At 69.4% G+C, this 230,686-nt stretch carries 177 protein-coding genes and 5 pseudogenes (1 of these 182 running past the window's edge); 83 read left to right on the top strand and 99 right to left on the bottom strand.

Going from position 1 to position 230,686, the window contains the following annotated elements; genetic code table 11:
* The 4 genes and pseudogenes from G7043_RS48595 to G7043_RS25895 form a co-directional block, all read right to left on the bottom strand.
* Positions 1–209 (bottom strand): annotated as a pseudogene (locus G7043_RS48595) (aldehyde dehydrogenase family protein); the annotation flags it as partial.
* 23 nt (positions 210–232) lie between these two features.
* Positions 233–1,279: a phosphotransferase gene (locus tag G7043_RS25885; protein WP_313888069.1), complete on the bottom strand. Its 1,047-nt coding sequence runs from the start codon at positions 1,277–1,279 to the stop codon at positions 233–235.
* 22 nt (positions 1,280–1,301) lie between these two features.
* A complete protein-coding gene (locus G7043_RS25890; RefSeq protein WP_166049741.1) occupies positions 1,302–2,651 on the bottom strand; it encodes an aspartate aminotransferase family protein in 1,350 nt (449 codons plus the stop codon).
* 136 nt (positions 2,652–2,787) lie between these two features.
* Entirely contained in the window at positions 2,788–3,960 is a 1,173-nt protein-coding gene (locus tag G7043_RS25895; protein ID WP_166049743.1) for an ROK family transcriptional regulator, read from the bottom strand.
* Positions 3,961–4,103: 143 nt separating this feature from the next.
* On the opposite strand from G7043_RS25895, the gene G7043_RS25900 reads away from it, so the two are divergent.
* Positions 4,104–5,378 carry an NAD(P)/FAD-dependent oxidoreductase gene (locus G7043_RS25900; RefSeq protein ID WP_166049745.1) on the top strand — a complete coding sequence of 425 codons (1,275 nt, stop codon included), beginning with the start codon at positions 4,104–4,106 and terminating at the stop codon, positions 5,376–5,378.
* 25 nt (positions 5,379–5,403) lie between these two features.
* Positions 5,404–8,238 carry an FAD-binding and (Fe-S)-binding domain-containing protein gene (locus tag G7043_RS25905; RefSeq protein WP_166049747.1) on the top strand — a complete coding sequence of 945 codons (2,835 nt, stop codon included), beginning with the start codon at positions 5,404–5,406 and terminating at the stop codon, positions 8,236–8,238.
* 129 nt (positions 8,239–8,367) lie between these two features.
* On the opposite strand, the gene G7043_RS25910 is transcribed toward G7043_RS25905, so the two are convergent.
* On the bottom strand, positions 8,368–9,036 hold the full coding sequence (locus G7043_RS25910) for a haloacid dehalogenase type II (RefSeq protein ID WP_112265998.1): 669 nt from the start codon (positions 9,034–9,036) through the stop codon (positions 8,368–8,370).
* A 495-nt stretch (positions 9,037–9,531) separates the two neighbouring features.
* On the opposite strand from G7043_RS25910, the gene G7043_RS25915 reads away from it, so the two are divergent.
* The 6 genes from G7043_RS25915 (at position 9,532) to G7043_RS25940 (ending at position 16,183) form a co-directional block, all read left to right on the top strand.
* The gene (locus G7043_RS25915) at positions 9,532–10,464 is read left to right on the top strand and encodes an ABC transporter substrate-binding protein (protein WP_166049749.1); all 933 of its coding nucleotides are present in this window, start codon (positions 9,532–9,534) and stop codon (positions 10,462–10,464) included.
* A 29-nt stretch (positions 10,465–10,493) separates the two neighbouring features.
* Positions 10,494–11,375, top strand: coding sequence for an amino acid ABC transporter permease (locus tag G7043_RS25920; protein WP_166049751.1), 882 nt, complete (start codon positions 10,494–10,496; stop codon positions 11,373–11,375).
* Complete coding sequence (locus G7043_RS25925) at positions 11,372–12,139, top strand: amino acid ABC transporter ATP-binding protein (RefSeq protein WP_166049753.1); 768 nt, start codon at positions 11,372–11,374, stop codon at positions 12,137–12,139. The genes G7043_RS25920 and G7043_RS25925 overlap by 4 nt, the downstream gene beginning before the upstream one ends.
* 181 nt (positions 12,140–12,320) lie before the next feature.
* Entirely contained in the window at positions 12,321–12,680 is a 360-nt protein-coding gene (locus G7043_RS25930) for a cupin domain-containing protein (RefSeq protein WP_166049755.1), read from the top strand.
* A gap of 231 nt (positions 12,681–12,911) precedes the next feature.
* Positions 12,912–14,432 (top strand): ABC transporter substrate-binding protein, encoded by a 1,521-nt coding sequence (locus tag G7043_RS25935; RefSeq protein WP_166049757.1) that lies wholly within the window; start codon positions 12,912–12,914, stop codon positions 14,430–14,432.
* Positions 14,429–16,183, top strand: coding sequence for an ABC transporter permease subunit (locus tag G7043_RS25940; protein WP_313888070.1), 1,755 nt, complete (start codon positions 14,429–14,431; stop codon positions 16,181–16,183). Before G7043_RS25935 ends, G7043_RS25940 begins: the two co-directional genes overlap by 4 nt.
* Here the strand turns inward: G7043_RS25940 and aztD are convergent.
* The 3 genes and pseudogenes from aztD to aztB all read right to left on the bottom strand — a co-directional run.
* Positions 16,164–17,327: a zinc metallochaperone AztD gene (gene aztD / locus G7043_RS25945; protein ID WP_166049759.1), complete on the bottom strand. Its 1,164-nt coding sequence runs from the start codon at positions 17,325–17,327 to the stop codon at positions 16,164–16,166. The genes G7043_RS25940 and aztD overlap by 20 nt on opposite strands.
* A gap of 36 nt (positions 17,328–17,363) precedes the next feature.
* A complete protein-coding gene (gene aztC, locus G7043_RS25950; RefSeq protein WP_166049760.1) occupies positions 17,364–18,272 on the bottom strand; it encodes a zinc ABC transporter substrate-binding protein AztC in 909 nt (302 codons plus the stop codon).
* A gap of 1,172 nt (positions 18,273–19,444) precedes the next feature.
* Positions 19,445–20,263 (bottom strand): annotated as a pseudogene (aztB, locus tag G7043_RS48600) (zinc ABC transporter permease AztB); the annotation flags it as partial.
* A 53-nt stretch (positions 20,264–20,316) separates the two neighbouring features.
* Here aztB and aztA point away from each other — a divergent pair.
* Positions 20,317–20,994 (top strand): zinc ABC transporter ATP-binding protein AztA, encoded by a 678-nt coding sequence (aztA, locus tag G7043_RS25960; protein WP_166049764.1) that lies wholly within the window; start codon positions 20,317–20,319, stop codon positions 20,992–20,994.
* Between the two features lie 34 nt (positions 20,995–21,028).
* On the opposite strand, the gene aspA is transcribed toward aztA, so the two are convergent.
* The 12 genes from aspA to solA (G7043_RS26020) all read right to left on the bottom strand — a co-directional run bounded on the left by aspA (position 21,029) and on the right by solA (G7043_RS26020) (position 33,892).
* Positions 21,029–22,441: an aspartate ammonia-lyase gene (gene aspA / locus G7043_RS25965; protein ID WP_166049766.1), complete on the bottom strand. Its 1,413-nt coding sequence runs from the start codon at positions 22,439–22,441 to the stop codon at positions 21,029–21,031.
* 67 nt (positions 22,442–22,508) lie between these two features.
* On the bottom strand, positions 22,509–23,792 hold the full coding sequence (locus G7043_RS25970) for an NAD(P)/FAD-dependent oxidoreductase (RefSeq protein ID WP_166049767.1): 1,284 nt from the start codon (positions 23,790–23,792) through the stop codon (positions 22,509–22,511).
* Positions 23,793–23,812: 20 nt separating this feature from the next.
* Positions 23,813–24,478, bottom strand: a complete 666-nt coding sequence (locus tag G7043_RS25975) for a haloacid dehalogenase type II (protein ID WP_166049770.1) — start codon at positions 24,476–24,478, stop codon at positions 23,813–23,815.
* Positions 24,479–24,496: 18 nt separating this feature from the next.
* On the bottom strand, positions 24,497–25,417 hold the full coding sequence (locus G7043_RS25980; protein WP_166049772.1) for an aldo/keto reductase: 921 nt from the start codon (positions 25,415–25,417) through the stop codon (positions 24,497–24,499).
* Positions 25,414–26,862, bottom strand: a complete 1,449-nt coding sequence (locus G7043_RS25985; protein WP_166049774.1) for an aldehyde dehydrogenase family protein — start codon at positions 26,860–26,862, stop codon at positions 25,414–25,416. The genes G7043_RS25980 and G7043_RS25985 overlap by 4 nt, the downstream gene beginning before the upstream one ends.
* Complete coding sequence (locus G7043_RS25990) at positions 26,859–27,812, bottom strand: succinylglutamate desuccinylase/aspartoacylase family protein (RefSeq protein WP_166049776.1); 954 nt, start codon at positions 27,810–27,812, stop codon at positions 26,859–26,861. The genes G7043_RS25985 and G7043_RS25990 overlap by 4 nt, the downstream gene beginning before the upstream one ends.
* Positions 27,813–27,882: 70 nt before the next feature.
* Positions 27,883–28,650, bottom strand: coding sequence for an amino acid ABC transporter ATP-binding protein (locus G7043_RS25995; RefSeq protein WP_166049778.1), 768 nt, complete (start codon positions 28,648–28,650; stop codon positions 27,883–27,885).
* Complete coding sequence (locus G7043_RS26000) at positions 28,647–29,528, bottom strand: amino acid ABC transporter permease (RefSeq protein WP_313888071.1); 882 nt, start codon at positions 29,526–29,528, stop codon at positions 28,647–28,649. Before G7043_RS26000 ends, G7043_RS25995 begins: the two co-directional genes overlap by 4 nt.
* 44 nt (positions 29,529–29,572) lie before the next feature.
* The gene (locus G7043_RS26005; protein WP_166049782.1) at positions 29,573–30,505 is read right to left on the bottom strand and encodes an ABC transporter substrate-binding protein; all 933 of its coding nucleotides are present in this window, start codon (positions 30,503–30,505) and stop codon (positions 29,573–29,575) included.
* Positions 30,506–30,556: 51 nt separating this feature from the next.
* A complete protein-coding gene (locus G7043_RS26010; RefSeq protein WP_166049784.1) occupies positions 30,557–31,528 on the bottom strand; it encodes a succinylglutamate desuccinylase/aspartoacylase family protein in 972 nt (323 codons plus the stop codon).
* Between the two features lie 22 nt (positions 31,529–31,550).
* Positions 31,551–32,687, bottom strand: a complete 1,137-nt coding sequence (gene solA / locus G7043_RS26015; RefSeq protein WP_166049785.1) for an N-methyl-L-tryptophan oxidase — start codon at positions 32,685–32,687, stop codon at positions 31,551–31,553.
* Between the two features lie 35 nt (positions 32,688–32,722).
* Entirely contained in the window at positions 32,723–33,892 is a 1,170-nt protein-coding gene (gene solA, locus G7043_RS26020; protein ID WP_390828018.1) for an N-methyl-L-tryptophan oxidase, read from the bottom strand.
* Positions 33,893–34,063: 171 nt separating this feature from the next.
* Between solA (G7043_RS26020) and G7043_RS26025 the strand changes: the two genes are divergently transcribed.
* The 3 genes from G7043_RS26025 (at position 34,064) to G7043_RS26035 (ending at position 36,485) form a co-directional block, all read left to right on the top strand.
* Positions 34,064–34,813: an IclR family transcriptional regulator gene (locus G7043_RS26025; protein WP_207311727.1), complete on the top strand. Its 750-nt coding sequence runs from the start codon at positions 34,064–34,066 to the stop codon at positions 34,811–34,813.
* Between the two features lie 459 nt (positions 34,814–35,272).
* Positions 35,273–35,986, top strand: coding sequence for an HAD hydrolase-like protein (locus G7043_RS26030; protein ID WP_166049789.1), 714 nt, complete (start codon positions 35,273–35,275; stop codon positions 35,984–35,986).
* Positions 35,987–36,023: 37 nt separating this feature from the next.
* A complete protein-coding gene (locus tag G7043_RS26035; RefSeq protein ID WP_166049791.1) occupies positions 36,024–36,485 on the top strand; it encodes an Lrp/AsnC family transcriptional regulator in 462 nt (153 codons plus the stop codon).
* Positions 36,486–37,253: 768 nt separating this feature from the next.
* Here the strand turns inward: G7043_RS26035 and G7043_RS26040 are convergent.
* The 4 genes from G7043_RS26040 to G7043_RS26055 form a co-directional block, all read right to left on the bottom strand.
* Positions 37,254–37,844, bottom strand: coding sequence for a hypothetical protein (locus G7043_RS26040; RefSeq protein WP_166049793.1), 591 nt, complete (start codon positions 37,842–37,844; stop codon positions 37,254–37,256).
* Positions 37,845–38,360: 516 nt separating this feature from the next.
* Complete coding sequence (locus G7043_RS26045) at positions 38,361–39,785, bottom strand: aldehyde dehydrogenase family protein (RefSeq protein WP_207311728.1); 1,425 nt, start codon at positions 39,783–39,785, stop codon at positions 38,361–38,363.
* Entirely contained in the window at positions 39,778–40,854 is a 1,077-nt protein-coding gene (locus tag G7043_RS26050; protein ID WP_166049796.1) for a homoserine dehydrogenase, read from the bottom strand. Before G7043_RS26050 ends, G7043_RS26045 begins: the two co-directional genes overlap by 8 nt.
* A 153-nt stretch (positions 40,855–41,007) precedes the next feature.
* Positions 41,008–41,742: an SDR family NAD(P)-dependent oxidoreductase gene (locus G7043_RS26055; protein WP_166049798.1), complete on the bottom strand. Its 735-nt coding sequence runs from the start codon at positions 41,740–41,742 to the stop codon at positions 41,008–41,010.
* A gap of 146 nt (positions 41,743–41,888) precedes the next feature.
* Here G7043_RS26055 and G7043_RS26060 point away from each other — a divergent pair, with 146 nt between their 5' ends.
* Positions 41,889–42,626, top strand: a complete 738-nt coding sequence (locus G7043_RS26060) for an IclR family transcriptional regulator (protein ID WP_207311729.1) — start codon at positions 41,889–41,891, stop codon at positions 42,624–42,626.
* Positions 42,627–42,676: 50 nt separating this feature from the next.
* On the opposite strand, the gene G7043_RS26065 is transcribed toward G7043_RS26060, so the two are convergent.
* Genes G7043_RS26065 through G7043_RS26075 form a run of 3 tightly spaced genes read right to left on the bottom strand, consistent with a single transcriptional unit; the run spans position 42,677 to position 48,191 of the window.
* Positions 42,677–44,116 (bottom strand): NAD-dependent succinate-semialdehyde dehydrogenase, encoded by a 1,440-nt coding sequence (locus tag G7043_RS26065; protein ID WP_166049800.1) that lies wholly within the window; start codon positions 44,114–44,116, stop codon positions 42,677–42,679.
* Positions 44,113–46,935 carry an FAD-binding and (Fe-S)-binding domain-containing protein gene (locus tag G7043_RS26070; RefSeq protein ID WP_166049803.1) on the bottom strand — a complete coding sequence of 941 codons (2,823 nt, stop codon included), beginning with the start codon at positions 46,933–46,935 and terminating at the stop codon, positions 44,113–44,115. The genes G7043_RS26065 and G7043_RS26070 overlap by 4 nt, the downstream gene beginning before the upstream one ends.
* Positions 46,932–48,191 (bottom strand): aspartate aminotransferase family protein, encoded by a 1,260-nt coding sequence (locus G7043_RS26075; RefSeq protein ID WP_166049804.1) that lies wholly within the window; start codon positions 48,189–48,191, stop codon positions 46,932–46,934. Before G7043_RS26075 ends, G7043_RS26070 begins: the two co-directional genes overlap by 4 nt.
* Before the next feature lie 210 nt (positions 48,192–48,401).
* On the opposite strand from G7043_RS26075, the gene G7043_RS26080 reads away from it, so the two are divergent.
* Positions 48,402–49,979: a PucR family transcriptional regulator gene (locus G7043_RS26080; RefSeq protein ID WP_166049806.1), complete on the top strand. Its 1,578-nt coding sequence runs from the start codon at positions 48,402–48,404 to the stop codon at positions 49,977–49,979.
* Between the two features lie 239 nt (positions 49,980–50,218).
* Here the strand turns inward: G7043_RS26080 and G7043_RS26085 are convergent, their stop codons facing one another.
* The 4 genes from G7043_RS26085 to G7043_RS26100 form a co-directional block, all read right to left on the bottom strand.
* Entirely contained in the window at positions 50,219–51,817 is a 1,599-nt protein-coding gene (locus G7043_RS26085; protein WP_166049808.1) for a SulP family inorganic anion transporter, read from the bottom strand.
* Positions 51,814–52,146 (bottom strand): ArsR/SmtB family transcription factor, encoded by a 333-nt coding sequence (locus G7043_RS26090; RefSeq protein ID WP_090072848.1) that lies wholly within the window; start codon positions 52,144–52,146, stop codon positions 51,814–51,816. The genes G7043_RS26085 and G7043_RS26090 overlap by 4 nt, the downstream gene beginning before the upstream one ends.
* A 354-nt stretch (positions 52,147–52,500) precedes the next feature.
* Positions 52,501–53,121: a CBS domain-containing protein gene (locus G7043_RS26095; protein WP_166049810.1), complete on the bottom strand. Its 621-nt coding sequence runs from the start codon at positions 53,119–53,121 to the stop codon at positions 52,501–52,503.
* A gap of 9 nt (positions 53,122–53,130) precedes the next feature.
* Entirely contained in the window at positions 53,131–53,817 is a 687-nt protein-coding gene (locus G7043_RS26100) for a CBS domain-containing protein (protein ID WP_166049812.1), read from the bottom strand.
* Between the two features lie 185 nt (positions 53,818–54,002).
* Between G7043_RS26100 and G7043_RS26105 the strand changes: the two genes are divergently transcribed.
* Together G7043_RS26105 and G7043_RS26110 are read left to right on the top strand one after the other, a co-directional pair.
* Positions 54,003–54,998, top strand: coding sequence for an Acg family FMN-binding oxidoreductase (locus G7043_RS26105; protein ID WP_166049815.1), 996 nt, complete (start codon positions 54,003–54,005; stop codon positions 54,996–54,998).
* Between the two features lie 180 nt (positions 54,999–55,178).
* Entirely contained in the window at positions 55,179–55,730 is a 552-nt protein-coding gene (locus G7043_RS26110; RefSeq protein WP_166049817.1) for a DoxX family membrane protein, read from the top strand.
* Between the two features lie 117 nt (positions 55,731–55,847).
* On the opposite strand, the gene G7043_RS26115 is transcribed toward G7043_RS26110, so the two are convergent.
* The 8 genes from G7043_RS26115 to G7043_RS26150 all read right to left on the bottom strand — a co-directional run bounded on the left by G7043_RS26115 (position 55,848) and on the right by G7043_RS26150 (position 63,720).
* Entirely contained in the window at positions 55,848–56,438 is a 591-nt protein-coding gene (locus G7043_RS26115; RefSeq protein WP_166049819.1) for an Rv1733c family protein, read from the bottom strand.
* A 100-nt stretch (positions 56,439–56,538) separates the two neighbouring features.
* Entirely contained in the window at positions 56,539–59,061 is a 2,523-nt protein-coding gene (locus G7043_RS26120; protein WP_313888072.1) for a cation-translocating P-type ATPase, read from the bottom strand.
* Positions 59,042–59,434: a CBS domain-containing protein gene (locus G7043_RS26125; RefSeq protein WP_166049821.1), complete on the bottom strand. Its 393-nt coding sequence runs from the start codon at positions 59,432–59,434 to the stop codon at positions 59,042–59,044. The genes G7043_RS26120 and G7043_RS26125 overlap by 20 nt, the downstream gene beginning before the upstream one ends.
* Complete coding sequence (locus G7043_RS26130) at positions 59,431–59,880, bottom strand: universal stress protein (RefSeq protein WP_166049823.1); 450 nt, start codon at positions 59,878–59,880, stop codon at positions 59,431–59,433. The genes G7043_RS26125 and G7043_RS26130 overlap by 4 nt, the downstream gene beginning before the upstream one ends.
* A 23-nt stretch (positions 59,881–59,903) precedes the next feature.
* Entirely contained in the window at positions 59,904–62,483 is a 2,580-nt protein-coding gene (locus G7043_RS26135) for a bifunctional acetate--CoA ligase family protein/GNAT family N-acetyltransferase (RefSeq protein ID WP_166049825.1), read from the bottom strand.
* Entirely contained in the window at positions 62,480–62,983 is a 504-nt protein-coding gene (locus G7043_RS26140) for a universal stress protein (RefSeq protein WP_166049827.1), read from the bottom strand. The genes G7043_RS26135 and G7043_RS26140 overlap by 4 nt, the downstream gene beginning before the upstream one ends.
* A 77-nt stretch (positions 62,984–63,060) precedes the next feature.
* Positions 63,061–63,579, bottom strand: a complete 519-nt coding sequence (locus G7043_RS26145) for a DUF4010 domain-containing protein (RefSeq protein WP_166049829.1) — start codon at positions 63,577–63,579, stop codon at positions 63,061–63,063.
* Positions 63,580–63,582: 3 nt separating this feature from the next.
* Positions 63,583–63,720: a DUF1918 domain-containing protein gene (locus G7043_RS26150; protein ID WP_207311730.1), complete on the bottom strand. Its 138-nt coding sequence runs from the start codon at positions 63,718–63,720 to the stop codon at positions 63,583–63,585.
* 146 nt (positions 63,721–63,866) lie between these two features.
* Between G7043_RS26150 and G7043_RS26155 the strand changes: the two genes are divergently transcribed.
* Complete coding sequence (locus G7043_RS26155; protein WP_166049833.1) at positions 63,867–64,313, top strand: universal stress protein; 447 nt, start codon at positions 63,867–63,869, stop codon at positions 64,311–64,313.
* A 97-nt stretch (positions 64,314–64,410) separates the two neighbouring features.
* On the opposite strand, the gene G7043_RS26160 is transcribed toward G7043_RS26155, so the two are convergent.
* On the bottom strand, positions 64,411–65,286 hold the full coding sequence (locus tag G7043_RS26160) for a universal stress protein (protein WP_166049835.1): 876 nt from the start codon (positions 65,284–65,286) through the stop codon (positions 64,411–64,413).
* Positions 65,283–65,849 (bottom strand): CBS domain-containing protein, encoded by a 567-nt coding sequence (locus G7043_RS26165; RefSeq protein WP_166049837.1) that lies wholly within the window; start codon positions 65,847–65,849, stop codon positions 65,283–65,285. The genes G7043_RS26160 and G7043_RS26165 overlap by 4 nt, the downstream gene beginning before the upstream one ends.
* Before the next feature lie 300 nt (positions 65,850–66,149).
* Between G7043_RS26165 and G7043_RS26170 the strand changes: the two genes are divergently transcribed.
* Both G7043_RS26170 and G7043_RS26175 read left to right on the top strand, forming a co-directional pair.
* Positions 66,150–66,434 (top strand): SHOCT domain-containing protein, encoded by a 285-nt coding sequence (locus G7043_RS26170; RefSeq protein ID WP_242642673.1) that lies wholly within the window; start codon positions 66,150–66,152, stop codon positions 66,432–66,434.
* Between the two features lie 79 nt (positions 66,435–66,513).
* On the top strand, positions 66,514–67,170 hold the full coding sequence (locus G7043_RS26175) for a response regulator transcription factor (RefSeq protein ID WP_313888073.1): 657 nt from the start codon (positions 66,514–66,516) through the stop codon (positions 67,168–67,170).
* 4 nt (positions 67,171–67,174) lie between these two features.
* On the opposite strand, the gene G7043_RS26180 is transcribed toward G7043_RS26175, so the two are convergent.
* Positions 67,175–68,848: a sensor histidine kinase gene (locus G7043_RS26180; RefSeq protein WP_166049839.1), complete on the bottom strand. Its 1,674-nt coding sequence runs from the start codon at positions 68,846–68,848 to the stop codon at positions 67,175–67,177.
* 140 nt (positions 68,849–68,988) lie between these two features.
* Between G7043_RS26180 and G7043_RS26185 the strand changes: the two genes are divergently transcribed.
* The 11 genes from G7043_RS26185 (at position 68,989) to narI (ending at position 85,297) form a co-directional block, all read left to right on the top strand.
* The gene (locus G7043_RS26185) at positions 68,989–69,987 is read left to right on the top strand and encodes an Acg family FMN-binding oxidoreductase (RefSeq protein WP_166049840.1); all 999 of its coding nucleotides are present in this window, start codon (positions 68,989–68,991) and stop codon (positions 69,985–69,987) included.
* Positions 69,988–70,323: 336 nt separating this feature from the next.
* Complete coding sequence (locus tag G7043_RS26190; RefSeq protein WP_166049842.1) at positions 70,324–72,648, top strand: phosphoketolase family protein; 2,325 nt, start codon at positions 70,324–70,326, stop codon at positions 72,646–72,648.
* Complete coding sequence (locus G7043_RS26195) at positions 72,645–73,691, top strand: acetate/propionate family kinase (RefSeq protein WP_166049844.1); 1,047 nt, start codon at positions 72,645–72,647, stop codon at positions 73,689–73,691. The genes G7043_RS26190 and G7043_RS26195 overlap by 4 nt, the downstream gene beginning before the upstream one ends.
* Before the next feature lie 144 nt (positions 73,692–73,835).
* Entirely contained in the window at positions 73,836–74,441 is a 606-nt protein-coding gene (locus G7043_RS26200; protein WP_166049846.1) for a hypothetical protein, read from the top strand.
* 55 nt (positions 74,442–74,496) lie between these two features.
* Positions 74,497–75,762: a wax ester/triacylglycerol synthase domain-containing protein gene (locus G7043_RS26205; RefSeq protein WP_166049848.1), complete on the top strand. Its 1,266-nt coding sequence runs from the start codon at positions 74,497–74,499 to the stop codon at positions 75,760–75,762.
* 113 nt (positions 75,763–75,875) lie between these two features.
* Positions 75,876–77,039 carry a globin domain-containing protein gene (locus tag G7043_RS26210; protein WP_166049850.1) on the top strand — a complete coding sequence of 388 codons (1,164 nt, stop codon included), beginning with the start codon at positions 75,876–75,878 and terminating at the stop codon, positions 77,037–77,039.
* Positions 77,040–77,351: 312 nt separating this feature from the next.
* Complete coding sequence (locus tag G7043_RS26215) at positions 77,352–78,524, top strand: MFS transporter (RefSeq protein WP_207311779.1); 1,173 nt, start codon at positions 77,352–77,354, stop codon at positions 78,522–78,524.
* 12 nt (positions 78,525–78,536) lie between these two features.
* Complete coding sequence (locus G7043_RS26220; RefSeq protein ID WP_166049854.1) at positions 78,537–82,238, top strand: nitrate reductase subunit alpha; 3,702 nt, start codon at positions 78,537–78,539, stop codon at positions 82,236–82,238.
* A 1-nt stretch (position 82,239) separates the two neighbouring features.
* A complete protein-coding gene (gene narH / locus G7043_RS26225) occupies positions 82,240–83,862 on the top strand; it encodes a nitrate reductase subunit beta (protein WP_166049856.1) in 1,623 nt (540 codons plus the stop codon).
* Positions 83,859–84,560 carry a nitrate reductase molybdenum cofactor assembly chaperone gene (gene narJ, locus G7043_RS26230; RefSeq protein WP_166049858.1) on the top strand — a complete coding sequence of 234 codons (702 nt, stop codon included), beginning with the start codon at positions 83,859–83,861 and terminating at the stop codon, positions 84,558–84,560. Before narH ends, narJ begins: the two co-directional genes overlap by 4 nt.
* A complete protein-coding gene (narI, locus tag G7043_RS26235) occupies positions 84,557–85,297 on the top strand; it encodes a respiratory nitrate reductase subunit gamma (protein WP_166049861.1) in 741 nt (246 codons plus the stop codon). The genes narJ and narI overlap by 4 nt, the downstream gene beginning before the upstream one ends.
* Before the next feature lie 50 nt (positions 85,298–85,347).
* Here narI and G7043_RS26240 read toward each other — a convergent pair whose 3' ends face one another.
* Complete coding sequence (locus G7043_RS26240) at positions 85,348–86,733, bottom strand: radical SAM protein (protein WP_166049863.1); 1,386 nt, start codon at positions 86,731–86,733, stop codon at positions 85,348–85,350.
* Positions 86,733–89,243, bottom strand: coding sequence for a glycosyltransferase (locus G7043_RS26245; RefSeq protein ID WP_166049865.1), 2,511 nt, complete (start codon positions 89,241–89,243; stop codon positions 86,733–86,735). Before G7043_RS26245 ends, G7043_RS26240 begins: the two co-directional genes overlap by 1 nt.
* Before the next feature lie 415 nt (positions 89,244–89,658).
* On the opposite strand from G7043_RS26245, the gene G7043_RS26250 reads away from it, so the two are divergent.
* The 3 genes from G7043_RS26250 to pdxY all read left to right on the top strand — a co-directional run bounded on the left by G7043_RS26250 (position 89,659) and on the right by pdxY (position 92,082).
* A complete protein-coding gene (locus G7043_RS26250) occupies positions 89,659–90,156 on the top strand; it encodes a SigE family RNA polymerase sigma factor (protein WP_166049867.1) in 498 nt (165 codons plus the stop codon).
* Entirely contained in the window at positions 90,153–91,118 is a 966-nt protein-coding gene (locus G7043_RS26255) for a hypothetical protein (RefSeq protein WP_166049869.1), read from the top strand. The genes G7043_RS26250 and G7043_RS26255 overlap by 4 nt, the downstream gene beginning before the upstream one ends.
* A gap of 112 nt (positions 91,119–91,230) precedes the next feature.
* Entirely contained in the window at positions 91,231–92,082 is an 852-nt protein-coding gene (pdxY, locus tag G7043_RS26260) for a pyridoxal kinase PdxY (protein WP_166049871.1), read from the top strand.
* 119 nt (positions 92,083–92,201) lie between these two features.
* Here the strand turns inward: pdxY and G7043_RS26265 are convergent, their stop codons facing one another.
* Positions 92,202–92,810 carry a hypothetical protein gene (locus G7043_RS26265; protein WP_166049873.1) on the bottom strand — a complete coding sequence of 203 codons (609 nt, stop codon included), beginning with the start codon at positions 92,808–92,810 and terminating at the stop codon, positions 92,202–92,204.
* A 797-nt stretch (positions 92,811–93,607) separates the two neighbouring features.
* On the opposite strand from G7043_RS26265, the gene G7043_RS49990 reads away from it, so the two are divergent.
* Positions 93,608–94,282: a LuxR C-terminal-related transcriptional regulator gene (locus G7043_RS49990; RefSeq protein ID WP_166049875.1), complete on the top strand. Its 675-nt coding sequence runs from the start codon at positions 93,608–93,610 to the stop codon at positions 94,280–94,282.
* 38 nt (positions 94,283–94,320) lie between these two features.
* Here G7043_RS49990 and G7043_RS26275 read toward each other — a convergent pair whose 3' ends face one another.
* Positions 94,321–95,688 (bottom strand): TrpB-like pyridoxal phosphate-dependent enzyme, encoded by a 1,368-nt coding sequence (locus tag G7043_RS26275; RefSeq protein WP_166049877.1) that lies wholly within the window; start codon positions 95,686–95,688, stop codon positions 94,321–94,323.
* 201 nt (positions 95,689–95,889) lie between these two features.
* Here G7043_RS26275 and G7043_RS26280 point away from each other — a divergent pair, with 201 nt between their 5' ends.
* The 6 genes from G7043_RS26280 to G7043_RS26305 all read left to right on the top strand — a co-directional run bounded on the left by G7043_RS26280 (position 95,890) and on the right by G7043_RS26305 (position 100,324).
* The gene (locus tag G7043_RS26280; RefSeq protein WP_166049879.1) at positions 95,890–96,771 is read left to right on the top strand and encodes a DMT family transporter; all 882 of its coding nucleotides are present in this window, start codon (positions 95,890–95,892) and stop codon (positions 96,769–96,771) included.
* 64 nt (positions 96,772–96,835) lie between these two features.
* Positions 96,836–97,996 (top strand): pyridoxal phosphate-dependent aminotransferase, encoded by a 1,161-nt coding sequence (locus G7043_RS26285; RefSeq protein ID WP_166049881.1) that lies wholly within the window; start codon positions 96,836–96,838, stop codon positions 97,994–97,996.
* On the top strand, positions 97,986–98,483 hold the full coding sequence (locus G7043_RS26290) for a DUF6190 family protein (protein WP_166049883.1): 498 nt from the start codon (positions 97,986–97,988) through the stop codon (positions 98,481–98,483). Before G7043_RS26285 ends, G7043_RS26290 begins: the two co-directional genes overlap by 11 nt.
* Entirely contained in the window at positions 98,477–99,265 is a 789-nt protein-coding gene (locus G7043_RS26295) for a dihydrodipicolinate synthase family protein (RefSeq protein WP_166049885.1), read from the top strand. The genes G7043_RS26290 and G7043_RS26295 overlap by 7 nt, the downstream gene beginning before the upstream one ends.
* Position 99,266: 1 nt before the next feature.
* Entirely contained in the window at positions 99,267–100,088 is an 822-nt protein-coding gene (locus G7043_RS26300) for an iron-containing redox enzyme family protein (RefSeq protein WP_166049888.1), read from the top strand.
* A gap of 2 nt (positions 100,089–100,090) precedes the next feature.
* Positions 100,091–100,324 carry a Rieske (2Fe-2S) protein gene (locus G7043_RS26305; RefSeq protein ID WP_166049889.1) on the top strand — a complete coding sequence of 78 codons (234 nt, stop codon included), beginning with the start codon at positions 100,091–100,093 and terminating at the stop codon, positions 100,322–100,324.
* A gap of 73 nt (positions 100,325–100,397) precedes the next feature.
* Here the strand turns inward: G7043_RS26305 and G7043_RS26310 are convergent, their stop codons facing one another.
* Positions 100,398–101,540 carry a hypothetical protein gene (locus tag G7043_RS26310; RefSeq protein WP_166049890.1) on the bottom strand — a complete coding sequence of 381 codons (1,143 nt, stop codon included), beginning with the start codon at positions 101,538–101,540 and terminating at the stop codon, positions 100,398–100,400.
* Positions 101,541–102,119: 579 nt separating this feature from the next.
* Positions 102,120–103,466 carry an MFS transporter gene (locus G7043_RS26315; RefSeq protein WP_166049892.1) on the bottom strand — a complete coding sequence of 449 codons (1,347 nt, stop codon included), beginning with the start codon at positions 103,464–103,466 and terminating at the stop codon, positions 102,120–102,122.
* A 203-nt stretch (positions 103,467–103,669) separates the two neighbouring features.
* On the opposite strand from G7043_RS26315, the gene G7043_RS26320 reads away from it, so the two are divergent.
* Positions 103,670–104,512 (top strand): helix-turn-helix transcriptional regulator, encoded by an 843-nt coding sequence (locus tag G7043_RS26320; protein ID WP_313888075.1) that lies wholly within the window; start codon positions 103,670–103,672, stop codon positions 104,510–104,512.
* A gap of 239 nt (positions 104,513–104,751) precedes the next feature.
* Here G7043_RS26320 and G7043_RS26325 read toward each other — a convergent pair whose 3' ends face one another.
* Together G7043_RS26325 and G7043_RS26330 are read right to left on the bottom strand one after the other, a co-directional pair.
* Positions 104,752–105,408 (bottom strand): response regulator, encoded by a 657-nt coding sequence (locus tag G7043_RS26325; protein ID WP_166049896.1) that lies wholly within the window; start codon positions 105,406–105,408, stop codon positions 104,752–104,754.
* Positions 105,405–106,544, bottom strand: a complete 1,140-nt coding sequence (locus G7043_RS26330) for a sensor histidine kinase (RefSeq protein ID WP_166049898.1) — start codon at positions 106,542–106,544, stop codon at positions 105,405–105,407. The genes G7043_RS26325 and G7043_RS26330 overlap by 4 nt, the downstream gene beginning before the upstream one ends.
* Positions 106,545–106,703: 159 nt before the next feature.
* Here G7043_RS26330 and G7043_RS26335 point away from each other — a divergent pair, with 159 nt between their 5' ends.
* Complete coding sequence (locus G7043_RS26335) at positions 106,704–107,195, top strand: DUF6326 family protein (RefSeq protein ID WP_166049900.1); 492 nt, start codon at positions 106,704–106,706, stop codon at positions 107,193–107,195.
* Between the two features lie 57 nt (positions 107,196–107,252).
* On the opposite strand, the gene G7043_RS26340 is transcribed toward G7043_RS26335, so the two are convergent.
* From G7043_RS26340 to G7043_RS26355, 3 genes are all read right to left on the bottom strand, one after another.
* Positions 107,253–107,861, bottom strand: a complete 609-nt coding sequence (locus tag G7043_RS26340; RefSeq protein WP_166049903.1) for a DUF4360 domain-containing protein — start codon at positions 107,859–107,861, stop codon at positions 107,253–107,255.
* 422 nt (positions 107,862–108,283) lie between these two features.
* Positions 108,284–108,661, bottom strand: coding sequence for an MmcQ/YjbR family DNA-binding protein (locus tag G7043_RS26350; RefSeq protein WP_166049905.1), 378 nt, complete (start codon positions 108,659–108,661; stop codon positions 108,284–108,286).
* A 23-nt stretch (positions 108,662–108,684) separates the two neighbouring features.
* A complete protein-coding gene (locus G7043_RS26355) occupies positions 108,685–109,122 on the bottom strand; it encodes a YybH family protein (protein WP_207311732.1) in 438 nt (145 codons plus the stop codon).
* Positions 109,123–109,692: 570 nt separating this feature from the next.
* Between G7043_RS26355 and G7043_RS26360 the strand changes: the two genes are divergently transcribed.
* On the top strand, positions 109,693–110,967 hold the full coding sequence (locus G7043_RS26360; RefSeq protein ID WP_166050228.1) for an MFS transporter: 1,275 nt from the start codon (positions 109,693–109,695) through the stop codon (positions 110,965–110,967).
* Positions 110,968–110,991: 24 nt separating this feature from the next.
* Here G7043_RS26360 and G7043_RS26365 read toward each other — a convergent pair whose 3' ends face one another.
* The 6 genes from G7043_RS26365 to G7043_RS26390 all read right to left on the bottom strand — a co-directional run bounded on the left by G7043_RS26365 (position 110,992) and on the right by G7043_RS26390 (position 116,612).
* Positions 110,992–111,636, bottom strand: coding sequence for an adenosylcobinamide amidohydrolase (locus G7043_RS26365; protein ID WP_166049906.1), 645 nt, complete (start codon positions 111,634–111,636; stop codon positions 110,992–110,994).
* 18 nt (positions 111,637–111,654) lie between these two features.
* Entirely contained in the window at positions 111,655–112,698 is a 1,044-nt protein-coding gene (locus tag G7043_RS26370; protein WP_166049908.1) for a phytanoyl-CoA dioxygenase family protein, read from the bottom strand.
* Positions 112,699–112,724: 26 nt separating this feature from the next.
* Positions 112,725–113,510, bottom strand: a complete 786-nt coding sequence (locus tag G7043_RS26375) for an ABC transporter ATP-binding protein (RefSeq protein ID WP_313888076.1) — start codon at positions 113,508–113,510, stop codon at positions 112,725–112,727.
* Complete coding sequence (locus G7043_RS26380) at positions 113,507–114,634, bottom strand: FecCD family ABC transporter permease (protein ID WP_166049910.1); 1,128 nt, start codon at positions 114,632–114,634, stop codon at positions 113,507–113,509. Before G7043_RS26380 ends, G7043_RS26375 begins: the two co-directional genes overlap by 4 nt.
* On the bottom strand, positions 114,631–115,419 hold the full coding sequence (locus tag G7043_RS26385; protein ID WP_313888077.1) for an ABC transporter substrate-binding protein: 789 nt from the start codon (positions 115,417–115,419) through the stop codon (positions 114,631–114,633). The genes G7043_RS26380 and G7043_RS26385 overlap by 4 nt, the downstream gene beginning before the upstream one ends.
* 284 nt (positions 115,420–115,703) lie before the next feature.
* Positions 115,704–116,612, bottom strand: a complete 909-nt coding sequence (locus G7043_RS26390) for an ABC transporter ATP-binding protein (protein WP_166049914.1) — start codon at positions 116,610–116,612, stop codon at positions 115,704–115,706.
* Positions 116,613–116,641: 29 nt separating this feature from the next.
* On the opposite strand from G7043_RS26390, the gene G7043_RS26395 reads away from it, so the two are divergent.
* Entirely contained in the window at positions 116,642–117,403 is a 762-nt protein-coding gene (locus G7043_RS26395) for an ABC transporter permease (RefSeq protein WP_166049916.1), read from the top strand.
* A gap of 3 nt (positions 117,404–117,406) precedes the next feature.
* On the opposite strand, the gene G7043_RS26400 is transcribed toward G7043_RS26395, so the two are convergent.
* Complete coding sequence (locus G7043_RS26400) at positions 117,407–118,825, bottom strand: B12-binding domain-containing radical SAM protein (protein WP_166049918.1); 1,419 nt, start codon at positions 118,823–118,825, stop codon at positions 117,407–117,409.
* Positions 118,826–119,570: 745 nt separating this feature from the next.
* Between G7043_RS26400 and G7043_RS26405 the strand changes: the two genes are divergently transcribed.
* Entirely contained in the window at positions 119,571–119,873 is a 303-nt protein-coding gene (locus G7043_RS26405; protein ID WP_166049920.1) for a hypothetical protein, read from the top strand.
* 115 nt (positions 119,874–119,988) lie between these two features.
* On the opposite strand, the gene G7043_RS26410 is transcribed toward G7043_RS26405, so the two are convergent.
* A complete protein-coding gene (locus tag G7043_RS26410; protein ID WP_166049922.1) occupies positions 119,989–120,888 on the bottom strand; it encodes a DUF1963 domain-containing protein in 900 nt (299 codons plus the stop codon).
* A 223-nt stretch (positions 120,889–121,111) separates the two neighbouring features.
* Here G7043_RS26410 and G7043_RS26415 point away from each other — a divergent pair, with 223 nt between their 5' ends.
* The 3 genes from G7043_RS26415 (at position 121,112) to G7043_RS26425 (ending at position 124,635) form a co-directional block, all read left to right on the top strand.
* Entirely contained in the window at positions 121,112–122,353 is a 1,242-nt protein-coding gene (locus G7043_RS26415; protein ID WP_207311733.1) for a sensor histidine kinase, read from the top strand.
* Complete coding sequence (locus G7043_RS26420) at positions 122,341–122,997, top strand: response regulator (RefSeq protein WP_166049923.1); 657 nt, start codon at positions 122,341–122,343, stop codon at positions 122,995–122,997. The genes G7043_RS26415 and G7043_RS26420 overlap by 13 nt, the downstream gene beginning before the upstream one ends.
* A gap of 78 nt (positions 122,998–123,075) precedes the next feature.
* Entirely contained in the window at positions 123,076–124,635 is a 1,560-nt protein-coding gene (locus G7043_RS26425) for an alpha/beta hydrolase (protein WP_242642675.1), read from the top strand.
* A 55-nt stretch (positions 124,636–124,690) separates the two neighbouring features.
* Here G7043_RS26425 and G7043_RS26430 read toward each other — a convergent pair whose 3' ends face one another.
* A complete protein-coding gene (locus G7043_RS26430; RefSeq protein ID WP_166049925.1) occupies positions 124,691–124,885 on the bottom strand; it encodes a hypothetical protein in 195 nt (64 codons plus the stop codon).
* Between the two features lie 171 nt (positions 124,886–125,056).
* Between G7043_RS26430 and G7043_RS26435 the strand changes: the two genes are divergently transcribed.
* The 3 genes from G7043_RS26435 (at position 125,057) to G7043_RS26445 (ending at position 129,262) form a co-directional block, all read left to right on the top strand.
* A complete protein-coding gene (locus G7043_RS26435) occupies positions 125,057–126,268 on the top strand; it encodes an alpha/beta hydrolase family protein (protein ID WP_166049927.1) in 1,212 nt (403 codons plus the stop codon).
* Positions 126,269–126,840: 572 nt separating this feature from the next.
* The gene (locus G7043_RS26440; RefSeq protein WP_166049928.1) at positions 126,841–127,536 is read left to right on the top strand and encodes a glycoside hydrolase family 11 protein; all 696 of its coding nucleotides are present in this window, start codon (positions 126,841–126,843) and stop codon (positions 127,534–127,536) included.
* A 178-nt stretch (positions 127,537–127,714) separates the two neighbouring features.
* Positions 127,715–129,262, top strand: coding sequence for a carboxylesterase/lipase family protein (locus tag G7043_RS26445; RefSeq protein WP_166049930.1), 1,548 nt, complete (start codon positions 127,715–127,717; stop codon positions 129,260–129,262).
* Between the two features lie 242 nt (positions 129,263–129,504).
* Here the strand turns inward: G7043_RS26445 and G7043_RS49500 are convergent, their stop codons facing one another.
* Complete coding sequence (locus tag G7043_RS49500) at positions 129,505–130,152, bottom strand: family 1 glycosylhydrolase (RefSeq protein ID WP_313888090.1); 648 nt, start codon at positions 130,150–130,152, stop codon at positions 129,505–129,507.
* A pseudogene (locus G7043_RS48615) lies at positions 130,147–130,875 on the bottom strand (family 1 glycosylhydrolase); the annotation flags it as partial. The pseudogene G7043_RS48615 and the gene G7043_RS49500, both read right to left, overlap by 6 nt.
* A 37-nt stretch (positions 130,876–130,912) precedes the next feature.
* On the opposite strand from G7043_RS48615, the gene G7043_RS47720 reads away from it, so the two are divergent.
* The 5 genes from G7043_RS47720 (at position 130,913) to G7043_RS26470 (ending at position 134,517) form a co-directional block, all read left to right on the top strand.
* Positions 130,913–131,164 carry a LacI family DNA-binding transcriptional regulator gene (locus G7043_RS47720; protein ID WP_207311736.1) on the top strand — a complete coding sequence of 84 codons (252 nt, stop codon included), beginning with the start codon at positions 130,913–130,915 and terminating at the stop codon, positions 131,162–131,164.
* Positions 131,161–131,928 carry a substrate-binding domain-containing protein gene (locus G7043_RS26455; protein ID WP_207311737.1) on the top strand — a complete coding sequence of 256 codons (768 nt, stop codon included), beginning with the start codon at positions 131,161–131,163 and terminating at the stop codon, positions 131,926–131,928. The genes G7043_RS47720 and G7043_RS26455 overlap by 4 nt, the downstream gene beginning before the upstream one ends.
* A 51-nt stretch (positions 131,929–131,979) precedes the next feature.
* Entirely contained in the window at positions 131,980–132,912 is a 933-nt protein-coding gene (locus G7043_RS26460; RefSeq protein ID WP_166049933.1) for an alpha/beta hydrolase, read from the top strand.
* Between the two features lie 223 nt (positions 132,913–133,135).
* Positions 133,136–133,492: a hypothetical protein gene (locus G7043_RS26465; protein WP_166049935.1), complete on the top strand. Its 357-nt coding sequence runs from the start codon at positions 133,136–133,138 to the stop codon at positions 133,490–133,492.
* Positions 133,489–134,517: a hypothetical protein gene (locus G7043_RS26470; RefSeq protein WP_166049937.1), complete on the top strand. Its 1,029-nt coding sequence runs from the start codon at positions 133,489–133,491 to the stop codon at positions 134,515–134,517. The genes G7043_RS26465 and G7043_RS26470 overlap by 4 nt, the downstream gene beginning before the upstream one ends.
* 25 nt (positions 134,518–134,542) lie before the next feature.
* Here G7043_RS26470 and G7043_RS26475 read toward each other — a convergent pair whose 3' ends face one another.
* On the bottom strand, positions 134,543–135,769 hold the full coding sequence (locus tag G7043_RS26475) for a cyclase family protein (protein WP_166049939.1): 1,227 nt from the start codon (positions 135,767–135,769) through the stop codon (positions 134,543–134,545).
* Positions 135,770–135,806: 37 nt separating this feature from the next.
* Positions 135,807–136,757 carry a helix-turn-helix domain-containing protein gene (locus G7043_RS26480; protein WP_166049941.1) on the bottom strand — a complete coding sequence of 317 codons (951 nt, stop codon included), beginning with the start codon at positions 136,755–136,757 and terminating at the stop codon, positions 135,807–135,809.
* Between the two features lie 129 nt (positions 136,758–136,886).
* Between G7043_RS26480 and G7043_RS26485 the strand changes: the two genes are divergently transcribed.
* Genes G7043_RS26485 through G7043_RS26505 form a run of 5 tightly spaced genes read left to right on the top strand, consistent with a single transcriptional unit; the run spans position 136,887 to position 142,710 of the window.
* Positions 136,887–137,753 (top strand): branched-chain amino acid ABC transporter permease, encoded by an 867-nt coding sequence (locus G7043_RS26485; RefSeq protein ID WP_166049943.1) that lies wholly within the window; start codon positions 136,887–136,889, stop codon positions 137,751–137,753.
* Positions 137,720–138,913: an ABC transporter substrate-binding protein gene (locus tag G7043_RS26490; protein WP_166049945.1), complete on the top strand. Its 1,194-nt coding sequence runs from the start codon at positions 137,720–137,722 to the stop codon at positions 138,911–138,913. Before G7043_RS26485 ends, G7043_RS26490 begins: the two co-directional genes overlap by 34 nt.
* Complete coding sequence (locus tag G7043_RS26495; protein ID WP_166049947.1) at positions 138,913–140,568, top strand: branched-chain amino acid ABC transporter ATP-binding protein/permease; 1,656 nt, start codon at positions 138,913–138,915, stop codon at positions 140,566–140,568. Before G7043_RS26490 ends, G7043_RS26495 begins: the two co-directional genes overlap by 1 nt.
* Entirely contained in the window at positions 140,568–141,251 is a 684-nt protein-coding gene (locus G7043_RS26500; RefSeq protein ID WP_166049949.1) for an ABC transporter ATP-binding protein, read from the top strand. Before G7043_RS26495 ends, G7043_RS26500 begins: the two co-directional genes overlap by 1 nt.
* A gap of 10 nt (positions 141,252–141,261) precedes the next feature.
* A complete protein-coding gene (locus tag G7043_RS26505) occupies positions 141,262–142,710 on the top strand; it encodes an amidase (protein ID WP_166049950.1) in 1,449 nt (482 codons plus the stop codon).
* Here G7043_RS26505 and G7043_RS26510 read toward each other — a convergent pair.
* Positions 142,656–143,018 carry an ArsR/SmtB family transcription factor gene (locus tag G7043_RS26510; RefSeq protein ID WP_166049952.1) on the bottom strand — a complete coding sequence of 121 codons (363 nt, stop codon included), beginning with the start codon at positions 143,016–143,018 and terminating at the stop codon, positions 142,656–142,658. The two genes, G7043_RS26505 and G7043_RS26510, sit on opposite strands and share 55 nt — an antisense overlap.
* 40 nt (positions 143,019–143,058) lie before the next feature.
* Here G7043_RS26510 and G7043_RS26515 point away from each other — a divergent pair, with 40 nt between their 5' ends.
* Positions 143,059–144,948, top strand: coding sequence for a heavy metal translocating P-type ATPase (locus G7043_RS26515; protein WP_166049954.1), 1,890 nt, complete (start codon positions 143,059–143,061; stop codon positions 144,946–144,948).
* A 3-nt stretch (positions 144,949–144,951) separates the two neighbouring features.
* Here G7043_RS26515 and G7043_RS26520 read toward each other — a convergent pair whose 3' ends face one another.
* Positions 144,952–146,181: an MFS transporter gene (locus G7043_RS26520; RefSeq protein ID WP_166049956.1), complete on the bottom strand. Its 1,230-nt coding sequence runs from the start codon at positions 146,179–146,181 to the stop codon at positions 144,952–144,954.
* Positions 146,182–146,283: 102 nt separating this feature from the next.
* Here G7043_RS26520 and G7043_RS26525 point away from each other — a divergent pair, with 102 nt between their 5' ends.
* Entirely contained in the window at positions 146,284–146,784 is a 501-nt protein-coding gene (locus G7043_RS26525) for a VanZ family protein (RefSeq protein WP_166049958.1), read from the top strand.
* 9 nt (positions 146,785–146,793) lie between these two features.
* Here the strand turns inward: G7043_RS26525 and G7043_RS26530 are convergent, their stop codons facing one another.
* The 5 genes from G7043_RS26530 to G7043_RS26550 form a co-directional block, all read right to left on the bottom strand.
* Positions 146,794–147,231, bottom strand: coding sequence for a hypothetical protein (locus G7043_RS26530; RefSeq protein ID WP_166049960.1), 438 nt, complete (start codon positions 147,229–147,231; stop codon positions 146,794–146,796).
* Complete coding sequence (locus G7043_RS26535; RefSeq protein ID WP_242642676.1) at positions 147,224–148,951, bottom strand: ABC transporter ATP-binding protein; 1,728 nt, start codon at positions 148,949–148,951, stop codon at positions 147,224–147,226. Before G7043_RS26535 ends, G7043_RS26530 begins: the two co-directional genes overlap by 8 nt.
* Before the next feature lie 355 nt (positions 148,952–149,306).
* Positions 149,307–150,887, bottom strand: a complete 1,581-nt coding sequence (locus G7043_RS26540; protein ID WP_166049964.1) for a serine/threonine-protein kinase — start codon at positions 150,885–150,887, stop codon at positions 149,307–149,309.
* 94 nt (positions 150,888–150,981) lie between these two features.
* Positions 150,982–151,893, bottom strand: a complete 912-nt coding sequence (locus tag G7043_RS26545) for a hypothetical protein (RefSeq protein ID WP_166049966.1) — start codon at positions 151,891–151,893, stop codon at positions 150,982–150,984.
* A 295-nt stretch (positions 151,894–152,188) separates the two neighbouring features.
* The gene (locus G7043_RS26550) at positions 152,189–153,115 is read right to left on the bottom strand and encodes a DMT family transporter (RefSeq protein ID WP_166049968.1); all 927 of its coding nucleotides are present in this window, start codon (positions 153,113–153,115) and stop codon (positions 152,189–152,191) included.
* Between the two features lie 74 nt (positions 153,116–153,189).
* On the opposite strand from G7043_RS26550, the gene G7043_RS26555 reads away from it, so the two are divergent.
* Entirely contained in the window at positions 153,190–154,080 is an 891-nt protein-coding gene (locus G7043_RS26555; RefSeq protein WP_166049970.1) for a LysR family transcriptional regulator, read from the top strand.
* A gap of 53 nt (positions 154,081–154,133) precedes the next feature.
* On the opposite strand, the gene G7043_RS26560 is transcribed toward G7043_RS26555, so the two are convergent.
* Positions 154,134–154,346, bottom strand: a complete 213-nt coding sequence (locus G7043_RS26560) for a hypothetical protein (protein ID WP_166049972.1) — start codon at positions 154,344–154,346, stop codon at positions 154,134–154,136.
* Between the two features lie 352 nt (positions 154,347–154,698).
* Here G7043_RS26560 and G7043_RS26565 point away from each other — a divergent pair, with 352 nt between their 5' ends.
* Positions 154,699–158,322, top strand: coding sequence for a DUF4062 domain-containing protein (locus G7043_RS26565; protein WP_166049973.1), 3,624 nt, complete (start codon positions 154,699–154,701; stop codon positions 158,320–158,322).
* Between the two features lie 58 nt (positions 158,323–158,380).
* Here G7043_RS26565 and G7043_RS26570 read toward each other — a convergent pair whose 3' ends face one another.
* Positions 158,381–159,310 (bottom strand): helix-turn-helix domain-containing protein, encoded by a 930-nt coding sequence (locus G7043_RS26570; protein WP_166049975.1) that lies wholly within the window; start codon positions 159,308–159,310, stop codon positions 158,381–158,383.
* A gap of 89 nt (positions 159,311–159,399) precedes the next feature.
* Between G7043_RS26570 and G7043_RS26575 the strand changes: the two genes are divergently transcribed.
* Positions 159,400–159,978: a DinB family protein gene (locus G7043_RS26575; protein ID WP_313888079.1), complete on the top strand. Its 579-nt coding sequence runs from the start codon at positions 159,400–159,402 to the stop codon at positions 159,976–159,978.
* A gap of 942 nt (positions 159,979–160,920) precedes the next feature.
* Here the strand turns inward: G7043_RS26575 and G7043_RS26580 are convergent.
* Complete coding sequence (locus tag G7043_RS26580) at positions 160,921–161,469, bottom strand: GNAT family N-acetyltransferase (RefSeq protein ID WP_166049977.1); 549 nt, start codon at positions 161,467–161,469, stop codon at positions 160,921–160,923.
* Between the two features lie 879 nt (positions 161,470–162,348).
* Between G7043_RS26580 and G7043_RS26585 the strand changes: the two genes are divergently transcribed.
* Positions 162,349–164,730 carry a BTAD domain-containing putative transcriptional regulator gene (locus G7043_RS26585; RefSeq protein ID WP_207311738.1) on the top strand — a complete coding sequence of 794 codons (2,382 nt, stop codon included), beginning with the start codon at positions 162,349–162,351 and terminating at the stop codon, positions 164,728–164,730.
* Here G7043_RS26585 and G7043_RS26590 read toward each other — a convergent pair.
* The 4 genes from G7043_RS26590 to G7043_RS26605 form a co-directional block, all read right to left on the bottom strand.
* Positions 164,690–165,880 carry a cytochrome P450 gene (locus G7043_RS26590; RefSeq protein ID WP_166049979.1) on the bottom strand — a complete coding sequence of 397 codons (1,191 nt, stop codon included), beginning with the start codon at positions 165,878–165,880 and terminating at the stop codon, positions 164,690–164,692. The genes G7043_RS26585 and G7043_RS26590 overlap by 41 nt on opposite strands.
* A gap of 178 nt (positions 165,881–166,058) precedes the next feature.
* Positions 166,059–167,591, bottom strand: coding sequence for a flavin monoamine oxidase family protein (locus tag G7043_RS26595; protein WP_313888080.1), 1,533 nt, complete (start codon positions 167,589–167,591; stop codon positions 166,059–166,061).
* Between the two features lie 227 nt (positions 167,592–167,818).
* A complete protein-coding gene (locus tag G7043_RS26600; RefSeq protein ID WP_207311739.1) occupies positions 167,819–169,330 on the bottom strand; it encodes a flavin monoamine oxidase family protein in 1,512 nt (503 codons plus the stop codon).
* Between the two features lie 558 nt (positions 169,331–169,888).
* The gene (locus tag G7043_RS26605; protein WP_166049981.1) at positions 169,889–170,785 is read right to left on the bottom strand and encodes an NAD(P)-dependent oxidoreductase; all 897 of its coding nucleotides are present in this window, start codon (positions 170,783–170,785) and stop codon (positions 169,889–169,891) included.
* A gap of 187 nt (positions 170,786–170,972) precedes the next feature.
* Between G7043_RS26605 and G7043_RS26610 the strand changes: the two genes are divergently transcribed.
* Positions 170,973–171,995, top strand: coding sequence for a GlxA family transcriptional regulator (locus G7043_RS26610; RefSeq protein WP_449279972.1), 1,023 nt, complete (start codon positions 170,973–170,975; stop codon positions 171,993–171,995).
* On the opposite strand, the gene G7043_RS26615 is transcribed toward G7043_RS26610, so the two are convergent.
* From G7043_RS26615 to G7043_RS26625, 3 genes and pseudogenes are all read right to left on the bottom strand, one after another.
* The gene (locus tag G7043_RS26615) at positions 171,935–172,369 is read right to left on the bottom strand and encodes a YybH family protein (protein WP_166049985.1); all 435 of its coding nucleotides are present in this window, start codon (positions 172,367–172,369) and stop codon (positions 171,935–171,937) included. The genes G7043_RS26610 and G7043_RS26615 overlap by 61 nt on opposite strands.
* Before the next feature lie 201 nt (positions 172,370–172,570).
* Positions 172,571–178,960, bottom strand: a pseudogene (locus tag G7043_RS26620) (thioester reductase domain-containing protein); the annotation flags it as partial.
* A 48-nt stretch (positions 178,961–179,008) separates the two neighbouring features.
* Complete coding sequence (locus G7043_RS26625; protein ID WP_166049989.1) at positions 179,009–192,484, bottom strand: type I polyketide synthase; 13,476 nt, start codon at positions 192,482–192,484, stop codon at positions 179,009–179,011.
* Positions 192,485–192,777: 293 nt separating this feature from the next.
* On the opposite strand from G7043_RS26625, the gene G7043_RS26630 reads away from it, so the two are divergent.
* Positions 192,778–194,325: an aspartate aminotransferase family protein gene (locus G7043_RS26630; RefSeq protein ID WP_166049990.1), complete on the top strand. Its 1,548-nt coding sequence runs from the start codon at positions 192,778–192,780 to the stop codon at positions 194,323–194,325.
* 77 nt (positions 194,326–194,402) lie between these two features.
* On the opposite strand, the gene G7043_RS26635 is transcribed toward G7043_RS26630, so the two are convergent.
* Entirely contained in the window at positions 194,403–194,849 is a 447-nt protein-coding gene (locus G7043_RS26635; RefSeq protein WP_166049992.1) for a PPOX class F420-dependent oxidoreductase, read from the bottom strand.
* A gap of 188 nt (positions 194,850–195,037) precedes the next feature.
* Here G7043_RS26635 and G7043_RS26640 point away from each other — a divergent pair.
* Positions 195,038–195,463 (top strand): annotated as a pseudogene (locus tag G7043_RS26640) (alpha/beta fold hydrolase); the annotation flags it as partial.
* 226 nt (positions 195,464–195,689) lie between these two features.
* Here the strand turns inward: G7043_RS26640 and G7043_RS26645 are convergent.
* Both G7043_RS26645 and G7043_RS26650 read right to left on the bottom strand, forming a co-directional pair.
* Positions 195,690–196,745: a hypothetical protein gene (locus G7043_RS26645; protein ID WP_166049995.1), complete on the bottom strand. Its 1,056-nt coding sequence runs from the start codon at positions 196,743–196,745 to the stop codon at positions 195,690–195,692.
* Positions 196,745–197,245: a SigE family RNA polymerase sigma factor gene (locus G7043_RS26650; RefSeq protein ID WP_166049996.1), complete on the bottom strand. Its 501-nt coding sequence runs from the start codon at positions 197,243–197,245 to the stop codon at positions 196,745–196,747. The genes G7043_RS26645 and G7043_RS26650 overlap by 1 nt, the downstream gene beginning before the upstream one ends.
* Before the next feature lie 122 nt (positions 197,246–197,367).
* Here G7043_RS26650 and G7043_RS26655 point away from each other — a divergent pair, with 122 nt between their 5' ends.
* Positions 197,368–200,922 carry a S8 family serine peptidase gene (locus G7043_RS26655; protein ID WP_166049998.1) on the top strand — a complete coding sequence of 1,185 codons (3,555 nt, stop codon included), beginning with the start codon at positions 197,368–197,370 and terminating at the stop codon, positions 200,920–200,922.
* A 69-nt stretch (positions 200,923–200,991) separates the two neighbouring features.
* On the opposite strand, the gene G7043_RS26660 is transcribed toward G7043_RS26655, so the two are convergent.
* Positions 200,992–201,852 (bottom strand): hypothetical protein, encoded by an 861-nt coding sequence (locus G7043_RS26660; protein ID WP_166050000.1) that lies wholly within the window; start codon positions 201,850–201,852, stop codon positions 200,992–200,994.
* A gap of 83 nt (positions 201,853–201,935) precedes the next feature.
* Positions 201,936–202,805 carry an alpha/beta fold hydrolase gene (locus tag G7043_RS26665; RefSeq protein ID WP_166050002.1) on the bottom strand — a complete coding sequence of 290 codons (870 nt, stop codon included), beginning with the start codon at positions 202,803–202,805 and terminating at the stop codon, positions 201,936–201,938.
* A gap of 92 nt (positions 202,806–202,897) precedes the next feature.
* Here G7043_RS26665 and G7043_RS26670 point away from each other — a divergent pair, with 92 nt between their 5' ends.
* Both G7043_RS26670 and G7043_RS26675 read left to right on the top strand, forming a co-directional pair.
* Positions 202,898–203,497, top strand: a complete 600-nt coding sequence (locus G7043_RS26670; RefSeq protein WP_166050004.1) for a TetR/AcrR family transcriptional regulator — start codon at positions 202,898–202,900, stop codon at positions 203,495–203,497.
* 62 nt (positions 203,498–203,559) lie between these two features.
* A complete protein-coding gene (locus G7043_RS26675) occupies positions 203,560–204,876 on the top strand; it encodes a type II toxin-antitoxin system VapC family toxin (protein ID WP_166050007.1) in 1,317 nt (438 codons plus the stop codon).
* Between the two features lie 9 nt (positions 204,877–204,885).
* Here G7043_RS26675 and G7043_RS26680 read toward each other — a convergent pair whose 3' ends face one another.
* Genes G7043_RS26680 through G7043_RS26690 form a run of 3 tightly spaced genes read right to left on the bottom strand, consistent with a single transcriptional unit; the run spans position 204,886 to position 207,952 of the window.
* Positions 204,886–206,379 (bottom strand): tripartite tricarboxylate transporter permease, encoded by a 1,494-nt coding sequence (locus G7043_RS26680; RefSeq protein WP_166050009.1) that lies wholly within the window; start codon positions 206,377–206,379, stop codon positions 204,886–204,888.
* An 8-nt stretch (positions 206,380–206,387) separates the two neighbouring features.
* Positions 206,388–206,945 (bottom strand): tripartite tricarboxylate transporter TctB family protein, encoded by a 558-nt coding sequence (locus G7043_RS26685; RefSeq protein WP_166050011.1) that lies wholly within the window; start codon positions 206,943–206,945, stop codon positions 206,388–206,390.
* Positions 206,942–207,952, bottom strand: coding sequence for a tripartite tricarboxylate transporter substrate binding protein (locus tag G7043_RS26690; protein WP_166050013.1), 1,011 nt, complete (start codon positions 207,950–207,952; stop codon positions 206,942–206,944). Before G7043_RS26690 ends, G7043_RS26685 begins: the two co-directional genes overlap by 4 nt.
* Before the next feature lie 128 nt (positions 207,953–208,080).
* On the opposite strand from G7043_RS26690, the gene G7043_RS26695 reads away from it, so the two are divergent.
* Positions 208,081–208,989: a LysR family transcriptional regulator gene (locus G7043_RS26695; RefSeq protein WP_166050015.1), complete on the top strand. Its 909-nt coding sequence runs from the start codon at positions 208,081–208,083 to the stop codon at positions 208,987–208,989.
* On the opposite strand, the gene G7043_RS26700 is transcribed toward G7043_RS26695, so the two are convergent.
* Genes G7043_RS26700 through G7043_RS26715 form a run of 4 tightly spaced genes read right to left on the bottom strand, consistent with a single transcriptional unit; the run spans position 208,967 to position 213,063 of the window.
* Positions 208,967–209,785: a carbohydrate ABC transporter permease gene (locus G7043_RS26700; protein ID WP_166050017.1), complete on the bottom strand. Its 819-nt coding sequence runs from the start codon at positions 209,783–209,785 to the stop codon at positions 208,967–208,969. The genes G7043_RS26695 and G7043_RS26700 overlap by 23 nt on opposite strands.
* A 9-nt stretch (positions 209,786–209,794) precedes the next feature.
* Positions 209,795–210,757, bottom strand: coding sequence for a carbohydrate ABC transporter permease (locus G7043_RS26705; protein WP_207311740.1), 963 nt, complete (start codon positions 210,755–210,757; stop codon positions 209,795–209,797).
* Position 210,758: 1 nt separating this feature from the next.
* Positions 210,759–212,048 carry an ABC transporter substrate-binding protein gene (locus G7043_RS26710; RefSeq protein WP_207311741.1) on the bottom strand — a complete coding sequence of 430 codons (1,290 nt, stop codon included), beginning with the start codon at positions 212,046–212,048 and terminating at the stop codon, positions 210,759–210,761.
* A gap of 7 nt (positions 212,049–212,055) precedes the next feature.
* Entirely contained in the window at positions 212,056–213,063 is a 1,008-nt protein-coding gene (locus G7043_RS26715) for a carbohydrate kinase family protein (RefSeq protein ID WP_313888081.1), read from the bottom strand.
* Between the two features lie 138 nt (positions 213,064–213,201).
* Here G7043_RS26715 and G7043_RS26720 point away from each other — a divergent pair, with 138 nt between their 5' ends.
* From G7043_RS26720 to G7043_RS26735, 4 genes are all read left to right on the top strand, one after another.
* Positions 213,202–213,954 carry a DeoR/GlpR family DNA-binding transcription regulator gene (locus G7043_RS26720; protein ID WP_166050019.1) on the top strand — a complete coding sequence of 251 codons (753 nt, stop codon included), beginning with the start codon at positions 213,202–213,204 and terminating at the stop codon, positions 213,952–213,954.
* The gene (locus tag G7043_RS26725) at positions 213,951–215,294 is read left to right on the top strand and encodes a 6-phospho-beta-glucosidase (protein ID WP_166050021.1); all 1,344 of its coding nucleotides are present in this window, start codon (positions 213,951–213,953) and stop codon (positions 215,292–215,294) included. Before G7043_RS26720 ends, G7043_RS26725 begins: the two co-directional genes overlap by 4 nt.
* Before the next feature lie 117 nt (positions 215,295–215,411).
* Positions 215,412–218,438, top strand: a complete 3,027-nt coding sequence (locus tag G7043_RS26730; RefSeq protein WP_166050023.1) for an alpha-mannosidase — start codon at positions 215,412–215,414, stop codon at positions 218,436–218,438.
* The gene (locus G7043_RS26735; RefSeq protein ID WP_166050025.1) at positions 218,435–219,676 is read left to right on the top strand and encodes an alpha-L-fucosidase; all 1,242 of its coding nucleotides are present in this window, start codon (positions 218,435–218,437) and stop codon (positions 219,674–219,676) included. Before G7043_RS26730 ends, G7043_RS26735 begins: the two co-directional genes overlap by 4 nt.
* A gap of 78 nt (positions 219,677–219,754) precedes the next feature.
* On the opposite strand, the gene G7043_RS26740 is transcribed toward G7043_RS26735, so the two are convergent.
* The 4 genes from G7043_RS26740 to G7043_RS26755 form a co-directional block, all read right to left on the bottom strand.
* Positions 219,755–224,512 (bottom strand): RHS repeat-associated core domain-containing protein, encoded by a 4,758-nt coding sequence (locus G7043_RS26740; protein ID WP_166050027.1) that lies wholly within the window; start codon positions 224,510–224,512, stop codon positions 219,755–219,757.
* A gap of 106 nt (positions 224,513–224,618) precedes the next feature.
* Positions 224,619–225,188, bottom strand: a complete 570-nt coding sequence (locus G7043_RS26745; protein WP_313888082.1) for a YbaB/EbfC family nucleoid-associated protein — start codon at positions 225,186–225,188, stop codon at positions 224,619–224,621.
* Between the two features lie 34 nt (positions 225,189–225,222).
* On the bottom strand, positions 225,223–225,543 hold the full coding sequence (locus G7043_RS26750) for a type VII secretion target (protein ID WP_166050029.1): 321 nt from the start codon (positions 225,541–225,543) through the stop codon (positions 225,223–225,225).
* A 147-nt stretch (positions 225,544–225,690) separates the two neighbouring features.
* Complete coding sequence (locus G7043_RS26755) at positions 225,691–227,805, bottom strand: AAA family ATPase (RefSeq protein WP_166050031.1); 2,115 nt, start codon at positions 227,803–227,805, stop codon at positions 225,691–225,693.
* Positions 227,806–227,849: 44 nt separating this feature from the next.
* Here G7043_RS26755 and G7043_RS26760 point away from each other — a divergent pair, with 44 nt between their 5' ends.
* From G7043_RS26760 to G7043_RS26780, 5 genes are all read left to right on the top strand, one after another.
* Positions 227,850–228,008 (top strand): hypothetical protein, encoded by a 159-nt coding sequence (locus G7043_RS26760; RefSeq protein ID WP_166050033.1) that lies wholly within the window; start codon positions 227,850–227,852, stop codon positions 228,006–228,008.
* Between the two features lie 58 nt (positions 228,009–228,066).
* Entirely contained in the window at positions 228,067–228,213 is a 147-nt protein-coding gene (locus tag G7043_RS26765) for a hypothetical protein (RefSeq protein WP_166050035.1), read from the top strand.
* Positions 228,214–228,356: 143 nt separating this feature from the next.
* Complete coding sequence (locus G7043_RS26770) at positions 228,357–228,767, top strand: VOC family protein (RefSeq protein WP_166050037.1); 411 nt, start codon at positions 228,357–228,359, stop codon at positions 228,765–228,767.
* Between the two features lie 228 nt (positions 228,768–228,995).
* Complete coding sequence (locus tag G7043_RS26775; protein ID WP_166050039.1) at positions 228,996–229,154, top strand: hypothetical protein; 159 nt, start codon at positions 228,996–228,998, stop codon at positions 229,152–229,154.
* Positions 229,155–229,429: 275 nt separating this feature from the next.
* On the top strand, positions 229,430–230,686 hold the 5' portion of the coding sequence (locus tag G7043_RS26780; RefSeq protein ID WP_166050041.1) for an ATP-binding protein. Its footprint extends 1,074 nt past the window's final position; 1,257 of the gene's 2,331 nt are visible here — the first part of the coding sequence; it begins with the start codon at positions 229,430–229,432; its stop codon lies off the right edge, out of view.

Below are 230,686 nucleotides of genomic sequence, written 5' to 3' on the forward strand. Positions count from 1 at the left end.
GGGGGGGGGGGCGCGCCCCAGCGGGGTGGGGCCGCCACCGCCGCTTCGACGGCGCGCCTGCCGTCGGCGGGAGAGGCGTCGGCGACCCGGCACAGCTCTGCGCCGGTGGCCGGGTCGTCGACCGCCAGGGTGCGGCCGGACTCCGCGTCCTGCCAGACACCGGCGATGAACAGCTGCTTGGGGACGTCCTTGATCACAGTCGGGCTCATGTCGGGTTCCTCGGAGTTCGGCTTCAGCGGAGTTGGGAGACGACCTCGTCCAGGGGCACGGCGAGCGCCTGTTCGACGTTGGTCCAGTCGTCCTTGGCGTGGGCCAGGAGGTAGTCACGCCGTTGCGGGACACGCTGCGCGCGCCAGTTCGTGATCAGCGCGCGCAGCGTGAGTCGGGCCAGCGCGGCGACGGGCACGAGTGCGAGTTCCGAGTCCTCGACCGGCCGGACGCGCTCGTAGCCCCGCAGGAAGGCGCAGGCGTCCTGCCAGGGGTTCTCCTGGCCGCGGCCGAGCAGGTTGGCCATGGGCACGGCGGGGTCGAAGATCAGCGCGCTGCGCACCGTGTCACCGAAGTCGATGACGCCGGTCACGAACGGCTCGCCGTGAGGGTCGACGACCACGTTGTACGGGCTGTAGTCACCGTGGATCACCTGTGTTTCCAGGCCGTTCAGGCGCGGTACGACGAACTCGCCGAACAGCCGGGAGACGTCCCCTGCCAGCCTGCGGTGCCCGGCGTCCGGCGTGTGCGTGACCAGTCCGGTCAGGTGGTGGAAGTGCTTGAGGTCCCACGCCAGCCCCCGCCCGTCGGCGGGGTGTGCGAATCCTGCGAGTGCCACGTCGACGCGGCCCAGCATTTCTCCCGCCGCGGCGAGCTGCCGCGCGTCCCGGTCCGCCCCGGCCCAGACCGGGCCGTTGACGAAGCCGAACACCCGCAGGATTCGCGCTCCGCCGAGGGCCACGCTGTCGTTCCCGTCGACGGTGAGCCGCACGCGCTGGACCGGCAACTCGGGAGCGATGTCCTCGAGAAACCGCATCGCGGCGGTCTGCAGGTCGACGACGCTCTCGTCCTCGCCCGGCGGCGACACCTTCACGAGGTGGTCACCGGAGCCGGTCGTGAGCCGGAACGTGTCGTCCTTCTCCGTCGCGAGCCGCTCGAGCCGCCCGCGCAGCCGGTAGCGCTGCTCGAGAAGCGTCTCCACCAGCGTCACGTCGACGGGCTCGTGGGTCGACGCCAGTCCGCTTTCGACCATGAGGCGCCTGCCGGGGTCCGCCAGCGGTGGGATGGTCACGGTGCGTCCCTTCGGTCAGCCGCTACAGCCGGTCCTGAGCGACCTGGGCGAAGGTCTCCAGGAACCGGGTCACGTCGGCGGCGTCGAAGGCCAGCGGGGGGCGGATCTTCAACACGTTCGCCCCGCGCGCAGTGCCGCTGATGAGCACCCGCCGGTCACGCAGATCGTTGATGACGTCCTCGGCGAGCGCACGGTCGGGTTCCCGCGTCTCCCGGTCCTTCACGAGCTCGATCCCGACGTAGAGACCACTGCCGCGGACTTCGGCGACGTACGGCGACTCCCGCGTGATCTCCTCGAGCCCGGCGCGCAGAGCCGTGCCGTTCTCGAGAACGCACTGCTGCACGTTCTCCTGCTCGAAGACGTCCAGCACCGCGGCCGCCGCCGCCACCGGGATCGAGCTGCCGCCGAAGGTGTTGAAGTAGCGGACGTTGCGTCCGAACTCGTCGGAGACCTCGGGGCGGAACACCACACCTGAGACCGGCAGCCCGTTGCCCATCGGCTTGCCCATGGTCACGATGTCCGGCACCACACCGTGGCGCGCGAAGCCCCACATGGACTCCCCGAGCCTGGCGAACCCGGACTGCACCTCGTCGGCGATGTAGACACCGCCGGCCTTGTGCACCTCCTCGACCATCGCCTTCAGGTAGCCGACCGGGTCGGTGAAGATGCCGTCGCTGCTGTACGCGCCGTCCGTGACCAGGGCAGCGAGCCGGTAACCGTGCCGCTCCAGGTCGTCGATCGCGCCACGCACCTGCGCACGCATGTGGTCGGCCAGTGTCGACCCCGGCGCGACGAGGCGCGGGTCGGGCGGGTCGATCAGCCTGACGTTCGGCCCGAGCGGTGATCCCGCGCCCAGGGTCGGCGAGAAGCTCGCGACCTCACGTGTGATGCCGTGGTAGGCCCAGCGGGTCACGATGATGCCCTCGGCACCGGTGTGGAACCTCGCCACGCGCATCGCGAGGTCGTTCGCCTCCGATCCGCTGCACGCAATGCTCAGCTTCGACAGCTCCGCGGGAAAGGTCGCGAGCAGTCGTTCCGCGTAGTCCACCAGCGAGTCCTGGACGTAGCGCGTGTTGATGTTGACCGCCGACATCTGCCGGGTGACGGCCTCCACCACGTGCGGGTGCGCGTGCCCGACGCACGGGACGTTGTTGTAGGCGTCGAGGTAGTCGTTGCCGTCGCGGTCGACCAGGTGAGCGCCGTGACCGGAGACGAACTCGACCGGCGTGCGGTAGATGAGGGTGTAGCCGGGTCCCAGCACCTCGGTCCGGCGCCGGATCGTGTCCTGGAGGCGGTCGGGGAGCGCGTCCAGCACGGCCGGGTCGAAGCGGTTCGGGTAGTTGGCGATCGCCCGGCTCAGTGTCGAAGTCATCGGCCGTCACTTTCCGTCTGATTCCGCCGGAGTCTCCTCCGCTGGTGATCTCACCGTACCACTTTTCGTTCCAGTTCCAAACTGAAACTTTTTAGCTGTGAGTCGTCCCCCGGAGAGGGACGAGGTCACGGCCGGCTCAGAACGCGGGCGCGGGCTGCTGCTCCGCACGTGGCGCTTGACGACGTGCGTCGAGCAGGGCCTCCCGCAACCGGGCCTGAGCCAGCGTCAGGCACGAGTACACCGCGCCACGCGCGGTCGACAGCCCGAGCACCTGCGTGGCGACCGTGACCCGCGGAACGGCGGGAAGACGCTCCTCAAGGCGTTTGCGCACCTCGGGCAGGACTTCCTCGACCAACGTGCGCAGCCTGCCCACGAAGAAGATCGACTCCGGGTCCAAGGTCACGACGACGGTGGTCACAGCCGTCACCAACGCCGTGGTGAACGCCTCCACCACCGCCGCGCGAACCTCGTCGTGGTGCGTCTCGACCCAGAGGTCGTCGATGCGTTCCAGCCCCAGCCCCTGCTCACGCGCGAACGCGAGCAGGCCTCCCGTGCTCAGCAGCCCTTCGAGGGTTTTGTCGTGCACTCCGGAGAAGAGCACGCCGACGTCACCGAACGAGGGAGTGCTCCCGCGGGCCAGCTCGTGATCGGTGCAGCAGGCGAAGTTGAGCATGCTGCTGACACTGAAGAGTGCGGCGTTCCTGATCGTGACGTCGTCGGCGAGGACGCCCAGCAAGGACGCGTTCGCGTCGCTGTCGAGCAGCACCGGAGCGCCGACCAGGTCCGCCAGCACGCGTTGCAGGCGGGAGCCGGCGAGATAGGTCATCGACTCAGCCGGGCCGAAGATCTCGCCATCGTCGCGGACCCGGCCGGGCACCGCCACGACGACCTGGCGCAGCGGTCCTTCCGCGGGCTGACTGGCGCCGGCGATCAGGCCGGCCAGCCAGGCGGCGGCCTTGCCGACGTCGTCGTGGTTCGCGGTGGGCACGATCACGTGCTGGATCTCGCGTCCCCGCAGGTCGGTCGCGAGAACACCGGTGGTCTGCGCACCGAAGCTCACGCCGACGACGTGCCCGGTGGTGCCGGGGATGTCCAGGTAGGTGGACGGCCGGCCACGACCGGCGATCGCGTCGACCCCGCGGTCCACGACGAAACCGTCGGCCCGCAGTTCCTCCACCGCCCTCGACACGGTGGCCTTGCTCAGACCCGTCAGCTCGATGAGCTTGTTCCGCGTCAAGGGCGCCTGGGCGAGAACGACGTCGAGGACCGATGCTTTGTTGTAGTCGCGCGTGGTCGGGTTGATCGTCACACCACCACCATACCAAAGGTTTCAGTTTGGAACTGGAACAAATGGTGATAGGGTCTGCCAGCCGCAAAGAACTCCGACGAGCAGGGCGGATGTCGCGTTGGAGCACGTCGACGCCGGCCGGTCGCGATGGCAGGAGAACAGCGATGAAGTTCATCCCCTATTGGCTCGACACCTCCCCGCAGGGACCGGACCGGTCGGGCACCGAGATCGGCGGTCGGGTCGACGTGGCGATCGTGGGCGCCGGGCTGACCGGCCTGTCCGCAGCGCTGCACCTGGCTCGCAAGGGCGCCGACGTGCAGGTCTTCGAGCAGGAAACGGTCGGGTGGGGCGCGTCAGGCCGCAACGGCGGCATGGCCACCGGGGGTCTGGGGATCGGTTTCCGCGACGCCGTCGCCCGGTACGGACTCGAGACCGCGGCCAAGTACATCGCGGTGTACGGCGACGCGATCGACACCATCGAGAAGCTCGTCGCCGACGAGGGCATCGACTGCCACTTCGCCCGCACGGGCAAGATGGTCCTGGCTGCCAAGCCCGCTCACTTCGACGGCCTGCGCAAGACCGACGAGCTGATGAGGAGCCTGGGCTACGAGACCCGCCTGGTGCCGCCGGGCGAGCTCCGTTCCGAGATCGGCTCGAAGATCTACCACGGCGCGATGGTCGACAAGCACAGCGCGGGCCTGCACGTCGGCAAGTTCACCAGGGGCCTCGCCGAGGCGGCCGTGCGGGCAGGCGCCACGATCCACGAGAAGGCCCCGGTCGGGCAGATCCGCCGGCTGGGCGGCACCCGGCACGAGCTGGTCACGCCCCGCGGCACCGTCGTGGCCGACCAGGTCCTCGTGGCGACCAGCGGCTACACCGGCAGGCCGTTCCGCTGGCTCCAGGTCAGGATCGCGCCCGTCGGCAGCTTCATCATCGTGACCGAGCCGCTGGGCAAGGACGCCTGCGACGAGCTGCTCCCCCACCGCCGGATGGCCTCGACGTCCAAGAACCTGCTGCACTACTTCCGGATCACCCCGGACCACCGGTTGCTGTTCGGCGGTCGGGCCCGGTTCGCCATGTCCAGCCCGCAGTCGGACGTGAAGAGCGGCCGGATCCTGGAGAAGGCGATGGTCGAGGTCTTCCCGCAACTGGCCGGCACGCACGTCGACTACTGCTGGGGTGGCCTGGTCGACATGAGCATGGACCGCATGGTGCACGCCGGCGAGCACGACGGGCTGCACTTCTCGGCCGGCTACTCCGGCCACGGCGTGCAGATGGCCACGCACATGGGCAAGCAGATGGCCGACTACATGAACGGCACGTCGACCGCCAACCCGTGGCGCGACCTGGCTTTCCGGCGGATCCCCGGCCACTTCGGCCCGCCCTGGTTCCTCCCCTTCGCGGGCGCGTACTACAAGTTCAAGGACTACCTCAGGTGACAGCGCTGACCGGGATGTCGGGACGATGACGCCTCTGGAGCGGCTGCTGAACGAGATCGCGCCGGGGATGCGCCTGGAGACCGGTGCCGGCGGCACCGCGGCCTACTCCTACGACGCCTCCAACTACCGCGTGCCACCGCTCGCCGTGGCCTTCCCCAGGTCCACGGAGGACGTTCGCGCAGTGCTGCGGGCCTGCCGCGAGCTCGATGTCCCCGTGACCGCACGGGGCGGCGGCACAAGCATGGCGGGCAACGCCGTGGGTCCCGGTGTGGTGCTCGACTTCTCCCGGCACCTGAACCAGGTGCTCGACGTCGACGTGAACTCCCGCACCGCGCGCGTGCAGGCCGGGATCGTTCTCGACGATCTGCGCGACGCGGTCGCACCGCACGGCCTCACCTTCGGCCCCGACCCGTCCTCGCACAGCCGCTGCACCATCGGCGGCATGATCGGCAACGACGCCTGCGGCAACCGGTCCGTGCGGCACGGGCGCACCAGCGAACACGTCGAGGCGCTCGAGATCGTCACCGCCGACGGCGTGCTCGCCGTCGCCGACCACACCGGGTTGCACGCCGCGGCCCCCGCGGACGAAGCGCGGATCGACGAGCTCGCCGCGCGGGTGCGTCGCCTGCTCGCGGACAACCTCGCGCCGATCCGCACCGAACTGGGCCGCATCCCCCGCCAGGTCTCCGGCTACCAGCTGCACCACCTGTTGCCGGAGAACGGCTTCGACGTGGCTCGCGCGCTGGTCGGCACCGAGGGCACCTGCGCGGTGGTCGTCGCGGCGACGGTCCGCCTGGTCACCGTCGCACCGGCGTCGGCACTGCTCGTGCTGGGCTACGAAGACGTCGTGGACGCCGCCGAGGACGTGCCGGAGATCCTCCCCTGGTCCCCCACCGCCGTGGAGGGCATGGACGAGGCCATCGTCGCCACGATGCGAGCGCGCCGCGGCCCCGAGTCGGTCACCGGTCTGCCCGGTGGACGAGCGTGGCTCTACGTGGAGCTCGACGGCGACAACGAGACGGACGTCCAGATGCGCGCGGGCGAGCTGCTCGACACGCTCAAGGCCCTCGGCCGGATGCGCGACGGACGGGTGATCGACACCGAGGCGCAGCGGAGGTCGCTCTGGCGGGTCCGCGAGGACGGCGCCGGGCTGGCCGCCCGGCTGGTCGACGGCGGCGAGTCGTGGCCGGGCTGGGAGGACGCGGCGGTCGCGCCCGAGCGGCTCCCCGGCTACCTGCGGGACTTCCGGGCACTGCTCTCCGGACACCGGCTCACCGGTGTCCTCTATGGACACTTCGGCGCCGGGTGCGTGCACGTCCGCATCGACTTCGACTTCGCCACGGGCACCGGCCGGGCGGCTGCTCGCCGGTTCCTGCGCGAGGCGGCGGAGCTCGTCGTGCGGCACGGCGGCACGTTGTCCGGCGAGCACGGCGACGGACGGGCCCGCGGCGAGCTCCTGGAAGTCATGTACAGCCCGCGGGTCCTCACCGCGTTCGCCGGTTTCAAACAGATCTTCGACCCGGACGGCGTGCTGAACCCCGGCGTGATCGTGGCACCCGCCGCGCTGGACGCCGATCTCGCGCTGGACGTGCCGCAACCGGACGGCCGGCCCACTCTGTTCACGTTCCCGCACGACGACGACGGCTTCGCGGGCGCCGCCCGGCGGTGCGTCGGTGTCGGCCGCTGCCGCAGCCACACCGGCGGCGTCATGTGCCCCAGCTACCGCGCCACCGGCGAGGAGAACCACTCCACCCGCGGCCGCGCCCGGCTGCTGCAGGAGATGCTGCTCGGTGAGACCGTTCGCGACGGATGGCGGTCGACGGAGGTTCGCGACGCACTGGACCTGTGCCTGTCGTGCAAGGCGTGCTCCACCGACTGCCCCGTCGGCGTGGACATGGCCACCTACAAGGCGGAGTTCCTGCACCAGCACTACCGCGGCCGCCTCCGGCCGCGCTCCCACTACTCGCTGGGCTGGCTGCCGCTCACCTCGGTGCTCGCCGGGTACGTCGCGCGCCCGCTCAACACCGTGCTGGGCGGACCTCTCGGCAAGCTCGCCGCCCGGCTGGGCGGCATCACCACGCGCCGCACGATCCCCGCCTTCGCGTCGCGCCGTGCGATGCGCAAAGCCCTGCGCCGCAAGACGGGCAAGCCGGCGGCACTCTTGTTCGTCGACAGCTTCACCAGGGCGTTCCGGCCTCAGGTCGTCGCCGCCACCTCCCGCGTGCTCGACGCAGCGGGCGTCCCGTGCGAACCGGCCGGCGGTTTGTGCTGCGGCCTGACGTGGGTCAGCACCGGCCAGCTCTCCGTCGCGCGCCGGGTGATGGCGAGGACGGTCGCCCGGTTGGATCGCGGACCGCACCGCGGCCTGCCGATCGTCGTGGCCGAACCCAGCTGCGCGGCGGCGTTGAAGCGGGACGTGCCCGAACTGCTGGGCACGGAGGCCGCCCGCCGGGTCGCCGCCCGCGTGCACACCCTCACCGGCGCGCTCACCGACCTGTCCACTTCGGACTGGCGTGCGGACGTACCGGACTCGGTGGTGCTGCAGACGCACTGCCACGAGTACGCGACGTTCGGCGCCCGGCGCCCGCGGGACCTGCTGCGCAGGCTCGGCGTGCGGAAGGTGAGCGAAGCGGAGGGCTGCTGCGGGCTCGCCGGCAACTTCGGCTTCGAGGCCGAGCACTACGACACCTCGATGGCCGTGGCGGACCTGTCGCTGCGGCCGCGTCTCGACGAGGAACCCGATGCCGTCGTCGTCGCCGACGGCTTCAGCTGCGCGACCCAGATCGACCACCTGGCCGGCGGCCGGGGTGTCCGCGCCCTGCACCTGGCCGAGCTGCTCGACCCGGGAGAAGAAGCCTGACAACAAAAACCGCGTCCCTCTGAGGGGCGCGGCTTTTCGGGTTGCGCATCGGTGAGGTACGAGCCTGCGGTGACGTGCGCGACTTGATCGGGAGGCTCCGTCGCCGGGGCCTCCCGATCAGTCGCGCGCTCAGATACCGAGCAGTGGCGGCACCTGGGACAGGGCGGTGACCTCGTGGTAGTCGTAGCCGGGGGTGCTCGGCTCGAACCCGCGGTTGACGTGGACCTTGTGCGTGACACCCAGGTCGTTGCAGACCATCAGGTCGTAGCGCGGGCTGGCGGAGACGTGCAGGACGTCCTTGGGCCCGCACCCGAGCTGGTTGAACATGTACTCGAACGCCTGGTACCGGGGCTTGTAGGCCTGGGCCTGCTCAGCGGTGAAGACGGCGTGGAACGGCGCGCCCAGCTTCTCCACGTTGCTCATCACCTGGCTGTCGTCCGCGTTGCTCAGGATGACGAGGGGATAGCGGGACGCCAGAGCGCGCAGCGCCTCGGGCACCTCGGGGTACGGGCCCCACGTCGGCAGCGCGTCCACGATCGCCTGGCCGTCAGCCTCCCGGTACGGCAGGCCGAAGCGCGCCAGCGTCTTTCGCAGCGAATCGTGCATCACGGCGTGAAAGGGCTTCCACGGCCCCAGCACTTCGTCAAGACGCTGCCACTGGAAGCTTTTCATGAAGTCGTCCATCTGATCAGCCGGCACGACGTCCGCGAGCCGTTGGCGCGTCATGGCCGCGAGCTGCCAGCGGATCAACGTCCCGTGCATGTCGAACGTGATGAATTTCGGCTCGAAGTCGATCATTCGCGTTTCTCTCTTTCTTGACCGGCCGCTCAACGGAAAAGTTGCACAGGCGTCACCGCACACAAAAAGTGCACGACAGCTTCACAACCCGTGACCAACATCGTCTGCGTGGCGTGACAGGGCCGGTCAGCGCGGGCGGAGCTTCCGCCTCCATCAGACCTGTGACCGGCTGCTGACCACAGCATACCACTCTTTGTTCCAGTTCCAACCTGAAACTTTTCCTGCCTGAGGCGTTGACAGTCCGTAGCAGGCCGCCCTAGCGTCAGGTCACCCCATCCGCCCGACCGGAAGGGTGACCATGAACACCGAGACCGTTCATCCCAAAACGTTCTGACAACCAGACAGCCGATCGACCACTAATTCGATCACATCGGTTACCGACGGTTCTCCGGACGATTTTCCGCGCCCAGCCGCGGAGAGCTCGTCACCCACCGCCGTGACACACGGCGCACCCATGCGCACAATTCTTCCCTCTTGATGAAGGAGCGGCCGAAAATGCGAGTCAGAAAAGCCTTGTGCGCTGTGCTTGGCGCGACGTCCCTGACACTCGCGCTGGTCGCGTGCGGGTCGGTCGACGCGACCCAGCCCGCCACCGGCTCGGACCAGCTGGTCGAGCACACCGACGACATCTCGGCGGGCGTGCAGCCGGACCCGGCGGCGGTGAAGCTGCTGCCGGAAGCCGTGAAGGCCAAGGGCAGGATCTCGGTGGCGATGGACCTGTCCAGTCCGCCCACGACGTTCATGGCGACGGACAACAAGACGCCGATCGGGTTCAACCCGGACATGGCGCGGCTGATCGCGGCCAAGCTCGGGGTCAAGCTGCAGATCGACAACGTCAAGTTCGACACCATCATCCCCGGCCTGCAGGGCAACAGGTTCGACTTCACCGCGACCACCATGGGCGCCACCGCAGAACGCCTCAAAGTGCTCGACATGGTCAACTACTTCCAGAACGGCACCGGCGTCGCCGTACCGCGCGGCAACCCGCAGAAGCTCGCCGTCCACGAACTGTGCGGCCGCCGCGTCGGCGTGCAGTCCGGCACCACCGCGGAAATCAAGTGGCTCCCCCAGCTCAACGAGAAGGACTGCACCAGCCAGGGCAAACCGGCCATCACCGGAGTCACTTTGCCGAGCGTCAACGACTCACTGACCCAGCTCGCCTCCAAGCGACTCGACGCCGTGATGTACGACTTCACCTCGCTGTCGTGGACAGCCAAGCGGCAGCCCACCGTGCTGGAAGTGCTGCCAGAAAGGGTGGTCACGACGAAGGTGAACGTGGCACTGCCCAAGGGTTCCCCGTTGACCCCCGCGATCCAGGCGGCCATCCAGTCCATCATCGACAGTCCCAAATACGCCGAAGCACTTGATCGCTGGGGCTTCCAGAGCCTCGGCATCGAGACCGCGGCGATGGCCGTTCCCCTGCAGTGATGGCGACGAAGACGACCAGGAGTCATCCGATGCAAGAACTCCAGGCCGAACACAAGAAGCGGATCACGCCGAAGCGTCCGCGCGACTACCTCTGTTGGGCTGCTGCGATCGCGGTCGTCGCCGCCCTGGTCTACACGACGGTGACCAACGAGAACTACGGCTGGCCGGTGGTGTTCAGCTACTTCACCACCGACGCGATCATCGAAGGCCTGCTCCTCACCCTGGTCCTGACCGTGGTCAGCATGGCGCTGGGCATCGTGCTCGGACTGCTGCTCGCGGTCATGCGGATGTCGCACCAGGCACCGATCTCCGGACTGGCCACGCTCTACATCACGTTCTTCCGCGGCACACCGGTACTGGTGCAACTCATCTTCTGGTTCAACATCGCCGCGCTGTACCCCAACGTCTCCATCGGCGTCCCCTTCACCGACATCTCCACCCCGGTCGACGTCAACGCCCTGATGACTCCGCTGACCGCAGCCATCGTCGGCCTCACGCTCAACGAAGCCGCCTACATGGCCGAGATCATCCGCGGCGGCTTCGCCTCGGTGAACCGCGGCCAGTACGAAGCAGCGGACTCGCTCGGCATGACCGGCTTCACCAGGCTCCGCCACGTGATCATCCCGCAGACCATGCCCGCGATCATCCCCGCCACCGGCAACCAGGTCATCGGCATGCTCAAAGGCACCTCCCTGGTCAGCGTCCTCGGCGTCGCCGAACTGCTCAACAGCGCGCAGTCCATCTACGCCCGCACCTACCAGACCATTCCCCTGCTCATCGTCGCCAGCCTCTGGTACCTGATCATGACCCTCGCACTCAGCGTGCCCCAGTCCATGATCGAACGCCGCTTCTCCCGCTCCACCCGCAGGCCGGCCGCAGTCGCCACCGCGACAAAGGAGTCGCTGCTGTGAAAGCCGACGGAACGATCGTCGCCCGCAAGCTCTGCAAAAGCTTCGGCAGCCACCAGGTACTGCGCGGGATCGACCTGACCGTCGCGGCTGGGGAGATCTCGTGCATCATCGGGCCGAGCGGGTCCGGGAAATCGACGTTGTTGCGGTGTGTCAACGGGTTGGAGACCGTCGACCGCGGCGTGCTGCGGGTCAACGGCGAGGACTTCGGCTACGTCGAGAAGGACGACGCCTACCACGCCGTCTCCCCGCAACGACTCGCCGAGCAACGCTCCCGCGTCGGCATGGTCTTCCAGCAGTTCAACCTCTTCCCCAACATGACCGCCGAGAGCAACGTCATGTCCGGCCCGGTACTGGTGAAGAAGGTGGATCGCAAGGTTGCCAGGGAACGGGCCCAGGAACTGCTCGCCCAGGTCGGACTCGCCGGCTGCGGCCACAAGTACCCCGCCCAGCTCTCCGGCGGCCAGCAACAACGCGTCGCCATCGCCCGCGCCCTCGCCATGGACCCCAGCATCATGCTGTTCGACGAACCCACCAGCGCACTCGACCCCGAACTCGTCGGCGAAGTCCTCGCCGTCATGCGCGACCTCGCCCACCACGGCATGACCATGCTCCTCGTCACCCACGAAATGGCCTTCGCCCGCGACGTCGCCGACGAGGTGCTGTTCATGGACGAAGGAGTGGCGGTGGAGCGCGGCGACGCGCGCGAAGTACTCGCCAACCCCCGCGAAAAACGAACCCAAGAGTTCCTCGAAAGGGTGCTGTAGACAGCGGCACGGACACGTCTCCCAGCCCTGCGCTTGACAGAACGTCCTGTTACCGCGTCCGCACTGGACAAATCACGCGTGGACTCGGTGCCGTGTGCCGGAGACAGTCGGTGGACCGCCCTGTCCCACCTTGGTACGTCCGCTCCAGATTTGTGTTGTTCCCAAACCAGCAGAGGAAAGCATGTCGCTCCTGAAGTCCATCGACACCAACCCCTCCTTCGCCCCCAGCGAGTCCGGCCCGCTGCCGGAACGCCTGATCTCCGGCGACCCGGCCTACCGGACCTGGGCCCAGGATCAGGACGCCGCTCGCGGGGAAAAGATCAACACAGGTGTCTGGGAAGCCACCCCCGGCGAGACGCGCTCGATCAAGGGCGAGACCTTCGAGTTCTGCCACATCCTTTCCGGCGTCGTCGAAATCACGCCGGAAGGTGGTGAGCCGGTGGTCTACCAGGCCGGCGACAGCTTTGTCATGAAGCCGGGCTTCGTCGGTGTCTGGAAGACCATCGAGACCGTGCGCAAGATCTACCTGACCGTGTCGTAACGCCGATGTCCGCAGCGCTGCCCTCTTCGAGATCTCTCGCGAGGGCAACCTGCCCAGCAGAGACACCGCCCTGCACGCCGCCCGCAAGGGTGCCCGCGTCGCCCTCGACGGACGCGGAGTCATTGAGATTTCAACCACTACGGCACAGCTTGGTTAGCCTTGCCTTATAGGGTGATGAGGCCGTTCACCGCGTGAGCGGTGTGCCCCAATCCCTTGCCCGACAGGACTTCCATGCACCAGTCCCGCCGTCCTCTCACCGGCCTCTGCGCCCTGCTCACCCTCACTCCGTTGCTGACGGCCTGCTTCGCGGCCAGCGGCACGGACACGAACGCCGGATCGTCCAGTCGGCTGCGGGTGGCGCTCGCCCGGCCACCGGCGCAGGCGTTGTCGCCGTTGAGCAACGACGCCACCGTGCTGGGCAAGCTGTCGGTGGCCGAGGGGCTCACGGTGCTGGACGCCAACGGTTCCGCGGCGCCCGCGCTGGCGACCTCGTGGGTGCGCAAGGATGCGACCACCTGGACGTTCGAGCTGCGCAAGGCCACCTTCCACGACGGCACGGCGTTCACCGCGGAGTCCGTTGTCGCCTCGCTCGGTCACGCCGCCGCGGCCAAGGTCAAGCCGCGCGTGCTCAGCGACGTGACGCTGACCGCGAAGGCCGAGGACGCCGACACCGTCACGATCAGCACGAGTCCTGCGGACCCGGTACTCCCGATGAGGCTGGCCAGCCACGAGCTGGGCATCTTCGCGGCGAAGGCGTACGGCCAGGACGGCACGGTCACCCCGGTCGGGACGGGCACGGGCGCGTTCAAGATCACCAAGCTCACCGGGAAGAGCTCGGTGACGCTGGACCGGTTCGACGGCTACTGGGGTGGTCGAGCGAAGTCCGCGGGCATCGACGTGACCTGGATCGTGGACGGCAGTGCCAGGGCCAACGCGCTGCGGTCCGGTGAGGTCGACATCGCCGAGTGGATCCCCGCCTCCCAGGCGAAGCTGCTGAACGAGGACATGCGGCACGAGGTGTCGTCGGTGCGCACGGACAGCCTGCTGTTGAACACCGGCGACGGCATCTTCGCCGACCCGTCGCTGCGCGCGGCGGCCCGTAGCGCCCTGGACAGCTCGGCTGTCGTCGGCCCGATCTTCGCCGGGCACGCCGATCCCGCGCAGGGACTGTTCGGTCCGGCCGTCACCTGGGCCGGGGGCTTGCGGGTCGCGGTGACCGGGCGGGCGGACGCCGCGTCGGTCGCGGACGTGAAGGCGAAGACGCAGGGCAGGACGGTGCGCCTCGCGGCCATCACCAACCGGGCCGAACTGCCCGAGGTGGCGACAGTCGTGCAGCAGCAGCTGGAGAAGGCCGGGTTCACGGTCCAGCAGGACATCCGCGAAACCGCGCAGCTGGAGCCAGACCTGCTCGCAGGCAAGTACGACGCGTTGGTCTTCTCTCGCGTAACACTGCTCGACACCGGTGACGCGGTCGCGTACCTCGCCAGCGACTTCACCAGCTCCGGCACCTACAACATCGCCCGCCTCAAGGACGCGCGGGTGGACCAGGCCATCGCGGCCGCCGCGCAGGAGAGCGACACCGCGCAGCGGCAGCAGAAGATCATGCTGGCCGAGGCGGAGATCCTGCGCACGGACGCCGCAGTGCCGCTGGTGCACGAGAAGGTCGTGCAGGGCTTCAGCCCGCGCGTCGAGGGCGTGGTGCTCGACCCGCGGGAGCGGACGCTCATCACGACCGGCACGCACCTCAAGTGAGCAAGTCCGCCGTTGGCCGCGTCGTCGCGGGCGCCGGTCTGCTCGCGGCCGTGGCGATGCTCCCGTGGCTGTCCGGCACCGATCCCGCGCTCGCCGTGCTGCGCGCCCGTTCCGCTGACCAGGACCCGACCCCGGAGCAGCTCGCCGCGGTGCGCGAGCAGGTGGGGCTCGACCAGGGGCCGCTGGCCCACCTGGTGCGCTGGCTGGGCGGGCTGTCGCGCGGCGACGCGGGTGTGTCGTGGGTGTCGGGGGAACCGGTGCTGCCCGAGGTGGCGACCGCGTTCGCGGTGTCGGTCACGCTGATGCTCGGCGCCCTGGTGGTCACGGTCGCGGTGGCGGCACTGGTCTGCGCCCGCACGCTGCGGCAGGGCGCGGAGCTGCGGCTGCGCGAGGAACGGGCGGGCACGGCGGCCGCGTTCCTGGCCGCGCTGCCCAAGTTCCTGCTCGCCTCGTTGCTCGCCACGGTGTTCGCGGTGTGGCTCGGCTGGTTCCCGTCGAGCGGCTGGGAGGGGCCGGCGTCGATGGTGCTGCCCGCACTCGCTCTCGGCGTGCCGTCCGGAGCGGTGATCGGCGGCCTGCTCGCTCAGTCGCTGCCGGCCGCGTTCGCCGAACCGTGGGTGCGGACCTGGCACGCCTGCGGGTTTCCGCCCGGCTACATCGCGCGGCACGGGTTGCGCGGCGCGGTGGCGGGAGTGCTTCCGCAGCTGCTGCCGACCATCGTCGGCCTCGTCGGCGGCGCGGTCGCGGTGGAGAAGATCTTCAACATCCCGGGCCTCGGCCGGCTCGCCCTGGACGCGGCCGTGGCGCGGGACCTCCCGCCGTTGCAGACCGCGACGCTGGTCCTCGTGCTGCTCGGCGTCGTCGCTGGTCTGCTCGTACGGGCTGCGCGACGCGGGATGCTCGGACCGGCTCTGCGCGACGGCGCTCTGCCCGCGCTGAACCCTCCAGCACTGCGGCCGCACCGCTTCACCCGGTGGATCGGCGGGTTCTGCGCGCTGGCGTTGCTGACGCTGCTCGTCGCCGGGCTGTCGCGCGACCCGCTGCACGTGGACACGGCTGCTCGGCTGGCGGCACCGTCGATCGAGCACCCGCTGGGCACGGACTCGCTCGGCCGCGATCTGCTGGCCCGCCTGGGGCACGGGGCACTGCGCACGACAGCGTTGGCGCTCGGCGTGACCGCCGTGAGCGTCCTCATCGGACTGTTGCTCGGCATGACCGGCCGGGTGAGCGCGGGCCTCACGGAGGTGGCGTCGACGCTGCCGGCCGTGCTCGCCGGACTGCTGACGACCGCGGTCACCGGGCCGTCGGTGTGGGGTGCGGCGTGCGCGGTGTGCCTTGTCGCCTGGACGCCTTATGCCGTCCAGGCCGCGGCGTTGTTCGAGCAGGAGCGGGCGACCGAACACGTGCGCGTGTCGAAGTCGTTGGGTGCGAGCCCGGTGCACCTGATGCGCCGCAGCCTGCTGCCGGCGGTGCTGCCCTCCGTGCTGCGCAACGCGGTGCTGCGCCTGCCGACCACGGTGCTCGTGCTGGCCTCGCTCGGTTTCCTCGGCCTGGGCGAGCAACCACCTGCCCCGGAGTGGGGTCGCCTGCTCTCGGAGAACCAGCCGTACCTCGAACTGGCACCGTGGACCGTCCTCGGCCCGGCCGGTGCGCTGGTGCTGCTCTCGGTTCTCGCGGTGTCGAGCACTACCGGACCAGCGTCCCCCGGCCGGAGGACGCTGGTCGCGGTGCTCAGTGGGAGGCGCCGCTGAGCTCGTTCGGCTTCTGGGCCAACGACGCCGTCGCGGTGATCTTGCCCTCGGCGAGGTCGATCCGGTGCAGCTGCTGCTTGTTCGGGTCGGACACGTAGGCGGTGCCGCCCCTGACGAAGATCGCCGGCCTCGGCTGCTGCCACTCCAGCGGTTCCTGCCAGGTGTCCGTGACCGCGATGGTGCGGGTGACCTCGGCCTTGACGGGGTCGATCACGTGGATCTTGCCGTCGGTGCCGAGCACCAGCGCCTCACCCTGCGGGCCACGTGCGAGTGAGCGGAAGGTGTAGCTGGCGCCGAGGTCGACGAGCTTGAGAGTGCCGGTGGTGGTGTCGATCAGCGAGATCTGGGTGGGGCGTTCGAGCTCGGCGTCGGCGTCCTGCTTGTAGTCGCCGAGGACGATCGGGGACGAGTCGCTGCCCGCCTGGTTGCCGATGCGGCCGTACGCCGTGGGGCTCTTCACCTTGGTGATCGCGCCGTTGCGGTAGACCAGCACGCCGTTCTGGCAGCCGATGACGACGACCTCGTCCTTGGCGGTCGCCTCGCCGTGGACGCCGGGGCAGTCCTCGTTGCGGGTGATCTCCTTGCGGGACTTGTCGAGGACCTGGATGCCGACGCGCTTGTCCTTGTTGCCGAGGGTGGAGACCAACTCCCCGTTCTTGAGCTCGATCGCGACGCCGTGGTGCGGTTCGGGGGCCTTGTACGTCTCGACCTCGCGCTCCGCATTGGCCAATGTGGACGGGTTGAGGATGCGGACCTCGCCGGTGCCGTCGGTGAACAGCACGGTGCGTCCGGCGTGCCGGACGACGTGGCCGGGTTCGGCGCCGGGGAACTCGATGTCGGTCAGCTTGCCGGCGGCGGCGTCGAACACCCGGAACCCGGTGGACGTCGACACCACCAGGTGCTTGTCGTCGCCCGCGGCGTTGAGCCGGTTGAAGCCCGCCAGCTTGACGTCGGCCTTGACCTCGAGCGTCTTGCCGTCCAGCACGTAGATCCCGCCGTCATAGGTGACGGCGACCGGCTCGGTGACCGAACCGCTGCCGGAAGCGGGCTGCTGTGCCTGTCCCGCGCCGCAACCGGTCAGGACGAGCGTCGAGGCCACTGTGGACACCACTGCCGTGGTCCACGTTCGCGACCAGCGTTTCATCTGTTTCTCAACCTTCTCTTCAACCGGTGTGTCGGGTCAGTCGCCGGCGAGGCCGCGCACGATGGCCTCGGTGTTGGCGCGGGTCATTTCCAGGTAGGTCGCTGCCCCGCCGCCCGCCGCGGTGAGCGACTCCGAGTACAGGGGGATGACGCGGACGTGCACTCCTGCCTGCTCGGCGAGCACGCGGGCGAGGCGATCGGGTTGCGAGGAGTCGGCGAAGATCGCGCCGACTCCCGCCGTGCGGACGGCTTCCGCGAGCCCCGCCAGGTCGGACGCGCTCGGCGAGGCGAGCGTCGTGCCGCTCGGAATCACGGCACCGATCACCTGGAAGCCGAAGCGCTGGGCGAGGTAGCCGAAGACGTGGTGGTTGGTGACCAGCTTGCGGCGCTCTGCCGGGACGGCCGCGAACCGCTCACCCGTCCAGCTGTCGAGGCGGTCGATCTCCTCGAGGTAGCGCGCGGTGTTGGCTCTGACCACGCCGGCGTCGATGCCGTCGACGTGCTCGATGACACGCTGGCTGATCACCTCGACCGCTTTGCGCACGCGCTTCGGGTCGGTCCAGAAGTGCGGATCAGGCTGTCCGGCCACGTCCTCGGCGGTGTACCGGATCGGGTCGATCTGATCGCCCACCGACAGCGCCGGCACGTCAGCCTGCTCGGCCGCCCGGACGTGCCGCAGCACCCCTTCTTCCAGCCCGAGTCCGTTGTAGACGACGAGCGCGGCGCTTTCCAGCCGGGCCGCCTCCTGCGCCGAGATCGCGAACGAGTGGGGGTCGGCGTTCGGCTTCATGAGCACCGTGACCGGAGCCGCGTTGCCGACGATCGACCGCGTGATGTCACCAAGGATGTTGGTGGTGACCACGATTCCGGTGCCCTGCCCGCGTGCGCTGCCGCATCCGGTCAGCACCAGCAGGAGGGCGCAGGTCACCGCGAGGAGTCGCTTCATCGTCCCGTCTCCACCAGATGCGCCGGCTCGATCTCCAGCCGGATCGTCCTGGCGACTCGAAGATTGTCGTTGTAGTCGATCTCGTGGACGGCCCGCGCGGCAGCGTCGTTGACGTAGGCGCGGTTCGGGTCCACCTCGATCACCGGTAGCACGCTGCCCTGGGGAACGGACGCCGACAGCACCTGGCGTTGTGCGATCTGCTTGCCGGACTTGACGTCGTAGCCGTGCAGCACACCGTCCGCGGTCAACGTCAGCAGCGGTCCTCCCTCGCCGACCGCGTTCACGGCGACGACCGGCCCGGTCTCCAGCAGCGCCCACTTCTTCGCCCGCACGTCCAGTGACCACACACCGAGCTGTCCCGCCCTGGCGGCGAGCACCGTGCTGCCGGGCCGGTGGCGGAACTCGACCGCACGCTCGGCCTCGGGCACGGCACGGGGATACGGGATCTTCTCGCCGGTGAAGGAACCGTCCTTCGCGTTCACCACGAGCGCCCCGTCCGCGCAGCCGAAGACGACGCCCCGGCGGGTCACCGCCTGACCGCGCGGCCTCTGGCACGCCTGCTCGATCGTCGTCACGTCCTTGCCGTCCCTGGTCTTGACCGCCACTCGATCGGATCCCGTCACGAGCAGGTGTTCGGCGTACGGCACAGCGACCCCGCCCTTGAGCTCGCCCCGTGCGGTCACCGCGCCGCCGTCCAGGCCCTGCCGGTCCAGCAGAGTCGTGTCACCGCGGCCGAACGCCACGGCCGCGACGGTGGGATCGCTGTCCGCGTTCACCACTGCGTCTCCCGCGACCGAACCGACGTCCCTGGCCTGGGCGCGGTAGTAGTGCACGTGGTCACCGTGATCGACCATCCAGGCACCGCTGTCGACGATCCGCACCGAGCCCTTGCCGGTCAGATAAGCGAAACGGCCGTCGCCGGTGATCGCCTGGACACCGTCCACCCTGCCGACGTCGGTCACGGCCTCGGTGATCAGGTCGACGACCCGCACGGCACCGGTGCGCGCATCGGCCACGACCAGCCGGGACTGTGCCTCCGCGGTCTCCTCCGCGCCCTCGACGTAGCCGTGCGGCACCTCCTCCGACGCGGGCTTCGTGCCGCAACCGGCCAACGGCAGCACCACGAGCAGCGCGGCGATCAACACCGCGTGTTGCCCGCCCGCTCCGGAGATCCGCACCCGGTCACGCACCTGAGCGGCCAGTGCCGCCAGGAAGAACAAGGCAACGGCGACGAGCGCGATGGTCGCGCCCGCGGCCGTGCGCGCGTGCCACGAGACGAGGAGGCCGGTGACGGTAGCCGCCACACCGAGTACCGCCGCGCCGAGCATGATCGTCGGAATGCGGCTCGCCCAGTACGTCGCGGCGGCCGGTGGCGCGATGAGCAGACCGAACACCAGCAACGTGCCGACCACTTGGAACGACGCCACGATCGCCAGCGTCACCAGACCGAGCAGCACCGCGTGGGCCAGCCGCGGGCGCAGGCCCAGCGTCTGCGCCTTGCGCGGATCGAAGGTCAGCGCCACGAACCCGCGATGGCCCCACAGCGCCACCGGTGCGGCAACGGCCAGCGCCAGGGCCAGATGAACGATGTCCTGTCCGCGTACGGCCAGCACGTCACCGAAGAGGAACGCGGTCAGGTCCACCGCGAACGATTCGGAGTGCGAGACGAGGATGACGCCCAGCGCGAGCATGCCCACGAACAACAGGCCGATGCTGGTGTCCTGGGAGAACCTCCGGGTACGTCCGAGGGCCGTCACGCCGAACGCCATCGCGCCCGCGCTCGCCGCGGCACCGACGAACAGGTTGCCGCCCAACAAAGACGCGATCGCAACGCCGGGCAACATCCCGTGCGACATCGCGTCACCGAGGAAAGCCATGCCGCGCAGCACAACCCAAGTACCGGCAAGCGCACACAGGCAGGAGACGAGCACACCGGCCCACAAAGCCCGCTGTACGAACGAAACCTCGAACGGGGCGAGAAACCATTCCACGCCGGGTACCGTATATTGACAATGACAATCATTGCAGCAACGAGGAGGGTGTCGTGACGCACATCTCGGACCAGCCCGCCGTACGACTTCGCGGACTGTCGGCCGGCTACGCCCGGCACACCGTGCTGCACGACGTGACCGCGGACTTCCCCCGCGCCGAGGTGACCGCGGTCGTGGGCCCCAACGGCTCCGGCAAGTCCACCCTGCTCGGTGTCCTCGCCGGCGTCATCTCTCCTGCCGCGGGCGCTGTGGAGATCAGCACCCGCCGCCCGGCCTTCGTGGTGCAGCACAGCGCGGTTCCGGCAGGACTGCCGATCACCGTGTGGGAAACCGTCGCCATGGGCAGGTGGGCGCACCGCGGCCCGTGGCGGCGCCTGTCCACAAAGGACAAGGAGCTGATCGGTGCCGCCCTGGAACGGATGGGTGTCTCGGATCTCGCGGCACGCCGACTCAGTTCGCTGTCCGGCGGGCAACGCCAACGCGCCCTGCTGGCGCAGGCGTTCGCACAGGAGTCCGACCTCTTGCTGCTCGACGAACCCGACGCAGGTCTCGACGCACAGTCACGGCTCGACATCGCCGCCGCGATCTCGCACGCACGGACCAACGGTGTGACGGTCATCCACGTCACGCACGACCTCGACGAGGCATCGCGGGCGGACAACTGCCTGCTGCTCCAGGACGGCCGCCTGACCGCCGAAGGCGACCCGCACGCCGTTCTCCAGCGCCGCTGAGACCCGGCAGGGACGCCAGGCTCAGGCAGATCTGTCAGGTGGTGGCCGGGCCGCAGCCCGCCACCACCTCGGGCCGCAACAGGTCGGCCAGGCTTTGCGCGGGCAGCAAACCCTTCTCCAGCACGAGCTCCGCCACTCCCCTGCCGGTGACGAGCGCTTCCTTGGCGATGGCGGTGGCCGCGGTGTACCCGATGTACGGGTTGAGCGCGGTGACCAGTCCGATGGAGTTCTCGACGGCAGCCCGCAGCACCTCGGTGTTGGCGGTGATACCGGAGACGCAGCGCTCGGCCAGCGTCAGGCAGGCAGCGCGCAGGTGCGTGATCGACTCCGACAGGGAGTGCAGGATGATCGGCTCGAAGGCGTTGAGCTGCAACTGACCCGCCTCCGCCGCCATGGTCACGGTGACGTCGTTGCCGATCACCTCGAACGCGACCTGGTTGACGACCTCCGGGATCACCGGGTTGACCTTGCCCGGCATGATCGACGAACCGGCCTGCACGGGCGGCAGGTTGATCTCACCGAACCCCGCGCGCGGGCCGGACGACAGCAGGCGCAGGTCGTTGCACGTCTTCGACAGCTTGACGGCGATTCGCTTGAGCACGCCGGACATCTGCACGAACGCACCGCAGTCCTGGGTGGCCTCGACCAGGTTCGCGGCGGTCACCACCTCCAACCCGGTGATCGCGGCGAGGTGCCGGCGGGCCGCTTCCGCATAGCCGGGTGCCGCGTTGAGGCCGGTGCCGATCGCGGTCGCCCCCAGGTTGATCTCGTGGATCAACAAGACCGCCTCGGCGAGCCGGGCGCGGTCCTCGTCGAGCATCACGGCGTAGGTGGAGAACTCCTGCCCCAGCGTCATCGGCACTGCGTCCTGCAGCTGGGTGCGGCCCATCTTCAGCACGTCGCGGAACTCGACTGCCTTGCGGGAGAACGCTTCTTGGAGCACGGACATCGCGTCCAGCAGTCCGCGCACGGCGAAGATCGTCGCGATCCGCACGGCCGTCGGGTAGACGTCGTTGGTGGACTGGCCGAGGTTCACGTCCTCGTTGGGGTGCAGGTACGAGTACTCCCCCTTCTCGTGGCCGAGCAGCTCCAGCGCGCGGTTCGCCACGACCTCGTTGGCGTTCATGTTGGTCGAGGTGCCGGCTCCGCCCTGGATCACGTCCACGACGAACTGGTCGAGCAGCTTGCCCGCCCGGATCTCCCGGCACGCCTCGGCGATCGCGGCGGCCTTCGCCGAATCCAGCAGCCCGAGCTCGTCGTTGGCGAGCGCGGCGGCTTCCTTGACTGCGGCGAGTGCCTCGACCATGTGCGGGTAGGCGGAGATCGGCGTACCGGTGATCTGGAAGTTCTCCTTGGCGCGCAACGTGTGCACGCCCCAGTAGGCGTCGGCGGGCACGTCGCGGTCGCCGAGCAGGTCGTGCTCTCTTCGGGAGTCTGCGGCGGTCATGGCGGCTCTCTCGGGAGAAGGGGCGGCCTTCCGCGACGGGAGGGCGGTCGCGGAAGGCCGGGTCGGGTCAGCTCCAGCGGTCCTTGGCCTTGTAATACGCCCCGCCGAACGGCAGGAACCACGCGGTGCCGTTGTAGAACGGCACGGGCACCTTCGGGAAATCGAGGCCGCGCAACGGGTTGGCCTCCGGTTTGCCGTCCATCATCTCGGCCACCGCCCGGCCCATGTACGTGGCCATCTGGACGCCGTGGCCGCAGTAACCCATGGAGTAGTAGAGGCCGTCGATCTCTCCCGCGTGCGGGATGCGGTCCCAGGAGAAGCCGACCATGCCTCCCCACACGTAGTCGATCCGGACGCCGGCCAGCTGCGGGAAGATCTCCGTCATCTCCCGCTTGAGGATGTCACCGCTCTTGATGTCGGAAGCCGGGTTGGAGGGGGCGAAGCGGGCCCTGCCGCCGAAGGCGAGGCGGTTGTCCGGGGTGAGGCGGACGTAGTTGCCGATGTTCTTGTGGGCGACCAGCAGGCGGCCGTTCGGGATGAGCTCCTTGGCGCGCGCCTCACCCAGCGGCTCGGTGACGATGATGAAGCTGCCGACGTTGATCAGTCGCTTCCGGAACCACGGCAACGACTTGTCGGTGTAGGCGTCCGTCGCCGCCATGACCTGCTTGGCGCGGATGGTGCCGTGCATCGTCTCCACCACGAAGCCGCCGCCGGGCAGGCGGGTGAGGCCGGTGGCGGCGTTGCGCTCGTGGATCTGGGCACCGGCCCGCTCGGCGGCGTCCGCCATGCCGCCGACGAACTTGCCCACGTGCAGGCCCGCGCTGAGCGGGTCGAGCAGAGCGCCGTGGTAGTAGTCCGAACCGATCTCGGCCCGCAGGTCGCTCTTGCTCAGCACGACCGTCTCGTGGCCGAAGTGCTCGGCCAGTTCACGCTGCTTGGCCTGCAGGCCCTTGACGTGACTGGCTTTGCAGGCCAGGCCGAGGCGCCCGGAGCGGGTGAAGTCGCAGTCGATCTGCTCCTTGAGCGTCAACTCCTCCACGAGGTCCACGGCCTCGCGGAAGGCGTTGTACAGCTCGACTGCGCGTTCGTCGCCGTACCGCTTGCGTGCCTCGCCGGGCGGAATCGTGATGCCCTGCGTGCACATGCTGCCGTTGCGGCCCGATGCACCGGAACCGATCTGGTCCTTCTCGACCAGCACCACCGACGCACCCTTGCGCGCCGCGTGGTAGGCGGTCGACAGGCCGGTGAGGCCGCCGCCGATGACCACCACGTCCGCGCTCTCGGGAAGTGGTTTGCCCGAGCGGTCGGGTCGTCGCGGGGCGGTGTCGAGCCAGTAGGGGATCTGTTTCATGGCGGCGGTTCCTCGTCTTGTCAGCAGCCGAGCAGGGCGGGCAGCCCTGACATGTCGGGCAGCTCGTCGTAGGGCTGGTAGTCGCTGCTGCCGCGACGGCCGTAGCGGTTGATCCACACGCGGCGCTTCAGGCCGAGATCCCTGGTGGGGATGTGGTCGTACTCCCAGCCCTGCGCGACGTGGATCACCTGGCTGGGGTCGACGTCCATGGTCTGGAAGGCGTACTCGAACGTCTGCCGGTCCGGCTTGTACGCCTTGGCCTGCTGCGCGGTGATCACGTAGTCGAACTCGACGCCGATGTTCTCGACGTTGCGCGCGATGAGGTTGTCGTCGGTGTTGGAGATGATCGCGATCTCGTACTTCTTCTTCAGCGCCCGCAACGCGTCGGGCACCTCGGGCCAGGGCCCGAAGGTCGGGACGGCCTCGACGAGGGCGTCGCCGTCGGACTCGCGGTACTCCAGGCCGTGCAGCCGCATCGCGTTGCGCAGGCTGGAGTGCAGGACCTCGTGATAGGGCCGGTAGGCCTCCAGAACCGCCTGGAAGCGCATGACCCGGAAGTCGTCCAGGAACTCGTCGACGTCCAACCCGTCCAGGTCGAGCCGGTCGGCCAGCACCTTCAGGGTGGTCGGCGCCAGCTCGAAGTTGATCAGGGTCGCGTAGGCGTCGAAGGTGACGATCTGACGCATGGTGTCCATTCCTCTGTCTCAGACCACCCGGTCGCCGGGGGTCACGATCTCGTCGAGTGCGGCCAGGTCGGCCTCGGTGGGGATCCAGCCGGCCGCCGCCGCGTTGGCGGTGACCTGCTGCGGGGTCATGGCACCGCTGATGACGGAGCCGACGGCGGGCAGTGCGGCGAGTCCGCCCACGGCGACCTCGAGGAGGGTGAGTCCCCGCTCGGCGCCGTACGCCGTGAGTTCCTCGACCCGGTCCAGGGCCGCGTCGGTGAGCCAGCCCTGCCGCCACGACAGGCGGCTGCCGGGTGGCGGTTCCGCTCCCCTGCGGTACTTGCCGCTGAGCAGTCCGTTGGCGAGCGGGTAGTAGGGCAGGACGCCGATGCCCAGGCTCAGGCACGTGGGCGTGAGCTCGGTTTCGACGCTGCGGTCCAGCAGGTGGTACCGCTCCTGCGTGCTGACGAAGCCGGCCAGGAGCTGCTCGGAGGGCAGGTTGGAGCAGCCGATGTGCCGCACCTTCCCCTCGCCGACCAGTTCCTCGAGCGCCGCAACGGTTTCCTCGATCGGAGTTACGCCGTCGGGCTGGTGGTACTGGTACAGGTCGATCCAGTCGGTGCCGAGGCGGGACAGCGACGCCTCGACCGCGTGCCGGACGTACCGGCGAGAACCGCGGGGCCCGTAGTCGCCGTAGCCCATCGCCATGCCGAACTTGGTCGCGAGCACGACCTCGTCGCGGCGGCCTTTCAGCGCGGCACCGAGAAGTCGTTCGCTGGAACCGCGATCGCCCTCGCCGCCGTACATGTCCGCGGTGTCGAACAACGTGATGCCCGCGTCCAGTGCGGCGTGGACGACCGCCGCGGTCCCCTCCGCGTCGAGGCGGGAGCCGAAGTTGTTGCAGCCCACCCCCACGACGGAGACGACGGGACCGCGTTCGCCCAGCGCGCGGTATCTCATGTGCGGTTCCCGAAACCGATGCAGACGTTCTTGGTCTGCGTGTAGCTGTCCAGCCCTTCCAGGCCCTTCTCGCGGCCCCAGCCGCTGTGCTTGTAGCCGCCGAAGGGCAGTTCCACGCCGGTGCCGACGCCGGTGGCGTTGACGTTGACCTGGCCGGCGCGGATGCCGTGCGCCATCCGCAGGGCCTTGTCGATGTCACGGGTCCACACGTACGACGACAGGCCGAACGGGCTGTCGTTGGCGATCTCCAGCGCGTCGTCGACGTCGTCGAACTCGATGACGGTCACGACGGGCCCGAAGATCTCCTCGCGGGCGACCCGGTCCTGGTTGGTCAGTCCGGAAAGGACGGTCGGCGCGACGTAGTAGCCGCAGCGCAGCGTCAGATCCGCGGGTTCGCCGCCGCCGGCGCGGACGGTCGCACCCTCCTCGCGGGCGAGGTCCAGGTATCCCAGCACCTTGTCGCGCTGGCGTGCCGAGACGAGCGGCCCGACGTCCGGGTCGGTGAGACCGGGGCCCACGCGCAGCGCGTCCGCGTGGGCCGCCAGCCGGTCCAGGAACTCCTCGGCACCGCGCTGCAACAGCAGCCGGGTTCCGGCCGAGCAGGTCTGGCCCGCGTTTCCGAACGCCGAGGCCGCGATGGCACCCAGCGCCAGGTCGAAGTCGGCGTCGGCGAACACGACGACCGGTGACTTGCCGCCCAGCTCGACGACCGACGGCACCACGTTCTCCGCGGCGGCCTGGGCGACCTTGATCCCGGTGGCCACCGACCCGGTGAACGTCACCTGGTCGATGCCGGAATGCCCGGCGAGCGCCGCACCGGTCTCGCCGTCGCCGGGCACGACGTTCAGCACGCCCGGTGGCAGGCCGCACTCCAGCGCGATGCGGGCGATCTCCAGCGGCGTCAGCGGTGCTTCCGGTGACGGCTTGAGCACCACCGTGCAGCCGGCCGCGAGCGCGGGCGCACTGCCCCGCGCGGTGTTCTGCAGCGGGTAGTTGAACGGGATGATCTGCCCGGACACGCCGATCGGCTCGCGCACGGTGTAGTCGATCAGGCCGGGTCCCAGCGGGATGGTCGAGCCGCCGAGCTTGTCCGCGAAGCCCGCGTAGAACTCGAAGTACCGCGCGGCCGCTTCGACGTCGGCCCTGGCCTGCTTCAACGGCTTGCCCACGTCGAGGCTTTCCAGTCGCGCCAGCCGTTCGCCGTCGGTCCTGATCGCCTCGGCGATCCGGTACAGCAGCCGGCCCCGGTCCGCGGCACGCATCCCCGCCCACTCGGGGGCGGTGAACGCGGCACGGGCGGCGGCGACCGCGGCGTCCACGTCCGCCTTGCCCGCCAACGACAACTCGGCGATCGGGTCACCCAGTGCCGGGTCCACGACGGTGAAGGTACGACCGTCGGCAGCGGGCACCCGCTTGCCGTCGATCAGCAGCTCGGTGACGTTCATGGCTTGATCTCGCCTTCCACCGCACCGAAGATCACGACCTCGTCGCCGGAACGCACGGTGCGGATGCGGCGCACCCACAGCACGATGCCATCCCAGTCGGCGCGGACCTCTTCGAGCGTGTTGCCGTAGTGGTCCACGATCTGCCCGATCAGGTCGCCTTCCTTGCAGTTCTCGCCCGGCTCGGCGTAGCTGACGAAGAAGCCGCCGTTGCTGGAGCGGGCGAAGGTGCCCGTGACGGCCGTGTAGGTGTCGCGCAGCTCCACCTCGCCGTCGATCATCTTGAGGCTGCGCAGGATGTTGCGGATCGAGTGCATGTGCCGCTCGACGTTGGCCTCGCGGTACGTGGCGCCACCGCATTCGATGGTGATGGCGGGCTTGCCGGCCGCGAGCACGGGGTGGCGGACCGTGCCGCCCCACTTGCCGCCCTTCCAGACCAGCTCGTGCCCGGCGGCGAGCGCGATGTCCGTCGCGAGGTCCTCGTAGCCGCCCTGGAGGATGACCAGCGGGGCGATCTCGCCGTAGGCACCACCGGTGTGCAGGTCGACCACGGCGTCCACGACGGGAACGACCTGCTCGACGAACGTCGCGGCCAGCCGCTGCGAGTAGGAGCCCTCCGGGTCGCCTGGGAAGATGCGGTTGAGGTTCAGGTGGTCGATCCCGCTCGCGCGGGCGGCCGCCTCGAAGGCCGGGGTGTTCATGCAGGGGATGCCGACGACGGTGCCGCGCAGGGTGGCCGGGTCGATCTCGGCGAGCGCTCGCCGGATGGCCTCCTGCCCGTCGTACTCGTCGCCGTGCACGCCCGCGTCCACGCACAGCACCGGGCCGTCCTCGGCGCCGTTGACGACGATCAGCGGAATGCCGAGCTCCACGCCGTAGCTGCTGGTGCCGACCGGGATGAGGCCCTGCGCGCGCTCACCCCGAGCGACGGTCAGCGGACCGATGGAGTACATGTGGGTTCCTTCCCAAACAGGTGGTTCAGATGCAGTGCGGTCGCCGTCTTGTTCGCGCCCATCCGTCCGTCTACAACACCCTTTCCAGGAACTCCTGGGTGCGCTTCTCGCGTGGGTTGGCGAGTACTTCGCGGGCGTCGCCGCGTTCGACGGCGACTCCGCCGTCCATGAACAGCACTTCGTCGGCCACGTCGCGGGCGAACCCCATCTCGTGGGTGACGACGAGCATGGTCATGCCGTGATGGGCGAGGTCGCGCATGACGGCGAGGACTTCGCCGACGAGTTCGGGGTCGAGTGCGCTGGTGGGTTCGTCGAACAGCATGATGCTCGGCTCCATCGCGAGGGCGCGGGCGATGGCGACACGTTGCTGCTGACCGCCGGACAGCTGGGCGGGATATTTGTGGCCGCACCCGGCGAGCCCGACCTGGGCCAGGAGTTTCTGGGCCTGTTCCCTGGCAACCTTGCGGCTGATCTTCTTGACCAGCACCGGCCCGGACATCACGTTGTCCTCGGCGGTCATGTTGGGGAAGAGGTTGAACTGCTGGAAGACCATGCCGATGCGGGCGCGCTGCTCGGCGAGTCGTTGCGGGCGTACGGCGTGGTAAGCGTTGCCCTTCTCGACGTAGCCGAAGTCCTCGCCGTTGACCCGCAGCACACCGCGGTCGACGGTTTCCAACCCGTTGACACACCGCAACAACGTCGACTTGCCGGACCCGCTGGGCCCGATGATGCACGAGATCTCGCCGGCCTTGACCGACAGGTCGATCCCGCGCAGGACCTCGTGACTTCCGAAGCTCTTGTACAACTGGCGGGCCACGATCGTTCCGTCGGCTTTCACAGCAACGACTCCTTCGTGGCGACGGCCACCGGGGCGGGCCTGCGGGTCGAGCGGGAGAAACGGCGCTCGATCATGGACTGCGGCACGCTCAGCGCCATCGTCATGATCAGGTACCAGAGGCTCGCCACGATCAGCAGCGGAATGGTCTGATAGGTGCGGGCGTAGATCGACTGCGCGCTGTTGAGCAGTTCGGCCACGCCCAGCACGCTCACCAGCGACGTCTCCTTGAGCATGCCGATCACCTGGTTGCCGGTGGCGGGGATGATCGCGGGCATGGTCTGCGGGATGATCACGTGCCGCAGCCTGGTGAACCCGCTCATGCCCAGCGAGTCCGCGGCCTCGTGCTGGCCGCGGTTCACCGAGGCGAACCCACCGCGGATGATCTCCGCCATGTACGCGGCCTGGTTCAGGGTGAGTCCCACGATGGCCGCGGTCAGCGGGGTCATCAGGGCGTTCACGTCCACCGGGGTGGAGATGTCGGTGAACGGGATGCCGATGGAGACATTGGGGTAGAGCGCGGCGATGTTGAACCAGAAGATCAGCTGCACGAGCACCGGCGTGCCGCGGAAGAACGTGATGTAGAGCCGGGCCAGACCGGAGATCGGTGCCTGGTGCGACATCCGCATCACCGCGAGCACCAATCCGAGGAGCGTGCCCAGCACCATGCTGGCCACCGTCAGCACCAGGGTGAGCACCAGACCGTCCAGAATGGCCTCGGTGGTGAAGTAGCTGAACACCACCGGCCACTGGTAGTTCTCGTTCGTCACCGTAGTGTGGACGAGACCGCCGACGATCGCGATGGCGACCGCCCAACAGAGATAGTCGCGCGGACGCTTCGGCGTGATCCGCTTCTTCTCTTCCGGCAACAGTTCGGGCACCGGCCGACTCCTCGTAGGTGAACCGATCGTCTTGGTGGACATCATCACCCCAGTGGGACGGCCGGCGCCGCGGTCTCGATGCCCAGGCCCTGGAAGCCCCAGCGGTCAAGCGCTTCGGCGTACTTCGGACTGTCGATGATGGACTGAATGGCCGCCTGGATCGCGGGCGTCAGCGGAGAACCCTTGGGCAGCGCCACGTTCACCTTCGTGGTGACGACCCGCTCCTGCATGACCTCCAGCACGTTCGGCTGCCGCTTGGCCGCCCACGACAGCCCGGTGAAGTCGGACATCACCGCGTCGAGACGCTTGGAGGACAGCTGGGTCAGCGCGTCGTTGACACTCGGCAGGGTCACACCGGCGATGGCGGGCTTGCCCTGGCTCGTGCAGTCCTTCTCGGACAGCTGCGGCAGCCACTTGATCTCCTGCGTGCTGCCGGACTGCACGCCGACGCGACGCCCGCACAGCTCGTGCAGGGCCAGCTTCTGCGGGTTGCCCTTGGGGACCGCGACGCCGGTGCCGTTCTGGAAGTAGTTGACCATGTCGAGCACCTTCAGCCGCTCTTCGGTGGCGCCCATGGTGGACGCGGTGAAGTCGAACCGGCCGCCCTGCAGACCCGGAATGATCGTGTCGAACTTGACGTTGTTGATCTGCAGCTTCACCCCGAGCTTCGCCGCGATCAACCGAGCCATGTCCGGGTTGAAACCGATCGGCGTCTTGTTGTCCGTCGCCATGAACGTCGTGGGCGCACTCGTCAGGTCCATCGGCACCGACAGCGTGCCCTTGGCCTTCACGGCTTCCGGCAGCAGCTTCACCGCGGCGGGATCAGGCTGCACACCGGCCGAGATGTCATCGGTGTGCTCGACCTGCTGGCCGGACTGCGGAGCGCTCTGAGGAGCGCCAGTCGACCCGCAAGCGGCGAGCGCGACCGCCAAGGCCGTCGTGACCATCGTTACGCTCAAGCTTCTGCTGACTCGCATGGGTTTGCTCCTACTCAAAGGAAAAGCACGCCGGGGCGGGCGTGATGTCTGTCAATCGCGGGGGGTGGCGATGGCGGCGAGGTGCGTGCCGGGGCGAACGGACAGCCCGTTCATGTGGTAGATGACCGTTCCCGAGGAGACGGCGGCGATCTTGTGCTCGGCGCCGTCGACCGGGTCGACGACGCGGCCGATGGTCTGGCCCTCGGTCACCTCGTCGCCCGTGACGGCGTCCGGGTACCAGAGGCCGGTAAGGGAAGACTCGACCTCGCCGGTCCAGATCCAGTCGCGCGGCGGCACGGTCACCGGTGCGAGGTCCTGCGGCGCCTCGACGACGCCGAGGTGGTGCAGGAGCCGGTACAGGCCGTCGAGCAGCCTGCGCACGGTGGCGGGTTCCCGGTCGCCGAGTTGCCCGGTCTCGATCAGGATCGCGGGGACACCCTGCCGGCTCGCCGCGGCGTGGCTGTTGCCGCCGGCCGGGCTGGTGCCGAAGATGGCCCGCTCGTAGCCGACCGCGTGGGCCATTCCCCTGATCTTCGCGTTCAGCTCGTCGTCGGAAGTCACGCGGTAGCCGACGAAGTCGAGCAGGTACTGGTCGATGCCGCCGCTGTGCAGGTCCGCGTAGGCGTCGGCGCCGTCGATCAGGTGCTCGAACAGCCAGGCCGCCATCCGCTCGGTAGGACCACCGTCGGAGTTGCCGGGGAAGACGCGGTTGATGTTGACGCCGTCCAGCGGGGAGATGTTGAGTCGCCCGCCGTACACGGCCGGCGGATTGGCCACGGGGCAGATCACCACCTGACCGGCGACGTCGCCCGGCTCCAGGAGGCCGGCCAGGCGGGTGGTGGCGTCGAGGGGGATGAACTCGCCGCCGTGGACACCACCGGTGAACACGACCCTCGGGCCGGGACGGGAGCCGTTGATGAGGATCAGGGGAACGTCCACCGTCGTGGTGCCGAGGTCGACCGTCAGACTCCCGCGGGTCTTCTGGCCGGGCTCGGCACTCAGCGGACCGATGGTCAGGTTCATGTCTCGCTTACCTCGTTCGGGCTCAGGCCACGGTGCGGGCGTGGGTGGTGACGAAGTCGATCGGCTGGGAGGTGCGGCCCTCCAGGACGAGGTCCGCGGCGATGTCGCCCATGGCGGGCGCGAGCTTGAAGCCCTGGCCGGAGAAACCGGCGAGCAGGACGATGTCGTCGCAGCCCGGCAGGGGGCCGACCAACGGCAGGTTGCTCTCGGTGTAGCCCTCCATGAAGACGGACACGCGCACCGGGTCGGGGTTCAACCCGGGCAGGTGTCGTCGCACGACCGCCGTGAACGTCTCCAGTTCCTCCGGTGCGACGGTCCGGTTCAGCCGGTTCGGGTCGTCGACCGGCTGGTGATGGGCCTGGGACAGGCCGAGTTTCACGGCCAGGCCGTCCGGGGACGGGATGCCGTAGAACGGTGTGTCCCCGCAGCGGATGAAGGCGGGACGCTCGGCGTCTGCCGCAGGATCCTCATGCGGCAGGAACCACGCGCTGATCGCGCGGTAGACGTTCACCTGCCACGGCAGGCCGGGCAGCAGGTCACCCACCCACGGGCCGGGGGTGACGACCGCGGCGTCGAAGCGCTCGGTGCCGGTGTCGGTGCGGATCTCCACACCTCCCCCGGCGACGGGAGCGACCTCCCGCACCGGGGTGTAGCGGCGGATCAGGGCCCCCAGCTCCTCGGCACGCCGGGCCGCGGTCTGGACCGCCAGCTCCGGTCGGATGAAGCCCGCGCGGCGATCGAGGATCACCAGCTCGCCGTCGTCGACGCGGAACTGCGGGAACCGCTTGGTCATCGCCTCGGCGTCGATCACCTCGTGGTCGAGGCCGTGCTCGGCGATGCCGTCCACGACGGTGCGCATCTGGGGGTCGTCGGCCGGCCCCATGACCAGGGCTCCCGTCAGGCGGCGCAGTTCCCGCCCGGTCTCCGCCTGCAGCTGCTCCCAGAGGACGTCGGCGTGCCGGACGAGCGGCACGTAGCGGCTGTCGTGGGTCTGCAAGCTGCGGAAGACCCTGGTCTCTCCACCGGCGGCACTGCGGTCGTGACCGGGAGCGAACCGGTCATAGCCGACGACCTCGGCACCCCGTGCCGCCAGCCGCCAGGCGGCCTGGCTGCCCACCGTGCCCGTCCCGACGACGGCGACTCGTTTCTTGCTGGCCATGTCGTTTCCTTGTCGGATGGTGGGTGTGGGACAACTCAGGCCGCGACGCGGTCGGCGGTCGAGATGAAGTCGATGGGCTGAGACGAGGAGCCGTTCAGCGCCAGGTCCGCGGCGATGTCGCCGAAGGCCGGGGAGAGCTTGAAGCCGTGACCGGAGAAACCGGCGAGCAGGATCACGTTCTCGTTGCCCGGCAGCGGACCGACCAGCGGGCGGCTGCTCTCGGTGTAGCCCTCCATGTAGACGGCCAGGCGGGTCGGGTCGGGGCACAGGTCGGGCAGGTAGCGGCCGATCAGGTCGCGGTAGATCTCCAGCTCCGACGGCCGCACCGTCCGGTCCAGCTGGTTCGGGTCGTCCGCGAGGCGGTGCAGGGCCTGGGAGAGGCCGAGCTTGACCGACACACCGTCCGGGGAGGGCAGGCCGTACCAGTGTGTGGGTGACGTGCGGATGAAGGCGGGGCGCTCCTCGCCGAACCAGGCGTCGGGGGCGGTGGACATGAACCAGGCGCTGATCACCCGGCGGACGTCCACCTGCCACGGCAGGTCGGGCAGGAGGTCGTTGACCCAGGGACCGGGGGTGACGACCGCCGCGTCGAAGTGCTCGCTACCGGCGTCGGTGCGGATCTCCACACCGTTCGCGACGGGGACGATCTCGCGGACCGCGGTGTAGCGGTGGATCACCGCCCCCAGCTGTTCTGCCCGGCGGGCGGCGGTCTGGATGGTCAGTTCGGGGCGGATGAAACCGGCGCGTCGATCGAGCACGACGGCGTCACCGTCGTCGAGCCGGTGCTGCGGGAAGCGCTTGGCCAGGGACTCGGCGTCCAGGACGTCGTGGTCGAGGCCGTGCTCGGCGATGGAGTCGAGGACGGTGGCCATCTGCTGTCCCTCGGGGGATCCCATGAGCAGGCATCCGGTCAGCCGGCGCAGCTCACGGCCGGTCTCCTGCTGCAGTTGCTCCCAGAGGACGTCGGCGTGCTGGAGCAGCGGCACGTACCGGGTGTCCTCGAAGTGCGCGCTGCGGAAGATGCGGGTCTCGCCACCGGCGGCACTGCGGTCGTGGCCGGGGGCGAACCGGTCGTAGCCGACGACCTCGGCGCCACGGGCTGCCAGCCGCCAGGCGGCCTGACTGCCCATTGTTCCGACGCCCACGACGGCGACACGCTTCCTGGCAGCTGACACAGGACCTTTCCTTTCGTCTCGCCAGGCCACAGCTGGCCCGAGCGTGCGGCTGTTCGATGCCCGGAGAACCGGAGGACCGGGAGGGGCCGTGCCACAATGTAGAACGCCGTGCTAGGATCTGGCACAGAACGATGACACCGGCGCTGAGGGGAGTCAAGAGGGTGTTCACAGGAAATTCTGAGAGTTAATGGGGGCAACCGGATGGAGATGAAGAGCGTCACCAGGTCGTTGCGCGTCCTGGAGGCGGTCGCCCAGCATCAGCCGGTCACCGTCGGGGAGCTGACGAAGCTCTTCGGCCTGCCCAAGTCGACCGTGCAACGCACCCTGGTCACACTGGCCGAAGCCGGATGGCTGCGAGCCAGCCGCAAGGACACCACTCGCTGGGAGATCGGCGCCCGCGTGCTCGCCGTGCGGCCCGCCGCCCTGCAGGGCTCCAGCCTGCTCGCGGTCGCCCACGAACCGATGGTCCGCCTGCGTGACGCACTGAACGAGACGATTCACCTGTCGGTGCCGGACGTCCTGCAGAGCATGGTCGTGGTGGACCGCGTCGATTGCGACCACCCGGTGCGAACCTTCCACGCCATCGGCGACACCTCGCCACTGCACGCCACCGCGGCAGGACGCGCCGTCCTCGCCCATCTGCCAGCGTCCGAAGTGGACGAGTTCATCGCGCACGGGCTGGAGCGCTTCACCGACACAACCCCCACCGACCCCGACGAGCTGTGCGCGGAGCTCGACCGGATCCGCACCGACGGCTACGCGGTCAACCACAACCAGTACCGGCCAGGCATCTGCGCCGTCGCCGCACCCGTCCTGGACGAGGACGGCACGCCACTCGCCGCCGTCGCGGTCTCCATGCCCGACTCCCGCTTCGACCCGAACCGGCTTTCCGAGTGGGGCCGCTTGGTCGCCAACGCGGCCAAGGACGCCACGGAACGCCGGAGCGCCTGAACGCCAGGCCATGCCTGCAACAGCGCAGCAAGGGCCGGCCCCTCACTCATGAACGAGCAGGGGCCGGCCCTTGTGCACCTCGCCGCAGCCACCGTGCGCAGTGAACTGCCCGCCGCCGCGGTGAAGCCGAGGCGCGAAAGCCGCCCACCCCGCGCCTTCACCAGTTGCTGCTGATTGCTCTTCACTGCGGCTCCGCGAAGCGGAAGCAGCTCCGCAAGCCTTGGAACGAGGTCAGCTCGTCGCGCCGTTCGGTTTCGTCGCCGACGGCGCCCGCCACCACCTCGTCAGCCGTCGATCACCCGAGCAGGACGAACGCGTCCGGCAGCTGTCGGCATGGCTGCGGGCCAGGACGAGCCAGCTCGAGAACGACTCCGAACCCGGTGTGATCCGCGACCCCTTGACCCCTTTCCTCTTCGCTGCAATCATTCTGTGCCGGAATATGGCACACCGTTGCACAATATGGCACAGCTCGAGGAGCTCACCGTGACGCCCACATGCCTGCTGCTCGACCTCGACGGCACGCTGGTGGACTCCGCGGACGGCATCACCGCCAGCGTCGCCGCCACGTTGACGGTGATCGGCGTTCCCGTGCCCGACACCGACACCTTGCGCAGCTTCGTCGGCCCACCGATGTACCTGACGTTCCGGGAGGTCCTGGGCCTGGACGAGCCGACCGCCGAACGCGCATTGCGGCTGTACCGAGCGGACTACGCGGAGAGAGGTGCGCTGAACAGCCGGGTCTACGACGGGGTTCCCAGCCTGTTGGAGATGCTGGCCGCAGGCGGCTTCCCGATGGGCGTGGCGACGTCGAAGGTCGAGGACCAGGCTGAGCGAATCACCGAACACCACGGCCTGACCACGCATCTGACGACCGTGTGCGGCACGTCAGACGCGGCGGGCCGGGCCACCAAGCGTGATGTCATCCGTGAGTGCTTGCAGCGCATGCAGGAGCAGGGCGTCGACGTCTCGCGGCCGCTGATGGTAGGTGACCGCGGCTACGACGTGCTGAGCGCCGCAGCCGAAGGCATCCCCGCAGTCCGCGTGCTGTGGGGCTACGGAACCCCTCACGAGTCGGTAAGTGCCCACGCGACCGTCGACTCGCCACAGGCATTGGCCCGGCTGCTGATGCCGTCGGGCCGGCCGGAGGACCTCCTGTCGCGCGCCCTTTCCTGACCTGCTCTCGCCAACACCGCGGAGGGTTCCGGCCACCATGGACAGTGTCGATGAGAAGATCATCGCTGAGCTGACCCGCAACGCCCGCATCTCACACGCCGAACTGGCCGGCCGGGTGCTGCTGTCCCGCAACGCGGTGCGCCAGCGCATCGAACGGCTGGAACGCCAGGGACACATAGCCGGGTACACCATCGTCCGCGCCGACGATGACTCCGGCGATGTCGTTTCGGCGCTCGTACTCGTCTACCGCCAGGACCGCATGCGTGGCGGCGATGTCCTGGCCGCGCTCAAACGCATCCCGGAGGTCGTCATCTGCGAGGTCCTCAGCGGCGATTTCGACATCATGGTGCGCCTGGAGGCGGCAACGCTGCAGCGGCTGCGGGACATCTGGGAAGACATCGCCGAGATGCCCGGCGTACGTGACACCGTCACCGCGCTCACCCTTTCCGCGGTGGTCAACCGTCCGCGAGGAAGCCGGGCTTCTGCCGCACCGGGCTGAGCGGCGCGACTCGTTCCCCGTGCGAATACCTGTGGGTCAACGGCGAAGGCGAGACCCTGGTACGCATCCCGCCGACGGCCGGACACGTGACCGTCGGGCCGGTCGATGCCCGCGCTTCCACCGTGCCGCCAAGGCGGTGGACATCACCGTCGTCTTCGCTCCTCCCTTCAGCACCTGAGCCGAGGAACTTCACCCATGAGCACCAGCGTTTGCCAGTGGCGACAGCGTTCTCACCGGCCCTCCAGAAGCAAGGGCCAGAGCTGCACGCGCGGTTGCTCTCACAAACGACCGGTTTGATTCAAGATCTCCTCGGGAGTCGGATCGCTGATCGCCCAGCAGGTGCTCGGCGATCCGATCCATCCCGATCTGGAGGCTGGGGTTCGCGTGCCGGCATGACAACGGGGGTCCGGCCACGGCCGTGCGAGTGAACGCGCATCGACGCCGAGCGGCTGAAGAAAGCCGCCGAGCATGCACGACGGCCTCAGACGAGACAGCGCTCATGAGCCTTGGGAGCACGGCGTGGGAGCAGATCCTGCGCAACTCCGCGTGTTGAACATGCCTGAACGGTCCTCAACAGACCTGAACCGACCTCAACTGCACTCAAATGCGCCAAACCGCTGGTCAACAGCCCTGAACGGACGCGTACGGCGATCACGGCACAGGTGAGCACTTAGTACTTCTGGGAGGAGGCGACGCGGCCGGATCTGGTCGCTCCGAACGCACGCTCATGCCGACGTGGAGATGTCCATCAGGAGCGTGGTGCTCGTGTTAGTGGTTCGCTGGCGTGTAGCGCAGCTGTCCGTCGGCGGGCAGAAGATAGCCGTTCCAGCGTTGTTCGGGCACTACTCCATCGAGTTCGGCCGCGTTCGTGCAGTCGACCTCGAAGCCGATCAGGCCGAGCCGGAAGTCGACCTGGCGGAACACCTGGTCCGCCACACCGGCCAGCCACGTGTCCAAGGAAGCACGCCAGACCAGCGCCTGCGGTTCACTGCCTGGGCCGAACGGAAAGCCACCGATGCGATTATCCAATGCGGCCAACGCACCGAGCGGGAGATAGAACGTCAGCCAGTCCTCGCCGTCGTCGTAGCGCGTGGAGAAGCAGCCGCACACGACGGAGCCTCCCAGCGGCAGTCGCACAATGCCTCGCAGGTGGCCGAACTCCTCAAAGGACGCCACGGTGACGGGGATCTCGATCTGGTCAGCCGGTTCCCGATCCCTGCTGCCGTAGCAGCCGGTGACAGCGGCTGCCCCCCACAGCGCGGTAAGCGCGAGTTGAAGACGGTCGTCGTCGCGGTCACCGACCTCCAACGACAGTTCGTAGAAACCGCCGTTCCAGTTCTCCCGGTCAGTGAACACCATCGAACTATGCATCGCCGCAGTGTTCCAAACGACGTGACGCTCGTCGCGTGGTTTCCTCCTGGGGCATCCGCCCAGTCTCAAGTAGCCGCTGAGCGTGTACGACAGCCTCAGATCAGACAGTCACGATGAGCCATGGGAGCACGGAGTGGGAGCGGTTTGGGAGCAACTCCGTGCGTCGAACGTGCCGGAACGGTCCTCAACAGACCTGAACGGATCCGCGCCGACCTGCAAGAGTTGTTTTCGCAGGCCAGCGCGGTATCAGTGCCATAGTTCACACAGAAGGAGTCCTCGAACCGACCTGAACTGCGCCGAACTGCTGGGCAACAGGCGTCAACGACTTCACAGCAGACTTCCGGTCAACCCCGCTCCACGACGTCCAGTGCGAGAGCGCCATCGCTCGAGTGTGACACCAGTTCAACCGCTCGATCGCACCGCCGGAGGCCGGTCAGGACTGGCTTTCCGGTCGAGAGCACCAAGTACGTCCCAGCAAGTCTCGCTCATCGCGAAACGCTGTCACTACACGCCGCCAATGTTGTTGATGCACACGACCTTTGGCTGGGTCATCTCCTCGAACGCGAAGCGCACGCCTTCGCGGCCCATGCTGCCGTACTTGAACCCGCCGAACGGCATCGCGTCGAACCGGTAGTCGGACGAGTCGTTGATCATCACACCCCCGGCTTCCAGCAAGCGGGCCGCGGTCAGGGCTCGGTCCAGGCGCGCGGTGAAGATGCCCGCGTGCAGGCTGTAGTCGATGGCGTTGGCCTGCTCGACGGCGTCCTCGAAGGACTCGACGGGCTGCAGCACGACGACCGGCGCGAATGCCTCCTCCTGCCAGATCGAACTGGTGGTGGGCACGCCTTCCAGGACCGCAGGCGCGTACACCGAGCGGGTGACCTCGTTGCCGCACAACAGGATCGCGCCCTGCTCCACGGCCGCGTCGACCTTCGCCTGGATGGCGAGCGCGGCCTGCCTAGTGATCATCGGGCCGATGTCGGTGCCCTCGTCGAGCGGGTCGCCGACGCGCAGCAGTTTCGTGCGAGCGACGAAGGCGTCGCGGAAACGGTCGTAGACCTGGTGGGCGATCAGGATCCGCTGGGTGCCGATGCAGTTCTGGCCCGCCGCCCAGAACGCTCCGGACACACAGGACCGCACTGCCTCGTCGAGGTCGGCGTCGTCCATCACGATGACCGGGGCGTTGCCGCCCAGGTCCATGGCGAGCTTCTTCAGGCCGGCCGTGCGGGCGATGGCCTCGCCGGTGGCGAATCCGCCGGTGAACGACACCATGCGCACGTCGGGGGCGGAGACGATCGCGGCGGCGATGTCGGCGTCGCCGTTGACGACGGTGACGACCTCCTCGGGCAGGCCAGCCTCGACGAGAGTGTCTACCAGACGCAGCGCGGACAGCGGCGTCAGGGCGGACGGTTTGAGGATGACCGAGTTGCCGCCCGCGATGGCCGGTCCGAGCTTGTGGGCGACCAGGTTGAGCGGGTCGTTGAACGGGGTGATCGCGGCGATGACGCCCAGCGGTTCGCGGGTGAACCAGCCCTGCCGGTTCTCCGAGCCCTCGTACGAGTCGAACGGGACGACCTCACCGGCGTTGCGCCGGGCCTCGGCCGCGGACAGGGAGAGGGTGTTGACCGCGCGGGCGACTTCCTTGCGGGCCTGGGTGATGGTCTTGCCGGCCTCGCTCACGATCAGCCGCGCGAAGGACTCGGCGCGCTGCTCGACCAGACGGGAGGTGTGTTCCAGGACGGAGGCCCTGGAAGCGCGTGACAACGCGGCCGCCGTGCGGCGCCCGCGCCTGGCCTGCTGCAGGACGCTGCCGATGGCGGTGGCCCCGACGGTGGGAACCGAGGCGATGATCTCGCCGGTGTACGGGTTGCGCACGGGCGCCATCTCGGCCCCGACCTCGACGCCGGTGTGCGTGATGGTGTCAGACAAGGTGGGTCTCCTGGAGAACGCGGCGCGTGGCGGAGGTGTGGCGCTGGTGAATGGCGATGATGTCCGAGAGCAGCGCGTAGGCGGTTTCGATGCGGCCGGCGCCGGGGCCGGACACCGTGACCGTGCCGAGGAGGTCGGTGTGGAACGAAACCGCGTTGACCGGGCCTGAGATGCCCGCAAGCGGGTGGTGGGAGGGCAGGGCGAGCGGGGCGACACGGGCGTCGACGCTGCCGTCCTCGTTGCGGGTGGCGGAGCCGACGAGCTTCCAGCGCAACCCCTTCGAGGCGGCGTCCCGCACCTCGTCCGGTGTGATCGTGGAGATGCCCTCACAGAAGATGTCCTCGCGGCGCAGGTCGGCACCGAGGACCTCGTTGGCCAGGATCATGACCTTGAGCTGGACGTCGTGACCCTCGATGTCGGCGGTGGGGTCGGCTTCGGCGTACCCCAGTTCCTGCGCTTCCGCGATGGCCGCCGGCAGATCGACGCCTTCCTCGATCCGGCCGAGGACGTAGTTCGACGTGCCGTTCATGATGCCTTCGACGCCGGTGATCTCCAGCCCGCCGAACAGGCTCTGGGCGGTGCGCAGGACAGGGGTGCCGCTGAGCACCGAGCCCTCGAACTCGAAGCTGACACCGTGCTCGGCGGCGAGCGCCTTGAGCGCCTGGCCGGCAAGGGCGACCGGCCCCTTGTTCGTGGTGCACACGTGCTTGCCGGATTCGAGAGCCCAGCGCACGTGGGAGAGGGCCGGCTCACCGTCGGCGGGGTTGGTGAACGTCGCCTCCACGACGACGTCGGACGGCACGTGGCGGATCACCCACTCGTTGCGTGGATCGGTGCTTCCACCCGGCAGGCCCGCGAAGTCCAGCTCCCCTGGCTCGGCGGCCAGCAGCGGCGCCAGATCGATGCCGTCGGTGTCCACCAGGGAACCGGCCCGCAGATCGGTGATCGCCACGACGCGCAGGGCGAAACCCAACTCCTCGGCGAGGCTGTCCCCGCGCTGGAACACCAGCTCGGCGAGCGCGCGGTTGACGCCGCCGAAGCCGATGAGGGCGAGGTCGTATCGGCTCATGTGAAAGGGCTCCTTCGCGATCCACCGCATCCCACTGCGGTGCGGATGCTCAAAGCCTCGCCGCCAGACCTGTCACCTGCTCCATGCCACAACGCTCACAGAGCATGCCGATGTGCGCCGGTCTGATGACAGTTCGCGCGCAGCACGGTGCAGTCAGAAGGCCGTGTAGCCCCCGTCCACGGGGAGGACGGCACCGGTGACGTAGGACGACTCCGAGCAGGCGAGGAAGAGCACCGCGTCGGCGACCTCTTCCGGAGTGGCGAGTCTGCGCAGGGGGATGGAGTCCTCCCTGGTGCGCTGATAGGCGGCAGGATCAGACCGCTGCTGAATCGACGCCTCGATGACGGGCGTCAAGGTGAGGCCAGGAGCCACCACGTTGACGCGGATGTTGCGGGACGCCCATTCGATGGCGGCACCACGCGCGAGCGCGATGAGACCGCCCTTGGCAGCGGAGTACAAGGTCTCCCCCGGTTTGCCTACCATGCCCAGGCGCGAACTGACGCACACCATCGAGGCGCCCGACTCCGGTGCCAGAGGCATCAGGTGTTTCATGACCAGGAACGCGCTGAGAAGGTTGCCGTGGAGCACGTCCCGTGCGTCGTCGTAGCTCATCTTCTCCAACGGGCTGGACGCCTGGAGCCCGTGGCAGAGAACGACCACGTCGACGGTTCCCCACCGGTCCGCCGCCCTGGCGGCGAGCTCGGCGACGAACGCCTCCTGATTGAGGTCGCCCGGGAGGTAGAGGTCGTCCGGACGGTTCTCGGTCAGCTCGGGGCGCCGTCCGGTGAGCAGGAGGTTGGCGCCCTCCCGGCGGAAGTGGGAGGCGACCGCCTGGCCGATCCCGCTCGATGCCCCGGTGATCACGGCGTTGACGTGCTTCAGTCTCATGTTCGTTCCCCTCAAGCACGTATTCCACTATGTGGCACGCCATGCTAATTTATGGCACGACAGTCCCACCCCCGGAAGGGGCGGTCAAGAGATGTGAGAAGAGAATGCAGAAGACCAACAGGGGGTAACGCGTGGAGATGAAGAGCGTGACCAGGTCGCTGCGCATCCTGGAGGCGGTTGCGCAGCACCAGCCGGTCACGGTGGGAGAGCTGACCAAGCTCTTCGGACTGCCCAAGTCGACTGTGCAGCGCACGCTCGTCACGCTGCACGAGGCTGGATGGTTGCGCGCCAGCCGGAAGGACACGACGCGCTGGGAGATCGGCGCGCGTGTGCTCGCCGTGCGCCCGGCGGCACTGCAGGGCTCCAGCCTGCTCGCGGCCGCCCGTGACCCGATGATCCGGTTGCGGGACAAGGTGAACGAGACGATCCACCTGTCCGTGCCCGATGCGTTGGACTGCATGGTGGTGGTCGACCGCATCGACTCGTCGCACGCGGTGCGCACGTTCCACGAGATCGGCGACATTTCACCGCTGCACGCCACGGCGGGTGGGCGGGCGATACTGGCCAACACGGGCAAGTCCGATCTGGACGAAGTCCTCGCCAGGCCGCTGGAGAGCTACAGCGAGGCCACCCTCACCGATCCGCAGCAGCTCAGGGCGGAGCTGGAGCAGGTGTCTGCGAACGGCTACGCGCTCAACCGCAACCAGTTCCGGCCCGGTGTGTGCGCGATCGCCTCGGCGATCCTGGATTCCGACGGCTCACCGCTGGCCGCGGTGGTGGTCTCCATGCCGGACTCCCGCTTCGAGGAGGCCCGGCTCCCAGAACTGGGGCGCCTGGTCGCGGAAACCGCCAAGGAAATCTCCGCCCGCAGGCTGGGTTCCTGACGTTGACGGGGAGCTTTCCCGACCTGGAAGGCTCCCCGTCGATCTCTCGGTCAGGACACCGGCACGGCGACGTACTTGTAGTCGAGGAACTCGTCGATGCCCACGCGGCCGCCCTCGCGGCCGAGGCCGGACTGCTTCACGCCGCCGAACGGCGCGGCCGGGTTGGAGACCAGGCCGGTGTTGAGGCCGACCATGCCCGCCTCCAGCCGTTCGCTGACCCGCAGCGCCCGGTCCAGCGACTCGGTGAACACGTAGCCCACCAGGCCCCACTCGGTGTCGTTGGCCTGCCGCACGACCTCGTCCTCGTCGTCGAACGTGAGGATCGCCGCGACCGGGCCGAAGATCTCCGTGCCCATCAGGTCGCTGTCCGGCGACACCCGGCTCAGCACGGTCGGCGGGTAGAAGCTGCCGGGGCCGTCCGGAGTCCGGCCGCCCGCGAGGACTCGCGCGCCGCGCTGGACGGCGTCCTCGACCAGGCGCTCCACCTTGCGGCGGCCGTTCCGGTCGATCAACGGCCCGACGTCGACCCCCGGCTCGGTACCGGGTCCGACGTTCAGCGAGCTCATGCGTGCGGAAAGCCGCACGGCGAACTCCTCGGCGACGTCGCGGTGCACGAAGAACCTGTTCGCCGCGGTGCAGGCCTCACCCATGTTGCGCATCTTGGCGACCATCGCGCCGTCGACCGCCTTGTCCAGGTCGGCGTCGTCGAACACGATGAACGGCGCGTTGCCGCCCAGCTCCATCGACGTGCGCACGACCTGCTCGGCGGACTGCTCGAGCAGCAGCTTGCCGACCTGGGTGGATCCGGTGAAGGACAGCTTGCGGACGCGGCCGCCGCGCAGCAGCGGTTCGACGACCTCGCCCGGCTTGGACGTCGTGACGACGTTCAGCACGCCGTCCGGCAGTCCGGCCTCGCGCAGGATCTCGGCCAGCGCGAGGCTGGACAGCGGGGTCTGCGGCGCGGGCTTGAGCACCATCGTGCAGCCGGCCGCGACCGCCGGGCCGATCTTGCGGGTGCCCATGGCCAGCGGGAAGTTCCACGGCGTGATGAGCAGGCATGGTCCGACCGGGCGGCGCATCAGCAGCATCCGGTTCCTGCCGTCGGGCAGGGTGCCGAAGCCGCCCTCGATCCGCACGGCCTCCTCGGAGAACCAGCGGAAGAACTCCGCCGCGTACGCGACCTCACCCCTGGCCTCGGCCAGCGGCTTGCCCATCTCGGTGGTCATCAGCAACGCGAGCTCGTCGGTGCGCGAGATGATGATGTCGTAGGCGCGGCGGAGGATCTCGCTGCGCACCCGCGGTGCGGTGGCGGCCCACTCCTCCTGCACGCGCACCGCGGCGTCCACGGCGAGCTGCGCGTCCTTGGCTCCCGCGTCGGCGACGTGGCAGACGACCTCGCCGGTCGCCGGATTGTCGACGGGCATGGTGGCGCCGTCCGCGGCGTCCACCCACGTGCCGCCGATGAACAACTGCTTCGGAACGTCGATCACGGGTTACCTCCTGGGTCGAGCAGCTCTGCCAGGTGCACGGCGCGAACACCGAGGTGGTCGGCCTGGGTGGCGCAGCTGAAGCCGTCCGCCACGACGACGGCATCGGGGTTTTCTTCCAACCGTGGCCGCAGCGACAGGTTCGCGACGGCCATCGACGTGTCGTAGTGCTGTTCCTCGAAACCGAAGTTGCCCGCGAGCCCGCAGCAACCTTCCGCCTCGGTCACCTTCCGGACGCCGAGCCCGCGAAGCAGGTCGCGCGGGCCGCCGAAGGTGGCGTACTCGTGGCAGTGCGTCTGCAGCACCAGGGATTCCGGCACCGCCGGAATCCAGTCCGAAGTGGACAGTTCGGTCAACGCGGACGTGAGCGTGTGCACCCGTGCCGCGACCCGCCGGGCGGCGTCGGTGCCGAGCAGTTCGGGCACGTCCCGCTTCAACGCGGCCGCGCAGCTCGGCTCCGTCACCACGATCGGCAGGTCGCGGTGCGGGCCACGATCGAGCCGGGTGATGGTGCGGGCCATCACCCGGCGTGCCACCGACAGCTGACCGGTGCTGACCCACGTGAGGCCGCAGCACAGTCCACTGCTCGGTGTGCAGGGCAGGCCGGCGGCGCCGAGCACGCGGTAGGCGGCGCCGGCGACCTGCGGACGGAAGGCGCGCGTGAAGCTGTCCACGAACAGCACCGCGGCCGGTCTGCCGACCGCCGTGCCCAGGACTTCCCGCAGCGCACGGCGGGACGCGAAGGGCGGGATGGCTCGCCGTCGGGTGACACCGCCCAGCCACGCGGCCACCTTGCCCAGCGGTCCGCGCAGGACCGCGTTGAGCGGCCGTGCGACGTAGCCGGCGAGCTTGGAGGTCGCGGGCAGCCATCCCAGCGAGTAGTGCGAGCGGGGCCGGAGCCGGCCGCGATAGTGCTGGTGCAGGAACTCGGCCTTGTAGGTGGCCATGTCCACGCCGGTCGGACAGTCGGAGGAACACGCCTTGCACGACAGGCAGAGGTCCAGCGCGTCCTTGACCTCCGTCGAACGCCAGCCGCCCCGCACGACGTCACCGCGCAGCATCTCCTGCAGCATCCGGGCGCGCCCGCGGGTGGAGTGGTTCTCCTCCCCCGTCGCGCGGTAGCTGGGACACATCACGCCACCGGAGTTGCTGCGACAACGGCCGACGCCGACGCAGCGGCGGACCGCGCCCGCGAAGCCGTCCTGGTCGTGGGGGAACGTGAAGAGAGTCGTCCGTCCCTGCGGCCGCGGGACGTCCAACGCAAGATCAGCATCCGCCGCCGACGGTGCCACGATCACGCCGGGGTTCAGCAGGCCGTCCGGGTCGAAGACCCGTTTGAAGGCCTCGAACGCCCCGATCATCGCCGGGCTGTACATGACCTCCAGCAGTTCGCTGCGCGCCCGGCCGTCGCCGTGCTCGCCGGACAGGGTGCCGCCGTGGCGCACGACGACCTCGGCCGCCTCGCGCAGGAACCGGCGGGTGGCGTCCCTGCCCTCCTCGCTGCCGAGGTCGAAGTCGATGCGCACGTGCACGCACCCGGCACCGAAGTGTCCATAAAGGACTCCGGTGAGCCGGTGGGCCGCCAGCAGCGCGCGGAAGTCACGCAGGTAGCCCGCGAGGTTCTCGGGCGCGACCGCCGCGTCCTCCCAGCCCGGCCACGACTCACCGCCGTCGACCAGCCGGGCGGCGAGGCCCGCGCCGTCCTCGCGCACCCGCCACAGCGAACGCCGCTGGACCTCGCTGTCGACGACCCGCCCGTCGAGCATGCGGCCGCGTGCTTTCAGCGTGTCGAGCAGCTGCCCGGCGCGGACGGCGACGTCGGTCTCGTCGTCGCCGTCCAGCTCGACGTACAACCAGGCGCTGCCGTCCGGCAGACCGGTGACCGAGCCGGAACCGCGCCGGGCACGCATGGTGGCAACGATCGCGGAGTCCATGCCCTCCACCGCGGTGGGCGTCCACCGCAGGATCTCCGGCACGTCCTCGGCGGCGTCCACGACGTCGTCGTAGCCCAGAGCCAGCAACGTCGCGGCCGCGGCCGTCGGCACGAGCCGCACGGTCGCCGCCACCACGACGGCACACGTGCCCTCCGTGCCGACCAGGGCACGGGCCAGGTCGAAGCCGTTCTCCGGCAGGAGGTGGTGCAGCTGGTAGCCGGACACCTGGCGTGGGATGCGGCCCAGTTCGGTCCGGATCGGAGCGAGGTTCGCACCGATCAGCCCGCGCAGGGCTGCCTCCAGCTCGGCGGTCGCGCCGTAGTCCGCGGGGTCGGCGGGACGCAGACCGGTGTGGTCGGCGATCGCGTGCAGACCGTCGATGGTGACGATCTCCAGCGACTCGACGTGGCCGCTCGTGCGCCCGTGCCGCACGGACCGGTTGCCGCACGCGTCGTTGCCGATCATGCCGCCGATCGTGCAGCGGCTGTGCGAGGACGGATCAGGGCCGAAGGTGAGGCCGTGCGGCGCGACCGCGTCACGCAGGTCGTCCAGCACGACGCCGGGCTCGACCCGAGCGGTGCGGGCGTCCGGGTCGATGCCGAGGATCCGGTTCATGCCGCGGGAGAAGTCGAGCACGAGGCCCGGCCCGACGGCGTTGCCCGCCATGCTCGTGCCGCCTCCCCGCGCCGTGACCGACACGCCGAGCTCCCGGCAGGCCCGCAGCGCCGCGGAGACCTCCTCGGGTGAACGGGGGAAGGCCACGGCGCGAGGCGCCACCCGGTAGTTGGAGGCGTCGTAGGCGAAGGGCGCAGTTCCTCCGGCCTCCGACTCCACCCTCAGTCCGGGGGCGGTCTCGGCTAGCAGTCGCACCAGCGGGTCGGTTGTCATCGACCCGACACTCCTGCTTCCACTGCGGCGGACCAGGCCCGCAGCCCCTCGTCGACGGCGTTCTCGTCGATGACGAGGGCGGGGATCATCCGCACGACCTGGTTCCACGCGCCGCAGAGCAGCAGGAGCAGGCCCTGGTCCACGGCGGCGCGCTGGACCCTGCCCGCGGTCTCCGGGTCCGGGCTGCCGTCCTCGGTGACGAACTCGGTCGCGAGCATCAGCCCCGCGCCCCGCACGTCGCCGATGCCCGGCGTCCTGGCGGCGACCGCCTCCAGGCCTGCCCGCAGCCGCGCGCCCATCAGCTCGGCGTTCTGCACGAGCTTCTCCTCCTCGACGACTTCCAGCGTGGCGACGGCCGCGGCACACGCCACGGCGTTCGCGCCGTAGGTGCCGCCCTGCGAGCCGGGCCACGCCTTGCTCATCAACTCCTCGCTCGCCGCGATACCGGAGAGGGTGAAGCCGCTGGCCAGGCCCTTCGCGGTGACGAGGATGTCCGGCGCGACCCCTGCGTGCTCGTGGCCCCAGAACCGGCCGGTGCGTCCGACGCCGGTCTGCACCTCGTCGAGGATCAGCAGGAAGCCGTGTCGGTCGGCGCGTTCACGCAGCCCCTCCAGGAACGCGCGGGGCGCCGGGACGTAGCCGCCCTCGCCCAGCACCGGTTCGACGATGAGCGCCGCGGTGTCGGCGGGCGAGGAGATCGTCTGCAGCACGTAGTCGAGTTCCTGCAGGGCGAAGCGCGTGGCGGTGTCCTCGTCCCATCCGTAGCGGTAGGCCGTCGGGAACGGCGTGACCACGACCCCGCTCATCAACGGGGAGAAGCCCGAGCGGAACCGCGTGCCGGAGGTCGTCATGGAGGCGGCGGCGACCGTCCGGCCGTGGAAACCACCGTGGCAGACCAGGATGTTGGGCCTGCCGGTGGCCTGCCGCGCGAGGCGCATCGCCGACTCCACGGCCTCGCTGCCGGAGTTGACGAAGAACAGGCTGTCGAGGCCCTGCGGGAGCACCTCGCCCAGCTTGTCGACCAACCGGCGCAGGGGCCGGTGCATGACCGTCGTGTACTGGCCGTGGATCAGCGTCGCGACCTGTTCCTGGGCGGCGGCCACGACCTTGGGGTGGCAGTGCCCGGTGCTCGTGACGCCGATGCCCGCGGTGAAGTCGAGGTAGCGCCGGCCGTCCTCGCCGTACAGGTGCACGCCCTCGCCGCGGACCGCGACGACGGGCGTGGCTTGGCGCAGGTGGGGCGACAGTGCGGTCATGGTCATCTCCCGGCCGAGTGGTCGTGTTCGCCTTGCGGTCACCTGAGCGTCGCCGGAGCGACTACCTCCCACAACGCGCGTTCTGTCTGGCCGAGGGGCGTTGTTCGGACGTTTTGTCAACCCAGAGCGGCAGGTGCGGGCACCGGGACCGTCCCGCGATCGGCGAGATCCGCGCTTGCGCTGGTGAGAGCCGCTTGTCAAAGTGACGGTGTGTCCGAGAACCCAGGCCCCCCGACCGTGGCGAACGTCCTGGCGCTGCCCGTGCTGGCCGGGGGTCTGCCGGAGGTCGTCGCCGGCGAACCGGGCCTGGACCGGCCGGTGCGCTGGGTGCACATCACCGAGCTGACCGACCCCGCGTCGTTCCTCAAGGGCGGCGAGCTGGTCCTCACCACCGGCGTGCCACTGCCCAACGACGCCTCGCAGGTGCGCCGCTACGTCGACGAGCTCGCCGACATCGGCGCCGCGGCACTGGTGCTCGAACTGGTCCGCCGTTTCCACCGCGCGCCCGACGCCCTGATCCGCGCCTGCCGGGCACGCGACCTCCCGTTGATCACCCTGTCGCGGGACGTCAACTTCCTCGAGGTCACGCAGGTCGTCCACGCGCTGATCCTGGGCAACCAGACCGAGGTCCTGCGCCGCACCCAGCAGATCCACGACACCTTCACCGCTCTGACGTTGCGCGGCGCCGGACCGGAGGACGTGGTCCGGACAGCGGCCGAGATGAGCCACCGCACCGTCGTGCTGGAGAACCTGGCCCATCAGGCGGTGATCTGCGAACCCGTCGGAGGAAGCGCGGAAGAGGCGCTCTCACACTGGGAACGGCGGTCGAGGGCCACCACCGTCGAGGTCGGCACCACGGTGCACGAACCGGACGGCTGGCTGGCCACCCCCGTCGAGTTCCAGGGCGAACGCTGGGGCCGGGTCGTCATGCTGCCCACGCCGGGCGCCGCCGGCTTCAGCGCCGAGGACATCACCGTGCTCGAACGAGCAGCGATGACGTTGACCATCGCCCGGCTCATCCACTCCACGTCCTGGGAGCGCCGTGCGCACCGCCACGTTCTGCGTGACCTGGTTGAACAACGCCACCGGTCCCCCGCCGAAGCCCGAGCCCGTGCCACGGCACTGGGGCTGCCGGCGACCGACGCCACCTTCCTCGCCGTGCTGATCGACACCCACCAGAACGCGACCGAGGTCGAAAACCTGATCGCACCGGCGCTCGAACAGACAGGCCTGGTGGGCGCGCTCGAAGAGCGGCGCGTAGGGGCCCTGCTCTCCCTGCGCCGCGGACAGCCTTGGCAGTCCACTGTGGAGCAACTGAGCCGCACCGCACGTGAGGTGGATCCCGACGCGGTGGTGAGCGTCGGGTGCGAGGTGACCGACCTCTCGCACGCTGCCCGTTCCTTCCGCGAAGCCGGACGAGTCGCCGAAGCCGTGCTTCCGGGCTCCAGCGAACAGCTCTACCACCAGCTCTCCGACATCGGCCTGCGGCACCTGCTCCACACCTTGCGCAACGACGTGCGCGTCCAGGACTACGTCGAACGGCAGGTCGGCCGCCTGATCGAACACGACGCCCGGCACGGCACCGAACTGCTGCCCACGTTGCGCTGCTACCTCGACGCAGCAGGCAACAAGACCATCGCCGCCCGCCGCAACGGCCTCTCCCGGCAGACGCTCTACGAACGCCTGCGAATGCTGGAACGACTGCTCGACCGCGACCTCGAAGTGGGCGAGCAACGCACCGAGCTGCACGTCGCTCTCCTCGCGCTGGACGTTCTTCGAACGTCCTGACGAGACACGGCTCGGGCGCACGACTCCACTCGGGCCGCAGTTCGGCCAAGCGACCTCGCGCGGGCGCACAGCCGCGATCCTGCCGGACGATGACCGCTCCCCACCGATGCCCGCTGACCTGCACGGACGTACTTCTCGGCGGCGCTCGAGATCCCGGCACGTGGTCAAGGCATCGGGATGATCAGTGTCCGGCAGCCGATCAGCCAACGACTGCGTAAACCCGCGATACCCTGATTTGTTCACGGCAGGGTGCCGTTGCGGCGCAGGTGGTCTCGCGCGTGTTCGATGGCCTCGGGCGTGCTGGCGAACGTTCGCACCCCGTGGGTCTCCAACTGTCGGCGGTGCTCGTCGCGCACGCCGGAGAGCAGCACGGTGACGCCCCTGTGTTCCAGTCTCTCGACGGCGTCCCGCAGGACCAGCGCGCCGGTCCCGTCCATTGCCGACACGTGGGACATGCGCAGTATCACCACGGAGACCGCCGAGATCTCGGTGAGCTCCAGGAGGAAGCGGTGTGCCGCAGCGAAGAACAGCGGTCCGTCCAACCGGTAGGCAACGATGTGCTGCGCGAGCAGTTCATGTTCCTCCTGGGTGTGGTCGCCGGGCTCCAGCGGTTCCTCGTCGATCCGCGCCGACCTGGCGACGGCGCGCAGCGCCAGCCCTCCCGCCACGACGAGACCGAGGATCACGGCGGTGACCAGGTCGAGTGCCAGCGTCGCGAGTGCGGTGAGGGCGAGCACCACCGCGTCGGAGCGGTTCGCACGCATCAGCACCCGCACGGAACCCACCTCGACCATCCGCACCGCCGTGGCAAGCAGAACGCCAGCCAGCACGGCCAACGGGATGCGTTCGACCACAGAGGCCGCGGCCAGCATGATGGCTGCGAGCGTCGCGGCGTGCACCAGGGCCGCGAGTCGCGAGCTCGCACCGGACCGGACGTTGACCGCCGTCCTCGCGATCGCGGCGGTCGCGGGCACGCCACCGAACATCGGCGTGATGACGTTCGCGATGCCCTGGCCGAAGAGCTCTCGGTCGGGGTCGTGCCGCTGGTTCACGCTCATGCCGTCGGCGACCGTCGCGGACAGCAGGCTCTCCAACGCGGCGAGCGCGGCCACGGCGACTGCGGACGGAAGCAGCGACCACAGCGCGCCGAAGTCCAAAAAGGACAGTGAAGGCGCCGGCAGGAACGCGGGCAACGTGCCGATTCGCGGCACGGGCAGGGACCAGATCTCCGCGACCACCGTGCCCGCCGCGACGGCCAGCAGCGAGAACGGGATCGCCGGTTTCCAGCGCGCGCCGACGAGCATGATCGCGACGACTCCGCCCGCGAGGGCGACCGCTGGCAGGGCCGGGCCGGAACCGAACGCGTGGACCGCGTTCACCACGACGTTGTGCCCGTCCGGGGTGGGCACACCGAGTGCCGCTGGGATCTGCTGCAACGCGATGACAGCAGCGATCCCGATGGTGAAGCCCTCGACCACCGGAGCAGGTACGTACCGCATGTAGCGCCCGGCTCTGGCCACAGCCAGGGCGAGTAGCAGCACACCCGCGAGCAGGCCGACGGTGAGCACGCCGCCCGGCCCGAACGTCGCGACGATCGGCACCAGCACCACCGTCATCGCGCCGGTGGGACCGGACACCTGCAGGCTCGAGCCGCCGAAGACCGCGGCCAAGGCGCCCGCGACGATCGCGGTGGCCAGCCCGGCGGCGGCGCCGAGGCCCGACGCCACCCCGAACCCCAGTGCCAGCGGCAAAGCCACGACCGCGACCGTCAACCCCGCGACGACATCTCTCGGCGTCGCGGCCGACCAGTCCGCCTTGACGGGCAGGAAGGCTCTCACGCGGAATCCTCGCGCAACTGCGCCAGCAACTCGTTCTGCCCAACCAGCAGCTCCGTCAGGATCCTCCTGGCCGCCTTCATCAGATCGGCCACGTCCGCACCCGCGAGCGCGTACACCACCGTCGAACCTTCACGAGTCGCAGTCACGATGCCGGACCTGCGCAACACGGCCAGCTGCGCGGAGAGGTTGGAGGCCTCGACCTCGATCTCGGCGAGCAGATCACGCACCGCTTTCGGGCCGTCCTGCAACAACTCCAGCACCCGGATGCGCACGGGGTGGCCGAGCATCCGGAAGAACTCGGCCTTCGCCTGGTACAGCGGAACCGGCACCGCTCAGCCCTCCTCGGGGGCGTCGACCGCCACCCCGTACTCGTCTTGCCGCCCCACCGCCCGGCGCACGGGACCACGACCTGTCGAATTGAATATTTCTTCAATTCGACACTATACAACCCCGTCAACCGCAGCTCTGCGACCTGATCCCCCACCACCTCAGGTCGCCTCACTCGCGGGATCCAAGTCCTCGCACAAGCAGAAAGGCGCCGGGAGGGGGAGCCCGGCGCCTTTCGCTTGTTCTTCCCTACGACCTCCCTCCCCAGCGGAAGCAGGAGACCGGCCCGACGAAGTTCACCGCGATCGCAAGGGCCCACCACAACTTGCGACCACGTATGAACTCCGTGGGCCGCGTCAACTCCCCACGCGCGCCTGTTCGCTGACGAACTGAACATCGGTCACGCCTGCGATCGCGCGCACGAGCACCTCGGCCACGTGTCGTTCGGTGGCGTTGCCCATCTTGTCCACGATGGACACCTTGCCGCCGGAAACAGCTACCTGCCAGCGTCGCGGGCCGCCGACGACGCCGAGCCGGTTGCGGATCTCGGCCTCGACGACCCAGTCCGCGCGGGTGATCGAGCGGAGCATGTCGCGGCGAGTCACGATGCCCGCGAGACGCCCCTCGTGGACGACCGGCACGCTGCGCACACCGTGCTCGAGCATGAGGTCGGCGACCTCGGCGAGGTCGGTGTTCGGGTCCACCGTCACCGCCGGCCTGACCATCACCTGCGCGACCACGTCCCCTGGCGCCTGCCTGACCTCGGCAGGTTCCCCGTGCACGAGCCACCTCGGGTCCTGCGGCAGGCGGTCCTGCAGCAGCTCGACCTCGCTGACCACGCCTACCAACGTGCCTGCGGTATCCACGACCGGCAGCGCAGTGAAGCCGCGTTCGGCGAGCAGATGGGCGGCTTCACGCGCCGACGTCTCCGGGAACACCACAACCACGTCGGTGGTCATCACGTCTCTGGTCCTCATGGCGCTCCTTCAGCCGAAGATCTCGGTCTGGCGGGTGTGAGTGGTGTCGTTCCACTCAGGACGGAGGTTGTTGTGCACGTCGACCACACCCGGCAGGACGCGCACGAGGTGTTCGGCGATCTCGACCTCGCTCTGCCGCTCCAACTTCCCCCGCACCGACACCACGCCGTCGGTCACCGCCACGTAGATGGAGTCCGGGTCCACCCACAACATCCGGCCGAAGACCTCGTCGCGGATCGTGGTGCGCAGCTCCTCGTCGTCACGCAGGAAGAGCTTGAGCAGGTCACGGCGAGACAGCACGCCGACCAATGCGCCGTCGGCGTCGATCACGAAGAGTCTGCGGACTCCCGCCGCGGCCAGTTCACGAGCGGCAACGCTGACGGCGAGATCCGGCGAAATGCTCTTCACCGGCGACGTCATCACGTCGCGGGCGGTCACCCCGCCCGCCTGCTCCCACCTGTGTTTCTCGGCGCCGCCCGCGAACAAGCCCGGCCGGTCGGCGGTTCCACCGCGGAACTCCTCCTTCGGCATCAGGTCAGCCTCGGACACGACTCCGACGGGGTAGCCGCCGTCGAGCACCGGTACGGCACTGATCTTGTTGTTCTCCAGCAGCTGCACGAGTTCCTTGAACGAGCTGCCGACATCTGCGGTGATCACCTCACGTGTCATCAGCGAGGCGACTGTCGGTTCACGCATGACACCCTCCGGCGATCTCTGGTCTCTGTGCCTTCAAGCCTTCTCGCGGGTACTGCCGGCGAACACCTCCCAAGGGCGCGGCCTGGCCGTGACGCGGGTCCCGGCCAGGCCGGGACGTAGGCCCCTCACCCGCGCCCGCTCGTGCTGCGAACTTCAAGGCAGGACTTCAACTGGAGGTGAGCGGCATGGACCGCGGTCAGCCGGATGAGACGACGGTGCGAGCGGCGGTGGCACTCGCCGCACGCGCGCCGTCGGTGCACAACTCCCAGCCGTGGCGCTGGGAAGTCGGTGCACGCAGCCTGCACCTGTATGCCGATCGCGCCCGCACGCTGCCCGCGACCGACCCCCTTGGCGCTGACCTGATCGTCAGCTGCGGTGCCGCGCTGCACCACCTGCGGGTCGGACTCGCCGCACTCGGCTGGCGAGCGAAGGTGCACCGGCTGCCCAACCCCGCGCTGCCCGACCACCTGGCCGCGATCGAGTTCATGCCGTTCGAGCCGAGCGCGTCACACGTGGCACTGGCAGCCGCGATTCCGCGCAGGCGCACGGATCGCCGAGCCTTCTCCTCGTGGCCGGCGCCGGACGAGATCCTGCAACAGCTCGTGGTGGTCGCCCGCGCCGAAGGCGTCGAAGCCCACGTCGTGACCGGGAAGGCACGCGACGAGCTCCTGGCCGCGATCGGCAAGGCAGCCGACGTCCAGGCAGCCGACCCCGCCTACCACGCCGAGATCCGGCAGTGGAGTGGCGTGTACCCCGGCGCCGCGGCCGGGGTTCCGGCCGCGAACATACCTGCGGGGTCGCACCAGTACGGCAACCTCAGGATGCGCGAGTTCGCCCCTGGATCACTGCTTCAAACACGCCAGACCGTGCTCGGTGAGGACGCGGGAACACTCCTCGTGCTGAGCACGTCGTCCGACGACGACCTGTCCCGGCTGCGAGCCGGAGAGGCGACGAGCGCGGTGTTGCTGGAGGCCACGGCGGCCGGCCTGGCCACCTGCCCGCTGAGCCAGCCGCTCGAGGTCGTCGAGACCAGGGAGCTGGTGCGCGACGAGGTTCTCGGTGGCGCCACCTGCCCCCAACTGGTGATCCGCGTCGGCTGGGCCGGGTTCAACGCCGATCCGCTGCCCGCCACTCCCCGCCGCCCCGTCGTCGACCTTCTCCGCGACCAGGAGCAGAAGTGACCACCTACATCCGCGACTTCGCCCCCTCGGCAAGATCCGCGAGGCCCTCCCCGCAGCTGCTGGAGGGGTGCGCTGAACGAACGACGTCGTGACGTCCCGGACTGGTCGGGACCTAGGACCGCGTTGCGGTCTCGCTCCACTGAGAACACTCAGGTCCAGAGTACTTCCTGGGAGGTAACGATGTCCGTTGTTGAAGCTCCGACCCGCAGCCGTACCGGCACGGCCGCGAGATCCCTGGCGGTCCTGCGCATCGCGACCGGGCTGCTGTTCCTCTGGGCGTTCGCCGACAAGGCTTTCGGCCTCGGCTACGCCACGCAGAGCAAGAACGCCTGGTTCTCCGGCGGCTCACCGACCAAGGGCTTCCTCAGCCGCGTCGACGTCGGCCCGTTCGAGTCGACGTTCCACGCCTGGGCAGGAACGTGGTGGGCCGACATCCTGTTCATGGCCGGGCTGTTCGCGATCGGCGTGGCCGTGACTCTCGGCATCGGGCTGCGGATCTCGGCGGCCGCCGGTGCGGTGATGATGGTGCTGATGTGGGCCGCGGAGTGGCCGCCCGCGCAGCACAACTCGGTCGGCGAGGCCACCATGTCCACCAACCCGATCATCGACTACCACGTCGTCTACGCGCTGGTCCTGATCGCGCTGGCGGCCACGGCAGCTGGAGCCACGTGGGGTGTCGCCCGCTGGTGGGCGAGCCTGCCGATCGTGAAAGCCAACTCCTGGCTGCGGTGAACGCAGCTACGGCAGGGGCGCTGCGGCTACGCGGCGCCCCATTCCGCATGCGGCTGCTGTTCTCCCGATGAGCCCCGAGGAACCTGCAGGAATTCGGCGACCCCTTGCCGACGTGACCTACCGGCCGGTCCAGTCCGGCGCGGTCAGCTCCCACTCGAGCTTCCACCAGCGCAGGCGGATCCGCATGTGCAGGAACCGGATCACGACGTAGAGCAACGCCATCGCACCAGAAACCCCGCCCCACAGCAGGAAGGCCATGACGAACGCGCTGATCACCGCGCCGTCGCTCGTCATCGGCGGCTCGACCACCTCACCGCCGCGGTCGATCCAGATACGCACGACGGCACCTCTCGCGGCGTCGTGAGGAGCCGGCACGAGGCCTTCTCGGACCGTGCCATCTGGCAGCCGGTAGGTCGCGATCACCGACGTCGTCTCCACCGCGCCTTCGCTGCGACCGGTCATCTCTGGAGCGTCCTCGACGAGCACGGCGTCAACCTGGGTTCTGTTCGCCTGCTCGACCTCGACTCGCGACTCGTACGCCGCGTACGCCTCCGATCCCACGGCGCCCGCCACCGGGACAGCGAGGGACGCCACCACGACTCCCAGCGCGAGCACCGCGCCCTCGATCCGGTCGCCGCAGGTGGCGAGCGGGTTGCGGCCGGGGAAGACACGGCGGAAGAGCCGGGACATCGGATTCGGGGTCATCATCCACCTCCACCACCAAGACTTCCGGGTGGGCGCGGGCAAGGCCACGATCCGCGCGACCGGTGGCCTTCACCCACTCCTGCAGCGCTCGTAGACTTCGCGCTCAGCCCGCCCATGTGCGTTGCCGCCACTTCTCCAGCTCCACGACGACGTACGCCGCCGCGCTCAGGATGAAGACCACCAGCCAGGGCTGCCAACCGAGCGGCGCGGTGTGGAACAGCGCGTTCATGAAGGGCACGTAGGTCAGCAGCAGCTGCAGGCCCACGGTCAGCGCGACGCCTACGAGCAGCCACCGGTTCGGCCCGGTGCTCGGCCGCCACCGTTCCAGCGACCGGCAGTTGACCAGGTAGGCGATCTGGGCTCCGACGAACACGTTCACCGCCACGGTCCGCGCGACCTCCAAGGTGGCGCCCGACGCGAGCTGCCAGCGGAACGCGCCGAACGAGCAGACGAGCAGGATCGCGGAGACGAACACGATGCGGCCGACGAGCTGCCGGGTCAGCAGCGGGAGCGAAGGCGGAAGCGGTGGGCGGCTCATCACGTTGGGCTCGCGCGGTTCGAACGCCAATGTCAGTCCTAATGCGACAGCGGTGGTCATGTTGATCCACAGGATCTGCACCGGCAGGATCGGCAGCGCTGCGCCGAGCAGGATCGCCGTGAGGATCACCAGGCCCTCCGCCATGTTGGTGGGCAACGTCCAGATGATGAACTTGCGCAGGTTGTCGAAGACCGCACGACCTTCCTCCACAGCGGCGCGGATCGAGGCGAAGTTGTCGTCGGTCAGCACCATGTCCGCCGCCTGCTTGGCGACCTCGGTGCCACCGCGACCCATCGCCACCCCGATGTCCGCACGCCGCAGCGCGGGCGCGTCGTTCACGCCGTCACCGGTCATCGCGACCACGTCTCCCCCGGCCTGGATCTCCTTGACCAGCCGCAGTTTCTCCTCGGGCGCGACGCGGGCGTGGACGTCGGTGATGCCGAACTCCGCGGCGATGGCGCGGGCGGTGGCCGGGTGGTCGCCGGTGATCATCTTGACCTCGATGCCCGCCGCTTGGCAGGCGCGCACGGCCTCGATCGCTTCTGGCCGGGCGGGGTCGTGCATGGCGACGACGCCGAGCAGTTGGACGTTGCCCTGCAGTCCTTCCTCGGTGAGTTCGACGCCCGCCGCGCGGCCGATCGCGAGCACACGCAGGCCGGCGTGAGCCAGTTCCTCCGCTTCGGCGCAGTGGTCAAGTCCAGCCAGCGCGAGGACACGTTCGACGGCGCCCTTGACGTACACGACGTCGTTGGCGTGCCGGGTCGCCATGAACAGGCGTTCCGAGCTGAACGGCAAGGCGTCCAGCCGTTCGGGCACGTCCGCGCTGTCCAGACCGGCCTTGCGGGCCGCCACGACGAGCGCGGCCTCGGTCGGGTCGCCGACCGGCACCCAGCGTCCCTCGTCTTCCACCACGCGGGCGTCGTTGCACGCCAGACCCGCCAGCAGGAGCTCGCGCAACGCCGGCGTCGCCGACGGTGAGATGGTTCCGGTGGGCTCGTAGCCGATGCCGGACAGGTCGAACCGCGTTCCTGCGGCCACGACGGTGCTGACCGTCATCGCGTTGGCCGTCAGGGTTCCGGTCTTGTCGGTGCAGATCACGGTGGTGCTGCCGAGGGTCTCGACGGCGGGCAGCCTGCGGATGATCGCGTTGCGCCGGGCCATGCGGGCCACGCCGATCGCGAGTGTCACGGTGACGGCGGCGGGCAGTCCTTCGGGGATCGCGCCGACGGCCAGCGCCACGGCGGCGGTGACCATCGCGGCGAGTGGTTCGCCGCGCAGCACGCCGACGACGACGCTGACCGCGGCGAGCCCGAGGATCACCACGGTCAGGATCTGGCTGAAGCGCGCGAGCTTGCGGGTCAGCGGCGTCTGCACGGTCGTGGTCGTGCTGACGAGCCGATGCACGCGACCGATCTCGGTGTCGGCACCGGTGGCGACCACGACACCGCGTCCACCGCCCGCGGTCACCAGCGTGCCGGAGTAGGCCATGTTGGCGCGGTCGGCCAGCGCGGTGTCCGAGGGCAATGCGACCGGACTCTTCGCCACCGCGACGGACTCGCCGGTCAGCGCCGACTCGTCGATGCGCAGTTCCTCGGTGCCCATCAGCCGGAGGTCGGCACCCACTTGGTCTCCCGCCTCCAGCAGAACGACGTCGCCCGGCACGAGTTCCGCCGACGACACCCGTGCCGGGAGCCCGTCGCGCACCACCGTGACCTCGGTGCGCACCATGGCCACCAGTGCGTTCAGCGCACGCTCGGCGCGCGCCTCCTGGATGAACCCGACGATGGCGTTGACCACGACGACGCCGAACACCACGGACGCGTCGACGACCTCGCCGAGTGCCGCCGTGATCCCGCCGGCCGCCAGCAGCACGTAGATGAGCGGGTGGTGCAACTGCTGGAGCAGCCGCACCACCCAGCTCGGTCCGCGCCGCGCGGGCAGTTCGTTGGGCCCGAGTTCAGCCAGGCGCTCCTGCCACTGGACGGTGGAGAGCCCGGTGGCCTCGTCGGTCTCGGCGATCAGGACGACCTCGGCCACCGGCAGTCCGTGGTGGACGACGTCCTCGCGGTCAGCTGTGGACAGCGGCACGACCGGCCTCCGTGGTGCGGCTCATCAACTGAAGGACGGAAAGCCACGTGGCCACGCCGACAACCTGCCCGTCGTCGAGGACTGGCGCGCACCGCACCTCGTAGCGGCTCATCGCGTCGAAGAGTGCCGCAGCAGGCGTGTCCGCCGTGGTCACCAGCTCCGGCTGCGACATCACCTGCTGCACGAACGGTGACGGCACGCCTTCCTTGCCGCGCATCACGTCGACTCTCGTGACCACGCCCAGGAACACGCCCTCGTCGACGACGGGCAGCATGCTGAGCCCGAAGTCGTCCATGAGGCCGCCCGCGTGGCGGGCGAAGTCGCGTGGCCCGACCGTGACGAGCGGGCGGATCATCGCGTCGCGGACGTTCATCGCGTCGTCTCCGCGAGCTCGCGGTCGTTCACCGGGATGACGACGATCGGCGCGTGTGCGTGCCGCACCACGTGCATGCTCGTCGAGCCGAGCACCATCTGGCGGATCCGGTGGTCGGTGTGCGAGGCGACGACCAGCATCGCGGCGCCCTCCGAGGCCTTCTCCAGCGTTTCGGCCGCGTCGCCGCGGAGGCTCTGCCGGATGATCTCGGGCAGCTCCTGACGCTTTTCCGACGCCTTCTGCACTGCCTTGTCGATCAGAGCCTGCGACTCGGCCCGCACTCGCTGCTCGGTGGTCTCGGTCCAGTCCGTCAACGCCTCGAACGTCCAGGCGTGGATGACGTGCAGCGAGCATCCGCGCACCACGGCCTCGTCCAGCGCCCACTCCAGTGCTCGGTGAGACGCGGGCGTTCCGTCGATACCCACAACGATCGGCTTGGTGATCATGGCTGTTCTCCCTCGGTTTCTGGTCAGGTGGTGCGCAGGCGGCGCAGGAACGGGTCGCTGGGCTGGGCCGGTGCGACGCGCACGCGCGCGTCCACGACCACGCATCCGGTCTCGGTCAACAGCAGCGGGTTGATGTCGAGTTCGACGACCTCGGGCAGTGCGCCGGCGAGTTCGGCTACCCGCAGCAACACGTCTCGCACGGCTTCCTCGTCGGCGTCGGCGAGGACGTGGCCCGCGGTTCGGAACCCGTGCAGCAGGTCGTCAGCGTCCGCTGTGGACAGTGGTGCCAGCGCGGCGGCGCGGTCGTCGAGCAGGTCGGTGTCCACGCCGCCGAGTCCGGTGACCACGAGCGGCCCGAACTTCTCGTCGGTGACGACGCCGACGAGCAGCTCGCGGCCGCCGGTGGCCATCGGTTGCACGAACACTCCGCGCAGCCGGTCGCCGAAGCGTTCTTGGAAGGCGCGGAAGGCTTCCGCCACAGCGCCCGCGTCGGTAACTCCGAGTTCCACGCCGCCTCCCTTGCTCTTGTGCAGCAGGTCGTCGGCCACCGCCTTGAGCGCGACCGGGCAGTCGTACGCCTGCTGTGCCGCAACGGCGTGCTCCACGGTGGTCGTGAGCGTTCCGCCGAGCACAGGCAGCCCGAACGCGTTCAGCAACGAAACGACTTCGTCCGGCGGCAGCCATCCGTCCCGGTCAGCCACCAACGCTCTCGCCGCGTCGAGATCCATGCGGCTGAGGCGGGCGAACTCGCGAGGCCGGGCCAGCCATTCGGCGCGCTCCACCAGCCTTGCCAGCGCCGCGGCGGCACGGGCAGGTTCGGCGTAGCAGGGCACTTCGCCCGCGAGCCGTTCGGTTTGGCCTGTGCGCACAGCGAGAACTGGCTTGCCGTCGACGTTGTGCACGCCGGCGGTGGGATCGCCCAGCGCCGTCGGCACGGTCACGGTGATCACGGCGTCGACCGCCGGGTCCGCGCCGATGATGTCGAGGCAGCGCGCGAAGGTCTCCTCGTCGACGACCGCGGTGGTGTCGACCGGGTTGTGCAGGCTCGCCGTAGTGGGAACCAATTCCGCCAGCGCTGTGCGCGTCTTGTCACCGAGCTCGGCCACGTGCAGTCCCTGCCGCATGCAGGCGTCCGCTGCCAGCACGCCGAGTCCACCGGCGTTGCTCAGCACGGCGACCGACCGTCCACTGGGGAGCGGTTGCCAGCTCAACGCCATGACGGCGTCGGTCAGTTCCGGCACGCTGTCGACCGCGATCACGCCCGCCTGCCGGAACAACGCGTCCCTGGTGACCGAGGGCGTCGCGGTCGAGGCGGTGTGCGAGGCGGCGGCGCGCTGGCCAGCCTCGCTGGTGGCCGCGCGGATCGCCAGCACCGGTTTGGCCGCGGCGACCCGGCGGGCGAGGCGGGCGAACTTGCGCGGGTTGCCGAAGGACTCCAGGTACAGCGCGATGATCCGGGTGTCCTGGTCGTGCTCCCACCACATCAGCAGGTCGTTGCTGCTGATGTCGAGCTTGTCGCCGGTGGAGACCAGGTTCGACAGCCCGAGTCCGAGGCGGCGCAGCTCTTCCTGCACGCCGATCGCGATGCCGCCGGACTGGGTGGCCACCCCGATGCCGCCCGCGAGCGTGCGGTCCGCGGCGAAGGTGGCGTTCATCCGCACACCCGGCGCACTCGTCGACACACCAAGGCAGTTCGGCCCGACGAGCCGCATTCCACGTGCACGAACGGCTTTCAGCAGTTCCTCGGCGTCGACGCCGGACGAGATGACGACCAGAGCCTTGACACCACGGCGACCGCACTCTTCGGCGACGGCGGGTACGGCCTTCGCCGGTACGCACAGCACCGCCAGTTCGGGTGCCTCAGGCAGCTCGCTCACCGAGCCGTAGCAGTCGACACCCGCCACGGACTTCGCGTGCGGGTTCACCGCGTACAGGTCGCCCGTGAAGCACCCCTTCAGCAGGTTGCGCAGTACCGCGTGTCCCACCGATTCCGGCGACCGACCGGCCCCGATCACGGCGATCGACGCAGGCCGCAACACGTGGGCCAGGCTCGCGACGTCGGCGACCGACTCGCGCGCGCTCATCGCGTCGAGGTAGGTGTCGCCGGGTTCCAGCACGAGCTCGACGTAGACGACCTCACCGTCGGGCACGATGCCCGTGACCAGGCCCATGTCCGTGAACACGCGCAGCATCCGGCCGTTGATCGTGAGCACCTCGGCGGTGAAGCGCCGCACGCCTCGACTGCGCGCCAGCGAGGCCAGGTGTTCGAGCAGAAGCGTGCCGACGCCGTGGGTTTGCTCGGCGTGCGAGACGACCAGCGCAACCTCGGCGAAGTCCGTCTCCCGCACCACCACGTAGCTCGCGGCCCCCAGCAACCGGTTCTCCCGGAACGCGCCGAGCACCACGTGCCGCGGCGCGTCCGGCGAGATCATCCGCTCGACGAAGTCCTCCAGCTGCCGCGGCGACGTGCTGAAGAACCTCAGGTACCGGTCCTCGACCGGCAACCCGCGGTGCAGCTCGAGCAGGGCCGGCACGTCGTCCGGTCCCAGCTCGCGCACCGTGACGACCGAGCCGTCCGTCAGCAGCGCCGCCGCCGCGTTCACAGCAGTGGTCCGGGAGTCAGCGGTGCGGCCGTGGCAGCGAGTGCGTGGTCCTGCTCGACCTTCACCTCGCGGACCACAACAACCGGGCACGAGGCGTGGTGCACGCAGTAAGCACTCACCGAGCCGAGGATCGCCTCGACGATCCTGCTGTGCCCGCGGCTACCGACCACCAGCAGCGCCGCGTCCGCCGACGCTTTGAAGAGCACGTCGCGCGCGTCGCCTTCGACCAGGATCCGGCGGATCTCCACGCCCTCGAGCCCCTCCACCGACCGGTCGAGGACCCGCTGGGCCGCCGCCTTCATCGCCTGGGGCGACACGTCGGCGAACACCTCGGCGGGCAGTGGCCCGATCATCACGCCGTAGTCCGCGTGCCACGCCGTGACCGCGTCGACCGCGCACCCGCGCCTGCGGGCGTCCTCGACAGCCCATCGCAGCGCGGCCAGCGAAGCAGGTGATCCGTCAACTCCGACCACCACGGGCCGGGACTCGTTCTCGCTCATGTACTTCAGCCTCGCGGGCGGCGTCGCCGCCGGTGAGTGCCCGCGGTCCCCCGCCGCTCGGGACCTTGGTCCCCGGCCTACCAGGCCATGCCCAGCCCGACCGCGACGATCACGGGCGCGAGCCACGCGGCGAGTCGGAGCGCGAACCCAGGCCCGCCGGCCACCGTGGCCAGAACGAGCTTCACCACCGTGTTCGTCGCCAGCGCCGCGCCACAGGCCAGCACGGCGGTGTGCACCGGAACCGACTGGGGTGCAAGGGAAGCGGCTGCGATCGCGGCGGCGTGCGCATCGGCCAGTCCTCCGAGCGCGCCAGCGGCCACCACTCCCCCGACACCGAGCCGGTCCGCCGCCGCGCCGGGCTCGGACGTGCGCAGGTACCAGGCGATGACAAGCGCGGCCACAGCGCCGAGCGCGACCCCGAGCGCGACCGGCGAGAGTGCCGCGCTCACCGCTCCAGCGAGCGCGATCAGCGGAAACGTCCGCGAACCGGCGGGACGGGTCGAGTTGTGCGCGTTGTCGTGCTCGCGCTCCACCCCGAGCAGCAGGCCGATCGCGAGCGCCGTCGCGAGGTGGCTGAGTGCGACAGCGGTCTCCACGGCTCAGCCCGCGTGCGACCGCGCGGCTTCGTCCTCGGCCGTGACGATGTGCGCGTCCGGGCCGGGGAACACCAGCGCTTCGTGTTCGGTGTCCAGCCGGCGCACGACGTGGGGCGGCCCGTCGCCTGCTTTCGCTCTCATGGCGTCCTCCATCCGAGTCGTGCGATCGAGGGTTCGCCTCGCACGGGCGCGTGAGCAGTGCGGATGGGCTCGCCCGGCTCGTGACGTTGGTCCCTGCCGGCACGTAGATCCCGCCGCCACGCTGAATCCGAGCGATGGGAGCAGCCATGAGGACACCTGTGATCCTGGTCGGCGTCGACGGTTCGCCGGAGTCGCGCGCCGCACTGCGGTGGGCGATGGAAGAGGCCGCGCACCGAGGAGCCAGGGTGGAGGCGATGCTCGCCTATCACCAGGAGCCTGTGGTCGTGCCGGCCGTGCCGATGGGCCTCAACCCCTACGGCGAGTTGCCCCAACGTCACCCCGCCCGCGAACTCCACGAGGCCGTGCAACAGGTGCGGGCCACGATGCTCCACGCGCCCGACGTCGCCGAGTGCGTCGTCGTCGGTGACGCGGCGAACCACCTCGTCGAGGCCTCGAAACACGCCGAGCTGCTGGTGATCGGCACGCGCGGACGCGGAGCCGTCCGCGAATTCCTCTCGCACGGAGTCGCTGCGGAGTGCCTGCGCCACGCGGAGTGCCCAGTCGTGGTCATTCCCCCGACGGCAACCCGGTAGGAAATCGACTTCGCGCCGCGCTCATCGTCGTCGAGCTGCAGTTCGCCGACTTCCCCTTCATCGCCAAGACGAAGGGGAAGTCGGCCGGTAACGCGGCCTAATCGGGCCGCACGATCGCCAACGGGCACGGCGCGTTGTAGACGAGAGCCTGACTCGTCGAGCCGAGCAACATGCCGGCGAACCCGCCGTGCCCGTGGCTGCCCACCACCACGAGCTGCGCCTCAGCCCCGTACCGCATCAACGCGCGCACCGGCCGATCGCGCACAACAACCGGATGCACTTGCACGTCCGGGTACTTCTCCTGCCACCCGGCGAGCCGCTGCGCCAACAGCCGCCGCTCGTCCTGCTCCACCTGCCCCCAGTCCACAGTGAACCGCGAGGCGCTGTACGCGCTCTCCACCATGAAGTCGGTCCAGCACATCACCACGGTGAGCTGAGCGTCGCGCAGGGAGGCCGACTCGAAGGCGAACGCCAGGGCGGCCTCACTCGTCGGAGAGCCGTCGACCCCGACGACCACCGGGCCGTCAGGCACAGACGTGCCACGCACCACGACGACGGGACTCTTTCCGTGCGCCGCGAGCGCCAGAGCGGTGGAGCCGACGACCATGCCGGTCACGGTGCCCAAGCCCTGCGAGCCGACCACGACGAGCCGAGCGGTCTTCGACTCCTCGATGAGCAACGTGGTGGAGCCGCAGCACACGATCTCCGTCGTCACCTCGACCTCCGGCGCCGCCGCCCGCGCGGCCGCCACCGCCTCCTCCAGCTTGTCGCGGCCGAGGCTCTCGATCGCCTGGCGGATCTCGTTGCCGGTGAGGATGATCTCGGGGTAGCCGCGCGTCGGCAGCACGTAGGCGTGCACGAGCCGCAGCGGCACCTTGTGGCGGGCGCACTCCTGTGCGGCCCAGGTGACGGCGGTCAGCGCCGAGGCGGAGCCGTCGACTCCGACCACGATCGGGGCGGATGGGGCTTTCATCGTTGTCCTCCAGTCAGAACACGGGCGCGGAGCACTCCCGGCACCGCGTCGGCGAGTGCGACGAGCACCCGTTCGGTTTCCTCGTCAGTGGTCGCGGCACCGATCACGGCTTCGCCGTCGTGAACCGTGACCGTCCACTTGCGACCGCCGCCGTACACGTCGAGTACGCGCTGGACTTCCGCGGTCACCGTCGTGTCCGCCCTGGCGAGCGCCCGGACCAGGTCGCGGCGGGTGACAACGCCGATCACCGCGGAGCCGTCGACGATCGGGACGCACCGCCGGCGGTCGTCGATCATGACGCGGGCCAGCATCTCCGCGGGTGCGGCGGCGTCCATCGCCACGGCCGGCGTGGTCATCACGTCGGCGACGACGGTGCCGGTCTCATCGAGGTACTTGCCGCGCACGAGGTCGGCTTCGGTCACGATGCCGACGAGCTGCTTGTCGTCGTCGACGACGGGGAGCGCGGTGAACCCGTGCGAGACCATCAGCGCGGCCGCGCCCTTGAGCGGTACGACCGGGGTCACGGTGATCACCGGGCTGGTCATGATGTCCCGAGCACGCATGGCGGAACTCCCTTCCGAGATCAACGCTAGGAATCAGAACGCCCGGCGGACGCTGTCGTTGGTCCCGCGCCGACCGGGCCCTTCGCACCGACGATCGCCAACGCCTGCGCTCTGGCCTCTCCCCCGCCGGACGCCGCGGTGTACCGGATGGCAAGCACGGGCGGTCCGCGCTGTACACGGGCGCCATCCCGGCCGCCTCGACGACTTCCGCGGACTCTGCTGGGTTCCACCGCATGCCTCGACGATTCCGCCCAACCGCGCACCGATGACAGGGCGGTCCTGCTCACCTGGAACGGGCACTTGGACTCTCCGCACAGCCTGGTCGACCGGAAGAACCTGGTCACGACGACGGAGGCGATGACGATGACCTGGTACTACGGCACCCCGATGGGCTGGGGCGGGTTCACGATGATGACGCTGACCATGCTGCTGTTCTGGGGTGGTGTGGTCGCTCTGGTCGTCATCGTGCTGCGCCGGCTCCCGCACGACGGCTCAGCGACCCGCATACTGGAACAGCGCCTGGCCAAGGGCGAGATCGACACCGAGGAGTTCGACCGGATCCGGAGGACACTCGATTCCCGGTGACAGGGTCTTTGGGCCCTGTGTGACCCCCGGCCGGCTGAGAGATCGTGACCTCGGAAACGATCGAGGAGAGGTGGTTGCGGTGGTGTCGCGAGTCTTCCTGGTGGACGACCACGAGGTGGTCCGCGTCGGGATCAGGGAGCTGCTCAGCGCCTCCCCCGACCTGGAGGTCGTCGGCGAGGCCTCCTCGGTGACCGAGGCGCTCACGATGGTTCCCGCCACCAACCCCGACGTGGCCGTGCTCGACGTGCGGCTGCCCGACGGCAACGGCATCGAGCTGTGCCGTGAGCTGCGCTCACGCCTGCCGGAGTTGAACGTCCTGATGCTCACGTCGTTCACCGACGACGAGGCGTTGTTCGACGCGATCATGGCCGGCGCGTCAGGTTTTGTGCTCAAGCGCATCCTCGGCACCGATCTGACGGCCGCGGTGAAGACCGTCGCGGCAGGACAGTCTCTTCTGGATGCTCGCTCGACCGCCGCGCTGCTCAACCGCATCCGCCGCGAGCGTGAGCAGGGTGACCCGGTCCGCGCGCTCACCGAGCAGGAGCGGACCGTGTTCGACTACATCGGCGACGGGCTGACGAACCGGCAGATCGCGGAGAAGATGTTCCTCGCGGAGAAGACCGTGAAGAACTACGTCTCGCACCTGCTCGCCAAGCTCGGACTCGAACGCCGTACCCAGGCCGCCGTGCTGGCGTCCCAGCTGCGCAAGCCCACCCACGACAACGAGACCGGCTGAGCGGTCAGTCCAGCGGGACCCGCCACGTGACTCGGGTGCCACCACCGGGCTCTTCACCAACCGTGAGGGCGCCGTTGAACTGAGCTGCGCGCTGTTCGAGGTTGCGCAGACCGCTGCGGGCGACCTCCGGCGGCATGCCCAAGCCGTTGTCCACCATGGTGATGATCAACGCGTCGCCCGCCTCGACGGTGAGCGTCAGCTCCGTCGCGTGCGCGTGTCGGAGCGCGTTGGTGACGGTCTCGCGCACGACCGCCTCGGCGTGCTCGCCGATGTAGTCGGGCACCAGGCTGTCGATGGTGCCCGACATCCGGATCGCCGGGCTCAGCTCGGCGCCCTCGGTGATCTCCGCGACGATGTTGAGCAGCCTGCGCCGCAGCCCGGTGTCCCCGGAGTCCGCCTGCAGGTCGAAGATCGACGTGCGGATCTCCAGCACGGTCTGGTCGAGCTGGTTGACCGCCTTCTGCACCCTGCGCTTGGCCTCCGGGTGGTTCACCCAGGTCAAGGCACCCTGCAGGCTCATCCCGGTGGCGAACAGCCGCTGGATCACGTGGTCGTGCAGGTCACGGGCGATCCGGTCACGGTCCTCCAGCACATCGACCAGACGCTTGGCGCTCTGATTCTCCGCGAACTCGATCGCCACGACCGCCTGGTCCGCGAACGACGCCAGCAACGGCATCAGATCCGCACCGAACGCCGGCGCGTCCTTGTCCCGAACCGCGACCAGAACACCGGTCACCGTGGTTCCGGCGCGCAGCGGCAGCACCACCGCGGCGCCGGTCTGAGCAGGCAGATCGCCGAGCTGGCCGTCCACGTCCTCGACCAGTGCCGGCGCGGCCGTCTCCAGCACCTGCGCGAGCACCGGAGCGTCGGCGACGAAGCTGTCCGGCGCAGCCCCGTTTCCCGCCCAAGCCGCCTTGCGCAGTTCCTTGTCATCGCGCAGCAGCACCGCGGCCCAGGAGGCCGATGCCAGCTCAACGGCCCGCTGGGCGATCAGCCGCAGCGCGTCCTCGGCGCTCGCGCCCGCCAGCAACTGGGCGTTGATCTCCGCGGTCGCCTCCAGCCACCGCTCACGCGTCCGCGAGCGTTCGAACAGGCGGGCGTTCTCCACGGCAACGCCGGCCGCCGCGGCCAGCGCCTCCAGGACGACCTCGTCGTCGGCGGTGAAATCGCCGCCGCCGACCTTCTCGGTCATGTAGAGGTTGCCGAACACCTCATCACGCACACGGACAGGTGCGCCGAGGAAGCTGTGCATCGGCGGGTGGTTGGGCGGGAAGCCGACCGACGCGGCGTGCTCGGACAGATCGTGCAGCCGGATCGCCCTCGGATCCTTGATCAGCAGACCGAGCAGGCCCTTGCCCTCCGGCAGGTGCCCCATGCGTGCGCGGGTCTCCGGGTCGATGCCGACGTAGACGAACTGCGAGAGGTTGTGCCGCGAGCCGAGCACGCCCAACGCGCCGTAACGGGCGCCCACGAGCTCCACGGCAGCCTGAACGATGCGCTGCAGCGTCGAGTCCAGCTCCAAGCCGGCCCCGACCGCGAGGACGGCGTCGAGCAGGCTCTGCATCTTGTCCCTGGTCGACCCGATCTCGGCCAGCCGGTCGCGCATCTCGTCGAGCAACTCGTCCAGCCGCAACCCACCGAGCAGGCTGCGGGACGGCCTCTCCTCTGGACCTCCCATCGATCAAGCTTTTCACGCGCTCCCGGCGACGCCAAGCGGTCCCTGTCAGGTCGGGACCTTCGACAGTGGGTCCACCCGAGGGCGTCGCGGACAGTGGAGCAACAACACGATCGAACAAGCAACACGATGGGGTGAAGAACATGGCTCAGGTCACGGTGGCGCTGGGGCTCGGACCAGAACAGATCGAGGACGCGCTCACGACCGCGTCCCTCGCGCCGTCCGTGCACAACGCCCAGCCCTGGCGGTTCCGCCTCCAGCGAGACCGCATCGAACTGCACGCGGACTCGAGCCGCAGGCTCGCCGCGACCGACCCGGAGGACCGGGAGCTCCGCCTGTCCTGTGGCGCGGCGCTGTTCAACCTGCGACTGGCGCTGGAGGCAGCGGGAGTACGACCGCTGGTGTCGATGCTGCCCGGACACGACGCTCCGGGCGCACTCGCGGTCGTCCGGCGCGGCGGCACGATCAAGATCAGTGACGAGAACCGGGCCCTGCTCAACGCCGTTCCTCATCGCCGCACGAACCGCCGACCGTTCCTGGAGGCGCCCGTCGACCCTCAGCAGCGGCACGCGCTGGTCCGGGCGGCCGAGCTGGAACGCTCCTGGCTGCACGTCATCACGACCCCGGAGGACCGCGCCCAGCTCAAGCGGTTCGTCCAGCACGCACACGAGATCCAGCTCGGTGACGAAGGCGTGCAGGCCGAGCTCGCCGCGTTCACCGGCCACCGGCCCGGCGCATCCGACGGTGTGCCGCCCGCGTCCGCCGGTGTGCGCCCGGAGATGCAGGACGAATGGGCGTTCCGCGACTTCCAGGGCCCGGAACGCCACCCCGGCAAGAACTACGAGTCCGACCCGCTCATCGTGGTCCTCTGCTCCCACTACGACGGACCGCTCGGCGAACTGCAGGCAGGACAGGCGATGCAACGCGTCCTGCTCACCGCGACCACCCGCGGGCTGTCCGCGTCGTTCCTGTCCCAGCCGGTCGAGGTGCACCGGGTTCGCGAGGACCTGCGCCGGGCGTTGGGCGGCATGCTCGTCCCGCAGACCGTGCTGCGGCTGGGATTCAGCACACCGGTCCCGCCCACGCCTCGGCGGCCTGTCGCCGACCTGCTGGTGAATTCCGACGAGCACGCGCCCTGCTAGCGGTTCCTTGAGCGGCTAGCAGGGCGCATGCCTCAGATCAGCGCCATCGGACTGTCCACGAACACGGGCAGTTCGGACGCGGTCGCGGTGGCAGCAGCACTCGATGCGCGAATCTACCGAGGTCACCGACCACCACGGCGGTGCGGCCGTTCAACGTCAGGTGTGCCCACGCGAAGCCGGGGATGTGCCCTGCGCGGCCGAACTCCTGCGGCGACAGGGCCTGAAGAGCCGGTACCGAAGGGACCTCAGGCCCGGTCCACGCGGTCCCCCAGCACTGTTGCGTGATCGATCAGGACGGCAGCGTGAGAGGTACCAAATCCGAGTGAGGAGCGCGAGATGTCGAACGCGGACCTGTCGCTGGTCGACGCGTACTGGCGAGCCGCCAACTACCTGTCGGCAGGCCAGATCTACCTGATGGACAACCCGCTGCTGACCGAACCGCTCGCACCCGAGCACATCAAGCCGCGCCTGCTGGGCCACTGGGGCACCACACCGGGGCTCAACTTCATCTACGCCCACCTCAACCGCGTGATCCGCGACCGCGACCTGGACGTGCTCTTCGTGACCGGTCCCGGTCACGGCGGTCCCGCGTTGCTGGCGAACACGTGGCTGGAGGGCACCTACAGCGAGACCTACCCGGACGTGCCGCGCGACGGGGACGGCATGCGCAGGCTGTTCCGGCAGTTCTCCTTCCCCGGCGGCGTGCCGAGCCACGTCGCGCCCGAGGTACCCGGCTCGATCCACGAGGGCGGCGAACTGGGGTACTCGCTGGCGCACGCGTTCGGCGCCGCGTTCGACAACCCCGGCCTGATCGTGGCGTGCGTGGTCGGCGACGGCGAGGCCGAGACCGGTCCGCTCGCGACCAGCTGGCACGCCGGCAAGTTCCTCAACCCGCAGCGGGACGGGGCGGTGCTGCCGATCCTGCACCTCAACGGCTACAAGATCGCCAACCCGAGCTTGCTGGCGCGCATCCCGCACGACGAGCTCGACGCGTTGTTGCGCGGCTACGGCTACGCACCGCGCTACGTGGAAGGCGACGAGCCTGACGCCATGCACGCCACGATGGCGAACGTACTCGACGAGGTCATCGACGAGATCCACCGGATCAAGGGCACGACCGAGCGGCCCACCTGGCCGATGATCGTGCTGCGCAGCCCGAAGGGCTGGACCGGTCCGTCCGAAGTGGACGGCAAGCCGGTGGAGGGCACGTGGCGAGCACACCAGGTGCCGCTGGCCGGCGTGCGGGACAACCCCTCGCACCTGCGGCAGCTGGAGTCCTGGCTGCGCGGCTACCGACCCGACGAACTGTTCGACGCAGACGGCACGCCGCGCCCGGAGCTCGCCGCACTCGTGCCGGACGGTCCCCACCGGATGGGCGCGACACCGCACGCCAACGGCGGATTGCTGTTGCGCGAGCTGAAGATGCCCGGCATCCGCGCGCACGCCACCGAGGTCGTCAAGCACGGCACCACGCACTCCGAACCGACCAGAGTGCTCGGCCGCATGCTGCGCGACGTCATCACGCTCAACGCCGACGCACGCTCGTTCCGGATCTTCGGCCCCGACGAGACGGCGTCCAACCGGCTCGACGCCGTCTACGACGTGACCGGAAAGCAGTGGCAGGCCGAGACCTTGTCCGTCGATGAGCACCTGGTGCCCGACGGCCGTGTCGTGGAGGTGCTGTCGGAGCACCTGTGCCAGGGCATGCTGGAGGGCTACCTGCTGACCGGGCGGCACGGGTTGTTCAACTGCTACGAGGCGTTCATCCACATCGTCGACTCGATGTTCAACCAGCACGCCAAGTGGCTCAAGACGCACAAGAAGCTGGCGTGGCGCCGGCCCGTCGCGTCGCTGAACTACCTGCTCAGCTCCCACGTGTGGCGCCAGGACCACAACGGTTTCTCCCACCAGGACCCCGGCTTCATCGACCACGTGATGAACAAGAAGGCCGAGGTCGTCCGCGTCTACCTGCCGCCGGACACCAACACCCTGCTCTCGGTCGCGGATCATTGCCTGCGCAGCAAGGACTACGTCAACGTCATCGTGGCCGGCAAGAACGAGACGCCCGACTGGCTCGACGTCGACGAGGCCGTCCTGCACTGCACGCGCGGTGCGGGCATCTGGGAGTGGGCGAGCAATGACGAGGACGAACCCGACGTCGTGCTGGCGTGTGCCGGCGACGCCCCCACTGTGGAAGTGCTCGCCGCGACGAAGCTCCTGCGCGAGCACCTGCCGTCGTTGCGGGTGCGGGTGGTGAACGTGGTGGACCTGATGCGGCTGCAGCCGGACACCGAGCACCCGCACGGCATGCCGGACCGCGAGTTCGACGCGCTGTTCACCACCGACAAGCCGGTGATCTTCGCCTACCACGGCTACCCGTGGCTGATCCACCGCCTGACCTACCGCCGCGCCAACCACCACAACCTCCACGTCCGCGGCTACAAAGAAGAAGGCACGACCACCACGCCGTTCGACATGCTCGTGCTCAACGACATGGACCGCTACCGGCTGGTGATCGACATCGTCGACCGCGTCCCCGGACTCGGCCCGAAAGCGGCCCGGCTGCGCCAGCACATGCAGGATCAACGCGCCCGCCACCACGCCTGGATCCGCGAGCACGGCGAGGACCTGCCCGAGGTCCGCGACTGGACCTGGCAATGAACGTGCTCGTGGTGAACGCGGGCTCGTCCAGCCTGAAGCTCCGCGTCCTCGGCGAGGAAGACGCAGTCCTCGCCGACACCACCATCGAACGGTGGTCCGGCGGCGACGAAACCGGTCCGCTGGAGGATTTCCTTCGTGACACACCATCCGTGGGCGCGGTCGGGCACCGCGTCGTGCACGGCGGCCCCGAGTTCACCACGGCCACCACGATCGACGACGAGGTGCGCGCCAGGATCGAGGCCCTCACCGGGCTGGCGCCACTGCACCAGCCCCGCGCCCTCGCCGGCATCGACGCGGCACGCCGACTGCTGCCCGGCCTGCCCCAGATCGCGTGCTTCGACACCGCCTTCCACACCACGATGCCTGCCGCTGCCACGACCTACGCCGTGCCCGCCGCGTGGCGCCGCAAGTGGGACCTGCGCAGGTACGGGTTCCACGGCCTGTCACACGCCTATGCGTCCCGACGAGCGGCTGAGCTCGCGGGCAAGCACGGCGCTCGCGTGGTGAGCTGTCATCTTGGTTCCGGGGCGTCGCTCGCTGCTGTCGCCGACGGACGTTCGGTCGACACGACGATGGGCTTCACCCCGTTGGCCGGTCTGGTGATGGCCACTCGCAGCGGCGATGTCGACCCCGGCCTGCTGGTCTGGCTACAACGCGCCGGACTGACGCTGGACGAACTCGAAGACGGCCTGGAACACCGCTCAGGGCTCGCCGGCCTGTCCGAGGTCGGCGGCGACCTGCGCGACGTGCGCAAGGCCGCGGAGGACGGCGATGAGCACGCGATCCTCGCGCTCCAGGTGTACGTGCACCGGCTGCGTCAGGGCATCGCCGCGATGGCCGCGTCGATGGGTGGCATCGACGTGCTCGTGTTCACCGGCGGTGTCGGCGAGCACGACGCCGCGTTGCGCGCGGACACCATCGCTGGGCTTGCCTTCCTCGGCATCGGCCCGAGCAGTCCGGATGTCGCGGTCCTGGTCGTCGAGGCACGAGAAGACGTTGAGATCGCGGGCCAGTGCCGAGCGCTCTTGAACGAAACGGGCTAGAGAGGGATGACTGTCGTGGGAGCGAGGTGGACGTTCGGGGTCCGAGTGGCTTCGTCCGTCCCTGTGGAACTGAACCCAACGGCTCAGACGCGATGAGGACGTTGGTCTCTCAACGTCAGACGGCTCAGCGGGCAACGTTGAAGCATGACAACCGTTCTGGCCGCACGCGATCTCTGGCAGTCGTGGTTCCGCTGGACGACGGCCGGCGAGTTCGCCGGCTTCCTCGCACCGGCACTCATAGGCGCAGTCACCTCGTCACCGCAGCTGCTCGTCCTCGCAGGAATGGTCGAGGGCGCCATACTCGGTGCGGCGCAAGCCGTGGTGCTACGCCGTGTGGACCGCACCCTGAACGGCCGCGGCTGGATCGGCGCCACCGCCTTGGCAGCGGCCTTCGCATGGGCGGTCGCGATGCTCGCGGTGCACAACGGCGACCGGTTGAACACTCTCCCGCTCGGCGCCGTGCTGCCCATCGCCGCGGTGGCGGGAATCGCGGTGCTTCTGTCACTGGGAACCGCGCAGTGGTTCGTCCTGCGCAACCACTTTCCCAGCGCTCACCTGTGGATCTGGGCCAACGCCCTCGCATGGGGAGCCGGCCTGCTGATGTTCACCGCCGTCACCACGCCCCTGTGGCAGCCAGGCCAGCCACCAGAACTCATCGCACTCGTCGGAGCCCTCGGCGGCCTGCTGATGGCAGCCACCATGGCGGCGGTCACCGGCGCAGCCCTGACCCGGCTCATGAGGAGGAAATGACGTGGTTGAAGCACTCGGTGCGCTGACACGTGCAGCGGGCCGGACGCCACCTCCGATGATCGACCGGACAAGTGCCGACGACGTGGTGTCCCTTGCCTCGGGCATGCAGGTCGGCGCAGTAGTCGTGGTGGAGCGGGACCCTGGCGACGTCGAATCCTTGCTCGCAGAACGCATCCGGACCGTTCCGCGGTTGCGCCGACGCCTGATGCCGACACCGTTCGGATGTGGCCGCCCCATCTGGGTCGACGACCCCGGCTTCGACCTCACCAACCACGTGGGCAGGGTGGTCTGCCCAGCTCCAGGTGACGAGGCGGCATTGCTGGACATCGCCTCCTCGCTGGTGATCCGCCCGTTGCCCCGCTCGGCGCCACTCTGGTCCGCGACGCTGGTCACCGGGCTGACCGAGAACAGGGCGGCGGTGATCCTGGTGTTCCACCACGTGTTGTCCGACGGCATCGGCGGCCTCGCCGTGCTGGCGAACCTGGTCGACGGGGCACCTCACACCGAGACCACGCCCTTTCCCGCTCCCGCGCCTTCCCGCCGTGAACTCCTGAAGGACGCCTGGACGGCCCGGCTGAAGTTCCGGGGGCGGGTCTCGTTCCCCGGGTTGCGGTGGCCGTCGCGAGGTGCGCGCTGCTCCCTGAACCAACCGACCGGTCCACGACGGCGACAGACCATGGCACGGGCCGGCGTTTCCCGGTTGCACGCCGCCGCACACCGCTGCGGGGGCACGGTCAACGATGCCCTCCTCACCGCCGTCATGGGCGCATTGGGCACGGTGCTGACCAAGCGCGGCGACCACGTTGACGAACTGGTCGTCTCGATTCCCGTCTCCACGCGCCGATCGACCACAGCCGCTCACCTCGGCAACAGCACCGGCGTCATGCCCGTCGCACTGCCGACCGGCGGCGACCCCTGGTCACGTCTGACACGCATCGCCGCCATCACCCGCGCGCACAAGAAGTCGGTCACATCGGCCACGCCGATCTTCCGGGCGCTGAACGTGCTCGGGATCGCGAACTGGTTCATGAACCACCAACGGATGGTGCACACCGTCGTGACCAACGTGCACGGCCCTGATCACCCCTTGCGCTTCGGAGATGCACCAGTCGTCGACCTCATCCCGTTGTCCGCCACCACCGGCAACGTGACGGTGGCGTTCGCGGCCTTGTCGTACGCCGACGCGTTCACCATCACCGTCGTCGCCGATCCCGATCACGTGCCCGACCTGCTCGTGCTCACCGAGGCGCTGCAGGCCGAACTCGAATTTGTCGAAGGACACGAGGAAGCCACTGCTCCACGGCAGGGACCAAGGTCCTGAAGCGCAGGCGACGTTCCTACCTGCCCCCACCTGGTCCCGGTTGCGCAAACTCGAGGTGCGGCCGCGTCACCGCGTTGTCGATTCCGTCCAGGGACATTCCCGAGGAGCTACTTGTGCTTTCCGCTGCTTCAGCTGCCGTAGTGCGCGCGACCCTGCCTGTGGTCCGCGACCACGCCGCCGAGATCACCGCCGAGTTCTACCCGTCGATGTTCGCCGCGCACCCGGAGCTGCTGAACCTGTTCAACCAGGGCAACCAGGCCAGCGGCAAGCAACAGATCGCACTCGCCGCCGCGGTCGTCGCCTACGCCCAGCACCTGCTCGACGGGACACCGTTCGGCCCGATCGCCGAACGCATCGCGCACAAGCACGTTTCGCTCGGCGTGCGGCCCGACCAGTACCCGATCGTCGGCAAGCACCTCATCGGCGCCGTGGCCACCGTCCTCGGCGACGCCGTCACACCCGAGATCGCCGCGGCCTGGGACGAGGTCTACTGGCTGTTCGCGGTGTCGCTGATCGCGGCCGAGGCACGTCTGTTCCAGACGGCGGGCGTCACCCCCGACACGCTGTGGCGGCCCTGGCGCGTCGCGAAGCGCGACGAGGAGGCGGTCGACACGGTGTCGTTCACGCTGCTGCCCGACGACGGCGGCCCGGTGCCGTCGTTCGAACCGGGGCAGTACGTGTCGGTGGCGGTCGACCTGCCGGACGGGCACCGGCAGCCGCGCCAGTACTCGCTGTCGCAGGCACCTGGGCGAGACGAGCTGCGCATCACCGTGCGACGCGTTCGCGGTGTGGACGGGGCCCCGGACGGTGCGGTGTCGAACTTCCTGCACGACCACGTGCGGGCCGACGACACCCTGCTCGTCGGCCCGCCGGCCGGTGAGGTCACCCTCGAACCCGGTGACCGGCCTGTCGTGCTGATCAGCGCGGGCATCGGAATCACGCCGATGTTGTCCATGCTCGACCACATCTCCGCCGAGCAGCCCGAACGCACGGTCATCGCCGCGCATGCCGAAATCTCGCCGGAACGGCACGCGCACCGCGAGGAGTACGCCCGCCTCGCCGGCTTCCAGCAGCTGACCTGGCACGAGAACGGCGACGAGGGCGGACAAGCCGGTCGCATCGACGTGAACGCGATCCCGTTGCCCGCCAACGCTGTCGTCTACCTGTGCGGGCCGATCGCCTTCATGCGCGACGTGCGCGCCGGACTCCTCCGTCGTGGCGTGCACGCCGACGACATCAAGTACGAGGTGTTCGGCCCCGGCATGCTCGAGAACTGAGCACCGAGACCCACCTGCTGAGCGGGCGCGCTTCCCAGATCGGGAAGCGCGCCCGCTCGTTCGTGCTCGATCAGCGCACGAGGGCCTCGCCGGACAGGGACGTTGGTCCCGTCCGGCTTTGGGCCGACGCCCCTGAGATGACGATCGTGAGTGGCCGACGCTGAACGCGGGCCTTCCTGACCGGCGGGCCGGACACGGACCACGGAAACGAAGAGCTGAGATCCGATGACTACACGACACCAGATCGACGACCGGACAGTCGCGACCGAACAGTCGGAACCGTCGAAGCCGAAACCCGGAAGACGGACGTTGATGCTGGGCTTGGCGACGGCCGGGTTCGCGATCAACTTCTGGGCGTGGGCGCTGTTGAGCCCGCTCGGCCCTCTGTTCAAGGACTCGCTGGGACTGTCGGCTTTCCAGCAGGCACTGCTGGTCGCCGTTCCGGTGGTGGTCGGCTCGCTCGGGCGAATTCCGGTCGGGGCGCTCACGGACCGCTTCGGCGGCCGCGCGATGTTCCCGGCGATCTCGCTGATCACGATCGTGCCGGTGCTGTTCCTCGGTCTGGTCGGGCACGGATCGCTGGCGGCTCTGCTGGTCGGTGGGTTCTTCCTGGGGCTGGGCGGCACGGCGTTCGCCGTCGGCGTGCCGTTCGTCAACGCCTGGTTCCCGCCCCAGCGCCGGGGCCTGGCGATCGGGATCTTCGGCGCGGGCATGGGCGGCACCGCGATCAGCGCGCTGACCACCGTTCGCCTCGTCGGTTCCGGTGGGGTGGCGACGCCGTTCATCGTCACCGCCGTCGTGTTGGCGGTTTACGCGGTCGTGGCGGCGTTGTTGCTGCGGGACGCTCCTGATCGGACGGTGCCGACCGAGTCGGTGACGCGCCGTCTGCTGGACACCGTCCGGCTTCCGGTGGCCTCGCAGGCGTCACTGCTGTACGCGGTGGCGTTCGGCGGTTACGTCGCGTTCTCGGTCTATCTTCCCGCCTACCTGAAGACCGCCTACGGACTCACCCAGGCCGACGCGGCGAACCGGATGGCCGGGTTCGTGCTGCTCGCGGTGTTGATGCGCCCGGTCGGCGGCTGGTTGTCCGACCGCGTCGGGCCGGTGCGAGTGCTGACCGTCGCGTTCGGCGTCGTGACCGCGGGAGCAACGGTGCAGGCGTTCACCCCGGCGTTGATTCCGCTGGGCACGATCGCGTTCCTGTCGATGGCGGCGGCGCTCGGCGCGGGCAGCGGCGCGGTGTTCGCGCTCGTCGCTCTGCTCGCACCAGCGACCAAGGTCGGTTCGGTCACCGGTGTGGTCGGCGCAGCGGGCGGCCTCGGCGGGTTCGTGCCGCCGTTGGTCATGGGCACGCTCTACGGCGCGTTCGACTCCTATGCGCTCGGACTTGCGGCCCTTGCCGTGGTCGCCGCGGGCACGCTCGCGTTCACCGTCACCGTCGTGCAGCGCTCCCTGCGCTCCGAAGAACTCATGACGAAGCTGTAAGGAGCTGCACCCGTGTCCACCACACCCGAACCCCGCAACGACCATGTTCACGGCCACAGCGCACTTCTCGGCGTGCGGCGCTTCCTGACCAAGGAGTCGGTCGGCGACCACGGCCGGACCCTGCACCAGATCGACTCCGGAGCCTGGGAGTCCTTCTACCGCGACCGGTGGAGCTACGACCGCGTCGTGCGGTCCACCCACGGCGTGAACTGCACCGGGTCGTGCTCCTGGAACGTCTTCGTCAAGGACGACCTGATCACCTGGGAGCACCAGGCCACCGACTACCCCACCACCGGTCCCGACAGCCCGGACTACGAACCGCGCGGCTGCCCCCGCGGCGCGTCGTTCTCCTGGTACGAGTACTCGCCCTCGCGCGTGCGGCACTCGTACGTGCGCGGCTCGCTGATCACCATGTTCCGCGCCGGACTCGCACGGTTCGGTGACCCGGTGGCGGCGTGGGCGGACATCGTCGAGGACCCCCGCAAAGCGACTGTCTACAAAGGACAGCGCGGCCGTGGCGGGTTCGTGCGCGCCTCCTGGGACGAGGTGACGACGATGGTCGCCGCCGCACACGTGTACACCACCAAGACCTACGGGCCCGATCGCGTGGTCGGGTTCTCCCCTATCCCGGCGATGTCGATGGCGTCCTTCGCGGCCGGCACCCGGTACCACGCGCTGCTGGGCGGCACGTTGTTGTCGTTCTACGACTGGTACGCCGACCTGCCGGTCGCCTCGCCCCAGGTCTGGGGCGACCAGACCGACGTCCCCGAGGCCGCGGACTGGTGGAACTCGACCTACCTCGTCATGTGGGGCTCGAACATTCCGGTCACCCGCACCCCGGACGCGCACTTCCTCGCCGAGGCCCGTTACCGCGGCACCAAGGTCGTCGCGGTCAGCCCCGACTACGCCGACAACGTCAAGTTCGCTGACGACTGGCTCGCCCCGCACCCCGGCACCGACGGGGCGCTGGCGATGGCGATGGGGCACGTGGTGCTGACCGAGTTCTTCGCAAACCGCCAGGTGCCCTACTTCACCGACTACGTGCGGTCCTACACGGACCTGCCGTTCCTGGTCACGCTGCGGGAGCGCGAGCCCGGCGTGTACGTCTCGGACCGGTTCCTGACCGCCGCCGACCTCGGCGACGAAAGCACGGGCGCCCAGCACAAGACCGTGCTGCTCGACGACGCGTCCGGCGAACCGGTGGTGCCGGGCGGGTCGCTGGGGTTCCGGTACTCCCCCGAGGGCGAGGGCCGGTGGAACCTCGACCTCGGCGACGTCGTCCCCGCGCTCGGCGTGCTCGGCCACGCGAGTGGGCAGGTCGAGGTCGACCTCGCGCGGTTCGACATCGGCGAGACAGAGGGCGGATCCACCATGCGTCGCGGCGTCCCGGTGATGCGCGTCGGCGACCAGCTCGTCACCGGTGTCTTCGACCTCGTGCTGGCCCAGTACGGCGTGCGGCGCGGCGACCTGCCCGGCGAGTGGCCCGCCGGGTACGACGACGCGGAGTCCCCGCACACCCCGGCCTGGCAGGAACGGATCACCGGCGTGCCGGCGGTGCTGGCAGCGAAGATCGGCCGCGAGTTCGCCCGCAACGCCGAACGCAGCCGCGGCCGGTCCCTGATCGCACTGGGCGCCGGCGCGAACCAGTGGTTCCACTCCGACATGACCTACCGCGCGTTCATCGCGCTGGTCACCCTCACCGGCTGCCAGGGCGTCAACGGCGGCGGCTGGGCGCACTACGTCGGTCAGGAGAAGGCCCGGCCGATCACGGGACAGCAGCACATGAGCTTCGCCTTCGACTGGCAGCGCCCGATGCGCCACCAGGCCAGCACTCCGTTCTGGTACCTGCACACCGACCAGTGGCGCTACGAGAAGGTGCCCGCCGACGAGCTGGCCTCTCCACTGGGACAGGGCCGGTTGGCGGGCATGACCTTCGCCGACACCGTCGCGGCCGCCCAGCGGATGGGCTGGTCGCCGGGTCACCCCGCGTTCAACCGCAATCCCCTCGACCTCACCGACGAAGCCGCGGCCGCCGGTGTGAGCACGGCCGAACACATCGTCGCCGAGCTCCGCGCCGGGCGCCTCAAGGCCGTCGCGGACGACCCCGACGACCCGGCGAACTTCCCGCGCTGCCTGACGTTGTGGCGGGCCAATCTGCTCGGTTCGTCCGGCAAGGGCAACGAGTTCTTCATGAAGCACCTGCTCGGTGTGGACTCCCTCGCCTCGGCGGAGGAGTGCGGGCCGGACGAGCGGCCCCGGGACGTGGCGTGGCGGGACGAGGCACCGACCGGGAAGCTCGATCTGCTCACCGCCATCGACTTCCGGATGACCAACACCGGCCTGCACGCCGACGTCGTGCTGCCCGCCGCGACCTGGTACGAGAAGCACGACATCTCCACCACCGACATGCACCCGTTCGTGCACGCGTTCTCCCCCGCGGTCGCGCCGCCTGCCGAGGTGCACACCGACTACGACGCGTTCCTCTCGATCGCGGACAAGGTCAGCGAGCTGGCGGTCACCCACCTCGGTACCCGTCACGACGTGCTGGCCGCGCCGTTGCAGCACGACACCCCGGACGAGCTCGCGACGCCGTCGGGCCGGGTGCGGGACTGGAAGCGCGGCGAGTGCGAGCCGGTGCCGGGCGTGACCATGCCGAAGCTGATCGAGGTCGAACGCGACTACACCCTCATCGGCGCGAAGATGCGCGCGGTCGGCCCGCTGCTCGACAAGCTCGGCACCACGACGAAGGGCATCACGGTCGACGTCACCGCGGAACTCGAATACCTGCGCCATCAGAACGGTGTCGTCACCGACGGCCCGTTCGCCGGCCGACCGTCACTGTCCACAGCGGACCGGATGTGCGAGGCGATCCTCGCCCTGTCCGGCACGACGAACGGCCGCGTGGCTCGCGTTGGCTTCCTGCAGCTGGAGAAGCGCACCGGACAGCGGTTCACCGACCTCGTCGAGGGCCACGAGACCCACCACGTCACCTACGCGGCCACGCAGGAGGCGCCACAGCCGGTCGTCACCAGCCCGGAGTGGTCCGGCTCGGAGAAGGGCGGGCGCCGGTACTCGCCGTTCACCATCAACGTCGAACGCCTCAAGCCCTGGCACACCCTCACCGGCAGGCAGCACTTCTTCGTCGAGCACGACTGGGTCGCCGAGCTGGGCGAGCACCTGCCCGGCTACCGGCCGCCGCTGAACATGGCGCGGCACTTCGGCAAGCCAGGCGAACTGGCCGACGGCGGTGTGACGGTCAGGTTCCTCACCCCGCACGCGAAGTGGTCGATCCACTCGATGTACCACGACAACGAGCTGATGCTCGCACTCTCGCGCGGTGGCCCGGTGATCTGGATGAGCGTGCAGGACGCCGCCAAGATCGGCGTCGCCGACAACGACTGGGTCGAGGCCTTCAACCGCAACGGCGTGATCGTGGCCCGCGCGGTGGTCAGCCACCGGATGCCCGAGGGCACGGCGTTCCAGTACCACTCGCCGGAACGCACCGTGAACGTGCCCAAGACAGAGAAAACCGGCCGTGGCAAGGGAAAGCGCGGCGGTTACCACAACTCGATGACCCGCCTGCTCGTCAAGCCGACGCACCTCGCGGGTGGCCACGCCCAGATGACCTACGCCTTCAACTACTACGGCCCCATCGGCAGCCAGCGCGACGAGATCACCGTCATCCGCCGCCGCACGCAGGAAGTGGAGTACTGACATGCGGATCCGCGCCCAGGTCGCCATGGTGATGAACCTCGACAAGTGCATCGGCTGCCACACCTGCTCGGTCACGTGCAAGCAGACGTGGACCAACCGCGAAGGCACCGAATACGTCTGGTTCAACAACGTCGAGACCAAACCCGGCATCGGCTACCCGAAGCACTACGAGGACCAGGAGCGCTGGAAGGGCGGCTGGCGGCTCGATGCCAAGGGCCGTCTGGTGTTGCGCTCCGGCGGCCGGGTCAAGCGGCTGTCCCGAATCTTCGCCAACCCAGACCTGCCGACGCTCGACGACTACTACGAGCCGGCGACGTTCGACAAGGACGTCCTCGTGTCCGCGCCGGCCGGGCTGACCGACACCCCGGTCAAGCAGCCCCGGTCCGCCCTCACCGGCGAACCGATCAGCCTCGACTGGGGCGCCAACTGGGAGGACGGGCTCGGCGGTGCCCACGAGCGCGCCGCCACCGACCCGAACATCACCGCGATGGCGCCCGACGCGGCGGCGCGGGTGAAGTTCGAGTTCGAGAAGACCTTCATGTTCCACCTGCCGCGCATCTGCGAGCACTGCCTCAACCCCGCCTGCGTCTCGGCGTGCCCGTCCGGCGCGATGTACAAGCGCGAGGAGGACGGCATCGTCCTGGTCGACCAGGACCGCTGCCGTGGCTGGCGCATGTGCGTGACCGCCTGCCCCTACAAGAAGGTCTACGTCAACCACGCCACCGGCAAGGCGGAGAAGTGCACCTTCTGCTTCCCGCGCATCGAGGCCGGACAGCCCACCATCTGCTCGGAGACCTGCGTCGGCCGGCTGCGCTACCTCGGCCTGGTGTTCTACGACGAGGACGCCGTGCTCGCCGCCGCCTCCGTACAGGACGAGCAGGAACTGCTTGCCGCACAACGGAAGGTGTTCCTGGACCCGCACGACCCCGAAACCGTCCGCCTGGCCACCGAGGCCGGGCTCCCGCAGGAGTGGGTGCTCGCCGCGCAGTCGTCGCCGGTGTGGCGGCTGATCAGCGACTACCAGATCGCGCTCCCCCTGCACCCGGAGTACCGCACCCTGCCGATGGTCTGGTACGTCCCACCGCTCTCGCCCGTGCTGGATGCGGTCGGTGCCGCGGGCCTGGACGACACCGACGCCGACGACGTCTTCCACACCATCCGCGACCTGCGCATCCCCGTGGAGTACCTCGCCGAGCTGTTCACCGCGGGGGACGTCGACGCGGTCGCCGGCGTGCTGATGAAGCTCGCCGCGATGCGTTCCTACATGCGGGCCAGGACCCTCGACGGCACGGTCGCCGAGGAGCTGTGCTCGGCAGTGGGCATGTCCGGTGCGGAGATCGAGGACATGTACCGGCTGCTCGCCATCGCCAAGTACGACGAGCGTTACGTCATCCCCACCGCCTACGCCAAGGACGCCGTCGCGCTGGAAGCACAGGTTGCGTCCACTTCGGACTGTTCACTGGACTGCGCCGGCGGACCCGGGATGACCGAACCCGCCGTCGCCGAGCGGTTCCACCTCGTGGCCGACGGCGGCCAGACCCGTCCAGGGCGCAAAAGCCTGTTCGCCCGTCGCGGCGACGGCAGGCTCGGCCTGTCCATCGACCCGGCCGGGGAGCGATCATGAACGAACAGTCCACTGTGGCCGGAGCGGACCGAACCCGCCTGTTCGAGCTCGCCTCCGCATTGCTCACCTACCCGGATGCGCACCTGCACGCGGCAGGCGACGAGTTGCGCGCGGCCGTCGGCGAGATCGGCCACGAAGAAGTGCGCAGGCAGCTCGCGACGTTCCTCGAATGGTTCCTGCGCACCGACGCGACTGAGATCGAGACCCACTACGTGCAGACCTTCGACCTGCGTCGCCGCTCCGGGCTGTACCTGACCTACTACCTGCACGGCGACACCCGCAAACGCGGAATCGCCCTGCTCACCCTCAAACAGCGCTACCGCGCCCACGGGTTGCGCCTGACCGACGGCGAGCTGCCCGATCTGCTGCCGGTCGTGCTGGAGTTCGCCGCCGTCGCGGGCCCCGGTGACGGCGAGGCACCGCTGCGCCAGCACCGCCGCGGCATCGAACTCCTGCGTGCCGCACTGGACGAGAACGGGTCGCCCTACCGGCACCTGCTCGAAGCGGTGGTCACCGCGCTGCCACCGCTGACCGAGATCGACAGGGACGCGATCCGAGCCCTGGCCGAGGACGGTCCGCCTGTGGAGTCCGTCGGCCTCTCGCCCTACGGCACGGATGTCGACTCGATCGGCTTCGGCCCGTCCCTGAGCACCGATCCCTGCGGGCACGCCCGCCCTTCGATGGAGAGCGCCCGATGAACACTCTCGTCTGGATCGTCATCCCCTACGTCTGCCTGGCGGTCTTCGTCGTCGGCCATGTGTGGCGGTGGCGCCATGACCAGTTCGGCTGGACCACCCACACCAGCCAGCTCCTGGAAAGCCGCCTGCTGCGCCTGGGCTCTCCGCTGTTCCACCTCGGCGCGTTCGGCGTCATCGCCGGCCACGCCATGGGTTTGCTCGTGCCGGCCTCGCTGACCGAGAAGATCGGCATCCCCGGGCACCTGTACCACGCGGCCGCCGTGTGGGGCGGCACCATCACCGGCATCGTGCTCGTCGTAGGCCTCGTGCTGCTGATCGCCCGCCGCTTCGTCAACGGCCGCATCCGTCGCGTCACCACGACGATGGACAAGGTGCTCTACGTGGCACTCGCGGCGATGGTCATCCTCGGCATGACCGCCACCATCGGAACCAACCTGCTCAGCGAGGGCTACGACTACCGCGAGACGATCGCGGTCTGGTTCCGCGGCGTCTTCTGGTTCTCCCCCGAGACCCACCTGATGACCGAAGCACCCCTGGTCTACCAACTCCACGCGATCGGCGGCTTCCTGTTCCTCGCGCTGTGGCCGTTCACCCGGCTCGTGCACGTGTGGTCGGCACCGCTCGCCTACCTGTGGCGGCCCTACGTCGTCTACCGAGCCCGCCGACACGCACCCGTCACACCCGTCCCAGCCCCCGCCGCAGTGCGCGATCGCGCAGTTCACCGCGCTCACCGATGACCAGCCGGAGAGACGCGACCGACCCGGCCGACCAGGACCGGGTGCCGGCGTCACAACTCGGTGTTGATCACTGCCTCGACCAGGACCTCACCGTTGTCGGTCAGCGTGACCTCGTCGGCGTCGACCACGGCAAAGCCGCGCTCGGCCAAGGACTCGAACTTCTCCTTCCACGGAGAGTCGTGCAGGGACCTGCCGTACCTGGCACGGTGCAGATCGTCACGGACCGGCCGCAAGGTCGACAGCGCCATCTTGATCGCTCGTGCTTCCTGCGCCTCCTCGTCGAACCCGGTGGCGGAGCCCAGCGGCACTTTGCCCGCGTCGACAGCTTGCGCGTAGTTCTTCCAGTTCACGTCCGTGATGGCCTCGGAGGCTCGGCAGCTCGAACTGCCGCCGAGGCCGATCGCCACCTCGGCCTCCTGCTTGTCCTGGTCCACCATGATGGACTTCCACTTCTCCGGACCGAGGCCGTCACGGGCGAAGTACATCGTGGGGTGCTCGGTGTAGCCCTGCGCGCGCAGGCCGTCGGTCAGGATTTCGCGCATCCGGTACTGCTCCAGGAGAGTCGGCCAGCGGTGGCCGTTCTGGACGAGCTTCTCGCGATACGCCGGGAGCTGCCACGGCGCGGGTTGCTCCCCCGCCACACCGGTCCTCGTCTCGGCATACGACTTCAGGTGCAGCTTGGTGCACACCAGGGCGGTGATCTCGTTCTCCAGCACGATGTCGAGGTCACGCTTGACGCTGTCGACGGTCTGGTCCAGCAGCCCGTACATCAGGTCGATGCTGACCCACTCGAAGCCGGCGGCTTGGGCGTTGTGCACGAAGTCGAGGCACATCTGCGACGTGTGTTCCCGCCCGCACTCCTGAAGCACGTTGTCGTCGAACGACTGCACGCCACTGGACAGCTTGGTGCAGCCCAGTTCTCGGAGGGTGTCCAGTTTCGCCGGTGTGAACGTGCTCGGATCGCCTTCGAAACGGATCGTCGTCTCGTCGGTGAACCCGAAGTTCTCCTGGTAGAAGCCGAGCAGCCGGCGGATCTCCTTCTCCGGCAGCAACGACGGTGTACCACCGAAGACGTTGAACTCGCCGACCGGCGCGTCGGCCAGCTCCGGGACCCGCCGCAGCCACAGTTCGGCTTCCCGGATGTTCCAGTCGACCCAGCGCGCCAGCTTCTCCTCGGCCTGGCCGCCTTTGACCAACACGACCGGGTACTGGCAGAAGCGGCACTTGTAGGCGCAGGTGGGGATGTACGACCACAGGTGGATCGGCGCGGAGCCGACCAGCTGGTCGCTCAGGTCGTCGAGGAAGTCCTCCACGCCGTACCCGGGAACGTTGCCGGGGAACACGTGCGCACCGAACGGGTCTTCGGTGACGTAGTCGAGCAGATGTGCGTTCGCGGGGTCCTGCAGGGCCGCCCACACCCTGGGCTCGTGGTCCATCAGAACACACCTCCGTTGCCGAAGTAGTTGTGCGCCTCCCCGGACTCGCGGTCCTCGCAGTAGTACTTCACGAACTCGGCGAACCTGTCCTCCGGCACCTCGTCGAAGCACTCCGGCAGGGGCGGCGGATACCCGATGTCCTCACCGACCTCGGCGCGCAACCGCGCGAAGATCTCGTCCCGGAACTCGAAGTACAGCCGGTACGCGGGCGTTTTGTACGAGTGGATCGCGAGGAAGTCCACGACCCGCATCTCGTCCTTGATCTCCGCGATCCGGGCTCCGAGCCGAGCCGCGAGGTCCTCGCCGAAGAACGCCACCACGGCGTCGTCGTCCAAAAGGGACGGTGTGAGCAGAACGGGCAGGATCGTGTTCTTCGGGGTGAAGTCCTTGATGGAGAACTCCCACGCCTGCAACGCCTCCGCTTCGGTCAGGTCGGCGGTCTTCGGCGGCGCTTCCGGCCTGATGTCGCGCATGACGATGATGCCGTCGTTGCCGTACGCGCGGCCTGCGATCACTTCGTCGAGCGCGTGGTTGACGCGCCGCGGGTTGATCTCGACCTTCGAGCGCGGCACGTAGGTGATGTCGTGTCCGCTGCCGCGGACCTTGATACCGAAGTCCCAGTCGTCGGAGAGGTGGTTGACGAACCGTCCGTGTTGCAGTTGGTAGAAGATCTCGATGCCGCCGACGTCCTCGTAGGCCTGACGCTCGACCGCGAAACCCTTGCCGTCCGGAAACCCGCCGAACAGCGCGAAGGTCACCGCACGGCAGCGCAGGGTTCGATCGATGGCGTCCCAGAGTCGCGGCCTGCCGACGAAGTGCTCAGCGTTGTAGTAGTAGTCGCACACACCGATCGCAGCCTTGTCCCGCTCCATCGCCGCGTGCAGTTCGGTGAGCCATCGAGGGTCCACTTGACAGTCCGCGTCGGCGGAAACCAGGTAGAAGCGTTCGCCGGGGGCCTCGCGGTTGCGACTTCGCCGCGCGGCGAACTCCATGCCGGTTCTCCGTGCGCACGCCACGCCCTGCTCACGTTCACTGATTACGTGCACGTCGGCCTTCGAGCGTTCGGCGAACCTTCGCGCCCTGGCGACCGTGTCGTCGGTGGAGTTGTTGTCCACCACCACGATCTCGTACATGTCAGGATCAATGTCGTCCTGGTTGTGCAGGGACAACAGCACGTCGTCGATGTTCGCGGCCTCGTTGTACACCGGCAGCACCACGCTGAGCCGGACGTTCTCGCCCATCGCGGGCGGAAACAAGGTGCTCACGAGATCATTGGCGGCCTCGCGGTTGTGCGTGCCGAGTCGTTGGTTGTGCGCCACCACTTCCGCCCGCCTCTCCCTGTTCGTCATGAGTTCATGAGTCTGCTCAGCGAACTCCCGCGTCGGCAGGTCGTGTACCAGGATGTCCAGAACAGGCGCCTCGAATCCCGCGTACACGGTGTCGTACAAGGCATAGCGACTCGCGATGTACGGCACGCCCGCCGCGATCGCCTCGCCGATCGGGTTGCCGTAACTCTCGTAGTCATAAGACGTCAGAAAGGACACGACGTCGGCGTGCGCGAGCAAGTCGCGCACCGAGAACCCGTCTCCGGCCGACTCGCACGGTTCGAGCACGCCACCGAACACGACAGGCACCCCCAGTTCCTCCGCGAGCGCGCGAAGCCTCCGGGTTTCCTCCGGGTCTTCCTCCGTGTCACCGGCGACGAACAGACAGGTGTCCCGCAGCTGTGCGAGCAGGTGCAGATCCCGGTCGATGCGTTTCTGCGGGATAATCCTGGTGCACCTGGCGACGATCCTGGCCTGCCGCGGTATGCCGTAGTGCTCCCGGAAGTCCGGCCGCGCCGGACGATCAGGTGGGGCGAAGGTGTTCGGCAGCACAGCCAGGTTGCGCAGCTGAGGCATCCACTCCATGGTGCGCCGCCTCGCTTCCTCGTGCAGCGCGAAGTAGTGGATGTGCGGCGAGTTCACCATTGGAGGCGTTGACACGTAAGGAAAACTGCCATACTTGTCCGGTTCGCTCTGCCACATCAGATCGTGATCGCGCCACAGCACGTAGCGGCCGAGGCTGTGCCGCGTGCCGTAAGCAGCAATCGCTTTGTACAGCGCTTTCGTGTAAGCGACGTTCTCCGGCAACGTACCGTTCTCGACCATGACGAGCGTGACGCCGCGATCTTCCCAAGTGCGCACGATCGCATCGGCGAGCTCGGCCGTGACGCGATCGGTGTCCGGAGGCTGGCCGTTCCGCACGGCCTCCAGGGTCGCCGCAACGAATTCCTGGTCGTAGCCCGCGATCTGCGCGATGCCGTCCACGCGGTCCAGGGTGACCCAGTCGGGACAGGACTCCTGCTGGTAGCGCTGAAAAAAGCGGCCCTTGTCGGCCTTGATGTCGTAGCCGAGGTCGAGATGAACACGACAACCCCGGTCGGAGAAGAGCTTGGCAGTCTTGAGGAACTCCACCACCACACCGGACATGGCCGTGGCATCGAACGAGACACCCCAAAGGACGGGCATAGGCTGCTCCGTTCCGAGTGATTCACTCTCGTTCGAACCTAGCATGAAAGCGCTCTCCCGCCAGGACGACATCTCAACTGGCACGAGCCCGGTCCGTTGACCGCCGGAGCGTGGCACGACACCAGCACCGGTTTCGTCCCGGCGGTCACCAGGCGTCCAGGTCGTGCCGAGACCCCGAGTTCGTCGCCGGCGGCACGAAGCGGTTCCGCCATCCCGTGGTGGGTGAGACGGAACTGCTCCCGCAGCCGCGAAAGCGCGTTGATTGCGACCTCTGCCCGACCGGTTGTTCTTGGCCAGAACGCATGCGACACGAGCGTTTCGCAGCAAGCCGAGCGCACTTGCCTCGCGTAGGCAACCATTCAGGTGGCCCGACTGGTAGAAGCAGTGATGGACCGAGTCGAAAGGCCGTGAAGTAGTGCGCTCACCTGAGGGGTTCGAGGAGTTCGTGGCGGCCGCGTCGCCACGGCTGCTGCGGATGGCTTTTCTGCTCACGCGGGACCTGGGACACGCGGAGGACCTGCTGCAAACGGCCTTGGCGCGGGCGTGGCGGGCCTGGAATCGCGTTGAGGGCGATCCGGAACCTTACGTCCGGCGAATCATCGTGACCGTCCACGCCACCTGGTGGCGGCGCCGGTGGAGGGGTGAGGAACCAACCGGTGAGCTGCCGGACAGACCGGGCGAGTCCCCGCAGGACGCGGTGAGCGAGCGCGAGTGGCTCTGGCACGCGCTGGGCCGGTTGCCGCGCAAGCAGCGCACCGTGCTGGTGCTGCGGTTCTACGAGGACCTCACCGAGGCGCAGGTGGCCGGTCTGCTCGGCTGCTCCGTCGGCACGGTCAAGAGCCAGGCCAGCAAGGCGCTGGCCAAGCTGCGGCTCGACGACACGATCACCACGTTCGAAGGGGTGCGGCGATGAACCTGACGGACCTCAGCGAGGTGCTGCGCGACCGCGCCGACCTCGACGACTCGTCCCACGAAGCGCGAATGGCGGGCGTGCGGGCGAGGGTGTCGGCCACCCGGCGTCGTCGAGCGGTCGCCGGCGCCGCCTTCGTGGTGCTCGCGCTCGTCGGCATCGTGTACGCGGTGCTCCCCCGCGTCGGCCCGCCACCCGAACCCGCCGTGCCGACGCGCAGCCTGCCGGAATACCGGTACGGCACCAGGCTCCTCGCCCAGGCGTGGGGAGACCTGCCCTCGACCAGCGCGACCATCCGGTTCGTGCCGAAGTCGATGGACCTCACGCTGTTCACTCAGTGCGACATCGGACAGGACAAAAGACTGCTCGTCGACGTCACCATCAACGGCCGGTCGATGTACGACGAGAACCGAACCTGTGGCAGCGTCACCAGCACGACGTGGAGCAGTTTTGGTGTCGTACCGGGACAGCCGTCCGTCATCACGCTGACCGTGGCCGGCGAGCAGGGCGAGTCCGAGTCGTGGCCACCGCCCTTGCTCCCTCTTCCGGCGAGCGGCACGTTCGCCGTCGGCATGGGCGAGGCGGTCCAGGTGAGTGAGTACCCGTTCCCTCCGCGCCCGCAGACGCTGGAGAAGTTGTCCGAGAACCGCCGGGACGTGGCGATCGAACTGCGGGCCGACCCGGTGGAGCCGGCCGCGAAGAAGGAGATCACCGTCGAATGGCCCGGCACCAACCTGATGCTGGTGCAGATGAACACGCCCGGAAGGCTGCGCGTCCTGGTCAACGACGTCGTGGTCATCGACCTCTCCCATTGGGCCTACAACGTGCACCAAACGCAACTCGACCGCTACGACTGGGAGAGGGGGATCAACGGGCTCCAGCTGTCGAAGGGGCAGCTCGTCAAGATCACCGTGATCCCCGAACGCACCACAGGTGACTGGAACGTGACGCTCTCCCCCCGATGACAACGGACCGGGCGCTCGGCGGCGATCGTGACGGCCAGGAACAGATGCGCCACCAATGCCAGCACGGCCCAGCGGTACCACGACGTCAAGGTGTTCATTCTAGGCTGGGCGGATGAAGGTTCTCTCCATCCAGTCGGTCGTCGCCCACGGCCACGTCGGCAACTCCGCCGCCGTGTTCCCGCTGCAGCGCATCGGGGTCGAGGTCGTCCCGATCCCCACGGTGAACTTCTCCAACCACACCGGGTACGGCGCGTGGCGCGGTCCGCTCCTGCCGCCGTCAGACGTGGCCGAGATCCTGCTCGGTGTGGAGGAACGCGGAGTGTTCCCGCAGGTCGACGCCGTGCTGTCCGGTTACCAGGGCGGCACGGGCATCGCCGACGTGATCATCGACGCGGTGCGCAGGGTGAAGGCCGCGAACCCGGCGGCGCTCTACGCGTGCGACCCGGTGATGGGCAACGCCAAGTCCGGCTGCTTCGTCGCGCCCGAGATCCCCGTGCTGCTGCGCGACCGGGTCGTGCCGGTGGCCGACATCATCACCCCGAACCAGTTCGAGCTGGGCTTCCTCACCGGCACCGAGCCGGCGAGCGTCGAGGAGACGCTGGCGTCGGCCGACCTCGCCCGCGCGATGGGCCCGTCGACCGTGCTGGTCACGAGCCTCGAGCGGCCTGACCGGGAGGAGGGCACGATCGAGATGCTCGTCGTGGACACCGCCGGGTCGTGGCTCGTGAGCACCCCGCACCTGCCGTTCAAGGCGAACGGGTCCGGCGACGTCACGGCCGCACTGTTCACCGCCCACTACGTGCAGACGAAGGACGCGGCGCTGGCACTGGAGCGCACCGCGTCGAGCGTCTTCGACCTGATCGACCTCACCTACCGCTCGGGTGAGCGCGAGCTGCGACTGGTGCAGGCCCAGGAGTTCTACGCGACGCCGCGGATGCAGTTCAAGGCCGAGCAGGTGCGCTGAGCCCGACCCGCGGGCGATCGCCACGCAGGAAGAACCGCGACGACGAACGGACCTGCAGCCTGACTCCGGGAGCGGGTGATCGGGTCGTGGGACACGTCGCGGTTCAGGCCAGCGGACAGTCAGGCCTCGGCGCACCGCCCACTCGGCAACTTCCCCACAACTTCGCCGCCTCCAGCACCGGCTGGCACCTCGATGACGTGTCCGATCACGCAACCGCCAGTGGGCAGCTCTGCCGCGTAGAACAAGCTCCCCACGGGTGCGAGGTCTCCTTCACGGGCCACGCGCACCACCGAACCAGCGCCAAACCCGGCTTCCTTCAGCCGTTGAAGTGCAACCTCGGCGTCGGCCGCGACCGCCGACCGCCGGGTGTTGCCACCAGCACAGGGATTTCCACTGCTGTCAAGGCAAAGTCCCTTGCGGTGGATGACGCGGTCAAGATCCGGAAATCGGGAGTCAGCGTCGGTGCGCTGCGCGGCGGTGACCGGTGCTCGACGTGCCCGATCTTCTGCTTGTCGGATACACAACCGTTCTGAGTCCGGCGTGGCAAGCCCGACGCACGTGCCGCTCTGCGGATTGGGTGCAGCGGACCGGGTCGCTTCCACCGTCCACCACGTGCCTGCGCCAAGGACCACAACAGCGAGAACGCCCAGCACCACGAGGCTGGTTCGCCGCGACGGGCGGCTCTGCGGCAGCTCGTCTGGAGCATGCTCGAGGCGGAGATCAGACACAGCTTCAAGTCTAGGGGGCACTCGGTAGCACTTGCCATCGGTGTGTGGACTCAAAGAAGCTTTCCATCAGCGCGTTGCCGCAGGAGTCGCCGACCGAGCCCGTCGACGGCAGGATTCCGTTGTCCGGTGGACCAGCTGCCGTATTCCACGCGGACGCTTCGGGGTCGAGCCCATCCTCCGGGTACTGGGTATCGCCGACATCCACACCACCTCCGGCGACACCTGTGGCAGCGTGGCCCTTCGATCAGACGGCAACACCCGCCTCACTGATCAGTCCTCAGTGGACTGATCAGTGAGGCGGGTGTTGCCGCCGGGCGAGGCTCGCGATGGTTGTAGTGCGACACGTGGCGGTCCGCCGCCGACGTGACGTTGAGATCAGTCGACCAGATTCAGCGGCGTACCGTTGACGATTCCGGTGAGTCCCGAGCCTTGACACTCCGTCGGTCACCAAGGCGGCTGGACAGAGAACCCGTCGGCCCAATGATCATGACGCGTGCTGCGATCGCGGCGTTCGGGAAAATTGGGCAGCCACAACGGAACGAGACCGTGCTGCTACCCAGCGACACGGCCGGAAGAGAGCTCCGGCATTCCCTGCTCGTTTCCGCTGAACCACGCGTTCACGCTGGTAGGCTGCGATGAGTCACATGACGGCGGTGTCCGGGGAGGCGCCGCTCTCCGGGGGGAGTGTCATGTCATCGTCCAGGGTGGAAGCACGTCCATACGGCGAGTTATGGGGCTCCACGCGGCTCAGACCCGTGTGTCGACGCATCGGCGGTCGCAGGTAAGGGGCCGCGGCGGTGGAGACGGTTATCCGTGTGCTGCTCCTCGACGACTGCTCGTTGACGCGGGCGGGGGTTCGGGCGGTTCTCTCGGTGTCGCCGGACATCGACATCATCGGCGAGGCGAAGGATCTCGACAGTGCGGCGAAGTGCGTCGACGAGAGCGCGCCGGACGTCGTGGTGGTCAACGCGCAGGCCGAGGAGGTCGAGCCTGAGGAGTTGATCGACTCCTTGTCGCGGCGATGTCCCGGGTGGCCGGGGCGGATCCTGATGATCGTCGCGGACGGCACCGAGGTCAACGTGCCGTCGGCCGCGGTGGGCACGTTGATGCGGCGAGCCACGCCGGAGGAGTTCGTGCTGGCGCTGCGGATGGTCGCGGCGGGGTACTCGGTGTTCCCGTCCGACCGCGTGGGTGACCGGCCGGTGCGGGCGGCGGAGGCGAAAGTGGTCGATTCGGCGCGGGTGGCCGAACAGCTCTCGCACCTGACGCAGCGCGAGCTGGTCGTGCTGCGGCTGCTGGCGCAGGGGCGCACCAACGCCGAGATCTCCGCGGAGCTCGTCGTCAGCGAAAGCACGGTGAAGTCGCATGTGCAACACGTGCTCACCAAGCTGGGCATGCGCAACCGGGTGGGGGCGGCGATCTACGCCCACGAGGCGGGCATCCTCGGCCCCGAGCAGGAAGCCGCGCCGTGAGCGGCTCCGGGGGACGCGGACGTCCCCGGAGCACGCCGTCACACGAGGGCCGCGGCCGCGGGCAGCTCCGCCAGGGCGGCGGTGATCTGTTCCTGGCTGGGCTGGTGGTCGTCGAGCGTGCCGGCGAGGTAGGACTCGTAGGCGGCCATGTCGAAGTGCCCGTGCCCGGACACGTGGGTGAGAATGACGCGCTCCTCCCCCGCCTCCCTGGCCGCCAGCGCCTCGTCGATCGCACCGCGCACGCCGTGCGCGGACTCCGGGGCCATCACGAAGCCCTCGTTGCGGGCGAAGGTGACCGCGGCGCTGAAGATGTCTCTCTGGGCGTAGGACCGGGCCTGAATGAGGCCGTGCTCCACCAGGACGCCCATGGTCGGCGAGCTGCCGTGGTGGCGCAGGCCGCCCGCGTGGATCGGCGCGGGCATGAAGTTGTGGCCCAGCGTGTACATCGGCAGCACCGGGCCCAGCGATGCGGTGTCGGGATAGTCGTAGGCGTAGGCGCCGCGCGTGAGGCTGGGGCACGCGTCCGGCTCGACGGCCACGAACCGAGTGCCGGTCCGGTGGCCGGCGAGCCGGTCCCGCAGGAACGGATAGGCCAGGCCCGCGTAGCCGGAGCCGCCGCCGACGCACCCGATCACCACGTCCGGGTAGTCGTCGAAGATCTCCAGCTGCTTGCGGGCCTCCAGGCCGATCACGGTCTGGTGCAGCAGCACGTTGTTGGAGATGGACCCGAGCGCGAACCTGGTGTCGTCACGGGACAGCGCGTCCTGCACGGCCTCGCTGATGGCGACGCCGATGCTGCCCGGCGAGTCCGGGTCCGCCGCCAGCGCCGCCCGGCCCGACTCCGTGCGGTCGCTGGGCGAGGGGTGCACGTCCGCGCCCCACGTCGACATCAGCATCTTCCGGTACGGCTTCTGGTCGTAGGACGAGCGGACCATGTAGACGGTCACGTCGAGCCCGAACAGCGAGCCGGCGAACGACAGCGCCGAGCCCCACTGCCCGGCACCCGTCTCGCTGGTCAGCCGCTTCACGTTGTCCTGCTTGGCGTAGTACGCCTGCGGCACGGCGGTGTTCGGCTTGTGGGAGCCGGCCGGCGACACTCCCTCGTACTTGAAGTAGATCCGCGCGGGGGTGTCGAGGGCGCGTTCCAGCCGGGTGGCGCGGTACATCGGCGACGGGCGCCAGATCCGGTACAGGTCGCGCACCTGGTCGGGGATCTCGATCCAGCGCTCCCGCGAGAACTCCTGCTCGACGACCCCGCTGGGCAGCAGCGGCAGCAGGTCGTCGGGCGCGAGCGGGGCGAGGGTCCGCGGGTGCAGCGCGGGCGGCAGTTCAGACGGCAGGTCCGCGACGATGTTGTACCACCGGTCCGGCAGGTCGTTCTCGGACAGCACGACTTTTCTGATCATGGAATAGTCCTCGCTCACGGGTGGCGCCTTCGGATTCCGGGCATACGGAAGTGGTTTCCGACGGTAACGACGTGGCGACGTGCGGTCGATCGTCTTCGTGATGAATTCCGGACGCGCCGTCTCGTCATTTCGGCCGATCGACAGGCCGGGAAATGCGCCGAAACGCGGACGTCGAATACCGCGCGGGGATAAAGTGCCGGCATGGAGGGGAATCAACTGCGGGGCGCGCTGCTCGCGGGCGCGGGAACGGTGTTGGCCGGGACCTCGTTCGCGGCCACGGGACTGCTCGTCGGCTACCCGTTCATGTCCGGTCAGACGCTGCGGTTCGCCGCCGGCACGCTGGCACTGGGGGTCGTGCTGCTGTGGACGCGGTCGGCGCTGCCGCGTCCGACGGTCCGCGAACTGGCGCTGCTCGCCCTGCTGGCCGCGACCGGCCTGGTCGGCTTCAACCTGGCATCGCTCGCGGCCCTGCGCTTCTCGGAGCCGGCGGCGCTGGGCGTGGTGGTCGGCGGCACGCCGCTGGTGGTGGCGCTGACCGTGCCGCTGCTGGCGGGCAAGCGCCCGTCCGCGCCGCTGATCGGCGCGTCGCTGCTGGTCGTGCTGGGTGCGGCGGTGGTCATCGGTTGGGGCGCGACGACACCGGCGGGGTTCGGGTTCGCGGTGCTGGCGCTGCTCGGCGAGACCGCGTTCACGATCCTGGCCGTGCCGGTGCTCCCCCGGCTGGGACCGGTGGTCGTCTCGGCCTACGTGTGCGCGCTGGCCGCGGTCGAGATGGCGGTCCTGACGCTGGCGCTGGAGTTCCCGCACGCGTTGCGAGCACCGACCGCGAGCGAGGCGTGGGCGCTGGTCTACCTGGCCGTCGGGGTCACCGCGGTGGCGTTCATCTGCTATTACGCGGGCATCCAGCGGCTGGGTGCGGAGCGGACGAGCCTGTTCGCGGGGCTGATCCCGGTGGCCTCGGCCTTCGCCGCGCCGTTGGTCGGCACCGGCGCGCTGGGCCTCGCGCAGGTGGCGGGCAGCGTCCTGGTGGGCATCGGCATCACCGTGGGGATGGTCGCGCAGAACACCGAAAGGCCAAAATGATGAGGAACAATTCATCATTTCGATCCGTGGACTTCTCTTCCAGGCGCTGCCTAATCTTTTCGCCATGTCCCAGACAACCGGTCCGGTCGATCTGACCCAACACGAGATTGCTGCGCTGCGAACGAGGTACAACCTCGCCGACGCGCATACCCACCAGGGCCAGTCGGCCAGCCAGGACAAAATAGTCTCCCGCTTGCCGGAGTTGTGGCGGGAATCGGAGGCGATTCGCCAGGCCGACCTGGAGCGGCGTTTCACCGAGGTGTTCTTCCGGCTGCACGGGCAGCCCACCGCGTCCGAGATGGACAAGACGCTGCTGTCCTACTCCGCCAGCGTCGCGACGATGGTCGTCGCGATGTACCTGGCCCGCCGGGGCATGTCCGTCTCCCTGGTGGAACCGTGCTTCGACAACCTCGTCGACCTGCTCAAGCACATGGGCGTGCCGGTGGCGCCGCTGCCCGAGGAGGCTCTTGCCGACCCGGCGGAGATCCGCCGGGGCCTCGACAGGGTCGACACCGGGGCGATCTACCTGGTGGATCCCAACAACCCCACCGGTTTCAGCCTCCTCAAGGACGGCCGGCGCGGGTTCGAGGAGGTCGTGCGGTGGTGCCGCGACACCGGCACCGTGCTGGTGATCGACTTCTGCTTCGCCGCGTTCGCGCTGTGCGACGAGCGGCACGACCGGTTCGACGTCTACCGGCTGCTGGAGGACTCCGGCGTCACCTACCTGGCGATCGAGGACACCGGCAAGACGTGGCCGGTGCAGGACGCCAAGTGCGCGATGATCACCGTCAGCGAGGACATCCGCAAGGAGGTCTACGACCTGCACACCGCGGTACTGCTGAACGTCTCGCCGTTCGTGCTGAACTTCCTGGCCCAGTACGTCGAGGACTCCATCGAGGACAGTTTCGCGTCGGTACGCGAGGTGATCACCCGCAACCGCGAGGCGGCCCGTCGGCACCTCGCGGGCACGGTGCTGGAGCACGTGGAGCCGGTGGTGAACACCAGCGTGGGGTGGTTCCGCATCACCGATCCCGCGACCACCGCCACCGAACTGCAGAAGCGGTTGCAGCGCCACGAGATCTACGTCCTGCCCGGCACCTACTTCTACTGGGACTCGCCGCACCGGGGCGAGCGCTACGTGCGGATCGCGCTGGCGCGCGAGCCGGAGCTGTTCGAGGCCGCGTTGCGGCGCACGCGGGAAGTGCTGCTCGGCCATGGCGACTGACGCGGTGGTGGTCGACGCGTCGGCCTTCCTGGGCATGCACAGCTCCGACGACGCGGTGCGCCGGTCCTGCAAGGCGTTCTTCGCGCTGCGCCTGGACCGGCCGCTGGTGATGAGCCTGGAGGAGGTCGGCCGCTGCGACGACGCGGTGTGGCGGTTCCCGCGCGCCGTCCAGGACGCCTACTACCCGTTCATGGACAACCTGCACACCGACGCCCGGATCGAGCGAGTGTCCTATGAGGAGGACGACGTGCGCACGGCCCTGGACCACCCCGCGCTGGCGGGCCTGCTGATGGCGGAGCGGCTGTTGTTGGGCTTGGTGCTGCGCCTGGGCGCAGTGCTGCACACCGCGAACGACCGCCTGCTGACGCGCCGCCTGCCGGTGCGGCCGATCCCCGAGGCCGACGCCGGGTTCCCCGACGGGCTGGAGCGGCTGTACCGGGAGTCGCTGGCGCTGCGCGTCCCGGCGGGGACGAGGCGGCCGTGCTGACCGGAACCGTCGTGCCGCTGGTGACACCGCTGACCCCGACCGGCCGCGTGAGCGCGGACGGGGTGCGGCGGCTGGTCGACTCCGTGCGTGACGGGGTCGTCGCCCTGCTGCCGGCGCTCAGCTCGGGCGAGGGCTGGCGGTTGTCGCGCGACCAGTGGACCGAGGTCGTGGGCTGGGCAGAGGAGTTCTCCGGCGACCTGCCGGTGCTCGCGGGTGTCACCCTCCCGACGACCGCGGAGGTGGTGCAGCGGTGCCGACTGGCCGCCGACCTCGGGGTCGACGCCGTGGTGATCACCGCGCCGTTCGACCCGGAAGCAACCCAGGAGACGATCTTCCGGCACTACGCGACCGTGCGCGAAGCGGTCGCCCTGCCGATCATGGTTTACAACGAGAACGTGCTGTCCGGCAACGACGCCGACGCCCCGACACTGCGCCGGATCTGCGCGCTGCCCGACGTGGTTGGCGTGAAGGAGTCCAGCGGGTCCACGGCACTGACCCGCGAGCTGGTGGCCGCCCTGCCGGACGTACCGGTGTTCCAGGGGTGGGAACACCTGCTGACGTCGGTCGCCGGCGTGGCGGGGCTGATCGGCCCGCTGTCCAACCTCGAACCGGACCTGTGCACCGCCGCGCTGGTCGACCCGACCCCGGACCGCCAGTCCGAAGTGGACGCCGCGTGCGCCCGGCACGGCCTGCTGCGCGACGACTGGTACCGCGAGGTCAAGCGGGAGCTGTGCCGCCGCGGTGTGCTCGACACCGCCCTGACCGTGGAGGAGCTGAGCTGACGTGGACCGCCCGCAGCGCCGCCTGTACCACCTCAACCGCTCGGTGCACGACGCCGAGCGCTTCGCCGAGTTGCTCGCGTTGGAGCAGGACTGGGTCGTTCGCGCGGCGGCCCGCATCGAGCGCGACGGACCCCTGCCCGCGTCGCACCGCGCCTTCGTCGGCGCGCTGACCGACCTGCTGAGGGCGGAGGAGGCCGCCGGGTACAGCGAGAACGAGCGCTACCTGGCGCGGGACGCGACGCTGGAGCAGTTCAAGGTGGTGGTCGCCGAGTTCGCCGTCGACGGCCTGGTGGAGTCCCAGTCCCACCTGGCGATCATCCCCCGGCTCCCGGCGCGGGCCCGGATGGCCGTGTTCCGGGTGCTGGTCGACGAGTTCGGCTGCGGCAACGACGAGCAGGAACACGCCGCCCTGTACCGGAAACTGGTGGCGGAGCTGGACATGCCGACCGACGTGACCCACTACGCCGACCGCGCGGACGAACCGAGCCTGGCCTACGTCAACCTGTTCCACTGGCTGGCCGCCCGCGCCCCGGTCCCGGAGTACTTCCTCGGCGCCTACGCGTACTTCGAGTCGAGCGTCCTCTACGCCTACCGCAGCTACGCGGAGGCCACCGAGCGCCTGCGCGTGACCAACCGTCAGTACTACACCGAGCACCTGTACATCGACACCTTCCACAGCAGGCAGATGCGAGCGGCCCTGCGCGCCCTGGCAGCCGAACGGCCGGTGGACTTCGGCAAGGCGTGGACGGGCGTGCTGCTGACCAGCACCGTGGTCGCGGAGGCGACGGACAACGCCATCGCCAAAGCCCGAAGGGCGGCGTAGCGGTGCCCGAGCCGACCATCCGACCGGTTGGCCGCGACACCGTCCTGGTGACCGTCGACGGCATCCGCACGCTGATCGCCGCCGCCTGCCCCCACCGAGGCGGCCGCCTGCGCTTCGGCCGCATCGACGCCGGACGCATCACCTGCCCCCTGCACCACGCGTCGTTCGACCTGACGACCGGCGACCAGGTGGGCGGCCCGCCGTGCGGCCCGCTGCGGGTGACGCCGATCAGCTGACCCCGTCGAGATCGTCGGGTTGTCGTCGGACGCGTTGGAGCCGGCCGATGCACTTGTGCCCGGAACTACCCGTCTACGACCGGAGGCGGCCGACGCCCGCCGTCCGCAGCGCCACGCCGCAGTTGGGGCGGTACACCATTCGGTTGGAACAGCGTGCGAGGTTCCAGTTCCTCGCGAGGAACGACCCGGCCTGCGGGTTGGGGTGGAAGTAGTCGTTGACGTTGCAGTCCCAGTAGTAGTCCAGGTTCCCGTTCGGGGACGGGCACACGTTCGAGCGGTAGTTGCCCGAATGAGGACCGCCGTCCTTGTAGCACATGACGTCGGAGTCGTCGTTGCAGTGACCGGCGCCCGAGCTGTTGGGGGTGTTCGGGAGCACGGCCCCCATCGAGTGCCCCTGCTCGTGCAGCATGTAGGTGAAGGGGCACCGGCCGTAGACCACCGCGATGCCGGGCGCGTTGTTGACGGCGTTCTCCACACCGGGCCGGGTGTCGCCGCTGCCGTAAGCGACGCCACCTCCGCAGCCACCGTCACCCCAGTAGACGACGTTGTCCTGACCGGTGGTCCGCTGGCCCTGACGCGCGATCTCCTGGTCGATGGCGCCGATGTCGCTGTTGTTGTGGCTGCTGCGCAGGACGCGGACCGCGGGCTGGCCCGAAGCGTCGCACGCGACGCGCAGCGACAGGTCACCGCCGTACTCCGCGGCGCGGTTCGACACCATCGCGTTGGACTGGATGAAGTGCTGCCTGATCAGCGGCACCATCGTCGCCGACGCGTCGGGCGCACCGGCGGGGATCAGATAGACCAGCTGGATCCGGTACGAGTCCGAAGCGCAGTGATGCGAACGCGCGGCCAGGGTCGTGGTCGCCGACGGGTCCACCGCGTCCCGAACGCCCTTGTCCTTGGCGAGCGGGGCGTCGATGTGGGTCACCATGTCACCATGCGCCGTGCGCACCTTGAACTGGCCGTTGCCCAACGCGCACACGCGGTCGCCCAGACCAGGCTCGGGTGCGAACTCATCGGCACGGCGACAACGCTGGGCGGCCGACGCCGACGGCCCGTGCGAGTGCGGAGCCATGCCCTCGGCGTGAGCGTGGTCATCGACGTTGCGACCAGCGGCGGCGACCGGAACCGGGGTGCCGGCAGCGGCCGCGCCGGGCAAGGCCATGACGGACACGGTGATCGCGCCGGACGCGATCACCGAGAGGAACTTCTTCATCGACACTTCAACCTCCAACGGTCGAGCAGGGTTGTGTCTGAGCTGGATGGCAACGATCGGCATCCAGGAGGTTTTCCGGTGTCCCGGCAGTGGACGTGGCCGCCGGGGACTGGTTGCCGCCGGCGGGCAGGGCGGCGATCGCGGCACGCAGGTTGGGCAAGGGGCCTGTGGATGCCGTCGGTCTAGCGGGAATCGGGCAGGATCACCCAACCGCCGGGCCGTTCTCCGCCTGTGCCGCGCCCGGCCACGTCAGCAGACCGGCGAGCAGGCAGTCACCACAGGCATGACCACTCTGGCGAAACGGGTCATCAATTCCTCACATCCTCACGCGGAAGCCGATCGGCCAGGCGGAAGCGGCGGAGGACGAATCGTCCACAAAGGACATATCAGCTCACCCACTCGGCGACCGGCGGTGAGTGCGCCTCTTAGCACTGTGGCAGCCGAAAAATGTTTCGGCAATGCCTCCGAACCGGTTCCACAGTGGATGCCCTACGAGTTCCTCACCCGGCGTGCTGAAGTAGACACCGCCGCAGTGTGAAGATCTCCCAAGCCCCGACGGCGCTTGGGAGATCTTCCGGGTCAGGCGATGGTCGGCTCGGGCTGGGCTTGCTCGTGCTCCAGGGCACGGTCGCGGGTCTCGGCCAACAGGGAAACGCTGACCAGGGAGAGCACGGCGATCAACGAGAGCATCACTCCGATCGCGATGCTGCCGAAGGACGCGGCGAGACCGGGCGCGACCAGCGGAGGAATGGCCCCGCCGAGGACCCCGGCGAGGTTGTAGCCCAGCCCGGCGCCGGTGTAGCGGTGCCGGGCGGCGAACAGCTCTGGCAGGTAGGAACCCGCTGGGCCGTAGGCGATCGCGAAGATCACCAGAGTGCCCGACAACCCGATCGCGAACGCGGCCGCGCTACCGGTGTCCAGCAGCGGGAACAGCACCAGGGCCCACACGATGCCGGCCACGCACGAGACGCGGATGACGTTGCGGCGCCCGAACCGGTCCGACAGCGTCCCGGAGATCATCGTCACGACTCCGAACAGCACCGCGGCACCGATCCCGATGCCCAGCACGACCGGACGGGACAGTCCCGCACCCTTCGGGTTGGTGCCGTAGCTCGTCAGGTAAGCCGTGCCCATGTAGAAGAACGCGAACAGCATGGCCAGCGCACCGGCCGCCAACAGCACCTCACGCGGCTGGGCCCGCATCACCTCCAGGAACGGCATCCGCCTCGTCCGGTCCACCGGACTCGCCTTCCGGGCCGCGCGGAACGCCGGGGTCTCCTCGATGCTCACCCGGACGTAGAGACCCACCAGGACCAGCACGATCGAGAACAGGAACGGAATCCGCCAGCCGTAGGACAGGAACGCCTCGTCGGTGTCGCCCATGATCAGTCCGGTGGCCAGGAAGGTGCCGCTGGACAGGGCGAACGCTATCGCCGGGCCGAGCTGGGGAAACACACCGTAGAAGCCGCGCCGGTGCTTGGGCGCGTACTCCGCGGTGAGCAGCGTCGCGCCCGCCCACTCTCCCCCGACCGCGAAGCCCTGCGCGAAGCGCAGCACGACCAGCGCGATCGGAGCGACGACCCCGGCGGTCTCCGCCCCGGGAAGCAGTCCGATGAGGACGGTCGCGACCCCCATCAGCAGCAGCGTCGAGATCAGGGTGCGTTTGCGGCCGATCTGGTCGCCGAAGTGACCGAACACGATCGCGCCGACCGGGCGGGCGACGAACGCCACCGCGAACGTCGCGAACGAGGCCACCGTGCCCGCCGTGGAACCCAGCGCCGGGAAGAAGACCTTGGGGAACACCAGTGCCGCGGCGGTGCCGTAGATGAAGAAGTCGTAGAACTCGATGGTCGTGCCGGCGCAGCTGGCGGCCGCGACACGCCACAGCGGGACCGGCGGAGTTGTGCTGGGTTGCGAACTGGGCATCGAGACTCCTCGTCGAGCTCGGGCTCTGGGGGTGTGCTGCTGGCCAAAACTGCTGTTGAGGGCTCTCCTCACCAGGTGCGGAGGCCGGGTGAGCGGGTATCTTCCGGATGGCCGGGCAGCCTCGCTACCCCCGCACAGGGGTAGCGCCGGCCGGGCCGGGCGGGTTCGCTGCCGACACGGCACCGACGAACGCAGGAGGTCACGTGTCCGCAGTGCTGCGGCCGGCCGACGGGGAGCTCTACCGACGTGCCCTGCGCGGGATCCGCGACCGGACCGGGGTGCACCTCGCCTTCGCCGGTCAGGTCCGCGACCAACGCCTGGTGCTCTGCGAGTTCCTCGGCGCGCGCACCACCGGGCTGCGCGACCTGCACGTCGAACCGGGCAAGGGCGTGGGCGGCACCGTGCTGCAACGCCTACGCCCGTACGGAGTGTCCGACTACCGGGCGGCCCGCTCGATCACGCACGACTACGACGATCTCGTGCTGGGCGAGGGCATCCACGCGACGGTCGCCGTCCCGATCGCAACGCACGGCCAGGTCCGCGGCGTGCTGTACGGGGCGGTTCGCTCGGACCTGCCACTGGGCACCCGCACGGTCGACGCCCTGGTCGCCATCGCCAACGACGTCGCGCACGAGTTGCGGGTGCGCGACGAGGTCGACCAGCGGCTGCACCTGCTCGGACCGACCGTCGTGGAATCCCTTACCGCAGAACGGGAACAGCTCCGCGAGCTGCACGCGGAGCTGCGCGGCATCGCGGCCGACGTTCCGCCCGGCCCGCTCCACGACCGGCTGCGCCGCGCGTGCGACCGGATCAACGCCCTGGGCGGCCCGGCGCCGCGCCCCGCACCGTCGACGGCGCTGTCCCCACGGGAGATCGACGTGCTGAGCCAGATCGCCCTCGGCTGCAGCAACGCCGAAGCCGCCGTGCGGCTGGCGGTCAAGCCCGAAACGGTGAAGGCGTACCTGCGCAGTGCGATGAGCAAGCTCGCGGTCCACAACCGATACCAGGCCGTCCTGGCCGCCCGAAAGCTCGGGCTGCTGCCCTGAACTCCCCACGAGGCGGCCTGCTCGTGGGTACGCCGCGGCTCGCCGATCAAGTCCTCGATCAGGGCACCCACAACGCCCTGGCGTTCCTGGGGCATCGAGCACGAACACACCAGGACGGCGTGCTGACAGACCTGCACACGGACACCGGAATTCGACGATTTCCGCATGCGCCAACCGAAAACGGGCGATGCGGCCGGAGTCCACACGAATACGGGCACGCCGGAGCCGATCCGCACCCGTTAACTGGCTCTCACGCGTCTGGTGTCGTACGCCCACATCGCGATCTCGACGCGGTTGCGGGCGCCGAGCTTGGTCATCAACGATGCGACGTGGTACTTGACCGTGCTCAGGCCGACGAAGAGCTCGGTCGCGATCTCGGCGTTGGTCCGGCCCCGTGCCACCAGCGCGAGCACCTCCTCCTCGCGCTCGGTGAGCGGGTCGATGGGCTGGACCGGGACCGCCGGCGCCTGGTCGGCGAAGGTCGCCAGCAGCCGGCGGGTGACGTTGGGGGCGATCAGCGCGTCCCCGTTGGCCGCCGCGTGGATGGCCTGCACGAGGAGCACCGGACCGGCGTCTTTGAGCAGGAAGCCGCGCGCGCCGGCGCGTAGCGCGCCGAGGACGTACTCGTCGAGGTCGAAGGTGGTGATCACGACGACCGCCATCGGGTCCGTCACGTCAGGCCCGGCCAGGCGTCGCGTCACCTCGACGCCGTCGAGCCCCGGCATCCGGATGTCGACGAGGAGGACATCGGGACGCAACTTGGTCGCCAGGTCGAGCGCTGCGAGCCCGTCTGCCGCCTCCCCCACGACCTCGATGTCCGGTTGCGCGCCGAGGATCATCACCAGCCCGGTCCGGACCAAGTCCTGGTCGTCGGCTACGACAACACGGATGTTCATGCCACCTCCTCCACCGGCAGCACGGCCTCGACCACCCAGCCACCCTCGGGCCCCGGCCCCGCGAAGAGCGATCCGCCGAGGAGCTGGGCGCGTTCGGCCATGCCCAGCAGGCCGAACCCGGGCTTCGGGGCCGGCCCCGGCTCGGTCTGTCCGTCGTCGCTGACACGCAGCCGGACAGCGTCGACCTCCCGGCGTACGTCGATCTCGACGCGGGTCACGCTCCGGGCGTGCCGTACGGCGTTGGTCAGCGACTCCTGCGCGAGCCGGTAGAGCGCGGTGTCCACCGGTCGTGCCAGCCGGGTCAGTGAACCGTCCAGCGAGACCTCGACGGTGGGCGTCGCGTCGGCGCGCGCCAGAGCAGGCAGATCCGCCACACCCAGCTGCGGTGAGAAGGCGACGGCTTCCCCCTCACGCAGCACCCGCACCATCGATCTCATCTCCGCCAGGGTTCGCGACGCTTCAGCCTCGATCACGGCCAGGAACTCGGCAGCCTTCTCAGGCTGGATGCCGGCGACCACACCACCGGCCTGCGCCTGCACCGCGATGGCCGACACGTGGTGGGCCACTGTGTCGTGCAGCTCGCGCGCCAGCGCCACCCGCTCCTGATTGCGGATCTCGCGCTGTTGACGATGCCAGAGGTCCGCGCGGTAGCGGAACACCGCCGCGAGGGCGACGAACAACAGCAACAGGACGCTCCCGCCGAAGAGGTCGGCCAAACCCGCGGCGGAGGCGTACATCCCCAGCGCGACGACGACTGTCACGAACGCCGTGCCCAAGACGATCTCCCGTCCCGAACCCCACCGCACCAGGGAGTAGAGCAGGATCAGGACGACCGTCGTGGAGTAGAGGCCGAGCTCCCCGGCGTGCACAGTCAACTGGAGGACCGAGAGCAGCCCGGTGACGCCCCACCCGGCCAGAGCGGCCACCAGGGGGCGGCTGCGCCGCCAGAGCAGCGCGGGCATCAGCGCCAGGGCGAGCACCGTCACAAGTGGCTGCCAGGCCAAGCCCGGCACAACGATGCCCTCGACCAGGACGGCAGCCGCGAACACTCCCACCAGCAGGTAGTCGAGACGGCCGACGGGTGGGGCGTCAGCAGGCCGCGGCTCACGCCAGAGGGAGCGCCAGACAGTGACCACGGCTCCAGCCTAGGGATCGGCGTGCCTCGGCGTACCAGCCGAAAGAACAGGACGGAGACCATGCCATCGGCCAGGCGAACCCCAGCCTCCGGGCCGGGGCGCCCGCCGCCGGGCTCAGCGATCGTGGATCCACCGATCCTCAGCACAACGGAGCCCACGATGAGAACACGTCAACCCACCACCGCCGCGCTGGAAGACCAGCGGATCCCGGTGAGAACCAAGCTCGCCGCAACGTGGACGAGCCTCATGTTCCTGTACGCCTACGTGGACATCCTCAACTTCTTCACGCCCGGCGTCATCCAGGAAGTCCTCGACGGCAAGGTCTTCGAGTTCGACCTCTCCCAGACCTTTTCGACCGCGGCGCTGACGCTCATGGCCATCCCGATCTTCATGATCGTGTTGTCGATGACGCTGCCCGCCAGGGTGAACCGCACCACGAACCTCGTCGTGGCTTCGCTCTTCGTGCCCGTGACGGCGTTCAACGCGGCGGGCGAGTCCTGGCTGTACTTCTACGGCCTCGGCATCGCACTGGAATTGATCCTTCTCGCCCTCGTCGTGCGGTACGCCTGGACCTGGCCTCGCACCGCGCCGTCGGCGACCAGCCCGGACCGTGAAACCGTTCGCGCCCAACAGCAAGCTTCGCGTCGATGAGCACGGTCGTCAGGCCCGGAGCCATCGAGGTTCTGGGCCTGCGACCAGGTTTTCCGGTTACGGGCAACGCTTCCAGGAGAAGAAGTAGTCCGTCTTGGCGTAGCCGTCGAGCGAGTCCATCGCCATGAAGCTCGTCTTCTTCGGATCCGACGTGCCCACGTTGACCCGCAGCTCGGTGTTGATGTTGAGGTTCCTCTTCACGCCGCAGGGCGGGTAGATGATCGGCGAAGCCACGTCCGTGGCCCGCCATTCGTCATCCACCGGGCCCTGCCAGCTGTGGCTGCGGTAGCCGGTGTCCGCCATGCCCTGGAAGTAGTAGGTGGACCTCAGGGAACTCGTGGCACCACGTTCGAGGTGGAGGTAGCCGGCATAGTCGACCTTGGAGATGCCGTAGACGAAGCCCTCCGGCGCGTTCACCCTGATGCTCAGCTGGCAGTTCTTCCGGAAGTCCGTCGGCCCGGCACCGGGGCCGACCTTGGCCGCGTAGCTGCTGAAGACCACGTGGAAGGCGGAGTTGTCCGGTGACACCGACACCGAGGTCGTGCCACTGGGGCAGCCGCTTCCGTTGATCGTGTCGATGGTGACCGCGCCGGGTGGCGGGATGTCGGCCTGAGGGAGGACGACGGTGGACATCGCCAAGGCCGCGGCGACAATCGCGTGGATCATTGGACACCTTCCGGCTCGTACGCTGGGCAGCGGCGGAGAAGAAGTACCCAACCCGATGACGGCGGCTTGGTGGGTTTCCTGCCGCCTTGCGATTACCTGACGATCGGCGGGCGTCGGGAGACGCCGTCACCGCCCAAGGCCGGCGACCGGAGCGGCGGCGCCCAGGTCTTGCTGAGTCCGTGATGAAGCGCTGGCGGGCCAGTGGACGATCCCCGACTTCACCCCGTTCATGATCCCCAACGGGGTGCCGCTGACGTCCTACGGCGGTGAGGCCGCGTACCTCCCGGCCGACGTCTCCACGCCGGGCAAGCACGTCGTCGTCCTTGCTGACTGACTGTCCGGGTGCTCGGCCACGCCCACGGCCACGCGACGCCCCGTCTGCTGGAGCCGCATCCCGGAGAGGGGCGTCGCGAGGCCTGGGCTCACCGGGAGAACGCCGTCGGGTCCACCGGCTGTTGCGCTCTCGGGAGCTTCGCGACCACCAGCAGGTAGGAGTCGGTCACCAACTCCTCCACGAGCCCGCGGTCGAGGGAGCCGTCCCCGTGCAGGGTGATCCAGTGCTTCTTGTTCATGTGGTAGCCGGGAGTGATCTCGGCGTGCTGTTCACGCAGCGCCGCCGCCTCGTCGGGGGCGGCCTTGAGGATCACCATCGGTTCGCCGGTCACGTCGGTCATCAGCATGAAGACCTTGCCGCGCACCTTGTGCAGGTCCCACTCGGGACCGAAGGGATGCTCCAGCACACTGCCGGGCAGGCCCTCGGCACACTTGGCGGCCATCTGCTGCAACTTCTTGCCGTTCATGATGTACAGGTTCCTTGCCCCGGTCAGGACGCGATCGCGTCTGTCGCGGTCCGAGTGAACGCCCAATTGGAATGCACGATGCGCCAGGCACCATCGATCAGCCGGTAGACCTCGGTGGCGTTCCACGCCCGCAGCTGCTGCTCTTCGCCGTTGTCGTCGAGCACGTAGGTGTTCAGGTTGAAGGCCAGAACCGCGAAATCACCGCTGTCGCCGACGCTCACGGCGGGATTGAGGTACTCGCTGCGGACGATGTGCGGGTTCGAGTAGATCGACTCGATGTGCGCGACAACCGCGTCACGGCCGACGACCAGTTCCTCCAGCACCGGATCGAAGTAGCTGATCTCCTCGGCGTAGTTGTCGAGGTACCCGCGGTTGTCGCCGGCACTCCACCGCTCGTTGAAGGACTTCTCCAGCTCGAGAACAGTCTTGCTGATCTCTTCCTTGCTGACGCTCAATGCCATTTCTCCTGATAGACGCTGCGTTCTGCGGCCCGCCCCAGCAAGTCTTCCTCGGGATCAGGGACATCCAGCGGCAAACAACGGACACTTCATGGTCAGCGGCGGACAAGCGGACAGCCACCTCTTAACAGCGCAACACTTCCCCGTTCGGGGCATGAGCCGTTCGGCTTCTCGCTTGGAGGTTTCCAAGCGATACCAAGGAGCTCGCACAGCGCGCTCGGTGAGCGCCAACGCGAGAGGATCCCGTGTCCGAACAGCCTGCTGGACTGGGAGCTGTGGGGCCGCGGTCCAGCAGGGACAGACGCGGCCACAGCCCGACTGCTGCACCGAATCGACAAGGGCGACCACCCGGACCTCGCCGCACCACTCAGGAAACTCGCCGATTCCTTGTGAGCCGCCGTCAGATTGCTTGGAAGGCTGACGACACAGTCGCCATGGTCGAGTGCTGGCACAACCAGAAGTTGTGACACGCCCGCTGATCCGTTGTTGGTGCCGGACACTCCTGACCCGATTCAATCTCGCGGCAACAGCGAACTGTCCACGACGGATGACGGAGCGAAGCAAGTGCGGAACATGTGGCGGAGGGCCAACCTCGGCCGGTCGTTCGGGTGGTTGTGGTCCGCGTACGCGGTCAGCGCCTACGGGACCGGGATCGGCTTCGGAGCGTTCTCGGTCGTTGCCATCACAGTCCTGGACGCGAGCTCGGCGGAAGTGGCGGCGTTGTCGGCGTCCGGTCTCGCGATCGGGGCTGTGCTGGCGGTTCCTCTGGGGCCGTGGATCGAGTTCCACGCCAAGCGGCCGGTCATGATCGTCATGGACGTGACCCGCTTCGCGGCCTTGGCGTCGATCCCCCTCGCCCACCTGCTGGGCCTGCTGTCCTTCGAGCAGCTCTTGCTGGTCTCGATCGTCGTGGCGGCCGCAAAAATCGTCTTCACGGCCGCCAGCGGCGCATACCTCAAGACGATCGTGCCCGCCGACGGGCTTGTGGTGGCCACGAGCCGGTTCGAGTCCACCACCTGGTCGGCCACGATCATCGGACCACCTGTCGGCGGTGCCGCGATCGGCGTGCTGGGGCCGGTGATCACCGTGGTCGTCGACGCGGCCAGCTACCTCGTGTCGGCGCTCTTCATCAGCGCGATCAGGGAACCGGAGCAGCCCCCGCGCAACAAGGAGCTCAGCACTCGCAAGTGGAACGACGTCGTCGAGGGGTGGCGCTACGTCCTCGCCCACCCCACGCTGCGTCGGTTGTTCTTCAACACCGTGCTGGTCAACGCGCTGATCATGGCCGGTGAGCCGCTCCTGTCCGTGCTGATGCTCTCCCAGCTGGGATTCTCGGTCTGGCAGTACGGGTTGGCGTTCGCGGTCCCGTGCATCGGAGGGCTGATCGGGTCGCGGATCGCCCGCCGTGTCGCCCACCGCTGGGGCGAACAGAGGGTGCTGCGGATCTTCGGTGCGCTGCGCGCCGTCTGGCCGCTGGGGCTGGTGTTCACCCAGCCGGGCTTGGCGGGCCTGCTGATCGTGATGGCCACCCAACTCGGACTGATCATCTGCATGAGCATCTTCAACCCCGTGTTCGCCGCCTACCGGTTGAACAACACCGATGCCGGTCGGCACGCCCGTGTTCTCGCCGCCTGGTCGATCACCAACAACCTCAGCATTGCCGCGGTCACCATGCTGTGGGGCCTGCTCGGCCAGCTCATCGGCCTGCGGGCGGGCCTCGCCGTCGCGGGAGTCCTGCTTCTCGCGACACCGCTCCTGCTGCCGCGGCGGACCAGCGGCCAGGAACCCCCTGCTCCTGTTCCGCCGGCCGAAGAGGCGGTCCCGGCCAGCGGCAGCGCACGATCATGACTCCATCCCGACCGCGGCGGGCGATCAGTCGGCTCCGTGGTGGGTGGACCAGGTCATGGGTGAGGTCCGCAGACCTGCCCGCACGGCCGCGTGCACGGCACGCGCCAACCTCGCGCCGTACACGGAACGCGGTCCGCCGTACGCCTCCGCCGGACCAGTGGTCGGGCACAACAGGATCATGGCGTCGGTGGGCGTTCCGGTGCCGGGCACTCCGCCCTCCACCAAGGCCTGGGCCTTGGCCTCCGCGGCGGTGGCCACCGCGTTGACCAACGCCGCCGGCGTCAGCCGCACGGGGAACCACCCCACCACGTTGATCGTGCCCGGCAGCCACGCCAACGTCTCGTCGCCGGCCGCCCAGGTCGGGTGGGCGCCGATCCCGGTTGTCGCGGTGACGGTCACCCCCTGGTCGGTCACGGTGACCTCCTGGCGCACGTCCAGGGCTGTCAGCATGCCGGTGCCGGGTTCGGTCAGACCGCACGCGGCAGCGAGTTCGACCACGTCGTCACCCGGATCGTCGCGTTCGTAGTCCGACGGCACCGTGGCGTTGAGCACCCATGCCCGCTCACCTATGCCGCCGCCGTGGACCGCGGACGAAATCGCGAGCCACGGCCGGTCGGTCCGCCACAGCAACACCGACCGGCCCGCCACCTGGTGGTGTTCCGGTTTCATGACGTTCCCTCCGTCCGTTCACCGCTCGGGGAGCGTTCGGCCCAGCGAGCTCAGCAGCGCGGCGGCCTCGGCCGCGATCATCGGGTCGGCGCTGTGCGCGGCGGTGATCTGCAACGCGCGGGCGGCAAGGGGGTCGCGGTTCCTGCCGGCGTCGATCACCTCGCGTTCTCGGATCGTGTCGGCGCGCAGGTCGTAGTCGACCACGTCGAGCGGCAGCGCTTTCCAGTAGTGGGCCAGCGAATCGTCCACGCCCCGGCCGGGCCAGGTTCGGTAGATCTCGTCCCACGAACCGTCGTCCAGTTCGATCGAGTCGCGGCAGACCGGGTCGCGCAACGGCTGGTACCGGCAGTCGGCGGACAGTCGCGGGCTGCTGCCGGTGTTCGGGCTGCCACCGTGCACCGTGTGCGCGGTGAAGATCAGGACGTCACCCGGCCCCATTGGTCCACTGTGGACTGTCTGGATGGTGGTGTCGATCTCCCAGCCGACGATCGTCCCGGCGGACAGCCTCAGCGGCAGGATCCCGCCGCGGTGGGACGCCGGCACGATCGCCAGCCCACCCGATCGGGCGGTGACCGGGGCGAGTGGGGTCCAGACGGTGAGCGTGCGCGCCGAGCCCTGCACGCCGGGGTGGTCCTGGTGCCATCCGCTCACGTACGAGTCCGCGGAGGACTCCGGCGGCACGAAGCGCAACACCTTGCGGGGGTGGACGAAGACCGGTTCACCGAGCAGGCCCTCCAGCACGTCCAGCAGCTCGGGCGAGTGCATCAACGCGTGGAACTCCCGCAGGCTCCACATCTCGCCGCGGACGGCCTCGCGGGTCGCGCCATCGCCTCGCGTCATCGTCCGGACGTCGATCTCCGGCAGGTCCTCGTCCACAGCCTCCGCGGGCCGCAGCCACCCCGCGACCGCGGCGAGGGCGAGAACGCGATCGCGTACCCGCTTCACCTCCTGGGCGGGCAGCACGCCGCGCAGGAAGACGTAACCGTCCTCGGCCAGCGGGTCGGTCAGGCGTGAGGTGTCGCCGAGCAACGGCGTGGAGTCGGTGTAGTGATGGTGTTCCACAGCGGCCTCCTGTGCGTGCCGTCGGCTCAAGGGGTTCGGATCGGCACCACCAATGGCCCGTCCTCGGTGTCGACCACCCGAACCCGCGCCTGGTAGTGGGTGGCGATCATGGATTCGGTGATCACCTCGGGCGGCGTCCCGCTCGCGACCACACGCCCGCCCGCCAACAGGACGACCCGGTCGGCGTACGCGCCGGCGATCGACAGGTCGTGCATGGTCGTGAGCACGGTCAGCCCGCGATCGCGGCGCAGGGTGTCCACGAGGTCGAGCACCTCTTGCTGGTGGCCGATGTCCAGGGCGCTGGTCGGCTCGTCGAGCAGCAACAGCCGCGCTTCCTGCGCGAGGGCACGGGCCAGGAACACCCGTTGCAGCTCTCCGCCGGACAACGTCGGCAACACGCGGTCGGCGAAGTCCCGCAGTTCCAGGCGGACCAGGACCTCGCGAACCACATCGAGATCGGCGGCCGACTCGCGGCCGAACCTCGGGATGTACGGGGTGCGGCCGAGCAGGACGTAGTCCAGGACCGTGACGCCCGGCGGCACGACCGGCGACTGGACGACCATGGCCACCACGCGGGCCCGCTCCCGATGCCGCATCCGCCGCACGTCACGGCCGAACAGCGACGCGACGCCGGTCGCGGGCACCAGACCGGTGACGGCGTTGAGCAGCGTGGACTTGCCCGCGCCGTTGGGACCGATGATCGCCACCCACTCGCCAGCCTCGACGGTCAGGTCCACCCCGTGGAGGATGACACCACCGCCCAGCTCCACCCGCAGGCCGCGGGTGGTGATCACCGGGTGGGGCGCGGTCACAGCCGCATCCTGGTGCTCGTGCGCAGCACCAGTACGAAGAACGGCGCGCCCAGGAACGCGGTGACCACACCGATCGGGATCTCGGAGGGAGCCGCGGCGGTGCGCGCCAGCAGGTCGGTCAAGACCAGGAACGCGCCGCCGAACAGCATCGACAACGGGAGGATCGTGCGGTACCCGGCGCCCGCGAGCAGCCGCACGGTGTGCGGCACGATGATGCCCAGGAACCCGATCAGCCCGGAGACCGACACCGCCGCCGCCGTGCCCAGCGACGCCGCGGCGGCCAGCACGTACCGCGTGCGCTGCGGGTTCAGCCCCAGCCCTGCCGCCTCCGCGTCGCCCACCGACAACACGTCCAGATCCCGCCGGTGCAGCAACATGACCACCACGGTCACCACCGCGTAGGGCAGCACCAGCAGGACGTCGCGCCAGCCCGCGGTGCCGAGCCTGCCCAGCAGCCACGAGTAGATCTCGCGGATGGCGTCGGCGTCGCGCTGCATCAGGAACGTCTGAGCGGCCGCCAGGAAAGCCGACACCGCGACGCCTGCCAGGATGAGGGTGGACGGCGAGCGGTCGCCGCCGCCCCGTGAGGCGAGGACGTAGGTCAGAATCACGGCGGTGATCGCGCCGACGAACGCGGCCAACGGAGTGGCCAGGGGCAGCGCCGCGGTGGCGTCGGCGCCCGCACCGCGGCGCAACGTGATCACCGCGGTGACCCCCAGACCCGCTCCCGCCGCCACGCCCAGCAGGTGCGGGTCGGCCAGCGGGTTGCGGAACACTCCCTGGTAGCAGCCGCCCGCCAGGGCCAGCAGTCCGCCGACCAGCAGCCCCAGCACGACCCTGGGCAGCCGCAGTTGCACGAGCAGCGCTTGTTCACGCTCCGAAAGCCCGCTGACCAGGTCGACACCGGGGAGCAGGTCGAGCAGTTCCACCGCTACGGCTGACATGGGAAGGGACACCGGCCCGTAGCTCACGCCCACGATCGCCGCGACAAGTACCGCCAGCAGGCCGACGCCGAGCCACACCGGCCGCAACCGCGCAGGCCGCAACCGCGCCGGATCGGCCGCCTCCCGCTCTGGTGCGTCGCTCTGGACCGGCTTCAGCACGGTGGCCAGCCAGCCCCTCATCCGGCCTCGCTCGCCGCGGCCGCGATGGTCCGGACCAGTTCCACGACGCGAGGGCCCCAGCGCGAGGCGATGTCGTCGTTCAGGGCGACGATGCGGCCGGTGCGCACAGCCGTGATGCCGCTCCAGCCCGGACGTGCCTTGACGGTGTCAGCGGTCTGCCCGCAGCACTTGGTGTCGGCCAGGAAGATCAGGTCCGGATCGGCGTCGATCACGAACTCGGCGGACAGCTGCGGATAGCCGGCGTTGGCGTCCCGCAGTTCCGCGCGGTCGGCCACGTTGACCAACCCGATGCGGTCGAACAGCGCCCCGATGAACGTCGTGCTGGTCACCGTGTACAACGCCTGGTCCAGCTCGAAGTAGTACGTGGGTTTCACCTGCCGCTGGGGCACCTTCTCCACGATCTGGGCGATGTCGCTCCTCATCCTGGTCACGACGTCGGCCGCCTCGGAGGTGTGTCCGGTCAGCCGCCCCAGATCCTCGAGTTGCGTGTAGCTGTCGTCCAGGGTCCGGGCCGGGCCTGCCTGGTACACCGGGATCTTCAGCGTGCCGAGCTGGCCTGCGATCTGGTTGATGTCGCTGGAGATCACGACCAGGTCCGGCTGGTGGGCCGCGATGGCCTCGGCGTTGGGCTGGAACCCGGACAGGGCCGACTTGGGCGCGTCGGCGGGATGGTTGGACTGGTCGTCCACCGCGGTCACCTGCGCGCCCGCGCCGATGGCGAAGAGCATCTCAGTCGCGGTGGGAGCCAGCACCACGATCCGCTCGGGCCGCTTCTCCAGCGTCACCGACCCGATGGTGACCGGAAAGCCTGCCGTCGCAGAGGGTTTCGTGGGTTCGGCCGGCGGCGTGCCGCACGAGCCGATCAAGAGCCCTACCGCGAGCACCGCCGCGACACCACTACGCGAAATCCCCGGCACCAAACCACCCCTGGGTGCTCGAAACGCCTGCGTCCCCCACGATCACCGCACCGTTGCTCCGACGCTACCCGTCCGCCTCGTCTCCGGGATGCTCCGTCTGACGTATTCACCGGCAATCGACACAGGGTGATTCCGCGCGATCTGGAATCGAATCAGTCTCGCAGTTGCCGTCCGGTCAAGGTGACGAACACGTCTTCGAGGGTGGCCTGCCGCGTGACGAGGCGGCCGATCCGGAACCCCGCCGACGCGGCCACGGCGAACAACGCCTCGACCGCTGTGTGGACCTCGGTGACGGTGAGCGCGTAGCCGTCGTCGAGCCGCTGCACCGAGTGCACGCCGGGCAGCTGCGCGAAATCGTGCTCGCCGTCGATCGCGAACTCGACGACACTCGTGCCACCCAGCGACGAGATCAGTTCGGCGGGCGTGCCCTCGGCGATGACCCTGCCGTGGTCGATCACCGCGACCCGGTCGCACAACCGCTCGGCCTCGTCGATGTAGTGGGTGCTCAGCAGCACCGTGCTTCCCTGTGCGCGCAACCGTTCCAGCACTTCCCAGATCCGATGACGCGCCTGCGGGTCCAGCCCCGCCGTCGGCTCGTCCAGCAACAACAACCGCGGATCGCCGACGAGCGCGCATCCCACGGCGACGCGCTGCTTCTGCCCACCCGACAGATGTGCGAACAGGGCGTCCTGCCGGTCGGACAGAGCCAGCAACTCGATCAACGAGTCGACCGAGGGGCCTTGCCGGTAGAAGGAGCGGAACAGCCGGAGCAGTTCGCGGACGGTGAGGTGGTCGGGCAGGTGCGTCTCCTGCAGCGCGATGCCCACCTCGGCTCGCAGCCGCTTGTCCTTGCGCCACAGGCCGTCGAGCACCACGACCTCACCGCTGTCCGCTTCGAGCAAGCCGGCGATGATCTCCATGGTGGTGGTCTTGCCCGCGCCGTTGGGGCCGAGCACGCCGAAGCACTCACCCGCGCGCACATCGAGGTGCAGGCCGTCGAGCGCGGTCACCGATCCGTAGTGTTTGACCAGGTCCCGGCACCGCACCGCGAGTGACGACATGATCTCGCAAGGCTACCATCGACCACGCCATGAACTTCTACGCACACCAGTTCGGTCAATTGGTCCTGGCGCGGCTGCGCACTTACTACCGCGAGCCGGGCAGCGTGTTCTGGACGTTCGCCTCGCCGGTGCTGCTGGCGCTGGTGCTGGGCATCGCCTTCCGGGGGGTCGAGTCCGGTTCCGGACGCGATGAGCAGTACATCCACTTCCTGATCCCCGGTCTGATCGGCATGGGCTTGATGACCAGCGGACTGTGGGGCGTCGGCTATTCCATCGCCGACATGCGCATTCGCAAGCTGGTCAAGCGAATGGTCGCCGCACCGATGAACAAGTCGGCGTTCCTGTTCAGCTTCGTCGTGGTGCGTGCCTTGGTGATGCTGCTGGAACTGCCGATCTTGCTGGTGTTCGGCGTGCTGGTGTTCGACCTCCCCGTCCGGGGTTCGCTCGTGCTGCTGACGGCGGTGACGGCGTTGGGCGCACTGGTGTTCGCGGGTGTCGGCCTGCTCGTCGCGGCACGGGTTCGAAGTCTGCAGACGGTCAGCGGCCTGCTCAGTGCCGCCACCATGCCGATGTACCTGGGGTCGGGGATCTTCTTCCCGTCCTCCCGCTACCCCGAGGCGCTCCAGCCGCTGCTGGAGGTGCTGCCGCTGACCACGGTCAACGACGTGCTGCGCGCGGTCGTGATCGAGGGCGCGGGACTGTCCGCCGTCGCGGGCGGGGTGCTGGTGATGCTGGCGTGGGCGGTGGGCAGCTTCGCGGTGGCGACGTGGATCTTCAGGTGGTCGGACTGAAGATCAGGCGTGGGGCTTGAGGTGGCACCCTCGTTCCACGTGCACGACTTCACCGGTGCGATCCAGTCGGAGCATCTGGGCGTGGTACGACAGCACCTGCTCGTAGTCGACGCCGAACAGCGGACCGTGGCCCTTGGTCCTGACCTGTTCCGCGGTCCACGACCGGTAGTCGCCGGGGTCGCGCAGCAGTCCTCGTTCGAGGCAGTGGCTGTACATGTCGGTGCCTGGCAACGGGGTGAGGATGTTCGGGTTCGGACTGTGGGGACGGGTCTCGGTCAGGAACTCCATCGTCATCTCGTAGTCCTCGGTCGTCTCGCCGGGGACGCCCAGCAGGAGGTTGGCGCCGAAGCGGATGCCGTGCTCGGCGCACAGCTTCGCGGCCCGGTACTGCGTCCGTGCGCTGCCGGGCTTGCGCAGTGCGCGCAACAACGTCGGCGAGGCGGTCTCGAAACCGAACCACACCAGGCAGTTCGCGCCGGCGAGGGCCTCTGCCACCGTCGGGGTGAAGTGCGTGGCCGTGCAGTTGAAGCTGAACTCCACGTCGGGCAGCTCGGTTTTCATGAACTCGGCGAACCGCACGAAGCCCGGGTAGGCGGGCGCGATCGAGTCGACCAGGACGATGTAGTTCGTGTCGTAGCGCTCGACGAAGTAGTGCACCTCCGCCACCACGTCCTCGAAAGGCCTGGCACGGCCGGCCTTGGGCGCGAACCAGTCGTTCTGGATGGTGCAGTACAGGCAGCGGAACGGGCATCCCCGTCCCAGTTCCAAGTAGATGGACCGGAACTCGCGCGTGGCTGGGAAGTGCTCGGCGGGCAGGCCGCGCAGCGTGTCCACGTCGACCAGGCCGTCATCACGGCGCGTCAGCTCGCCCAACGCCTCCACCGTCAGGCCGGTCAAGCCGGCGGCCCTGGACGCCGGCACGGCGGCAGGCGGGCAGTACACGTCCTGGTAGACCGGGTAGTCGCGCAACGGCGGGTAGTCCAGCAGGTCGAACGGCTCGCCTTGCAGGACGCTCTCGTCCGGGCGGCGCCCTGCCTCGATGTCCGTGACGAGGCCGGGCAGGGTCCGCTCGCCCTCACCGCGCACGACGTGGTCGAACAACCCGCTGTCCACGAGTTCCCCCGGAAGCACCGTGGGGTGTGCGCCACCGCCGATGGTGATCCGGCCGTCCGCACGGCACAGTTCCGCCACCTCGAACGCCTCGTCGCGCGAGTGGGACATGAAGCTGATCGCCACCACGTCTCCACTCGTGGCGGCGAGTTCCTCGGCGAGCGGTGCCTCGCTCAGCCGAGTGTCCAGCAGGTCCACCTCGTGTCCGGCGGCGGTCAGGCACGAGGCCAGCAGCGGCGTGGTCAGCGGCGCGGTCCACAGGGGGAACCCGACCCGCTCGGGTTCCGCGACGAACACGAGTGTCACCTTCACGAGATCCTCCAGCAGCGGGCGTGTCACCAGATCGGGGCAGTGGAACGGCACTCGCCAGAGTCGAGCAGAGCGTGGACACCGCTTGCTGGATCCCGTGGTCCAAATAGGACACCACGTCGTTCTCGGCATGGTCGTACATCCGGCGGCCACGTCCGCTGATCAGTTCGCGGTGGTGACAGGCCTGCCGGAGAGATCGGCGCGGTGACGCAGGGACCAGAACTCCGGCAACGCCGCCGGCAGCCTCATTCGCTCCAATTCGACCGTCTCGCAGGAAAGCCTGGCCAGTGGCATGACATTGTCCTGGATTTCGACAGAAGTCTTTCCCCCATGAGGCCCCCTGGACTCGATGCGGCGGCGATCACAAGCGCCGAACGACAACTCGTCAAACGAAGTCGTGGTCAATATGATCTCTCTCCCGCAAGACCAACCCTCATCCATCCGCCTCGCGCCGGTCAACCGACGTCAACCGATCGGAGCAGTGCCACAGGGGCTGGTTCGCAAGGATTCGCCTTTACTTCCGGGTTGGAATTTCCCACGTTCTCGCAGCTGGCGGACGAGGTGGGCGCGATCTCGGACACCTGACTGGTGTCGTGGCGTTCGACCGGAAGTGGGAACAGGAGGCGGCTTGGCGGGACTTCGGTACAGCCTGCACTACTTCGATCTTCCTGCTGGCTTCATTCTCAGAACTACGGGCAATCACTAATGTTCTCACCACATTGCCACGTCGAATTCAAGCGGAGTAATCATGCGAACGACTTCCCGTCTCATCGCGACCATCGCACTGAGTGTCGGCCTCTCAGCCGGGGTGCTGGCGCCCGCAGCGCTGGCGCAGTCCCAGCAGGAAGTTGTGACTCACAGCGCCGTCGAACCCTGCGACCACGCGAAGGATTCCGCCAGGACGCTGCTCAAGATGCTCAAGCGGATGACCAACTCGAACGACACGCAGTTCCTCATCAACGAAGTTCAGTGGGTGCGAGACAATTACTCGTCCCCCGAGCTCGACGAGTTCACCGCGCGAATCCTGAACGGACTCAAGAACCACTGCTGAGATGATCGAGCAAGCCCTTGTCCGCATCTGGTGACCGATGTGGACACTCGACCGGGCAGCAGGCCTGGTCCGGAGGCACTTCGCGTGACCCCCGGACCAGGCCTTCGCGCGTCACCTACTCGGTGAACATCGTGTAGGAGCGCATCTGGTCGAAGCGCTGCGCGGCCAGGTCTTCGGCGCGGATCAGGAAGCACCCGAAGTAGTACTCGCTCTGCGTGGGGAACTGGGCGAGCGGCAGCCATTCCCGGACCAGCCGGGGCTTCTCTTCTCTCTGCAGGCGCCACCGCTCTTCGATCGGCAGGTTTTCGCCCGCTGCCCGGTTCTGGACGCTGTCGAAGGTCATCTGCGAGTGCGGGTCGTCCGCACCGCCGATGTTGCGGCAGTACCCGCCGATCCGGAGCGGGCTCCAGTAGGGGTCGTCGGTCTCCGGCCAGAGCTCGCCGACGATCTCGCACAGCTGGTCGATGTGCTTGAGCTCGTCGAACAGGTGCTTCACGGTGTCCGCCTCGTGCTGGACGTCGCGGTCCTTGATCCAGCCCGGCAGTTCCGCCGCCACCCGTGCGGTGATCCGTCGCTCGGGGATCAGGTACGGAGTGTCCTCGTAGGAGAACGTCCTGGAGTCGTGGTCGGGCGGCGGTGCCGCCACCTCTGCCTCCGTGCCCGCGGGAACGTACAGGACCCGCGCGTAGGCGGGAGAGGGATGTTCCTCCATGTCCTCCTCGTGGTGCAGGAAGAACAACAGCGATCCGTCCGCCGGCAGATCGAGCCCCTCGGCCCGCGGCAAGGCCGCGCAGTCGACGGAACCGATGAACGGCAACGGGTCCTCGTCGCCGCCCGGCCATTCCACGCCCACCGGTAAGCGGGGAAGACCGCCCATGTGGCCGACGGTTTCCTCCCCGTCCTTGCCCGGCCACGCCCAGACCGCGAACCGGAGGTGCTCGGCGAACCTGCCGACCTCGTCTTCGGGAATGCCTCGATCGATTGCCGCACTGCGGAACTGCTCGTAGCGATCCATGGCGAAACATGATCGCAGAACGGTGAAAGCGCTCTCAGCCGCGGTCCGGTTGAGACGGAATACCGATTTCCTTTACGTCCTTTGGCCGATCTGGCCGGTAGAGCAGGCACCCCTATCAGTGGTACAGCAGGCTGTACCACGGCCGGATGACCTGCAGTTCAGGAGCGCAGTCGCATTCTCCGTGTGCGCCGGGATTCCTTCGCCGGCCTTATGATTCGCACCCATGCCGCCTCCTGAGTCCCCAATGCGATCCGGCCGCGTTCGCGCGGCACTGGACGCCTTGGAGCAACTCGTCGGGGGTCTCGCGACGTCGCTGCTCGCGTTGTTCTGCTTGCTGGCGATCGTTCTCACCGGCCTGCTCACCCTCGTCGGGGTGGGGCTGCCGCTGGCGCCGCACGTCGTCAGGCTGGCGCACCTGATCGCCGAGCGGGAGCGGTCGCGGCTCAGCCGTTCCGGCCCGGAACTGATCAGCCCGGGGCCGGGCCCTGCTCGCCTGTGGGACGCCCTTCGGCACCGGGAGACCCGGCGCGAGCTCATCTGGGTCGCCGTGCACGGGGTTTCGGGTTTCACGCTGAGCGTTGTCGCACTGCTGCTGGTGCTGAGCTCGGTCCGCGACGGCACGTTTCCCCTGTGGTGGCACCTGATCCCCGAAGGAGGGGCCTCCCCCACGCTCGATCTGTGGGTGGTGCGCGACTTCCCCGGTTCCTTCGCGGTGAGCCTGCTCGGAGTCGGCTGGCTCTTCATCGCCATCGGGATCCTGCCCGCGATGGCACGCCTGCAGGGACTGCCCGGCCGTCGCCTGCTGCAAGCCGGCCCCGACACCGATCTCGCCCTGAGGATCGCGCACCTGTCCGCGGCCCGCGCGGCCGCGTTGGACGCGCACACCACCGAGTTGCGGCGCATCGAGCGGGCGCTGCACGACGGGGCGCAGAGCCGGATGGTCGCGGTGAACCTGTTGGTCGGTGCGGCCCGCAAGGCCGCACAGCGTGGTTCGACCGATCTCGACGAGGTGCTGGGGCGAGCCCAGGACGCGACGGAGGCCGCGCTCGACGAACTGCGGCTGGTGGTGCGCAGCATTCTGCCGCCGGTGCTCGCCGACCGCAGCCTCGCCGACGCTCTCGACGGGCTCGCGGCCACGAGCCCGGTGCCGTGCCGGATCGAGGTGGACCTGCCCGGCCGGTACGCGGCGTCGGTCGAGGCGACGGTGTACTTCGTCGTCGCGGAGGCGTTGACCAACATCGCCAAGCACAGCCGGGCCACGCGCGCCGAGGTGGAACTGCGCAGGGACGAGGACCTGTTGTGGTTGCGCGTCACCGATGACGGCCGCGGGGGTGCGACCGAGGGAGCCGGCTCCGGTGTCGGCGGTGTTCGCGCCCGAATCGAGGCACATGACGGAACGTTCGAGCTGACGAGTCCCGTCGGCGGGCCGACTATTCTGATTGCAAGGGTGCCATGCGGATTGTGATCGCCGAGGACGACGCGTTGTTGCGTGAAGGCCTCGTTCTTCTACTTCGTGCCGAAGGACTCGACGTGGTGGCCGTGGCGGAAGACGCCATGGGCTTTCTCGACGCCGTGGACGAGCACAAACCCGACACGGTTGTCGTGGACGTCCGGATGCCGCCTACTCACACAGACGAGGGCATCGTCGCCGCCGTCGCGGCACGGCAGCGGTATCCGGATCTCGCGGTGCTCGTGTTGTCGGCCCATGTCGAGCAGGCCTTCGCCACGGATCTGCTCGCTGCCGGGAGTTCGCGTCTCGGTTACCTGCTCAAGGAACGCGTGGGCCGGGTCGACGAGTTCATGGACGCGCTGCACCGCGTCGCGGACGGCGGGACCGCCATCGATCCCACCGTGGTCGCGCAGCTGGTCAGCCGCAACGTCGTCGACAACCGGCTGGACCGGCTCAGCCCACGTGAGCACGACGTCCTCGCGGTGATGGCGGAAGGCCTCGGCAACGGCGCCATCGCCCGGCGGCTCGTGATCACCGAAGGCGCCGTGCACAAGCACATCCGCAGCATCTTCGCGAAACTGGGTCTCGCACCCGACGACAGCGCGGACCGCAGAGTCACCGCCGTGCTGCGTTATCTCGACGACGCTCGCCGGAGGTAAGGTCTTCCAGCCAGCTGTACCAGCTTTCCGGCAGTCCACAGGATTTCCGGCCGCATTGCCTTCTCATACTTTTGCGGCATGCAAACGGAAAAGAACACGCGGAGCCGTAGGCGCATCGCGATGAAACTGACCGGCATCGTTTCCGTCGCCGCTTTCGCGAGTATCGCTTTCGCCGCGGTGTCCAGTTCGGCGGAGTCACGCACCCCGAGCCTGGTCTGGGGTGCGTGTCCGACCGGCACTCCGGCACCGCAGCAGTGCGCGGAACTCACCGTCCCCCTCGACTACCGGACGCCGAAGAGCCGGAACATCAAGATCGAGGTGTCGCGCATCCCGGCGGCCGACCCGGCGAAGCGCAAGGGCGTGCTGATGGTCAACGGTGGTGGGCCGAGCTCGAGCCTCGACGTGCCCACGGCGTTCGGTCCCCTGCTGGCACAGGCGATCAGGGACAGCTACGACATCGTGGCTTTCGACCCGCGCGGCATCGGGCACAGCACGCCGATGAACTGCGGCCGCACGGTGGACGAGATGATTCGCGACCAACAGCTCGGGCTGCTGTCCTTCCCCGCGCCCAACGGCTCGATCGACCGGAACATCGCCTACTCCGTGCGGATGGCCGAGCAGTGCGCCGCGAACTCCGGTGACCTGCTGTCGCATCTGACGACCGCCAACATCGCCCGCGACATGGACAAGATCCGCGAAGCGCTCGGCGAGCGCACAGTCTCCTACTACGGCATCTCCTGGGGCACCTACCTCGGTTCGATCTACCGGGTGCTGTTCCCGCAGCGCGTCGACCGCATGGTCATCGACAGCTCGGTCGACCCGAACGCGCGTGGCTACGAGGACTTCCGCCTGTTCAGCAGCGCGATGGAGGACCGCTGGCCCGATCTGGCCCGCTTCGGCGTCGAGCAGGAGGACGTCGTCGGTCTCGGCGCCACCGAAGCCGAGGTCCGGCAGAACTACCTGGCGATGACGGCCGAACTCGACCGCAACCCGGTGACGCTCGACGGCACGAAGGCACGCATCGACGGCAACCTCATCCGCCTGTTGACCTGGCAGCTCTCCTACAACGACGGCAACTTCCCGCAGTTGGCCGCTCTGTGGCGCGCCGGCGTCAACCTCGCGCAGCACAAGGCCACCGACGCCGACCGCACCTTCCTGCGCGACTCCGCGAACACGAACATCACCGCCGGTGTGATGGCCGGTGTGCCGGCCGACAACCTGTTCTCCGTGGGCTGGGCGATCAGCTGCGGGGACAAGGCCTGGCCCAGTGACTACCGGGCCTACAGCCGCACCGTCCAGGCCGACCGGGAGCGCTACCCCCTCACCGCCGGCGCGCCCGCCAACTACGCGCCGTGCTCCGCCTGGTCGCCCAGCGAGCCGCGCCAGCCGGAACCGAAGGTGACGCAGACCGGCAACCGCAACGTCCTCATCCTGCAGAACCGCCGCGACCCGTCCACCCCGCTGCGCGCCGCCCAGGGCATGAAGAAGGCCATGGGCTCGGACGCGATCTTCGTCGAGGTCGACGCCGGCGGTCACGGCGTGCTCGTGCACCCCGACCAGAACACCTGCGCGATCGGCGCGATGAACACCTACCTCGTCAAGGGCGACCTGCCCGCACAGGACCTCACCTGCTCCTGACCTTTCCACGGCATGAAGGGCCGGTCCGGCGGACCGGCCCTTTTTGTGTGGCGTGCTAGCTCTTTTGACGCCGTTCGACGAACAAAGCCATGCCGAACATGAACGTGAGCGCACCGAAAGCGATGCTGATGTAGGGACTCAATCCGGCGATCGAAGTGCCGGCGTTGGCCACCGCGCTGACCACCAGGGCCGACCAGAGAAGAGCGCGGCGGTGAGACGGGGACTGGGCGGAATTCGTTTCGTTCATCATCGTTCGAAGCTATCCCCCACGACACGTCGCGCCGATACCACCAATACCCGTTCTTCGAGTACAGCAGGCGGTACTGAACTGCATCCATTCCCGTGGTACAGCCTGCACCACCACCGATTGGACAGCCTGTGGGTTTTCCGTCGCAGGTGGCACCTCGGTAGCTTCATTTGCATGAAAATCAGGAAACTGGCCGGTTGGCTGGGTCCGGGGCGTTCGGTCGCCGTGGCATTGGTCGCGGTCATCGGCGCGCTTTCCGCGGGGTCGTCCTCCGCGCCGCACAGCGACAAAGCCGACGGCTGGAAGGGGATCTTCCGCAAGAGCGTCTCGATCGACCTCGGCCGCGGCTGGGTGACGAAGGGCGAGCTCTCACTCCCGGCCTCGGCACACAAGAAGCTTCCACTGGTGGTACTGCTGCACGGCAGCGGTCACAACGACATGAACTCGACGCTGCCGGACAACGCGGGGTCGGTCTTCGTCCCCCTCACCCAGACCGCGAACCGCGAAGGGTTCGCCGTCCTGCGCTTCAACAAACGCGGCGTCACAGGTCTCGGCCCAACGCTGACCGACGACGAGTCGCAGTTGTACCCGCAGAAGCCCTACGAACAGGTTCTCTCCGATGCCGCATCGGTGGCACGGTTCGGTGCGTCGCTTCCCGAGGTCGACCCGTCGCGCATCTACCTCCTCGGCCACAGCGAAGGAACCCAGGTCGCCGCCAACCTCGCCGCGGACCCGCGCGCCGCGAACATCCCCAAGCCCGCCGGCGTCATCACCATGGGCGTCGTCGGCAGCGCCATCCGCACGGTCCTCACCTACCAGCTCTTCGGGGTGCGCCTGGCGCAGCTGCACGAAGAGTTCGATGTGGACGGTGACGGATCCTTGACCCGCACCGAGATCTCAGACGGCCTGATCGGACAGCCGTCCGATCTCGTGGCCTACTACCGCGACGTGCTGCTCTCCGGCGACCAGGTCAAGCCCGAGACCGACACCGACCGCAACGGCGTGCTGGCCATCGACGCCGAGGTCGGCCGTGTGCTGCGGGCGAAGAGCCGCATCGACGACTATCCCAACTCCGAAGGCGTCGACGAGCACACCAAGCGCTACATCCTCGACATCGACCGGTTCGCCAACGTCTCGGTCGACCTGCCCAAGTTCGACGGACCGACTCTGCTCCTCAACGGTGAGAACGACGTCCAGACGCCTGCTCGGGTGGCCCGCGTCGCCGACGACGCCATCGCGAAGGCCGGCCGCCGGGACCACACCCTCATCACCTACCCCGGAATCGGGCACGTCATGAACCTGACGTCCAAGTTCACCGGCAAGTTCGGAGAACCGGACCCGGCAGTGCTGTCGGACATCGCGCGCTGGCTCAAGGCCCACCGGTAGACCCGGTAGCGCTCACGGCAACCTGCCGCGATGTTCGCGACAGGTTGTCGTCGAAGCGTCAGGTCGTGCTCAGCCTCGTTCACCCACAAGACCAAAGGACGCCGCTGCGTCTCGGCCACCTCCTCGGTCTGCGTTCGTCACGACGGGTGGCGGACGAGGAAAGGCGGTGCGTGAACGCCCGCCCAACAGCCAACGTGCAGCGGAGGCGTCAGAGACGGCCAGGTAGGCGATGCGGACCTGCACAGCCGCGATCATGCGGAACCTGCACGGACGCACTTCTCGACACACACAGTGCTCGACACCCGCATTTCCTGCGGTGCCGCTAAAACTTTAGCCGGTCCCGCAAATACAAAGGCCCATTCTGTTTGATGGGCTAAGGTTTTCGAAACGTTGCCGAAACCCCCCGGCAACCTTACGGAGCCAGCTGGTCGCTGCTAGCGTCGGCAAACGTCGGTAAACCGCCGCGCAGGCCGACATCGACGGCGGCCGGACACGACGATCAACTCAACCCTCCAGGGTCTAATTGCGCTGCCTGGCTGCCGTGCCAACCTCAATTACGAGGAGTACTGCACATGGCTGAAGTCAATTTCCGATCGGCGAGCCGCAAGCGTGGCCGTCTCGCGCTGCTCGTCCGCAGCGCCTGTGTCGCGCTGGTCGTGGCGGTGACCCCCGGCGTGGCCGGCGCTGACGTGGGTATCACCGCCACCTGTTCGAGCCAGACGGGCAACCACGGCGGTTACTACTACTCTTTCTGGACTGATGGTGGCGGCAGGGTCTGCATGGACTTCGGATCCGGCGGCAACTACAGCACCTCCTGGAGCAATGTCGGCAACTTCGTCGGCGGCAAGGGCTGGGCCAACGGTTCACGACGGACCGTGAACTATTCCGGCAGCTTCAACCCGTCCGGCAATGCTTATCTGACGCTGTACGGGTGGACCTCGAACCCGCTCGTCGAGTACTACATCGTCGACAACTGGGGCACGTATCGGCCCACCGGTACCTACAAGGGCACGGTCACCACCGACGGCGGCACGTACGACATCTACCAGACGATGCGGTACAACGCTCCGTCCGTCGAAGGCAACAAGACCTTCCCGCAGTTCTGGAGCGTCCGGCAGCAGAAGCGGACGGGCGGATCCATCACCACCGGCAACCACTTCGACGCGTGGAACCGCGCCAACATGCGGCTGGGCAACTTCAGCTATTACATGGTCCTCGCGACCGAGGGATACCGGAGCAGCGGCAACTCCAACATCACGGTGAGGTGAGCGCCCCGCTCAGCTGAGTTCGGTCCGCCGACGGGCAAGCTCACGGTGTCGACGCCGAATCGTGGCGACCGCCTCTTCTCCTCCGGCCCGCCTGTCGCCGGCCGAGGATCGGACTCATCGGACACATCAACCAATCGGTTGATGTGTCCGATGAGTCCCAGCTGCCACTGTCTGGATCATGAAACGACTTCTGGGGGCGATGGTCGCCGTTGGCGCGTTGGTGTTGGGTGCCGCGCCAGCGGCGGCGAGCGACAACGCCGCGGTGCCTACGAACGCCGGTCTGGTGCGAGGAACCACGAAGGCGGATGTCCGTTCGTACGAGGGGATTCCCTACGCCGCACCGCCGGTCGGCAACCTGCGCTGGCACTCGCCCGTGCCGCCGGTGCCGTGGTCCGGTGTGCTCAACGCGACCCGGCCGGGCAGTCGCTGTCCTCAGGCCGGTGTCGGCGGCCGGCCCGCCAGCGTCACCGAGGATTGCCTTTACCTCGACGTCACCACACCACGTGCGGCCAGGAAGGCACCGGTGCTGGTGTGGCTGCACGGTGGCGGGCTCATGAACGGTGCCGGTAGCGACTACCTGCCGACCCGGCTGGTCAAGCGAGGCGGCCTGGTCGTGGTGACTGTCAACTACCGGCTGGGAAACCTCGGTTTCCTCGGGTTTCCCGGGCTCGCGAACGGCGGCGCGTTCGGTATCGAGGACCAGCAGGCGGCGCTGCGCTGGGTGCGGCAGAACATCGCGGAGTTCGGTGGCGACCCGAACAACGTCACCCTGGCAGGAGAATCCGCCGGAGCGCATTCGGTGTGCGCGCAGCTCGCGTCGCCGGGCGCGGCCGGGTTGTTCCATCGGGCGATCGCCCAGAGCACGGCCTGTGTGCCGAACACCTTCGCCGACGCGGACTTCCGGCCGCTGCTCGACGTGCCGCTGTTCGTGCCGCACGAGTGGCACCAGGGACATGGCCAGAACATCGCCGCTCAGCTGGGGTGCACGACACTCGAGTGCCTGCGCGGCAAACCGGTGCCGGACCTGCTCGCCGCGCCGGCGTTTCCCTTGCCCGCCTTCGGGAACACGGTGCTGCCGGAGGACCCCGCGGTGGCCGTACCGGCCGGGCGGTTCAACCACGTGCCGCTGCTGACCGGCACCACGCGCGACGAGGGCACGTTCTTCGCGCCACTGCTGTTCCCCGATCTCGGTCCCGACGGCTACCTGGCCGCGTTGACCACCCATTTCGGGCCGCACGCCGCAGCGGTCGCGCAGCGGTACCCGCTCGAGGAGCACGGTGGTTCCGCGGTGCAGGCGATGGGCGCGATCATGACCGACCTCGACTGGACGTGGCCACAACATGCGGCGGATCGCCGGTTCGCAGGCAAGATCCCGGTGTACGCCTATGAGTTCCTCGACCGCACGGCACCGGCGATTCCCGAGTTCCCGCCCGGTGTCGAGCCGCTCGCTTCACACGGCTCCGAGCTGCGGTACCTGTTCGACCTGCGCTCCGACGACGTACGGCTGACTGCCGCACAGCGCCGCCTCGGCGACCGAATGATCGACTACTGGGTCCGCTTCGCGGCCACCGGCAACCCCAACCGGCCCGGCCTGCCGACGTGGCCCCGTGTCGACCCGGCGGACACCACGCCGTACGTGCAAGGCCTCGACCTCGACCGAATCGGTCCGTTCGACCGGGCGGGGAAACACGATCTGGCCTTCTGGGACGCGCTCGCGCAACAGTGACCGGACCAGCGGTCCAAGGGTGCTGTCGTGCCTGATCACAGCTAGGCACCTGGCCGGAAGTGCTGTCCGAAACCTCCGTGCCGGCCGACGCCGAGAAGCACCCCGTCCCTGCCCAACCACCCGGCGAAAGGTACGTACGCCCTGGGCCTACGTACGTGCCTTTCGCCCGGAAAAATGAGGGCGGGGCGGCAGGGGTGGGCACTGGTCTGGCCGGGTAACGGACACAACTTCTGGCGGCCTGCTCAGGTCGGCATGCGGTTTGCCCGGGCCACGTCGCCGTACCAGCGGGCCGACGGCTTGATGGTCCGGGTCTGGTTGGTGCGATCGACCGCCACGAGCCCGTACGTGGGGCCATAGCCGTCCCACCACTCCCAGTTGTCCAGCATGGACCAGTGCACGTAGCCGGTGATGGGCAGCCCGTCGCCGATCAACCGGTGCACCGCGCGCAGGCCTTCACGGATGTAGTCGATGCGCTCGGTGTCCTGGTTGGTCGCGACGCCGTGCTCGGTGATGACGATTTCCTTGCCGGGGAACAGGTTCGCCACTCGCTGGATCGTTTCCCCGACCGCTTCCGGTGCCCACCGGTAGCCCATCAGGGTGCGACGAACCCCGTCGGCCGGCGCTTCCCCGGTGGGCACGGCGGCTACCGCTTGGCGGCGCAGGTGCGGCAGCACCAGTGCCTGGGTCAGGCGGCGGCTGCGCAGGACCGCCGCGCTCAGATGGCCGACGATCCTCGGGGCGTTGACGTCGAGGCGGGTGTAGGTCTGGACGCCGACGAAGTCGTCCTCGGCGGTCTCGGCGAAGAACCGGTCCTCGTGCACCTCCCGGGCCCAGCGCATGGTCGGGAGACCACCAGGGTTGGCGTGCCAGTCCTGCAGCGCGTGCGACATGCCGACCTTGACGCCGGGGGTGAGTTCGCGGATGACCTCGCGGGCGCTGCGGTGTGCGGCGTTGAGTCCGGCGGCAGCGGCGTCGAACGCGTCGAGGTTGCGGACGAATGGCGGGGTGGGAAAGGTGCCCAGGTAGCCCCGCGTGATCGTGTTGCCGGGCTCGTTGATCGTGCTGATGTGCGGAACGCGGTTTTCCAGGCGTTCCATCACGTACCTGGTGTAGCGGGCGAACCAGGACGAGAACGCGGGGTTCGTCCAGGCACCGGCGTGCGTGGCCCACGCCGGCAACGTGAAGTGCTGCAAGGTGATCATCGGTGTGACGCCGTGGTTCAGGCAGGTGTCGACCATGTCGACGTAGTGCTGGATCGCCTCGCGGTCGAACTCACCTTGGCGGGGCTCGACGCGCGCCTACTCCACGGAGAACCGGTAGGTGTTCAGCCCGAGTTCCGCGAGCAGGGCGATGTCGTCGGGGTAGCGGTGCCAGTGGTCGCACGCGATGCCGGAGGATTCCGCCATGGGCGCCTTGGGCGACGGATCGGTCTCCCACTCCCACCAGTCACTGGTCGTGTTGTTGCCCTCCACCTGGTGTGCGGCAGTCGCGGCGCCCCACAGGAAGCCGTCGGGGAAGGTCAACGGTTCGGGCACGCTCGGCTCCTGAATTCCTCGACGAACACGGTCGGATGAATCACTAACGCGCGTTAGTGATTTCGCGGTACAGTACATCGGAGGGTGATGAACCCACAAGACGGGAGGGGTGCGGATGGCAGCCGAGACTGCTCGTTCAGGGCGCCGTGCCACCAGTGCCGACGTGGCTCGGGAGGCCGGAGTCTCCAGGTCGACCGTGAGCTTCGTGCTCAACGGCACCAAGGGGCAGACGATCCCCGAGGCGACGCGGCAACGCGTCCTGGAAGCGGCCGCGCGGTTGCGGTACGCCCCCTCGGCGGAGGCCCGCACGCTCAGCCGGGGCCGCAGCGACGTCGTGCTCCTTACCAGCCCCCGCAACTGCCGATGACCGCCGATGTCGGTGCCCTGGTCGAGTTTCTGGCGGCGGAGTTCGCGGAGGCGGGGCTCACGGCGGTCACCCACCCGTGGTCCCGCAAGCCTGACGGCGATGTGCTGACCGCCATCACCCCCGTGGCCGTCATCGCGTGGGATCTGCCCGATGACGACGTCGCCGAAATGCGGCACAACGGTGTGCGCGCCGTGGTTTCCCTGACGGCCGAGTCCGACCCCGTCGCGCGGTGGATCTGGGGAACCCGGGAGAACGGCATCGCCCGGCTGCAGGTCGAGCGACTGCTCGAGGCAGGGCATCGCCGGCTTGGCTACGCCCGCCCGCACGACGAACGCTTGGCCGAGGCGAGCAAGATGCGCCTGACCGCGTTGCGACAAGCCTGCGCGGCACACGGCCTGCCAGATCCGGTGGCCCTGAACATTCCCGGTGACGAAGCGGGTGCCCAACCCGCCACCGACGCCGTCACGACCTGGCGCGAACTGGCCCCGGCCGTCACCGGCGTGTGCGCCCACGACGACGTGGCGGCACTGGCCGTCCTGGCGGGCCTCCGCGAGCGAGGCCTGACCGCACCGGCGGACCTGGCCGTGATCGGAGCCGGCGACTCCCCTGCCGCCCGCCTCGCCGCCCCACCGCTGACGATGGTGGCGGTGGACATGCACGCCACCGCACGCCACCTCGTCGAGGCGGTCACCTGCCTGCTCGACGGCCGACCCGTGCCGGCCGGCCCCGAGGTCACCCAGGTGATCGAGCGGCATTCGGTCTGATCTCGACTTGCAGTCCGAAGTGGACAGAATCTTCGAGCCAAAGGGCGCCCCATGAACTCGTTCCACCCCGACCTCGCACTCGCGCGCTTCATCCCCAACTTCTCCTACGGCCCGTTCACCTCCCGCATGGTGCGCAGCCTGAAACCACGCCCGGCCAAACCCACACCGGGTGTCACGGTTCGCGAGATGTTCGTGCCCGGCCCACAGGGCGCACCACCGGTGTCACTGCGGGTCTTCCAACCGGACGGCTTGTCGGCCAAGGCTCCGGCGCTGCTCTGGATCCACGGCGGCGGGCTCATCTTCGGCTCTCCCGAACAGGACGACCGCAACAACGCCGCCTTCGCCCGTGAGCTTGGCATCACCGTCGCCGCCGTCCGCTACCGGTTCGCCTCCACGAGCCCGGCACCCGCCGCGGTCGAGGACACCTACGCCGGGCTGCGAGGCCTGGTCGCACAGGCCGACGAACTCCACATCGACCCGGACCGCATCGCGATCGGCGGCGCCAGCGCCGGCGGCGGGCTCACGGCGGCGCTCGCACAGCTCGCCCACGACCGCGCCGAGATCCGGCCCGTGTTCCAGCTGCTGGTCTACCCGATGCTCGACGACCGCACGACAACCCGCACGGACATCGACACCCGCGGCCACCGGATGTGGACGCCGAAGAGCAACCGCTACGGCTGGTCCACGTATCTCGGCGGCGCCGTCGCAGGCACGGACGTGCCCCAGTACGCCGTGGCCGCTCGCCGCGAGGACCTCACCGGACTCCCGCCGGCCTGGATCGGCGTCGGCACCCTCGACCTGTTCCACGACGAGGACGTCGAGTACGCCCGCCGGCTGAACGACAGCGGCGTCGCGTGCCAGCTCGACGTCGTTCCCGGCGCGTTCCACGGCTTCGACCTCGTGTTCCCCAAAGCCGAAGTCAGCCGCCAGTTCTGGCGCCTGCAGGCACAAGCACTCGACGGCGCGCTGACCGTCGCGCCATGACGTCACGCACAGATCCTCGAAGAGTCCGAAGTGGACGCACGGGTGTGCACTGAACGTCACGCCGCTGTGCCTGAAGGGAATTCCATCGAACATCCTCCCGGACGGGACCTGGCTCGTTACGGTGAGATCGCGTAACGGGCCACACCGCTGACGTGCGCCTCTGAGGGGAGCTGCAGGAGGGGGTGTAGCTGACTTGTGCCCATCACGGAGAGGGGAACTCCAGGTGGAGGTAAACCCAGCGGAGTTGGAGAAGGCCGCCGCGGTGGTCGACGGTGCGGTCGCACATTTCAATGCGCGCCGTGCCGAGTTGCACGAAATCGCGAACGAAATGCACACGGGCCGGCAACTGAGCGATGGCTACGGCAAGACCGGCGGCTACCAACAGGGTCTCCAGAACTTCGGTGTGGCGTTCGAGCAGGTCCTGGAGGAGTTCATCAAGGACGAGGACAAGTTCTGCGCATTCCTGGAGGGATTCCGCGACCGGCTCCGGCAGTCGGCCGGGACCTACCAGGAGACGGAGCTCGCGAACACCCAGTCCATGAACCTCATCGGCAGCAAGCTCGACCAGGGGAAGGCGTGACCATGGAGTTCTGGACCTACGAGGATGACATCGGCGGTCCGGTCACCCACCTCGGCGAGGTGTTCCGGTCGGGGAACGCCCCGCGGTTCCACGGGATGCTGAAAAGCCTCGCCGAGTTGAAGGACTACGACGACAGCTGGCCGCCGCGGTGGGTGGACGTCGGCAAGGTCGAAGTCATCGCGATGAACGACGGCGAGGTGGGGTCCGGCCCGATTCCCGAGGACATCACGTTCTACGACGAGTACTCGATCCTGCGGGGCTCGGTGCGGGGTGACGGCAAGCGAGACCTCACCGTGGAGGAGTTCTTCCACCACGCGGACATCCTTTCCGGGCAGAACGTCGGCTCTGTGCCCGAACACGGCAACGAGATCCGTGAACTGCTGAAGGTCACGTCCGGCGGATGGGTCGAGGGCGTCGTCGACCGCATCGAGGCCGCCCGGATGGGACTGTCCCATCCGACCTGGATCGGACTGATCGACAACTTCGAGAAGGCCGGCGGTCAGGTGTGGCAGCACTGGCAGGACAGCGCCGCCGACCTGGCCAAGGAGAAGTTCGCCGCCCTGCACCTCTGGTACGGCGACCGGGATCCCGGTGACATCTACCGCAGTCAGGGGCTCGGCCGGCTGACGCAGTGCCTGCTGGGGTTCGCGGCACTCATCCACGGCGCACGGCTCGACATCGACAACCTCATGGGGGCGTGCGTGCGGAACGTGCACGCCTGGGACAAGAACACGCCCCATGTGTCGCAAGTCGGCTGGGCCGCGTTGAGCGGGATCGCGAATGCTGCGGTCGGGAACAAGCTGGAGGCCGCGATAACGGCGGTCGGCACGATCAACGACATCGCCGCCGACATCAAGATGCAGAAGGCGGTGCAGACCGGCGGCTGCTACGACATTCTGGAGAACTACCTGAAAGAAGCGGACGAGGTGCTCGAGCACGCGCTCGCTGGTGCCGACGCGCTCGTGGACGAAGTGAAGTCGATCCGGAACGAGTTCCACTTCGCGCCGGTACCGGTGTGGGAGTGACGGCCGGTCTCTTGGCACCGGTGGCTCACGGCCTGGCGGCCATAGCGGCAGGTGGGGTGTTGGAGGCGGTCGAGCCGGTGTGGAACTGGGGCGTGACGAGGTAGACGAACTCGAACGCCTCGTCGGCCGCCAGGGCCTCGGTGCGCACGCCCTCGCCGATGCGGACGCCGTGCTGGGTCAGCAGCACCTGGTGCACCGGAAACACGTTCTGCCCGATGACACTTGGGTCCAGCACCTCGAGTCCCCACGTGTCGCTGCCGACCAGCGCCACCCGGCGGGACGCGAGGTACCTGGCCTCACGGAGGTAGATGCCCGGCTCGGTGGTGATGTACCGCCGGTTGTGCGGGTCCTGCGGGTCGTCGAACCCGGCGCGGTTCAGCAGGTGGGTCCAGCCGGTGCGGAACAGCGCCACGTCACCCGGTCCCGGTTCCCTGCGCACCCCCTGCCTGCGCAGGGCGTCGCGCATGTCGGTGAGGGTGATCCGATAGTTGTCGCGCAGGACCCACTCACCGTTCACCGGCGAGCGGAACAGGTCGGTGCGGGATCCCTGCGCCAGCTTGAGGCCCACGATGTCGTAGAGGACACCGCGGGTGACGATGGGGCCGAGGTGCTCGTTGCCGAGTTTCGCGAGTCCACGCGGCTTGGCGATGTCCGGCCCGCGGTGGCCGTTGTAGTACGTCTCGCCGACGCCGACGTGGCCGAGGTTGTCCAGCTGAGTGGCGATCTGGTAGGTCCCGCCGTGCGGGAACCGCTCTTCGTGGAACGAGATCGCGTTGGGCCCGAGCGGCGTGGGCGACTGCAGGATGCCGGACTCGGGATGCGTTCGCGGGTCGTAGTTCGCGGCCGGGACGAAGTCGCCGCGCGGCTGGTACCCGAAGACCGTGAGCCGCTGCCGGAGCACGCGCGGCGGCTCGCCCGCGAACGCCGGGAAGTTGTCCTGCATGAGCTCACCCAGGTTGTACGTCCGCACCGGGCCGCGTCCTTCGAGCAACCGCAACGCCTCGCGGGTCCGCTCGGGAGTCACCTCGTTCCAGGTGCCGCGCTGGTCGCCCGCGCCGTAGCGGCGAGCCGTCCGCTCGGCCCACCCGGCGACCTCGTCCGGGGTGAACATGCGGTCGGTCCACTCCTCGGCGGCCGCGGACGAGGTGCCGATCCCCGCCGACACGGCGGCGGTCACCGCGGCCGCTTTCGCCGTCAGACCGAGAACTTCCCGTCGGCTGTGCAGATGGGCGCGCATGAAGTCGGGACGCATGACCCACCACCCTGCTGGCACTCCGGGTCGTGGGCAATCACCCAGCCGATCGACTTTCGGTGCTCCGGGATGAACTCCGCCCCTGCGCGCCCTTCCCCAGCGCGGCCTCGCGGAACTCCCGCGGCGACATCCCGAACTCGGCCCGGAACAGCTTGCTGAAGTGGCTGGCCTCGGCGATTCCCCACTGGGCCGCCACAGTGGACACGGAACGGTGCGCCATGTCGGGGTCCGCCAGCATCCGGCGAATGCGGTCCAGGCGCCGCCGACGGACGTGGCCGCCGACCGTCTCCCCCTGCTGCTGGAACAGCTTGTGCAGGTATCGCACGGAAATGTGGTGCGCCGCGGCGATCGTCTCGGGGCTGAGGTCGTCGCCGAGGTGGGCTTCGACGTAGTCGATCACCTGCGTGTGCAGGTCGTCCGGCAACGCGGCGGGCCGTGCCGTCGTGCGGAGCACAGTCCGCAGCAGGAAGTGCACGTGTTCGCCCAGTTCCCGTCCGGTCGCCGGGCCGAGGTTCGGTGCCTGGCAGGCGAACTCGGCGAGCGTCGCCGTGAGGATTCGCGCCGCCGGGGTCTGGGTGACCGTGGCGTGTGCGGGCGTGGACGGCACACCGGGGAAGCCGAGCAGGAAATACCGGTACGGGCCGGCGACAGCCAGTCGGAACGGCCGGGCGCCCGTGTAGAGCAGGCACTCCCCCGCCGCGGCGCTCGTGTCCCGGCCGTCCTGCTCCAGCCGGGCCCCTCCGTCGAGCAGGACGGCCGCCACCAGGCTGTCGGCTCCGGCCAGGCGCCACGGTCGCACCTGGACGTCGTGGTCGCCGACGATCTCGCACGCGTTCAGCGCACCGAAGCGGTAGGGACGGATGGCCGCTTCGTACCGCGTGCCCGATGAACTGACGACAACGGTGTCCACGGCGCGTGCGTGATGTGGTGCTGCGGTGTCGAGGTAGCCGTAGACCAGCGATCCGCCATCTCTGCGTTCGACCGGCATGGCGCCTCCTTCGGCCGCATCGAGGTTCGGCGAGTGGGCGCTCGCCGACCAGTGCTGTGCGCTGGCTCACCACTTTCGCAGCGGCGATCGGCGGAGGCTACCCCGAACCGCGGACGACGGAGGTGGTGTGTGGACGTTCTTCTGGCGATCCTGAGCCAGTTCGGGCTCTTCGGTCTGCTCACCGTGGGCATCGCGATCGTCTTCGCGGCCCTGCGCGTCGTGAACCTGGCGCACTGCGACTTCGCGATGCTCGGCGCGTACGCGGCGGCCACTCTCACCGGGATGCCGTTCGGCTGGCGTGTCGTGGCGGTTCTCGCGACCACCATCCCGTTGCTGGTGCTGGTCGAACGCCTGCTGCGACGCTCGTTCGCGGACGGGCTCGGCGCGCTGCTCGTGACGTGGGGCGTCGGCATGGCGTTGCGCCAGATCGCCGAGGTGACGTTCGGTGCCACGCCCCGCGCGGTCGCCGCGCCGATCAGCGGCTCGGTGGCCGTGTTCGGCGCCCAGGGACCGGCCTACCGGCTCGTCTGCTCGCTCGTCGCGGTCACTGTCGTCGGACTGGTGCTGGTCGTCGCGTACCGGACGCGGTGGGGGCTGACGCTGCGCGCCGTGGCGGACAACCCGGCGATGGCCGGACTGCTGGGCACGGACCCGAACCGGTTGCGCACGACCGCGTTCGTCGCGGGTGGATTGCTGGCCGTGCTCGCCGGCGCGCTGTACAGCCCGACGCTGGCGGTGAGCCCCTCGACGGGGTTCAGCCTGCTCGTGCCGACCTTCTTCGCGCTGCTGTTCAGCCGCCCCGGTTCCCTTGCCACCGCGGCACTCGCCGCGCTCGGGGTGTCCGCGCTGGCCGTGCTGCTGCGGACCTGGCTGTCCGACGTCGTCGCGGACGCCCTGTTCTACGTCGTCGTCATCGGTATCGCCGCGGCGCGTTCGCGCCCCACGATTCGGAGGTTGGTCACATGGTCTCGCCGCTTCGCCGTTCGGTCTGCGTGATCTCCGTGCTGACCCTGTTGTCGAGCACCGGCTGCGCGGGGTCGGCGCTCTCCGGGTCCAGCGGCGCCGACACCGGCGCTCCGCTGAAGATCGGTGTCGTCGTGCCGCTCACGGGTCCGATCGGACAGGCGGGAACCGCGCTGCGGCGCGGGTTCGAGCTCGGTGTCGCGAAGGTCAACGACGCCGGTGGGATCGGCGGGAAGAAGGTCGAGTACGTCGTCGTGGACGACGCCGGCGACCCGGCGAACTCCACCCAGCTCGCGCGCCGGCTCGTCCAGCAGGACAAGGTGTCCGTGCTGTTCGGCACGATCACCGGCGACACCGCCGAGGCCGTGGGGAAGGTGTCCGACGACAACAAGATCCCGTTCCTCACCGCGATTCTCGGTGATCCCGAGCAGTGCCGGCCCTACCAGTGGGGGTTCGGCGAGTCGACCCGGCAGCTGCTCACCCCGATGTTGCCGCAGCTGCTGCAGAAGTACGGAAACCGCGTCGCCGTGGTCGGTTCCGACTACAACTACCCGCGCCTGTACGCCGGACTGGCCAAGGAGCTCACGCAAGCAGGCGGCGGGACGGTGGTGGCCGAGGAGTACAGCCCGATAGGCCAGACCGACTGGCAACCGGTCATCGCACGGCTCAAGGCCGCGGACCCGGACGTCCTGCTGTCGATGGTCGTCGGCGCCGACGCGATCGCGTTCAGCCAGCAGGCCCAGCAGTTCGGGCTGCTCACCCCGGAACTGGGCTTCGAGGGCGCGCCGCTGGACGCCGACTACCACCCCGCACTCAGCGCGCTCACGACCGGCAGGCACCACGCCGTGCGCTGGGCCGATGGGATGACCGATCCCGCGAGCCGGCAGTTCGTCAGCGACTACCGGTCGACCCACCAGTGGAACGCGCCCATTCCCGAGGTCGCGGGCAACGCCTACTTCGGCATCCAGTTCGTGCTCGCGGCCGCGGCGAAGGCAGGCAACGACCCGGCGGCGATCAACCGGGAGATCGGCTCGCTGAAGTTCGACTCCCCACTGGGCACCGGCACGCACTTCGCGTCGAACAACCACATCCTGCAGGCGGAGATGTTCGACGCCACGATCTCGCCGGACGGCTATACCGTGACCGCGAAGTTCGGTCCGGTCGCCGACACGGTGGCCCGGAAGGGCTGCTGATGCGCGGGGCCGTGTTCTTCGCGGTACCGGCGGTGCTGCTCGCGGCCGCGCCGTTCGGGCTCAGCGCGTTCACGCTGGCCGTCCTGACTCTCGGGCTCACCTACGGGCTGTTCGCGTACGGGCTCGATCTCGCCTGGGGTCGCGCCGGGATGCTCAGCATCGGGCACGCCGCGTTCTTCGGGCTCGGCGCCTACGCGGTCGCGCTCGCCGAGAAACACCAGTGGCCGCTCGCGGTCGCGCTGCTGTCCGCGCTCGTGGCCGGGGCGATGATCGCGCTGGTCATCGCGCGCATCGGGCTGGCCTCGGCCGTACCCGACGCGCCGCTGATCCTGCTGACGCTCGGCGTGGGTCTGTTGCTGCAGAAGGCGGCGACCAGTTTCACGCCTGTGACCGGCGGACCCAACGGGCTGACCGTGTCCGATCCCGGCGTGGTCACCACCTACTACCGGACGCTGGTCGTCGCGGCCGTGGTGGTGGGGCTGGGCAGCTGGTTGGTGCGAAGCCGGTTCGGTGCCCAGTTGATCGCGGCGGCCCGCAATCCCGAGCGCGCGGAGCAGACCGGCATCGACACCGTGCGCGTCCGCACGATCGCGTTCGTCGTGAGTGCGACCGTGTCGACCATCGCGGGAACGCTGTACGCGCCGGTCGCCGGGCTCGTCTCGCCACCGGTGTTCGGGCTGGCGCTGTCCACCAGCGTGCTCGTGTGGCTCGCCGTCGGCGGCCGGGAGTCGGTGCTCGGACCGTTCCTCGCCGCCGTGGTCCTCACGGCAGGGCAGCAACTGATCGGCAGCTCGTGGCAGAGCTGGTACCTGCTGGGGCTCGCGGCGGTGTTCATCCTCGTCGTCCAGGTGCTGCCCGGCGGCGTGGCCGGAGCCGTGCGCGGGTGGCTGCGGCGGGGCAGGGCCGCTGTCACGCTTCCCCGCGTCCGGCACCGGCCGCGCGTGGTTTCCGCCACCGACGAGCCTGCCCTTGTCCTGCAAGGGATTTCGAAGTCGTTCGGCCCTGTGCGGGTGCTCGACGGCGTGGATCTCACCGTGACGCCGGGCCGCTGTGTCTGCTTGATCGGTCCCAACGGCGCCGGCAAGAGCACGCTGCTCGCCGTCGTCGCGGGGCAGCTCGCCGCCGACGCCGGAACACTGCGCTTGTTCGGCCGGGACGCGGCGGCACTGCCGGTGCACGCCCGTGTCCGGCTCGGCCTCGGGCGGATGTTCCAGATCCCCAGCGTCATCGCCGAGTTGTCGCCGGCGGACAACATCCGGCTGGCCAGGCTCGGCGCACCGGCCGAGATCGAACTGCCCGAGGCGTACCAGGATCTGGCCGCCGACGACAACACGGTCGCCGGCTCGCTCGCCCTGGCCGACCGGCGCCGCCTGGAACTCGCGATGGTGCTCTCCGGCGCGCCCCGGTTGGTACTGCTCGACGAACCCGCGGCCGGGCTCGGCCCCGACGACGCCCGGCGACTCGTCAGCGCGCTGCGGGACGTCATCGCGAACACCGGCTGCGCGATGCTGGTCGTCGAACACGACATGGACATCGTGCGCGGGCTCGCCGACGACGTGGCCGCGCTGCACCACGGCCGGGTCATCGCCCACGGGTCGATGGACGAGGTCGTCGCCGACGCCGCCGTGCGCCAGGCCTACCTGGGGGCGAGCTGATGCTGACGCTGCGCGCCCTGAACGGCGGCTACGGCCAGGCCGCCGTCGTCCGCGACGTGAACACCGAAATCGGCGACGGCGAGATCGTCGCACTCGTCGGCCGCAACGGCATGGGCAAGACGACGTTGCTGCGGACCATCTTCGGTCTGGCCGACCGCCAGGGCGGTGAGATCACCTTCGACGGCCGCCCGGTGCCGCCGAAACGACCGGACGTCCTGGCGCGATGGGGTGCCTCGCTCATGCCGGAAGACCGCGGCGTGTTCCCCGCCCTGACCGTCGAGGAAAACCTGACCCTGGCGACCAGGAAGTCGTTCCGGCCGGTGGTCGACCCGCGCGAGGTCTTCCCGTTGCTGACCGAACGCCGCCGTCAGCTCGCGGGAACCCTTTCCGGCGGCCAGAAACAGCAGCTCGGCATCGCCAGGGCGCTGCTGGCCGGGCAACGCCTGATCGTGGTCGACGAGCTCACCCAAGGGCTGCAGCCCTCGATCGTGCGGGACGTGGTGGACGCGCTGGGCCAGGTCGCCGCCACCGGGGTGGCGGTGCTCGTCGTCGACCAGCACCCCGACCAAGCCCTGGACTGGTGTCACCGCGTCCTCGTCATGGAGTCGGGACGCCTCGCGCTCGACGCCCCGATCGGCATCGACACCCGCCAACGCTGTCACGAACTGCTGATGCTGCGCTGAAAGGAAATCCATGGATCCCTTCGAGTCCGTTGTGGACCTCGCCGCCGCCGTCCGCCGCCGCGAGCTGAGCCCGGTCGAGGTCGTCGACACCTACCTGGAGCGGATCGACCGCCACGACAGCGTCAACGCCTTCGTGTGGCGCAACGACGAAGAGGTGCGCACCGCGGCCAAAGCCGCGGAACAGGCGGTCGTCGAGGGCGGCGAGCTCGGGCCGTGCCACGGCGTCCCGATCCCGATCAAGGAGCTGACCCACGTCGACGGACAGCCCGCCACCTACGGTTCGCTGGGCATCTCGGACGCTCCCCGCACCGGCAACGCGCCGGTCGTGGACCGGCTGCTGAACGCGGGCTTCCTCCTGATGGGACGGACGAACTCGCCGGAGATGGGCCTGCTCACGACCACCGAGAACGAACGGTTCGGCACCACCCACAACCCGTGGCGGCTCACGCACTCCCCCGGCGGATCGAGCGGTGGGGCCGCGGCCGCGGTGGCCGCCGGACTCGCCCCGGTCGCGCACGCGTCCGACGGCGGCGGCTCGATCCGGGTCCCGTCCTCGTGCTGCGGCCTCGTCGGGCTCAAACCCAGTCGTGGCCGCGTCCCGCAGCCGGTCGCCGCCTGGGAGCACGCGACCGTCGAGGGCGCCATCACCCGCTACGTCCGCGACGCCGCCCTGCTGCTCGACGTGATGTCCGTGCCCGACCCGCTGGTCTGGTACCAGGCTCCCGCTCCCCTGCGACCGTTCCTCGACGAGGTCGGCGCCGCACAGGAACGGCTGCGCATCGGCCTGCTCACCGCCGCGCCCACGGGAATGCCGGTCGACCCTCACTGCGTCGAGGCCGCGGAGAAGACCGGCCGGTTGCTCGAGTCGCTCGGCCACGACGTCTTTCCGGCCGAACCCGAGTTCTTCACCGAGGAAGCCTGGATCGGTTACGCGCAAACGGTTCTGGACGCTTCTCTGTGCGCGATGCCGTTCGACGAGCCTGAACTGGCCGGACCGCAGCTGCGGTACCGGATGGAGCGCGCGAAGAACAGGGATTCGGGTGCGTACGTGCGCGCTTCGGTACGGCTGCAGGAAGAGTCCCGCGGCGTGGTCGCCCAGTGGGGCCGGGACTTCGACGTCCTGTTGACGCCCACCCTGGCCTGCCTGCCACCACTCGTCGACACGGTGCTGCGGGAAGCCGTCGACAATCCCGGCGGCCTGCGGCTGACCGAGACCCAGATGATCTCGTTCACCTCTTTCTGCAACATCACCGGACTCCCCGCCATCTCGCTCCCGGTCCACACCTCACCCGACGGCCTGCCGATCGGCGCCCAGCTCGTGGCCGGGCCGTGGGACGAGGCCGTCCTCATCCGGCTCGCGTCGGCGCTGGAGCCTCTGGTGGAATGGACGACCAGGCGCGCCACTCACGCAGGACCGGCAACCTCGTCGATGACGTCGAGGCCGAGGTGTTCGATGTGATAAACGGCCTCGTCGAGCAGCATCGCCACGTGGTTGTCGTACAGGCTGTAGACCACGCTGCGGCCTTGGCGCGTGCCGGTCACCAGCCCGAGCGCCCGCAGCAACCGCAGCTGGTGCGAGACCGCTGACTGTTCCATCTCGACGGCCTCGGCGAGCTCGCCGACCGGGCAGGCGCCGTGCCGCAGGCGGGTCAGGATGCGCAGCCGGCTCGGCGTCGCCAGCGCCTGGAGGGTGGCCGCCACCGTTGCCGCCGACTCGGCGTCCAGCTGTGCCGGCGGGGTGACCCTGCCCTCGACTCCATGACCCATGACAGCATCTTACTCAGTGAACACATGAAGAGGTCTTCAGATGTTCCTGTATGGTGCTGCCGTGACTTCGACCCTCACCACAGACGCACCGAACCGCGCACCATCTCTCCCCCGCCGTTCCGTCTTCGCGATCGCCGAGGTCCGGTGGGCGGCCGCGGCCACCGTGTTGTTCGTGCTCGGACTCGCGGTCAAGTTCGCCGGCGGGCCATCGTGGACCTGGTGGACGTTGCTGCTGGGCTGTTACGTGGCGGGCGGCTGGGAACCCGCGCTCGCCGGGCTCAACGCTCTGCGGGAGCGGACGCTCGACGTCGACCTGTTGATGATCGTCGCCGCGATCGGTGCCGCCGCGATCGGACAGGTCGTCGACGGCGGTCTGCTGATCGTCATCTTCGCGACCTCGGGCGCGCTGGAGGCCGTGCTCACCCAGCGGACCGCCGATTCGGTGCGCGGGTTGCTCGACCTCGCGCCGCAGCGCGCCACCCTGCTGCTGCCGGAGAGCGGCGAACGTGAGGTGGACGCGGCGTCGCTGCGGATCGGTGACCTGATCCTCGTGCGGCCGGGCGAGCGGATCGGCGGAGACGGCGTGGTCGTCGACGGGCGCAGTGAGGCCGACCAGGCGTCGATCACCGGTGAGTCGCTGCCCGTGCCGAAACAGCCGGGCTCGGAGGTGTTCGCGGGGTCGCTCAACGGCACCGGCGCCCTGCACGTCCAGATCACTCGCGCGGCCAGGGACACCGTGATCGCCGGCATCGTGGCGATGGTCGAGCAGGCGTCCGCCACCAAGGCGAAGACGCAGCTGTTCATCGAGAAGGTCGAGCAGCGCTATTCGTTCGGCGTGGTGGCCGTGACGCTCGCGTTGTTCGCGGTACCGCTGCTGTTCGGCGCGGCGCTGGAGCCGACGCTGCTGCGGGCGATGACCTTCATGATCGTCGCTTCGCCGTGTGCGCTGGTGCTGGCCACCATGCCGCCACTGCTGGCTGCCATCGCCAACGCCGGGAAACGCGGTGTGCTCGTGAAGTCCGCGGTGGCCATGGAACAGCTGGGCACCGCGGACGTCGTGGCGTTCGACAAGACCGGCACACTCACCGAGGGCACGCCTCAGGTCGTCGGCATCACCACCGACGAAGACGAGAACCGTGTCCTCGCGCTGGCCGCGGCGGCCGAGCAGTTCAGCGAGCACCCGATCGGCCGCGCGATCGTCGAAGCCGCGCGGCAACGCGGCCTGATCGTGCCGCCGGCCTCCGACTTCCGGGCCACGCCTGGCATCGGCGTGACGGCACGCGTCGCACAGGCCGTCGTTTCGGTGCGCAGGGCCGACTCCGCGCCGAACGGCAACACGGCAGTAGCCGTCACTGTCGACCAGCGTCAGGTTGGCGTCGTCGAGCTGGCCGACCGGCTCCGTCCGTCCAGCGAACTCGCTGTCCGGGATCTCACCGTCCTCAACGGACGCCCTCCTGTGCTTCTGACGGGGGACAACCGCCTTGCCGCGCAACGCGTCGCGGACGCGGTCGGCATCAGCGAGGTGCGTGCCGAGTTGCTGCCGCAGGACAAGGTTCGGGCGGTTGACGAGCTGGGCAGCAGGGTGCTGTTCGTGGGAGACGGCGTGAACGACGCTCCCGCCCTCGCGACGGCACACGCAGGGATCGCCATGGGACACAAGGGATCCGCACTCACCGTGGACACCGCGGACGCCGTGCTGGTGGGCGATGACCTGACCGCGGTTCCGGCACTCGTCGCGCTGGCCCGCCGGGCCAGGCGGGTCGTGATGGTCAACCTCGCGATCGCCGGCACGTTCATCCTGGTGCTGTCCGCGTGGGACCTGTTCGGCACGCTGCCCCTCCCGCTCGGCGTCGCCGGGCACGAGGGGTCGACCGTGCTGGTCGCGCTCAACGGAATGCGGCTGCTGAGCAAGCGAGCATGGACGCGGTGAGCCTCAGGCCGCGCGTCGCAGCACCGGCGTCACCCACGCCAGCACGACACCGGTCAACAACACCACCACACCGGCCGCAAGCCCGGCGCGCGGATCACCGAACGCCACCGCCACCGCACCCGCGAGTGCCGCACCGAGCGGCTGCCCGACACCCCACGCCAGCATCCTCGCCGTGGTGTTCACCCGCGACTGCAGCTCCTCAGGACACACCTGCTGCCGGTAAGTGATTCCGTTGAGCACCACGGTGGCATGCGCGGCACCCCAGTACACCGCTGCCGCGCACACCACGAGCCAATGCCCGCTCACCAGCACAAGAACACCACCGAGCAACGAAAGCGGGAGAGCCGTCAACGCAAGCCGCGCACCACCCCAGCGCGCCGTCAGCCGCGGCACCAACCGTGAGGCGACGATCGCCCCCACACCCCAGCAGCTGAACAACGCGGCGAGCCGCACATCACCGCGCGGCGCGACACCCAGCACGCGATCCGCGAACGGCACGAGCACCGCCACCCACGCACCACCCGCGACCGAGTGCGTCGCACCGACGAGCGTCAGGGTGCGGATGATCGGCTCGCGCCACAGGAACCGCAACCCTTCCCGCACATCGGCGACGAGCTCACCGGCGCCCCGCACCGGACGCGGATTCGCCATGCTCCCGGCGATACCCCGCAACAACAACGCCGACCCCACGGCGGTCAGCACGTTCACGGCCAGCAACGCCGCCGGCGAGACGACCGCGACCACCAGACCCGTCAGACCGGGCACCACGAGCTCCACCGCGGTCGTCCGCCCGTAGAGGGTCGAGTACGCGGCGGTCAACCGGTCCTTGCCCACCAACGCCGGCAGCGCCCCGAAGTTCGCCGCGTCGAAGAACACGAACGCCGTCTGCACGGCAAACGCCACCACCACGACATGCGGCGCGCCCAACACACCGGCCCACCACGCCAACGGCACGCTGAACAACACCACGGCGACGCCGAAGTCCAGCGCCACCATCATCTTCCGGCGATCCAGACGATCCGCCAGCGCACCCGCCAGCAACCCGAACACCAGGTACGGCAACGCCTCCGCCACCGCGACCGCCGAAGTCCATCCCGCCGAACCCGTAAGCTGGTAGACCAGCACGGGCATCGACACGGCCGCCACCACGGCACCGGCGACCGACAACACCCGTGCCGCCAGATAACGGCTAAAGTCGCGCTCTGACACATGCGGTTTCTGTGTACTCGTCACCGCAACAGCATATGACTATCATGTTCATCTTCAGGGAGAAATTTGCGTCCCAGTAGGCTTCGCGGCATCGGGTTCCGCTGTGGGGGCGAGGGGTTCTGAGCTGTGCTGGATCAGGTGCGGTACGCCGTCGTGTTCGTGTTCTCGGATCCGGTGACCGCGGGCGGCGTGGTGGTCGGAGCGGTGGTGCTGGGCGCGAGTGCGTGGTTCGCGGCGCGGAGGTTCGGGTGGCGGCCGGTTCCCTCCGTGTTCGCGGGGATCTTCCTCGGCCTCGTGCTCGCTCTGACGTTCTCCCGGTCCCAACCGAGCTGGGCGTTGGTCGGCACGGAGTTCTGCCTCCTCAACGGCTTCTCCTTGCACGGAGTGTCGGAGCTGTTCAACGCGCTGCTGTTCGCGCCGCTGGTGTGGTGCGCGGTGCTCGCGACGCGACGGCCGCTCGCGGTGCTGGTCTCGGCGGTGGCGTCGAGCGCGGTGATCGAGGTGCTGCAACCGCTCGTCGGGCGCGGTATGTGCGAGACGCAGGACCTGTTCAACAACAGCGCCGGAGCCGTGGTGGCGGCTGGTCTTGCGGCCGGATACGTGGCGTTGCGCGACCGCATGGCCTGAAGGGGACCGTCAGGCCTCGGGCGGTGGCGCGAACACGAGTGGCCAGTCGTCCTCGTCGAGGCGGTCGAGTGGGGTCAGGTACACGAGGGTCTCGTCGGGCAGGGTGTCGTGGGTGGTCGTGCCGGTCACCCGCAGCACCCGCACCGCGTCCGGGTCGTGGTGCGAGCGCTCCTCGAACAGGGTCAGGTCGACGTCGTCGAAGTGCCGGAGCATCGCCTCGTAGACCATGATGTCGACGGTCAGTTCACCGTTCGCCAGATGCCTTTCCGCCCAGGCGTCCGTCTGCAGGATGTACGCGACCTCGTCGTCTTCGTCCACGTAGCAGAAGTCGCCGATCTTGGCGACGGCCCACTCACCAGGTGAGCCCTTGGGATCGATGACGACGGCGAGAAGCACCCTGTCCGGCTCGTCCGAATCGAGCCCGCCGCGCAGCACAACCTCAGCCATGGGCGGGGAATCTACCGTTCGACCCGACCGTCTCGTCGAGGAAGCCGCCGGACTGGTGGCGCCACAGCTTCGCGTACGTGCCGTCGACGTCGAGCAGTTCCGCGTGGGTGCCCTGTTCGACGATCCGGCCCCGGTCGAGCACGATCAGCTGATCCATCCGCACGACCGTGCTCAGCCGGTGTGCCACGACGATCGCGGTGCGGCCCTCCATGAGCCGCCACAGCGCCTCTTGGACCAGCACCTCGCTCTCCGAGTCCAGCGCGCTGGTCGCCTCGTCCAGCAGCAGGATCGGCGCGTCCCGCAGGATGGCGCGGGCCAGCGCGACCCGCTGCCGTTGTCCGCCGGACAGTTTGATGCCGCGTTCGCCGACCATCGTGTCGAACCCGTCGGGCAGCGCGTCCGCGAACTCCGTCACGTGCGCGGCATGCGCGGCGCGGTGGATCTCGGCGTCGGTCGCGCCTGGCCGTGCGAACGCGATGTTCTCGCGCAGCGTCCGGTGGAACATGGCCGGGTCCTGGGGCACGTACCCGATCAGGCCGCGCAGGTCCGCCTGGCTCAGGCGGGCGATGTCCTGGCCGCCGATGAGGATGCGGCCCCGATCGACGTCCATCAACCGCAGGAGCAGCCGGGTGAGCGTGGTCTTGCCGCCGCCGGAGCGGCCGACGAGCCCTATCCGCGTGCCCGCCGGGATGTCCAGGTCGAGCCCGTCGAACAGCGGCTCGCCGCCGCCGTGCGTGAACACGACGTTCTCGAACCGGACCTGGGAATCCTTCACCCGCAACGGTTCCGGGTCCTCCGGGTCGAGCACGGTCGGCGGGTCGAGCAGCAGTTCGGTGAACTGGGCCGCCTCGGTGAGCGCGCTCTCCACCTGCCGGTAGATCTGGTTGAACTCGAACATGATCCGCGTCGCGTTCCCGAAGTAGGCGAACGTCACCACGATCGCCTCCACGCCGAGCCCGTCGCTGACCCCGATCGCGACCACGAGGCCGAGCACGTTGGTGAGCACGGACAGCGGCGCGATCACGGTGTCGATGCGCAGGTTGTTGTAGTCCCACGACCGCAGTGCGAGCGTTCGCTGCTTGGCGGCACGGGTCCGGTGCTCCGCGCCCTCGCGCGGCTCGGCGGCGAACGCCCGCACCGTCTCCATGTTCGTCAGCGTGTCCGAGACGTGGCCGGACACCTGGGCGATGGCGGCCTCGCGCTGGTCGACCAGCCGCTGGCGGTGGCGGATGAGCGGCGCGACCACGAATCCCGTGACGAGGATCAGGCCGACCAGCACCGCGACGAGCACCGGGTCGTAGTTCCACAGCACGACGCAGGCGAAGCCCAGCGGGATGAAGTTGGCGAAGATCTTGAACGCCAGCGTGTCCACGAAGTCCTCGAAGCGGAACGCGAAACTCAGCACCCGTTTGGTGAGCGACCCGGCGAAGTTGTCGTGGAAGAACGCCGCGTCCTTCCCCAGCAGCTCGTCCATCGCGAGGGCGGACAGGTTCTCGATCCCGCGGCCGTCCACGCGGTTGAGGAAGTGCAGGCCGATGCGCCACAACAGTTCCGAGAGCAGCATGAAACCGCCGAACGCCAGCACGTACGGCAGAACGGTGCCGAGGCTTGCGTCGCCACCACCCGCGAGCTTTCCCACGAGCCCGCCCACCGCCAACGGCGCGAGGTAGAGCTGACAGGTGACGCCCAGCGCGGGCAACACGAGTGCGCCCGCGGACATGAATCCGTGGCGCCGCAATTCTCTTCCGTACAGGCGCAGGGCGAGCGGCACCGCGTTCTTGTGGACAGGCCTTTCCGATCCTGGCACGACCAATCCGACCCCCTCCGGACACCTCGGCTTCCTCATGCTGCCGCAGAGGGTCGGGTGGCAGCGATCGAATTAGGTCGAGCGTTCCCCGGCCTTACTCGCTTCGAAGGCGAACAGGCGCTCAAAGCAGGCCGCCAGAAGAGGAAGCGGCTCGGTCGCACCGGGTGCTGGCGTCGGAGATCTTCGCCGAGCTCGGAGCGGCCGAGCCGCCACCGCTGCCTGCGCCTCAGGCTCATCGCAGATGAAGGTGCAGGCTCGGTGCGAGATCTCAGAGCGTCGCCAGGACTCTTTCGCTCCACCAGATGTCGAGACTGTCGAGGGTGTCGATGTCACCCGGTCTCTTCACCGCGCCGATGGTGAGGGTGCGGGTGTCGACCCACCAGATCTGGGCGTTGCCGTCGGCGAGGAAGCACGTGGCGAACTCGCCGGGCAGCGCGCCGGAGTTCGGGCCGGGGCGGCGGTAGAGCGTGTAGTGGATCGGGTCGATCCTGGGCCGGCACCTGCCGGCCTCGTCGATCCGCGGGATGCCCCTGCTGGTCACCAACGACTGGAAGAACTCGTCCAGGGCGGTGGGGTGGTCGAACAGCCGGAACTCGGCCTCGGCCGGCGGAGGGTTGATGGGATCCCACGAGGAGTTCGGCTTGGTGCAGCGGACGGCGGCGACCGCGCCGCCGTCGGGATCGACAGGCGCGCACGAGTCGGCGCCCCGGTAGACGGTCGGCAGAACGGCCAGCAGCGCTTCGACCTTCGGCGACCGCGTCGTGGTGGTGGTCGCGGGCACGGTCGTGGTGGTGGTCGTGATGCTGGTCGTGGTGGTGCCCGAACCCCTTGTCCTGTCACCGTTCCCGAAGTACAGCGAGATCGCGACCATCCCGGCCACGACCGCGAGGGCCGAGCCGACGAGAGCAGCCTGCTTGACCCGTGACTCGGTGCTGGGAAGGGCGACGGTGGGCGGGTCCGGCTCCGGGTGCACGGGGACGGTCGCCTTGTGCTCCACGGCGACAGGTGCCTCGCGCTGGGGTTCCGGTGCGGACGTGATCGCGGCTTGGGCTGCCGCCCGTGCGAACGCTCCCGCGGTGGCATAACGGTCGGCCGGGTTCTTGGCCATGCCCTTCGCGATCACCTCGTCGAACGCGGCCGGGACCGCCGGGTTCAGCGCGGACGGCTTCGGCGGCTCCACATACAGGTGCGCCCAGATCTGGGCGGCGGTGCCGTCCGCGGTGAACGGCCGCCGGCCCGCCAGGCAGGCGAACAGCACACAGGCCAGGGCGTAGACGTCCGCGCGGCCGTCGACAGGGCCTCCCTCGAAACGCTCCGGGGCCATGTAGTCGAGGGTGCCGACCACCGAGCCGGCCGCCGTCAGGCCCGTCGCGGACGGCGAGACGCTGCGGGCGATGCCGAAGTCCACCAGGTACACGAAGTCGCCGGCGGTCACGAGGATGTTCGACGGCTTCACGTCGCGGTGCACCAACCCGTCGGCGTGCGCGGCGTCCAGGGCACTCGCCACCTGCTCGACGATGCGCACCGCCCGCGCCGGTTCGACCGCCCCCTCGCGGATCACGTCCGACAGGTCGGCACCCTCCACCAGCCGCATGTCCAGGTAGAGCCGGCCGTCGATCTCACCGTAGGCGTGGATCGGGATGACGTGCGGCTCACGCAGCCGCGCGACGATCCGGGCCTCACGACGGAAGCGGGCGCGATACTCCTCGTCGCTGTGATGGCCGGTCGACAACCTCTTGAGCGCCACGAACCGGTCGTGCACCGTGTCGTAGGCCCGGTGCACCTCGCCCATCCCACCCCGGCCGAGCAACTGCTCGATCCGGTACGGCCCGAACGTCTCTTCCGTCATCGTCCCCGTGTCCCGAGCGCCCTGTCCGTTCGAGTCGACGCGCACCGACCGCCCGAGGTTCCGCGAGTCGGCGGAATCAGCCTACGGGTGCGGGTCACGACTGCTCGTGGTCGATCTCCCGCAACGCCACGTCGAGCACTTCGAGATAGGTCACGTCGGCCACCACCGTCTTGCGCTTGCGGCCGAGCATCGTGCGCTCCGGGGGCTCGTCGTGGATCTTCCACCACTTCGCTCCGTCGGCGGTCGACCGGATGACCAGCGTGCCGCTGGGCAGCGTCAGCTCGTATTCGTGGACCTTGAAGTGGTCGAGCTCGCCGTCCAGCAACGCCAGCAACACGCACGCGCGTCGTAGTGCCGCCTCATACGCCTCAGTGTCCTGGTCGCACGGCGGCAGCACGATGACGACGCGCGACGTCGCCCCTGCCTGCCGGATCTGCTCGATCTCCCAGACGAAACCATCGCCGAAGTCCCGGTCCGGCGGCAGGATCAGCACGATGACGTGTGCGCGGCTGATGAGGCGCTGGGCCACCTCCTGCCACACGTCGTCGGCGGCGCGCATCAGGATCGGTCCCGGCGGGGCGAACGTGGTGCGCTGGTCGACGATGCCGTAGGTGTCCATGTCGAGCACCGTGCGCGCGGCGCGGGTGACGAGCTGCTCCATGGTCACGTTGCGGGTGAAGGGCCCACTGTCGGTACGGCGTTTGGCCAGCGTCTTCGGCAGCACGATCTCGGCGTCCTGGCCGAACGGCCGCAGGATGAGGCAGTACTTCTTCCGCGCCCGCAGCAACCCGAACACGACCTGCTCGTGCGACGGCGTACTCGCGGACCGCGGGTACTTGGCGGCACCCACGACGATCATCACGAGTGCGCTCAGCGACATGCCGAGAACGCCGCCCACGCCGCTGAGCTTCTCCAACCCGCCCATGGCGAGCAAGGTGATCCCAGCCGTCAGGCCGACGAACAGCACGATCAGCCCGCGCACACGGGTGAATCGGTGGAGCCGCACGAACAACGCCTTCACACCAGTTCTTCGATCACCGGCCGTAGATCGTTACGGGCCATACGCTGTCGGTGAACCCTGGTGTGCCGGGAGTGGACGCCTGCACCTCGACTCACGTCGTCTCCGCCGAAGCTCACGTTGGACATGGCACCCTCGAAGCGAGCGGCGTTTCGGGAGCAACCACCAGCAAGAACCGAATGGCTGAACGAAGGCACTCGCTGGCACCAACTTTCCGACAGGCCGACACGAACGGCGTCCGCTCGTCACGCTGATGCCGTTGGTCGTGGTGCCAGGACGACGGTCAGCGTCGCCGGGAGATGGCCACGCCGACGAGGCAGATCGCGCCGCCCACGAGGCCGTACACCGTCGGGATCTCGGCGAGCAGCAGCCACGACAGCAGCACCGACACCGCGGGCACGGCGTAGGTCGTCGCGGACAGCCGGCCGGCGTCCATGCGCCGCAACGCGTAGGCCCACGCGGTGAAGCCGATCGCGGTCGGGAACACGCCCATGTAAACGGCCCCGGCCACGGCTCCGACCGGCGCCACCCGCAGTTCGCCGACCAGTTGCGGCAGCCACGGGAGCAGGACCGCGGTGGCGACGACGCAGCCGAGCCAGATCGCGGTGAGCCCGTCGACGTGCCGCAGCGTGACCTTCTGGATCATGACGCCCGCGGCGTAGAGACCGGCGGCTGCCAGGCACAACAGGACACCGACCCAGTCACGTTGTGCGGTGGAACCCATCGCGATGACGGCGGTCCCGCCCAACGCCAGCAGCGAGCCGACGACGACCGGTCGCGAGAAACCCTCACCGAGGAACTTCCCGGCGGCGACGGTGACCAGCAACGGCGCGAGGTTCACCAGCAACGCCGCCGTCCCCGCGTCGACGTGCCGCTCCCCCGCGTTGAGGGCGACCGTGTACCCCGCGAGCCACAGCACGGCGTACGCCACGATCAGCAGCAACCCCCGGCGGGACACATGGACCCGGACCGCACCCTTGGCCACCACCAGCACGGTGAGCGCGACGGCCGCGACAGCGAGTCGGAGCAGCGCCAGCGGTGCGGGTGACAGGTCGTGCCCGACGGCGCGGATGGCGACGAAGGCCGAGGCCCACAGCACCACCGCGAGGCCGACGGCCGCCGCGAGCTTGACGGTGCTCGTCTTGGTGGCGCTCGTCTTGGTGGTGCCTACGGGCCGGGCGGTCTCCAGTTGATCGGTCACACACCCCATCGTCAGCACGCTGTCTGTACAGCACAAGCGATTAGTTGTGCACGTCCGTTAAGCAGAACTGTACAGTCGCGTTCATGCTGGACATCTCTCGGCTCCGCGTCCTGCGGGCGGTCATCGCGACCGGCTCGATCCGTGCCGGCTCGACCGCGCTCGGCTACACGCCGTCCGCCGTGAGTCAGCAGCTCGCCGCACTGCAACGCGAGACCGGGCTGCAACTGTTCGAACGAGCAGGTCGGGGCATCGAGCCGACCGTCGCCGGCCGGGTTCTCGCCACCGAGGCCGAGGCGCTGTTCGAGGCGGTCGGCCGCGTCGAGCGGACGGTCGGCGACCTGCGGGCCGGCCGGGTCGGCAGTCTGTCGATCCGCTATTTCGGCTCCGCCGGCGCGGCGTGGCTGGCGCCGACGGTCGCCGCCCTGCGGACCGAGTTCCCCGACCTCCGGCTCGACCTGCGGATGAGCGAGTCCACACCGGGCGAGGCGGACGTCGACATCTTCGTCGAGGAGGCCGGTGTCGAGCACCACGGGCAGATCGTGACGCGACGGCTCGCCGAGGACCCGTACGTCGCCGTGGTCCGGGTCGACGACCCGCTCGCAGACCTCGCCGAGGTGCCGCTGACGGATCTCGCCGACCGGCATTGGGTGGACAACGACTTCCGCGCCGGGCCGTGCCGTCAGGTGCTCCTCGACGCCTGCTCACTCGCCGGGTTCTCCCCGAGGTTCGTGGTCGAGACCCACGACTACCGGACCGCGATGTCCTTCGTGGCAACGGGAATCGGACTCACGGTGGTCCCGGCGCTCGGCGTCGGCGAACTGCCGGACGACCTGACGACGGTGGCCGTGACGTCCCCGACCCCTGTCAGGCACATCGGCATCGCGGTGAAGAAGTCGATCGCCGGGCATCCGGCCGCCCAGCGCGCCGTCGAACTGCTCGAAGGCCTGGTGCGAGCGGGCTCATCCCACAGCTGACACGGCGGAAGGGCCGTCACCGAGGTGGTGACGGCCCTTCCGCGCAGCGGCTGTCAAAGCGAGGTGCAGCCGCCCAGTTCCCAGTCCCGCACTTCGGGAATTCCCTCCGGGTATTCGGCCCAGCGATTCTGGCCGCAACATCTCGTGGTGCCGTGCGGCTCGTCGCGCGCGACGACGAACAGGGCCGCACGCAGGGTGTTGCCGGTGGTCGTCGGCATGAACCTGCCGGGGCCGGGCAGACGACGCTGACGGCGGGTGAGACGCACGTAGGCGGCACGTTGTTCGGCGGTGGCGGGCGTCCGGAGTGCCGAGCACGACGGGTACCAGTTCGGCGAACTCGCGGCCGACCTCGTCGAACCGGCGCTGGAACCTCTTCACCAGCAAGGAGCGCACTGGTGTCCACAGTGGACTGCAGCCCTGCGGGAACCTCAGCACCGGGTTCACCAGCTGGGCCACGACCCAGCCCGACGAGGCGACCCCGATCAGCACGACGACCAGATCGATGAGCTGGGCCGAGTCGTTGACCCACGAACGGAGCAATCGGCGGCGTAACGCCACCTGCGACTGCTCGATACGTCAACAGGTGCTCAGCGCCCCTGCCGATCAGAGGAGTCCACGGTGACCGACACGCAGCCGGGCTGGCGGCGGATTCCCGTGTTCATCGCCTCGACGTTCCGCGACATGGACCACGAACGCGACTTGCTCAACCGAGTGGTGATTCCGACGGTGAACGCCCAGCTGCGCCAACGTGGCCATGGCGCGTCGATCTATCCTGTCGACCTGCGCTGGGGCATCGAGACCGACGAACTGCTCGACCCCGAGACGCGGCAGCGGATGATCCTCGAGATGTGCGCGGCGGAGGTGCGGCGCTGCCGTCCTCTGTTCATCGGCCTGCTCGGCACCAAGTACGGCTGGATTCCTCCGGAGGAGCTCAGCCGCGCGGTGATCGACGCGGCCGGGCTTCGAGATCCCGGCTTCCCGTTGTCGGTCACCGCCATCGAGATCCTGTCCGCCGTCCAGGCGGCCGAAAGCGACGGAATCCAGCCGATCGTGCTGGCTCGCCGTGCCGCCGCGGCCGATCAGGAGGAACAGGAAAGCCTGGTGCGGCTGGCAATCCACCTCGGGGAGCTAGGTCAGCTCTTGCACCCCTACGACATCGACAGCACGTTCACGGATCTGGCGACGACGACGTTGCTGGACCGCATCGACCAGGTGTTCAAGGCTGAGACTCCCGGCAACTGGCTGGACGCCGAGCTCGCCGAGCAACGATGGGCGGCCGAGCGCGAAGCGCACCAGTTTGTCGGCAGGCAGGAGGAACTCGATTTCATCAGCCAGTTCTGGGCGTACCGAAGCGGGATCGACGACGAGTTCGGCGACGACCCGAAGAGTCCGCTGTGGAGGATGCGCCAGCAGCTCGGCGACACCACGCTGGCGATCGTCGGCAGTTCAGGCTGCGGAAAGTCCGCCCTGCTGGCGAAAGCGGCCACAGACCTGCGGATCACCATGCAGCTGAGCTTCGAGTGGACTGGACCGCGGGCATACGTGCAGGTCGGCGCGACGACGGCCAGCGAACGGCTTCCTGTGTGCGTCCTGCTGCTGCTCGCGCAGCTCGATCCGGCCGCGGCCCGTTCCGTGGCGAACCGGTACGACGCCGAAAACCTCGAGCTCGACCATGTTCTGCACCTCTGGCTGGAGAAGCTGGGCGGGAGCGGGCGGCTGGCCGGTCCCCTGATCGTCGTCGACGGCCTCGATCGGCTCAGCGGCTCGCTCACCGAAAGCCGGCCGCTCGCCTGGCTGCCCATCACGTGGGGAGATCGCGTCCGGGTCCTGGTGTCGGCCGCCGAAGACACTTTCGAGGCAACGCTGCTGACCAAGCGGCCGTCAACCAAAGTGCTGCGGCTGGACGACTTGAACCACCAGGACGCCACCGCGCTCGTCCTCAGTCGCGTCGCCGCGCACCACCGGGCGATTCCACAGGCGGTCGCCGCGCGTCTCGTGAGTCGGTCGACGTGCCCGCGCTGGCTGGTGGTCGCCACCGATCTCATGCTCACCCTGATGGCATATGACTATCTGACCCTGCGCGAGGCGCCTGACGCGGGCGTCGATCCTGAAGTCGCGCTGCGCCTGATGCTCGAAGTGATCGCAGGACAGCTCCCACGCGAACTCGACGGTCTCCACGAGGAGGCCTTCACCCGGTTGATCGACCTCGTCGGCATGCAGTTCGGCGTCGCCCTCTGTCTGCTCGGCTCCGCGGTGTACGGCCTCCACGAACAGGACCTGGTCGCCACGCTCGAGGTCGCCGGGCTCAGTCCCGGCTCGGCTGACCTCGCACTGTTCCGGGCCATGCTCGCGGTGCACGTCACGGTGAGGGACGACGTGTGGAAGTTCGCGCATCCCAGTGCGGCGGCCGGCGTCGATCTCCTGCTCGACGGCGCGTCAGAGGAGACCGAGCAGGACGTCCGCACCGCCTACCGCAGGATGCTGGTGCGGCACCTGGCCACCAAGCCCGCGAACGATCCGGCCAGGTCCCGGGAACTGATGCCGTTGCTGATGCTCACCGACGAGCACCGGCTACTGGTCAGCGGGCTGGCCGAGCCGGACCACTGCACCGACGAGTCGATCAAGATTTTCGCCCTGACCCTGGCCGGCTTCCTGCAGGGCGAAGCGCCGCCGCGGCTGTGCGCGAAGCTGATCGAGGCGGCGGCCACGGACCGGCAACGGCTGGCGATCATCGAGATCGTCATCGGCAGCGTCCTTCCTCACCTGCGACGACCGGACATGAACGAGCTCGCGTCGGTCTGCCGGGCCTCCCTCACCGCGGTGAGCCCAGACGTGAGGAACCGGTTCGGCAAGGGCCGGGACGCGCTGCTACACCTGCTGGACACGGTCGCCACCGACATCTTCGCCGGTGGCGGCCAGCCTCAAGCAGTCATCACCTGGTTCACCACCGCGATGAGCAGCGGGACAGGGTCTCTGCGTGACGCTCCGGTCTCTGCTGCCCCGGCCACCGAGACACACGCTCGCCTCACGTTGATCCAGGGCACGAAGATGCTCACCGAGTACTCGATCATGGTCGGCCTGTCGCAGCTGGCCGCGGCCGGCGACGATGCCGAGCAGGCACGTGGCCGGCTCGACCGCTGGCGCTCGTTCGTCGGCGATCTGGAGGAACCGGATCCGAACGTCGAGGAGTTCCTCGAGCTTTCCATCGCGGTGGCCGAACGAGCGGCGGGCATCGCCTGGCCCACCGGAGGTTTCCAGCCGGCCGCCGACGACTTCGACCGGTTGAGATCACTCACCGATCGCATGCGCGGCAACGCCGACATGGTCTGTCTGCTCGGGTTGTGCGCGAGAGTCCACGCCGCTCAACTGCTCGCCGCGATGTCCGACGAGGACGAGGTCACCGCGTCCGACGCGGTGATGATCCACGAGGCACTGGGCTTTCTCGAGGAAGCCATGTGGCAACTGGAGATCCAGCACGAAATCGCCCCCGACGCCATCGCGGTCGAACTCACCGTGATCCAGTGCGGGCTGCTCCACAGCACGCTGCTGGGCGTGTGCGATCAACACGTGTCCGCTTGCGACTCGGGGTTCAAGGCGCTCCAGAAGCCGCACGTGGTCGATCTGCTGGGCAAGGAGAGTTTCATCGACCAGGCAGTGGCGCTTCTTCGCTCGTGGTACCTGTCGTGGAGCAGAACCGATCCCACGCCTCTGCTCGAGCGGCTGGCCCAGGAGGTCGACCACCATCCCGCCACTCGGCGAGAACATCCGGAAGTCGACGCGATCCTGCTCATGGTGGCGGTGATGGCGGCCAAACGGCTGGGCGCCGTGGAGATCGCCACCCGGATGGTCGGCACCACGCTCGCCCGCTTGCGGTCCGGCGACATTCTCCTCGATCCCGAGGCTCCACTCGACGTGCTGATCCGTGGTGACGTCGCCGAGTTCGAGGACAACCTGGTCGAGTTCGTTCTCGACGACGACTTCCCCGACACGGACGACCCGGACCTGGTCGTCCGCCTCGCCACCGGTGTCCACGAGATGCGCACGGCGTTGATGTCGCACTGCGCCGACGACCCCGCGGACGCGCTGGGCGCGGCGTTCTGCGAGGCCTTGGTCGCGACGATGCTGCGGCAACCGGACCGGCACGTCGACATCCGCAGGCAGCGTCAAAGGCTTGTCGCTGCGGCAGACGACAGGTCTCAGACCTTGCTGTCAGCCATCGACAAGCTGCTCCGATCAAGTTGAGTTCGCCCGCCGAAGTGGACGAAACGGCAGCTGATCAACCGGCCGAAACTGAAAACGCTCAGTGATGGTGATCGCGGGCGAACTGGGCCGGCGTCTGGCCGTAGTAGCGACGAAACATCCGGATGAAGTGGCTGCTGTCAGCGAACTGCCAGTGTGCCGCGATCTCCGAAACCGTGGGGTGGGACGGCGAGAGGAGCGCGCGGCGCGCCTGCTCGAGGCGACGTCGGCGGATGTACGCCGCGACGGGCTCGCCGGTTGACGCGAAGGCCCGATGCAACGTTCGCAGCGAGACCTTGAGGTGGCGCGCCAGCAGCGCTGGTGTCAGGTCCGGGTCGGTGAGTAGTTGATCGGCGAGTTTGCCGGCCGCGTGGACCAGCGGGCCGGCCAGGCCGGGTTCGGTGCCGTCGAGATACCCGTGCAAAACCCCGCGGACCAGCTCCACCAATGCGTTGCGGCTGGCCTGGACGCCGCCCTCGCTGAGGTCGCCGAGTGTCGCGTGGACAACACTCGTGTGTGCCAGCAGCACATGAACTTCCGCGGCGGCGGCCGGGCCGGTCGCTTGCGTGCCGTCGGCGAACAAGCCCAGCGCCTCGGCGGGCAACCCGATCACCTGGGCGGTAGTGCCCGCGGCGACGTCGTAGCCGGTGAGCCCGGTCGAGCGGCTCAGCAGGAACTGGCCGGCGTCGACAGCTATCGTGTCGCGTTCACGTTTGAGGACGTAGGCGCCACGATGCACCACGTAGAGCCGCAGTTCGCCAATGTCGGGAAACGCGGAATCGACCTGTACGCGCGTGGCGGTTTCGAAGTTCGTGATGACCGAGTCCCCGACGCGGGAGGCGAGACCACGAACGACGGCTCCGGCTGTCGCTTCGTGGTGGAACGCGGGCAACGTGAAACCGTCGCCGATCTGCGCTTCCCAGCCGTCGCGGAAGGCGTCGACACCGAACCGTTCGGTGTCCAGCCGAACCGAGCCGCGTACCGGGTCCATCCGGCCATCCAACCACGTGGCACGCATCGTCGATCGAGACGGCACGCGTGTCCAAGACCGCGGCGGTACCGGATTTCTAAGGTCGGGACGTGGATCCGAAAATCTATCTGCACCTGTACTTGCAGCAGGTGCGCGACGTCCTGGTGTGGAAACTCGACGGCCTGTCCGAGTACGACGCGCGCCGGCCGCTCACCCCGACCGGAACCAATCTGCTCGGACTGGTGAAACACCTGACGGGCAACGAGTTCGGCTACTTCGGCGAAGTGTTCGACCGACCCGCCCACGCGGGGGCATGGCTGGTCGACCGCACTCAATCAGAGGACTTCCTCGCCCGCCCCGAGGAGACGCGCGAGGACATCATCGCGCAGTACAAACGGTCGTGGGAGCACGCTGACGCCACCATCGCGGCACTCGATCTCGACTCACCCGGCAAGGTGCCCCACTTTCCCGAAGGCATGCGCGACGTGACCTTGCAGTGGATGCTCGTCCACATGATCACCGAGACCTGCCGGCACGCCGGTCACGCCGACATCGTCCGCGAGCTCATCGATGGCCGCGCCGGCTACCACCCCACGGTCAGCAACCTTCCCGACGAGTGGTCCGAGTTCCACGATCGTGTCGAGATCGTGGCACGTGAGGCCGCCCGTATCACCGGCAGGCCGTTTTGACCATTGATCACTGTGTTGTACCGGTCGGTACGTCCCGGACCTCGTCGTGGTCCTTGAGCCAGGCGGCCGTCCACATCTTCCAGTCGGCCTCGGTGTAGCCGTGCCGGATGTCTCGCGGGTACGCCGTCGGTGGCCGCCCGCGAGACGTACGACTCGGACACCCTGCCAGCCATCGCGGGGGTCGGTCATGAAACACGCGCTAATCTTCGACCAGGGGTCGTCGGGAAATCTCGTCCAGCGGGGCCGCACCTCTGTTAGATAACCGCTCACATCGTGCACGTCGCCGAAACCGCTCTGGATCACCTCGCACGGCAGCGAGGAGCGCTCGCGGTCGACCGACGTGACAGGCCGGTACGTGCCGTCGAGGCGTGCTTCGACCGAGTTGTCGGTCGCCACGTAGAACGCGGCGGTGTCGCGCAGCTGCAGAGCCGAGTTCCCCGCCAGGCTCAGCGCCTGCCGGGTGTTGGCGTGGGCGTAGTAGCGCAGGTAGACGAGTTGGTTGCTGATCAGCTCGAAGAAGCCGTCACCCTGGTCGGAGACCGCGTTGTGCTCCAGTGCCGTCAGGTAGCCGGCGATGCCCTGGCTTTGCCGTTGCACCAACTTGCCCCAGCCCGGCGACGGCCGCGGGATCGACCTTGAAAGAGCCCACCGCCGCATCCTGACACGCCGAAGACCGGTGACGCTCTGAGTTTCCGCGTTCTCAAGGGAAGCCGTGGGGTGTACGCCGACGACATCGCGCCCGCGGTGCAGCAGGACGACGCGGCGTGACGTTGCTCGGTCGAACGTTCGGTGACCGCCCAGAGGGTCCCTCATCTGAGAAGACGAGGGACCCTCGCGCCAAGATCGGCATACTGGCGTCGTCGACCAGGTCGACCGCACCACCCGTTGGACACAGGACGCCGGCAACACTCGACCCAGCTACGCCGCGGGATGAGCACGACCTCAAGAGGACGGCGTGACCGAGGACCGCACACCGAACCACTGCTCAGCGCCGTACGCTTCGAACCTTTCCACCTCAGTGAAACCCAGCTTCGCCGCAAGGCGCATCGCGCGGTCGTTGGCGGTCTGGGTGCAGAGCGCCACCGGCGTGCCGGGAAGCGCGTCGACAAACCAGCCAAGCGCCGCTGTGCACGCCTCGGCGGCGTAGCCACGTCCCCACGCTTCCGGCAAAAGCAGATAACCGAGCCACGCCTCCCCGGCATCAGGAGAAGCGGGTCCCGGACGTCCCGCGTCGCGCCGATCGAACGTGATCATGCCGATCGCCGTGCCGTCGAGATCGATCACGAAGAAGCCAGGGCGTCGCCCAGGCACCTCGGGCACCGTGCGTTCGAGCTCATCACGCGGTCGCGGACCACCGATGTAGGTGCCCACCTCCGACGAGGAGAACAGGTCGATGAGCGCCGCACGATCCCCGGCCTCGGACTCGCGGAGCACCAGGCGCTCGGTCCTGATCGGGGCAGGTGGCCAGGCGACGGGTCCGAGCTCAGTCATGACGGGCAAGCTATCGCACGCCACCGGGCAGCAGCTTCAGACAGCCGCAGCAGCAGCTTCACACCCTGTCGCCTCGAAACCGTCCAGCGCGTTCGCGGCCAGACCGTCGGCATGGATCGCCGCGGTCGCCACCAAGGCCGACAGCCCAGCGGCCACCAGCCAATGCCGCGTCTTGCGCAATCACCTCATCCGCGACGTTTCCGGAGAGTGTGCACGAATCCTGTCCGCAACCTGCATGAACGCACCCGCCACCACCGGTTCGGCATTACCGGTTCAACCGGCCGGACGTCAATGTCGTTCCGTCCAGCGGAACAGATCGCGATCCGAGCGGCCCTATACGCTTTTTGTTCCGCAACCGCGACGTGAACTGTGCCACACCGTTCTGCGGCGCCCACGCAACCGTTGTTGTCCTGCGCATACACACCATAAGCAGCCACTATCGGCGCTATTCACCGATAGCCGTGCACGACTAAATCCCGACGGGTACCATAACGCCACCGCGCCGGCGCGGATGACGGTTTCCACAGAAACGTCGGGCACCGACCTTTTGTAGCCCGTTCGGTGGTGTCAACCGTTGTCAACGACGGTAAGAATCGGAGGCGGTGACGCATGGGGCACTGGGGACTCGTGCGGGACTGGGGAAGTTCGCAACGACCTTGAAGGACCGGGGGCAGCGCACCACCGAATACCGGCACCGCGTCGGTGCCCAGGCCACTTGTCCGGCTGACTCTTCAGCACGGACGGTGAGCCCGGTGGGGCGAGCTATCTTGGCGATGATCGCCAAACAGGGGGCATTTGTGAGTGCGACGATCGTTATTCCATCTGCATTGGCCACGGGCCCGTGCACAGCGCCGAACGGTCGAGTGGCGTAGACCGATCGTGACCTACTTCAAGATTCTGGGACCTCTAGAGGTCGTGCGCGGAGACGAGTTGGTCGACCTCGGCGGCACCCGGCAGCGGGCTGCCCTCGGACTCCTGCTGCTCAACCGCAACCGCGTCGTGGCGAGCAGCCAGATGGTGGACTCGCTGTGGCCCAAGGACAAGGTGCCGCTGTCGGCCAGGAAGATCGTGCAGAACTCGGTCTGGCGGTTGCGCCGGGCACTGTCGGCCGACGGCGGCGGCAACGCCGTGCTGCTCAGCCAGCCGCCTGGCTACATGCTGCGCGTCGAACCCGGGCAGACCGACGTGCAGGACTTCCACCACAAGGTCGAGGCCGGACGTGCCAAGTTCGCCGAGGGCGACCTGGCGGCGGCGTCCCGGCTGCTGAAGCAGGCGCTGGAGCTGTGGCGCGGGCCCGCACTGGCGGACCTGGTCGAGTCCGGCATCCTCTGGCCCGAGCTCACCCCGGTGCAGAACGCCAGGCTGGACGCCCTCGAGGATTACTTCGAGGTCGAGTTGTGCGCGGGACACCACCAGCAGATCCTGGCTGAGCTCGAGCGCACGGTCGCCACCGAGCCGCTGCGCGAGCGCCTGTGCGGGCAGCTGATGCTCGCGCTGTACCGCAGCGGCAGGCAGACCGACGCCCTCAACGCCTACTACACCGTGCGCACCACCCTGGTCGAGAAGGTCGGCCTGGAACCGAGTCCAGCGCTGCGCTCGCTGCAACAGGCGATCCTCACCCAGGATCCGGGGCTGATCCCGGTCGGGATGCAGCAGCAGATCGAGCTGCGCATGACCGGTCTCCCCCGCGACGCGGCCGACGAACAGCCAGTGCCTGCCCACGTCCGCCCGGCACCGCCGGTGCCGTCGCAGCGCAGATCCCCCTCCGGGCCGGAACCGGACGGGCACGAGGACGCCGCAATCGTTCCGGCGCCCGCCGTGCCGACGCTGCGCAGCATGGTGGCTGAGCGCAGGAACGTCAGCGCGCTCATCGTCCGTTGCCAGGGCATGGGCAACAGGGCGCTGGAGCGGGCCTCGGCCGCGATCCGCGCCGAGGTCGAGTCGCTGGGCGGCACCGTCGCGGCCTCCATCGGGTCGATCTGGCTGGCGTTGTTCGGCGTGCCCAACAGCGCCGACGACGACGCCGAACGCGCTGTTCTCGCCGCGTTGACCATCCGCGACTGCCTCGGCTTCCCGGACGTCTCCTGCGACGAGCCCCCCATCGCCGTCCACGTCGCGGTGGCCACCGGTGAGGTGCTGGTGCGCTACCACCCCGACAACGACAGCGCGCCGTCGGTGAGCGGCGTCCTGCTCGACGAGTGCCACGGGCTGCTCTCGCAGACCCCGGTCGGCGAGATCCGGGTGTGCGAGAGCACCAGGCGCGCCACCGAGTGCGCCGTCACCTACTTCAGGGCCGAGTCGTCCTTCGGCTGGCAGGTCGTCGGGCTCCGGCAGGAGTACCTGGCGCTGCACGACGTGCCGGTGGTCGACCGCGAGCACGACCTGGAGGTGCTGCGCGGCCTCCTGCACCGCACCAGGCACCTCGGCGCGCCCCACCTGGTGACCGTTCTCGGCGACCCCGGCGTCGGCAAGACCCGGTTCGTCCTGGAGCTCGAGCGCAGGGTGGCCGCGGCCGCCGAGCCGGTTCGGGTGCTGGCCGGCCGTGCGCGGCCGTTCGTGGAGGACACCGTCACCGACGTGCTCAAAGACATGCTGTGCTCGTACTGCGGCATCGACCCGGACGGTCGCGCCGAGTCGGTGCGGGCCGAGCTCGTCTGCGCGGTGGAGCGGCTCGTCCAGTCGGAGAGCGAGCGGCACTGGGTGCTGACCTGCCTCGCCGGCCTGGCCGACCCGGAACGGGAACGCCCGGACGTGCCGGTCGCCGAGGTGCTGCGCGCGTGGGGGTACCTCCTCGGCCAGATCGCCCGGCGCGGCCCTGTCGTCGTGGTCGTCGAGGACCTGCACGTCGCGGACGACCACCTGGTCGACTTCGTCGAGGAACTACCGAGGTTGCTCCCCGGCCTGCCGGTGCTGGTGGTCGTCACGGCGCGGCCGGAGCTGGTCAAGCGCCGCCCGATGTGGGGTTCGCGGCTGCGGCACGCGCTGATGATGAACCTGGAGCCCATCTCCGACACCGCGATCGACCGGCTGCTGGAGTTCCTGCGCTCCACCAGGGACAGCGGGGTCAAGGGCCCGGCCAGGAGCCTGCTCGCCGACACGGACGACTCGGACGCGCGGCGCAGGCACGTGAGGCGGGTCCTGGCGTCCGGCTCGTCGTTCCTGCGCAGGGATGGCGGCGCCTGTGATCAGGACGCCGCCGCCCACGTGGTGTACTGCGAGATCACCGAGATGCCCGCACCGGCAGACGGCGGGGGCAGATGATCTGGTGCGGGTTCTCCCACTCCACGCCGCGCGCGGAATCGACGCTGATCTTCGAGTAGCGGTCCAGCAGCATGTTCAGCGCGATCCTGCCCTCCAGCCGCGCCAGCGGCGCGCCGAGGCAGAAGTGGATGCCCTGGCCGAACACCAGGTGCCCACCGGTGTTGCGGTGGATGTCGAAGCGGTCCGGGTCGGGGAACTTCGTGGCGTCGCGGTTGGCCGCGCCGATCCACGGCGTCACGAGCTCGTCCGCGGCGACCGGGTGCCCGCCGATCTCGGTCTCGGTGGTGGTGACCCGCACCAGACGCGGGAACGGCGGGTACATGCGCAGCACCTCCTCCAGCGCGCCGGGCACCAGGTCGCGGTTCGCGCGAACCTCGGCCAGCGCCTCCGGGTGCTGGTCCAGGAGGATGACCGCGGTGCAGATCAACGACATCGTGGTGGCGTGCCCGGCGAACATGGTCAGGCCGGTGACCCCGATCATCTCGCCGTCGGTCAGCGGCTCGCCTTCGATGGTGGCGTTGGCCAGCCTGCTCATCACGTCGTCGCGCGGGTTCTGCCTGCGGTCGCGAACGTGCCGCAGGAAGTACTCGCCCATCTCGTGGAGCGCGGGCCCGACCTCGCCTTCGAGCAGGTCGAGGGGCACGGTGGCCGCGTCGAGCGCGCCAATCGCGTCACCCCACACGCGGAACATCGGCTCGTCCTCGATGGGCAGGCCGAGGACGTCGGCGATCACGGTGATCGGCAGCGGGAACGCGAGCGCGTCGACGAGGTCGAACGAGTCCTGGTCGGCGACCTTGTCCAGCAAGGTGCCGGTGATCAGCTCGATGCGCTCGGACAGGTTCGCGACGGCACGCGGGGTGAACACCTGGCTGATGACGGTGCGCAGCTGGCGGTGCCGGGGCGGGTCCGAGGTGACCAGGTTGCCCTCGTTGAAGCGGTCGAGCTCGAAGTGCGGCTCGTTGAACTTCCTCGCCGTCTCCGAGGAGAACGTCTTGGTGTCGGCGAGAATGCGGGTGATGTCCGCATAACCGAACACCTCCACCCCGTGCTCGCCGCCCTGACTGACCGGCCGTGAATCAAGCATTTCGCGGAACCACGAGAACAGGGAGTCGACCGGTTCCATGGTTGTGTTGTCGATGGACGCGCTCATGACCAGGAGCCTAGCCACGGAACACGTTGTCCAGGCGTGCGTTTTCCTCTTTTGAGATTGTCGAGTTGGAATGGTGAACAGCGGTGCCCGAAAATACCGGTCACCGCTGTTCCACAGACCTCGCGTAGACCATGCCGAGAGAATTCCTAGAACGGAATGGTCTCAGGCACGCGCGCGGTTACCGCCTGCCGAGTCCGCGGTACAGCTCGCGGTTCACCATCGGCACGACGATTCGTTCCTCGGCACTGGCCGCGGCTGCCGCCGGGCCGGACAGGGTCGGCGAGCCCGCGACCCGCAAACCGTCCTCGATCGCGCCGTCGATGTAGCCGTTCCACCCGTTGGCGATGTCGCTGCCGGCGAACTTGATCCGGCCGTGCGGCTGCTGGAGCTTCGCGTGCAACCTGATGAGCTGGTTCGGCTGGCGGTAGCCGCCGGTGCCCAGGGCGAACGGGTCCTTGGGGAAGTTGGTCACGACGTAGTCGCGCACCTCGGCACCGGGGATGATCTTCCGGATGGCCCGCTCCACCTCGTTCCCGTCGGTTTCGTCGAAGGTGGTGTCGACGGTGAAGGCGACCACCGGATCGCCGTCGTTGAACCGGCCCATGAAGCAGAACGGGTCACCCCTGCCCTCGGGCGACTCGGCCACGAACCTGTCCTTGGGGTTGGCCAGGTCGATCCACAGCTTCCGCTCCTCCGTGACGCCCATCCCGACGTTCGTCGCCTCCCGGTGGGCGGCGGGCAGCGCCGGGCTGAACGAGATCGTGCGCCAGACGTTCACCGGCACGGCCATGATCACTTCCGGCGCCGTGAACGCCTCGCCCGCGCGCGTCGTCACGGTCACCTTGTTCGCGTTCTGCACCACGGACTTGACCGGCGAGTTGAGCTTGAGGACCGGCTTGGACTCGGCGAGCATCGCGTTCAGGATCGACACCGTGCCCCGTGCCGGGCGGTAGGTGTTGACGCCGTGGAAGGCCTCGAACGTGCCACCGGACAGTGCCCACCACTGCTGGATGTGGGTCAGCGCGCCACGCTTGCTGGTCCCGCCGTACAGCGAGGTCCAGCTGGTCAGCAGGATCTCGTCCTCCGGCCGCAGGGCCATCTGGTCGAGCCGGTCCCGCATCGAGAACCCGTCGAAGCGGGCGACCAGGTCGCGGCGCTTGAGCGGGTTGAAGGGCTCCGGATAGATCCTGGTCGAGTCCTCGAAGAACTTGGTGAACAGCGCGTTCTGCCGGACGTAGGCCACCGACGGGTCGAGCTCCTGGAACCCGGTGAGGGTGGGCATGAAGGCTCTGGCCGGCCCGACGTCGGCCATGATCGGCAGCTCGTAGCGGTTGAGTTCACGCCACACGTGTGGCTGTAACCGGTCGACCCATGTGCCACCACGCTCGATCATGTGGCCGTTCCAGGTGTCCGTCCAGGTCCGGCCGCCGACCCGGTCGCGCGCCTCGAGCAACAGCACACGCTTGCCCTTGGCGCGCAGTTCACGGGTAGCGGTGACGCCGGCCAGGCCGGCGCCCACGACGATCACGTCGAAGTCCCGCCGCAGGTTCGGATCCTGGGCGTCCTCGGCGGCTTCGGTGACCGCGGTCGCCGACGTGCTCGCCGCCGCGGCCCCGGCGAGCGCGAGACCACCCGCCACACCCGCCTTGAACAGACTGCGCCGCGGCAGACCCCGACCCTCGGGCTGACCGGATTCCATCTCGTGGGTCACTGTCCCTCGTTTCCTATCCTGCGAACTGGTAACGGAAATAGCAGATGAACGGGCGCCGGACTGTGGACGCACGACCGCAGCACCTGCGATGGTCGGACGTAATCGATCGGACACCGGGATTGTCGAAGCGGAAACGTGGACAGCGGTGACCGGCATTCCGGCCGCCGCCATTCCCCGCGTAGACCGCGCCGAGACCATGCCGAGATCGGCGGTCCCGGCACGCGCGGTCAGCGAATGCCGAGTCCGCGGTACAACTCGCGGTTCACCGCCGGCACGACAATCCGTTCTTCGGCACTGGCCGCCGCGGCCGCCGGGCCGGACAGGGTCGGCGAGCCCGCGACCCGCAAACCGTCTTCGATCGCGCCGTCGATGTAACCGTTCCACCCGTTGGCGATGTCGGCGCCCGCGAATTTGACCCGGCCGTGCGGCTGCTGAAGTTTTGCGTGCAACCTGATGAGCTGGTTCGGCTGGCGGTACGCGCCGGCGCCCAGGGAGAACGGGTCCACGTGCCAGTTGGCCGCGGTGTAGTCGCGCATCTTGGCGCCCGGGATCACCTTCTGCACGGCCCGCTCCACCGCGTTCCCGTCGGTGGTGTCGAAGGTGCTGTCGACGCTGAAGGCGACCACCGGCTGGTTGTCGTTGAACCGGCCCATGAAGCAGATCGGGTAGCCCAGGCCCTCCGGCGCCTCCGCCACGAACCTGTCCGTGGGGTTGGACAGGTCGATCCACAGCTTCTTCTCGTGCGGCACGCCGACCCCGGTCGTCGTCGCCTCCTGGTGGGCGGCGGGCAGCGCCGGGCTGAACGAGATCGTGCGCCAGACGTTCACCGGCGTGGCCATGATCACCTCTGGCGCGGTGAACGCCTCGCCCGCGCGGGTGGTCACGGTCACCTTGTTCGCGTTCTGCACCACGGACTTCACCGGCGAGTTGAGCTTGAGCACCGGCTTGGCCTCGGCCAGCATCGCGTTCAGGATCGACACCGTGCCCTTGGCCGGACGGTAGGTGTTGACGCCGTGGAAACCCTCGAACGTGCCACCGGACAGTGCCCACCACTGCTGGATGAGGGTCAGGGCGCCGCGCTCGCTGGTTCCGCCGTACAGCGAGGTCCAGCTGGTCAGCAGGATCTCGTCCTCCGGCCGCAGGGCCATCTGGTTGAGCCTGTCGCGCAACGAGAACCCGTCGAACTGGGCGACCAGGTCGCGGCGCTTGAGCGGGTTGAAGGGTTCCGGGAAGATCTCGGTCGACCGGTCGAAGAACCTGGTGAAGAGCTCTTTCTGCCGGACGTAGGCCACCGACGGGTCGTACTCGCCGAACCCGCCGATGGTGGGCATGAACGCCCTGGTCGGCCCGGCATCGGCCATGATCGGCAACTCGTAGCGGTTGAGTTCACGCCACACGTGCGGCTGCAACCGGTCGACCCATGTGCCACCACGCTCGATCATGTGGCCGTTCCAGGTGTCCGTCCAGGTCCGGCCGCCAACCCGGTTGCGCGCCTCGAGCAACAGCACGCGCTTGCCCTTCGCACGCAGCTCACGCGTGGCGGTGACGCCCGCCATCCCGGCGCCCACGACGATCACGTCGAAGTCCCGCCCCAGGTCCGGATCCTGAGTGTCCTCGGCCACCGCGGTCGCCGACGTGGTCGCCACCGCCGCCCCGGCGAGCGCCACCCCCGCCTTGAACAGACTGCGCCGAGGCAGACCCCGCCCCCCTGGCTGACCGGATTCCATCTCGTGGGTCATTACCCCTCGTTTCCTATCCTGCGAACTGGTAACGGAAATAGCAAATGACCGGTCGACGACTATGGACGCACGATCGCTATACGTGCGATAGTTAGACGTAATCGATCGGACACAGCGCGTGATATGGCCACGACTCGCTCGACGTTGAGCTGTGGGCCGACGCTTGTTTGCGATGAGCGCAGGGCGATACCCGAGCACCCATCGGCAACGTCATTACTTTGAGTGACTGCGAGAGCGACAACCCCAGTGTGTCGTCTCGCATTCGAGTGACTGCGGCCAGGCTAGCGCACGGAGCGAATTCGTCAGCGGCCTCAGCTCGGCCGTGATCGAAACGTTATCTTCACCATTGGCGCATTGAAAACACCACTGAGCGGTGAGCGCCGAACCCCTGTTAATCCACTTGCGGGTGATGTGCCGGGCAAGTGGTGAATGCCGACGTTCCGGCAACGCCGAATAGCGGTCGACCCTTTGTCCTCCTTTTCGGAGGCACATAAGGGTCGACCGCTGCTATAAAGCGCGTCCCTGCGGCGCACGGCGCTGGGCGCCGCAGGAAAAGGCTCAGGCCGAAGGCTTGCGGAACACCTCGACCATCGCGGCGTAGCTGGCGGGCCCGTGGCCCTCGGCGATCGCGCGCTTGCCCAACGCCGTGATGAGCGCCGGCCACTCGGTGTTGACGCCCAGCTCCTTGCTCTCGTCGAGCAGGTGGTCCATCGCGTCGACGTGCGTGTCGATGGTGGAGTCCTCGGCGGGCCAGTCGCCCGAGTCGATCTGCGCGGCGTAGGCCTCGATGAAGCCGAGCGACATCTCGCCGAGCGCCTTGGCCAGCGGCAGGTACTCGGTGGCCTTCACGCCCGCGGTGCCCAGCAGCGCGACACCGTGCAGGAAGCTGTTCTCGATGCCCCACATCATGGTGAGCAACGCGACGTCGTGGAGAGCGGCGAGACCGTGGTCCTCACCCAGGTACTTGGTCCCCGCCGGGGCGACCGCCTTGAGGGTCTGCTCGTGCTCGTCGAAGGCCGACTTCGGACCGCTGTACAGCAGAATGGCAGCGTCGGTGGCGACATCCGGCGGAATGGCCATGATCGCGCTGTCGATGTACGCGCCGACCTTGTTCTCCACCGCCCACTTCGACGTGCCGCGGGCCTGCGACGAGCTGGCGCTGGTCATGTTGACCAGCGTGCGGCCCTGCAGCGAGCCCACCACCGGGTCGAGCAGTTCGTGCACCGCGTCGTAGTCAGAGACGCAGATGACGACCAGCGGGCTCGCCTCGACGGCGTCCTTCACCGACGGCGCCAGGACCGCGCCCTTGGCGACGAGCTCGTCGGCCTTGGCGGCCGAACGGTTCCACACCGTGGTCGGGTGCCCGTTCCCGAGGAACGCGGCGGCCAATGCCTGACCCATCAGGCCCAGACCGACGACAGTGACCGGTGCCTGAGCGGCATTGGGGTTGGACATCACATTCACTCCTGTTCGGTCCGCGTCAGTTCGGGTGACGCGGCGTGGTTGTTGGTGTGCTTTAACGGTTTCACCGGCCAGGCGACCGGACCAGCGGCAAAGCTGACCTTCTTCGAACCATTCCTGCCGTACACTCGCGATCATGGGGACGGGTGTGGTCGCGATCGCTGTTGTCAGCGGCACCGACATGCAGGTGTGCGAGGTATACGAGACCGCTATCGCGAACGTGGTGTTCGGTGATCCGCAACCGGACCTGGCCGATCCCTGGTATGACGTGAAACTGTGCGCGGTGTCGGAAAACGAACCGCCGGCGCGTGGTTTCTCGGTGCGCACCGAGCACGGGCTCGACGATCTGATCGTCGCCGACACCGTTGTGGTCGCGTCGGTTCCGGACGACGTGCTCAGGGGCCGCGCCCCGTTGTCGCCGGACTTCATGGAGGCGCTGCGCGAAGCGGCCGGCGCGGGCGCGCGAATGGTGTCGCTGTGCACCGGGGCGTTCGCCCTCGCCGAGGCGGGCCTGCTCGACGGCCGCAAGGCCACCACGCACTGGATGCACACCGCCGACCTCGCCAAGCGCTACCCGCGGATCGAGGTCGAGGACGCCGTGCTCTACGTCGACGACGGCGACGTCCTCACCAGTGCGGGCATGAGCGCGGGCCTGGACCTGTGCCTGCACCTGGTTCGCCGGGACCTGGGCGCCTACGTGGCCGGTCAGCTGGCCCGCCGGATGGTCGTGGCGGGCCACCGCCCGGGCGGACAGGCGCAGTTCGTCGACCTGTCCGTACCCGAGGGCGACGACGACACCCTGGCGATGACGATGGACTGGGCCGCGGGCAACCTCGACCAGCCGCTCACCGTGGACGTGATGGCCAGGCGGGCGGGCATGAGCGCCCGCACGTTCTTCCGCAAGTTCCAGGCGACCACCGGGCTCACCCCGCTGAAGTGGCTGCTCAACCAACGTCTGTCGCGCGCCCAGAGCCTGCTGGAGACCACCGACCTGCCGATCGAGCGGGTCAGCGAGGCCAGCGGCCTGGGCACCGCGACGAACCTGCGCAGACACTTCACCGCGCACGTGGGCGTCACGCCCACCGACTACCGGCACTCGGTGGGCGCCGGCTCCCTGACGCGGTGGTCGGCGCCCTCACCCCGTCAGGGCTTCGGAGGCACGGGGAACGAGCTCTCCGCCGGCCAGGGACCGTTGCCGGCGTAGGCGTTGTCGATCACGTAACGCCAGCCGCCGTCCTCGCTGCGCTGCAGCACGTCGACCGCGAGACCGCTGAGCTTCTCCGGCTTGCCGTCCCGGGTGGTGTCCATCTCCCACTCCACCACCACCATGGCGGTGTCGCCGTTGACCATCTGGTTGAGCACGGTCGCCTCTACGGTCGCGTTGCGGGTCTTGATGAAGTTCTCGACGTAGTCCCTGCGCGCCTGGCCCTGGACCGGCTTCCCGGGCTCCCACATGCCGACGGCGTCATCGGTGTACAAGGCGTTGACCGCATCCACGTCGCCCGCGTTGAACGCAATGTTGAACATTTCCTGGTGCGTGTCGACGTCAGTGGCCAGGTGGTGTTTTTCGGAGGCCATGGTGAGCCCACTCCCGTTCTTGTTTGTCGAATGTTCTCAGCGATGTCGGGCAACGCCGAGATGAACGCTACCGCCGGTCGGACACCGGTCGGCCGCAGTCGGGTAATCGCCGCCGAATCCCGCTCGGAGCAGCGGCGATTACCCGTTTGACACCACATCGAGATATGGCCGGTGGCTTTTTTCCCGAGCCGGCCATCGGGGTCACTTCCCAGGGGCGGGGAAGTAGCCCTTGCGGACGAAGAAGTCCACGTACCTGCCGAACAGCTCCCGGTCGATCGGCGGGCACCCGATGCCGCTGCCCGCCAACGCCTTCTCCGTGTCCGAGACGTCCATGGGCGGGTAGGTCGGCCCCGCGCCCACGGAGTTGAGCTCCTCGAACGAGTCGAACAGCGGCGTGACCGCGTTCTCCCGGTCGGCGCCGATCCTCGCCCCCCAGGCGTCCCAGTCGGTCTCGGGCAGGTCGTACCCGAACGCCCGCAGGTGGTCGACGAGATCGCCGAACGACTGCGACTGCTCGTTGAACAGGTGGAACGTGCCGTTCACGGAGGACTCGCGGGCGGCCAGCGTGGTGATCGCCCCGCTGACGTAGTCCACCGGGACGAGGTGCACCCGCCCGGTCAGCCGGTCCGGGACCACGCCCGCCTGCAGCAGGCCCTTGAGGCTGAGCCAGACGAAGTCCTTGGTCTGGCACGCGCCGCTGTCGCGGTCGCCGCACACCACGTCGACCCGGTAGACCGACACCGGGATGCCGCGGGCGCGGGCGATGCCGAGCACACCCTCCGCCACCCACTTGCTCTGGAGATAACCGTTGCGCAGCAAGTGCGCGGGACCGGTCGTGTCGGTGATCCCCACCGGCTCGTTGTCCTCCGACGCGGCGAACACGCCCGTGGTCGACACGTAGTGCACCGGGACCGTGCGGTGGCGCGCGGCGAGCCTCAGCACCTCGACGGTGCCGGTCACGTTCGAGGACTTCAGGTCCGTGTACGGGCGTACCCAGCTCACCGTCGCCCCGGCGTGGAAGACGACGTCGACCCGGCGGGCGAGGTCGTCGAACACCTGCTCGTCCAGGCCGAGCCGGTGGGAGGTGAGGTCGCCGACGTGGACGACGACCCTGGCGGGGTCGATCTCGCCCGCCACCTCGTACCACTCCAGGTTCTCCCGCAGCCTGCGCTCCGCGTCGGCCTGGTCGGCGCCGCGCACCAGGCAGTGCACGACCGCGTCGGTGCGGCGGACGATGTCGCGCAGCAGGAACGCTCCGAGGAACCCGGTGGCGCCGGTCAGCAGCACCTCGCCGGGATCGGTGGCGACGGCGACCACGGTGTCGGCGGCGACCACGTCGTCGTCGAGCACCACCTCGTTCGCGAAGTCCACGCCGGTGACGACGTCGCCGTCACCGGTGACCGCCGCGCCCGCGGTGGTGCGGATGAACTCGGTGAGCGCGGAGGGCGTCGGGTGCTCGAACACCAGCGAGGCGGGCAGTCGCATGCCGATGTGCGTGGCGAGGCGGTTGCGCAGTTCCACCGAGATCAGCGAGTCGAAGCCGAGGTCGGCGAAGAGCTGGTCGTCCCGCATCGCGGAGGCGTCGGTGTGGCCGAGGACCGACGCGACCTCGGCGCGGACCAGCTCGCCCACGATCTCCCGCTGTCGCTGCTCGGACTGCCCAGCGAGCCGGCTTTGCAGCAGCTCGGCTTCGTCGGCGCCCCGCGTGGCCCGGCGGGAGGTGACCCTGGCCAGGGCGGTGAAGAGCAGCGGCACCGCCGTGGGCCGGGCGGCCAGCGCACGCATGTCCAGCGGCGTCACCACCGGTGCCGGACGCCCGGCCCGCAGTGCGGCGTCGAACAGGCCGAGGCCGTCGTCGGGGGTGATCGGCAACAGCCCGGTGCGGGCGATGCGCTTGAGGTCGGCGTCGCTGAGGTTGCCGCCCATGCCGCCCGCGTGCGCCCACAGGCCCCACACCAGCGAGGTCGCCGCGAGCCCGGCACCCGCCCGGTGCGCGGCCAGCGCGTCGAGGAAGGTGTTCGCGGCGGCGTAGGCGCCCTGGCCCGAACCCCCGATGACACCGGCCACCGAGGAGAACAGCACGAACGCCGACAGGTCCGCGTCCTTGGTCAGCTCGTGCAGGTTCCACGCCGCGTGCACCTTGGGCCGCAGCACCCCGGCCACGTGGTCGGCGTCCAAGGAGTCGATCATGCCGTCGTTCAGGACACCGGCCGTGTGCACGACACCGGTGAGCGGGTGCGCGGCGGGCACGGAAGCCAGCACGAGGGCGAGTGCGTCCCGGTCGGCGGCGTCGCACGCGGTGATCGTCACCCGCGCACCGAGGGCGGCCAGCTCGTCGGCCAGCTCCCCCGCGCCCGGTGCGGCCGGGCCGCTCCGGCTGAGCAGCAGCAGATCGGTGACGCCGTGCGCGCGGACGAGGTGCCGGGCGAACAACGCGCCCAGCGCGCCGGTGCCACCGGTGATCAGGACCGTGCCGCCCGGTCGCCACGGTGACGGCGCGCGCCCCGGTGCGAGCCGGGCCAGCCTCGGCGCGGCCACCGAGCCCGCGCGCACGGCCAGTTGCGCCTCCCCCGTGGCGATCGCCGCGGGCAGCGCCGACAGCGACGCCGGGTCGTCGTCGATGTCGATCAACCGGAACCGGCCGGGCATCTCCGACTGGGCGGAGCGCAGCAGGCCCCAGACCCCGGCCGCGGCCAGGTCGACCGGCGTGTCGTCGGCGTCGATCGCGCGCCGGGTCAGCAGGACCAGCGGGGCGTTCGCGGAGCGCTGGTCGTCGTTCCAGGCGCGCACCAGGTCCAGCGCCCGCAGGACGGCGGCCTGCGCCCGATCGGCGACCGTGCCCGCCGCGTGGTGGTCCGCGGCCGACAGCATCGGCGCGACCAGGGCGGTGAACGTCCCGGCGGCGGACAGCGCCTCGTCGATCCCGGCGAACCGCAGCGGCCACGGCAGGCTGCCGCCGTCGGTCTCCACCACGGCCAGTCCGGCCGGACCGGGCAACCCGGCCGGGATGACCGGGGTCCACGCCACGCGGAACAGCGCGTCGCCCGGACGGGCCAGCGCGGCGCCGATCTCGTCCTCGCTCGCGCGCCGGGTGAGCACGCCCGCCGCGTGGGCCAGCGGTGCACCCGACGCGTCGGCCAGCAGTACCGACACCGTGCCGTCCTCGGCCGGGGTGATCCGCACCCTGGCCGCGGTGGCGCCCACCACGTGCACGGTCACCCCGCGCCACTCCACGACGACGCCGGGATGCCCGGTGAGCAGCGCGGCGGGGTGCAGCGCGACGTCGAGCAACGCGGGGTGCACACCGAACCCGTCCGCCGAGGTGCCGGAGGGCAGCCGCACCTCCGCGAACAGCTCGCCGTCGCGCCGCCACACCGCCGTCAGGCCCGAGAAGGCCGGACCGAGCGCGAATCCCGCCTCGGCGCGGTGCTGCAACAGCAGGTCGACGTCCAGCGGCTCGGCGTCGCGCGGCGGCCACTCGCTCAGGTCCGCCGGGGCCGTCAAGCGGGGGCTGAGCACCCCACGGGCAGCCAGTGTCCACACGGGACGGTCTTCGTCCGCACCGGTGTGCACGCTGATCCGTCGCCTGCCGTCGCCGTCCGGGGCGTCCACGGTGAGCTGCACGCGCAGCCTGGCGCGTTCCGGCAGCACCACCTGCTCGCTCACCACCAGCTCGTCGACGTGCGGGCAGCCGACCTCGTCTCCGGCCCGCACCGCCATCTCCAGCAGCACCGAGGACGGGACGACCTGGCCGCCGAACAGGCGGTGCTCACCCAGCCACGGCGCGATGGACGTCGACACCGCGCCGGGGAACAGCACCTCGTCCCGACCGGCGACCTCCACCGGGGCCATCAGCAGCGGGTGGTCCGACACCGGCCCTGCCGGGTCGTCGCCCTGCATCGCGGCGGCCTCCAGCCAGTAGCGCTGGCGCTGGAAGGCGTAGCTGGGCAACGGGCCCGCCACCGCGCCGGACGGGGCCAGGTAGGCGGCCCAGTCGACCGCGACCCCCGCCGCCCACAGCCTGCTCACCGCTTCGAGGAGCTCGAGCGGCTCGTAACTCCCGGTCCGGGTGCTCGCGACCGCCGTGATGTCGTCCCCGCCGTCGCCGACCAGCGCGGTCAGCGCGGCTCCTGGGCCGACCTCCAGCGTCGCCGTGACGCCCTGGCCGGCGAGACGGCGCGCGGCGTCGAGGAAGCGCACCGGCCTGCGCACCTGGTCGATCCAGTACTCGGGTGAGCGCAGCAGGTCCGCGTCCGCGACCTCGCCGGTGACCGTGGAGATGATCGGGATGGTCGGCGCGTTGAAGGTGACCGCGCGCACGACCTCGCCGAACTCGGCCAGCATCGGCTCCATCAGGGGCGAGTGGAAGGCGTGGCTGACGGCGAGCCGCTTGGTCGAGCGGCCCCAGGACGCCACGGCGGCGGCGATGCCGGTGACCACGTCCTCGTCGCCGGAGATCACCACGGCCGACGGCCCGTTGACCGCGGCGATGCCGACGCGGTTCTCGTAGCCCTCCAGCAGCGGCGCGACCTCGGCCGGGGTGGCCCGCAGCGCGACCATGACCCCGCCGGCCGGCAGTCGCTGCATCAGCCTGCCCCGTGCGGCGACCACGGCGGCCGCGTCGGGCAACGACAGCACACCGGCCAGGTGTGCGGCGGCCAGCTCGCCGATGGAGTGGCCGACCAGCACGTCCGGCCGCATGCCCCACGACATCACCAGCCGCGCGAGCGCCACCTCGAAGGCGAACAGCGCCGGCTGGGCGTAGCCGGTCTCGCCGAGCCGGTCGCCCTCGGCGATCACCTGCCGCAGCGGGCGGTCCAGGTGCGGGTCCACCGCGGCGCACACCGCGTCGAACGCCTCGGCGAACACCGGGAACGCCGCGCGCAGCTCCAGGCCCATGCCGACGCGCTGCGACCCCTGGCCGGTGAACAGGAGCCCGAGCCCGCCCCGGCCCGCGGCCACGACCGGGACGGTCTCCTCGTCCCTGGCCAGCGCGCGCAGCCCGGTCAGCAGGCCCTCGCGGTCGACGCCCACCACGACCGCGCGGTGGTCCAGCGCGGCGCGGGTCGTGGCCAGCGACCGCGCGATCCGCTCGGCGGACAGCTCCGGGTTCCGCTCGACGAACGACAGCAGCCGCTGGGCCTGGGCCCTGGTCGCCCGCGGGGTCTTCGCCGACAGCGGCCACGGCACGACCGGCAGCGGCGTCTCCGGCTCGGTCTGGACACCGGCGTCCGGCGCCTGCTCCAGGATCACGTGCGCGTTGGTGCCGCTGACACCGAAGGACGACACCCCCGCCCGGCGCGGCCTGCCCGTCTCCGGCCACGGCCGCTGCTCGGTGAGCAGCTCGACGCCGCCGCGGTCCCAGTCGACCAACGGCGTGGGCTCGTCGACGTGCAGCGTCCTGGGCAGCACTCCGTGCCGGATCGCCTGCACCGCCTTGATGACGCCGCCGACGCCGGACGCCGCCACCGCGTGGCCGATGTTGGACTTGAACGACCCCAGCCACAGCGGCCGGTCCGCGTCGTGCGCGGCGCCGTAGGTGGCGAGCAACGCCTGCGCCTCGATCGGGTCGCCCAGCCTGGTCCCGGTGCCGTGCGCCTCCACCACGTCGACGTCGGCCGGGCTCAGCCGCGCCTCGGCCAGCGCCCTGCGGATGACCCGTTCCTGCGACGGACCGTTGGGGGCGGCGAGCCCGTTGGACGCGCCGTCCTGGTTGACCGCGGAGCCGCGCAGCACCGCGAGCACCCGGTGCCCGTTGCGCTGGGCGTCCGACAGCCGCTCCAGCAGGACCAGGCCGACGCCCTCGGACCAGATGGTGCCGTCGGCCGCCGCGGCGAAGGACTTGCACCGGCCGTCGGGGGCGAGACCGCGCTGGCGGGAGAAGTCCACGAACCCGCCGGGCGTGGCGTTGATCGTCACACCGCCCGCGAGCGCCAGGCTCGACTCGCCGGAGCGCACGGACTGCGCGGCGACGTGCAGGGCGACCAGCGACGACGAGCACGCGGTGTCGACGGTGACCGCGGGTCCCTCGAACCCGAACGAGTACGCGACCCGGCCGGACACCACGCTGGTGAGCTTCCCGGTGAGCAGGTAGCCCTCCAACTCGGCCGGTCCGCGCAGGCCCAGGTAGGTCTGCTCGCCCGCGCCGACGAACACGCCGACGTCGGCGCCCTTGAGCGCGGTCGGATCGATGCCGGCCGCCTCGAAGGCCTCCCACGCGGTCTCCAGCACCACCCGCTGCTGCGGATCCATCGACACCGCCTCGCGCGGTGAGATCCCGAAGAACTCCGCGTCGAACTCGGTGGCGTCGTCGAGGAACCCGCCCGAGCGGGTGTAGGTCGTGCCGGGTGTCTCCGGGTCCTCGTCGAACAGCCGGTCCAGGTCCCAGCCGCGGTCGGTCGGGAACTCGGAGATCGCGTCCTGGCCGTCGAGCACGAACTGCCACAGGTCGTCCGCCGAGGCGATCCCGCCGGGGTAGCGGCAGGCCATGCCCACGATGGCGACCGGTTCCTGCCGCCCGGACTCCAGCTCGGTGATGCGCTGTCGCGCCTTCTGCAAATCCGCCGTGACCCATTTCAGGTACTCGGCGAGCTTCTTCTCATCCGCCATGGTCTTCTCTCAGAGTCTCGTCAGGACGTGTCAGCTGTCGGCTCGGCCGAGTTGGTTGTCGATGAACGCCAGCAGCTCCGCGGTGGACGCCTCCTCGATGGCCGCGTCCGGTGTGGTGGCGGAGATCCCGGAGCTGTTCCACGTCTCCATCCAGCGGGAGAGGATCGTCTGCAGGCGCACGGTGATCGAGTCCCTGCTCTCGTCCTCCTCGCCGACGGCGAACAGCACGTCCTCCAGCTTGTCCAGCTCGGCGAGCACCGGTGACGCCGGTGACGCCGCGCTGTCCGGGGCGAGCAGGGCGAGCAGGAACGTGGTCAGCGCGGCGGGCGTCGGGTAGTCGAAGACCACCGTGGCGGTCAGCCGCTCGCCCACCGCCGCGCTGAGCCGGTTGCGCAGCTCGACCGCGGTGAGCGAGTCGAAGCCCAGCTCCTGGAAGGGCCGATCGGGGTCGACGGCGTCCGCGTCGCGGAGGCGGAGCACCGCCGCCACCTGGCTGCTGACCAGCCTCAGGACCGTCGCCTCGTGCTTCTCGGCTGGCAGGCCGCCCAGCCGCTCGGCCAGGGGCACCCCGTCGTCCTCCCCCGCCCCGGCGGCTCGTCCGGTGGACGGGACCAGGCCGCGCAGCAACGGCGGCACGTCGCCACCGGAACGCAGGGCGTCCAGGTCGAGAGGGGTCGCGGTCAGCGCGGCGTCGGGCAGGCCGAGCGCGGCGTCGAGCACGGCCAGCCCGTGGGCCACCCCGAGCGGGGCGAACCCGTCGCGGCGGAAGCGGTTCAGGTCGGCGTCGGTCACGCCGGCGCTGATGCCGCCGTCGACCTCCCACAGCCCCCAGCCCAGCGCGGTCGCCCGCAGGCCGCGGGACGCCCGGTACCGGGCCAGGCCGTCGAGGAACGCGTTGGCGGCGGCGTAGTTGGCCTGCCCCGGACCGCCGAACACGCCGAGGAGCGCGGAGAAGAGCACGAACGCGGACAGCTCCATGCCCTCGGTCAGCTCGTGCAGGTGCCACGCGCCGTCCACTTTGGACCGAAGCACGCGCTCCAGTTGCGCGGGCTCCAACCCGGTCACCGGGTTGCCGTCCAGCACCCCGGCCGCGTGCACCACGGCGGTCAGCGGGTGCTCGGCGGGGATGCCGGCCAGCACCGCGGCCATCGCGTCACGGTCGGCGACGTCGCAGGCGACGATCTCCACCGACGCGCCGTGCTCGGCCAGCTCGAGCCGCAACGGCTCGGCGCCCGCGGCGTTCGCACCGGACCGGCTCACCAGCAGCAGGCGCCGCACGCCGTGCTCGACCACGAGGTGACGGGCGACCTGCGCACCCAGGGCGCCGGTGCCCCCGGTGATCAGGACCGTGCCCGAGGTGGGCCAGCCGTTCCCGCCGCCGTCCGCCGCCGAGCCGTCGACCCGCCCGAAGCGAGGCGCCAACATCTCACCGCCACGCAGGGCGGCGGCGGGCTCGTCGGCGTCGAGCAGTGCGGCCAGCAGGTTCAGGTCGGCGGTGTCGGTGTCGCTGTCCACCAGCACGATCCGGCCCGGGTTCTCCAGCTGTGCCGAGCGGACCAGGCCCCACAGCGCGGCGGCGGCCGGGTCTGCGACGTCGGACCCGGCGACGACGGCGGCGTTCCTGGTGAGCACCACCAGCCTGGTCTCGGCCAGCCGCTCGTCGGCCGACCACGTGCGCAGCGACGCCAGCACGGCCGACGTGACCGCGTGGGTCCGCGCCGCGAGGTCGTCGCCTGCTTCGGCTTCGACGTTCAGCAGCAGCACCTCGGCGGGCACACCGGACTCGGCGACGGCGGCGATGTCGGCGAACACCGGCAGGTCGGTCCGGGTGCCGCCGACGGCGGCCCAGGTGACCGCGGACGTGCCGGGGGTCAACGGCAGCGCCGTCCACTCCAGCCGGTGCAGCGAACGGACCGGGCCGGGACCGCCGGCCACGTCGGCAGGCCTCCGGTCGCGCCAGGTGACCGCGTCCACGGCGGCGACCAGGCCACCGTCGGCGTCGGTCAGCAGCACCGACGCGCTGTTCTCCCCGGTCGGGGTGACCAGCGCCCGCACCACCGCGGCGCCGGTGGCGTGCAGCCGCATCCCGCGCCACTGCGAAGCCAGGTGGCCACGGGTGACGCCCGCGAGCTCCAGTGCCCGCCGCAGCAGGGTCGGGTGCAGCCCGAACCCGCGCGCGTCCCGAGTGTGCTCGTCGGCGAGCCGCACTTCGACCGCGTCGCCGCGCTGCGCCGGACTCACCGCCGCGGTCTCGGCGGTCAGCACACCGCCGGCCACCTTGACCCACTCGTCCTCGGTGACCCTGGCGTGCACGGACACCGCACGCGCGCCGGTCTCGTCGGCCTCGCCGACGCGGGCCTGCACGACCACGCTGCCCGACTCCGGCACGGCGGGCTCGGCCAGCACCGTCAGCTCGGCCACGACCGGGCAGCCGACCTCGCGGCCGGCCCAGGCAGCCGCCTCGGCCAACGCCGGCGCGGGCAGCACCACGGCGTCGGACACGGTGTGCTCGGCCAGCCACGGGTGCGTCCCCAGCGAGACCTCGCCGGTGAACAACGCCTCGTCGGTGTCGGCCAGCCGCACGGCTCCGCCCAGCAGCGGGTGGTCGCCGGGCCGCGGGCCGAACGCCGCCGGCGTGCTCGCGGATTCCAGCCAGTAGCGCTCGCGCTGGAACGGGTACGTGGGCAGATCGACGACCTTCGCCCCGGTACCAGCGAAAAACGCCGCCCAGTCCATCCGCACGCCCCTGGTGTGCAGCAGGCCCAGCGCCTCGACCAGGGTCCGCGCCTCGTCGTGGCCGTTGCGCATGGCCGGGACCGGCACCGCGCGTTCCACGCAGGCAGCGGCCATCGCCGACAGCACCCCGCCAGGGCCCAGCTCCAGCATCGTGCTGACGCCCTCGGCCTCCAGCTTGCGCACGCCGTCGACGAACCGCACCGGCAGGCGCACGTGGTCCACCCAGTAGTCGGCGGTGGCCCACCGGTCGCCGGACTCGACCTCGCCGGTCACCGTCGAGACGACCCGGATGGTCGGACGGTGGAAGGTCAGCCCTTCGGCGACAGCCCGGAACTCCTCGAGCATCGGTTCCATCCTGGGCGAGTGCGACGCGACGCTGACGGCCAGTCGCTTGGTGCTGCGCCCACGTTGTTTCCAAAGCGCGGCAACGGCCTCCGCGGCGTCGGTGTCGCCGGAGACGACGACCGACTGCGGGCTGTTGATGGTGCCGATGACCGCCCGGCCGGACGCCGGCAGCGTCGCGGCGACCTCCTCCTCCGTCGCCTGGATCGCGATCATCGCGCCGCCCTCGGGCAGGCCGCGCATGAGGCGACCGCGCGCGGTGACCAGCGTGGCCGCGTCCGGCAGGGACAGCACCCCGGCGACGTGCGCGGCGATCAGCTCGCCGGTCGAGTGGCCGATGAGGAAGTCCGGGTGCACGCCCCACGCCGCGAGCTGGCGGAACAGCGCGACCCCCACGGCGAACAGTGCGGGCAGCAGGTAGTTGATCTGGTCCAGCTCGTCGCCGGTCTCGATGACCTCCCTCAACGGCCGGGGCAGGCCCTTGTCCAGCTCGTCGGCCACCTCGTGGAAGGTGTCCCGGAACACCGGGAACGCCTCGCAGAGCTGCTTGGCCATGCCCACGCGCTGAGCACCGCCACCGGTGAACATGAACGCGGTCAGGCCCTCGGTGCGGACCCCGCGCACCGCTTCGGGACCGTCGGCGGCCAACTCGGACAGGCCGCGCAGCAGCTCGTCGCGGTCGGCGGCCACGATCACGCCGCGGTGCGCGAGCGCAGACCGCGTGGTGGCCAGGGACAGGGCGACGTCGAGCCGGTCGACGTCGCCCTCGGCCAGCAGCTCGCCGATCCGGGCCGCGTGGGCGCGCAGGCCCGCGACCGAGTTGCCGGAGAGCAGCCACGGCAGCACCGGCGGCGCAACCGCGGTGACCGGGTCAGCGGTGTCGACCGGGGCCGGGGGCGCCTGCTCGATGATCACGTGCGCGTTCGTGCCGCTGATGCCGAACGACGACACCGCCGCTCGGCGCGGCTCACTCCCCCGCTCCCACTCCTGTTGCGCGGTCAGCAGCGCCAGCCCGCCCGAGGACCAGTCCACGTGGGGGGACGGCGTGTCGGCGTGCAGCGTGCGCGGCAGCGTCCCGTGCCGCATCGCCTCGACCATCTTGATGACGCCGCCGACCCCGGCCGCCGCCTGGGAGTGGCCGATGTTGGACTTCAGCGACCCCAGCCACAGCGGCCGGTCCGCGTCGTGCGCGGCGCCGTAGGTGGCCAGCAACGCCTGCGCCTCGATCGGATCGCCGAGCGGGGTGCCGGTGCCGTGCGCCTCGACGACGTCGATGTCGGCCGGGCTCAGTCCCGCGTTCGCCAGGGCCTGCCGGATCACGCGTTCCTGCGACGGCCCGTTGGGCGCGGTGAGCCCGTTGGACGCGCCGTCCTGGTTGATCGCGGAGCCGCGCAGCACCGCGAGCACCCGGTGCCCGTTGCGCTGGGCGTCCGACAGCCGCTCCAGGAGCAGCAGGCCGACGCCCTCGCTCCACACCGTGCCGTCGGCGTCGGCGGAGAACGACTTGCACCGGCCCGAGGGCGACAGCCCGCGCTGCCTGCTGAACTCGACGAACGAGCTGGGCCCGGCCATCACCGTCACCCCGCCTGCCAGCACCAGGTCCGACTCGCCCGACCGCAGCGCCTGCCCGGCCAGGTGCAGGGCCACCAACGAGGACGAGCACGCCGTGTCGACGGTGACCGCCGGGCCTTCGAGCCCGTAGGTGTAGGCCAGGCGGCCGGAGATCACGCTGGAGGTGTTGCCCACCAGCAGGAATCCCTCGAACTCCGGTGGCACGGACGGCAGGTGCGACGCGTAGTCGTCGTACATGGCCCCGACGAACACGCCGGTGTTGCTGCCGCGCAGGGTCGCCGGGTCGATCGCCGCGCTCTCGAAGGCGTTCCACGCCGTCTCCAGCAGCAACCGCTGCTGCGGGTCGGTCGCGATGGCCTCACGCGGGGAGATGCCGAAGAAGTCCCGGTCGAACAGGTCGGCTTCGTGCAGGAAGCCGCCTTCCCTGATGTAGGAGGTGCCGATCGCTTCCGGGTCGGCGTCGTAGAGCCGGTCGAGGTCCCAGCCCCGGTTGGTCGGGAACCCGCTGATCGCGTCGGCGCCGTCGGCGACCAGGCGCCACAGGTCCTCCGGCGACCGGACACCGCCCGGGTAGTGGCAGGCCATGCCGATGATCGCGATCGGGTCGTCGTCGGCGACGGTGGCCCTGACCGCGGTGCCGGCCGCGTCGCCGCCACCCAGCTGGCCCAGCAGGTACGCGGTGAGCGCCTCCGGGCTCGGGTGGTCGAACACCACGGTGGACGGCAGCCGCACCCCCGTGGCGACGCCGAGCTGGTTGCGCAGCTCGACGGCGGTCAGCGAGTCGAAGCCCTGGTCCTTGAACGCCCGAGTCGGCTCGACCGCCGCACCGGAGGCGTGACCCAGCACCAGCGCCGCCGTGCGCCGCACGAGCTCCAGCACGGCCGGCGCCCGTTCGATCTCCGACAGCGCGGCGATCCGCGCGGCCCAGCCGTCCTGAACCGCCCGGCGTTCCCCCCGCCGCGGCCGGACCAGGCCGTGCCACAGCCGTGGGCGCGCGCCGCCGGCCGCGAGGTCCAGTGCGGCGGGCACGGCCAGCCGGTCGGCCGAGCCGAGCGCCTCGTCGAACATCGCCAAGCCTTGCGCCCGCGTCAGCGGGAGCACGCCGGCGCGGACCCAGCGCTGGACGTCCGCCTCGGACAGGGTCGCCCCCATGCCCTCCGCTTCCGCGCCCCACAGGCCCCAGGCGAGCGAGGTCGCGGCCAGCCCGTCGGCGGCTCGGCGGGCCGCGAGCGCGTCGAGGTAGGTGTTCGCGGCGGCGTAGTTGCCCTGCCCGGCCATGCCCACGATCCCGGAGACCGACGAGAACAGGACGAACGCGGCCAGATCGTCGTCGGCGGTCAGGGTGTGCAGGTTCCACGCGCCGTCGACCTTGGGCCGCAGCACGGTCGCGACCTGCTCCCCGGTCAGCGCCGTGATCGTCGCGTCGTCCAGAACGCCCGCGGTGTGCACCACGGCGGTCAGCGGGTGTTCGGCCGGGACCAGGGCGAGGGCGGTGGCGAGCGAGTCCCGGTCGGCGACGTCGGCGGCGGCGACCCGGACCTGCGCGCCGGCCGCCCTGAGGTCGTCGACCAGCGCGGAGCAGCCGGGGCTGTCCTCGCCGCGCCTGCTGACCAGCAGCAGGTACCGAACTCCGTGCTCGGACACCAGGTGCCGGGCCATCAGGGCACCAAGACCGCCGGTGCCTCCAGTGATCACGACGGTGCCGTCGCGGTCGATCGTCCGCCCGGTCGGCGTGCCCGTGGTCCTCGCCAGGCGGGCGGCGTGCAGCCTGCCCGAGCGGATGGCGATCTGCGATTCCCCGCTCGCCGCGGCCGCGAGGACGAGAGCGTCGTCCGAGCCGTCCGTGTCGACCAGCACCAGGCGACCGGGGTGCTCCGCCTGCGCCGAGCGGACCAGGCCCCACACGGGCGCGTGAGCCAGGTCGTCGACCCGGTCGCCGGGCAGTGCGGCGACCGCGCCGCTGGTCACCAGGACCAGCGTGGAGTCGGCGAACCGCTGGTCGGCCAGCCACTCCTGCACCAGCGTCAGCGCCAGCGCGGTGGCCTCGTGCGCGTCGGCCGGGGAGTCGCCACCGCCGGTCAGCGTGGCGACCACGACGTCGGCGCGTTCGGTGTCGGCCAGCGTGGCGGCCAGGTCGGCGCGGGTCTGCGTCCCGCTGCCGGGGTTCGCGATCGCGGGCCAGGCAACGCCGAACAGCGAGGTGTTCTTGCCCGCCTTGCCGATCACGGCGCGGGAGACCCCGCGCAGGGTCAGCGACTCGACGGTGAGCACCGGCGCACCGGTGGTGTCGGTCAGCTCCAGCCGGACGGCGTCGCGCCCGACCGGTGACACCCGCACCCGCGCGGCGGTGGCTCCCCTGGTGTGCAGGGTGACGCCTTCCCAGGCGAACGGCAGCCGGATCTCGTCGCGGTCGCGTGCCGCGTCGGGCAGCAACGCGTGCAGCGCGGCGTCGAAGAGCGCCGGGTGCAGTCCGAACCGGTCGTCGTGGTCGGCCTCCGGCAGCGCGATCTCGGCCAGGACATCTGTTCCCGCGGACCACACCGACCGCAGCCCTTGGAACACCGGGCCGTAGTCGTAGCCGAGTTCCGCCAGCGCCGGGTAGGTGCCGTCGACCGGCTCGGCGACCGCGCCCGCGGACAGCCAGGAAGTCCCCGGCACGGCGGGCTGCGCCTGGGCAGGCCCCAGCAGGCCGGCGGTGTGCTCGGTCCAGGCGGCGGCCGGGTCGTCGCCGGCCGGTCGGGAGTGGACGGTGAACCGGCGGGCGCCGGAGTCGTCCGCGGCGGCCACCCTGACCTGCACCCGCACCGACTCCCCCTCGGGCAGCGGCAGCGGGGCCTCCAGCGTCAGCTCCGCGACCCGCTCGGCACCCGTGTGCTCGCAGGCGGCGAACGCCAGCTCCAGGAACGCGGTCGCGGGCAACAGGACGACGCCCTCGATGACGTGGTCGGCCAGCCACGGGTGGGTCTTGGTCGACAGCACGCCGGTCAGCACCGCGCTCCCGTCGTCGGCGACGTCGACCACTCCGCCGAGCAGCGGGTGCCCGGCCGCGTCGAGGCCGAGACCTCGTGCGTCGGGGCGCGAGTCCGCGGTCAGCCAGAAGTGCTCGCGCTGGAACGCGTACGTCGGCAGGTCGACGGGGACGGCGTCCGGGAAGAACCGCGTGAGGTCGACTTCGGGACCGGCCACGTGCACGCCCGCCAGCCCGGCGACGAAGGTGTCGGCCTCCGGCTTGTCCGCGCGTGCCAGTGGCACGGCGGTCGCGGTGGCGCCGGCGGTCTCGATGGTCTCCCGGGCCAGCGCGGTCAGCACCGCGTCCGGGCCGATCTCGACGAACACCGTCGCGCCCAGGCCGGTCGCGGTCAGCACGGCGTCGTGGAACCGCACCGCCGAGCGGATCTGGTCGACCCAGTAGTCGGCGGTCGTGATCCGTTCCGGGGCCACGACCGCGCCGGTGACGGTGGAGATGATCGGGATGGTGGGCGTGTGGAACGTCAGGCTCTCGGCGACCGCGCGGAACTGGTCGAGGATGCCGTCCATGTGCGGCGAGTGGAACGCGTGGCTGACCCGCAGCGCGCGCACCCGGTGGCCCTTGTCCTTCCACTGCTGGGCGACCCGGCTCGCGACCTCCGCGTCACCCGCGATCACCACCGCCCTCGGGCCGTTCACCGCGGCGATGTCGACCAGCCCCGCGTGCTCGGCGATGGAGGCGGAGACGGCGTCGGGCTCGGCCTCGATGGCGATCATCGCGCCGTCCGACCGCGCGGCCTGCATCAGCCTGCCCCTGGCGGCGACCAGCGTCGCGGCGTCCTCGGCGGAGAGCACGCCGGCCACGTGCGCGGCGGCCAGCTCGCCGATCGAGTGCCCGGCCACCAGGTCCGGCGTCACGCCGTGGTGCGCGGCCAACCGGTACAACGCCACCTCGACGGCGAACAGCGCGGGCTGGGTGTACCCGGTCTGGTCCAGGTCCTCCCCGCTCTCGATCACCTCGCGCAGCGGGCGGTCCAGGTGCGGGTCGAGGTGCGCGGCGATCTCGTCGAACGCGTCGGCGAACACCGGGAACGCGGCGCGGAGCTCCTCTCCCATGCCGGCTCGCTGTGCGCCTTGGCCGGTGAACATCAGCAGGGTCTTGCCGGGCAACGCCGTGCCGCGCACCGCGGTGGGCGTGGCCTCACCGCCTTCGATCGCGGCCAGCCCGGCGAGCCGGTCCGGTCCGGTCGAGCCGAGCACCACCGCGCGGTGGGCGAACGGGGTGCGCGTGGTCGCCAGCGCGAGGCCGATGTCGGCCGGGTGCGCGTCCGGCCGGGTGAGCACGAACTCGCGCAGCCGCGCGGCCTGGGCGCGCAGGCCGTCGGCGGTCGGCGCGGACAACGCCCACGGCGTCCTCGACGCGTCACCGCCACCCGTGCGCTGCGCCTGCGGCTCGACCTCGATGATGGCGTGGGCGTTGGTGCCGCTGATTCCGAACGACGAGACCGCCGCTCGGCGCGGCTCACCTGTCTCCGGCCAGGCGCGGTTCGCGGTGACCAGCGAGACCGCGCCCGAGGACCAGTCCACGTGCGGGGTCGGCTCGTCGACGTGCAGGGTGGCCGGAACGACGCCGTGGCGCATCGCCTGCACCAGCTTGATCACGCCGCCGACACCGGCCGCGGCCTGGGTGTGGCCGATGTTGGACTTGAGCGACCCGAGCAGCACCGGCTCCCGGTCGCCGCGGTCGGTGCCGTAGGTCGCGAGCAGCGCCGCCGCCTCGATCGGGTCGCCCAGGCTGGTGCCGGTGCCGTGCGCCTCGACCACCTCGACGTCGGCGCCGGTCAGTCGAGCGTCGGCGAGGGCCTGGCGGATCACCCGCCGCTGCGCCAGGCCGCTCGGCGCGGTCAGGCCGTTGGACGCGCCGTCGGAGTTGACGGCGGTGCCGCGCACCACGGCCAGCACCGGGTGCCCGTTGCGGCGGGCGTCGGACAGTCGTTCGACCACGAGCAGGCCGACGCCCTCGGCCCACGCGGTGCCGTCCGCGGCGGCGGCGAAGGACTTGCAGCGGCCGTCGGGCGCGAGACCCTGCTGGCGGGAGAACTCCAGGAACATGCCCGGTGTGGACATCACCGCCACACCGCCCGCGATCGCGAGCGATGTCTCGCCCCTGCGCAGCGACTGGACGGCCAGGTGCAGCGCCACGAGGGACGACGAGCACGCGGTGTCCACCGTGATGGCAGGGCCGAGCAGACCGAACTGGTAGGCGATGCGGCCGGACATGACACTGGCCGTGCCGCCGGTGAGCAGATGCCCCTCCACGCTCGCCGGTGCGTCGTGCATCCGGGGGCCGTAGTCGAACGTCGTGGCGCCGATGAAGACGCCGGTGCGGGAGCCACGCAGATCACGAGCGACGAGACCGGCCCGTTCCAGCGCCTCCCACGTGGTCTCCAGCAACAGCCGCTGCTGCGGGTCCATCGCCTGCGCCTCGCGCGGGGAGATGCCGAAGAAGCCGGCGTCGAAGCGGCCCGCGTCGTGCAGGAAGCCGCCCTCGCGCACCGAGCTCTTGCCGGACGCGCCGGGGTCGGGATCGACCAGGTCCTCTGGCCAGCCCCGGTCGGCGGGGAAACCGGAGATGGCGTCGCCGTTGCCGGCGACCAGGCCCCACAGGTCCTCTGGCGAGGCGATCCCGCCGGGGTAGCGACACGCCATTCCGACGATCGCGATGGGCTCGTCGTCCGATCCGACGGTGGCGAACTCGTCGTCGGCGGCGTCACCGCCGCCGAGCCGGGTGTCGAGGTAGGCGGTCAGCGCGGCGGGCGTCGGGTGGTCGTACAGGGTGCCCGACGGCAGGCTCAGCCCGGTGGCCGCCGCGAGGGCGTCACCGAGTTCCACGGTCATCAGCGAGCTGAAGCCCAGGTCGCGGAACGGCAGGTCGGCCTCGACGGCCTGGCCGGGCGCGAGGCCGAGGACGGCGGCGACGTGCGCGGTCACCAGGTCGGCCGTGCGGGTGGACCGGCCCGCGACCGGGCGCGCGGCGGGGGCTGCGCTGTCGGCGGAGGCCGCGCTGCTGGTGGAGGCCGCGCTGCCGACGGGGGCTGCGCTGCCGGCACTGTCGGCGGGGGTGGCGCTGCCAGCTGAGGCCGCGCTGTCGGCCGGGCCTTCGGTGACCCAGTAGCGCTCGCGCTGGAAGGCGTAGGTGGGCAGGTCGACCCGGCGTGCCCCGGTGCCCGCGAACACCGAGTCCCACGCCAGCTCGACCCCGGACACGACCAGCCGCGCCACCGCGGTCATCAGGGTGCGGGTCTCCGGCCTGCCCTTGCGCAGCACCGACTCCGCCCGCACCGCCGATCGGTCGACCACGCTGTCGGCGACCATGGCCGAGCACACGCCGTCCGGACCGAACTCCACGACCGTGCGCACACCCGCCGCCTCCAGGGCGCGCGCGGCATCGGCGAAGCGGACGGTCGCGCGGACCTGCTCCACCCAGTACTCCGGGGACGCCAGCAGCTCGGCGGTGGCGACCTGTCCGGTCACCGTGGAGACCACCGCGATCCGCGGCGGGTGGAACTCCAGGCCGGACACGACGTCGCGGAAGGCGTCGAGCATCGCGTCCATGCGGTGGGAGTGGAAGGCGTGGCTCACCGAAAGCCGCTTGGTCCGGTGCCCGGCCTCCCGCAACCGCGCGGCGGCGTCGAGCACGGCGTCCTCGTCACCGGAGATCACCACGGCGTCAAGGCCGTTGACGGCGGCGATCGCCACGGTGTCGGACAGGTGCTCGGCGACCTGCGACTCCGTCGCGCCCACGGCCACCATCGCGCCGCCGCCGGGCAGCGCCTGCATCAGGCGTCCGCGTGCGGTGACGAGCGCGACGGCGTCGGGCAGGGACAGCACTCCCGCGACGTGGGCGGCGGCGATCTCGCCGATGGAGTGGCCCATCACGAAGTCCGGCCGCAGGTCCCACGACTCGAGCAGCCGGAACAGCGCCACCTCGACCGCGAACAGCGCGGGCTGGGTGTACCCGGTCTGGTCCAGGTCCTCCCCGCTCTCGATCACCTCGCGCAGCGGGCGGTCCAGGTGCGGGTCGATGAGCGCCACGACCTCGTCGAAAGACCGCGCGTAGACCGGGAACGCGGTGTGCAGCTCCAGGCCCATGCCGATCCGCTGGGCGCCCTGACCGGTGAACACGGCCGCCGTCGCGCCCGGCGACGTGACGCCGGTGACGAGCCCGGCCGCGGGGGCGTCCGCCGCCAGTGCGCCCAGGCCGGCGGCCAGCTCCTCGCGATCCGCGGCGACGACGACGGCGCGGTGGGTGAACCGGGTGCGCGTGGTCAGCGCGGACCAACCCACGGACGCGACGTCGGCGTCCCCCTCCTCGACGGCGGCGCGGAGCCGCTCGGCCTGCGCGCGCAGCGCCTGTGGGCTCCGGCCGGAGACGACCACCGGCAGCGGCACCGCGACGTCGGACCGTCGGGCCCCGGCGGGATCAGCGGGATCAGCGGGCCGTCGGGTCCCGGCGGACTCAGCGGACGCGGCGGACTCAGCGAGCCGTCGGGTCACGGCGGGCTCGGCGGGCCGGGCGGGCTCGGCGGGCGGCGCCTCCGCCACGACCACGTGGCAGTTCGTGCCGCCCATGCCGAAGGAGCTGACGCCCGCGACGAGCCTGCGGTCCGGGTGCGGCCAGGAGGAGTGGCTGGTGACGACGGAGATGTTCAGCTCGTCGAACGGGATGGCCGGGTTCGGCGTCTCGTGGTTGAGGCTCGCGGGCAGCTCCCGGTTGCTGATCGCCAGCACGGTCTTCACCAGGCCGGTGATGCCCGCCGCGGCCTCCAGGTGGCCGATGTTGGTCTTCACGGAGCCGACGACCAGGGGGTCGCCGGACCGCTTGAGCGTGCCGATCGACGCGCCCAGCGCCGCGGCCTCGATCGGGTCGCCCACCGGGGTGCCGGTTCCGTGCAGCTCGACGTACTGCACGTCGTCCGGGGACACGCCTGCTCGCTGGTACGCCGTCCGCACCACCTGTTCCTGCGCGAGCGCGCTCGGCACGGTCAGGCCGGAGGTCGCGCCGTCGTTGTTCACCGCGCTGCCCAGCAGCACGCCGTGCACCCGGTCGCCGTCGGCGATGGCCGCCCTCAGCGGCTTGAGCACGACCACGGCAGCGCCCTCGCCGCGCGCGTAGCCGTTGGCCCTGGCGTCGAAGGTGTGGCAGCGGCCGTCGGGCGACAGCCCGCCGAACCGCTCGGCGCCGAGCACGGTCTCGGCCACGATGTTGAGGTTCACGCCCGCGGCCAGCGCCAGTGCGGAGTCCCCCGATCGCAGGGCCTCGCAGGCCAGGTGCACCGCGACCAGCGACGACGACTGGCTGGTGTCGACGGTCAGGCTCGCGCCGCGCAGGCCCAGGGCGTAGGAGACGCGGTTGGCGATGACGCCGCGGTGCACGCCCGCGTTGGTGTGCTGGGTGATCGCGGGCGAGCCCTGGCGGTAGACCAGACCGGCGTAGTCCTCACGCGCGGTGCCGACGTAGACCGAGGTCGGACTGCCCTCCAGGTCGGCGGCGACGATTCCGGCGTCCTCCAGTGCGGACCAGGCGAGCTCCAGCAGCAGGCGCTGCTGCGGGTCCATGGCCCGCGCTTCACGTGGCGAGATGCCGAAGAAGGCGGCGTCGAAATCGGCTATCGAGTCCAGGAACCCACCTCTGCGCACCGGGTCGCCCGGATCAGCGGAGATCGGTTCCCAGCGGTGCGCGGGCATGTCGGTCAGCGCGTCGCGCCCGGACCGCAGCAGCTCCCAGAACGCGGCCACGTCACGTGCCCCTGGCAGCAGACAGGACATCCCGATGACCGCGATCGCGTCCTCTTCTTCGGAAACGTGGAAATGCTGACCACTCGCCATGGGATCGTCTGCCCTTCGCTTGCGGAAACCGGTTGGGTTTTTCCCGACCCAAACCCTGAGGACATTAACCACAGTCAGCGACGCGACGGCCTAAAATCAGTAACGAACCGTTTGACCAGTCGGTTACCGGCTTTCCGGCGAACAGTTCCCGGAACAGCCCGGTAAATTCTCGGAAAAAGTTCCCGCATCAACCGTCCCGTGGACCATTACCGGAGAAAGACCAGATGTAGACGGAGATTCACCGGACGTTGGCTACGGTCGTCCCCGATAACCGGCGTGGATTGGGGAAGAAGATGAACCCAGTGGTCGACAAGCCCGAACTGGCCGAACCGTACATGTTCGGCTGGCTAGCCTCGCTGGGACTCGGGGTCGAATACACCCGCTCGCAGAAGGACTCCCTGTACTACCGCGACACCAGTGGCGACGAGATCGAGGTGCTCGATCTCGTCGGCGGCTACGGGTCGACCATTCACGGGCACAACAACCCGGAGATCATCGAGTACACGAAATCGCTCCTGGACAGCGGCAGCCCGATTCACGCGCAGTTCTCCCGGCATCCTTACGCGAACGACCTCGCGTGGACGCTGAACACCATCCTGCACCGCGAGTTCGGCGACGACGAGCACTACCAGGTGATCTTCGCCAACAGCGGCGCCGAGGCCAACGAGGTGGCCATCAAGCACGCCGAAATGGACCGCGTGCTCAAGATCGGCGAAGCGCTCGCCGAGGTCGAAGCCCACATCGAGGCCGCCATCGCGGCGGCGGCCTCCGGCGCGACGCTGGACGCGTCACCCCTGCCGGGGTCGGACCTCGACGAGGTCGTCGCCGCCCTGCGTGCCGCCAACGCCGAGCGCGCCGCCACGCCGCCGGTCTACCTCGCTCCCGAGGGTTCCTTCCACGGCAAGCTCGCGGGCAGCATCCAGCTCACCCACAACGTCGCCTACCGCACGCCGTTCACCGCCATGGCCGCGCCGTGCCGGTTCGTGCCGCTCGACGCCGACGCCGTCTCCGCCGCGATCGCCGCCGAGAGCCGGACCCTGTTCGACCTCGCCGTCGACGGCGGCGTCATCCGGGTCGTCGAGCGTCCGCTGCCGGTGATCAGCGCGTACGTCCTGGAGCCCATCCAGGGTGAGGCGGGCATCCGCGTCCTGGACGCCGACTCCATCGCGCGCGTCCGCGAACGGCTCGACGCCGCCGGCATCCCGGTCATCGTGGACGAGGTGCAGAGCGGCATGGGCCGCTCCGGAGCGTTCTTCGCCGCGTCGCACCTGGGACTGCGCGGCGACTACATCACCCTGGCCAAGAGTCTGGGCGGCGGTGTCGCCAAGGCCGCGGTCACGCTGATCCGGTCGTCGATCTACCGCACCGACTTCGAGCTGCTGCACACCTCCACGTACGCCAAGGACAGCCTCTCCACCCTCGTCGCCCTGCGCGCCGTGGAAATGCTGGAGGCCGACGGTGGCGCGGCGTACCGGCGGGCGGCCGAGCGAGGCGACAAGCTGCTCGCCATGCTGCGCTCGCTGCGCGACGAGTTCGGTGACGTCGTGAAAGACGTGCGCGGCAAGGGATTGATGACGGGCCTGGAGTTCCACGACCTGTCCGGTTCGGACTCCGACATCATCGCCGAGCAGGCCAAGGGCGGCCTGATCGGCTACATGTTCTCGGGCTACCTCCTGCGCGAGCACAACATGCGCGTCTTCCCCACCGCCAGTGCCACCAGCACCCTGCGCTTCGAACCGTCGATCCACATCACCGACGAGGAGATCGCCCGCACGGAGACTGGTCTGCGCACGCTGATCGGCCTCATCCGGGACGAGGACGGCAAGGCCCTGCTCGGCTGAGCCGCGGCCACCCGCACGTGAGGGGGCCGTGTCCATCAACGATGGACACGGCCCCCTCACGTGCAGCCCGCTCTGTTCTAGGAGTAGGCCTCTGCGTTGAGCTTGTTGCCGTACACGCGGTCGACCTTGATGGTGATGAGGACGCGGCGGTCGGCGACCATGACCGTCCGGTACTCCTCCCAGTTCGGGTGCTCGCCCACGGCGACGCGGTAGTAGTCCACCAGGGCCTGGACCTCGGGTCCGTTCGGGTCGGTTCCCGGGCCGGTCACCGTGACCGTGCCCTCAGCGGTCGCCCACGACCAGCCGTCGGGGCTGGTGACCTCCAACGCGGCGCGCGGGTCCCGACGCAGATTGGCCGTCTTGGCCGAATTGGCGTCCGCCGACACGTAGACGACACCCGCGTCCCGGTCGTAGAAGGGCCACACGGGGGACAGCTGCGGAACGCCGCTCTGCTTGATTGTCGCGAGAACACCGGCACGGCTTTCCGCAAGCAGGTCGCGCGGGTCGAAAGACGAAACAGTCATACGCAGATTATGGCGCCGCACCGGTCTCTGATGATCTCGGCGTGGTCTCCGGCCCGTCTTGCTTCCTCCGCACGCTCTCCGATCACATCACCACGTGGTGCGCGTCTTCCACTACGCGAACCACGGGATTCGAGCACCGCTGGTCTCCGGGAATCGTCGGGACAGAACCGACTTCGAGGGAGACCGCGGTGAGTTACGTCGAAGCGTCCGACGGCGCACAGATCTTCTACAAGGACTGGGGTTCGGGCCGCCCGGTGGTGCTCAGCCACGGCTGGCCGCTGAACTCCGACAGCTGGGAGGCCCAGGGCCTCTTCCTGGCGGACAACGGGTACCGGGTGATCGCCCACGACCGGCGCGGGCACGGCCGGTCCACCCAGACGTGGCACGGCAACGAGATGGACACCTACGCCGACGACCTCGCCGCGCTCCTGACGTCCCTGGACCTGGACGAGGTCACTCTGGTCGGGTTCTCCACCGGTGGCGGCGACGTCGCGCGCTACGTCGGCCGGCACGGCACCGGCCGGGTGGCGCAGGTCGTGCTCGTCTCGGCGGTGCCACCGTTCATGCTGCGCACCGAGGACAACCCCGGCGGCGTGCCGGTGGAGGTGTTCGACGCGGCAGACCCCGACCTGAGCCCGGCCAAGATCGCGGCGGCCCACAACATCTCCCTGCGCCATCTCTACAAACTCTGCGCCGACACCCGCCGGTTCCGAGCCGCCTACGGCCAATCGCCCAGCGCCTACCGCAAGAACAACAACACCGACACGTGAGCAGCGGTGAGCCAGAACCTGTACCCCCAGTACGGCAACAGGTTCTGGCTCACCGCTGTTCGAGCCGCGGTCAGTGCGGCAGGACGAGCCGGTTGGCGATGTCGTACAGGTCGGCCAGCGGTACCCGGCCGGCGATGACGACCGGGCCTCCCTCGACCGCGCCGAGGACCCACAGCTGGTGGTAGCCGTTCTCGTTGACGTAGCGCGTCGCGTGGCCCTGCACGGGTTGTCCCGGTGTGCCGGTCGGGTCGCCGACGACAGCGCTGTTGACGAAGATCGACGGCTCGACGGTGCACGTGCCCAGCGAGTAGCTCGTGTTGGTCCCTGCCCCTCCCAGGGGCCCTGCCGGGCTCTGTTGGACGTTGAAGGCGCAGATCCGCAACCCGTTGGGCAGGTCGCGCAGGCCGTAGGCCGGGGTGACGGTCGTCGTGCCCGGGAACTTGATGTTCTCCGCGATCCGGCGGCCGGCGTCGACGAGTTGCTGCGCGGGCGCGGCACTGCCGGGCGCGGCGTTCACGTTCACGTACATCGAACCGCCGTCGGGGTGCGCCACGTACAGCTCGTACCCACCTGGCCCGGTGGACACCGAACTCTCGACCCCGGGCTGCCCCTTGATCGTCACAGCCTGGCCTGGACCCGACTTGAACGTCACCTTGTCCGGCGACACCATCCGGAACTCCTGGACGTCGACTTCCAGGACCTGGCCATCGGCCGTGACGGTCAGCATGTACTCGCCGCCGTACAGGGGAATGTCCGGCTTGGCCGCGCTGGACCCGACGTTGATCCGGTGCGCCCGGTAGGCGACCGAGCCCGGCGGGAGCCAGCCGAGGGAGTAGGGCATCTGCAGTCCTGCCGCGGCCTGCCCGGTGGGCACCGGGGTTTGGCTGCTTTGAGGCGCGTTGGCGATGATCTGGGGTTGCTCCGCGGAATCCGGCCGGTTCAGCACCACGGCGGTGACCGCGCCGAGGGTCAGCACGGTCGCCCCGGCGGCGACCGCGAGCGGCCGGCTCAGCCCGGAGCGCCTGCTGTCGATGCGTTGCCGCGCCGCGGCGAGCACCGCGTCGCTGTCGGGCGCGTCGTGTTCGCGCGCCGCGAAGGTGTCCTTGATCAGGTTCTCGATGTTCATTACCTCTCCCTGGCTTCCGCCATCTGCTCGATGGCCAAGCCGTTTCGCAGTGCCGCCAATGCCTTGTGGGCGTGCGCCCGGACGGTGGCCTGGGCGCAGCCGAGCAGCCCGGCGATCTCGGGATCGGGCAGCTGCTCGTAGTACCGCAGCACCACCACGGCCCGCTGGCGCTTGGGCAGCCGCGCCAAGCGCTGCCACATGTCCTCGCGCGCGGCGTGGTCCGAAGCGAAATCGTCCGCCCGTGGCTCGTCCGGGAGGTCACCCGACGCGATCACACGTGCAGACCAGCTATGTCGCCAGGACAGGTAGCCGTTGGTCACCATCCGCAGCACATATCGGTCGGGATGATCCGTGCTGCTGATCCGGGACCAGTGCCGGTACACCTTGACCAGCACGTCCTGCACCAGATCAGCCGCCTGCTCCCGCTCGCCGGTGAGCATCGTCGCGTACCGCAGCAACCGCGGTAGTTGCGCTCGGGCGAAGTCGTCGTAGTCAGCCATCACCCTTGAAGACTCACCTCGACGGCGATCCGTTTACCGGCTTCGGCGAATAAACAGGTTGATCCACTCACGAGTCATAGAGGTACGGGGGAAGTACCAGCCGACGTCACAAGGGGCGATCTGTGCGCAAACGCGGTTTCATCCATGCGGCGGTCTTAGCCGTGGTGGCCACCGGTGTGGCCGTCTCACCGGCAGCCGCGCGACAACCCACACCGGCGCCGGCCGAGGCGCCCAGGACGGTCACGCTGATCACCGGCGACAAGGTGACCGTGACCAGGAAGGACGGCTCCTGGGACGCGAAGATCCAGCCGGCCGCCCGGCTCGGGCCGGTGCGGTTCATCAAGTCGGTCAGCGCCAAGGGCGTCACGGTGATCCCGTCGGTCGCCGAGCCGCTGATCCGGGCGGGCAAACTGGATCGCAAGCTGTTCGACGTGACCGGCCTGATCGACCTGGGTTACGACGACGCCCACACGCCGGAGATCCCGCTGCTGGTCGAGTCCAAAGGCGCGCGGACGCTCGGCAGGATCACCCGTGAACTGCCGTCGGTCGCGCTCTCCGCGGTGGCCACGCCGAAGAACAAGGCCGCGGAACTGTTCGACAAGGCCGACGTGGGCAAGATCTGGCTCAACGGCAAGGTTCAGCCGTCACTGGACGTGAGCGTGCCGCAGGTCGGCGCGCCGGCCGCCTGGCAGGCCGGGCACACCGGCGCGGGCGCGACCGTCGCGGTCCTCGACACCGGCTACGACCCGAAACACCCCGATCTGGCCGGGATCGTGAAGGGCGAGAAGGACTTCACCGGCGAAGGCATCGTCGACAACGTCGGGCACGGCACGCACGTGGCCTCGACCGTCGCCGGCCGTGGCGCCCAGTACACCGGCGTCGCCAAGGGCGCGGACCTGCTGATCGGCAAGGTCTGTCAGAAGAGCGGCTGCCCGTTCGACGCGATCCTCGCGGGCATGCAGTGGGCCGCGGACAGCGGCGCCAAGGTCGTGAACATGAGTCTGGGTGGCGGCCCCGGCGACGGCGTCAGCGACCCGCTGGAGATCGCGCTCAACCGCCTCTCGGCGGAGAAGGGCACGTTGTTCGTGGTCGCTGCGGGCAACTACGGCCAGAGGACATCGGTCTCGAGCCCGGCGTCCGCGGACGCGGCACTCGCCGTGGCCAGCGTGAGCAAGCAGGACAAGTACAGCCTGTTCTCACAGCCGGGACCGCGGTTCAAGGACTACGCCGTCAAACCGGACATCGCCGCGCCCGGCGAGGACATCGTGGCCGCACGGGCCGAGGGCACGCTCGCCGACCGCGCTGTCGGCGAGCACCACGCGCGGCTGAGCGGCACCTCCATGGCGACGCCGCACGTGGCCGGTGCCGCGGCGATCCTGGCCGCACAGCATCCGGACTGGACCGGCCCGCAGCTCAAGGCCGCGCTGATGGGCAGCGCGAGCCCGATCGACGCCACGATCTACCAGCAGGGCGCCGGCCGGCTCGACGTGAGCCGGGCGTCCAGGCAGACGATCATCCCCAGCACGGGGAGCCTGAGTCTCGGTTTCGTGCGGTGGCCGCACAACCAGCCCGCGCTGACCAAGCAGATCACGTACCGCAACACCGGCAGCGCACCGGTTTCGCTGCGGCTGAGCATGGACGTCCCGGCATTCCGTCTGAACGCCGACGAGGTCACGGTGCCCGCCAACGGTGAGGCCACGGTGACGGTCACCTTCGACCACGCCGCCGCGCAGATCGGTGTCTACGGCGGCAGGCTCGTCGCCAAGAGCAGCGACGGCACGGTGATCCAGACGCCGGTCGGCGCGTACAAGGAACCGGAAAGCTACGACCTGACGACGAAGCTGATCGACCAGAACGGCGCCGCGCCGCCCGGCGGCCTGCTGGCGAGCGCGATATGGGTTCCGCTGGGCACTGGCCAGGACGACTTCGACCTGATGGGCAACAACAGCACCGTTCGGCTGCCTGCGGGCCGGTACGCCGTGCTGGGCACGGTCCAGACGGCGGTTCCTGGTCAGCCCCTGCCGACCAGCACCAGGGTGGCCGACCCGGAGGTCGACCTGCACAAGGACACCGTGGTCACGCTGGACGCCAGGAACAGCAAAAAGGTCACCGTGCAGACCGACGAGAAGGACGCCCGCCCGATCTCCTGGACGAACGGGATGGTCATCGACACCGGTGCGCGTGGCGTGGGCTACTACAGCATGTCGGACAACAACGACTACACCGCGCCCACCACCAAGCACACCAAGGAGTTCCGGTACTTCGACCGGATGAAGCTCGAACGGCCCCAGGTCCGGCTGACGGTCGACAAGCCCGAGTCGTTCGAGATCCCCGTGCAGTGGATACCGGGCTCGCCGCAGCCGGCCGGCTCTCACGCACTGTCCGCTGTGGACGTTGGACATGCCACCCCCGGCGAGATCGCCGCGGCCGATCTCAAGGGCAAACTGGCGGTGTTCACCCTGGGCAACGGTGAGGGCCTCGAGTTCAGCCCGCGGGTGCGGGCCATCGCCGAGGCGGGCGCGAACTCGGCGCTGTTCCACTTCTCCGGCAGCCCTGTGCGGTTGATGGAGGCGCCGCCACTGCCGCTGACGTACACGTTCAGCCCCGACGGCGCTCGGCTGGCGAAGTTGCCGAACGCGTCCGTGACGCTGACCGGCTTGCCGGTCAGCCCGTACCGGTACGAGCTGGTGTTCCCCAGCTACGGGGACATTCCGGCGAACGTCACCTACCGGCCGCGCAACAGCGACCTGGCCACGGTGAAGACGACCTACCGGGCGCCGGTGGACGGTGTGGGTTACGCGTCGATGTTCGCCACCGACGGGAAGTACGACCTGGAGGGCGCGCTGGAGTCGACGTCGACTCCGCAACCCCTGGAGCGGACCGAGTACTACTCCCCTGCCACTTGGACCAACTCCGTGAGCGTGCCGGCGGGCGATTCCGCGCAGAACTACGAGGCCGCCAAGCGGACCTTCAAGCCCGGCGACAAGGCCGCTGTGGACTGGGGCAAGGCCGTGATCGGGCCGGGCGTCACCGGGTCGGTGGGCTTCTTCTCGCCCGAGCCGCACCTGGCGTACCGCGCGGGCGAGAAGATCAACGCCCGGCTGCCGCTGTTCTCCGACTCGGCCGGCCACTCCGGGTTCCCCGACTCCGGCGACACCGGCGACACCGTGCTCTACGTCGACGGCAAGGAGATCGCCCGCAGCGGCCAACCCGGCAGCGGGCAGTTCACGGTGCCCGCTGCCGCGGCGAACTACCGGCTCACCGCCGAGGCGAGCCGGAGCAACCCGGGATGGCCGCTGTCCACGAAGGTCAGCGCGGAATGGGGCTTCCGGTCCGGGCACACCACCGCCGCCACACCACTGCCGTTGCTGTCGATCGGTTTCGATCCCAAGCTCGACCTGACGAACCGCGCGCCCCGCAACACGCTGTTCCCGGTGCCGTTCCGCGTCGACCGGCAGCCGGGCTCGCAGGGCGGCAAGGCCAAGCCGAACCAGGTCGAGGTGTCCCACGACGACGGGCAGACCTGGCAGCGGGTGCCGGTGCTGCACGCGAACGGCGCCTGGCTGGCGGTCATCCAGAACCCGGCGGCCGGGTTCGTGTCGCTGCGCGCAAGCGCCGCGGACCAGGACGGCAACACGGTGACCCAGACGATCATCAGGGCCTACCAGGTGAGCTGACCCGCGGTTCCTGGCTGCGCGGCGGTCGCGACAGCGTCCGCCGCGCAGTCGTTCAAGGACGCAGGCGCCTCACACCCGCACACCGGCCGGCTCCGGCGTGGGCTCTTTCTGCCGGGTGTTCGCCGAGTAGTGGGCGACCGCGATCGCTCCGGCGATCGCCAGGACGAACCCGATGGTGGCGGCGGTCACGTAACCGTCGCGGATGTGGTCGTCGAGGTAGACCAGTCCGACGAACGACGAAAGCGCCGTGTTGGTGGTGAACATGATCGCGGTCACATCGGTCGGACCGCCCTTCTGCAACGCCAACGCGAACAGCACCGCCGCGGTGAGTCCGTTGAGGACGATGGACCAGGCCGCCGGTTCCAGGACGAGCTGCCACACGGCGTCCGGGACGTGGAGCGTTCGTGCCGAGATGCCGACGACGCTGTAGGCGACACCGGAGCCGAACGCCAGTGCCACCGTCGCCCAGACGTGGTTGTGGCGCCGGGCGTAGACGCCGATCGCTGCCACCGGAATCACCGAGGCCACGAGGATCCACCGCCAATGCGACGGCAGGGCCTGTGCCGGGCCCGGTTCGGCGGACACGCCCAGCAGCACCAGGCCGGTCGCGCCGACGACCAGCCCGCCCCATCCCGGTGCACGCAGGCGGGCGCCCATGAAAGTGCTGATCATGGCGGTCACGCCGACGCTGAACGCGAGCATCGACTGGACGAGGAACAACGGCAGCCGATGCAATGCCGCGGAGGCGAAGGCGAATCCCAGCAGGTTCACACCGAGGCCGAGGAAGTACAGCCACTGACGCCAGAGAGCGATGAGATCGAGAGACGATCCACCGTGCGCGGCCACCCGCCGGACACCCATCGACTCCAAGATCGAACCACTGCCTGACGCCAGGGTCGCCAGCACGGCGAGAACGTAACCCAGAGCCATTCGTCCATTGTGTCAGCCGGTGGCCGTGCTCCTTTCAACGTCCCCGTCGAGGGCGGCTGATTAAGCACCGACGCTCACTGCATTCATTCCGGCAAGTCCGCCCTGTCGTCCTCGACGAGGGTGAGGATCCGGGAGATCGTGAGGTCCGGTTCCTCCAGGGGCAGCGCGTGGGTGGTCTTCGGCACGATCTCCGCGCGGAGGAGGGGATTGAGCGCCTCGACGCGCGCAGCGACCTCGCGTGAGTTGTGGACGGCGCAGTGTTCGGCGAGCACGAAGTGGACTGGCACGTCGATCGCGCGCAGTTGGTCGTCGGTGAACTCGTACTGTGGCGGGAAGTGCGGTTTGTACTTGAGCCCGCGGAGCAGCAACGGGGCCAGTGTGCGGCGCACGTGGGGATCTCCGGACATGACCCGGCGCAGAATCGGCGCCGGCAGCAGCCAGCGGAACATCTGGCCGAAGCTCCAGAGGACGAACCGCAACCCGATGGTCCCGAAGCCCCCTGGTTCGACGGCGATCACGCTCGCGATCCGGTCGGAGGAGCGCATGGCGAGGTCCAGCGCGATCATGGCGCCGCGGGAGATCCCGACGAGGTGGAACTTCTCGTGGCCGAGGCCGGCGAGCACGTCGGCGAGCCACTCCGCCTGGTCCTGGCCGCTCTGCACGGGACGCGTCTGGACAGAGCGACCCGGTTCGCCGATCGTGTCCACCGCGTACACCGTGTGCCGCTCGGCCAGTTCCGCGACGAAGAAGTACCAGGACAGCGACGTGCCCATGACACCGTGCAGCAGCACGATCGGCGTGCCCTGACCGGTGCCGCTGCGCCGGACCCTGGTCGGCCCGAACCGCGTCTCGACGTCCAGTTCCTCGGCCGGAACGGGCCACTTCCGCAAGATCGCGTCGTACGTGGCGAAGTACCTCTCCTGCGCCTTCTGATCCACGAACTTTCCGAGCATCTCGACCCCCAGACCCGTTTTTCCAATGCAGATGCAATGCTATAGCGGCCGGTCCGTCCTGCCAACAGCGGCCGGTGTGACACAGTGATCACGTGCCGAAACGCGTTGACCACGACGAGAGAAGGCGTGAGATCGCGGAGGCGCTCTTCCGGATCGCGGCGACGCGGAGTCTTCAGGCGGTGACGCTGCGGGCGGTCGCCGCGGAGGCCGGCATCTCGATGTTCCAGGTGCAGTACTACTTCCCCACCAAAGAACAGATGCTGCACTACGCCTGGCAACGCATCACCGAACTGAGCGGCGAGCGGACAGGACGCGGCATCGCCGAGGCGTTCCGGACCGGCGACGAACGCGCCGTCATCCGCGCGTGCCTGCTCGGTGTGCTGCCGACCGACGAACGCACCCGCATGCTGTGCGCGGTGCAGATCGCCTACTTCGCCGTTGACGTCACCCGTGGCGGCCAGGCTCCGGACCAGCAGGCCATGTTCCCCCACCTCGTGCGCCTGCTCGCCGACCAGCTCGAACAGGCCCAGCAGCGCGGCGGCGTTCCGGCGCACTTCGACACCCGGCTGGAGGCCGACGCGCTCGCGACCATGACCGCCGGCCTGCTCAGCGCGATGCTGGTCGAGGCCTACGACACCGAACAGGCGACGCGGATCATCGACTACCGGCTCGGCCACCTGTTCGCCGGTTGAGCCCGCCACTCATCTCATAGATGCGCTCTTCGCAGGCTGGCCACACCACTAGCCTCACCGAGGTGGGCGATGCGTGGAGCGAGTTCCGTCGAGAGGTGTTCGGCGAGCCGTACCTGGTGTGGCACGACGGCGCCGACGTCGGTGCGCTGGTCGCCGAGCACGAGCACCGGCCGGAGCGAGCGGAGCGGATGTTGCGTGCCGGTGTCGCCGATCACGATCATGTCGCGGTCGAGTCGCTGGGCGCTCTGGCCCGCCTCGGCCGTGCGCCGTCGGACGCGGCCGCGTTGCTGCGGTCCGCTCTTCCCTCGGCTCGCGGCGTGTTCCGGGTGCGCACCGCGCAGGTGCTGTGTCAGCTGACCGGCACCGACGAGTACGTGTCCGAGGTGGCCGCGGTGCTCGAAGGCTGCGAGCACTGGGGCGAACGGATCGACGCGGCCATCGCACTCCCGGAGCTGCCGATCACCCCGCGCTCGGTGGCCGCGTTGCACCGCGGGATGCTCGACCCGGAGTACCTGGTGCGCTACCACAGCGGGAACGGCCTGCTCGGGCTGGCCGGACAGGGGTCCGACATCTCGGCTGACGGCAGGTTCGCGCAGGTCAGCGGCAAGGACGCGGCGGCGTGGCGCGCGGTGGCCGATGAGTTGCTCGGCGCATTCGCCACGCGGACTGCCGGGGTGTACGGCGACCGGGCGAGCTTCGCGGTCGAGCTGGGTCCGGCCGACTACGCCGCGCCGCATCGCAGGGCCGCGCGGGTGTACCTGGCAGGCACGCGGCTGCCCGGTGCGGACCGGCCGCACGTGCCGACGCTGCGCAACATCGGCGTGTACACCGACCGGCCGCCCCACTACCCGAACCTGCGCACCACGCTCGAACATCTGGGCTTCACCGAGTTGCCCGAGTCGGTCACGCTCGACGAGGACGAGACCGCGGCCACGTTGGCCGCCGTGACCACGGCGCTCGACTTCGACATCGACGTTTCCCGTTGGTGCGCAACGGATCTCCTGATCGGAGACCGGTCACGCCTCGCGCTGGAGATCGGACCGGCCGACCCGGACGGGCCACAACTGCGCACCTGCACGCTGTGGCTGGACGGCGCCAACGCCACCCGATTCGACAACACGGTGTACGTGCCGCAGTTCGCGAACTCGCTGCGGGCGAACGCTGCCCGTTGCCGATCACGGCGGTTGCAGGACTTCGCGCAGTGGGGCGCCACCACCGACGACCTGGCCGCGGAGTTGCACCCGGACGGCACGCTCCAGTACCGGCTCATCTCACGGATCGATGGCGTCGGCGACCGCGAAGGGGCGGTACGGCTACGTGTCCGCGATGTCGTCGCGGTCCTGGAGAAGGCCGCCGATGTGCTGACGGCCGGGACGTGAGCGCGAAGATCAGGGTTGACGAGCACGGCGGCGGGACAGCGCGGCGCGCACGGGTGGCAGCAGGGCGACGAGGACGAAGATCGCGAGCAGGACTCCCGAGATCGGGCGGGTGAGGAAACCCGTCGGATCACCGTCGAAGATCAGCAACGACCGCCGCAGCGAGTCCTCGAGCAGCGAGCCGAGCACGAAGGCCAGCACGAGCGGGCCCGGGTCGAAGCCGAACTTCTTCATCAGGTAGCCGACGGCGCCGAAGACGATCACCAGCACGATGTCGAAGACGTCGTTGTTGACGGTGTAGACGCCGATCAGGGTGATCAGCACGGTGATGGGCGCGAGGAGGGTCGCGCGCACCCGCAGGATCTTCACGAAGAGCCCCACCAGCGGGATGCTCATGATCAGCAACAGGATGTTGCCGATGTACATCGAGTTGACCACGCCCCAGAACAACTCGGGTTCCTGGGTGACCAGTTGCGGTCCCGGGCTCACGCCGTGGATGAGCAGTGCCCCGAAGATGACGGCCATGGTGGCGTTGGCGGGAATTCCGAGGGTCAGCAACGGGATGAACGACGACGTCGCCGCGGCGTTGTTGGCCGTCTCGGGGGCGGCGACCCCTTCGACCGCTCCCCTGCCGAAGCGTTCGGGTTCCTTGGCGCGGCGCTTCTCCAGTGCGTAGGCCGCCAGTGAGGCGAGCGTCGCGCCGCCGCCGGGCAGGATGCCGAGGACGAACCCGAGCGCGGAGCCGCGGCCGATGGCGCCGGAGGACTGCTTGAGGTCGGCCTTGGCCGGCCAGACGTTCGCGACGGCGACCGGGGCCGGTGTCGCGCGGTGGCGCTCCTCGAGGTTGTGGAGGATCTCGCCGAGGCCGAACAGTCCCATGGCGATCGGCACGAAATCCAGGCCGTCGGCCAGCGACAGGTTGTCGAACGTGAAGCGTTCCGCTCCGGTGAAACCGTCCCGGCCGACGGTGGCCAGCAGCAGGCCGAGGCAGGCGGCGATGACGGCTTTGAGGCGGTGGCCGCTGCTGACGGTCGAGACCAGCAGGATGCCCAGCAGCGCGAGGGCGGTGTATTCGGGCGGCCCGAAGTCGAGGGCGACCCCTGCCACCAGCGGGGCGAGCAGCGACAGGGCCACGATGGACACCGTGCCACCGAAGAAGGAACCGATGGCGGCGATGCCCAGCGCGGTTCCCGCCTTGCCCTGACGGGCGAGCGCGTACCCGTCGAAGACCGTGACGACCGACGACGCCTCGCCGGGCAGGCGCAGGAGGACCGAGGTGATGGTGCCGCCGTACTGCGCGCCGTAGAAGATGCCGGCGAGCATGATGATCGAGGTCACGGGCTCCAGGCCGATGGTGACCGGCAGCAGGATGGCGATGGTCGCCGCGGGACCGAGGCCCGGCAGCACACCGATCACCATGCCGATGACCACACCGATCAGGCAGTACAACAGGTTCGCCGGTTCCAGGACGACGCCGAAACCGTCGATGACGGGAGACAGGTCCACGGACTCTCCTAGAACAGGTGCGGGATGGGAACCGACAGGGCCGCCACGAAGATGACGTAGAAGGCGGCCACCACCCCGGCGCTGCCGATGATCGACGTGCGCCAGCCCTCGTGTCCCAGGAAGCGGAGCCAGACGAAGCAGAGCAGAGCGGCGGGAATCTCGAAGCCGATGTGCTCTACGACGGCGACGAACACGACCATGGTCACCAGGCCGGCGAGCACCAGCCAGCTGCCGCGGGAGAACCGCTCGGCATCGCTGGTTCGCTTGGCTGTCACCAACAACACGACAGCGAGCACCACGAGCACAACGCTCACCAGAAACGGCCACATGCCCGCGTCGGGCGTGCGCGCGCTGCCCACGCCGAGGGACCACGAGCCGAGCAGCGCCGCGGCTCCCAGCAGGATCACCACGGCGGCGACGACGGCGTTGGTGACCGGCCCCGCGGCGGGCGGCCGGAGGTCGTGCTCGGCCTGCTCCACTTCGTGGACCGCGTCGGCCAGACTCAACTCCGCGGGCGGATCGGCCGCGGTCTTGTCCCCGTTCGACCGGGAACCCGGCTCCGTCACTTCTTGCCCAGCGTGATCTTGAACTGGTCGACCACCTTGCGGTAGCCGTCCAGACTGGCGGTCCACTGCTCCCGCAGCTTGGTGCCGTCCACCTCGTTCGGCGTGAGCTGGTTGTCCTCGTTGAACTTCTTGTAGTCGGCGGCTCCGAAGGCCTTCTGGAACGACGCGCGCAGCCGGTCCTGCACGGACTGCGGGGTGCCCTTGGGCGCGAAGATCGCCCGCGACTGCTGCACCGGGATGGTGTAGCCCTGCTCCACCGCGGTGGGAGTGTCGGGCAGATAGGACGGACGCTTCTCGGCGAAGGTCACGATCGGCTTGAGCTTGCCGGCCTTGATCTGCTCGATGGCCTCGCCGAGTTGGATCGAACCGACGTCGACCTGGCCGCCGAGCACGGCGGTCAGCGTGGGCGATCCTCCGTCGAACGGCACGGGCGTGGCGGTGACGCCGGTCTGGGCGAACAACAGCGCCTGTGACAGCTGGCTGCCGGTGCCCACTCCCGTGGTGCCGTAGGTGATCGGCCGACCGGCCTTCTTCAGGTCCTCGACCGTGGCCATGCCCGAGGACGGCGCGGTCACCAGAACGTAGTCGTCCTGGGAGATGCCCGTGATGATCTCGTAGCCGGCGATGTCGATCGCCTCGCCGGGCGGCACGGCGAGCGGTGTGATGTAGGCGAGGCTGCCGTTGTAGACCATCAGCGTGTGCCCGTCGGGCTTCTTGCCCGCCAGTTCCTTCGCGGCCAGAGCACCGTTGGCGCCAGGTTTGTTCTCCACCGTGACGGCCACGCCCAGATCGTCGGAGACGCCTTTGGCGAGGGCTCGGGCGATGAGGTCGGTACTGCCACCGGGGTCCTGGCCGACGTAGATCGTGACCGGCTGCCCACCCGGGAAGTCCTGCGCGCCGGAGTTCGCACCACTTCCCAGGTTGCCTCCGCACGCGGTGGTCGAGAGCGCCAGCCCCAGCGCGAGACTGGCCGCCGCCCATCGGGTAACGCCGTTGTTACCGGTCACGTCGTTCTCCTTTGAGAAGTCGCCACCCAGACTCACTAGTCGGTGAGCACCGTCCGAGGCAGCGAGCCTAGGAGCTTGTTTTCATGTCTGTCCAAATCCGTTGTGGCATGGATGGATACCTTTAGGGCATGAGTTTCACGCTGGAGCAGCTTCGCGGGTTCGTGGCTGTCGCCGAGGAGCGTCATTTCGGCCGGGCCGCCGCCCGGCTCGCGATGACGCAGCCGCCGTTGAGCCGGCAGATCCAGAAGCTGGAACGGGCGGTGGACGCGCAACTGCTGGTCAGGAACAACCGACGGGTCACCCTCACCACGGCCGGGGAGGTGTTCCTGGTGGCGGCCCGGCGACTGTTGTCGCTGGCCGACACCGCCCCGAAACTGGCGAGGCGGGTGTCCTCGGGTTCCACCGGCGTGGTCCGGATCGGTTTCACCGCGGCGTCGGCCTACGGGATTCTCGGCCAGGTGCTCGAGAAGATGGCCGAGCACCTGCCGGACATCGACGTCGACCTGGCCGAGATGGTCACCCGCGAGCAGATCATGGGGCTGGTGAACGAGGAGATCGACCTCGGGCTGGCCCGGCCGCCGTTCGACCGGACGAAGTTCGGCTCCACGTTGCTGTACCGGGAAAGCCTGCTCGTCGCCGTTCCCACCGGCCATCCCCTGCTGGCGCTCGATCGCGACGTGACGGCCGCGGACGTGACCCGCGAGCCGGTGATCATGCACTCCCCCGGCAAAGCGCGCTACTTCTACGATCTGATCGCGGGGGTCGCGCCGATCGCGCACGAGAACACCGTCCACACGGTGAGCCAGGTGCTCACGATGTTGTGGCTGGTGGCCGCCGGGCGGGGCATCGCGTTCGTCCCCGCGTCCGCCGCACGGTTACCCATCGACGGTGTCGGCTTCATCCGGCTGGCCACCGCCGTGCCCGAGCCGGTGGAACTGCACCTGTTGTGGCTCAAGGAATCGGCAAACCCGGCCTTGGGACGGACCGTGCGCGTGCTGGAGGACTGCGTCCCGCTCAGCCACGAACCGCGCCCTTGACGGCATCGGCGATGAACCCTCGGGCGAACAGCACGAACACGACCACCAGCGGCACCACGGCGAGCAGGGCGCCCGCCATCACCATGCTGTAGTCCTGGCCGTAGGACCTGTTCAGTTGTGACAACGCCACCTGCAGCGTCAGGCGGTCCGGGTCGACCAGCACGATCAAGGGCCAGACGTAGTCGTTCCAGGCGGCGATGAACGTGTAGATGCCGAGGAACGACAGGCCCGGCCGGACCGCCGGCAGAGCGACGTGCCAGTACTGCCGGAGAAATCCGCAGCCGTCGAGCCGGGCGGCGTCGAGCAGTTCGTCGGGCACCGCGCGGGAGATGTACTGGCGCATCCAGAAGATGCCGAACGCGTTGGCCGCCGCCGGGACGATCAACGCCTGCAGCTGCCCCGCCCACCCGAGCTTCACCATGACGACGAACTGCGGGATGAGCGCGAGCTGGGCGGGCAGCATGAACATCCCGAGCAACAGTCCGAAGAGGACTCTTCGGCCGGGGAAGTCGAACTTCGCGAAGGAGAACGCCGCGAGCGAGTCGAAGAACAGCACCAGCGCCGTGGTGGCGACCGCGACCACGGCGGTGTTGGCCATCGCCGCGAAGAACGGGATCTTCTCGAAGACGTGCGCGATGTTCGTCGCCAGCTCGGAACCGAAGGTCAGCTTCGGCGGGTACCGGTAGATGTCGCTGGTCATGTTGGTCGCCATCACGACCATCCAGTAGAACGGGAAGAGCGAGAACACGACACCGAAGAGCAGCACCAGGTGAAGTGCGAGCCTGCGCAGAAGCATGCGGTGTCCTCACTCGCTCACGCGGCGTTGGACCAGCCGCCAGTTGATCACTGCGAACAGAACGATCACCAGGAAGACCGCCCACGAGATGGCGGCGCCGTAGCCGAAGTCCCTGTTGTCGAACGCCTGGTGGTAGAAGTACAAGACCATCGTCAGCGCGCCCTGACCCGGCCCGCCCGTGTTCGGGTTCAGCGTCGTGTTGCTGCCGAACAGGACCTGCGACTCGGTGAAGCTCTGCAAGCCGTTCACGGTCGAGACGATGACGGTGAACAGGATGATGGGGCGCAGCATCGGCACGGTGATGCGGAAGAACGTCTGCACCGGACCGGCGCCGTCGACCTTCGCCGCCTCGTAGAGGTCGGACGGGATCGCCTGCATGCCCGCGAGGTAGATGATCGCGTTGTAGCCGGTCCACTGCCACGTCATCACGGAGGCGACCGCGATCTTCATCCCGAACGGATCGGTGAGCCACTCGAAGGCGGGCAGGCCCATCGTCTGCAGGAAGGCGTTGACCAGACCGAAGTTCGTGCTGAAGACCGCGCCGAAGAAGATCGCGACGGCGACCAGCGACGTGATGTTCGGGACGAAGTAGGCGATCCGGTAGACCGAGGTGAACCGCACGGTGGAGTTCAGCATCGCCGCGATCACCAGCGCGAGACACAGGGTCGGCACGGTCGACAGGAACCAGATGACGAAGGTGTTGCGCAGCGCCAGCCAGAACGTGCTGTCCTCCACCAGGAACCGGAACTGGTCGAGGCCGACGAACTCCATCTCGCCGAGGCCGTTCCAGCGGTGGAACGCCAGGTACAGCGAGAACAACACCGGGAACAGCCCGAACACGGCGAAGATCACGAAGAACGGCGAGATCGCGAGGTACTGGGGCCAGTACGACCGCTTCCTCCGCCGTGTCCGGGGTGCGGCCGCGCGCACCGGCGTCCTCCGGTGCGCGTCGGCCAGCGGTGGAGCAGCCAACTCACTTCACCCCGAGACGTTGTCCGACCCGCTTGGCCTCGGCCACGGCGTCCGCCCACGCCGTGTTCGGGTCCTTGCCGCCCGCCTCGATGTTGCCCAGTTCGATGGCGAAGGGCGCCGACACCGCCTGGTCGTTGGGGCTCTCGTACTGGGCGGGGATCTTCTCGGCGGCCGGTCCGAGCACCTGGGTCGGGACCTGACCACCGAGGAACTCCGACGGCGAGGTCAGCGCGGGCATCGTGTACGTCGCGGGGGTCGAGGGGAACAGCGCGGAGTCGGTGAACCCCCTGGCCTGGTTCTCGGGGCTCAGGATCCAGCTGATGATCTTGAACGCCACGTCGGGCTGCTGACACTCCTTGGGAATGGCGAGGAACGAGCCGCCGATGTTGGCCGTCCCACCCGGCCCGGCGGCGACACCCCACTTGCCGGTGGTGTCCTTCGCGGCCGACTGGATGTCCACGGCGACCCAGGACGCGCCGGTGAGGCTCGCGATAGTGCCGTTCGCCAGGCCCGCGTTCCAGTCCGGTGTGCCCGCCTTGGTCTTGGCGTTGATGCCGAGCTGGGTCGCGCGGACCGCCAGGTCCCACGCCTTGCGGATGTGGTCCTGGTCGCCGATGAAACGTTCGTTCTCGTCGATGTAGCGGGCGTTCGCCTGCCCGACGGCCACGTTGTAGACCGCCCACGCCTCCGAGACGATGAACGCGGTGGGCACGGCCTTCTTGAGCTCCACGCCGGCGGCGAAGTAGTCGTCCCAGGTGGACATCTGCGCGGCGACCTTGTCCGGTTCGGACGGCAGCCCGGCCTGGGCGTACACGTCCCTGCGGTAGAAGTGGGCTGTCGGGCCGATGTCGATCGGGAACCCGATCAGCTTGCCGTCCTTGGTCATGCCCTTCTTCCACTTCCACGGCAGGTACTGGCTCGCGAGTTTGTCCGCGCCCAGGTCGAGGAGGTTGTGGAACCGGTCTGCCTGCGGCGTGAACGAGGCGAAGTCCTCACCCTTGATGCCGGTGATGTCGGGGATGAACGTGCCACCGCTGGACATCGTGGTGACCAGCTTCTCCTTGAAGTTGCCGCCGATCTGCTGCGGCCGCAACTCCACCTCGGTGAAGCGGGTGACGGCCTCGTCGACGACCTTCTTGCCGAGCCCGTCCGCCCAGTACCACAGGTCCATGGCCTTGTCGCCGCCCGATCCACCGGACGCCGAGGTCGAGCAGGCGGCCGTGCCGCCCACCGTCATGCCCGCCACGCCGAAGATGCCGAGCTGCAGGATTCGTCGCCGAGACAGTTCCACGGTGCTCCTACCCTTCGAGGGGGTTTAGAGGGATGACGCTGTCGAGGAAGGCGTAGTCGCGCCGCAGTTCGTGGTGCTCGCGTCCGGTTTGGACGGAGTGCCACCAGCGGGCGATGCCCTTCCAGCCAGGTGCCGCGGGGGCACCACCGATCTGCCCGACCGACAGCGCCGCGGCGAGGTTGGCGAACCGGAGTCGTTCGACCAGCGGCCAGCCGGCCAGAGTGGCGGTGACGAGGCTCGCGCCGAACACGTCGCCCGCTCCCGTGGTGTCGACGACGTCCAGGTCCAGTCCTGGCACCGAAGCGCTGTCGCCGGTGGTGGCGTCCACCGCGATGGCGCCGTTGCCACCGAGGGTGATGACGGCGAGCGGCACGAGGTCGCCGAGCCGCGACAACGCGTCGCGGGGGCTGCTGGTGCGGGTGTAGCTCATGGCTTCGCCGGCGTTCGGCATGAACGCGTGGCACAGCGCGACCTGGCCCAGCACCGCGGGTGCCCACTCCTGCGACGGGTCCCAGCCGACGTCGGCGAAGACCAGGCTGCCGCCGGCGAGCGCCTTCTCCAGCCACCTGGCGGGTTCCGGTCCGATGTGGACGATCGCGGCACGGCTGCGGGGCGGATCACCGATCATCTCGTCGGCGCTGATGGGCGGCGGGGTGCCGTGCGTGACGAGTGCGCGGTCGTCGTCGTAGGCGATCGATGCGGTCACCGGCATCGTCCAGCCGGGGAACTGCCTCGACCGCGAGAGGTCGACGCCTTCGGACTCGGCCAGCGTCTGCCGGCAGTGGTCGCCGTGGAAGTCGCCGCCGATGGCCGCCGCCAGCGAGGTGCGCAGGCCGAACCGGCTCAACGTCACGGCGAAGTTCGCGATGCCGCCAGGACCCGAGGCGAGGCCGCGGGTCCACACCTCGGTGCCGGGCGTGGGCGGCTGGTCCAGCCCGGCGAAGACGACGTCGTAGAAGAGCAGACCGGAGAGGAACACGTCGAACTCCGGCTCTTCGATGGGCTGCTCTGCCACGCGCCAGTCCTCCCTGCTCAGGGTCGGTCGGCCAAAGTGTGCAAAATCGTGCGCTCGTTGAGCAGATTTGGCAATACCTGCGCACAAACAACTCAAAACTGCGCACGACGTGAGCGAGTTTGCTGTTACTGTGAGCGCGTGCTTCCCCAGCGACGCCACGATCTGATCTTGCGCACGCTCCGCTCCGAAGGGCCGGCCGGCGTGCAGGTCCTCGCCGAGCGCCTCGGTGTCAGCCCGGCGACCATCCGGCGCGACCTGGTCGAACTGGACCGGCAGGGCAGGCTCACCAGGGTGCACGGCGGGGCCGTGGCCGCGGAGGACCTCGACGACCCGTTCGCCGAGGTGGCGATGCTCCGGGTCGAGGAGAAGGACGCTGTCGCCGAACGGGCCGCACAGCTGATCAAGGACGGCGAGGCGGTGCTGCTGGACATCGGCACCACCGCCCACCGCCTCGCCCGCAAGCTGCACGGCCGCTCGCTCACCGTGATCACCAGCAACCTGATGGTCTACGAGGAGCTGAAGGACGACCAGGAGATCCAGATCGTGCTGCTGGGCGGCGTCCTGCGGCGCAGCTACCACTCTCTCGTCGGGTTCCTGACCGAGGACAACCTGCGCCAGGTCCACGCCGACCACCTCATCCTCGGCACCAGCGGCGTGCGGCCGACCGGCCAGGTGATGGACACGACCGCGGTCGAGGTGCCGTTGAAACGGGCGATGATCGCGGCGGCCGACCAGGTCGTGCTGCTCGCCGACGTGGGCAAGTTCCCCGGTACCGGCATCGCGAAGGTGTGCGGGCCGAAGGACATCGACGTGGTGATCACCAACGCGCCGGCGGATCCGGCGACGGCCGCGGCGCTGCGGGAGGGGGAGGTCGAGGTGATCGAGGTTTGAGGCTCACGATTCTCGGCGGCGGCGGGTTCCGCGTGCCGCTGGTGCACCAGGCGTTGCTGTCCGACCGCGGCGAAGGCCGGATCACCGAGCTCGTGCTGCACGACCTCGATCCCGGCAGGCTCGCGGCGATCGGGCACGTGCTCGCGCAGCAGGAGCAGGACGTGCCCGACCCGCCCCGGGTCACCGCCACGACCGACCTCGACGAGGCGCTCACGGGCGCCGACTTCGTCTTCTCGGCGATCCGGGTCGGCGGCCTGCAGGGCAGGATGATCGACGAGAAGGTCGCGCTGGAGCAGGGCGTGCTCGGGCAGGAGACGGTGGGCGCCGGCGGTGTCGCCTACGGTCTGCGCACCGTGCCGGTCGCGCTGCGGATCGCCCAGCGCATCGCCGCACTCGCGCCGCAGGCGTGGGTCATCAACTTCACCAACCCCGCCGGGATCGTGACCGAGGCGATGTCCCGCCACCTCGGCGACCGGGTCATCGGCATCTGCGACTCGCCGGTGGGGCTCGGGCGCCGCGTCGCGCACGCACTCGGCCTGGATCCGGCGAAGACGTGGATCGACTACGCGGGACTGAACCACCTCGGCTGGCTGCGCGGCATCCACGTCGGCGGCGAGAACCACCTCCCGCGACTGCTGGCCGACACCGACGCGCTGACCTCGTTCGAGGAAGGCAAGATGTTCGGGGCGGACTGGCTGCGCACCATCGGCGCGATCCCGAACGAGTACCTGCAGTACTACTACTTCACGCGGGAAGCGGTCGCCGTCGCGCAGAACGTGCCGCAGACCCGTGGCGCGGTGCTGGCCGACCAGCAGGACCGCTTCTACGACGCCGTGCGCCGCGACCCCGGCTCGGCACTGTCCATCTGGGAGTCCGCCCGGCTGGAGCGGGAAAGCACCTATGGCGCGGAAAGCCGGGAGATGGCGGGCATCGAGAGCCGGGACGAGGACGACCTCGAGTCCGGCGGCTACGAGAAGGTCGCGCTCGCGCTCATGCGGGCGATCGCCCACGACGAGCGGACGACGCTGATCCTCAACGTCCGCAACCGTTCGACGCTGAGCATCCTCGACGCGGACGCGGTGGTCGAGGTGCCCTGCGTCGTCGACTCGGCGGGCGCACGCCCGGTCGTGATCGACCAGCTGCCCGAACACGCGCGCGGGCTGGTGTGCGGCGTGAAGGCGGTCGACCGCGCGGTGATCGAGGCCGCGGTCGGCGGATCCCGTGCCACGGCGGTGAAAGCACTGGCGTTGCACCCTCTCGTCGACTCGGTCACCGTCGCCCGCCGCCTGCTCGACGGCTACCAGAGCCGGATCCCGGACCTCGCCTATCTACGGGCCTAGGGTCCGCACACCGGTCTTGTACGTGGGCCGTGCCGCCGGGGGTCGCCTCAGGCCCGGCTATCGCGGATCCAGACTTCGATACAGACCCTCTCGCCCGCCGAGCATCAGGGAGACGTCGTGCACGACGACCGCAAGCTGGTGGAGGAACGACTCGAACGGGCGCTGAACCAGCGGATCCGGCCGGCGAAGTACGCGGCGTCGGCACCGTTGGAGGTCGAGGTCTGGCACGTGCCGGACGAGCCGGTCCCGGTGACCGACGCGCTCGCCGCCGACTACGAGCCGTTCGCGGTCGGCGGGCGCTGGGGCAGGCCGTGGTCGACCAGCTGGTTCCGCGTCCGCGGGACGGTGCCGGCGCAGTGGGCCGGTCGACGTGTGGAGGCGGTCATCGACCTCGGCTTCGTCGGGGACTGGCCGGGCAACCAGGCCGAGGCGCTCGTCCACGATCTCGACGGGCGGCCGGTGAAAGGCGTCGCGCCGTACAACCACCACGTGCCGGTCGCGAACCCGTGCTCGGGTGGTGAACAGGTCGCGTTCCTGGTCGAGGCCGCGGCGAACCCCGACATCCTCGCGGGCGGTTTCGCGCCCACCCCGTTGGGAGACAAGGCGACCGCGGGCGACGAGCCGCTGTACCGGCTGGCGCGCGCCGACCTCGCCGTGCTCGACGAGGAGGTCTGGCAGCTGACCATCGACCTGGAGGTGCTCAGCGAGCTGATGGCCGAGCTCGCGCTCATCGATCCCCGCCGGCACGAGGTCCTGCGGGCAGTGGAACGGGCGCTGGACGCACTCGACCTGCACGACGTCTCCGGCACGGCGTCGGCCGCACGTGCCGAGCTGACGGACGTGCTGACCCGGCCGGCACACGCGAGCGCGCACACCCTCTCCGCGGTGGGCCACGCCCACATCGACAGCGCGTGGCTGTGGCCGATCAGGGAGACGATCCGCAAGACCTCCAGGACCTTCGCCAACGTCACGGCGCTGGCCGCCGAGTACCCGGAGTTCGTCTTCGCCTGCTCGCAGGCCCAGCAGTACGCGTGGGTCGAGCAACACCACCCGGCGATCTTCGAACGGATCCGCGACACCATCAAGACGGGCCAGTGGATCCCGGTCGGCGGCATGTGGGTCGAGTCCGACGCGAACCTGCCCGGTGGCGAGGCGCTCGCGCGGCAGTTGGTGCACGGCAAGAGGTTCTTCCTCGACAGGTTCGGCGTGGACTGCGACGGGGTCTGGCTGCCGGACTCGTTCGGCTACACCGCGGCCTTCCCCCAGCTCGCGCTGCTGGCCGGCATGCGGTGGTTCCTGACCCAGAAGCTGTCGTGGAACCAGACGAACAAGCTGCCGCACCACACGTTCTGGTGGGAGGGCATCGACGGGAGCCGGGTCTTCACCCACTTCCCGCCGGTGGACACCTACAACGCGACGCTCTCGGGCGAGGAGCTGGCGCACGCGGTGCGCAACTTCGCCGAGAAGGGCAGGGGAACCCGGTCGCTGGTCCCGTTCGGCCACGGCGACGGCGGTGGCGGCCCGACCAGGGAGATGCTGGAGCGGGCCCGCAGGCTGCGCGACCTGGAGGGCTCACCGAAGGTCGTGATCGAGCCGCCGTCCGAGTTCTTCCGCGCCGCGCAGGCCGAGTACCAGGACGCACCGGTGTGGTCCGGTGAGCTGTATCTGGAACTGCACCGCGCCACCTACACGACCCAGTCGCGCACCAAGGCGGGCAACCGCCGCAGCGAGCACCTCCTGCGAGAGGCCGAGCTGTGGGCGGCGACCGCAGCTGTCCACAGTGGATTAGCCTATCCCTACGACGAGCTGGACCGGTTGTGGAAGACCGTGCTGCTGCACCAGTTCCACGACATCCTGCCCGGTAGCTCGATCGCCTGGGTGCACCAGGAAGCCGAGGCCACGTACGCACGTGTGAAGGCGGAGCTCGAGGACATCATCGCCGCCGCCATCGGCGCGTTGACGACCGACGGCGCTTCGGCGGAGCCGTTGGTCTTCAACGCGGGCCCACAACCCCGGGCAGACGTCGTGTCGACCGCGGACGGGACCGCGTTCGTGGAGGTACCGGCGTTGGGCGTGGCGAGCGCCGGCGCCTCGACGCCATCCGGCGAGGTTCAGGTCACCGACCGCCTGCTGGACAACGGACTCGTCCGCGTCGAGCTCGACGACAACGGGCTGTTGGCCTCCGTCCGCGACCTCGTGGCCGGTCGCGAGGTGCTCGCCCGGCCGGGCAACGTGCTGCAACTGCACCCCGACTTCCCCAACCACTGGGACGCCTGGGACATCGACGCGCACTACCGCCGCAGGCACGTCGACCTCACGGAGGTGGACTCGATCAGCGTGGTCGAGCACGGCCCGCTCGTCGGCGCGATCCGGATCGAGCGGTCGTTCGGCGCCTCGCGGATCACCCAGACCGTGCGCGTGCGGGCAGGCAGCCGCCGCGTCGACGTCGAGACCGCGGTCGAGTGGCACGAGTCGGAGAAGATCCTCAAGGCGGCGTTCCCGATCGACGTGCACGCCGACCGGTCCTCGGCCGAGATCCAGTTCGGCCACGTCCACCGGCCGACCCACGTCAACACCAGCTGGGACGCGGCCCGGTTCGAGGTCTACGCGCACCGCTGGGTGCACGTCGCCGAGCCGGGCTACGGCGTGGCCGTGCTCAACGACTCCACCTACGGTCACGACATCACGCGAAACGGCGGCGTCACCACGGTGCGGCTCAGCCTGGTGCGGGCGCCGCACAGCCCCGATCCGCACGCCGACCAGGGCACGCACCGGTTCACGTACTCCCTGCTGGCCAACGCTTCCATCGCCGACGCGGTCGCGGAGGGCTACGCGCTCAACCTGCCGCTGCGCGTGGCCGGCTCGGCGGCACCACCACCCGCGCCACTGATCACTGTGGACAGTCCCGTGATCGTGGTCGAAGCGATAAAGCTGGCCGACGACCGGTCCGGGGACGTCATCGTGCGGCTCTACGAGTCGTTGGGAGGCAGGGCCGTCGCGACGGTTCGCCCCGGCTTTCCCGTGTCCGCGATGGAAGTCGTCGATCTGCTCGAACGACCGCTGCACACCTTGGACGGCTTCGACATCTCGCTGCGCCCCTTCCAAGTGCTGACCCTGCGCCTGCGCCGAGGAGACAGCCGATGACCGCGTGGTTCACCGAGGCCCGGTTCGGACTGTTCGTGCACTGGGGCCTGTACTCGTTGGCGGCACGGCACGAGTGGGTCAAGCAGCGCGAGAAGCTGAGCGACGCCGACTACCAGCGGTACTTCGACCACTTCCGCGCCGACCGCTTCGACGCGCGGCAGTGGGCCCGCGACGCGAAGGCGGCCGGGATGAAGTACGCGGTGCTGACCACCAAGCACCACGACGGCTTCTGTCTGTGGGACTCGGCCCTGACCGACTACAAGTCCACCAGGACGCCCTTCGGGCGGGACGTCGTCGCGGAGTTCGTCGCGGCCTTCCGCGCCGAAGGACTGCGCGTCGGCTTCTACCACTCCCTGCTCGACTGGCACCACCCGGACTTCACCATCGACGGCTGGCATCCCCAGTGGGAGCAGCGCGACACCCTCGACGCGGGCCGTGACATGGACCGCTATGTGGAGTACCTGCACGGCCAGGTGCGTGAACTGGTCACCGCGCACCAGCCCGACCTGCTCTGGTTCGACTTCACCTACGACGACGACCACCGGGTGGAAGTGGGCAAGGGCTCTGACGACTGGCGGGCGGCCGAACTGGTCGAACTGGTCCGCTCGGTGAGCCCGCACACCCTGCTCAACGACCGGCTCGGCCTGCCCGGCAGCGAGGACTTCGCCACCGCCGAGGAGGCGTCGCCGGACGACGGCCCCGGTGTCCCGTGGGAGGCCTGCCGCACGCTCAACGGCTCCTGGGGATACGCACCGGGGTTCCAGCAGTGGCTCGACGCGGGCCAGGTCGTCAGGATCCTCGTCGACGCCGTGTCCAAGGGCGGCAACCTGTTGCTCAACGTCGGCCCCGACGGCCGCGGCGCGTTCGAGCCGCGTGCTCGCGACCTGCTGGCCGAAGTCGGTGCGTGGACGACGCTGCACAGCGACGCGATCCACGGCGCGGGCCCAGCGACCGACATCACTTCCCCGCGCGACACCAGGCTCACCCGGTCCGGAAACCGGCTCTTCGTCCACGGCTTCGGCTGGCAGGCGGGCATTCTGGTGCTGCCAGGACTCGGCGGCCGCGTCCGCTTCGCGTCGTTCCTGCACGACGGCGCGGAGGTCGCGTCGAGCGTCGTGGACGACGAAGGCCACCTGCCGCACCTGCGCGCCGCGGGCCCGCCGGGGTCCCTGGTTCTGCACCTGCCCGCGGGACGCCCGGACGTCCTCGTGCCCGTGATCGAACTGATCCTGGACTGATCACGCCCATGAACACGGGCAACGCCCCGGCCACCTCTCCCCTCTCGAGGTGGCCGGGGCGTACACCCTGCAGCGCGGTCAGGGGACCCACGCGTCGTTCTTCTGGAATCCTGCCCAGGTGGTGTTCGTCCAGTCCGTGGCCTTGTTGGGCATTCCGCCACCCGGCATCTTCACCAGGTTGAGCTCAACCGGGCGGCCGCTCTGCAGCGCGGCGACGAAGGTGTGGTGCTTGTCCCCCGCGATGGTCAGCTGGCTGGAATTGTTCGGCGGGTAGTAGACCGGAACCTTGACCGGATCATTCATCACTCCCGCCTTCTTCCAGTCGGCGATCTTGTCGTCCACGATCTTGGTGCTGACGTGCTGCTGCATGGGAGCGACGTCGTTGTAGTTCTTGCCCGGGATCTTGTCCACCGCGGGGTTGTAGGTGTATTTCCCCTCCACCTTGTACACACCGAACTTCTCCGGCTGGCTCGGGGGCTTGAAATCCTGTTTGCCCGGCGGATTCGGCGATCCACCGGCGTTGTCCGGCTTGGCCGGCGGGTTCGGCTTCGGCCCTGGCTGCGGCTTCGGCGGTGCCGCGAGGTGGGGCGGCTTCGGCTTGACCGGCGGTGCCGACAGGTGGGGCGGCTTCGGCGGCGGCGGAGGCTTCGGCTTGTTGTCGCTGCCTCCGGTGTTGCCCGGCTTGTGCCCCGCACCCGGCGTGCTCGGCGCGTTGCTCGTGTTCGTCGTGCCGCCGCAGTTCATCAGGCCGAGCGGGTCGAACTCGGCGGTCGGGTCGTCGGTGTAGGCAACGGGATTCGGCCCCGCTTCGAGACCGAGCGGGTCCTGGCTCAGGTAACGCGCGGTCTGCGGGTCGTAGTAGCGGTACACGTTGTAGTGCAGGCCCGATTCCTCGTCGGCGTACTGACCGGGAAAACGCAGCGGGGTGCCGGCCCGCGCCGCCGCGGACGCCAGGTGGCGACCCCACAGTGTGCGATTTCCGTGCCACGCCACGGTTCCGTTGGTGTCCACGAGTTCCGTGGGAGTGCCCATCGCATCGGTGACGATCGAGTAGAAATGTTCTCCGTCAGGTCCCCGCTCCAGTTGGGTCACCGGCGCGTCGTCGACAGGATGGCGCTCCCACGTGACAACCCTGCGGACACCGAACGCATTGGTGTGCACCTGCTCGATCAGCACGCTGCCGTCCCAGGTGAACTCCACCGACTCGGCCACGGCACCGTCCGGAGCGAGCCGTTGCTTGGCGATCCTGCGGCCCAGCGGGTCGTAGCGGTACTGCCACCGCACACCGTCCGGCGTGATGACGCCGACCAGTTGGTCGGCGGCGTCCCAGAGGTAGCGCCAAGCCCGCTCACCGGCCGGGTGACGCTCGCGCCGGGAGACCCGCCGGCCTCGCCGGTCGTGTTCGTAGATCACCGCGCCCGCGGCGACGACGGTGTTGCGGTCGAAGCGCCGCTGCCCCGCCGCCGGTTCCCCCTGCTGGACGCCCGAAAGCGACCACGCCGCCAGGTTGCCTGCGGCGTCGTAACCGAAGTTCTCCCGCACACCGGGGCTGTGGGCCGTGGTGACGCGGCCGGCCGCGCTGCGCTCGAACACCGTCGGCCCGCCGGTGGTGTCCCGAATCCCGGCGATGCGACCATCGGGCAGGTAGTCGAACACACGCTGCCGCACGACGACAGTCGACGTCAGGTCCGCGCCTGCCGCCGTGAGCACCTGGGTGGCGAGCCGGCCGCCCGGCCCGAACGACTGCTGGAGCGAACTGGTCTCGTCCACCCACCGGTTCGCCACTTTTCCCGCGTTGTCGTGGAAGTAGAGCACCGAGTGTCCCGCGGTGGTGAGTCCGATCGGCCGTTCGGCGGAATCGAAGAACCACTCGCTCTCCACGCCGGACGGGGTGCGCCGGCGGATGGTGTTGTTCTCGGCGTCATAGGTGAAGGTGACCGCGCGCCCGTCGATGACCTCGCGGACGACCCGGCCGTGCTCGTCCCGGTCGAACTCCACCACCGACTCCGCGGAGGCGACGCGCACCACCTCGCCGACCGGGTCGTACGCGTAGGTCGTCGTCCCGGCGGGAGTGCGGGTCTCGACCAGGTTGCCGAGCAGGTCGTAGCGGTACTCGCTGACACCTCCCTCCGGGTCGGTCGAGCGCACCAACTGCCCGGCCGCGTCGTAGACGTAGCCGCGAGTGCGTCCGTCGAAGTCGACCTGCTGGACCAGCCTTCCGGCCGCATCGTAGGTGTAGGTCCAGATCAGGCCGTTCGGATTGGTGACCGACACGAGCCGCAGCTCGGTGTCGTAGGTGTAGGCGGTGCGCGCACCGGTCGGGTCGACGGTGGCGGTCAGCACGTCGAACGGACCGTACTCGCGCCTGGTCACCCGGCCGAGCTCGTCGACCCGCTCGACCTCGTTGCCCTCGCCGTCGTAGCGCCACAGAACGCGTTCCCCGCGTGGACCGATCCGCGATGCGCGGCGGCCCTCGACCGTCCACTGCAGCTGTGTCCGCCCGCCGCCTGTCTCGGCCGCCCACTGGGGGCGACCGAACTGGTCACGTTCCGGACCGTCCGGCACGACGCCGGACTCGTCGTCGCGCTCCACTCGCAGCGGCGTGGCGACACCGATCGGCTCCCGCAACGGGTCGGGTGCCGTTTCTCCACCGGCGGAGCCGTAGCTCCTGCGCCACGACCGGCCATCGCCGTGCACGGTGATGGAGGTCAGCACGCCGTCGGCCTCTTCGAGCACGACGACGCTGCCGTCCGGGCGCGTGACCCGCGACGGCCGCCCGTTGTCGTCGTAGGAGTAGCGGGTGGTCCGGCCGAGCGGGTCCGTGCGGGAGAGCAGCCGGTCGTAGCGATCCCACTCGAAGGTCGTGGTGTGGCCGAACTGATCGGTTTCGCGCACCGTCTGGTTGGCCTGGTTCAGCTGGAACACCGTTGTGTGGCCGAGCGAATCGGTGTGCGTGGTGACCAGCCGCTCACGGTCGTAGTGGAAGACACCGTCGAGGAACCCGGCCATGCCCACCGTGCGCACGCAGCGGCCGTTCTGGTCGTAGACGTAGCGGTACCAGATTCCGTTGCGGTCCTGCCAACCGGTGAGCCGCCCCACCTGGTCGTAGTTGAAGTGAGTCGGAGCGCCGGAGGAGTTGACGACCTCGACCAGGTGCCCGAGATCGTTGTACCGGAAGCGCGTGACCACGACGTCCGCGTTCGAATCGTCCCCGAGCACTCGGATCTCGACAACGCGGCCGTGTTCAGCGCGAATCCCGATCTCCGCGCCGCCCGGCCCGCGCACCACCGTCGGCGCACCGGAGGCGTCGTACTCGATCTCGATGCGCTGGTCCTCGTCCTCGATGGCCACGAGGGGAAGCACGCGACGCTCACCGCGGAATCGCAGCGTGTGTCCACTGAGGAGATCGGTGATGGTGCAGGTGCCGTCCGGCTCGCGCGTCAACGGGAAACGCGGCCCCTCCACCGGCAGCACCGGCGACCCCGCCTCCGGCAGGGGGTAGACGAGAATCATGCCGTCCGGCGCGAAGTAACAGACGTTCTCGTCGTCGAACTCCAGCCGTTGGTCCAATGTGGACGCCCAGGAGCGGCCGAACCGCTGTCCCGCGCGGTAGGACGACACGTGCGTGCGCTCCAGCACGAGCTTCACCGGGCCGGGCAGCTCCAGGTCGGTCTGCCACAGGACGACCTCACCCGTCGCGACGTCCATCGGGTCCGACTTGGTGTTGCGGTTGTCCTTGGGCACCGACGTGTCTTTGGGATTGCCGGGCTTGTTGCTGCCGGAGGTTTTGGTGTCACCGCCGGACTTCGTGCCGGTCGGCGGCTTGGTGCCGGAAGGCGGGGCGCTCCCGTTCCCCGGATCGCCCTTCGAGTTGTCCTTCGGCGACGAGTTGGGCGAGTTGTCAGGGCCGTCGCTCTTCGAAGACGGCCCGGACGAACCGCTCGTCGTGGTGTTGTCGGACCCCTTGCCGCCGTCGCCCTTGGCCGAGCTGGTGGAGGTGGAACCGTCGTCGCCCTTGGGATTGTCCACACCCCTGCTGGTGGACGGCGGAGCGTCCGGCTTCGACGAGGAACCCGACTGGTCGGACTTGTTGTTCTTGAACGCCTTGCCCGCGTCACCGAAGATGTCGCCGATCTTCTTCAACATCGGGGACAGGGCCTTGAGCGCCTTGACCAGCCTCGTGATCACGTCGGCGATCTTCGTCGCGATCTTGGCCACTTCCGCGATCACCTGCGGCACCACCCAGGTCGCACCGATTCCCAGGGTGAAGCCCACCTGCAACGCCCAGCTGATCGCATGGCCGACGAAATCGGAGATGATGTCGCGGACCAGCGTGCGCACGGCGGCGACGAGCTCGCCGGACATCCGGATGCCGCCGGACGCGTCGGCGGCGGCGGTGGCGGCGGCCGTCAGCAGATTGACTGTGTCCTGCACGCGACCCCGATAGGCGTCACCGGCCGCGCCGATCCAGCCGAGCGTGTCGGAACCGACGTAGCCGACCAGGTCATTCGCGATCGCCTGGAGCTCTTTGGTGACGTTGTTCCACGTCTCCGCATGCGCCTTGATCTGATCCGGATCACCGGTCAGCTCGTCCAACGCGCCGGACAACGGACCCACGTGCTCGATCAGCCAGCCCACACCCGCCGCGAGAAACGCACCGAACGGATCCATCGCGATGCCCAGGGCATCCAGCGTCGTGCCCACCGCGCTCAGCGCACCGGAAGCCCAGTCACCCTTGGACAGCGCGTTGTGCGTCTCCATGGCCGATTCCAGGATCGGGACACCGCTGTAAGCCTTGGTGGAGTCCTTCCGGTCGGCAACCAGCGGGTTGCTCATTCGTTCCCCGCCGCTCCGGCAGGCAGGAAGAGTTCACTGTCCATCGTCGTTCGTCCCCTGATGTTCCTCGTCGTCCCCGGCAGCACTGTCCCTTGTAGACGTTCGGTCACCACGGCGCGTCGTCCTCGTCCTCGTCGGGCTCCGGCGTGACCCGCTTTCGCTCGGGTGGACGCACCGCGGCCGGTCGAGGCGGCGCCGGCGGTTCTTCAGCCGGTTCCTCGTCGTCGTAGTCCCAGTTGCCCGCGGCGGGATCATCGGTTCCCGGCTCGTCCGGCTGCTCGGGGAACTTCTCCCGCAGACCGCCCAGCATCATCGCCCTGGTCTGCTCGTCCTCGTCGCCCAGGTGCTCGGTCATCACCTCACCGACCCGCCGCGCGATGCCGGACTGGGCGCTGCGCATCGTGGCGAGGATCTGCGCGGACAGTTCGGGCAGCGGCATCGAGCGGATCTTCTCGGTGAACTCCAGGGCCGTGACGGTGCCGTCGGCACTCACGGTCACCCGCACGCCGTGCGGGCTCGTGGCGGTCAACCGGATCTGCTCGGTCTGTTCCTGTGCGGCCTTGTACCGCTCCGCTTTGCTCGCGAAACTCTCGGCCCACTGCTGGACGCGTCGCTCCACGTCATCCGGATCCCGGCTGAAGCCGGCGATACCGGAAGGGGTGCTGGGACTGGTCACGTCGACCTCCCAATCGTTGTCGGTCCTGGCGTTGTCATGACTTCCCCGGCGCGGACGCCATGGTCTTCGTCAACGCCTTGGAGTTGTTCTCGTCCGTGTCCTGGTACTCGGTGGCCGTGGTCTTGACGTTGCCCGCCAAGGTGCCGAGCCCTTCGGCGGCGGCCTCCAACGCGCTGACGCCTTCCTCCTCCATCGGGTTGATCACCGGTGGCAGGAAGAGACAGATCAGGCCGTACGCGTCATCGGACATGCTGGCCGTCTTCGCCGCCGAGACAACGGTGGCCATCCGGTCCGCCAAGCCGTCGAGATGACTGGAATGGGCCATCAGATCGTCGGCCACCACTTCAAAGGACATGACTGGTTCCCCCTCTCCTCATGCGGGCGGACGTCTCATGTGGACCGCGCGCGGGCAAGGCGGTACCGCAACAGGGTGCGCCACCGCCCGTCGGAGTCTGGCGGAATGATCAGCTCGGCAACACGCCACGAGGTGTTCAACAGGTGCTCAACCTGTGTCCACTTCCGGAAGGATCGGTGTTCCGCTCAGTTCATGGCTCCACAGCACGTCGCTCACGCGCTTCACGCCAGCCGCCAGATGTCGGCGGTAGGTGCTGAACGACATCCCGAGGCGCCTGGCCGCCGCTTCCTGGGTGGGGGCGTCCTTGCTGTACGTGGTCGTGAGGACCTGGTGACGTCGGTCCCCGCCACGCTCCTCCAGCAGTGCGTCCACGGCGTGCGACAGGACATCACCGAGGCTCTGGCCGTGCTCGGTGACCAGGCGGACACGGCTGAGGGGGTTGGCGTCCAGTTCGCTGGGCCACCACAGGGCCCGCAGCGCGTCCCGCACGGCGGCGTCGAACTCCGGCCGGGACAGCACGACGTGTTCCACCCGTTCCGGCGCACTCCCGCCCGAAGGCGAAAGCATCGCGGTGTCCGCGCTCGCCAGCAGAGCGTCGGTCTTCTCCTCCACCCACGCCGAAGCGGACTGGACGCGCCAGTCGTGGGCGAACAGGCGGTACCCGTGATCGCCGACCACAGGTCTGGCATCGGTCGGCATCATGCCGCCGAGCTCGAAGTGATAGTTCCAGAACCCGTCGTCCCGCATCACGGTGAACGACCAGGCGAGGTGGTCGGCCCGGATGATGTCGCCGAACAACCGCCACTGGAACAGGTTCATGGAGGCCGACGGCCGCTGGTACGTCCCCGGATCCACGTGGAATCGCGCGACGCTCAGGTACTCCCCCGCTCGCAGCGGTTTGACGGCGCGTGCGTGAGCCCAGCCGGCGGCCACCACCGGATCGACGTCCTCCCCTTCCGGCGAGCTGAACCGCAACGTGGCCGAGAAGGCAACGATGTCATCGGTCCGAGCCGATCGGTAGACCTTGAACGCTTCGGGCTGCCGATCCAGCCAGAAGCGGACGATCGCGGCGGACTCGGCGCCCTCCGCCTCCTCGGCCAGCTCCACCACGCGCCCCTGGTCGGCCGGCGCACAGGGCAGTTCCCGCACCAGGCCGCGGGCGTCCCACGCGAAGGTTTCGGAGAGCCGGCCGAAGGCCCGTTGCAGGTACGTGAGGGCCTGCATCGCCTGGACCACCTGCGCGTCGGACGCCTCCCGGACCCGGCCGAGCAGGTACTGGTACATCCGCTGGTGCAGGGCGGCGAATCCGTCCGGGTCACGCCAACGCAGATCGGCCACCAGCACCTCCCGCACGACGTCGTGCGGGAAGAGCCCGGACGAGGTGGACTCGATGAACGGCTGGTTGCGCAGCCAGGTGAACAGATCGGCGGCACGCTCGCCCATCATCACCCGCAGCAGGGCCTCGGACGTGACATCGGCTTGAGCGCACACCTCCAGCGCCGCGCGGTGCGCCGGGCTCGGCGGATCTCCCACGAGCCGGGGCAGCAACGTCGCGACCACGTCCTGGCCCGGTGACCAGTCGGCCGCCCGAGGTGCCCCGTCCGCGTCCGGTTGGACGGCGACCGCCGCCGCCAGGGACAGGGCCAGCGGGTTTCCGCCGGTGAAGGCCAGCAGCGCCGGGTGCGCCGCGGCCGGGACGCCACGCACCCGCAGGAACGTGGAGGCGTCGTCCCGGGACAGGTTCCGCAGCGGCACGACGTGCAGCAGATCCGCCCATCCCGGGTCGGCGACCCAGAGCGGATCGGGGGCCGTGCGTCCGGCGACCACCGCGACCGCGCCCTGCGGCAACCGCGGCAGGAAGTGCTCCCACAACCAGTGCTCCAGGCCCTGGCAGGTCTCGAAGGCGTCGACCAGCAGCACCGACCCCGGCTCGCCGATCGCTCTTCCGGTCGCCTGCTCGAAGTCCTCGGGCGTCGCGGGAACCGTTCGGCCGTCCACCTCGACCACCAACCGTCCCGCCGCCCGCGCCGCGCCGGCGAACCACTTGAGCAGCGCGGACTTGCCGATCCCACCGGGTCCGTGCAGGTAGAGCACCGGCACCCCGGCGGAGTCCCCCGCCAGCGCGGACCGGAACAGCGCCCGCTCCGCCGCCCGCCCGACGAACGCCCGGTCCCGTGCCGCGACCACCAGGTCACCCAGCAAGCCGCTTTCCCCCGCCGTGTCCACCAACCCCCGCAAAGCTTCGAATGACCGATCACGCACGTCGTCCACTTCAAATCACCTGAAGGAACAACACGTGCGTCGACATGACTCGGTTCACGCCGCTGATCTCCCGACTCGTCGGTGAGGCAGGGCCGTGTCCGGAACGATGCGCGCTCGCCTGCGCGACCGAGGTCGCCCTCCACCTCACGGTCAGCAAGACGACGAACGGCCCGGCCGCGATACTCGCCCTCGTGATGATCTAAGTCACTTCCGGCGTGAATGGCGCCGCGGACAGCCTGGTTGCCCCACACCGGACCCGCCGTGAGCCGATCCGCGGTGCGCATCCGCGTGGGTCGTCTCGAACACCGTCGGCTCGATGAAGTAGCCGTGCTCGCTGCCGACGCCCGCGCGCTCGCCCTGTTCGTCGTGCACGAACAGACGTGTCTCCGCATCCGTGCCAGACCCTGAAAGGGAACTTCGCCGCACGTCCAGGACCGGATCTGTCCGCAACACCCGGCAGAGTGCGGGACAGGGCGGCGCGGACGGCGTCGCGAAGACGACGACAGCGGTCGGTCGTTCGCGACTGATCGGTGATCGGAGAGGAGAGACCGATGCTGCGGGGCCTCGCGGGAATCTGCTACTCGACCAGCGACATGCCGGCGGCGATCGCCTGGTACACCGAACTCGTCGGAACCGAGCCGTACTTCGTGCGCCCGGTCGACGGCCCGCCGGCTTACGCGGAGTTCCTGATCGGCGATCTTCAGGCCGAGCTGGGGCTCATCGATCGCCGCTACCTTCCGGCCGAGGCGAGCGACGGCGTAGGCGGTGTCGTCACAGCCTGGCACGTCGACGACGTTCGGGAGACGTTCGATCGGCTGGTGTCCATGGGGGCTCGTGAGTACGAGCCGATCACGGAACGGGAGGCCGGGTTCGTCACGGCGTCCGTCGTCGATCCGTTCGGCAACGTCGTTGGGCTGGAATACAACCCGCACTATCTTGAGATGCTCGCCGCACGAAAGTGATCGCGCGTTCGACGAGCAGGCGGCCGCCACTCACGCCTTCGCGTGTCGACCGTGCGCTGTCTGCGATCTACGTCCGTGCGGACCCTGCGCCTCTGAAGCCGCGCGATGATGTCGGAGCAACCGGCTGAACTGCGACGATGCAACGAATGGCGGCACCGGCCCAGTTCCGCGGCGTGATCTGATCCATACCTCCGCAATCGCGAAAACGGGTGCTCACAAGGAGATTCGATGCCGTTGCTCAGATACACCGCCAAGATCGCGGCCAGTGCGCTCGTGGCCGGAATCGCGATCGTCACCCTGTCCTCAGGTTCGGCAGGCGCCGACACCGTGATCCGCAAGCCCCAGCTCGTCGCGCCCGACAACAACGTGATCCGAAAGCCTCAGTAGACAGGGCTGATCGCCCGCTGGAGCGCGCCAACGCATTGGCACCAGCCGCGTGCGTTGGCGGCTCACAGCCAGGACGGTTCCGCCCCATCACGGCCGTCACCACAAGATGCCTGCGCCACCAGGGTGGTGGCACTCCGCACCAAAGTGGACACTCGACTCCGAGTGACTCGCTCGGCCCTTCCTGGCCTGCCGGGCCAACCGGGTCGTTCCCGATCTCCTAGCCGGCCACGCGCTTCCAGCCACTCTCTGCTGAGAACCGTGGTACACAGGGAATGATGGCCAGAGAATTCGTACTGCTCGGCGAGGTCGGTGTCCACGCGGGGAACGACGTCGCCGCCATCACGCAGCCCCGTCTCCTCGGGCTGCTGGCTGCGCTGCTGGTCGACGTGAACACCGTGCTCTCCTGCGAGACGCTGGTGGACCGGGTGTGGGGCGACGACCTTCCGCGCCATCCTCGCGCGTCCCTGCGCAACCACGTCGCCCGGTTGCGGGCGCTGCTCGGCGACGGTGACCGCACGATCGTCTCGCTGCCCGGCGGATATCTGCTCCGGGCTGATCCCGAGTCCGTGGACCTGCACCGGTTCCGGCGGTTGCGTGACGCCGGACGCGGGGCCGAGGCGCTCGCGTTGTGGCCGGGCGAGGCGCTGATCGGCGTGCACACCCCGTGGGCGGATGAGCTGCGGGCGCAACTGAACGCGGAACGCCTTGCCGCGCAGCGGGATCTGGTCGTGCCGCGGCAGCTTCCCGCTGCCCCGCTGTCGTTCGTCGGGCGGCACGACGACCTGTTGCGGCTGGACGCGGTCGTGGGCGGTGGCACGATGGCGATCTCGGCGATCGCGGGTACCGGCGGGGTCGGCAAGACCTGGCTCGCGTTGCGGTGGGCGCACGACAACGCGGCACGCTTTCCGGACGGCCAGCTCTACGCGAACCTGCGCGGCTTCGACCCGACCGGCGAACCGGTGGCGGCAGCGGCTGTGCTGCGGTCGTTCCTGCACGCTCTTGGTGTGCCACCGCAGGACGTTCCACAGGACGAGGACGCACGCGCGGCGTTGTTCCGGGCAGTGGTGGCCGGACGGAAGATCCTGGTGGTGCTGGACAACGCGCGGGACGCGGCGCAGGTCGCGGGCCTGCTGCCCGGCGGCAGTTGCGGTGTCCTGATCACGAGCCGCAACGATCTCGGCGACGTGACCGGCGAGCGCCTGTTCGTCGACTGCCTCAGCGAGGACGAGTCCCGCCGGCTGCTGGCCCACCACGTCGGCGCACAACGGCTTGAGGACGAGCCCGAGGAGGCCGCGAAGCTCCTTCGGTACTGCGCCGGGCTGCCGCTGGCGCTCAGCATCGTCGCCACCCGCGCGGCGCATCACCCGGAGTTTCCGCTGGCGGCGTTGTCCACGGAACTCACGGACGGTCTCGAGGCACTCGACGGCGATGATCCCAGCGCCAGCCTGAGCGCTGTGCTCACGTCGTCCTGCCGGGCGCTCTCGCCGCGCGCGGCGAGAGCGTTCCGGCTGCTCGGTCAGATGATCGGACCG

Origin of the sequence: Lentzea alba (assembly GCF_011067745.1) — a bacterium.
Taxonomy (GTDB): domain Bacteria; phylum Actinomycetota; class Actinomycetes; order Mycobacteriales; family Pseudonocardiaceae; genus Lentzea; species Lentzea alba.

Coding starts and splice junctions, on each gene's coding strand:
- G7043_RS25890 (WP_166049741.1), bottom strand. CDS start 2,651: ATGACTTCGACACTGAGCCGGGCGATCGCCAACTACCCGAACCGCTTC.
- G7043_RS25900 (WP_166049745.1), top strand. CDS start 4,104: ATGAAGTTCATCCCCTATTGGCTCGACACCTCCCCGCAGGGACCGGAC.
- G7043_RS25905 (WP_166049747.1), top strand. CDS start 5,404: ATGACGCCTCTGGAGCGGCTGCTGAACGAGATCGCGCCGGGGATGCGC.
- G7043_RS25910 (WP_112265998.1), bottom strand. CDS start 9,036: ATGATCGACTTCGAGCCGAAATTCATCACGTTCGACATGCACGGGACG.
- G7043_RS25915 (WP_166049749.1), top strand. CDS start 9,532: ATGCGAGTCAGAAAAGCCTTGTGCGCTGTGCTTGGCGCGACGTCCCTG.
- G7043_RS25920 (WP_166049751.1), top strand. CDS start 10,494: ATGCAAGAACTCCAGGCCGAACACAAGAAGCGGATCACGCCGAAGCGT.
- G7043_RS25930 (WP_166049755.1), top strand. CDS start 12,321: ATGTCGCTCCTGAAGTCCATCGACACCAACCCCTCCTTCGCCCCCAGC.
- G7043_RS25935 (WP_166049757.1), top strand. CDS start 12,912: ATGCACCAGTCCCGCCGTCCTCTCACCGGCCTCTGCGCCCTGCTCACC.
- aztD (WP_166049759.1), bottom strand. CDS start 17,327: ATGAAACGCTGGTCGCGAACGTGGACCACGGCAGTGGTGTCCACAGTG.
- aztC (WP_166049760.1), bottom strand. CDS start 18,272: ATGAAGCGACTCCTCGCGGTGACCTGCGCCCTCCTGCTGGTGCTGACC.
- aspA (WP_166049766.1), bottom strand. CDS start 22,441: ATGACCGCCGCAGACTCCCGAAGAGAGCACGACCTGCTCGGCGACCGC.
- G7043_RS25970 (WP_166049767.1), bottom strand. CDS start 23,792: ATGAAACAGATCCCCTACTGGCTCGACACCGCCCCGCGACGACCCGAC.
- G7043_RS25975 (WP_166049770.1), bottom strand. CDS start 24,478: ATGCGTCAGATCGTCACCTTCGACGCCTACGCGACCCTGATCAACTTC.
- G7043_RS25980 (WP_166049772.1), bottom strand. CDS start 25,417: ATGAGATACCGCGCGCTGGGCGAACGCGGTCCCGTCGTCTCCGTCGTG.
- G7043_RS25985 (WP_166049774.1), bottom strand. CDS start 26,862: ATGAACGTCACCGAGCTGCTGATCGACGGCAAGCGGGTGCCCGCTGCC.
- G7043_RS25990 (WP_166049776.1), bottom strand. CDS start 27,812: ATGTACTCCATCGGTCCGCTGACCGTCGCTCGGGGTGAGCGCGCGCAG.
- G7043_RS26005 (WP_166049782.1), bottom strand. CDS start 30,505: ATGCGAGTCAGCAGAAGCTTGAGCGTAACGATGGTCACGACGGCCTTG.
- G7043_RS26010 (WP_166049784.1), bottom strand. CDS start 31,528: ATGAACCTGACCATCGGTCCGCTGAGTGCCGAGCCCGGCCAGAAGACC.
- solA (WP_166049785.1), bottom strand. CDS start 32,687: ATGGCCAGCAAGAAACGAGTCGCCGTCGTCGGGACGGGCACGGTGGGC.
- G7043_RS26025 (WP_207311727.1), top strand. CDS start 34,064: ATGGAGATGAAGAGCGTCACCAGGTCGTTGCGCGTCCTGGAGGCGGTC.
- G7043_RS26030 (WP_166049789.1), top strand. CDS start 35,273: ATGGCACAGCTCGAGGAGCTCACCGTGACGCCCACATGCCTGCTGCTC.
- G7043_RS26035 (WP_166049791.1), top strand. CDS start 36,024: ATGGACAGTGTCGATGAGAAGATCATCGCTGAGCTGACCCGCAACGCC.
- G7043_RS26040 (WP_166049793.1), bottom strand. CDS start 37,844: ATGGTGTTCACTGACCGGGAGAACTGGAACGGCGGTTTCTACGAACTG.
- G7043_RS26050 (WP_166049796.1), bottom strand. CDS start 40,854: ATGAGCCGATACGACCTCGCCCTCATCGGCTTCGGCGGCGTCAACCGC.
- G7043_RS26055 (WP_166049798.1), bottom strand. CDS start 41,742: ATGAGACTGAAGCACGTCAACGCCGTGATCACCGGGGCATCGAGCGGG.
- G7043_RS26070 (WP_166049803.1), bottom strand. CDS start 46,935: ATGACAACCGACCCGCTGGTGCGACTGCTAGCCGAGACCGCCCCCGGA.
- G7043_RS26075 (WP_166049804.1), bottom strand. CDS start 48,191: ATGACCGCACTGTCGCCCCACCTGCGCCAAGCCACGCCCGTCGTCGCG.
- G7043_RS26095 (WP_166049810.1), bottom strand. CDS start 53,121: ATGAGGACCAGAGACGTGATGACCACCGACGTGGTTGTGGTGTTCCCG.
- G7043_RS26100 (WP_166049812.1), bottom strand. CDS start 53,817: ATGCGTGAACCGACAGTCGCCTCGCTGATGACACGTGAGGTGATCACC.
- G7043_RS26105 (WP_166049815.1), top strand. CDS start 54,003: ATGGACCGCGGTCAGCCGGATGAGACGACGGTGCGAGCGGCGGTGGCA.
- G7043_RS26110 (WP_166049817.1), top strand. CDS start 55,179: ATGTCCGTTGTTGAAGCTCCGACCCGCAGCCGTACCGGCACGGCCGCG.
- G7043_RS26115 (WP_166049819.1), bottom strand. CDS start 56,438: ATGATGACCCCGAATCCGATGTCCCGGCTCTTCCGCCGTGTCTTCCCC.
- G7043_RS26125 (WP_166049821.1), bottom strand. CDS start 59,434: ATGAACGTCCGCGACGCGATGATCCGCCCGCTCGTCACGGTCGGGCCA.
- G7043_RS26130 (WP_166049823.1), bottom strand. CDS start 59,880: ATGATCACCAAGCCGATCGTTGTGGGTATCGACGGAACGCCCGCGTCT.
- G7043_RS26140 (WP_166049827.1), bottom strand. CDS start 62,983: ATGAGCGAGAACGAGTCCCGGCCCGTGGTGGTCGGAGTTGACGGATCA.
- G7043_RS26150 (WP_207311730.1), bottom strand. CDS start 63,720: ATGAGAGCGAAAGCAGGCGACGGGCCGCCCCACGTCGTGCGCCGGCTG.
- G7043_RS26155 (WP_166049833.1), top strand. CDS start 63,867: ATGAGGACACCTGTGATCCTGGTCGGCGTCGACGGTTCGCCGGAGTCG.
- G7043_RS26160 (WP_166049835.1), bottom strand. CDS start 65,286: ATGAAAGCCCCATCCGCCCCGATCGTGGTCGGAGTCGACGGCTCCGCC.
- G7043_RS26165 (WP_166049837.1), bottom strand. CDS start 65,849: ATGCGTGCTCGGGACATCATGACCAGCCCGGTGATCACCGTGACCCCG.
- G7043_RS26180 (WP_166049839.1), bottom strand. CDS start 68,848: ATGGGAGGTCCAGAGGAGAGGCCGTCCCGCAGCCTGCTCGGTGGGTTG.
- G7043_RS26185 (WP_166049840.1), top strand. CDS start 68,989: ATGGCTCAGGTCACGGTGGCGCTGGGGCTCGGACCAGAACAGATCGAG.
- G7043_RS26190 (WP_166049842.1), top strand. CDS start 70,324: ATGTCGAACGCGGACCTGTCGCTGGTCGACGCGTACTGGCGAGCCGCC.
- G7043_RS26195 (WP_166049844.1), top strand. CDS start 72,645: ATGAACGTGCTCGTGGTGAACGCGGGCTCGTCCAGCCTGAAGCTCCGC.
- G7043_RS26200 (WP_166049846.1), top strand. CDS start 73,836: ATGACAACCGTTCTGGCCGCACGCGATCTCTGGCAGTCGTGGTTCCGC.
- G7043_RS26205 (WP_166049848.1), top strand. CDS start 74,497: ATGATCGACCGGACAAGTGCCGACGACGTGGTGTCCCTTGCCTCGGGC.
- G7043_RS26215 (WP_207311779.1), top strand. CDS start 77,352: ATGCTGGGCTTGGCGACGGCCGGGTTCGCGATCAACTTCTGGGCGTGG.
- narH (WP_166049856.1), top strand. CDS start 82,240: ATGCGGATCCGCGCCCAGGTCGCCATGGTGATGAACCTCGACAAGTGC.
- narJ (WP_166049858.1), top strand. CDS start 83,859: ATGAACGAACAGTCCACTGTGGCCGGAGCGGACCGAACCCGCCTGTTC.
- narI (WP_166049861.1), top strand. CDS start 84,557: ATGAACACTCTCGTCTGGATCGTCATCCCCTACGTCTGCCTGGCGGTC.
- G7043_RS26240 (WP_166049863.1), bottom strand. CDS start 86,733: ATGGACCACGAGCCCAGGGTGTGGGCGGCCCTGCAGGACCCCGCGAAC.
- G7043_RS26245 (WP_166049865.1), bottom strand. CDS start 89,243: ATGCCCGTCCTTTGGGGTGTCTCGTTCGATGCCACGGCCATGTCCGGT.
- G7043_RS26255 (WP_166049869.1), top strand. CDS start 90,153: ATGAACCTGACGGACCTCAGCGAGGTGCTGCGCGACCGCGCCGACCTC.
- pdxY (WP_166049871.1), top strand. CDS start 91,231: ATGAAGGTTCTCTCCATCCAGTCGGTCGTCGCCCACGGCCACGTCGGC.
- G7043_RS26275 (WP_166049877.1), bottom strand. CDS start 95,688: ATGATCAGAAAAGTCGTGCTGTCCGAGAACGACCTGCCGGACCGGTGG.
- G7043_RS26280 (WP_166049879.1), top strand. CDS start 95,890: ATGGAGGGGAATCAACTGCGGGGCGCGCTGCTCGCGGGCGCGGGAACG.
- G7043_RS26285 (WP_166049881.1), top strand. CDS start 96,836: ATGTCCCAGACAACCGGTCCGGTCGATCTGACCCAACACGAGATTGCT.
- G7043_RS26290 (WP_166049883.1), top strand. CDS start 97,986: ATGGCGACTGACGCGGTGGTGGTCGACGCGTCGGCCTTCCTGGGCATG.
- G7043_RS26310 (WP_166049890.1), bottom strand. CDS start 101,540: ATGAAGAAGTTCCTCTCGGTGATCGCGTCCGGCGCGATCACCGTGTCC.
- G7043_RS26315 (WP_166049892.1), bottom strand. CDS start 103,466: ATGCCCAGTTCGCAACCCAGCACAACTCCGCCGGTCCCGCTGTGGCGT.
- G7043_RS26325 (WP_166049896.1), bottom strand. CDS start 105,408: ATGAACATCCGTGTTGTCGTAGCCGACGACCAGGACTTGGTCCGGACC.
- G7043_RS26335 (WP_166049900.1), top strand. CDS start 106,704: ATGAGAACACGTCAACCCACCACCGCCGCGCTGGAAGACCAGCGGATC.
- G7043_RS26340 (WP_166049903.1), bottom strand. CDS start 107,861: ATGATCCACGCGATTGTCGCCGCGGCCTTGGCGATGTCCACCGTCGTC.
- G7043_RS26350 (WP_166049905.1), bottom strand. CDS start 108,661: ATGAACGGCAAGAAGTTGCAGCAGATGGCCGCCAAGTGTGCCGAGGGC.
- G7043_RS26355 (WP_207311732.1), bottom strand. CDS start 109,122: ATGGCATTGAGCGTCAGCAAGGAAGAGATCAGCAAGACTGTTCTCGAG.
- G7043_RS26360 (WP_166050228.1), top strand. CDS start 109,693: ATGTGGCGGAGGGCCAACCTCGGCCGGTCGTTCGGGTGGTTGTGGTCC.
- G7043_RS26365 (WP_166049906.1), bottom strand. CDS start 111,636: ATGAAACCGGAACACCACCAGGTGGCGGGCCGGTCGGTGTTGCTGTGG.
- G7043_RS26380 (WP_166049910.1), bottom strand. CDS start 114,634: ATGAGGGGCTGGCTGGCCACCGTGCTGAAGCCGGTCCAGAGCGACGCA.
- G7043_RS26390 (WP_166049914.1), bottom strand. CDS start 116,612: ATGTCGTCACTCGCGGTGCGGTGCCGGGACCTGGTCAAACACTACGGA.
- G7043_RS26395 (WP_166049916.1), top strand. CDS start 116,642: ATGAACTTCTACGCACACCAGTTCGGTCAATTGGTCCTGGCGCGGCTG.
- G7043_RS26405 (WP_166049920.1), top strand. CDS start 119,571: ATGCGAACGACTTCCCGTCTCATCGCGACCATCGCACTGAGTGTCGGC.
- G7043_RS26410 (WP_166049922.1), bottom strand. CDS start 120,888: ATGGATCGCTACGAGCAGTTCCGCAGTGCGGCAATCGATCGAGGCATT.
- G7043_RS26415 (WP_207311733.1), top strand. CDS start 121,112: ATGCCGCCTCCTGAGTCCCCAATGCGATCCGGCCGCGTTCGCGCGGCA.
- G7043_RS26420 (WP_166049923.1), top strand. CDS start 122,341: ATGCGGATTGTGATCGCCGAGGACGACGCGTTGTTGCGTGAAGGCCTC.
- G7043_RS26425 (WP_242642675.1), top strand. CDS start 123,076: ATGCAAACGGAAAAGAACACGCGGAGCCGTAGGCGCATCGCGATGAAA.
- G7043_RS26430 (WP_166049925.1), bottom strand. CDS start 124,885: ATGATGAACGAAACGAATTCCGCCCAGTCCCCGTCTCACCGCCGCGCT.
- G7043_RS26435 (WP_166049927.1), top strand. CDS start 125,057: ATGAAAATCAGGAAACTGGCCGGTTGGCTGGGTCCGGGGCGTTCGGTC.
- G7043_RS26440 (WP_166049928.1), top strand. CDS start 126,841: ATGGCTGAAGTCAATTTCCGATCGGCGAGCCGCAAGCGTGGCCGTCTC.
- G7043_RS26445 (WP_166049930.1), top strand. CDS start 127,715: ATGAAACGACTTCTGGGGGCGATGGTCGCCGTTGGCGCGTTGGTGTTG.
- G7043_RS49500 (WP_313888090.1), bottom strand. CDS start 130,152: ATGTCGCACGCGCTGCAGGACTGGCACGCCAACCCTGGTGGTCTCCCG.
- G7043_RS47720 (WP_207311736.1), top strand. CDS start 130,913: ATGGCAGCCGAGACTGCTCGTTCAGGGCGCCGTGCCACCAGTGCCGAC.
- G7043_RS26455 (WP_207311737.1), top strand. CDS start 131,161: ATGACCGCCGATGTCGGTGCCCTGGTCGAGTTTCTGGCGGCGGAGTTC.
- G7043_RS26460 (WP_166049933.1), top strand. CDS start 131,980: ATGAACTCGTTCCACCCCGACCTCGCACTCGCGCGCTTCATCCCCAAC.
- G7043_RS26475 (WP_166049939.1), bottom strand. CDS start 135,769: ATGCGTCCCGACTTCATGCGCGCCCATCTGCACAGCCGACGGGAAGTT.
- G7043_RS26480 (WP_166049941.1), bottom strand. CDS start 136,757: ATGCCGGTCGAACGCAGAGATGGCGGATCGCTGGTCTACGGCTACCTC.
- G7043_RS26490 (WP_166049945.1), top strand. CDS start 137,720: ATGGTCTCGCCGCTTCGCCGTTCGGTCTGCGTGATCTCCGTGCTGACC.
- G7043_RS26495 (WP_166049947.1), top strand. CDS start 138,913: ATGCGCGGGGCCGTGTTCTTCGCGGTACCGGCGGTGCTGCTCGCGGCC.
- G7043_RS26500 (WP_166049949.1), top strand. CDS start 140,568: ATGCTGACGCTGCGCGCCCTGAACGGCGGCTACGGCCAGGCCGCCGTC.
- G7043_RS26505 (WP_166049950.1), top strand. CDS start 141,262: ATGGATCCCTTCGAGTCCGTTGTGGACCTCGCCGCCGCCGTCCGCCGC.
- G7043_RS26510 (WP_166049952.1), bottom strand. CDS start 143,018: ATGGGTCATGGAGTCGAGGGCAGGGTCACCCCGCCGGCACAGCTGGAC.
- G7043_RS26515 (WP_166049954.1), top strand. CDS start 143,059: ATGTTCCTGTATGGTGCTGCCGTGACTTCGACCCTCACCACAGACGCA.
- G7043_RS26530 (WP_166049960.1), bottom strand. CDS start 147,231: ATGGCTGAGGTTGTGCTGCGCGGCGGGCTCGATTCGGACGAGCCGGAC.
- G7043_RS26535 (WP_242642676.1), bottom strand. CDS start 148,951: ATGTCCGCGGGCGCACTCGTGTTGCCCGCGCTGGGCGTCACCTGTCAG.
- G7043_RS26540 (WP_166049964.1), bottom strand. CDS start 150,887: ATGACGGAAGAGACGTTCGGGCCGTACCGGATCGAGCAGTTGCTCGGC.
- G7043_RS26550 (WP_166049968.1), bottom strand. CDS start 153,115: ATGGGGTGTGTGACCGATCAACTGGAGACCGCCCGGCCCGTAGGCACC.
- G7043_RS26555 (WP_166049970.1), top strand. CDS start 153,190: ATGCTGGACATCTCTCGGCTCCGCGTCCTGCGGGCGGTCATCGCGACC.
- G7043_RS26570 (WP_166049975.1), bottom strand. CDS start 159,310: ATGGACCCGGTACGCGGCTCGGTTCGGCTGGACACCGAACGGTTCGGT.
- G7043_RS26580 (WP_166049977.1), bottom strand. CDS start 161,469: ATGACTGAGCTCGGACCCGTCGCCTGGCCACCTGCCCCGATCAGGACC.
- G7043_RS26590 (WP_166049979.1), bottom strand. CDS start 165,880: ATGAGCGCGTCCATCGACAACACAACCATGGAACCGGTCGACTCCCTG.
- G7043_RS26600 (WP_207311739.1), bottom strand. CDS start 169,330: ATGACCCACGAGATGGAATCCGGTCAGCCAGGGGGGCGGGGTCTGCCT.
- G7043_RS26605 (WP_166049981.1), bottom strand. CDS start 170,785: ATGTCCAACCCCAATGCCGCTCAGGCACCGGTCACTGTCGTCGGTCTG.
- G7043_RS26610 (WP_449279972.1), top strand. CDS start 170,973: ATGCAGGTGTGCGAGGTATACGAGACCGCTATCGCGAACGTGGTGTTC.
- G7043_RS26615 (WP_166049985.1), bottom strand. CDS start 172,369: ATGGCCTCCGAAAAACACCACCTGGCCACTGACGTCGACACGCACCAG.
- G7043_RS26625 (WP_166049989.1), bottom strand. CDS start 192,484: ATGGCGAGTGGTCAGCATTTCCACGTTTCCGAAGAAGAGGACGCGATC.
- G7043_RS26630 (WP_166049990.1), top strand. CDS start 192,778: ATGAACCCAGTGGTCGACAAGCCCGAACTGGCCGAACCGTACATGTTC.
- G7043_RS26635 (WP_166049992.1), bottom strand. CDS start 194,849: ATGACTGTTTCGTCTTTCGACCCGCGCGACCTGCTTGCGGAAAGCCGT.
- G7043_RS26645 (WP_166049995.1), bottom strand. CDS start 196,745: ATGAACATCGAGAACCTGATCAAGGACACCTTCGCGGCGCGCGAACAC.
- G7043_RS26650 (WP_166049996.1), bottom strand. CDS start 197,245: ATGGCTGACTACGACGACTTCGCCCGAGCGCAACTACCGCGGTTGCTG.
- G7043_RS26660 (WP_166050000.1), bottom strand. CDS start 201,852: ATGGCTCTGGGTTACGTTCTCGCCGTGCTGGCGACCCTGGCGTCAGGC.
- G7043_RS26665 (WP_166050002.1), bottom strand. CDS start 202,805: ATGCTCGGAAAGTTCGTGGATCAGAAGGCGCAGGAGAGGTACTTCGCC.
- G7043_RS26695 (WP_166050015.1), top strand. CDS start 208,081: ATGAGTTTCACGCTGGAGCAGCTTCGCGGGTTCGTGGCTGTCGCCGAG.
- G7043_RS26700 (WP_166050017.1), bottom strand. CDS start 209,785: ATGCTTCTGCGCAGGCTCGCACTTCACCTGGTGCTGCTCTTCGGTGTC.
- G7043_RS26735 (WP_166050025.1), top strand. CDS start 218,435: ATGACCGCGTGGTTCACCGAGGCCCGGTTCGGACTGTTCGTGCACTGG.
- G7043_RS26740 (WP_166050027.1), bottom strand. CDS start 224,512: ATGAGCAACCCGCTGGTTGCCGACCGGAAGGACTCCACCAAGGCTTAC.
- G7043_RS26750 (WP_166050029.1), bottom strand. CDS start 225,543: ATGTCCTTTGAAGTGGTGGCCGACGATCTGATGGCCCATTCCAGTCAT.
- G7043_RS26760 (WP_166050033.1), top strand. CDS start 227,850: ATGACTCGGTTCACGCCGCTGATCTCCCGACTCGTCGGTGAGGCAGGG.
- G7043_RS26770 (WP_166050037.1), top strand. CDS start 228,357: ATGCTGCGGGGCCTCGCGGGAATCTGCTACTCGACCAGCGACATGCCG.
- G7043_RS26775 (WP_166050039.1), top strand. CDS start 228,996: ATGCCGTTGCTCAGATACACCGCCAAGATCGCGGCCAGTGCGCTCGTG.